This window comes from Streptomyces sp. CA-243310, assembly GCF_050936775.1.
Lineage (GTDB): Bacteria > Actinomycetota > Actinomycetes > Streptomycetales > Streptomycetaceae > Streptomyces.
In genome coordinates this window covers 3,130,116-3,360,801 of sequence record NZ_JBNJMF010000001.1, presented here as the reverse complement: position 1 = coordinate 3,360,801, position 230,686 = coordinate 3,130,116, and the positions used below count along the sequence as shown (strand labels likewise).

Here is a 230,686-nt window from a genome sequence, read left to right as displayed (position 1 = left end):
CCGCCACCGCTCGGGGCGTCGGGGACGGAGTTGCGCACGACGATCGAGTTGGCCGACCCGGTCGAGGTGAACTGGACGTACTGGCCGGTGGAGGTCAGGCGGACCGACTCCCGACCCGAGGACTCGGTGGCGAAGTTGGTGTGGCCGAAGGTGCGCTTCGCGTCGGTCCGCAGCAGCGTGCCCGTGTAGGTGCCGGCCTCGGCCTCGTACTCGGTGTACGGGAGGGCGGCGCCGCGGCCGACGACGACGGCGCGGGAGAAGCTGTTGTTGGTCTCGTTGGTCTCGACGACCAGGCCGGTCCCGTCGGCGGTCGCCGTGAGGGTGGCGCCGCCGCTGACCGCGGTCCAGGTGCCGTTGACGGGCACGCTGACGGTCGCGCCCGCGGCGATGGCCGGGGTGGGGCCGTTCAGGGTGGTGGCGCCCGCCACCAGCCGGGTGACGGTGCCCGGGTTCACGCCCGTCGTGCCGCGGTTGCGTACGGCCACGGTGAAGGAGACCTGGGCGCCGACGGCCGGGTCGGCCGGGTCGGTGGTGATGGAGAGGGCTTCGAGGTCGGGTCCGGGAGCCTGACCGACGACGAGTTTCGCCGCGGCGACACGGCTGTTGTTGGTGTCGTCCTGCTCGGGCACCGTGTCGTCGGGGTCGACGACGGCCGAGACGGTGTGGCTGCCCATGGGCCGCCTGCCGACCGCGACCGGAACGGTTGTCGAGGCTCCGGCCGCGAGGGCTCCGACCGGTGCGCTCCCGGCGAGCGCACCTTCGAGGCTGACGTTCACGGTGGTGGTGCCGGAGGCGACCGTGCCGGCGTTGCGGACCGTGACGCCCACGGTGACGGCGTCGCTCTCGGAGGGGGTCACGGGCGCCCAGGACAGGTCGGTGACGGTGAGGTCCGGGTTCGGGGCGGGGGCGCCGATGACCTGGAACTCGGCGATCTGGCCGCCACCGCCCCCGGTGTTGCCGGTGAACTTCAGCTGGACGTCGGCGAGGCGCCCGGTGACGGGCAGCGTCACGGTGTTCCGGTTGCCGGTGGGGCTGAACACGAGGTCGGCGCGGGCTCGCAGCGAGGTGAAGCCGGACGCCGACTCCTCGCGGCCGAGCACCTCGACGGCCTGGGTCCGGGTGGACCAGGCGGGGTCGGGGTTCAGTTTGAGGACGACCCCGGTGACGTCGGCGTTGGAGCCGAGCGTGACGGTCAGCGTCGATGCTTGACCGGCCGCCTCCCAGTAGCTGGTGACGCTGTCGTCGTTCGCGTGGGCCGCGACGTACGTCTGGGTGGTGCTGGACGCCTCGATGGGCTTGCTCTTCGCCAGGTTCACGCCGGTCGGCGGGGTGCCCGGGTCTCCCGGGTCTCCCGGATCGCCGCCTCCGTCGGCGGCGTGGACCTCGAACTCGGACACCTGGGCGGCCGGCCAACCGGTGTTGCCGCTGACGGCCACCCGCACCTGTCGCACCGTCGCGGCGGTGAAACCGATGGTCACGGTGTTGGCGCGGGCCGGGTTGAACTCGCGTCCGGACGAGGCCGACAGGGTGCTGAAGGTGCTTCCGTCGGTGCTGCCCTGGACGGTCAGCGTCTCGGTGCGCGTCTCCCAGGAGGCGGGCAGTCTCAGCACCACCTCATCGACGGAGACATTGCGCCCGAGGTCCACTTGCAGCCACTGCGGGAAGGTGGACGGACTCTCCCAGTACGAGGCCTGGTTGCCGTCCGTGACCGCCGAGGCCGCGTACCCGCCGAGGGATCCGCTCGCGGTGACCGGCTTGCCGAGGGCGAGATCGGGGCCGCCCGCAGCGGTGGCGAGGGTCGCCGGGAGGAGTCCGATGGCCATCAACATCGCCACGACCAGGCCGGCCGGCAACCGCAGGCCGCCTTGCATCCATCTCATGCTGTCCTCTGTTCCATGGGGGGACGGCCTCGATGCCGATGCAGCGGGCCGGAGAGCCGAGCGTGGGACGCCGGCAGGCACGCGCGCCTGCCGTGAACTTGCAAAGCATTCTTGAGTTTTTGAGTGATCCGATCCGCATTGTGCGGTCGTGGCGCCACAGGTTTCTAGCAGATGCCGGCTTTGTCAACGCCCTTCACATGCGCGGGGGTTGAGAATCCGCTCTCCCGACACCGGGCGGGGGCCGTGAGCTGCGCGCGGATCCGCCCGTGCGGTGGCGCGGCCGGCAGCGACCAAGGAGCGGGGGGGTGCCCGGGAGTCGACCCGGCGCGCGGGCGCCGGCGGACACGGCGACGGCGGACGTGGAACGGGACGCGGGGGGCGACGGACCTGGAACGGGACGCGGGGGCGACGGCATCACCCGCCGCGTGCGGGATGTCTCCCCGCGGGCGGTGCCCACACGGGGAGTCGGGTCAGCCCGGGAGGGTGACCAGACCCGCCTCGTAGGCGGTGATCACCAGTTGGACCCGGTCGCGGGCACCCAGTTTGGTGAGCAGCCGCGACACGTGTGACTTGGCGGTGGCCACCGTGATGAAGAGTTCCTCCGCGATCTCGGTGTTCGACCGGCCCTGTCCGACCAGGGTCAGTACCTCCCGCTCCCGCTCGGTGATGCCCTCGACCGGCCGAGCGGAGGGACTCCGGGCCGGCGCGGGGCGCCCGATGAACTCCGCGATCAGGCGCCGGGTCACACCCGGGGCGATGAGCGCGTCTCCGGCGGCGACCACCCGGATCGCCGCGAGGATGTCGTCCAGGGCCATGTCCTTGACCACGAACCCGCTCGCCCCGGCCCGGAGCGCCCCGTGGACGTGGTCGTCCTCGTCGAAGGTGGTCAGCACGAGGACGCGGGTCGCCGTCGGACCTGCCGTGATCAGCCGGGTGGCCGAGATCCCGTCCATGTCGGGCATTCGGATGTCCATCACCACGACGTCGGGGCTGAGGGCACCCACCAGTCGGACCGCTTCGGAGCCGGTGCCCGCCTCGCCGACGACCTCGAGGTCGGGGTGGTCGGCCATGAGGACGCGCAGTCCGGCCCGCACCAGGGGCTGGTCGTCCGCGAGCACGATGCGGATGGTCATCGGGTCTCCGCCGCGACGCCGACGCGTTCGGGCAGGGGCAGTCGGGCCGCCACCCGGAAGCCGCCCTCGGGTCGGGGGCCGACGCTGAGCCGGCCCTGCAGGAGGCCGACTCGTTCCCGCATGCCGACGATGCCGAAACCGTGGCCCGAGCCGGTCGCGGTGGCGCCCCGCCCGTCGTCGACGATCTCCACCGACAGTTCCTCTTCCCCGTGGTCGATGAGCACCCTGCACCGGCCGGTGCCCGCATGGCGGACCACGTTGGTCAGCGCCTCCTGGACGATACGGTAGGCCGACAGGTCGATGTCCGTCGGCAGGGGGCGCCGCAGGCCGGTGCGTCGCAGGTCGACGCGGACGCCCGCGTCCGCGGTGGCCTCGGCCAGCCTGTCCAGGTCGTCCAGGCCCGGGGCGGGTCCGGGGGGCATCGGGCCCGAGCCCGCCGCGCCGGTGTCGGTCCGGCGCAGTGCCACCAGGGTGCGTCGAAGGCCCGACAGCGTCTCCCTGCCGGTGGTTTCGATGGCCCGCAACGCTTCCGCGGCCTCGTCCGGCTGGGTCCGGATGACGCGGGAGCCCACCCCTGCCTGGATGGCGATGATGCCGATGCTGTGCGCGACCATGTCGTGCAGTTCCCGGGCGATCCGCAGGCGTTCGGCGGTCACCGCCTCCGCCACCTCCTGCGATCGGAGCTCCGTCGCGTGCTCCCGCCGTTCGCGGACCAACAGGCCCGCCATGCAGGACGCGAGGAGCGCGAGGAGGGCGATCACCCCGTTGACGGTCAGTGTGTTCCCGTCCGAGAAGCCGCCGATCACGAGGACTTGGACGAGGAGGGTGGCGGTCGCGGCAGCGATCGACACACCTCGGCCGCGGGTGGCGACGATCAGGCCCAGGACGAGGTCCGCCGCAAGGAGCGACAGGAACTCGCCCTGGAAGGAACCCTCCTGGACCGGTGGGGAGGAGCCGGGGAGGACCACTGCGGCGGTGGCTCCGAGGCAGGTCATGGCCAGCGCGACCACGGGGCTCCGGCGGACGACACCGACGAGCAGGCTCGCGGCGAGCAGCACTCCGATGGCGTGGAAGGTGCCCGAAGCCCTCGGTGCACTCCCCACGAGCAGCCCGGGCACGAGCACGTACAGGACGCCACCCGCCCAGGCCATGGCCCTCGTCGTCGTCATCGGCGCGCCCGCCCCACGGGGAGTTCGCGACCGGTGCGGCGCGCGGGTGACGGGGTGACCGGTGTGGCGTCCATGCCGCGAGGGTAGCCGGCGCTCGCCCGCCCGGCATCACCCCGGGGACGTACGCCCCGGGGCGAACGCGGCGGCGCGATTGTCTCCCGCGGCCGCATGCCCGGGCGGGATCGGCCCGGAAGGGTTGTCCTCGTGATCGAAGTCAACGAACTCTCCAAGCAGTACGGCGGCAGGACTGCCGTCGACCACCTGTCCTTCAGCGTGCGGCCGGGCCGGGTCACCGGCTTCCTCGGACCCAACGGATCGGGCAAGAGCAGCACCTTGCGGATGATCCTGGGCCTGGACTCGCCCGACGGTGGCACCGCCACTGTCGGCGGTGTCCCCTTCCGGCGTCACGCTCGGGGGTTGCGCCGTGTCGGGGCCCTCCTCGACGCCGGTCAGGTCCACGGCGGACGCAGCGCGGCGGCCCATCTGTCCGCCTTGGCCAGGAGCAATGGCATCGCGTCGGGACGGGTGGACGAGGTGTTGCGGGAAGTGGGATTGGCCGGGGTGGCGACCCGCCGCGTCGGCGGGTTCTCACTGGGCATGAAGCAGCGGCTCGGCATCGCCGCCGCCCTGCTCGGCGATCCGCCCGTGTTGATGTTCGACGAGCCGGTCAACGGCATGGACCCGGAGGGTGTGCTCTGGGCCCGCCGTCTCTTCCGGCGGCTCGCGGCCGAGGGGCGCACGGTCTTCCTCTCCAGCCACCTGATGTCGGAGATGGAGAACACCGCGGACGAACTCGTCGTCATCGGCCGGGGCCGGCTCCTCGCCGCCGAGTCACTCCGGGAGTTCGCGGAGCGGAGCGCCCGTCTCGGCGTCGTGGTGGGCACGCCGCGGGCCGCGGGACTGACGGCGGTGCTGACCGCGGCGGGAGCGGACGTGGAGCCGGAGGGTTCGGCGGGCAGCGAGCGGATCGTCGTGACCGGGTTGCCCGCCGACCGGATCGGAGCGCTCGCCGGCGAACACCGCATCCATCTGACCGAGTTGACCACCCGTACCGCCTCCCTGGAGGAGGCGTTCATGGAACTCACCGCCGACAGCGTCGAGTACCCGGGAGGAACGTCCTGATGACCGCCCACACCCCCGCGCCCCCGCCCGCCCCGGCCTGCCCTGCCGCGTCCATCGTGGAGCCGCCCGTCCGATTCCGCGATCTGATCGCCTCCGAGTGGATCAAGACGCGGTCGCTGCGTTCGACCTGGTGGGCGCTCGCCCTCACCCTCGCGTTCGTCATCGGGTCCGCCGCGGCGGTGGCTCTGGCGGAGGTCGGCAACCTCGAAGGCTCCGGCCCGAACCCCACGGGGAACCGCGACTTCCTCCCCTTCGTCGCCTTCCCGCCCGCGGGCTACTGGCCGCTGATGGTGGTGGCGACCGCCCTCGGCGCCCTCACCGTCGTGAGCGAGTACGCAAGCGGACTGATCCGAACGACCACCGTGGCCGTGCCCGCGCGCGGTGCGGTGGTGGCGGCCAAGGCGGTCGTCACCGCCGCGCTGTGGAGCGCGGTCGGCGCGGTCGTCTCCACCGGTTCGTTCCTGGTGTCCCAGGCCGTCTTGGACGGTCGGCACGCCGGGGTGCCGTTCGCCCATCCCGGCGTGGCCCGGGCGCTGGTCGCGTCCGCCCTGCTGGCCCCGGTCTGCTCGCTGGTCGGGCTGGGGATCGGGGCGCTGGTCCGGCACGGTGTCGCCACCATGGTCGTCGGCGTCTTCACACTGGTGATGCTGCCGCCGGTCTTCTCGCAGAGCGAGCCGTGGTCCGCGGCCGTCAATCACGCGATGCCCTCCAGCGCCTGGCAGCGCCTGGTCCAGAGCTGGGAGCCGGATCCCTCGTCCCTGGGTCACAGCGCGACCGTCGCCGGTTCGTGGATCGTGTACGTGCTCTGGCCGCTGATCGCGGTCGTGCTCGCGGTGGTCGTCGTACGACGCCGCGCCGTCTGAGGGAGTCGACGTCGGGCCCGCCCCGGCGGATGGGGTCCTGCCGCCGCCTACGCCGCGGCGCGCACCTCGGTCTCGGTGGGCGTCACGGTGCGCGGACGGCTCCGGGCCACCCCCACCCCGGCCAGGCACAGCACTCCGCCGAGCAGGGTCAGCCATGCGGGTACCTCGCCCAGGAACACCCAGCTCAGCAGGACCACGACGGCCGGTACGGCGTAGGTCGTGGAGCCCAGTTTCCCGGCCGGCATCCGGGCCAGGGCGTACGTCCACGCGATGAAGGCGAGCGCGGTCGGCACCACGCCCAGGTAGATCATGTTCAGCGTTGCGGACAGGGGTGCCTCGGGCAGTTCCGTCGCGAATTGCCCGGCGAAGGGAAGGCAGGCCACGGCGCCGATCAGGCAGCTGTACGCGGTGATCTGGAGGGGGGTTCCGAAGGAGAGCGCCGGTTTCTGCGCGACCACACCGGTGGCGTAGGCCACGGCGGCCAGCAGGCACAGCGCGACCCCGAGCACCGAGGTGGATCCGTCGCCGCCGGACGACATGGAGAGGCCGACGACCACCGCGCCGACGAAGGAGACGGCCATGCCGGCCAGCAGTCGCGGCGGCAGCGCCTCACCCAACAGGCGGGCGGCGAGCAGGGCCATCAAGATGGGGCCGGTGTTCACCAGCAGGGAGGCCGTACCCGCGTCGACCAGCCGTTCGCCCCAGTTCAGCGCGATGGTGTAGCCGCAGAACCAGACGAGTCCGGACACCACGATGCCGCGCCGGGCTCCGCGCGGGGGCAGTCCCTGGCGTCGGATCAGGAGCAGGGTGACGAGCACCAGGGAGGCGGCCAGCAGCCTGCCGAGGGCCAGGGCCCCGGGTGAGTAGGCGGCGCCGGCGCTGCGGATGGACACGAAGGCGGAGGCCCAGGCGAACACCGTGAAGGTGACGGCGCCGACCGTGAGGACGGCGGGTGAGAGCACACTCAGACGGGACTTCATGGAGGCACCCTAACCAGCAAATATTTCGGCGTCCACCGAAATGTTCACTCCACTTCTCGGCGGTGTCCCCGCGTCCGGCACCCGATCGTCAGGCCCAGGCCTCCGCCGCGATCCCCAGCAGTTCCCCCAAGGCCCGCTCCCCCTCGTCGGTCACCAGGAGCCCCCGGCCGCCGCCGACCGGCCTCACCACCCAGCGCTCGTCCAGCGCACGCGCACACAGCCGCGCCCCGGCGAGGCCGCCCAGGTGCCGCCTCCGCTCGGTCCAGTCCAGGCAGGAGCTCGCCAGGGGCCGACGCCCTTCCCGGGCAAGGTCCACGCCTGCCCGGCCGCACCACTCGCGCCCCGCCTCGGTCAACTCGAAGGCCTCCTCGATCCGCAGCAGCCCCCGCTCCGCCATGGCGTCGGTGACCGCCATCCCCAGCCGCCCCGCGAAGTGGTCGTAGCAGGTCCGGGCCCGGGCGAGGGGGTCGGGCGCGGACACGACGGGCACGGCGTGCGCGGCGTCCCGATCCGGGATGGCGTGGGAGGCGAGTTCGTCCACCAGGCGGGCCGTCGCCGCGTCCGCGATCCGTACGTAGCTGTGGCGGCCCTGCCGCTCGGTGACGCAGATCCCCGCGTCGAGCAGCCGCGACAGGTGGCCGCTGATCGTGGACGGCGCGACCGAGGTGATCCGGGCCAGTTCACCGGCGGTCCAGGCGCGCCCTTCGAGCAGGGTCATACAGATGGCGGCCCGGGTCTCGTCGGCCAGCGCGGCGGCGAGGGAGGCCAGGCGAGCCGCGGGGGCGGGGGCATCGGCGGGCCTTTCGGCCGGTACGTCGTTCATGCCCCCAGGATGCCGCAAGAGTTCGCCCAACACCGAATGGTTGTCGGCCTTTCAGGCGGATCGTGCGGCATCGCGGCGCGGACGAGGCGCGGACGAGGCGCCTCCGCCGCGCCTACCGCCTCTTCTCCGCCACACACAAGGCTTCGACGAGAAGATTATTGATCGCGCACTAGACTGGCCGGTTGTTTGGTGCTGGGCCGGAACAACCCGGGCAAACCTGGGCTCCGCCGGCGACCCGGGACACTCCGGGACCGAGACGTGAGGGCCGATGGCAGCCACACCTGAGCGCGGTGAACTGACTCTGCTCGACGACGAGGGCGGAAACGGCCACGTGGGCGCCGCCGACGCGGACCGAGACGGCCTCGGGCCCGAGGGTTCGGGCGGGCCCGGCGGTTCCGCCGGGCACGGGGAGTCCGGGGAGCACGGGACGGGCGGGGAGTCCGGTAAGGGCGCACTCTTCTCCGCCGGGCCCGCCGCCCCTCCGCGCACCCTCGTCGACGTCTTCGACGCCACCGTGCGCGCGCACCCCGACGAGCTCGCCCTGGACGACGGCGCCGCCCGCCTGACCTACCGGGCGCTGGCCTCGGAGGTGGAGCGTCGCAGGCGTGCCCTCGCGGCCGCTGGGGTGGGGCGCGGCGACCGGGTCGGCGTTCGCGTGCCGTCCGGGACCAACGAGCTGTACGTGTCCGTCCTCGCCGTGCTCGCCGCCGGCGCCGCCTACGTGCCGGTCGACGCCGAGGACCCGGACGAGCGGGCGGAGCTGGTCTTCGCCGAGGCCGGGGTACGGGCCGTCCTGGGCGCCGGAGAGCGTGTCGAGGTGACCGAACCGGCGGCGGCGCCCGCAGGACTGCCGAGGGAGCCCGCCCGGCGCCCCGGACCCGAACACGACGCGTGGATCATCTTCACCTCCGGTTCCACCGGCAAGCCCAAGGGTGTCGCGGTCAGCCACCGCGGCGCCGCCGCGTTCGTGGACGCGGAGGCCGCGCTCTTCCTCGCCGAGGAACCGATCGGGCCCGGCGACCGGGTCATGGCCGGGCTGTCCGTCGCCTTCGACGCGTCCTGCGAGGAGATGTGGCTGGCCTGGCGCCACGGCGCCTGCCTCGTGCCCGTCCCCCGCTCCCAGGTCCGCAGCGGCGCCGACCTCGGCCCCTGGCTGTTGGAACAGGACATCACCGTGGTGTCCACGGTCCCCACCCTGGCCGCGCTCTGGGAGCCCGACACCCTCGCCGACGTCCGGTTGCTGATCTTCGGCGGGGAGGCGTGCCCGCCCGAGCTGACCCAGCGCCTGGTCACCGAGGGCCGTGAGGTGTGGAACACGTACGGCCCCACCGAGGCCACCGTCGTCGCCTGCGCCTCGCTCCTGACCGGCGAGGAACCGATCCGGATCGGCCTCCCGCTGAACGGTTGGGAACTGGCCGTGGTCGACGAGTCCGGCGAACCGGTACCGATGGGCGGCAGCGGACAGCTCGTCATCGGCGGTGTCGGACTGGCCCGCTACCTGGACCCGGCGAAGGACGCCGAGAAGTACGCCCCGCTCGAATCCCTCGGCTGGCGGCGCGCCTACCGCAGCGGCGACCTCGTCCGCGCGGAACCGGAGGGGCTGGTCTTCCTCGGCCGGGGCGACGAACAGATCAAGCTGGGCGGTCGCCGGATCGAGCTGGGCGAGGTGGACGCCGCGCTCCAGGCCCTGCCCGGTGTGGCGGGCGCGGCGTGCGCGGTCCGCACGGCGCGCGGCGGCAACCAACTCCTGGTCGGCTATCTGGTCACCCAGGAGGGCTGGGACCATGCGGCGGCCGTCGAGCGGCTGCGCGCCGAGTTGCCCGCGGCCCTGGTGCCGCTGCTCGCGCCCGTCGCCGAACTGCCGACGCGCACCTCCGGCAAGGTGGACCGGGACGCGCTGCCCTGGCCGCTGCCCGAGACGGAGGCCTTCGGGCCCGTGGAGCAGTTGTACGGCACCGAGGCCTGGCTCGCCGAGCAGTGGGGCGAGACCCTGGGCGTGACGGTCGCCGGGGCGTCCGACGATTTCTTCGCGATCGGCGGCAACAGTCTCGCGGCCGCCCGTCTCACCACGCGCCTGCGCACCCGCTACCCGCGCGCGGCCGTCCTCGACATCTATCAGCAGCCCACCCTGCGCAAGCTGGCCCGTCGGTTGGAGAAGTCGGTACGGGACGAGGACGCCTCCCGGGTCGTCGCCCCGGTTCCGGTGCGCTCCCAGGTGGCGCAGTGTCTCCTGCTGCTCCCGCTGTTCACGCTGGTCGGGCTGCGCTGGACGGTGGCGCTGCTGGCCCTGGGCAACGTGCTGCACCTGTTCGGGCCCTACCCGTGGGCACCCACCGCCTCGTGGTGGGTGGTCGCCGCCGGCGCGGCGCTGCTGTACAGCCCGCCGGGCCGGCTGCTGATCGCGGCCGGCGGCGCGCGCCTGCTGTTGCGCGGGGTGAAGGCGGGGCGGCATCCGCGCGGAGGGAGCGCGCACCTGAGGTTGTGGACGGCCGAGCGGCTCGCCGAGTGCGCCGGCGCGACGTCGCTGTCCGGTTCCTGGCTGGAGCGTTACGCGCGGGCCCTCGGCGCCAAGGTCGGGCCCGAGGTGGACCTGCACTCGCTGCCGCCGGTGACGGGCATGCTCAAGCTCGGCCGCGGCTGCGCCGTCGAGTCGGAGGTGGACCTGAGCGGGTACTGGTTGGACGGGGACCGGCTGGTGATCGGCCCGGTGAAGGTCGGCGCGGGTGCGGTGGTCGGCACCCGCAGCCTGCTCTTCCCCGGTGCGCGGGTCGGCAAGCGGGCCGAGGTGGCCCCGGGTTCCGCCGTGGCCGGGCAGGTGCCGACCGGCCAGCGCTGGGCCGGGGCTCCCGCCGTCAAGCTCGGCAAGGCCAAGCGCAACTGGCCCCGGGAACGGCCGCCGCGCGGGCTCCGGTGGCGGGCCGCCTACGGGGCGGCCGGCTTCGGCCTCACGGCACTGCCTGTGCTCGCCGCCGTGCCCGCCCTGTTCGTGGTCGGCCGGTTCGTGCCGGCCGACTCGGGGCTCGTCGAGGCGCTGCGGGGCGCCCTGCTCGCCGTGGTGCCCGGGGCCCTCGCGTTCGGGGCGGCGTACGCGCTGCTGTTGCTGGTGTCCGTACGGCTGCTCAGCCTGGGTCTGCGGACGGGCACGCATCCGACGCACGGCAGGATCGGCTGGCAGGCGTGGACGGTCACCCAGCTGATGGACCTGTCGCGGGAGACCCTGTTCCCGTTGTACGCGGGGCTGATCACTCCGGTGTGGCTGAGGCTGCTGGGCATGAGGATCGGCCGGGGCGCGGAGGTGTCCACGGTGCTCGCGCTGCCGAGCCTCACGACCGTCGGCGAGGGTGCCTTCCTGGCCGACGACACCCTGACCGCCCCGTACGAGCTGGGCGGCGGCTGGATGCGGATCGGTCACTCCGAGATCGGCCGGCGGGCGTTCCTGGGCAACTCCGGCATGACCGCGCCGGGCCGCACGGTGCCGGACGGCGGGCTGGTCGGGGTGTTGTCGGCGACTCCGAAGAAGGCCAAGAAGGGCAGTTCGTACCTGGGTCTGCCGCCGGTCAGGCTGCCCCGGTCCACCGCGGACGCCGACCAGAGCCTGACCTACGATCCGCCGGTTCGGCTGCTGTGGGCGCGGGGCCTGGTGGAGCTGTGCCGGCTCGTGCCGGTGTTCTGCTCGGCGGCCCTGGCCGTGCTGACGGTGGCGGCGCTCTGCGCGCTGGGCACCGGGCACGGTCCGGGGATCGCGGGTGCGGCGCTGTTGTCCGGGGTGGTCCTGCTCGCGGCCGGTACGGCGGCGTGCGGGGTCACGGTGGCGGCGAAGTGGCTGCTGGTGGGGCGGCACCGGGCGGGAGAGCACCCGTTGTGGAGCGGCTTCGTGTGGCGCAACGAGCTGGCCGACACCTTCGTCGAGGTGCTCGCCGTTCCGTGGTTGGCCGGATCCGTGCCCGGTACGCCGGTGCTGGCCCTGTGGTTGCGTGCGCTCGGGGCCCGGATCGGCCGGGGCGTGTGGTGCGAGAGCTACTGGTTGCCGGAGACGGACCTGGTGGTGCTGGGCGACGCGGTGAGCGTGAACCGCGGCTGCGTGTTGCAGACGCACCTCTTCCACGACCGGATCTTGAGGACGGATACTGTGGTCCTCCGTGAGGGCTCCACCCTGGGGCCGGGCGGCATCGTCCTGCCCGGGAGTACGGTCGGTGCCCACAGCACACTGGGTCCCGCCTCCCTCGTGATGGCCGGGGAATCCGTCCCCGCCGACACCCGTTGGCTGGGCAACCCGATCGAGGCGTGGCGGGCCTGAGAGGGCCCGAGCACAGTGCAGGGAGCGGCATGAGCGGCCAGAGAACAGCGGAATCGGACCCGTACTTTCCGGCCAACGGCGACTCTCGTTACCGTGTGCACCGCTACGAACTCGCTCTGGAGTACCGCCCCGGCCCCAACCGGTTGGCGGGGACCGCCCGGCTCAGCGCCATCGCGGGGCGCGCGCCGCTCGCCGAGTTCCACCTGAACCTGGCCGATTTCCGGATAGGCCGGGTCCTGGTGAACGGCCGGGCGCCGCATTTCACCCACCGCGCCGGGAAGCTGCGGGTCCGGCCGTCCAAGCCGCTCGCCGCCGGCGCCGCCTTCACGGTGGAGGTGCACTGGGCGGGCAATCCCAAGCCGGTGCGCAGCCCCTGGGGCGGCATCGGCTGGGAGGAGCTGACGGACGGCGCGCTGGTGGCCAGCCAGCCGGTCGGCGCCCCCTCCTGGTACCCGTGCAACGACAGGCCGGCGGACAAGGCCTCGTACCAGATCTCGGTCAACACCCCGTCCGCCTACACGGTGGTGGCCGGCGGCCGGTTGCTCACCCGCACGACCAAGGCCAGCACCACCACCTGGGTGTACGAACAGTCCGCGCCGACCTCCAGCTATCTGGTGGGCCTGGCCATCGGCGCGTACCAGACGGTGCTGCTCGGCGATCCCGGGCTCGGCGGGGTGCCGCAGACCGCCCACGTACCGGCCCACCTGCTGCCGCGCTTCTCCCGGGACTTCGCCCGGCAGCCCGCCATGATGCGGTTGTTCGAGGACCTGTTCGGCCCGTATCCGTTCGGCGAGTACGCGGTCGTGGTGGTCGACGAGGAGCTGGACGTGCCGGTGGAGGCGCAGGGGTTGTCGCTCTTCGGCGCCAACCACGTGGACGGGGCGCGCGGTTCGGAACGGCTCGTCGCCCACGAGCTCGCTCACCAGTGGTTCGGCAACAGCGTCAGCATCGCCGACTGGCGGCACATCTGGTTGAACGAGGGCTTCGCGAAGTACGCGGAATGGCTGTGGTCGGAGCACTCCGGTGGCCGCACCGCGCACGCGCTGGCCGTCGGCGCGCACCGGCTCCTGTCCTCGCAGCCGCAGGACCTCACGCCGGCGGATCCCGGTCGCAAGCTGATGTTCGACGACCGGCTGTACCAGCGCGGGGGTCTCGCCGTGCACGCGGTGCGCTGCGCCCTGGGCGACGGCGCGTTCTTCCGGATGTTGCGTGACTGGGCCTCGGCGCACCGGCACGGCGTGGTGACCACCGCGGGCTTCATCGGCCACGTGGCCCGCTACGCGGCCGAACCGGTCGACGACCTGTTCGCGACCTGGCTGTACGACCCGGCGCTCCCGCCGCTGCCCTCGCCGCCGCTGCGGCCACCGGTACCGGCGCGACCCGGCTACCCGCCCGCGCACGGCGAGCCCGCCCGCAAGGGTCTCGACTCCGTCTGAGAGGCCCGTCGATCGAACGCTCCCCGCCTGGCGTACGCGGGCGCGGATCGGGGTAGTCCTGCTGCCGAAGCCCGGCGGCGCCGCGCTTCGGGGCCGTCCCGACCGGGCCGGTTCCCCGTGTGGACGAAGGATGTTCAGCATGGCCAGTGGCACCGTGAAGTGGTTCAACTCGGAGAAGGGCTTCGGCTTCATCGCCCAGGAGGGTGGCGGCCCGGACGTGTTCGCCCACTACTCCAACATCGCGGGCTCGGGCTACCGGGAGCTCACCGAGGGGCAGGCCGTCACGTTCGACGTGACCCAGGGGCAGAAGGGGCCGCAGGCCGAGAACATCGTGGTCGCCTGACACACGGAACGCACGGAACCCGGGGCGGGGCCTCACCGGTCGTCGAACCCTCCGGCGCTCCGCCCCGGAGCCGCTCGGCACGGGGGTTCTCCCGGCGCCCGCGCCGGCCGTTCACCATCCGGTGGCCGGCCGGGGCGGGCGCCGCGTCACGTGCTCAGACGATGTCCTCGGCGATCTCCGCCTGCTCCCGGGCGTTCCCGTACGCCGACGGGGTGCCGTAGGAACGTCGGGCGACGTACCACCACACGCTGGCGAGCACCAACACGACGGCCAGGGCGATCACCGCGTAGTTCATCGAGTCGATGGTGACCGGGGACTTCTGCGGCAGGCAGAACAGCACGGTGACGACGGCCACCCAGACGACGGCGATCCAGCCGATCGGCTTGCTCCAGCGGCCGAGGCTCCACGGGCCGGGTTCGAACCGGTCGCCGGCGCGGAGCCGCAGGTAGATCGGGATGGCGTAGGCCGGGGTGATGCCGATGACGTTGATGGCGGTCACGGCGCCGTACGCGGTGGCGGAGTAGAGGGACGGCAGGGCGAGCACTCCCGCGACGACGACCGACAGCCACACCGCCGGGACGGGCGTCTGGGTACGGCTGCTGACCTTGCGCCACAGCGCCGAGCCGGGGAGTGCGTTGTCCCGGCTGAACGCGAAGACCATCCGGCTCGCGGCGGCGACCTCGGCGTTGCCGCAGAAGAGCTGCGCGACGATGACGACGAGCAGGAGGGCGGTCGCACCCCCGGAACCGAGGGCGTCCAGCAGGATCTGGGCCGGCGGGACGCCGGTGGCGCTGTTCTGGACGGCCGCGTAGTCCTGGATGGCGAAGGTGAGGCCCGCGAGCAGGGCGAATCCGGCGATCCAGGAGACCCAGATGGCCCGGACGATGCCCTTGGCGGCGGAGACGGAGGCGTTCGAGGTCTCCTCGGACAGGTGCGCGGAGGCGTCGTAGCCGGAGAAGGTGTACTGGGCGAGGAGCAGGCCGACCGCCGCCACGTAGAACGGGTTGGCCCAGCCGGTGTCGTTGACGAACTCGGTGAAGACGAACGAGGCCGACTGGTGGTGGTCGGGGACGAGGGCCAGGGCTCCGACGATCACGGCGACGCCGGCCAGGTGCCACCAGACGCTGATGGAGTTGAGCACGCTGACGAGGCGGACGCCGAAGAGGTTGAGCGTGGCGTGCAGCAGCAGGATGCACAGGAAGATCAGGAAGGTGGAGCCGGAGGTGGGCACGAAGCCGAACTGGAGGTTGAGGAAGGCGCCGGTGAACAGGGCGGCGCCGTAGTCGATCCCGGCAATCGCGCCGAGCAGGCCCAACAGGTTCAGCCAGCCCGTGTACCAGCCCCAGCGGCGTCCACCGAGCCGGTCGGCCATGTAGTACAGGGCCCCCGACGTCGGGTAGGCGCTGGTCACCTCGGCCAGGGCGAGACCCACGCAGAGCACGAACAGGCCGACACCGACCCAGCCCCACAGCATGACGGACGGCCCGCCGGTGCCCAGGCCGAAGCCGTACAGGGTCATGCAGCCCGAGAGGACGGATATGACCGAGAAGCTGATGGCGAAGTTGCCGAAGCCCCCCATGCGGCGGGCGAGCACCGGCTGGTAGCCGAGTTCTCTGAGTCGCTCCTCCTCGTCCTGTCGGGGTGGGGCTGCCTTGGGGTCCTGGCGGGATTCCCATGCGGTTCGGGACATGGCGGTACCTCCGGGGGTGGTGGCGCAGGGGACGGTGGAGCAGGGGACGGTGGGGCGGCGCGGGGCTGGCGTCACGGGAGCGGAGCGGTCCACGGGGTGGTTCGCGGGGTGGTCCGCGGGGTGGTTCAGTCCCGGCCGGCCAGGCTGCGTGACCTGGCTTGGAGGAACACCTCCTCGGCGGCTGCCGGGTCGGCCGGGTCGCGGGTCCGGTCCGCCCACGGCAGGGTGGTCCAGTACCGGTCGATCGCGTCGAAGACCCGGGACGCGTCGTCGAACCGGAGGGCTCCCCACAGGGCGTGGGCCAAGTGGTTCAGATCGAGTGGGGAGGCGTACGTCGGGTCGGTGTGGCGGAACCAGACGTCGAGGGCGTGTCCGGCTTCGCGGGCGGCGTCCTCGGCGACCCAGTGCAGGTCGAGGGCCTTGTCCTGGCCGCCTTCGCGTCGGTAGCGCTCGACCCGCACGTAGAGCGGCAGCACATGGACGGCGGACCCGGGCGGAGCGGAACCGGCCGCCCAGTGGACGAAGTCGGCCGCGTCGGAGAGGGGTCTCGGCGTGCGCGCGTACACGAACTGGAGCATCCGGTGGTACGCCTCGCGGTTGTACGGGTCCCGCCGGTCCGCCTCCGCGAGAATGCCCCAGGGCCCCGTGGGCAGCATCGGGCCGGGAGGCGGGAGCCGGTGCTCGTCCATCTGGTGGTTCTCGTCGAGGAGGGCGAGCGCGAGCAGGCAGATCCAGGGCACGGGGTCCGCGGGGCTGAGGCCGGCGGTGGCGTTGCAGGCCTGCCAGGCCTCCTCCCACAGTTCACGGGTGCGGGGGTGTCCGGCGCGGTGGGCGCGTACGGCGCGTTCGACGGCGACCCGGGTGTGCATCACGGTCGCCGCGAGGCTCCGCGGTTGCTCGGTCCGCCACGCCTGTACGACGTCGGTTCCGGCGGCGACGGCGGCGAGGACCTGGGTGCGCTGGGTCCACAGTCCCCAGCCTGCCGTCCGTTCGAGTAACCGCTCCATCGACACCCAGCGACCGGTGCGCAGGTCCTGAACGGCCAGACGCAGTTCGTTGTCGTGGCCGGCGGGGTGGTAGACGGGCCGGAAGTCTCCGCCCGCCATCACCTCGTCCCGGACGACGGGAGGCGGGATCGCGGGCGACGTGCGGTGGTGGTGTTCATCAGTCCTCGGGTCGCGTGGGAGGTGGGTTCAGCCGGGTTCGACCGGCACACCGCGGCCGCGTCGGCGCACGTGAGGTGCGAACCGCGTGCGAACCGTGCGCCCGATCAACGCCGTTGACCCACGGTCGGCATCCTTCCCGTTGATCGGCGATCACTATAGAACGAGTGAGCGCATCCGCATCCGAGAACTTGATCGACCGCAAGTATCAAGTCATCGGCGACATGTGACTTTGCGTCAGGCGCATGTCCCACCTCGCCGGTGGATCTTGACGGGGTGACGTCCGCTGGTGAAGGCTTCCGACCGACGGGCAAGCGACCGGAGATCAGACGTGCGGACCCCAGGAGCGGAGCGGTGATGACGGGCCCGGTGCTCGCGGTCGACCAAGGCACATCGGGAACCAAGGCGCTCGTCATCTGCCCGGTACGCGGGGTCATCGGAACGGGTTCCGCACCCGTGCGACCCCGATACCTGCCGGGCGGGCGGGTCGAGGTCGCCCCCCTCGAACTGCTGAACTCGGTGGTCGAGGCCGGGCGCGCCGCGCTGGCCTCGGCCGGTGAGCCCGTGGTGGCGGTGGGGCTGGCCAACCAGGGCGAGACCGTACTCGCCTGGGATCCGGCGAGCGGCGAGCCGCTGACCGACGCGATCGTCTGGCAGGACCGGCGCGCCGAACCCCTCTGCACCGAACTCGCCCCGCACGCCGCGTGGTTGCGGGAGACGACGGGGCTGCCGCTGGACCCGTACTTCGCCGCACCCAAGATGGCCTGGATACGCCGTCACCTGACCCGCGAGGGTGTCGTGACGACCAGCGACGTGTGGCTCGTCCATCGTCTCACCGGTGCGTTCGTCACCGATGCGGCGACCGCGGGTCGTACCCAACTGCTGGACCTGGAGACCGTCCGCTGGTCGGACGCGGCACTCGGCGCCTTCGACCTCTCGGACGAACGACTGCCGGAGATCGTCGACGCGGACACCCGCGTCGGCACCACCACCGCCTTCGGGCCCGAGGTGCCGTTGACGGGGCTGCTCGTGGACCAGCAGGCGGCGCTGCTCGGCCAGCGCGTCACCGAACCCGGCGCCGCCAAGTGCACCTACGGAACAGGTGCGTTCCTGCTCGCTCAGACCGGCCCGCTGCCCCGCCGCAGCTCGTGCGGGCTGGTCGGTTGTGTCGCCTGGCGGATCTCCGGACGCACCGACTACTGCCTGGACGGTCAGGTGTACACGGCCGCGTCCGCCGTGCGCTGGCTGACCGATCTCGGGGTGATATCGGGCGCCGAGGACATCGACACCGTGGGCGGCGGCGTCGCGGACTCCGGGGGCGTCACCTTCGTGCCCGCGCTCGCCGGGCTCGCCGCCCCGTGGTGGCGCGGCGACCTGCGGGGCTCGGTCACCGGCCTCGGCCTCGACACCACGACCGGGCACCTGGTGCGCGCCCTGTGCGACGGCATCGCCGCGCAGGTGGCGGAGCTCGCGGACGCGGTCGCCACCGATCTGGGCGCGCCGCTCACGTCCCTGCGCGTCGACGGCGGGCTGACCCGTTCGGCGCTGCTCATGCAGGCCCAGGCCGATCTGCTCCGGATCCCCGTCGAGGTCTCGGCGTTGCCCGACGTGACGGCGCTCGGCGTCGGCGCGGTCGCCCGGATCGGCCTCGATCCGTCGCTCACCGTCCACGAGGCCGTCCCGGAGTGGAAACCGGCCGCCGTCTACGAGCCGAGGGTCGATGCCGGGCAGGCGGCGGAACGCCGCGCACGGTTTCGGACGGCGGTGTCGGCGCTGCTCGGCGACGGCCCGGCATGAGCGTCACCGCGGCGGGCGCCCTGCCGGGCGGGACGTACGACGTGACGGTCGTCGGCGCGGGCGTGGTGGGTGCGGCCATCGCCCGCGAACTGGCCCGGCTCCCGTTGCGCGTCGCCCTGGTCGAGGCGTCGGACGACGTCGGTGACGGCACGTCCAAGGCCAACACCGCGATCCTGCACACCGGCTTCGACGCGGTGCCCGGCTCCCTCGAAGCCCGGCTGGTCCGGGAGGGACGGCGGCTGCTCACCTCGTACGCCGCCGAGAGCGGCATCCCCGTCGAACCGCTCGGGGCGCTCCTCGTCGCCTGGGACGAGGATCAGCGGGCCGCGCTGCCGGGCCTCGCCGACAAGGCCGTGCGCAACGGCTACCGCGCGGCCCGGATCGTCCCGCCCGAGGAGGTGCGGGCCCGCGAACCCCGGCTCGGACCCGGAGTGACGGGGGCACTGGACGTGCCGGGCGAGTCCGTCATCTGCCCCTGGACGACCACGCTCGCGTACGCGACGCAGGCCGTCCGCGCGGGCGTCGACCTGCACCTCGGCTGTCGTGTCGGATCGGTGGTCCCGGGGGACCCCCACACCCTGACCACGACTCGGGGGGCGCTGCGCACCCGTCACCTGGTCAACGCGGCGGGCCTGTACGCGGACGAGATCGACCGGCTCCTGGGTCACGCGGACTTCACCGTGACGCCCCGGCGGGGCCAGCTGATCGTGTTCGACGAACTCGCCCGCGACCTGGTCCGGCACATCCTGCTTCCGGTGCCGGGCGCCCTCGGCAAGGGCGTGCTGGTGTCGCCGACGGTGTACGGGAACGTGATGCTCGGGCCGACCGCCGAGGACCTGGACGACAAGACGGCCACCGGTTCGACCGCCGAGGGGCTCGCGCTGCTGCGCGAGCGGGGCCGGCGGATCCTGCCGGCGCTCCTGGAGGAGGAGGTCACCGCCGTGTACGCGGGGCTGCGGACCGCGACCGAGCACGACGACTACGCGATCAGGGCCCATCCCGCTCAGCGGTACGTCACCGTGGGCGGGATCCGCTCGACGGGCCTCACCGCCTCGATGGCCATCGCCGCCCACGTGGTGGAGCTGCTGGCCGACGGCGGTCTGCCCGTGACCGGCGCGCGCGAGCCGGAGCCGGTACGCATGCCGAACCTGGGCGAGGCGTTCCCGCGACCGTACCGCGACGCGCGGATGATCGAGGCGGACCCGGAGTACGGCCGGATCGTGTGCCACTGCGAGCGGGTGACCCGCGGGGAGATCCGCGACGCGTTCGCGTCGACGATCCCGCCCGCGTCGCCGGACGGACTGCGCAGGCGCACCCGAGCCCGGGGCGGTCGCTGTCAGGGCTTCCACTGCGGCGCCGCCGTCCGCGCCCTGTTCGAGAGGGCCCGGCGGTGAACCGTACGGTCGACGTCCTGATCGTCGGGGCCGGTCCCGCCGGGTTGGCCCTGGCCGCCCGCCTCGCCCGCGCCGGCGCCGGGCGGGTCGAGGTGCTGGAGCGCGAGCGGGAGGCCGGCGGGGCACCCCGCCACTGTCACCACGGCCTCGGGTGGGACGCCGCCCGGCCGCTCCGTTCCCGACTCCACGGTCCCGCGTACGCGCGGGAGTTGACGGACACGGCCGTGGACGCCGGGTCCGAGGTGCGTACCGGGGTCAGCGCCACCGGCTGGGCGGGGCCCCTGACCCTGGAGACCACGAGTCCGGCGGGCCTCGACCGGATCACGGCCCGGGCCGTGATCCTCGCGACGGGAGCACGGGAGCGCCCCCGCAGCGCCCGACTCGTCCCGGGTTCCCGTCCGGCGGGTGTCTTCACCACCGGTGAGTTGCAGCAGTGGGTCCACCTCCACGGCGGGTCGGTCGGCCGGCGGGCCGTGGTGGTGGGCGCCGAGCCGGTGGCCCGGCACGCGGTCCGGACCCTCCGGCACGCGGGTGCGGAGGTGGTGGCGATGGTCACCGAAGGGCCGCGCGCCCGCGCCCTCCCGGGGGTTGCGCTGCTCACGGACACGATCGTGGCCGAACTGCGGGGCAGGGGGCGCCTGTCGGGCGTGGCCGTCCGCCACCGGGACGGCAGGTCGGGGGTCCTCGCCTGCGACACGGTGGTCTTCACCGGCGACTGGATCCCCGACCACGAACTGGCCCGCCGCGGCGGCGTCCCCCTGGACGGGGGTACGCGCGGCCCCTGCGTGGACGCGTCCTTCCGTACGCGGACACCGGGTGTCTTCGCGGTCGGCAACGCGCTGCGCGGCGTCGAGCGCGCCGCCACGGCGGCTTCGGAGGGCGCCGCCGCCGCGACACCGGTGCTGGCGCATCTCGCGGGGGCGCCCTGGCCGGCTCCGGGCCCGCTCCTGATGGTGCGGGCACCGTTGGTGTGGGTGACACCGAACCGCCTCACGGGCGTCGCCGGACGTCCGCTGCTGTTGCGGTCCGGGGAGCCCCTGACCTGCCCGGTGGTGACGGTCGAGCAGGACGGGCGTCGACTGTGGCGCCGTCGGATCCCCCGCCCGGTGTCACCGTCCCGGTCGCTGCGGCTGCCGGCGGGGTGGACGGCCCGGGTCGACCCGTCGGGCGGACCCGTGGTGGTGTCGGCCGTCTGACGCGTCGGGCGCGGTGTCGGACGCGTGCGAGGACGCCCGCCCGGATGCGGACCCGGGGCGGGCCCCCGGTCGAGGGGTGGCCCGGTCGGGGGCCGGCCGGTTAACGCCGTCGCGGTGAATCCGCCTGGCATGATCGACCATCACGTTACTTTCCAGTAGCGCAACCTCCCCCCACCAGAAGGCCTTACGTACGTGCGCATGCTCGCCAGACGCCTCCTCCTCCCCGGCCTCACCACGCTGGCACTCGCCGCGACCGGTTGTGCCTCGACCACGCACACCGGCGCCGCCGCCGCAACCGCGGCCCCCGCCCCCATCGCGTCCGAAGCCGACGGTTCTCGGCAACTCGACGTCGCCGCGGCCCCGATGGACTCCCCCACCCCGACGGCCGTCGCCCGGGCGGGCACCGGCGGCGGGAGGGGCGCCCCGAAGGCGTCGCCACTGAGGGTCGCCTCCTACGACCGGAACACCGGACGGGCCGTCATATCCCGTCCCCCGCAGCCGATCAAGCCGTCGCCGGGCAGCTCGGCGAGCAGCTCGCCGGCACCCGACAAGCCCGTCGCCGTGGGCGACGTCATCGCCAGCGCACCCGCGCCGGGAGCCCCCGACGGACTCCTCGCGAAGGTCACCGAGGTCGGTGCGAAGACCCCTCTGGGCACCGAGGTCAAGACGACCTCCACGACGTTGTCCTCCGTCCTGGACGACGACAAGGCGGACGGCAAGGTCCCGGTCGACCCGGCGACGGTCACCGTCGAACCCCTGATGAAGGGGGTCACGCTCTCCTGGGCCAAGAGCCAGGGGGTCCGGTTCGGCCCCGAGGGCGCGAAGCTCCCCCTGGGCAACCTGCGGCTCGACGTGAACGCCCCCGTCGAGACCGCCCCCGGCGCCCCCCTCTCCGCCGGTGCCTCGGTCTCCGGATTCGTCCAACTCGCCCCCACGGTGGAGTTCTCGTACGACGGCTCGGGCGGCGCTGGCCCCCGTGCCGCCTTCCTCGGCCTGAGCGGTGACTGGTCCTCCCAATGGCGCCTCAAGGGCCATGCCGCCGCGAGCACCGGAGCCCCCAAGCGCATCCCGTTCGCCACACTGCACGGCGCCCCCGTCATCCAGGTGGGCCCGGTGCCGGTGGTCGTCACCCTGGACCTGACCTGCTACATCCAGGTGGAAGCCGACGGACGCGTCACCCTCGACGTCCGGCAGGACGTCAAGGGCGACTTCCGTGTCGGCGGCAGCTACGCGCTGGGCAAGGGCTGGAATCCGGTCAACGCCTCGAACGTCCGGAGCACGCCGGTCAAGGCCGAGGTGACCGCCAACGGACGCGTCAAGGGCGCGCTCGGCGCCGAGGCCTCGGTCGGCCTGTACGGAGCCGTGGGCGTGTCCGCGGACTTCGCCCCCTACCTGCGCGGTGAGGCCGACGTCAAGGCGTCCGCCTCCACCGACGGCAAGACCTCCGTCAGCGGCGCGTGGGCCCTCCACGGCGGCTTCGACCTCAGCGGGCAGCTCCAGCTGAAGCTTTCACTGTTCGGCACGCCCGCCTTCGAACGCCGCATCCCGCTCGGCACCCTGAACCGCGAGTGGCCCCTCACGAGCGGCAGGATCGGCCGCCAGGTGTCTTGATCACGAGCGTTGTCGACACTGGCTGGGCCTTGAACATGGCGAAGACCTCCGGTGTGGTGGGAGCTGTCCGGGAGCTCACCGCACGGAGGTCTTCGCGTCCCACCGGGACGCCGGGACCAGTGAGCCGACCCGGCCCCGACCCGGGGATGCAGCCGGTTCGGGGCCCGGCGGACCGGCCGGCCCCGCGCAGGCCGCCCGAGGAGTGCGAACGGCTGCCCGAGGCCGGTCCGGGCACCGTGCGACGACGCAACAGGCACATCGGCCGCTTCTGGAAGATAGTGAGATCAGGGGATCTCCTTCGTCTGGGGACGCACATGGACCGATACCCGCCCATCGCCGAGCACGGACTCATAGGCGACCTGCAAACGGCCGCGTTGGTGACGTCACGGGGCGTCGTGGACTGGTTCGCGGCACCGCGCTTCGACTCGCCCAGCATCTTCGCCTCCCTGCTCGATCACGACCGGGGCGGATACTTCCGACTCGCGTCCAACGATTCCCAGGCCACGTGCAAGCAGCTCTACTACCCGGACACCGCTCTCCTGGTCACCCGGTTCATGTCGCCCGACGGGGTCGGCGAGGTCATCGACTGGATGACCCCGAACACCGGCCTCTCCCCCGCGGACCGGCACACGCTGATCCGGACCGCACGCACGGTGCGGGGAACCGTCAGCTTCGACCTGGAGTGCCGCCCGCGCTTCGACTACGCCCGCGCCGCCCACGAACTCGACGTGGCGCCGGGGATCTCCACTTTCCGCGCGCCCGGCGTGACCGCGTTCCTGCAAAGCACCTTCCCCCTGGAGCGGGACGGTGACGATCTGCGCGGGTCGGTCACGCTGAACGTCGGCGAGACCGCGGCGGCCGTCCTCACGGTCTGCGGCACCGGCGCCGAGGCGCCTCCCCCACTCGGCGTCGACGGGATCACCCAGGAGCTATGGGACTCGGCGGACTTCTGGCAGAAGTGGGTGCGCGGCTCCAACTACCGGGGGCGCTGGCCCGACATGGTGAACCGTTCCGCGATCACCCTGAAGCTGCTCACCTACGCTCCCAGTGGCGCCCCGGTCGCCGCGGCCACGATGGGCCTGCCCGAACAGGTCGGCGGCGAACGGAACTGGGACTACCGCTACACCTGGGTGCGCGACGGTTCGCTGTCCGTGCGGGCGTTGCTCGACCTCGGCTATGTCGAGGAGGCCAACGCCTTCGTGCACTGGCTCGGTGACCGCCTGCGCGAGACCGAGGGCAAGCCGGGCGAACCCCTGCAGATCATGTACCGGGTCGACGGGGAGCCCCTGCTCACGGAGGAGATCCTCGGGCATCTGGAGGGCTACCGCGGCTCGGCTCCGGTGCGGCTCGGCAACGCGGCCGCGGACCAGTTGCAGCTGGACATCTACGGCGAGGCGCTCTACGCCCTGTCGGCGGGGCACGAGGTCGCCGCCCAGGCCGGTTACCGCGGTTGGAAGGTGCTCTCCCGCACCCTGGACTGGCTGGCCGACTCCTGGGACCGCCCCGACGAGGGCATCTGGGAAACGCGCGGCGGCCGCAAGGACTTCACGTACAGCCGGGTCATGTGCTGGGCCGCCTTCGACCGGGGTCTGAAGCTGGCGACCGAGTTCAGCCGGCCCTGCGACACCGAGCGCTGGCGGACCGCCCGCGACGCCGTCATCGAGCAGGTGATGGAACGCGGCTGGAGCGAGTCCGCCGGAGCCTACGTGCAGCACTACGGCGGGGAGGACGTCCTGGACGCCTCTCTGCTGCTCATGCCCCGGGTGGGGTTCGTGAGTCCCCGGGATCCGTCGTGGCTGTCCACCCTGGACGCCATGGACCGCACGCTGGTGTCCGACAGTCTCGTCTACCGGTACGACCCCGCGGCGTCGCCGGACGGACTGCGCGGCTCCGAGGGCACGTTCAGCCTCTGCACCTTCCTGTACGTGGACGCGCTCGCCCGGGCAAGGCGACTGCGTCCGGCCCGGTACACGTTCGAGAAGATGCACACCTACGCCAACCATGTCGGTCTCTTCGCCGAGGAGGTGGGTCCCAGCGGCGAGCAACTCGGCAACTTCCCGCAGGCGTTCACCCACCTGTCGCTCATCACGGCGGCCTGCACGCTCGACGAAGCCCTCGACCGGCAACGCGACTGACGTGGCCGGCGAAGCGGTGCCCGAGGGCCCCCGGTCGCGGCCGGGAGCCCCACCGCGCCAGAGTCCCGCCGCATTCGAGGCGCTCTACCGGCGCCTTCGGGACCGGGCGACGAGCGACGTCCGGGGCGCGGTGGCCACCATCACTCCCGAGCACGTCAAGGCGGCGACGAACGAGATCCGGACCGGTCGGACGGTGACGCTCGCGGCGCCGATCGAGACCCGGCCCTCCCCCGACAATCCGGAGCCGGCCGCGCACAGACTGACCGGCCCGTCCCGGAACGAGGTCCACGCGCACGGACTCCACTTCGCCTTGGACCACTTCGAGATGAACGTGCACGGCAACGCCGACAGCCACCTCGACGCCCTCTGCCACGTCGTCTACGACGGGACCCTGCACGGCGGTGTCGACGCGGCCACGCTCACCCCCGAGGGCGCGGTGGCCCTGTCGGTGGACTCGGTCAGGAACGGCATCGTGGGCCGAGGGGTCCTGCTCGACATCCCCCGGCTGCGCGGCGTGCCGTGGCTGGAACCGGGTGACCACGTCACCGCCGACGACCTGTCGGCCGCCGAACGGAGCCAACGGGTCGAGGTCGGTGAGGGGGACCTGTTGTTCGTCCGGGTCGGCCACCGGCTCAGACGCACCGAACTCGGCCCCTGGGACGCCGCGACCTCGCGCGCGGGACTGCACCCGACGGCGATGGAGTTCCTCGCCGACCGCCACGTCGCCCTTCTGGGCGGGGACGGCAACAACGACACGGCGCCGAGCATCACGGACGGCGTGGACTTCCCGGTGCACGTCCTCGGCGTGCACGCCCTCGGGTTGTACCTCCTGGACTACCTCCGGTTCGAGGGCCTGGTGCCGCTCTGTGAGGAGGCGGGCCGCTGGTCGTTCTTCTGCGTGGTCGCGCCGTTGCGCCTGTCCCGGGCCACCGGTTCGCCGGTCAACCCCATCGCCGTCCTCTGACCGTCGGTCCGAAGGCGGGCAACCCCACACCCTCGACAGCAAGGTGGCCGCCATGGCCGACAACCAGCGATACGACGTCATCGTCATCGGCACCGGAGCCGGCGGCGGCACCATCGCCCACCGCCTCGCCCCGAGCGGGAAGCGCATCCTGATCCTGGAGCGCGGCGGGTACCTTCCCAGGGAACGCGACAACTGGGAGTCCACTGCGGTCTTCGTCAAGGGCAAGTACCGGGCGCCCGAGTTCTGGTACGACAAACACGGCGACCGGTTCCCGCCCGAGGTCAACTACTACGTCGGCGGGAACACCAAGTTCTACGGCGCCGCACTGTTCCGGCTGCGACCCGAGGACTTCGGCGTGCTGCGCCACCACGGCGGGCTGTCCCCCGCCTGGCCGATCGATTACGAGGACCTGGAGCCGTACTACACCGAGGCGGAACACCTCTACCTCGTACACGGCCGGCACGGCGAGGACCCGAGCGAGGGGGCGGTCAGCGCCCAGTACGCCCACCCGCCGGTGGAGCACGAGCCGCGGATCCAGCAGCTCAGCGACGACCTCACGGCCCAGGGGTTGCATCCCTTCCACCTGCCGATCGGGGTGAACCTCATCCAGGACGGGCGGGGCCGCGCCACCCACGAGAGCGTGTGCATCCGCTGCGACCGGGTGGACGGCTTCCCCTGCCTCCTCGGCGGCAAGGCGGACGCGCAGGTGATCTGTGTCGACCCCGCGCTGCGGCACGACAACGTGGAGATGGTCACCGGCGCCGATGTCCGCAGGCTGGAGACCGACGCCGCCGGCGGCACGGTCACCGATGTCGTCGCGCGGCTGGAGGACGGCACGGAGGCGCGCTTCAGCGCCGACATCGTGGTGGTGGCCTGCGGCGCGGTGAACTCCGCCGTACTGCTGCTGCGTTCGGCGAACGAGCGGCATCCCGGCGGCCTGGCCAACAGTTCGGACATGGTCGGCCGCCACTACATGCGGCACAACAACCTGGCGCTGATGGCCGTTTCGAAGGAACCGAACGACACCCGCTTCCAGAAGACCCTCGCGCTGAACGACTGGTACCTGGGCTCCGACGACTGGGACTTCCCGCTCGGCGGCATCCAGATGTTGGGCAAGTCCGACGCGGACCAGATCAAGGGCGAGGCGCCCCACTGGGCCGGACTGCTCTCGCCCGACATGCCGTTCGAGGTGATGGCCCACCACGCGGTGGACTTCTGGCTGTGCGGCGAGGACCTGCCCGGGCCGGAGAACCGCGTCACGCTCGACGCCAAGGGCGACGTCCATCTGGCCCTCGACGAGAAGAACAACATCGAAGGGCTGGAGCGGCTGCGGCACAAACTGCGCAAGATGCTCGACTCCCTCGGCATGCACCCTCACCATCTGCTCCCCCACAGCCTCTACCTGCACAAGGGGATGCCGATCGGCGCCACCGCCCACCAGGCCGGCACCGTGCGTTTCGGCACCGACCCGCGTGCCTCGGTACTGGACGTCAACTGCAAGGCGCACGACCTCGACAACCTCTACGTCGTGGACACCGGCTTCTTTCCGAGCATCGGCGCGGTGAACCCGTCCCTGACCGCCATCGCGAACGCGATGCGCGTCGGTGACGTCATCGCCGAGCGCCTGGGTTGAGGCGCGGTGGCCCCGGTCGCGGCCCGTACGGCGCCGACCGTCGTCGTGGTCATGGGCGTCTCCGGCTCGGGCAAGAGCACGCTGGGGCGGCTCCTCGCGGGGCGGCTCCACGTGCCCTTCGCGGAGGGTGACGGCTTCCACCCGGCCGCGAACGTCGCCAGGATGGCCGCCGGTCACCCGCTCGACGACGCGGATCGCGAACCGTGGCTGACGAGCCTCGCCGGGTACGTCCGCGAGACCACCCGGGCCGGGCAGAGCGTCGTGATGTCGTGTTCGGCGCTCAAACGGAAGTACCGGGATCGCCTCCGGTCCGCCGGTCCGGGCGTCTGGTTCCTGTACCTGGAGCTGGACCGGGAGGTCGCACGGGCGCGGGTCGCCCGTCGGGCGGGGCACTTCATGCCGGTCGCGCTCCTGGAGTCGCAGTACGAGGCCCTGGAGCCCCTGGGGGTCGACGAACCCGGGCTCACCGTGCACGCGGCCACGGCCGCCGACGCGGTCCTCGCCCGGGCCCAGGCGGCGATCACGCGTTTCGAGGCCCGGGGCCGGGCTAGGGGCGGATAGCGTCCGGGACGGCCCCCGGGCCACGAGGTGTCGCCGAACCGTCCTGTGTGTAGCGTCGTATGTGGTCCCACTCTGGGGGCGTCATGGTCCTCGACCTCCTGCTCATCGGGCTCGCCATCGCCCTCGACCCGCTGCCCATCATGGCGTTCGTGCTGGTGGTGACATCGGCGAGGGGCGTGTGGAAGGGGCTCGTCTTCATCCTGGCCTGGTTCGCGTGCCTGGTCGCGGTGATCGCCATCGTGCTCGCGGTGACCGGCGGCCAACCCCCGGCGCCCCGTTCCCCGCCCGGGGTGGCGGCGCTGGCGGTCAAGCTGGCCATCGGGCTCGGGCTCGTCGTCTACGGCCTCCGCCGCCGCCGCACGATGCGGCGGGTGCGCGCGGGCGCGACGGGCGGCGAGGACTCGGCGACCACGTCCGCCGGCGCGGGCGGCAGGGGCACCACCCTCCGGGGCCTCGACGCGGCGGGCGAACCCTCCGCGGCGACCGCCTCGGCCATGGAGTCGCCGTCGATGTGGGGGGCGGCGGCGCTGGCCGTCCTGCTCCAGCCGTGGGGCCTGGTCGCCGCGGGGGCGGTGACCGTGATCGAGGCGAACACCTCGCATCCGGCCACCTTCGTGGCCCTGTTCGGTTTCTGTCTCCTCGGCAGCGCGGGTCTGCTGGCCGCCGAGCTGTACATCGTGTTCTCGCCCGAGGCCGCTCAGGTACGACTGCACGGACTGCGCGCGTGGTTGGTGGGCCACAAGGAACAGGCGATCGTGGTCGGCTCGCTGGTGCTGGGCCTGTGGCTGACCGCGCAGAACATCTACCTCTTGACCGGGTGACGCCCGAGCCGGTCCGCGCGGCGGCGACCCGACGACCTGCCGAACAGGCGACCGGACCGAAGCCGGACATGCGGAGGCACCGGGGCGGTGTTGGAATGGCTGTAGACGACGTCCGCCCCTGCCCCGCGCGTGCCGGAACGCACGGCCCGCGCCCGCCGCCGCCGGAACGTCCTCCCCACACCCAGCCAGACGGGAGCAACCATGAGCAGCGAGGTCGAGGAACGTACCGGAGGCGGAGCCATCGAGGACATGGGCCCGGTGGACTATCTCGTGATCGAGTTCCCCGGGAACCGCATGACGGGTGAGGGGTTTCCCCTGCTCGTCGATCTCGTGGATCGCGGCGTGATCCGCATCCTCGACCTCGTCTTCGTCCGCAAGGACGCCGACGGTTCGGTGACGGCGGTGGAGCTTCGTGACCTCGGCGACGAGGTGGACCTGTCGATCTTCGAAGGGGCGTCCTCCGGTCTGCTGGACCAGGGCGACATCGACGACGCCGGCGGCGCGCTGGAACCGGGGAACTCGGCCGGGATCATCGTGTACGAGAACACCTGGGCGGCGCCCTTCGCCCGCGCCATGCGGCGTGCGGGCGCACAGCTCGTGGCGGCCGGACGGATCCCCGTCCAGTCGCTGCTCGCGACGCTGGACGCCATGGAGGACCCGACCGACGGACGGTGAGGGCGGCCTCGGCCGGCTCCGCCCCAGCTTGGAGATGAGCATCATGGCCCGACTTCTTCGCGGGATCGCCCGTACCGCCGTCGTCGCCGGAACGGCGACCGCGGTGTCCAACCGTGTGTCCCGGCGGCAATCCGGCCGATGGGCGGATCAGGAGGCCCAGGCCCAGGCCGAGCCCGCCCCCCAGGCGGCTCCGGTGGCGGCTCCGGTCGCGGCTCCCGGCGACGAGATGAGCAGCAAGATCGACCAGCTGAAGGAGCTCGGCACCCTCAAGGAACAGGGGCTGCTGACCGAGGAGGAGTTCGCCGCGCAGAAGCGCAGGATCCTCGGCTGACCCCGACGGCGTACGGACGGTGTGGCGCGCTCAGTCGCGCCACACCGTCCGTAGGCGCAGGCTGTCGTAGATCGGGGTGCTGCCCATCCGGTCGGCGGTCAGGGTCGCGGCGAAGCAGGCGGTCATCAGGGGAATCAGGAGTGAGGTCGCGCCCGTCATCTCGACCACGAGCACGATGCCGGTGAGCGGAGCGCGGACCACCGAGGCGAAGAGCGCGGCCATCCCGACGATCGCGAACGGCACCGCACCGGAACCGCCGCCCGGGACGAGGGGCTGCGCGAGCGCGTGTACGAGGGCGCCCCACAGGGCTCCCACGGCCAGCAGGGGCGCGAAGAGTCCACCCGGTGTGCGGGCCGCGTAGCTGAGCGGGCCGGCCAGGAACCGCACCAGGAGGTACCCGGCGAGCACGGGGACCACCGGGATGTCGCCGCCCAGCAGGCGCCCGCTCAGCCGGTCCCCGCCACCGGCCAGCTCGGGGTCGATGCCGAGCAGCAGGCCCACGACGGCGCCGATGGCGGCCGCTCGCGCGACCGGTCCGACCCGGGTGACGTGGTCGCAGAGGTCCAGGAGCCCGATGACGAGGCGGTTGTAGGCCGCCCCCAGGACGCCCGTGGCCGCGCCGAACAGCAGGAAGGCGGGCAGGAGCGCGAGCGGCGGGACGGGCAGGTCGGGGACCCGGAAGTCGAGCCGGTCGCCGACCACCAGGCGGGAGCATCCGACGGCGGTGGCGGTGCCGATGAGCGTGACGAGCACCAGGCGGGCCCTGACCGACTTGGTCACTTCCTCACAGACGAACAGCACTCCGCCCAGGGGCGCCGTGAACGCGACCGCGAGGCCGGCGCCCGCGAGCGAGGTGTGCAGGAGCCTGATGTCGTTCTCGTCCCTCCCCGTGCGGCGCCCCGCCTCGGCCCCGATGGCGGCGCCCATGTGCACGGTCGGCCCTTCCCGGCCCAGTACCAGACCCGAGCCGATGGCGATCAGGCCGCCGAAGAACTTGGCCGGCAGCAGCCACGGCGGCCGGGGGGAGCGTTCACCCCGCCACACGGCCTCGACGTCCTGGATGCCGCTGCCGGCCGACAGGGGGACCCGCAGGGCGATGGCGCAGGCCACGGCGGCGCCGGTGGCCGTGAGCACGGCCGGTACGAGCGGGCCGAAGCCGCCCAGCTGCTCCGACGCCTCCACCAGCGATCCGCGTAGTTCCGTCGCCCGCGCGAGGCACCAGCGGAAGCCTCCGCCGACCAGCCCGACGAGGCAGCCCGCGACCGCCGCGACGAGGTGGACGGCGATCCGGTCGCGGGACGCACGGGGCATGCGGTGACCTCCACCAAGCCGTGACCCGCGTCCGTCGGGTCCGTCGGGCCGTCGCGTCCGTCAGAGACTGGCCCGCGGTCCGCCTGCCGTTCCGGACCTCGCCGCGACCGCGCCGAAACCGTCCCCGACCGGGCCAACGGGCGGGCGTCTTTCACCTGCGGGGCGCGGTGTCCACGACATCGACGATCGGTGGCCGTCAGGACACCGACGAACGGGCGAAAGCGTGATAAGCCATCATCTCCACCCATATGGCTTTCTCGGCCTTGCGCGAAGGGGGAATTCGTTGTCGAACGATCCACCGACCGGCCCTCGTTCCCGAACAGACAAGGTGGTCTTCGGGGTCACGGCCGTGCTGACCCTGGCTTTCGTGCTGTGGGGTGCCCTGGCCACGGATTCGCTGGAGAGCGTGTCGAGCAGCCTGTTGAAGGGGCTCATCCACAACGGCGGCTGGGCCTTCATGCTCGCGGCCACGGGCTTCGTGGTCTTCGCCCTCTGGCTGGCCATCAGCCGCTACGGCGGGATCCGCCTCGGCCGGGAGAGCGAGACTCCGGAGTTCCGCACCGTGTCGTGGGTCGCGATGATGTTCAGCGCCGGCATGGGCATCGGCCTCATGTTCTACGGCGTGAGCGAGCCGCTGGCGCACTACGGGACGCCCCCGCCGGGCACCCACCCCGTCGATTCCGCCGAACGCATGCAGACGGCGATGGCGACCACGCTCTTCCACTGGACGCTCCACCCGTGGGCGATCTACGCGGTCGTCGGACTCGCCATCGCCTACAGCACCTTCCGGCGCGGCCGGCGCCAGACGATCAGCGCGGTGTTCGAGCCGCTCATCGGCTCCCGGCACGCGCACGGCGCGGCGGGCCGCGTCATCGACATCGTCGCGATCTTCGCCACCCTCTTCGGCTCCGCCGCCTCCCTGGGCCTGGGCGCCCTGCAGATCGGCAGCGGTTTCCGCGAACTCGGCTGGATGAGCACCGTCAGCACCGCGCTCCTGGTCGCCATCATCGCCGTGCTGACCGTCGCGTTCGCGGCGTCCGCGGTCTCCGGCGTGGAGCGCGGCATCCAGTGGCTGTCGAACATCAACATGGTGCTCGCCCTCGTCCTCGCGGTCTTCGTGTTCATCGCCGGACCCACCATCATCGTGCTCGACCTGCTCCCCACCTCCCTCGGCGCGTACCTCGGTGACCTGCCCCAGCTGATCGGCCGCACGGAGGCGACCGGCGGCGGCGAAGTCGCCGGCTGGCTGGGGAGTTGGACCGTCTTCTACTGGGCGTGGTGGATCTCCTGGACGCCGTTCGTCGGCATGTTCATCGCCCGCATCAGCCGCGGCCGCACGATCCGCCAGTTCATCGGCGGCGTCATCCTGGTACCGAGCACGGTGAGCCTGCTGTGGTTCGCCGTGTTCGGCGGCACGGCGATGAAACTCCAGGAGAGCGGCAGGCTCGGCAAGGAGACCACGCCGGAGGGGCAGCTCTTCGGGCTGCTGCAACAGTTCCCCGTTCCCACCCTGATGAGCCTGCTGGTGATGGTCCTCGTCGGCATCTTCTTCGTCTCCGGCGCCGACGCCGCGTCCATCGTGATGGGCACGCTCTCGCAGAAGGGCACCTTCGAACCGGCCCGGCTGGTGGTCGTCTTCTGGGGCGTGGTCACGGGGGCCGTCGCCGCCATCATGCTGCTCATCGGCAACGGCGAGGGCGACGCGCTCGCCGGGCTGCAGAACCTGACGATCCTCGTGGCGGCCCCGTTCACGGTGGTCATGATCGGCATGTGCGTGGCCCTCATGCGCGATCTGCGCCGGGACCCGCTGATCGTCCGGGGGGAGATGGGCAGGGAGGCCGTGGCCCAGGCCGTGGTCGCCGGACACGAGGAGTACGACGGCGACTTCGAGATCCGTATCGGGCCGGGCACCGGGCCGACGCCCACCGGTCCCCGGCCGCCGTCCCCGCTCGACGAGGGGCCGTAGCGGCGGGACGGGAGGGCCCGGCGGCCGGGCCCGACATCCGGCCCTGCGTGAGGTCGTCCCGGGGGCGCGGGGGTCCCGCGCCCCCGGGACGGCCTTCCCCCACTCAGAAGTTGATCATGTGTCCGGCGAGTCCGTGGACGGCTTCCTTGACCGCCTCGCCCAGCGTCGGGTGGGCGTGCACGTTGCGGGCGACCTCGTGCACGGTCAGGTCCCACTGCTGGGCCAGGGTCAGTTCCGGCAGCAGTTCGGTGACGTCGGGCCCGATCAGGTGGGCACCGATGATCTCCCCGTGGGTGGCGTCGCTGATCAGCTTGACGAAGCCGACCGGGTCGCCCAGGCCGTGCGCCTTGCCGTTGGCGGTGAAGGGGAACTTGGCGACCTTGACGTCGAAGCCCTTCTCCTTCGCCTGGGCCTCGGTCCAGCCGAAGCTGGCGATCTGCGGCTGGCAGTAGGTGGCGCGCGGGATCATCGGGTAGTCGAGTTCCATCGTCTCGGCGTCGGCGATGGTCTCGGCGGCGATGACGCCCATGGCCTCGGCGGTGTGGGCCAGCATGAGCTTGGCCGTGACGTCCCCGATGGCGTAGATGTTCGGGACGGAGGTGCGGCAGCGGCCGTCGACCTCGATCGCCCCGCGTTCGGTGACGCGTACGCCGGTGGCTTCGAGGCCGTAGCCGGTGACGTTCGGCGCGAAGCCGATCGCCTGGAGCACCTTGTCGGCCTCCAGCACCTTCGGGGCGCCGTCCTTGCCGGTGACGTGTACGCGCACCCGCGGGCCGGACTCGTCGATGGATTCGACCCTGGTCGAGGTCAGCACGTCGATCCCGAGCTTGCGGTACTGCTTGGCGAGTTCGGCGGAGACGTCCGCGTCCTCCAGCGGTGCGATCCGGTCGAGGAACTCGACGATGGTGACCTTCACGCCGTAGTTGTGCAGGACGTAGGCGAACTCGATCCCGATGGCGCCGGCGCCGGCGATCACGACGGACTCCGGGACGTCCTCGGCCAGGATCTGCTCCTCGTACGTCACGACGCGCTCGCTGCGCCGGGTTCCGGGCAGCAGCCTCGGGGTGGCGCCGGTCGCGATGACGCACTGGTCGAAGGACACCTCCCGGGTGCCGCCGTCCGGTTGGGCGACCCGCAGGGTGTTCGCGTCGAGGAAGGTGCCCCGTCCGTCGATCTCGGTGATCCCGTTCTTCTTCATCAGGTAGTGGACGCCCTTGACCCGGCCGTCCGCGACCCGGCGGCTGCGGTTGAACGCCTCCGCGTAGTCGAAGGTGACCTTGCCCTCCACCTTGATGCCGAAGGTCTTGGCCTCGTGGGTGAAGAGGTGGGCGAGTTCGGCGTTGCGCAGCAGCGCCTTGGTCGGGATGCAGCCGACGTTCAGGCAGACACCGCCCCAGTACTTCTCCTCCACGACCGCGACGCGCCGTCCCAGTTGGGCGGCGCGGATCGCGGCCACGTATCCGCCGGGTCCCGCGCCGAGTACCACGACGTCGAAGCGCTCGTCCATGTGCGTTCCTCTTCTGTCGGACCAAGTGTCAGGGCCTGTGCCGGGACACATCCTTCGACCCTAGGCCGTGCCGGTCCACGGCGGGGGCCGGGGGGCCGGTACTGCAACGGGGGGAGGAACGCGAGGCGTGCACCGGCGGACAGCCGTGCGGGCCGCATCCTGGCCTCTCGTACGGTCGGCACGGCGTGACCCGGTCGGCCGTCCCGCCCCGTTGCGCGGTCCCCGCACCGCCCGGAACCCACGGAGAACCATGGCCGAGCCCACCGCCCCTCAGGCCACCGCCGCGACGCTGGTGCGCCGCCCCCGGTTGTGGCTGGTGCCCACGGTCCTCACGGGGCTGCTCGCCCTGTTGCTGTCCCTGCTGTACATGGGCGGGATCGTCAACCCCAACTGGGACCTGCACGACCTGCCCATCGCCCTGGTCAACGAAGACACCGGCAAGCCGCCGGCCGGGCAGAAGGAGAACCTGGGCGCGCAGGTCACGGCGGCCATCGCGGCCGACACCGGCGGCGGCAAGGCCGATTGGCGCACGCTCACCCGCGCCGAGGCCCAGGACCAGCTCGACTCCGGCAAGGTGTACGGCGCGTTGGTCGTCCCGGTGGGGTTCACGAACACCGTCGCCGCGCTCACCACGTCACGGGCCACCGAGCAGCCGACGATCACCGTGCTCACCAACCCGGGCAAGGGAAGTCTCGGTTCCTCCCTCGCCAGTCAGATCACGACGAAGGCGGCGCACCAGGCGTCCCGGAGCCTCGGCCGGCAGCTCACGGCCGCGGTGGGCACGCAGTCGAGTCCCACCGTGGGGCTGCTGCTCGCCGACCCGGTGCACGTCGTCACCGGCGTCGGCCACCCGATCGGCGACAAGAGCGGTCTGGGCCTGACGGCGTTCTACTACACCCTGCTGCTCGTGCTGGCCGGATTCATGGGCGGCAACGTCATCGGCAACGGCGTCGACACCGCCCTCGGCTACGCGGACAACGAGATCGGCCCCTGGCACACCCGGCGTCCCACCGTGCCGATCAACCGAACGCAGACGCTCCTGCTGAAGATGGCGATGACCGCGGGCATCACCCTCCTGAGCGCCTCGCTGGTCCTCTTCGCCTGCGTCGTCGTCCTCGGCATGGACGCTTCCCACGTGCCCCTGCTGTGGATCTTCTCCTACTGCGCGGCCCTCGCCGTCGGCCTCGGCGTACAGGCGATCAACGCCGCGTTCGGCGGGATCGGCCAGTTGGTGTCGATGTTCGTGTTCATCGTGCTGGGCCTGCCCTCGTCGGGCGCCACGGTGCCGCTCCAGGCGGTGCCCGGCTTCTACCGCTTCCTGTCGCACTTCGAGCCCATGCGGCAGCTCAGCGACGGGGTGCGGGCCATCCTCTACTTCGACGCCCGGGGCGACGCCGGGCTGACCCGCTCCTGGATCATGATCGCGGTCGGCGTGGTGCTCGCCCTGCTCTTCGGTTTCGCCATGACCGGGTACTACGACCGCAAGGGCCTCAAGCGCCTCACCCCGCAGCCCGCCTGATCCATCCGTCTCCCGGGGCCGGCTACGTGCCGACGGTGTTCATCAGGATGATCGCCAGGAGGTCGGCGAAGATCACGGCGAGGATGCCGGAGATCATGAGCCACGCCCTGCGTGACTCCTCCCTGCGCGATTCGTCCATGTCCGTGTCCATGGCGTCACCTCCGGTCGGCGCACTGCCGGGAGCGCGGCCCGGCCGCATGAGCGTGCGGCCGGTCCCGCCCCCCCATGATGGGCCGGCCTTCAGCGTGTGCCACATCCGTCCCTCGGTCCTACGGTGGGAGCAGCAGTTGGAGCGGCCATGCGCGTCACACCCACCTCGCACCCCACGTTCTCCTCGCCACGCCGGCGGACGAGGCGCCTGACGTCCCCCTGCGGCGATGAACGGCTCTGAGGGGGCAGGCCGGCTGTCGGCCGCGGAACGGCTGCGCAGTGCGATCCGGCGCGCGCGGGCCGGGCGCCGGTGGGGACGCGTGCGGGAACTGGATCTGTGGCAACGATCGCTCGGGTTCGCCGCCCTCGGGTTCCTGACGCTGGTACCGCTGCTGATCGTCGTGTCCGCGGCGGACGCCGGAGGCGGGCAGGGGTTCGCGCAGTGGCTCGGGGACGGGCTCGGGGTGTCGGCGACCGCCAGGGTGGAGATCGAACGTCTCTTCGCCCTGCCGGGACAGGCGTGGCGGACCACGACGGCGTTCGGCCTCGCGCTCCTGGCCGTGTTCGGTCTGTCCTTCGCGACGATGTTGCAGAGCGGCTACGAACGGGTCTGGGACCTGCCCCCGGCCCGGTGGTGGGGCCGGTGGCGGCACGTCCTGTGGCTCGGCGTCCTGATCGGCGTCCTGTACCTGTCCGCGTTCTCCCCGCCGTGGCGCCACTCCCCCGCCCGCGGCTTCGTCACGGTCCTCATCGGCGTCCTGTTCTTCTGGTGGTCCCAGAGACTGCTGCTCGCCGGTCGGCTCCCCTGGCGCGCGCTGCTCCCCGGCGCGGTGGCGACCATGACCGGTCTGTTCGGGCTCCGGATCTTCTCCCGGCTCGTCTTCTCGCCGCTGATCGCGTCGAGCGCCGTCACCTACGGCCTCTTCGGAACCGTCCTCGTCATCCAGTCCTGGCTGGTCGGCGTCGGAGTCGTCGTGTTCGGCGGCGCGCTCGTCGGCCGGCTCCTGCACGACGAGCTGCCGCGCCGGCCTCCCGGCAGGCGGCGGGAGCCGTGAGGGGGCGACCCCGCCCGCCAGGGTGGCGGACGGGCTCGAGCCCTGTTTGGCTGGGGGAAGGCGGTACTCCCCGACGCAGTCCCCCGACCCGAGGACGGATCATGGGCAACGAGAGCCGGCCGAGCGCGCGAACACGGCAGATGCGTGACAAGGCCCAGGAACTGGAGCAGGCGGCCCAGCGGGCCACGGATCCGGCGGAACGGCAGCGGCTGACGGAGAAGGCCCTGCACATTCGCGAGAAGAGCGAGCAGGAGAACGGCCCGGGCGCCGGGACCATGGACCCCATGTGACCTCACGGCGCCCCCAAGGGCGCCTCACCCCCGGGAGCCGGCCGCGTGAGCGCGGCGACCGCCCGGCGCGCGGAGCCGGGCGGACGAGAGCGGCGGGGGCACGGCTCACGGGCGGGGGTCGGTGCCTCCCGCGGCCTCCCCCGGCGTCTGCCAGGAGTCCTCGCGTCCTCGCGCCGCGGGGGGCTGCTCGGTCGGCTGAGCCGGGGCCGCGCGCCGTGCGTTGCGTCGGCTGCCGTACCAGAAGGCACCGATCAGCAGGACGACCAGGACCACGCCGGCGATGACGAGGTACAGCGAGCCCTGGCCCTCGGCCGCGAGCGCGCCGGTGGCGATGTCGGAGGGGATCTCGGTGGCGTGTGCAATGGCAGTCATGAATCCCGCCTACCCGCGATCGGCGGACTTACGGCGGTGCGGTGACACGGCGCGCCACCAGCGACGACGGTCTCCCGACGCCCCGCCGCCGCCCTGGATCCCGGCGACGGACCCCGTCCCATGTTTCGAACAAGTCTTTGCGGTCAGACGGCCTTTGAGGAATGTGTTCGATGGACGCGGCCGTGGGAGAGCAATGGGGATGGCGAAGGTGTCACATCTGCCCGGGCGGGCGGAGCACCACTGGATCTGGCAGATGGAGGCCGCGTGTCGCGGCCTGGGCTCGGAGGCGTTCTTCCACCCGGACGGCGAACGAGGACCGGACCGGGCGATCCGCGAGGAAGCGGCCAAGGCCGTGTGCGCGGCCTGCCCCGTGCGGGCCCGCTGCCTGGAGCACGCCCTGAGCGTCGCGGAACCGTACGGGGTCTGGGGCGGGTTGACGGCGAAGGAGCGTCAACCGGCCGCCGACTCGCGCGCCGCGGCGGCCTGATCGTGCCCCGCCCCCGACGTTCGAGACCCGATCACGCTCGCGGCCGTCGGGCGTACTCGCCGCCGGAGCACACGTCTTGGGAGACGAAACCATGAGCGGACCGATCCGAGCGGACGCGACCGGGGCGAGCGCGTCGCAAGGCCCCCTGGGCTACCAGCACGCCTCGGGAGCGGCCTGGGTGGTCGAGGCGCGCGGAGAACTGGACCTCGAAACGCTCCCTCCGCTGGAAGCGGCACTCAGTCAGGCCGCGGCCTCCCACCACATCGTGATCCTGGACGCGCGGGGCGTCTCCTTCGCGGATTCCACGTGCCTGAGCGTGCTGCTGCGCGTGCGGCAGCTCACCGACCTGCGGATCGCCGCGCCCTCCCGTCAACTCGGGCGGCTGCTGGAGGTCACCGGCGCGGACCAGGTCGTCACCGTCCACCCCGACCTCGCCGCCGCGACGCTCCAGACCTGAGCCGCCGCCCGCGGGGCGGCTCACACGGCGCGCGCCTCGTCCACGCCGTCGGTGATGGTGAACAGCGCGCGGGCCTCGGTGAGTTCCAGGAGTCGGTTCAGCCGGGGCGGTACCGGACCGGCGAGGACCAGGCGGCCGCTGCGCAGCAGGATCACCATGTGGTTGAGCAGCGAGGAGTCGGCGAACGTGACCTCGCGGACGTCCAACACGATCCGCCGCAGGGACGGATCGGCGACGGCCGCCGCACTCGCCGCGGTCAGCGGTCCCAGGGTGTCCTGATCGAACTCCCCCACGCACGTGATCACACGGACCCCGCCGTCGTCCGGCAGCACCACCACGCCTTGCTCCACCTGCGACCCCTTAACGCGCCGGATCCCGGTCGCTCCACACGACAAGCCGTCCGCTGCCCGTTCCCGGGCAGCGCATCCGGTGCGAGGCTACCCCGGGCGACGGAATCGTGAACCGGCCGGCCGGGCCGCGTGTCGCGGGTGCCCGGGGTGGCGACGTCAGCCCTGGTCGCGCCCGTAGTAGTCGGCGACCCGGCTCCGGTAGGCGGCGTCTGCGCGGTGCTTGTCCTTGTCGTACTCGGGTGCGTTCTTGATCTGTTCCCTGGTACGGCTCACCCGGATCTTCTCCCCCTCCATGTCCACGCGCTCGATCGTCCCCGCGGGCAGGAGGACCTCCTTGCCGAAGATCCACGGCCCGGTGTCCACGACGATGTACGAGGACCCGACGTCCTCGGTGTGCGAGTCGACCTTGCCGATGTGCCCGTCGGCGGCCTCCACAGTGAAGCCGATCAGCACGGCGCCGACCGGGTAGCGGGAGTCGGGGCCGTAGCTCCACAGTTCGGACATGGATCCTCTTTCCTGGTCGCCCCTCGCACCGAGGGGACGCGGCCATGTTTCCCGGCCGGGACTCCCGCCGGCGGGCCTCGTACGGCGCCTGCGGCGAGAGTCACCCGGACGGCCCCGCGAGGCACCGCGGGTCAGCTTTCGCGGCTCGGCAGGATCTCCTTGACCTTGGCGATGGCGTAGCCCCACCCCTGGCTCACGGTCGGCTTGCCCGGCACGGCCACTTCCTCGGGATTGGTCAGCACGTCCAGCAGGACGGGGCCCGGGGTCTCGAACGCCCGGCGCACGCTGTCGTGGAGATCGTCCGGATCGGTGACACGGATGCCGGTGATGCCGAGCGCGGTGGCCACGGCCGCGAAGTCGGGGTTGTCCAGCTCCGTGCCGAACTCGGGGAGGCCCGCCTGCTCCTGTTCGAGTTTGACCATGCCGAGGCGTCGGTTGTCGAACACGACGAGCTTCACCGGCAGCCGGTACGTCTTGATCGTCATGAGGTCGCCGAGCAGCATGCTCAGTCCGCCGTCGCCGCAGAAGGCGACGATCTGGCGGTCGGGCGCCCAGAGCTGGGCCCCGAGCGCCTGGGGCATGGCGTTGGCCATCGAGCCGAGGTTGTACGAGCCGATCAGGCGCCGGTCTCCGCGCATCGTGACGAAACGGGAGAGCCAGACCGTGGCCATGCCGGTGTCGGAGGTGAAGACGGCGTCCTCGTCGGCGTACCGGTCCACCGCGGCGGCCAGTGCCTCGGGCCGGATCTGGTGGTCGCGGTTGTCCAGCGCCGCCCGCAGCCTGCCCGTCCACCGGTGCTCGTGGGCGGGGTCGGCCAGACGCCGCTGGCCCTCCTCCCAGCGGGTGAAGCGGTCCCGGGCGTCGTCGAGGTGCGTACGGTCGGGGACGTGGTTCAGCAGCGGGAGCAGGGCGCGCAGCGTGGCGCCCACGTCGCCGGCGAGGCCCACGTCCACGGGCACCCGGCGTCCCAGGTGTTCCTCGCGGGTGTCGATCTGGACCACCTTGCAGTCCTTCGGGTACCAGTCGCGGTAGGGGAAGTCGGTGCCCAGCATGAGGAGGGCGTCGCCGCCGTCGAGGGCGTGGGAGGCGGCGGGGTTGCCGATCAGTCCGGTCTGGCCGACCTGGAAGGCGTTGTCGTCCTCGAAGCCCTCCTTCGCCTTCAGCGTGAGGACCATGGGGGCGGAGAGCAGCTCGGCGGCCCCGAGCACCTCGGTACGGGCCTCGCGGGCCCCCCGTCCCACCAGCAGGGTGACCCGGGAGGCGGCGTTGAGGAGCTCGGCGGCCTCGGTGAGCGCCGGGTCGTCGGGGCGGGTGACGGCGCGGTCGAGGGCGAAGCGCGTGGGGCGGTCCTCGGTCAGCTCCCGGTCGCCCAGGTCGCCGGGGACGGTCAGGACGGCCACCCCGCCCCGGCTGACGGCGGCGCGCACGGCGGACTCCAGCATCCGGGGCATCTGGTCCGGGGAGGTGACGGTGGCCCGGTAGACGGCCACGTCACGGAAGAGCAGGTCGTTGTCGACTTCCTGGAAGTAGTCGCTGCCGATCTCGGCGAGGGGTACCTGGCCGCAGATCGCGAGGACGGGGGCGTGGCTCTTGGCGGCGTCGTAGAGCCCGTTGAGGAGGTGCACGGAGCCGGGTCCCACCGTGCCCATGCACACACCGAGGGTGCCGGAGAGCTGGGACTGGGCCCCGGCGGCGAAGGCGGCGGCCTCCTCGTGGCGGCAGCCGACCCAGCTCAGGTCGTCGGTGGTGCGGATGGCGTCGGTCAACGGGTTGAGGGCGTCCCCGACGACCCCGAAGACGTGCCGGACGCCCAGGTCCTTGAGTGCGTCGACGATCACTTGGGCGACGGTGCGTGCCACAGGAGTGCCCCTTCGGTCGGGTACGGCCCTCCGCGCGAGTGCCGGGTCGGTGGGTGGTGCCGGGTCAGTGGGTGAAGCGGTCCGCGTCGGCCGCCCGCCAGTCGGATGCCCAGCTCTCGGGCGCTGATGCGAGGAGTTGTCCGGGGGCGAGCCATTCGTGGAGTTCCGCGTAGGAACGCACGGTGTGCGGGTCCACCCGTTGCAGCAGTTGGTGCGGGCGCAGCCCGGACGGCTCGTCGACGCCCATCGCCGCCATGATCTGGAGGGCGCTCTTGACGGTGGCCTCCTGGTAGCGCTCGACGCGCCGGGACTTGTCACCGACGTCGACGGCGCGGGCCCGCCGCTCGTCCTGGGTGGCCACTCCGACGGGGCAGGTGTTGGTGTGGCAGCGCTGCGCCTGGATGCAACCGATCGCGAACATCATGGCGCGGGCGGCGTTGGTGTAGTCGGCGCCCTGGAGGAGTCGTTTGACGAGGTCGCTTCCGGTGGCGACCTTGCCCGCGGCGCCGATCCGGATCCGGTCGCGCAGCCCGACGCCCACGAGGGCGTTGTGGACGGCCATCAGTCCTTCGCCGAGCGGCAGGCCCATGTGGTCGGCGAACTCCAGTGGCGCCGCGCCCGTTCCGCCCTCGGCGCCGTCGACGACGATGAAGTCGGGGGTGGTGTCCTCCTCCAGCATCGCCTTGCACACGGCGAGGAACTCGCGGCGCGATCCGACGCACAGTTTGAATCCGACGGGCTTGCCGCCGGCCAACTCGCGCATCCGGGCGAGGAAGCGCACCAGTTCGCGGGGAGTGGAGTAGACGCGGTGGAAGGGTGGCGAGATCACCGTCTTCCCCTGGGGGACCCCGCGCACCTTCGCGATCTCCGCGTTCACCTTGGCCCCGGGCAGCACCCCGCCGATGCCGGGCTTGGCGCCCTGACTGATCTTCAACGACACGCACTTGACGTTCTCGTGCGCGGCTTTCCGCGCGAACTGCCGTTCGTCGAAGTCCCCGTCGTCCGTCCGGCAGCCGAAGTAGCCGGTGCCGATCTCCCAGACGAGGTCCCCGCCGGGGCGCAGGTGGTACTCGGACAGGCCGCCCTCGCCGGTGTCGTGGGCGAAACCGCCGCGCCGGGCACCGGTGTTGAGGGCGAGTACGGCGTTGGCGGACAACGAACCGAAGCTCATGGCCGAGACGTTGAGCAGGGCCATGTCGTACGGCCGGGTGCAGTCGGGGCCCCCGATCCGGACCCGGGGCGCGTCGGTGCGCACGGGTCGGGGGGCCATGGAGGGGGTGAGGTACTCGCTCCCGGGCCGGTAGAGGTCGCGTTCGGTGCCGAACGGCTCCTCGGCGTCGGTGCCCTTGGCGCGCTCGTAGACGATGCTGCGGGTGTCGCGGTCGAAGGGGCGGCCGTCGAAGTTCCGCTCGATGAAGTACTGCTGGAGTTCCGGCCGCAGCGCCTCCAGCGCGTAGCGCAGGTGCCCGAGCAGCGGATAGTTGCGCAGCAGGGAGTGCCGGCGTTGCACGAGGTCGTGGACGGCGACCGCCGCGAGCGGGAGCAGGGGGACGGCGAGCGCCCACCACCACGGCGAGGCCAGGACGGCTGCGACGCACGCACCCGCCGCGAACGTGGCGAGGAGGGCCACCGGAAGTATCTTCAGCACGTCGGCCGTGTGTCCCGAAGCCCGACCGCCAACCCCCTTTCACAGCGCGGTGATCGTCACGTTTGCCGTGACCCGGCAGGGCATACGCCACGTCGGAGGTGGGGGATGCCCGAGTGGAGCAAGCTGCCGGGAACGGTGAGGACCACGTGTACGGAGGCCGCCGGACGTGTCCGGCGGGGGGTGCTGCACCAGGGGAGCGAGCGCGACGTCCTGGTATTGGGAGCGAAGACCGTGGTGGCGGCCATGGCGGCGTGGATGTCGGCCCGTCACTTCCTGCCGGCCGCGGTGGCCACGTTCGCCCCGTTCACCGCGCTCGTGGCTCTCCAGACGACGGTGTACCGCTCGGTGCGGCACTGCGCGCAGTACCTGATCGCGATGGCGGTGGGGGCGGCCCTCGCCGCCTCGTTGGCGGCCGTCGCCGGCATCCACGGCTGGACCTTCGGGGTGCTCACCCTCGCCGCACTCGCGCTCGGCCGTGTCCGGCGCCTGGGCGAACAGGGCACCCAGGTCGCGATCGTGGGCTTCTTCGCCTTCTCCTCCGGACAGGGCAGGATCGACTACATCGGCCATCTCGTCGCCTCCGTCGTCATCGGCGCGCTCTGCGGGCTCACGGCCCACCTCGTCCTCGCGCCCGCCCGGCACACCCGTCACCGGCAGGAGGCCGTGGCCGACCTGTACGAGGGCGTCTGCCGGCGCGTGAACGTACTGGCCGACACGATCGACTCCGAGAACCCGGACGCGGCCCGCGTGGAGCAGTTGCGCCATGACTGGCGGCGGCTGTCCGCGGACGCCGACCGGATCCGGCACGCCATCGACGCGGAGACGGAGAACGGCCGGCTCAATCCGCGTCGGAGCATCGCCGGCGCGGCGCAGGCACTCCCCGGGCCCAGGAGGCGGTCGACGTGGCCCAGCGCGGCCTCGACCACGTACGGTCCATCAGCCGCAGCCTCCACTACGCCCTCGACAACGGCGAACTGGACGCCGTCCCCGCCTCGTTCCGCTCCGCGTACGCCTCGCTGTTGCGCACGGCGGCCGACGCCCTGGAGCACATCGGCCGGACCGTCCGGACCGAGCCCCGGCTGCTCGGCGAGATCCTCGACCGGACGACCGCCGAGTTCGACCACGCCCAGAGGGAGGCCCTGAACTCCCCCGACACGCATCCGGCGGTCTTCACCCTTCAGGGCACGCTCCTCACCGACGCGGGCCGGCTGGTCGCCGAACTCCGCCGGGGACACGGGGTGCTCGACCCGACCGCCTGAGGCGGTCGGGTCGGGCGTCGGGGCCCGGGGCCGGGGGTCGGGCGGACCGGCTACTCACCCCGGGCGGACTTCACGGGACCGGGCGCACGGCGCCGCGCGTTGCTCTTCGACGGATCGGCCTCGCCGCCCTCGTCCTTCCCGGTGCCGGGAACGACCGCCTCCTCCGCTTCCTTCCGGGCCTGCGGGTCGCCGCTCTCCCCGGGCGCCTGCGACGGAGGGGTGGGCCTGGTGGATTCCTTCTCGGCCATGGTGTGTCTCCTGGTGTCTCGTGGGGGTTCTCTTCCGGAGGGGGTCGAGCCGTCGGCTACCGCGGCTCCTCCTCCGGGTCCTCGATGACGTGTACCGCGGCTTCCTCGGCCGACGCGGCGCCGGCGTCGACGCCCACGTCGTGCGCCAGCACGTTGTTCTCCCGCGGGGAGTCCGTGGCGGGTGCCAACCGGCCGGCGCGGGCGTCGCCCGCCTGCGGGTCGACGGGCTCACCCTCCCCGCCGTCCAGGTCTCCGATGCCGTCCCCCGCCGGGGGCTGCACGTCGGGTACCTCGCGGGCGAGACGCTCGTCGAGGCTCTCGCCCTGCTGCTGTTCCTCGCCGGTGGTGGCGCGGCGGTCGCTCGCGTAGGGCCGCTCGGGCGGGGAGTACCCCTGGTCGAGGCGGGCGTCGGTGTCGAGCTCCCCGACGCTGTGGTCCATGTCCGGTTCCTCGGAACGCTCGTCGTCGGGCTGGGGCTGGTAGACGTCGTCGCCTCGGGCGTCGGATTCGCTCATGAGCACGTCCTTTCCTCGATGCGCCGCCCGATCGTGGCGGCGCTGCCGTTCCCTGGGGCGCCTCCCCAATAATCGGGGATCACGCGGGCCGATCCGCCCCGGTTGTACCGCGGGCCCCGGAGTGTGGTCGTATCGGCTGTCATGAACCACGACCTCCGCACAGACGACTTCCCCGAAGCCGACGGCGACGGTCGGCGCGAGCGGGCCCGCAGGACGGTCGCCTCCCGCGCCACCGACCCCGACGACTACATCGCCCTGTTGAGCGCCCTGGATCTGCACGCCGACGGGGACGCGCGACCGGCCGCGCGGACCTGTGCCCGGGCCTCCCGACGCCCGGACCGGGCCACCCGTTCGGAGTAGACGGGTCGCCGGGGGTGACGCCCCGGTCACACAGCGGATCCGGGCGTCCGGCGGCCGTCCCGCGCCACCCGGACCGGTTGCGGCGGCACGGCTCAGGGTGCGGTCTGGAGGGGGCACGGGGTGAGCGCGGAACAACGAGGTTGCCGCGCGCCACGTGCCGAACCGCACTGGAGGATTCACCGATGAGCGCTGGAAACGGTTTCCTGAGCACCGAGCAGCTGTTGACCCTGACGGCCTACGACGCCGACGGGGAGAAGATCGGCAGCATCGGTCAGGTCTACCGCGACGACGCGACGGGCCGGCCGGAATGGGTCACCGTCAAGACCGGCTGGTTCGGCATGAAGGAGTCGTTCGTTCCCCTCGCGGGCGCCCGCAGCGACGGCGAGGGGCTGCACGTCCCGCACGCCAAGGACGTCGTCAAGGACGCCCCGCGGGTCGACGCCGACCAACACCTCGACTCCGACGAGGAGCACAGGCTCTACCGGCACTACGGTCTGTCCCCCGCGGCCGCCGACGGCAACGGCAACGGGAGCGGCAAGGGCAAGGGCGGCGGAAAGACCCACCGCACCTCCGTGGACGCCCCCGGCATCGCCACGGGGACGTACGTCGACGACCGGGACGAGGGCCGCGGCGGGGACGAGCTGATCCGCTCCGAGGAGCGGCTGCGCGTGGGGACCACGAACGAGGAGGTCGGGCGCGCCCGACTGAAGAAGGTCGTCGTCACCGAGAACGTCACCACCACGGTCCCCGTCAGTCACGAGGAGGTCCGTGTCGTACGCGAACCGGTCCGTGGCGGAGAGCGGGTGCGCGGCGGCGCCATCGGCGAGGCCGAGACGGAGGTGACCCTGCACGCCGAACGCGCGGTGACCCGCAAGGAGACCGTGCCCGTGGAGCGCGTGCGTCTGGAGACGGAGAGGGTCACGGAGCAGCAGGCGGTCTCCGACACCGTGCGCAAGGAGCAGGTCCGCTACGAGCAGGGCAGGGACAGCTCCCGTCGGGGTGAGGGCGGGAAGGGCCCGCGCCGCTGACGCGAGGCGCCGGCGCCCGAACCGCGCGGAACGGCCTGTACCGCTTCGATGAAGCGGTACAGGCCGTTCCTGGTCCCGGGGGTTCCGGGGGCCGGGGGTTCCGGGGGCCTCCCGGGTCGTCCCGGAGGGGTGGATCCGGGTGTCAGAACTTCGGGTCGGGTGACTGGGCCGCGCACAGTTCCGCGGCCTCCTCCTTCGTCTCGACGGAGGGCGGGGAGCCGTCCAACGGCTTCTGCGCGGTCTCCTTCATGCAGGCGACGGCGATGATGCCGACGAGGGCCGCGGCCATCGCGTAGTAGGCCGGCATGAGGTTCGTGCCGCTCCAGCTGATGAGCGCCGTGATCACCAGCGGGGTCGTCCCTCCGAAGATCGACGCCGACAGGTTGTAGCCCACGGACAGCGAGCCGTAGCGGACCTGCGTCGGGAAGAGGGCCGGGAGGGCGGCGGACATGGTGCCGAGCAGGCAGACGAGCGAGAGCCCCAGCATCAGCATGCCGAGGGTGATCGCCGGGATGCCGCCCTGGCGGATCAGGAGGAAGGAGGGGAGCGACAGCACGAAGAAGCCCACCATGCCCGCCATCAGCAGCGGCTTGCGGCCGAACCGGTCGGAGAGCTTGCCGACCTGGCTGATGAGGAGCATCAGGAAGATCATCACGCCGAGCAGGATGAGCAGGCCGTGCGTCTCGCTGTAGCCGAGCTCGTCCGACAGGTAGGTCGGCATGTACGACAGCAGCATGTAATCGGCGATGTTGTACGCGCCGACCAGGCAGACGCAGAGGATCAGCGTCGGCCAGTACTGCCGGAAGATCTTCCCGAGGTCGCCCTTGGTGGTCGTCTCCACGCCGTCGGCGGCCTCGGTGGCACGTGCCTTGCCGCCCTCCAGTTTCTGGAAGGCCGGGGTCTCGTCGAGGCGCAGGCGCAGGTACAGGCCGACCAGGCCGAGGGGTCCGGCGACGAGGAACGGGATGCGCCAGCCCCAGGTCTCCATCTGCGGGTCGTCGAGCACGGCGTACAGCGCGGTGACGAGGCCGGCCGCGCCGACGTAGCCGGCCAGGGTGCCGAATTCCAGGAAGCTGCCGAAGAAGCCGCGCCGCTTGTCGGGGGCGTACTCGGCGATGAAGGTGGAGGCGCCGCCGTACTCACCGCCGGTCGAGAAGCCCTGGAGCATGCGGAAGGCGATCAGCAGGACCGGGGCCCACACGCCGATCGTGTCGTGCGAGGGGATGAGACCGATGGCGAACGTCCCGACCGCCATCATGATCATGGTGAGCGCCAGGACCTTCTTGCGGCCGAGCCGGTCGCCCATCGGGCCGAAGAACATTCCGCCGAGGGGCCTGACCAGGAAGGCCACGGCGAAGGTGGCGAACGAGGACAGCAACTGGGTGGTGTCGCTCCCGGACGGGAAGAAGACGTGGCCCAAGGTGACGGCGAGGTACGAGTAGATGCCGAAGTCGAACCATTCCATGGCGTTGCCGAGCGACGCCGCCTTCACGGCGCGCTTGACCGCCTGCTCGTCGGTGACGGTGATGTCCGTCCGACGGAGTCTTGGGTTCCGGCGCTGCCTGACGGCACGGAACAGGATGGGATGGCGCTTCACCGCTTCCGGATCGGCCACCTGCTGGGATTCGGGGGCCGTCATGGCCGGTCCTTTCCTCGGTGGGTCTTCCAGGAACCGCTTCTGCGCGATCATGGCGACCGCAAACCGGATCGACGGCCGGATGCGACGTGTGTCACATCCGAGCCGCCGACCGGGCGGGTGGCGCGGGGGCCGTGTCCGGGGCCGGCGCCGGGGTGGGCTCAACCCGGCCAGGTGCCCGTCAGACGCCGTGCCGCGACCGCTCCGGACCGGTCCACGGCGGCCTTGGTCACCGCGAAGATCGCCCCCTGGAGGCCCGCGGCGATGAGGATCTCCGTCCAGGAGCGGTCCTCGTCGGTGGCGTCGGGGGCGTCGCCCTCCCCTTCGATCAACTTCCAGGCCTGCTTGAACGCCATCCCGGCGAGCATGCCGCTGACGGCGCCCAGGGCGAACCCGACGGGCTTGTACGCGATCTTGACGCCGTTCACTTGCGGCCCCGGCTCCGACGCACCACCGCGTACACGGCCAGCAGGGCGCCGAGCACGAGGAGCGGGGCACGGTTCGCCCGGACCCTTCCCGCGACCTGGCCCGCCGTGTCGAGGACCGACTCGGGTGTCTTGTCCGCCGCGAGCCGGCCGACGTGGGTCGTGGCCTGGACGACCTGTCGGGATGCCTGCGCGGCCTTGTCCAGGACCGGGTCGGGGGTCTTGTCCTTCACCAACTGCGCGGCCTGCTCGGCCGTCTCGCGGATCTGGTCGGTCATCCGGGCTGCCTTCTCCACGACCTGCTCCTTCATGTCGATCGGACGTCTCCTTGCCGCGCCGGCCCCGCACGCGGGGCGCGCATCGCGGTCACAGCCCGGCTACCCCGCATCGGCGGGAACACCCACCCGACCGGGTCGTCCGTCGCGGGCCGGGCCGCCCGCCGGGCAACGGCGAGGGGCCCGAACTCGTCGAGTCCGGGCCCCTGTTCACGCGGATGCCTGCGTGTGGGCGTTCACGCGCGGGTCAGACGGGGCGACCGCCGAAGGGGATGTCCGGGCCGTAGTAGACGCCGAGTTCCTCCCGGTAGCCGGTGTCGCCCAGGTGCTTGTCGCGATGGAACTCGGGAGCGTTCTTGACCTGCTCCCTGGTCCGATCGACGAAGATCTTCTTGTCGTCCGGGTCGATCCGGGTGACGGTGCTCGCGGGCAGGAGGACCTCCTTGCCGAAGATCCAGACTCCGGTGTCCACCAGCAGGTAGGCGTCGCCGACCTCGTCGGAGTGCTTGTCCACCTTGCCGATGCCGCCGTCGGTCGCCTCGACCTTGTAACCGGCCAGATCGGTGCCGGCCAGGTGGCCCGAGGTCGCCTTGAAGCTCCACACATGCTCAGTCACGCGAAAACAACTCCTCCGGTGAGCGGAGGACGCCGAGGGTCTTCCCCGCGCCCGTCCCTTCTGTTCGCCGTACGGCCGTTCGCCGTGCGCGCCGCGCGTCATGCGCCATGCGTCGTGCGCTGCGGCCGATGCGTCCGGCCTGGACATCGCCTGCCCCGCCCTCCCCCACCCACACCCCGGAACGCGTCGTCGCCGCGGGCCGGCCGAAACCGTTCGAACGCCCGGAGCGGGCTCCGTTCGGCGGGTGGGAAGCGGCTTCCCGGCGGCGGCCAAGTCGCTTGCGTCCGCGGACGGGTGCCTGGCAGCGTTCGGACTCCGCGACCGCCACGAGGTTCCCGGGAACGGGGTGCGCGTGAGTGCCGCGGGCGCGCGGGGTAGTGTGGCAGGAGCAATTGAACGTGTTCAGTCCTGGATCGGATCGGCGACGCGAGACCCGCCTTCGAGCAGTCGGGTCGAGCGCTCGAACCGGCCACCGCACGTCACAACGGCCCAAGGAGTCAGAAGTGAAGCAACACGCGGAGAGCGCCGGCCGGACCGCGCTCGTCGAGGACCTCATGGGCCGCTTCCCACAGGTGCCGCGGGAGGCCGTGTTCAAGGAGGACCTCCTGCGGGGCGGCATGGCCTTCGACGAGTCCGCGCTCAGCGGCACCACCGACGGAACCTCGGGTGACGTCAAGCCGAAGTCCTACTTCATCTTCTCCTTCGACCACCGCACGCTGCCGGAGCTCGGCGCCGCCGCGCTGAACCGGCCTCCCGAGGAGATCGTGCTGACCGGCGGTCCGTACGACCTGCGCCGCACCGTCGTGTCGGTTCGGGTCAATCCGGACTCCCCGTACGTCGTGCGCGGCGGCGAGGACGGCGCGCTCGGCCTCTACCTGGACGGGGCACGGATCGCGGACGTCGGCCTGCCGCCGATGCCGGAGTACTACCGGCACAAGCTGTCGAACGGCAAGTCCGTGATGGAGGTCGCGCCGACCATCCAGTGGGGCTACCTCGTCTACCTGACGGTCTTCCGGGTCTGCCAGTACTTCGGGGCCAAGGAGGAGTGCCAGTTCTGCGACATCAACCACAACTGGCGTCAGCACAAGGCGGCGGGCCGGCCCTACACCGGCGTGAAGCCGGTCGAGGAGGTCCTGGAGGCCCTGGAGATCATCGACCGGTACGACACCGCGGGCACCTCCCGGGCCTACACGCTCACCGGAGGCTCGATCACCTCGCAGGTCGCCGGCCGGGACGAGGCCGATTTCTACGGCCACTACGCCAAGGCCATCGAGGAGCGCTTCCCCGGCCGCTGGATCGGCAAGGTGGTGGCCCAGGCGTTGCCCCGCGCGGACGTCCAGCGTTTCCACGACCACGGCATCCGGATCTACCACCCGAACTTCGAGGTGTGGGACCGCCGGCTGTTCCAGCTCCACTGCCCGGGCAAGGAACGCTACGTGGGCCGCGACGAGTGGCACCGCAGGATCCTGGAGTCCACCGAGGTGTTCGGCCCGCGCAATGTGATCCCCAACTTCGTGGCGGGCATCGAGATGGCCGAGCCGTTCGGTTTCACGAAGGTCGACGAGGCGATCGAATCGACCACCGAGGGACTGCGGTTCTTCATGTCGAACGGTGTGGTGCCGCGCTTCACCACCTGGTGCCCGGAGCCGACGACACCGCTGGGCAAGGCCAACCCCCTCGGGGCGCCGCTGGAGTACCACATCCGCCTGCTGGAGGCGTACCGGGCGACCCTGGAGGAGTTCGGTCTGAAGTCCCCGCCCGGCTACGGTCCGGCCGGACCCGGCCGTGCGGTGTTCTCCGTCAGCTCGTTCATGGACAGCCTCGAAGGCCTGGAGGAAGAGACTCCCTGACGGGCGGCGCGGAAGGCGGTGACGCGGCACGGCACGGTACGACCGTCCTCGCGACGGTCGTACCCGGGCGGGTCGTACCCGGGCGGGTCGTCTCCGGTCAGCCGGTCGGATCGGACAGGATCTCCCGGACCTCTTGCGCACAGCGGCACGCGGCGGCGAGCCTGACAGCCCACTCCAGCGCGTCCTCGCGGGAGGGCACGTCGATGATCGAGAACCCGCCGAGGACCGCCTTCGTCTCCGGGTACGGACCGTCGGTGACGGTCCCGTCGGTGGCCGCGATGCTCGCCCGCTGCCTTTCCAATCCCCCGCCGAAGACCCACACGCCGGCTTCCCGAGCCTCCCGCACCACCGCGATCGAGGCCTCGGCCACCTCGGGCAACTCCTCCTCGGGGAAGCTCATCGCGCCGTCGTCGAACGAGATCAGGTACCGCGTCACGCATGGCTCCCTTGGTCATCGGCCTCCATCGGCCGCCGCCGAGACACGTCCAGGGTCTAGTGCGGCTTCCAGGTGAACTTGCCGCCGCCCACCCAGTGGACCGTCTCCAGGTCGTCGAGGTCGTGAATCGGGACGCCCGCCTCCGCGGCGATCAGGAGCACGTCCGTCATCGATGTCGCCCTGCCGATGAATTCCCCGTCCACTTCCACGATGCGAAAGGGCGGAGTGCCGGGCTGTACCCCCCGGACGGTGACCCGGGCCGCTGAGATGTAAGGAATCGAGCTTTCGGTCATGTGGCGACGGTTCCACGTCTCGGCCACCCGCGCGCGGCGAAACGGACGGAAAGCCGATCGCTTGCGCCCGATCGTGTCCCGATGCCCCTCCCCGGCGCACCGGCCTCGTCGCGGTCCCGGGCACCCGGGCCACCCGTCTCGTCCCTCGACCGGCGATCCGTCCGGCCGCTCCGATCTCGGCGGGGGCCCGCGGTGGCCGGCGCCGCGGTCCCCGCCCACCGGACGGACGCAAACGTCCGGGTCATCGACCCCAGCGCAGTGCCGCCGTCTCCACGGGCGCGTCCCACAGCCGCAGCAGTTCATCGTCGGCCCGGCACAACGTCACCGAACATCCCGCCATGTCCAGCGAGGTGACGTAGTTCCCCACGAGTGTCCGCGCGACCGGAACGCCTCGGTCCGCCAGCACCCGCGCCACCTCGGCGTGGAAGCCGTACAGCTCCAACAGAGGTGTCGCGCCCATGCCGTTCACCAGGGCCAGCACGGGCCCGTCGGCCGGCCCCACCGCCGCCAGGTCTTCCAGCACGGCGCCCACCGCGAACTCGGCGATGTCCCGGGAGGGCATCATCGCGCGACGCTCCCGGCCCGGCTCGCCGTGGATGCCGACGCCCAACTCCAGCTCCCCGTCGGGGAGGTCGAAGGTCGGGCTGCCCTTCGCGGGGGTCGAGCAGGCACCGAGCGCCACCCCGAAGCTCCGGGAGGCGTCGTTCACGCGTCGGGCGAGCGCCGCGACCCGTTCCAGCGGTGCCCCCGCCTCGGCGGCGGCGCCGGCGATCTTCTCGACGAAGAGCGTGGCCCCCGTACCGCGTCGCCCGGCGGTGTACAGGCTGTCGGTGACGGCGACATCGTCGTTGACCAGGACCCGCTCGACGCGGATGCCGTCCTCCTCGGCCAGCTCGGCCGCCATGTCGAAGTTCAGCACGTCCCCGGTGTAGTTCTTGACGACGAACAGCACGCCCTGCCCGGAGTCCACGGCCTTGGCCGCCCGCAGCATCTGGTCGGGTACCGGTGAGGTGAACACCTCGCCGGGGCACGCGGCGGACAGCATCCCGTACCCGACGAAACCCGCGTGCAGGGGTTCGTGTCCGGAGCCGCCCCCGGAGACCAGGCCGACCCGACCGCCCTCGCGGGCACCGCGCCGTACGACCACCCGGCGCTCCACGTCCACGTCGAGATCCGGGTGGGCCGCGGCCATCCCCCGCAGGGCGTCGGCGACCACGGTCTCCGCGCTGTTGATGAGCATGTTCATCGAGTACCTCCGGGGTCGGACCTGGCGGACGAGTCTCGTACCGGTGCGCTCCGCGGCTCGGGAGCGCGGGGTGCGGACGACCGCGACCGCGGTCGCGCGCCGTACCTCAAGTGTGCCGCGAAGGCCCCGGGATCCGCAGCGGCCCGCGGATTCCGGGGGTGTCCGCAGGACCGGGGAGAGCCTGCGGATCCGGGGCGGATCTCCGCCACTGGCCCGGAGATATGTCCGGGATTACAGTGATTCATTGAGGCTCGGGGCAGTCGACGGCCGGTCCCCGGCCGTCGGGAAGGGGCACCCATGGCTGAGCGACTCAAAAGATCAGGCCTGGTCGCCGAACTGTCCGCCGAGTTCGCCGGCACCCTGATCCTCATCCTCTTCGGTTGCGGCGTGGTGGCCCAGGTGGTCGCCGGCGGCGCCCTCACGGACCCGGCGGGCGGCCTGGGCAATCACGACAGCATCGCCTGGGCCTGGGGCCTCGGCGTCACGCTGGGCGTCTACGTCGCCGCGAGGCTGAGCGGTGCTCACCTCAACCCGGCGGTGACCGTCGCGCTGGCGACGTTCAAGGGGTTCCCCTGGAGCAAGGTCGCCCCCTACGCGCTGGCCCAGACGGCCGGCGCCTTCGCGGCGGCCCTGATCGTCCGGTGGAACTACACCGAGGCGCTCGCCAAGGCCGACCCCGGGCACACCATCAAGACGCAGGGCGTCTTCTCCACGCTGCCGGCCAACGGCAACACGAACCTGCCGGTCACCGAGTGGGGCGCGTTGCGCGACCAGATCATCGGCACCGCGATCCTGCTCCTGCTGATCTTCGCGGTCACGGATCTGCTCAACACTCCCCCGGGCGCCAACCTGGCGCCGTTCATCGTCGGCCTGATCGTGGTGGCCATCGGCATGGCCTGGGGCACCAACGCCGGTTACGCGATCAACCCGGCACGTGACTTCGGTCCCCGACTGGCCAGCTTCCTCACCGGCTACGGCGGAGCCTGGCGAGATCAGTACGGGAACTTCTACTTCTGGGTCCCCATCATCGGTCCGTTCATCGGCGGTGTACTGGGAGCGGGTCTGTACAAGGTCTTCATCGGTCGGTTCCTGCCGAACGCCGAACCGGAACCCCCGGGACGGATCCCGGCCCCGGACGAGAACTGATCGTTTGCCCGCCCGGGCGGCTGAAGGACCGACCGCTCGGGCGGACGACCGACCACCCCACGCCACGGACCCCAGGGCAGCAAGGCCCCAAGAGAGGCGGCACCCCCATGGCTGACTTCGTCGGCGCGGTGGACCAGGGGACCACCAGCACACGTTTCATGATCTTCGACCACGCGGGCAACGAGGTGGCGAAGCACCAGCTGGAACACTCGCAGATCCTCCCCCGCTCGGGGTGGGTCGAACACGACCCGGTCGAGATCTGGGAGCGCACCAACTCGGTGATGCAGAACGCCCTGCGGCACGGGAACCTCTCGGCTTCCGACCTGGCGGCCATCGGCGTCACCAACCAGCGGGAGACCACCGTCGTGTGGGATCCCCGCACCGGCCGCCCCTACTACAACGCCATCGTGTGGCAGGACACCCGTACGGACTCCATAGCGGCGGCACTGGAGCGTTCGGGCAAGGGGGACGTGATCCGCCGCAAGGCCGGCCTGCCACCGGCCACGTACTTCTCCGGCGGCAAGATCCAGTGGATCCTGGAGAACGTCGACGGGGTCCGCGAGGCGGCCGATCAGGGCCACGCCCTCTTCGGCAACACCGACTGCTGGGTGCTGTGGAACCTCACCGGCGGCCCCGACGGCGGCATCCACGCCACCGACGTGACCAACGCCAGCCGCACCATGCTGATGGACCTGGAGACCCTCGACTGGGACGACGAGCTCCTGGGCTTCTTCAACATCCCCAGGGCGATGCTCCCCAGCATCAACCCGTCCTCCCACGCACAGGCCTACGGCCAGACCCGCACTTCCCGGCCGTTGCGCGCCGCCATCCCCATCACGGGCGTCCTCGGCGACCAACAGGCGGCCACCGTAGGACAGGTCTGCTACGCGCCCGGCGAGGCCAAGAACACGTACGGAACCGGCAACTTCCTCGTCCTGAACACCGGCACGGAGCTGGTCCGCTCGTCGCACGGGCTGCTCACCACGGTGGCCTACCAGTTCGGCGACGAGCCGGCCGTGTACGCGCTGGAGGGATCCATCGCGGTCACCGGCTCCGCGATCCAGTGGCTGCGCGACCAGCTGAAGATCATCGGTGACGCGGCCGAGAGCGAACGCCTCGCCCGCACCGTCGACGACAGCGGCGGGATCTACTTCGTACCGGCGTTCTCGGGCCTGTTCGCCCCGTACTGGCGTTCCGACGCGCGCGGAGCCATCGTCGGCCTCGCCCGCTACCACGACAGCGGACACCTGGCCCGGGCCGCCCTGGAAGCCATCTGCTACCAGAGCCGCGACGTGGTCGAGGCCATGGAGCAGGACTCCGGCGTCCACCTCGACGTGCTGAAGGTCGACGGCGGCGTGACCGCCAACGACCTGTGCATGCAGATCCAGGCCGATGTCCTGGGCGTACCGGTCAGCCGGCCGGTGGTCGCCGAGACGACCGCACTGGGCGCCGCCTACGCCGCGGGCCTGGCCACCGGCTTCTGGCGCGACCAGGACGAACTGCGCACCCACTGGCAGGAATCCAAGCGCTGGGAACCCCAGTGGTCCGAGGAGCGGCGCGCGGAGGGGTACGAGGGCTGGAAGAAGGCGGTGGAGCGCACCCTCGACTGGGCCAAGGTCGAGTAGGGCGGTTCGAGCGGGCGGTACCGGTGGGGTGATGCCGGTACCGCCCTGCGTCGTTCCCGCGGGCGGCGACTCAGAACGTGACGACGACCTTGCCGGTCGCCCGGCCGGATGCCATCCGCTCCAGTCCGTCCGGCACCACGTCGGCGAGGGGGATGACCGCGTCGATCGAGGTGGACGCGATCCGGGGGTGCTCCTTCAACAGGGCCATCGCCTCGGGAAGGTCCTGATCGCAGATGTGCACCTTCGAGGTGGAGATCCGGATCTCGTCGAGCACCAGCCGGGTCAGGTTCAGGGGCGACGGGTCGCGGTGCAGGCCGACCAGGCGGATGTGACCACCGCGGCTCACCGCGTTCATCGCGGTCGCCAGGCCCTGGGGGACCCCCGAGGTCTCCAGGACGATGTCGGCGCCGTTGCCGCCGGTGACGCGCCTGATCTCGGCGACGGCATCCTGGCGGGAGGCGTCGATGAGCACGCTCGCGCCGCTGCGCTCGGCGGCGTCCAGGCGGGCCGGCGAGACGTCCACGGCGATGGTCTCGATGCCCCGTGCCGTGAACGCGGCCAGGGCCGGCAGGCCGATCCCGCCCAGGCCGATGACGACGACGGTCGCCCCCGCCTCGGCCTCGGATCCGCGCACCGCGTGGAGGGCGACGGCGAGGGGCTGGGCCATGATCGCGACGTCGGGCGAGGCATCGCCGACGGACCGGCTGATGCGTGCGGGTACGTTCACCCGTTCGGCGAGCCCGCCGTCCACGTGGAGGCCGACCGTGTAGTAGGTCGCGCACAGGTTGGTCCGACCGGCGCGACACCAGCGACACGTCCCGCAGGACACTCCGGAGCCGGGCACCACCACGTCGCCGACGGCGAACCCGGTGACGTCCGCCCCGACTCCGGCGACCCGTCCGACCATCTCGTGACCGAGGACGAGCGGGCCGACGTGGCCGCTCGCGGGGTGCGGGACGTCGATGGGGATCAGGTGGGGCCCCGAGGTGAACTCGTCGACATCGGTTCCGCAGATGCTCGCCCGCAGGATCTCGAGCTGGAGTTCGTGCGGGGCGGGTGACGGCGGGTCGGGCCACTCCTGGACCCGGACATCACGTCTCCCGTGGTAAACGGCGGCAAGCATCGGCGCATCCCCCTGAATTGGATTGGATTTGCACCCTAGTTGATCGAAGTCGACGGGAAGGGAAGTTCCGGTTACCACCTCGGACGGATCCCGCCGGGGCGGAACAGGGTGCCCCGCGATCCCCTCGGGAAGGACCACGGGCACCCCGGCCGGCGCCTGCCCGGCCGGGACGGGCCCACACTCCGCCACCCGGGTGAGCCCCGAAAGCCGCACCGGACCGTTCGACCTGAACCGGACCGTCGTGCTCAGGTGCGGGGCAGCCGGGTGGCGGTGTCGAGGTAGAAGGCGTCGATGCTCTGGACCGCCTTCTCGAACTCGTCGAGGTTGACGGGCTTGGTGACGTAGGCGTTGGCGTGACTGCTGTAGGCCCCGGCGACGTCCTCCGGCGCGGAGGAGGTGGTGAGGACGACGACGGGGATGGTCTGGAGGTTCTCGTCGCTCTTCAGGATCTGGAGGAGGTCACGGCCGTTCATGCGGGGCATGTTGAGGTCGAGGACGATGAGGTCGGGACGGACGCTGCCCGGGGTGCGCAGGTACTCCAGCGCGGCGACCCCGTCGGTGACCTGGACCAGGTTGCGGGTCCCGCGCTCGGAGAGAGCCTCCTCGATGAGCATGGCGTCGGCCATGTCGTCCTCGACGAGCAGGACGTCGTAGGGGCGGGAGGGGGCGCTCATCATCGGATGCTCCGTGGGTTTGTCGTGGGAGTGGTTGAACAGTCCGGGCCAACGCCGTCGGGCACCCTGTCGGGTGATTCCGCAGGCGTCGCCGAGCTGCGGGTAGCCGGCGCCCGCGCGGGCGGCGCCCGCGGCGACGTCGCGTTGGAGCCTCTCGGCGGCCTGCCGCACGTGGTCCAGCACGTTCAGCAGGGCCAGGGCGCGCGTCGGGTCGTCGGCTTCGTCCGCCCGCGGTGCGGTCGGGGCGTCCAGGAGCCGGCGAGCGAGGCACCGGGCGAGCTCGGCGACCGCCGTGTCCGCGACGGCGGCCGTCTCCTGGGACGTGGTCCGCAGTGGGAAGTTCTGGCCCGGCATACCCGGCACTCTAGGCCCCCGAGCGGACCTCGACAACAATGGTTGTCCGCGACGGCTCTAGAGTATGCAGGCCGCACCACATCGGGCAGCGGTCGTGACAGCGGAGGGGCATACGAGATGACCGGCGAAGAGGGGCTGCCGCGGCCGCGGGGTCTGTCCACGTGGACGACCCGGCGGTGGCTTCGCGTGGGGGTGGCCGCGTCCCTGGTGGTCCTGGCCCTGCTCGGGGTGACCGGGGCCTGGGTCCTCGAACGGACGGCCTCCCTGAGCAGGGAGCTGGTGGACGTGAAGTCCCCCGCCCTGACCACCTCGATCCGCCTGGAGTCGACGCTGCTCAACCAGGAGACGGGCATCCGCGGCTACGGGCTCACCGGCACCGCGGAGTTCCTGATCCCCTACCAGCGGGGCCTCACCGAACAGAAGGCGTCCACCGACCGCCTCGCGGAACTGCTCCGCGACGACGCCACCGGTCTGAGGGACCTGAAGGCCGTCGAGGAGGCGGTGGAGGCCTGGCAGGACCGGATCGCCCGCCCGATCGCCGCCTCGCCGCCCGGGACGCCCCCGTTCCTGGCCACCGAGCGCGCCGCCGAGGCGAAGGCCTCGTTCGACACCCTGCGGACGGCGATGGCCGACCAGCAGGAGAAGCTCCAGGTCGACCGCGCGAACGCGCGGGAGGACCTGTTCGCGGTCATGCGCCTGCGGAACTGGGTCTTCGCCGCCATCGCGTTGGTCATCGTCGCCCTCGCCGGGCTGGTCTTCGAGGGACTGCGCCGCGGCATCACCACACCGCTGGAGCAACTCGGGGCGGACGCCCGTGCCATCACCGGCGGCGACTTCGAGCATCCGATCACCCCGACCGGCCCGGCGGACCTGCGCCGGCTCGGCGCCGAGGTCGACTCCATGCGCCAACGGCTCGTACGGGAGCTCTCCTTCACCGAGGAGGCACGTCTGCGCCTCGACGCGCAGGCCGCCGATCTCAGGCGCTCCAACGCCGAGCTGGAGCAGTTCGCCTACGTGGCCTCGCACGACCTCCAGGAGCCCCTGCGGAAGGTCTCCAGCTTCACCCAGTTGCTCCAGCGCCGCTACGGGGGACAGCTCGACGCGAAGGCGGACCAGTACATCGACTTCGCGGTCGACGGCGCGAACCGCATGCAGACCCTGATCAACGACCTCCTCGACTTCTCGCGCGTCGGCCGCGTCCACCACACCCACCAGAGCGTCGACCTCGGCACCGTGATGGACCGGGCCCTGTCCGCACTGAGTGTCAGCGTCGAGGAATCCGGGGCGGTCATCACCCACGACGCACTGCCGAACCTGGTCGCGGACCCCACGCAGATGGGAATGCTCTGGCAGAACCTGCTCGGCAACGCCGTGAAGTTCCGCCGTCCCGGTGAGACCCCGAGGATCCACGTGTCGGCCGAACGGGAGGGTGAGCTGTGGCGGTTCGCCGTCACCGACAACGGCATCGGCATCGCCCCCGAGTACGCCGCGAAGGTGTTCGTGATCTTCCAGCGGCTGCACACCAAGGACGTCTACAACGGCAGTGGCATCGGCCTGGCGATGTGCAAGAAGATCATCGAGTTCCACGGCGGCGCCATCGGGATCGACCCCGACCACACCGACGGCACCCGCATCGTGTTCACCCTCGCCGCCGCACCGCCCGAGAACGCCGAGCAGGAGACGGTGGAGGCGGCGGACCGTGCCGGGGAGGAGCGGGAGTCGTGAGCGTGGTCGAGTCGGCGTCGCGGTCGGTCGAGCCGATGTACCGCGTCCTGCTCGTCGAGGACGACGAGGCCGACGCCCTCCTGGTGGAGGAACTCCTCCACGACAGCGGGCTGCGCTTCGAGCTGACGGTGGCCCGGAGCCTGGCCGATGCCCGTGTCGCGCTCGCCGACCGCCGGGCCGACTGCGTCCTGCTCGACCTGCACCTGCCGGACCTCTCGGGCACGGACGGTGTCATCACCGTCCGTGAGCTGGCCCCGCACACCGCGGTGATCGTGTTGACCGGCCTGTCCGAGCAGCGGGCGGGCGCCGACGCCATGGCCGCCGGTGCCCAGGACTACCTCGTGAAGGGCAAGGTCGAAGCCGACCTCCTGGGCCGTACGGTGCGCTACGCCGTCTACCGCAGCGAGACGGAACGCGCGAGCGCCGAGGCCCAGGCCACCCGGCTGCGGGCGGAGGAGAACGCCCGCCTGGAACGCGGGTTGCTGCCCCGGCCGCTCCTCGACACCAGCACCGTCACCGTGACCACCCGCTACCTGCCCGGACGGGAACAGGCCCTGCTCGGCGGCGACTTCCTCGACGTCGTCGAGGGCGACGACGGACTGCTCCACACCGTGGTCGGCGACGTCAGCGGACACGGACCCGACGCGGCTGCCCTCGGCGTGTGCCTGCGCATCGCCTGGCGGTCCCTGATCCTCGGCGGGCACCGCGGACCCGACCTGCTGCACCTGCTGGAGCGCATCCTGGTCGCCGAACGCGGCCTGCCGACGATGTTCGCCACCTGCGCCCTGCTCACGCTCGACCAGGCGGCGGGCACCGCCACCGTGTACCTGGCCGGTCACGACGCTCCCCTGCTCACCGTCGCCGGGCGGACCCGCGAGACGGCCGCGGAACACGGGATCGCGCTCGGTATCGCCCCCCGCTCGGGGTCGTGGTCGGCCACCGTGATCCCGCTCCCCCCTGCCGGGGCCCTGACCCTCTACACCGACGGCCTGACCGAGGGGCACAACGGCACGGCGAACGGCGAGCGCCTGGGGGTCGAAGGGCTGCTCGCCCTCATCGGGAAGCTGCCCCCGGCCGATCCCGGCGCCCACGTCGACCTCCTCGTCAAGGAGACCCGCGCCCTGAACGCGGGACGCCACACCGACGACCTGGCCGTCCTGCGCCTGGACTGGCACGGCGCGGGGATCATCCGAGGCTGAGCGTCGCCGTGATGTGCTTGCCGGCCTCGTGGGGCGTCACGGTGACCCGGTCGGCGAGGGTACGGACGAGGGGCCAGCCGTAGCCGCCGATCCGGCGGCCGGCCGGGGGGCTGGTCTGGGTGACCGGAGGAACGGGGTTGCGGTCGGCCACCGAGACGCGCAGGTCGCCGTCGCGGACGTCGGCGTGAAAGCCGGTCAGGCCCCCGCCGTGGCGTATCGCGTTGGTGACCAGTTCGGACGTGACCATCAGCGCGTCCGTCACGATGGGGGCGTCCGACGGGAGACCGGAGTTCTCCAGCAGGACCGCGACGATCTCGCGGGCCTCCGCCACCGTCGCGGGCAACACGGGCCCGGTCCCCACGGAGACGTCCGTCGGTACCTGCTCACGGGCCGGCGGGCCGCCGTCCCCTGGTACCTGTGTCATGTCTCCCTCGCCTGTCGCGGCCGCACCGATCCTGGTGATACTCGCACAGCACTCGGACACGCGGCCTTCGGGGAGGTCCCGGACGGTCGCCACGCGGGCGCGGGAGACTCTCGTGCGCCCGGGGATTCGCCGTACTCCCGGGCGGGCACGGCGCCTTGGTCCGCGCCGTACGTGCCTCATGTCCGGGGCAGGGGGGTGCGCAGGGCGCTGCGTCCCCCGTCCCACGCCTCGCGCAGGTGGTCGGCGAGACGGTCCTCCAGCAGGACGGTCGCCGCGCACCCGAACGCGATGTCCGCCTCCAGGTCCGGTTCGTCGGCGAGCAGCCCGCCGATCACGTCACGGCGTACGACCTGCTCGTGGACGGCGTCGGCCTCGACGTGTTCGGCGTAGAAGTGCTCGGCCGCCGGGCCGGCCCCGCAACGGCGCATGGCCTTGGCCAGTCGCCTCGATCCGGGTGACGAGGTGACCTCGACGCACGCGAAGTGGCCGACGAGCGCGCCGCGCGAGGCCCGGTGCAGCCCGAAGAGGGACATCAGGTTCACGGTCGCGAGCAAGGGCGCGGGGGCGTGGTCCAGGTAGTGGCCGTACGAGGGGTCCAGTGCGAGGTCGCCCATCAGGTCCGCGAAGAGCCGGGCGTGGATCCGCTCGGCGCGGCCGGCGCCGAACTCGTCGAACTCGATGGCGACCATGGCGGCCTTGGCCCGACCGGAGAGCCGGGGGATCACCCAGACGTGGGGGTCCGCCTCCTTCAGATGGTACAGGGAACGCAGGGCCGCGTACTCGCGCAGTTGCCAGAGCTCGCCGTCGGTTTCTAGGCGGTGGCTGAGGCTGTCGGAGAGGTCCACGGGCTCCAGGAGGAGCGGGGCGAAGGCCTCGTCCACGGTGCGGGGGGCCCGGGGCAGCTCGGTGCGCAGGGCGTGCAGGAAGCGGGCTTCCATGGCCGCGCGCAGTCTCAGCAGGTCCGGGTCCCATTCGCGGGCGTCGTCGACGTCGTCGAAACCGCGGTAGTGCAGTTCGTACAGGAGGTAGAGGGCCAGCTGGAGGTCCTCGCCCCACGGGTCGGCCTTCAGCACGGTCCCGGGGGCGTGGACCGGTGCCTGTCCCGATCGCAGGGCCCGCGTCACGGCCCGGGACAGCTCGCCACGCCCTTCGACGAGGCGGGGGCCCGCGGCGGTGGCCGTCGCGCTCGGGGCGGGAGGGGGCATCACGGGGTCCTGTCCTCGGGTGGCGCGGCGGGTCGCTCGCGTCGGCGGTGGCTCGTGTCGCACCACGGGTGGGTGCGGCTGCGGCGGCAGGTGCACACCGCGACCATGAAGCGGTCGGACCGGGCGACCGTCCCGTCCTCCAGGACGATCTCGACCGGGCCCTCGACCAGGACCGGGCCCTGGGGGTCCACCCGCACCCGGCGGGGGCAAGGGGCCGCGCCGGACCGGTGCGGGTCGCCGTCCGTACTGGTCACCGCATACCTCCGGGGTCGGGTGGGGCCGCGACGGTGGTGTCGTCGACGACAGGGTGCGACTGCCCAGGGGCGGGCGCCCTATCCGTGATTCCCGCGGTCTTCGGAGGATGCGACGAAGAGCGTTCCCGTCCGGCCCCATGCCCCGCGTGGCCGCAGGTCGCGTGGTGCGCGGCGGGGCCGGATGCCCGGACGGCCCCGGTGTGGGGCACACGGGGGCCGGGGCTGGGCCGCAGGGGCGAGTGGATCGCTCTAGCCGGCGAGCATTCCGGTGCGCAGGCGGGTGAGGGTGCGGGTCAGGAGGCGGGAGACCTGCATCTGGGAGATGCCGAGTTCCGCGCCGATCTCGGCCTGGGTCTTCTCCTGCCCGAACCGCATCGACAGGATCTGCCGGTCCCGGGGCGCCAGGTCCTTCAGGAGCGGAGCCAGCGTGTGGAAGTCCTCGAACAACTCCATCGCCGGATCCACGTCACCCACCGTGTCGGCCAACGAACGCGGCTGCGCCGACGGCCGGCTCCCCGAGGACGTGGACTCGTCGATCGAACCGCTCGTGTAACCGTTCGCCGCGACCATCCCCTCCACGACCTGCTCCTGCGACAACTCCAGATGCTCGGCCAACTCCAGGACCGTCGGCGCCCGACCGAACACCTCCGTCAACGCCTCCTGGCTCTTCGCCAACTCCGTCCGCAACTCCTGCAACCGACGCGGCACATGCACCGCCCACGTCGTGTCACGGAAGAACCGCTTGATCTCCCCCGTGATGAACGGCAACGCCAACGTGGAGAACTCCACCTCACGCTCCGGATCGAACCGGTCGATCGCCTTGATCAAACCGATCGTCCCGACCTGGATGATGTCGTCCAACTCGATCCCACCACCACCACTGGCACGCCCCCGAAAACGCCGGGCCGCGAAGTTCACCAACGAGATGTTCATCTCGATCAGCGTGTTCCGCGCGTACTGATACTCACGCGTCCCCTCCTCCAACGACCGCAACCGCACCAGGAACAGACGCGACAACTCCCGCGCGTCCGACGGCGCCACCGCACGCGCGTCATCGATCCGCGGCAACACCGACGAACCGGACCCCTCCACCGACCCCACAGGCGGCACGACAGACGGCGCGCCAGACGGCGCGACCCGCACATCGACAACCGGGCTGACAACTACGGCGGCATGGGACATGAAACCGTTCCTCCCCTGGACGGATGACTTGCTTCCGCCCTCGTGCCCCCGATCTCAGGTCGTACACGTGTCTTGCGGCCCGCTCCACTTCCAGTCGGTGATCTCCGCCGGGTCCACGCCGGTACGGCGCAGTTCCGCCCGGATCCGGTCGCGTGCGGCGGCGTGGCGGGCGGCCGATGCCGGTGCCTGCGGGTGGCGTGGTTCCAGGTGGTGCAGGGCGGTGATGGCCAGGTCGTGGCGGGACGTGCCGTTGGCGGCGAGGAGGTCGTAGGGGGTGGTGGTGGTTCCCTCCTCCATGTAGCCGCGGACGTGGAAGCGGTCGGGGTGCGGGCGGCCGTGGAGGAGCTGGTGCACGGCCGAGGGGTAGCCGTGGAAGTCGAGTACGACCGGGGTGTCCGTGCCGAAGAGGGCGCGGAAGCGGTCGTCGGTCATGCCGTTGGGGTGCCGATCGGCGGGGGCGAGGGCGCACAGGTCCACGATGTTGACGAACCGGATCGTGGCGTCGGGCAGGTCGTCCCGCAGCAGGGAGACGGCGGCCAGGGTCTCGACGGTGGGGATGGCGCCCGCGCAGGCGAGGACCAGGTCGGGTTCGCCGCCCGCACCGTGGGAGGCCCAGTCCCATGTGGACGCTCCGGCGGCGCAGTGCGCGCGTGCCGCGTCCAGTCCGAGCCATTGGGCGGCCTCGTGTTTGCCCGAGACCACGACGTTGACCTTTCCGGTTTCGTCGAGGAGGCGTTCCATGGTGACCAGGAGGGTGTTGGCGTCGGGGGGCAGGTAGACGCCCGTCACCGCGTTCTTCCGGGTGATCAGATGGTTGATGAACCCGAATCCCTGGTGGCTGTAGCCGTTGTGTTCCTGACGCCATCCCCCGCTGGTCAGGAGGTAGGTGAGGCTGCTGACCGGGGAGCGCCAGGGCACCTCGTGGGAGGTCTTGAGCCATTTGGCGTACTGGTTGACCATGCCGTCGACGATGGAGGCGAAGGCCTCGTAGGTGGGGAACAGGCCGTGCCGGCCGGTCAGGAGGTAGCCCTGGAGCCAGCCCTGGCAGTTGTGCTCGGACAGGGTCTCCATGACGCGGCCGTCCCGGGCCAGGTGTTCGGCGTACTCGTCGACCGGCCAGGCATGGGTGCGGCCGGTGGCTTCCAGGACCGCGTCCAGCTTGTTCGAGGCGAGTTCGTCGGGCGAGACGACCCGGAAGTCGCGGCGCTCGGAGGTGCGGCGGAAGATCTCCGTGAGCCAGTCGGCGAGGACCTCGTTGGCACTGGCCCGGGTGCGGCCCGGCCCGCCCTCCAGGGCGACGGCGTGGGGGGCGAGCGCGGGCAGGTCGAGCGGCCGGCGCAGCCGGCCCCCGTCCGCCGCGGCCTGCATGCCGATGCGCCGGTCCCCGTCGGGGCAGGACGCGGTCACCTCGGGCACGGGCCGGCCCCGCGCGTCGAAGAGTTCCTCGGGCCGGTAGGAGCGCAGCCACGCTTCGAGGGCGCGGAGTTGTTCCGGATCGTCGTGCGCGTCGGGGAGGGGCACCTGGTGGGCGTGGAACGTCCCCTCGATGCGGACGCCCTCCACCTCGGGCGGAGCGCCCTGGCCCTTGAGGCTGCGCAGGACGATCATCGGCCATCGGGGACGGGGGTCGGGCGACGCCCCGGAGCGGGCCCGGGCCTGGATCGCGGTGATGGTGGTGTGGGCTTCGGCGACCGCCTCGACCAGGGCCCCGCCGTCCGGATCGGAGGTGACGTCGACGATCCGCGGATCCCAGCCGTAGCCGCGGAAGAGGTCGGTCAGTTCTCCGTCGGACATCGTGGCGAAGAGGGTGGGAGAGGAGATCTTGTACCCGTTGAGGTGCAGGAACGGGAGGACTGCGCCGCTGGTGGCCGGGTCGAGGTACTTGGACGAGTGCCACGCGCCCGCGGTCGGACCGGTCTCGGCCTCGCCGTCGCCGACGATGCAGGCGACCAGCCGTCCGGGGGCGTCCAGGGCCGCGCCGAAGGCGGTCGCCAGGGCGTATCCCAGCTCCCCGCCCTCGTGGAGGGTTCCCGGTACGGCCGGGGAGAGGTGGCTGGGGAAGCCGTCGGGCGCGCAGTAGCGGCGGCTGAGTTCGCGCAGTCCCTCCGCGTCACGGCTCAGCGCCGGGTCGTACGCGGCGTGCGTCGCCTCCAGCCACAGGTTCGCGTGGACGGCGGGTGCGCCGTGTCCGGGACCCGTCACGAGCAGGACGTCGGCGTCCCGCTGCCTGATCAGTCGGTTCAGGGCGCCGTAGACGAGGGTGATGCCGGGGCAGGTGCCCCAGTGGCCGAGGAGACGGGGCTTGAGGTGCTCGGGTCGCAGCGGCTCTGCGAGCAGGACGTTGTCCCGGAGGTGGATCAGGGACGCGGCCACGTAGTCGGCGGCCCGCCGATAGGCCCCCAGGCCCTGGTCGGCGGACTGCGGCACCGTCGTCTCGCGTGTCATCGGACCACTCCCCTCGCAACGGGACGCCTTCGGCATCACGTTCCGCGCATGCCCCCGCGGTCGTGCACGAAGCTCACGGGGGCGTGTTCGTGGTGCGGGGGTGGGGCCGGGCGGCTCACGGCCGTCTGGCCGGCCTCCGCAGGACCCTCATGCTGCGGCCGGTGAGGACCGTCTTGGCCGTCGCCTTGAACTCGGTCTCGTCCTGCGTGTCGTCGCCGTCCAGGGCGGTGTCGAGGGCGACCGTCCAGGCCTCGCCGTAGGCTGCGGGCGGAAGTCGGAAGGCGGTGTCCTCGGGGGCGCCGTTGTACATCAGCAGCAGCGAGTCCGGGCGGGCGGCGTGCTCGGCGTGGTCCGCCGCGAGGAGGTCCCCGCAGAGGTAGACGGTGATGCCGAGGTTGTCGGGCCGGTCCCAGTCCTCCTGGGTCATGCGGTCGCCGTCGGGCCGCAGCCACACGATGTCGGCCGCCGGCGCGGTCGCGTTGGTGGGTGCCCCCTGCGGAAAGCGGCGCCTGCGCAGGACGGGCTGTTCACGACGCAGGGCGAGGGCCCGTCGGGTGAACGCGAGCAGTTCGGCGTCGGCGTCGGCGAGCCCCCAGTCGATCCAGGAGAGTTCGTTGTCCTGGCAGTAGACGTTGTTGTTGCCGTGCTGCGTACGGCCCAGTTCGTCGCCGTGGGAGATCATGGGCACGCCCAGGGAGAGGCACAGGGTGGCCAGCATGTTGCGCTGTTGCCGCGCCCGGAGGCGCAGGACGTCCGGGTCGTCGACGGGGCCCTCGACGCCGCAGTTCCAGGAGCGGTTGTCGGCCTCGCCGTCGCGGCCGTCCTCCCCGTTGGCCTCGTTGTGGCGGTCGTTGTACGACACCAGGTCCCGCAGGGTGAAGCCGTCGTGCGCGGCGATGAAGTTGATGCCCGCGCGGGGGCGTCGTTGATCGGACTGGTAGAGGTCGGCGGAGCCGGCGATGCGGGCGCCGAACTCCGGCAGGGCGGATTCGTCCCCTCGCCAGAAGGAGCGGACGGCGTCCCGGTAGCGGCCGTTCCATTCGCTCCACAGGGCGGGGAAGTTTCCGACCTGGTAGCCGCCTTCCCCGATGTCCCAGGGCTCGGCGATCAGTTTGACGCGGCTGATGACCGGGTCCTGATGGACGATGTCGAAGAACGCGGAGAGCTTGTCGACGTCGTGGAACTGGCGCGCCAGGGTGGCCGCGAGGTCGAACCGGAATCCGTCCACGTGCATCTCGGTGACCCAGTACCTCAGCGAGTCCATGATCAGCTGGAGGACGGCCGGGTGCCTCATGAGGAGGCTGTTGCCGGTGCCGGTGGTGTCGAAGTAGTGGGCGGGGCTGTCGTCGACCAGGCGGTAGTAGGAGGGGTTGTCGATGCCCCGGAAGGAGAGGGTGGGCCCCTGGTCGTTGCCCTCGGCGGTGTGGTTGTAGACCACGTCGAGGATGACTTCGATGCCCGCCCGGTGCAGTGCCTTGACCATGGCCTTGAACTCGGTGACCTGCCCGCCGAGGCTCCCCCCGGAGGCATAGGCGTTGTGGGGGGCGAAGTAGCCGATGGTGTTGTAACCCCAGTAGTTCGCGAGTCCCTGGTCGGCGAGGAAGCCGTCCTGGGTGAACTGGTGCACGGGCATCAGTTCGAGTGCCGTGACGCCGAGTTCCTTCAGGTGCCGGATGACGGCCGGGTGCGCCACCGCGGCGTAGGTGCCGCGCAGTTCCTCGGGTACGTCGGGGTTGCGGCGGGTCAGCCCCTTGACGTGGGCCTCGTAGATGACCGAGTCGTGGAACGCGTGGCCGGGGGCTGGTCCCCCTCCCAGTCGAACTCTCCGCCGGTCACGACGCCGAGTGGTACGTGGCCCAGGCTGTCACGGTCGTCCGCAAGGCCCGGGTCCTCGGCCTGGTGCCCGCTCAGGGAGGGGTCCCCGTCGATCTGGCCGTCGACGGCCTTGGCATAGGGGTCGAGCAGCAACTTCGCCGGGTTGCAGCGCAGTCCCTCGTCCGGACTCCAGGGGCCGTGGACGCGGTAGCCGTACCGCTGCCCGGGGCCGACTCCGGCGACCCGGCCGTGCCACACTCCGCCTTCCACTTCCGGCAGGGTGATCCTCTGCTCGCCGCCGCCGTCGTCGATCAGGCACAGTTCCACCGTTTCGGCGCAGTCGGAGAACAGGGCGAAGTTCGTCCCCGAGCCGTCGTGGGTCGCGCCGAGGGGGTACGGACGTCCAGCGGAGATATCCATGCAGGAAGGTAAACACGGCGACGGGCGTCGTGCCGTGTCGGAGCCGGTGATCGGGCAGCGTGACGTCGTACCGCGTGACCGTGCGACGCACGACGGGGCGGGGGCGGCAGCCGTCCGGCTGCCGCCCCCGCCCGGGGTGTCCGCGCGTCCGTCAGACGCGGTGCGGCCCGTCGTAGTAGCCGCCCACCTGACGGTGATAGTCCGCGTCACCGAGGTGCTTGTCCTTGTCGAACTCCGGAGCGTTCTTGATCTGCTCCTTCGTCCGGTCGACATGGATCTTCTTGTCGTCCGCGTCGATCCGACTGATCGTCCCGGCCGGCAGGAGTACTTCCTTGCCGAAGATCCACGGACCGGTGTCGACCACGATGTACGCCGAACCGACCTCGTCGGAGTGCTTGTCGACCTTGCCGATGGAGCCGTCCGTCGCCTCGACCTTGTAGCCCGTCAGGTCCGCACCGGCCAGACGACCGGACGTCTCGCGGTAACCCCAAACATTCTCAGTCATACGAAGAACTCCCTCACCATTCGAAATCGACGGAGGCTTTCTCCCGGCACGTTCACCACCGGCAAGGCGCCGTTCCGCCACAACGCCGCCTGCCCCCGACAACCGCACCCACACACCCGAAACGGTCTTTTCTCGATTGACCCGAAAGAGCGGGCCACGTGCCCCCGGGCGAAAAGGCGCCCCCGGACACGACTGTGGGGCCCGCCCCCGGAAGGACGGACCCCACAACGCTTTCACCACGGACGGAAGACCCGTCTACCAGCGGTACCAGCGGCCACTCCCACCCTTCGGACGGGCCACGAACCCGACGAGCCACAGCACCAGAACGGCGATGGCGACCCACCAAAGGATCTTCACCGCGAAACCGGCACCGAAGAGAATCAGAGCGAGCAGAAGAACAAGAAGCAGGGGAACCATGATTATCAACCTCCGAACAACCGAATGCCCCCACTCCCCCAAGCCATGCACACCGGATTTACCTGTTTCTTATCCACGCAGGCGGGCAGCCGAACGGGCCGCCCTTCCCGGGGGCGCCGACCGGTGCGGGAGTGCCCGCACCGATGGCCCCGGGTCTCGGCGGAGCCAAGGACGCGGCGGCGAGGGGCATTTCACCCGTCGACGCCCACACGCCCTCCCCGCCGAGGCCCGCGGCGATCGAGGGGCCGGCCGGAGGTCCCGGGTCGCGACCGGTGGGGGTGCACCGGGTGGTCGTCCGTCGCGCATGCGGGCCCGGGCAGGCTGACCGGCCCGAACGCGAGATTGCCGGCCCCGACCTCGCCGGGGCACGGGGCCGGTCCGTCCTCACGTTGCCACGGGTCGCGACGGGCCGCATCAGCGCGCGACGGAAGGTCGCCATCGGTGCTCCGGAGCGCCGACCTGCGGGCCGGGGCCGGCGGCGCCATCATGAGTCCCGAGCGTCGCTCATCAAGGCCCGATACCGATCACGTCTGGAGTTGTGCCGTGCTCGAACGCAAGCGCCGCAAGGACCGCACCGAGGTCACCTTCGTCCTGCCCGCCGAGACCCCGCCCGGCCCGGTCAGCGTCGTGGGCGACTTCAACGCCTGGACTCCCGGCACCCACGAGCTGCGGCCGCGCCCCGACGGTACCCGCGCCGTCACCGTCGCCCTGCCCGCGAAGGCCGACCACTCCTTCCGCTACCTGGCAGCGGGCGACTACTGGTTCAACGACGACACCGTCGACGGCAGGGGCGACGGGAACAGCCACCTCACCACCTGAAGGGGCCCCACGGGCCCCATGGGACGGCCACCGGCCCGCGCGCCGCGCGAGCGGGAGATCGCCCCCGCCGCGGTTTCGACACCGCGTCGCGGACGACCGGTGCCGGTGGCTTCCCGACCGGGCCCCCGAGGGGGTCCGCCCGTCCGCGCCGGGGGGCATGGCGACCGCACGGGGAACCGTCAGGGGCATGCCTCCCCGGTCTTCACCACCCTGAAGGCGACGGGGGTACCGGACAGCGTGGCTCCGGCCTTCGGGGTCTGGGCGCAGACCTTCCAGTTCGATTCTTGAAGGACCATCCGGCCCTGCGCGGTGGCGTCCTCGACGGTGATGCTCGCGTTCGAGGGCAGCGCGCCGCGGACGGCCTTCATGCCCTGACCGACGAAGTCGGGCATGGTGTCGCCGGCCGGCTTCGGCGCGGAGACCTCGGCGTCCGGGCAGGTCTCTTCGAGCTTGACGGTGCCGAAGTCGACGGTGGTGGCGGTGTCGACGCCACTGCCCGCGGCAGGGGTCTGCGTACAGACCTTCCAGGCGCGGTCGAGCACCTGATTGCGGTCGCGGCCGAGGCTGTCGTGGGACTTCAGGAGGGGAAATCCGGCTGCCTGGGCTTCGTCCTGGGCGCTCTGCAGCCCTTTGCCGATCATGTTCGGCAGGGTGGCCTTCCCGCTCTTGGCCGAGGAGGCGGCGGCCGAGCCTGCGGGTTTCGGATCCCGGTCCGACGGGCTCTCGGTCTGCGGGTCGCAGGCGGTCAGGGCGAGTACCCCGGCGGCCACGGCGACGACGGTGATGCCGTGTTGAGTGCGCATCAGCACATCGTGACCGCCGGGAGACGTCCACGAGGGCTCCTTGACGGCTCTGTGACATGCGACGCCATGCGGATGCCGGATCCTGCCCCGCCGACCGGCACGTGGCCGTCTGCCGGTCACGGGACGGCGGTGGTGACGGTCGTGGTGGCGGTGTCGGCGGCGGACCACGCGCCGTCGAAGTACAGCCTCACGAGGTCACCCGAACCCGATCCGTACCGACGGGTCCGTTGCCCCGGGGTGGTGACCTCGACGGTGATGCCGAGGATCCTCGCGGTGGAGGTCATGTCGGCGGAGGCGTCGCCGCTCCCCTCCCCGCCCGGATCGTCGGCACGGCGCCCGAGGAGCCAGCGGAGGTGTTGGAGGCGCGTGAGACCCAGCTCGTCGACGGTGAGCGAGCCGCCGAGCAGCACCGCGTGCGCCGCCTGACCGGCGGTCAGGCTCACGTCCGTGCGGGCGAGATCCGCCACGGGCACGGGTCGGCCCCGGTCCAACAGGCGTCTGCCGCGCTCGTCGCCGAGCGCCGCCAGCAGTGCCTCCTCGAAGGACGTCTCCTGCTCGTCCGGTGCGTTCCGTACGGGGGTTGGGCCCGTGTCCGCCGGGGTGGGTACGACGCCGATCCCCTCCTCGCCCTCTGGCGTGACCTCGCGCGGCGCGGACTCCGGCGGCGTCGACGCGGTGGGGTCGGAGCGCGGGGTCCGCGTGATCGGCCGGCCGGTCTCGGTGCCCTCGGTGGCGGGCGGCCGAACGGCGGGACCGGCGGTGTGCGGGGCCGCCTCCGGTACCGGAGGCCGCAGGGGGCGGACGGGGTCCGGGACGGCGAGGCGGTAGTGGCGGTCGGCCAGGACGAGGACGACATGGGGACGGACGGTCTCCGGGGGTTCCACGAGACCCCGGAGTCGGCCCGGGCCCGGCCGGTCGCCCGGGGTGAAGGTCTGGAACGTTCCGTCGCCGAGGACCACGGTCACGTCGATCCCGAAGGTACGGGCGGCGAGGAGCGGGAGGAGGTCGGCGGCGGCGTGGTCCCACCCGGCGTCGTCGTCGGCGTCGCCGGGCCTGTTCAGTTGGGCGGTCCCGAGGGCGGCGCGGGCGGCGGCGTCCAGGCCGACGGCGTGCGGGACGACGCCGAGCTGGTCGAACTCGCGGCGGCCGGGTGTACCGGCGGTGAGGTCGGGTGCCGGGCCGGTGGCATCGATCTCGGCGGCGGTGAAGACGTCGGTGTCGTCCGGGGCCGTGGCGGCGAGGAGGTCGGCGTCGGCGGGGTCGGTCAGTCGGGCCGCGAGGAGCCGGCGCAGGGCTCGGGGGGTTCCCGGGTCGGCCGGGTCGATGCCGTGTCGGGCCCGCAGGGCGGGTGCCGTCCTGGCCAGGCCCTCGGCGAGCGCGTGGAAGAAGGCGTCGCCGTCCCGGGGCACCTCGTGCACGGTGTACGCGAGGTGGTCGGGCGAGGTCAGTCGGGCGCCGTCGGCGGACGGGACGTAGCGGGTCCTCGGGGGCCGCGGGGTGGTGCCCGTCGGCGGAGGCTTCGGCGGAGCCGTGTACGTCACCGGGGCCGGTTCGGGGAGGCCGTCGAGGTGCCGGCGCCCTTCGGCGGTGGCGTGGAGCCGGTGCCAGCGGGTGAGCCGGTCGGTGGCGGAGCGTGTCCGGTGGAACTCGGCGGCGGCGGTCTCCGCCGACCGGGCGAGGGCGTCGAGTTCGGCCCGGCGCGTGTCGAAGGCCCGGTCGGCCGTGTCGATTCGGGCGGTGGCCCGGGCGAGGGCGGCGCGGGCGGCGGCGTCGGCGCGGACGGGACCGGTGAGGCGGCGGGCGGCGGCCGTCTGTCGGGCGCGGGCGGCGGCCGTCTCCCGGTCGGCGCCGGTGCGCAGTGCGGTCGCGGTCCGCCGGGCCCGTTCGGGTCCGGGACCGGGGTCCGCGCTGGTCGCGGGGGCCGCGCCGGTCGCGGGCCCGGCGGTCGCCGGCGGTGCGGTCCGTTCGGCGGCGGCGAGTGCGGTGCCGGCCGTTTCGTGCAGACCCCGGGCGGTGGCGACGCGTCGGGCCGCGGCGTCGCGGAGCGCGGTGGCGGTGCGCCGGGCGGTGGTGAGGCCTTCCTCGGCCTGGCGCACGGCGTCGGGGTCGATGTCGCCGCCGGGCAGGGCGGCCCATCCGTGGAGGGAGTCCAGGACCTCGCGGGCGGCGTCCTCGGTGGCCCGGGCGGTGCGCTCGGCCCGCTCGATGTCGGCCTCGGCCCGCCGCAGGGCGACGGACGCGGCGTCGAAGGCGTCGGCGGCGCCGTCCAGGGCGCTCGCCGCGGCATGGTCGCGTACCGCGTCGGCCTCGGCACGGGCCAGGGCCGTGTCGGCGGTTTCGGAGGCGTCCAGGAGGGGGGCGAGGCGACGGGCGGTGTCCTCGGTGGCGGTGCGGGCGGGGCCGAGGGCGCCCCGGGCCGCGTCCCGCCGCTCGCGCAGTCCGGTCGAGGCGCGGCGCTTATTCCAGTACGCCTGGTCCGCCTCGGTCCAGGCCTTGGCCGCCTTGCCGGTGGCGTCCCAGGCGGCGGAGACCCGGGCGGGGAAGCCGGTGTCGTCGATCAAGCCGAGTTCCCGGGCGACGTCGTCGCGGATCCAGGCCAGGGCGTAGGTCCGGGAGGAGACCGCCTTGGGGCCGCGCGGCGGGTGGCCGAGGGTTCCGGCGAGGAACCTGCCGAGGCCGGAGTCCTTGATGCCGCGGTGCACCTCGGCGACGCTCAGCCAGTCCGTGGGGACGGCGAACAGGAAGGCCCGGCCGGTCTTGGGTTTGACGTTGAGCGAGGAGAGCCGTTCCGAGCCGACCGGGGCGCCGTCGCCGTCCGCGGCGTTCGGGCCGGTGGTGTTCGCGGCGAGGGGGTTGAGGCCGGTGTCCTCGGTGCGGATCGCGACGCCCCCGCCGAACGCGGAGTCCTGGGCGTTCTCGTGGCTCACGGAGGTGCCGACCCCCTCTGCGCTCTCGCGCAGGACTTCGAGTTTCTTGCCGTCCGCGACGGACAGCAGGACCGCCCGGGAGAAGTCCGGTTTCGCGTGCAGGGAGAGCCGGGCGGAGTCGGTGCCGGCCGCGTTGCGGTGGGTGAGCCCGGGGACCTCGTATCCGGTCGGGGTGAGGGCCTGGTCGTAGAAGGTGGACAGCGCCGTGTTGGTGGTGCCGTCCTCCAGGGTCTGCGCGGCGCCGCCGCCGGGCCGGGTGAGGGCGGTCCCGGCGGCCCGGCGCAGGAGTTCCCCGCGCAGCTCCCGCGTGACGTCGGCGTCGTCCAGGTCGTCGAGGTCGAGTCCGTGGGCCTCGCCGATGGCGCGCAGGCCGGCCTCCCGGACGTGTTCCAGTCCGATGATCCGGCGGACGTGGAAGCCGTTCTCGGGGAAGGTGAACGGCCGTGCGGTGCCGTCTCCGTGGAGGGTGTCGGGGCCGAGGAGTTCCGGGCGCGGGCCGGACCGGGGCGGGGTGGCGACGGTGAGGTCGGGTGGGGCGAGCCGGGGGTCGGGCGCGGCGTCGGCGGGGTCGGGGTCGGGAGCCATCAGGCTGAGCGGCACGTGTTCGCGCAGGTCGCCGATGGCGCCGGTGACGGAGATCCGCTCCTTGCCGGCGAACCGCCGCAGCGCGGTGCGTGCGGCCGTGGGTCCGGTGTCCGGGCCCGGGGTCCCGGGGGTTCGCGGGGCGTCGTCGAACTCCAGGGTGAGGCGCAGCCGGTAGGGGGTGGTGGTCTCGGCGTGCGGTTCGGTCGACGCCGCCCGGTAGGTGGTGCTGGTGGAGGCGGAGAGGGCGGTCGAGATCGAGCGCCGCGAGGTGCCGGTCTCGGTGTGGGTGGGCCCGGAGGCGACCGCGGTGGGGTCGCCGGTGTACACGCTTTCGCCGACGAGTACGCCGATGTCCCGGCCGGAGGTGAACTCGGCGCCCTCCTGGCGGGTTTCGACGGCCCGCCGGTTCTCCTCCATCTCGGTGCCGTGGTCGAGCATCCGCAGGACGGGCGTGCCGGGCAGGAGTTCCACCCGTACCCGCGCCCGGCGGCTGCCGATCCGTACGCCGCTCCAGCCCCAGCCGCCGGTCCGGGCGGGGGCGCTCGTGCCCGTTCCGGTCGTCTCCCGGTGCAGGGCGCGCAGGACGCGGGAGGTCACGTGCCGGCGGATGTCCTCCCGGGCGTCGTCGTCGAGGCCCGGTCCGCGCGCTTTCGCCTGGAAGGCGGCGAGCACGTCGGTCGGGTCGAGGGTGTTGACGGGGTACGTGCCGAAGGGGTTGCCGCGCGTCCAGGGTTGCGGGGACCAGCCCTTGGCGGTGTAGCGGGGCACGTCCCCCATGCCGTCGTCGAGGATCCCCAGCAGGTGGGCGCTCTTCTCCGGCACGTGGGCGAGCCAGCCGCCGGGAACGGTGGTGACCGATCCGGCGGCGCCGGCGAAGGAGGAGGGGACGAGGGGAAGCCCGGCGGCGGTGGTTCCGAGCATGCTGGACACCATCGCGGTCCAGTGCTCCACGGTGCCGCTGATCAGGACCTGGTGGCCGAAGCTCTTGAGGTTGAGGTCGGCGACGACGCTGCGGGTGAGGGTCCGGTTCTGCTGCGTGCTTTCGGACCAGGGGTTGACGACGAATCCGTAGGCGCCGAGGGGGCCGCGGGCGTCGCCGTGCGGTGTGGCGTAGGTGAGCTGTCCGCCGAAGGAGTGCGTGACGCTCCGCCCGGTCTTGCCGGTCGCCTGGGTCGAGCTGCCGAGAACCGTCTCGGTGTCCATCTCGACCGGGCCGGTCAGCGCGTGGATGCCGCGGACCGCCGTGTAGTGCCGGAAGGTGCCCCACAGGGTGCCGTACGGCGGTTTGCCCATCAGGCCGGCCAGGGCGAAGCCGAGCGGGCCGGCGCTCTGGTCGAAGTTGGCGGTGGCGTACTGCGGTTGGAAGGCGCGCAGGACGGCTTCCCGGGCCGGGGCGCCCTCGTGGGAGAACTGCCAGGAGCCGCCGGAGGCGGTGCGCACGACGTCGGCGACGGCATCGAGCAGCGCGGGTGGCACGAGGACGGTGACGGTGAGGAAGGGGTGGTGCTGGAGGTCTCGGAAGAGGCGGTCGCCGCGCCGGTGTGCCCGGCCTCCGGCATCGGGGTCGCCGGTCGCCGCGAGGTTCCCGGTGGCGAGGGCATGGGCCCGGCGGCGGGGCATGGGCGTGCTCGCCCGCGGGCCGCCGGGGACGCGGTACGGGTTGGGGGCGCCGGGGCGGTGCGGGTCGACCGCGGGGGCGTGCCGATCGGGGATGCCGATCAGGACCTGCCCGATGACCGGTCCCCCGCGGACGGGGATGCCGTGCGGTCCGGTGCCGATGAGCGGGGCCTCTGGGCTCTGGAAGACGAACGGTTGGGTGCCGAGGAGCCCGAGGGTGGCGACGCCGCGCAGCATCCCGCGGAAGCGCCAGTACCCGCCGTGGCTCACGCTGAGCGCGAGGTCGTAGCGGTAGAGGTGGGAGGGCTTGGTGCTCACCGACATGGGCTCGTTGGTCGCGGAGGAGCCGTGCCCGGACTCGGAGTCGTGCCGGACCGTGCTCCGCCAGCCGAGGGAGAGCACTCCGGCGTTGCCGGGGGCGCCGATGGGCTCGCCGGCTCCCGGGTCCGGGTCGCGGAAGGCGAGTTGGAGGTCGACTCCGCCGCCCGTCGTGCGCGTGCGGCTCTCCTGGCCGTCCAGCCGTTGGCCGCCCGGGGTGCTGTGGCGCAGTTTGAGGTCGTCCTGGCGTCCCTCGTACCGGCGGTTGGTCAGTTCGCCGTGCACGAGCACGTACCGGTGGCCCTGGCCGAGGGTGCCGGGTTCGGTGAGCCGGATGCGGATGCCCGTGGTGGTCAGGGCTTCCAGTCCCGCGGCCAGGCTCAGGTGGGAGAGGGCGGCCAGGACGGTCAGCGTGTTCGACAGGGCGGTCCGGTAGGCGTCGGCGTCGTTCCACGGGGAGGCGGGGCGGGGCGGTCCGAGCGGCCCGGCGGTCCCGCCGGCTGCCCGGGCCCGGGCGAGGAGGCCGCGCCGGACCGGCGGGGCGAGTTCGTCGAGGGGGGCGACCATCCCGGGGTGGGTCTGGGCGAGGGCGGTCAGGACCGCGTCGGCGAACGCGTCCGGCAGGGTGCGGGGGCGGCCGTCCACCTCGCGGGTGCGCCGGCCGTCGGCGTGGGCGAACTCCTCGACGCGGTGCATGCCGAGGGTGGGCGGGTGGTCGGGGGTGAGGTAGGCGGGGGCGAAGGGTTCGGGCAGGCCGTGCCGGAGCGCCAGGGTCGTTCCGTCGTCCCAGCCGGCGAGCCTGCGGGCCTCCGTGCGGGTCATGCGGTCCAGGCTCCAGGTGTGGAAGCGCTCGGCCGGGGCGCCGCTGCCGGCGTGGCGTACGTACACCGTCTTGCGGACCAGGTACAGGGCGGTCGGGGAGCCCTTGACCTGGCCGGAGGTCTTGAGTCCGCCGAAGCCGCCGAGGGCGGTGGTGCGGGACACCGAGAAGAGGTGGCGGAAGGCCGGGCCGAACTGGAGGCGCAGGTTGAGCACGTCGCCGCCCAGGTCGAGGAAGTTGAAGGCGGGGCCGAGCACGCCGTCGATGCCGAGGTTGGCGCCCTTGGTCAGGGAGCGGTCGTTGCGAACGGTGGAGGTGGCGATGTCGCGCAGTTCGGCGTCCGGGGTCTCCGTGACGAGGGTGGCGCGGACGGGCACCACGCGCTCGACGACGAAGACGCCGAGCGGGGTGCGGCGCCGGTCGTCCGCGAACAGGGGGGCGGTGGTCAGCCGTCCGGCGGCCAGCATCCGGGCGTGCCGCTGGAAGGACTCGCCGGAGAAGAAGACGTCCAGCTCCTGATGGGCGGAGCTGCCGGGCGCGGCGCCGATCCGGGCGGCGGCCCAGTCCCGGATGCGGCTGACGGGGCCGAAGCCCTCGGTGCGCACCAGCCGGTACTGCGTCTGGTGGTCCATGGCGATCGTGCGGGGTGTCCGGCCCGGCTTGGACGGCTTCACGGCGCTGTCCGGCAGGCGCAGGGCGAGTCCGTCGCGGACGGTGAAGCCGACCTGCGCCGCGCGTGCCGGGCCGGCGGTGCCCGGCGGCGTCGGTTCGGTGATCAGGCGGCCGTCGGCGTCGGTGACGCGGAGGCTGAGGTGGAGGTCGTCCAGGTGGACGTGGGAGCCTTCGAGGGTGCGCGTCTCCGCCTGCGCGGAGGCCTGGTCGATGTGGCCGTGGCCCACTTTGGTGCCGAACCCGCCGCGCAGGGTGAGCCGGCCGAAGCCACCGAACGCGGCGGCGGAGGCCGGCCCGAGGAACGGCCCGCCCAGGCCCAGTTGCGTCGTGGACCGCACGCTGCTGTTCCGGCCGGCCTGGACGGTGGCCCGATCCATCGTGTCGATCTTGGTCGGGCTGCCGTACGTGTCGGCGAACCGCTCCCAGTTCCCGTGGTGGCGGGCGGTGACGTGCAGGATCCGAACCTGGCCGGCGGCGTTGGTGTACGGGAAGGCAAGCCCGCCGATCAGGGCGCGGGGGCGTCGACGCAGGGCCGCGCGCAGATCCGCCAGGGGGCCGGGGTCGGCCGCTGAGCCCGGTTCGGGTGCCGTGGGACGCAGGGACGCGTCGCGCCGCAGCAGGGTCTCGGCTTCGGCGGCGATCAGCTCGGCGCCGCGCAGGACGACGCTGCTCTGGCCGAACGTCGCCGGTTGGGCGAGGAGTTCCTCCATCAGGTCGGCGGGGGCGTCCGCGAGCAGGGAGGCCAGGTCGTCGACGTACGCGGGGAGGCCCGTCCCGTCCGGGAACAGGGTGCGCCCGCCCCTCGCGGCCGGCGCCGGGGCGCCCCGGTCCAGCCGGGGCGGGCGGGTCCCGTCCAGGCGGTTGCCGGTGCCGGTGCCCGGGAGGGAGGTCGCCGTGGTGGACGGGGTCGGCGCCGCCGGCACGGACGGGATCGCGACGGGGAGCGTGGGCGGGACCGGAGCGGATCCGGGAACGGGTGTCCGGCCGATCGTGGTCGGTGCCGGCTCCGCGGGCCGGGGCGCACGCGGCTCGGCGCCCCGGGGGCCGCCCACCGTGCGGATGGGCCGTGCGGCCGGATCGGGAGCGGGGTCGCCGGCCGGGGCCCCGGTCGTATCGCCGATGTGGGCGGCCAGGAGACTCAGGTGTCGGCCGCGCAGCCCTCCCTGCGGGAGCCCGGCCGGCGCGGGCCGGGTGTAGTCGCCGAGCAGACTGCCGGGAATGTCCGCACGCCCGGTGGCGTCGGCGCTCCGGGCCTCGTCGCGCAGGCCGAGTTGGTGGGCGATCTCGTGGACGTAGTCGACGGGGTCCGCGTCCGCCCACCAGGCCGTACGGGTCATCGGCCGGTCGCGACCGGCCAGGCTGACCGTGAGTCCGTTGGGGTGCGGGTCCTCGGCCGTCTGCTCGACGGTGACATGGAGCCGGCCACCGTCCGGCAGCCGGTGCGCCGGGTCGTTGAAGTACGCCTCGACGCCGCCCCGCACCTTGTCCCAGACGTCCGCCGGCAGGCCCCCGGGGCCGGTGGCGACGCGGACGGTGAGGTCCGTGACCAGGTCGCCGTCGTGGGCGACCTGCCGGACCTCGAACTTGGACCGCACCACGTACCGGGTGCTCTCCCCGGGTCGCGCGGGATCGGCGGGCGTGGACACCGGGTCGACCCAGGTGTGGGCGCGCGTGACCGGGGGCACGGCGGCCCGCGCCGCCTCCCAGGTCGCGTTCCCGGTCAGGGGGGTGGCGCCGGAAGTGGGACGGATGACGGCGCCGGGGTCCGACGCGTCGTCCGGCGCGTCGTCTTCCGTGCCGTCCTGCGCGTTGTCCTGTATGCCGTCCGGCGCGTTGTCCTGCGTGTCGTCCGCCGTCCTGTGTGTCGGCGCCGTTCGGCCCCGCCCGCCCTCCGCTTCGGGTCCGGACGCGCCCGGGTCCCGGCGGCTCGGGGGCGCGCCCGCGTCCCGGCCGGCCTTCGCCGCGTCGGGCGCGGGACGAGGATCCGTGCCGCTGTCCGCGGCGGGGCCGGACGCCGTGGGACGCGGTACGGCGGGCACGGGCTCCGTCCCCGCGCCCGCCGCGGCCGGCCCTTCTCCCTCCTCGCCGGCCGCACCTGCGCCGATGCCGGGACGGGTGCTGCCCGCAGGGCGGGCGGAGCCGACGGTGTGGGGCGCGGGCAGCTCCGGTGCCCCGTCGCCGGAGCCGTCGGCGTGCGTTTCCGCGGCCGCGGCCCGTTCCGGGCCCGTCACCGCCTCCTTGACCGCGGGCGGGGAAGCCGGAAGCGGGGCGCCGGCCGTCGAGGAACCCGGGCCGGGGGCCCAGGGGACCCGAGGGCCGGCCGGGTCCGCGGTGCCCGGGGTGGTGGTCGTGGTTCCGGTCGTACGGCTCGTGGCCGGGCGGGGGACGAGGGCGGTGCGGGTTTCACGGCCGGGGCCGTCGTACGCCGCGGGGACGCTCGACGTGAGAGCGCGGGGCGGCGGACCGAGCGTGACCGGCGTCGCGGGAGTGGGCTGCCGTGCCGACGGGGCGGGCGGGGGTGGTCCGGTGACCTCGGGGTCGGTGCCCGCCGCGATCGGCGCCGCGGACCGTGGCGGCACGGCGACCGGCACCGGGACCGGGGAAGCCGCGGGGGCGGTCGGGGCGGCGCGGCCCGAGGGACGCGGTCCGCCCGTTCCTTCCGGACCTCCGCGCGCCGGGGGCCGGTTGACGGACGAGGGGTCGCCGGCTCCGGGGTCCGAGAGATACGCGTGGCGCAACCAGAGGGCGCCGCCGCCGACGGCGCCCCCGGCGATCGTCTCGAACGCCGAACCGGTGCCGGATCCGACGAAGGTGTCCCACGAGAACTCCCAGGTTCCCTCGAAGACGCCCTGGACCAGGGTCTCGCCGGCGGCCTCGCTGACCGCGCCGACGACGAACGCCTCCGCCACCTCGTTCGCCCCGTCGAGCAGGGTGGTGAAGCGCGGATGGTCCTTGGCGAAGCGGTCGAAGTCGTCGAAGGAGTGCTTGAACCAACTCCGGAAGTGGTCGGCGGCTCCGCCGAGCGCACCGCCGAGCAGCCCGACGACCGCGCCGAAGGCGGCGGACTTGCCGACGTCCTTCCAGTCGATGCCGTCCGGCCGGCGGTCGTTCGGGTTCAGGGCGATCTGGGCGAGGCGCACGGCGAGGGTCTGCAGGGCCTCTTCGAGGGCGCCGGTGAGGCTGGGGGCGAGATGGGTCATGCGCAACAGCCGGTCCACGACGAGGAGGACGGCGAGTCGGCTCCGGGCGCGGGCCAACGCCATCTGTGACACGGACGTGCCACCGGTGATCACGGCGAGGGCCGCCAGCAGGGCCAGTTCGAGGAGGAGCGCGACGATCTCCGCGATGATCTCCCACTTGGCCTGCTGGATGTTCATGGAGTGGTCGATCTGGCCCCGGGCGATGTCGTCGAGTTGGTCGGTCATCGCGTCGAGGTGGTTCACTCCCCCGTCGTCGGTGAGCAACGACAGGCCCCGGACGTACCGGTCCGACACCTCCCGCGGCAGGGCGGTGGACGCCTCCGCGATCGACTGCCGGATCTCGTCCCGCAGTTCCCTGATGCCCCGTCCCAGCCGCAGGTACAACTCGCGGCTGTCGTAGGCGAGGTTCTCGCGGGCCTGGACCGGCATTTCGCCGATCAGCACCCAGAACATCCGCCGGACGTCCTCCGGGAAGTCGATCTCCTGCATCTACCGCTCCGCCCGGCGTGTTCCGTCCGGCGGGTGCGTTGGGCGGCGACCGGGGGGCGTGGCGTCCCGCGGCCCCGATCGTCTTGCTCCACCCCTGTCGGAGGGGCAGGGCGTGGCGTTGTCTTGACGCACGGTCGGGCTCCGTCGGGTGGGCGGCGGTGTGCGGCGCCAGAGGGGCCGGGGATCGCCCGATGCTAGGCAGAGGAGTGACGGAGCGGCCAACGACGTATGCCGGGAATGAGATGGTTCGCCGTGTTCCCGGGGAAGAGCGGGGCAAGTGTTCCGGCGCCCGTTCCCCGGGCTTAAGTCCACGCACCCCGAAGCGATTCCGACCGGGCGCGCGAGCTTCCTCCGCTCGGCACGCGGACGGGCGCCGGAAGCCGGATGCCGGGGCACGGCCGTGCCCCGGGCGGAGGCCGCCCGGGGCACGGATGCGTCACGTCAACCGCCCACGCGGGGCGGGGAGTCGGATCAGGAGAAGGACCACACGTGGTCGTCGCGCTTGTTGCAGTCGAAGATCGTCAGCCGGGCGTCCTTGCCGCCGCTGCCGTGTTGACCCGACACGTCCAGGCACTTGCCACCACTGGACTGGTTGCGGATCCAGAACTTCCCGTCCGACCGCTTCTCCAGGTACCAGAGTTGGTTGTCGGCGCTGGTGGGACGGCAGTGGAACTCGGACACCCCGGTACCGGCCGACTGTCCGGCGAAGTTCGGCAGGTCCAGGCAGAGACCGTCCTTGCCGTTGCGGATGGTGAAGAGGTCCGCGCCGTCGGGGCCGGCGCCGGGACGGCTCACGACGAGGTCCCAGAGCTGGTTGTCGCCGGCCGTCGTGTTGCAGGTGAACTGGTTGACGGGACCGTCCACCGTGCCCTTGCCGTAGTTCGGGACGTCGGCGCACATGCCCGTCATGGCGTTCTTGAGCGGCACGTTCCGCACGGTGGCGAAGTTCGCGCTCTGCGGCAGGGCGCCCCCCGCACGGGTCGCGGGCTTGGCCGCGACCTTCTTCTTCGGGGCGGGCTGGGCCGGGGTCTCCTTCTTCGGCGCCGGCTGGGGCGGGGTCTCCTTCTTCGGGGCGGGCTTCGCCGGTTCGGGGGACTTGTTCGCGCCGGGCGCGGTGTCCTTCCCCGGCGCCGCGTCGGCCACCTGCTCCACCTCCCCGGGGGCCGGGGCGTCGGCGGTCAGCGGGGCGGCGCGACGCTCCCGCGCGGGGGCCTCCTTCTGCCGGGGCACGGCGAGGGCGGGGGAATCCTTCGAGTCGACGGACGCGTCCTGTCCCGCGTTCTCGTCCTGTCCTGCGGTCCTGTCCTGGCCCGCCGCCTTGTCCTGGCCTGCCGGCGCCTTGTCCCGGCCCGTGGCCTTGTCCTGCTCCGCGGCCTCGTCCCGCACCGGGAGCTTCCTGTCGGCCGGTGCGTTCTCCGGCGGTCCGGGTACCGGGAGCGCCTGCGTGCCCGGGGCCTTGCCGTCCGCCCCCGCGCCTCCCGCGCCCTCGGCGGTGACCGGCGGCGCCTTGGTGCCGGTGCGCCCGTCGTTGCGCTTCTCCACGTCGGAACCGACGTTCGCGCCGGCCGGTCGCTCGGCGGCCCCCGACTGCCGGTCCGGCACGGTGCCCGTCCGGGGCGGCGACGCGGGCCTGCGGGTGGGGGCGGCCGTGGCGTAGTCGTTTCCGACCTGCCCCCCGTTCGGCACGAGGTTCTCCAACACCGTTCCGCCCACCGGCACTTCCCGCACCGACGCCTGGTTGCGATGGTCGTCGTTGCCGAGGCCGAGAAGGAGGAACGGAGCGCCGATGAGCACGGTTCCCGCTATCGCCGCCGCGGCCAGCAGCGGCTTGTTGGGCCGTCCGCCGGGCGGCTCGTCACCTCGCGCGACCGCGACGGCGCCGCCGTGCGGTGCGTACGGCGCCGTGGCCGACACGGCCTGTGCCTCGCTCCCGCGCCAGGTGGCGGCGGCCCTCGCCACCGCCCCGCCGGTGCGCGCTGCGGACCGGGAACCGCTCCGCACCTCGGTGGTGGCCGTTTCGGTACCCGTACCGGTCGTGGTCGCGGGCGTACCGGTGCGTGCGGTCCCGGGTGCCGAGGCCTGGCTCTCCCGGGCGACGGGGCCCGGTGGGATCGCCGGCACCCGCGTCGTGGCGGATCCGCGCGGTACGAGCGCGGAACCCGGTTCGCCGGGCACCGCGGGCAGGACCGCCGCGAGTCTCACGGCAGGGCTCGGCATCTGCGAGCCGCCTTCTTGCTGGGGCATTGACACTCCTCATGCCTCGTTCGAACAGTCGGTCGTCGTGGTGCGCCTTGGTGGTCTCGCGGAGGACCGCGACAGGGCGCGGCCGGGTGGATGGTCAGTCGGTGTCCGGCCCGGCTCCCCCCAGCGGGCCCGCGCAACGCTCGGGCCAGGGCAATCCGGCCGGGGCTGCGGTGCGTGCGCGCAGCGCCTCGTCGAGACGTGCGAGCACCGCACGGTCCTCGGCGTCCGGTTCCGCGTACCGGGCGGGTGGGGCGGTCGCCGGGGTGGACAGTTGACGCAGCAGGACGAGCGGGTCGGAGCCGTCCGTCCGCACGTCGAGCACGCGAAAGGCGGTGCCCGGGGCGAAGACGATCTCGTCGTGCGCGGCGGAGGAGCCCGCCGCACCGAAGAGCTGCCGTACTCGACGGCCGGTCACCGACCAGATCGCGAACCTGGCGCCCCCGATCTCCTGGCCCGTCCCGCCGCACGGCAGGGCGCTCACGGCCGACGGTTCGCGCAGTACGGTCCCGGGCCACGGCAGTTCGGCCCCTGGACGCGTGTCGGCTCCCGCGCCGAGACCCGTGGCGGGGGGCGCGCCCCGCAGCGCCGCGCCCCGGAAGGACGGCAGCCGCCGCAGCGCAGACGCGACGCAGGCCGCGTACGGGAGGAGTCGTCCGCCCCCGGCGCGCAAGGCCCGGTCCAGCTCCCGATGGCCGAAGGGGCCGTCCGGGGGTCCGAGGTAGAGCAGCAGGGCGACCAGGTCGGCGCGGGCGGCCACTTGTTCCGCGCCCCGCAGCGCGGGCAGCCGGGTCAACGTACGGGCCACGGCGGCCGCATGGCGTTCCCAGGCCGTGTCGGCGAGCGTCCGGAACGCCGCCCGTTCGGCGTCGGTGCTGTGGTGCTCCGGCAGGACGGGTACCGGGGGCAGTGATCCGCGCGGCGGCGCCGACGGGCGCGTGGGAGCGAGTCCCACCGGCGGATCGGCGCGCCCGGGCAGCGGGGCGTCCGGCGCACCGGGCAGGGCCCCGGACCGCGTGCTCGCCGGCCCGGTGACGGGAGAGGCCGCGGGGGCCGGGTCGGGGATGGGACGGGAACCGGAGGAAGCCGCAGGCGGGGCGGCGACGGGCGACACGGGTGACACGGGCGAGGGAACGGTACGCGGCACGGCGCCGACCGATGCCCCGGCAGACCGGACACGGCTCGGGGCGGAGGCGGCCACCGCGCCGGCCGGCGCCGACGGACCGGCACCCGCGACGGCCGGGTCACCGCTCGCCGCGGCGGTCGAGGCGGCGGTCGGGGCGGGAGCGCTCTCGGGAACACGGGATCCTTGCCCGGAGGAGCCCGCACCCGGATCCGTGAGGGTCGCGGTGGTGGTGACGGTGGCCGTCACGACGGGCTCCGGGTGGGTCGGCTCGACTTCCGCCCCCCGCGCCGGGCCGGCGGCCGGGAGCGGCGCCGGGTCCGGGATCGCCCGCGGACCCGCGACCGGACTCGGGTTCCGACTCGGGGGTGAGGACTCGGGCTCCGCTTCCCGCGACTCCCGTGCCGGACGGAGCACCCGGGGGGCGGGGGCGGCCGTCCCGGTGGTCGGGCCGGTCGGCGCCGTGACGGGTGGTCCGGCCGTGGTGGGGACGATCGGCCCCGGGACGGCGGTCGACGGCCCGGCGGCGGGCTCGGCACGCAGCACCCCGCCGGGGCGGGCCGCGCCTTCGGCGGGGCGGCCGAAGGTCGCGAAGCGCACGCTGCGGACACCGTGCAGGACGGCCAGGCGCCGCAGTTCACGGCCGCCGTCCAGGGCCTTTCCGTGCACGTGGAGTCGGGCTCTGCTGCGCAGATCGGGCTCCAGCCCGTCGAGCAGTTCGGACAGGGCCGGCCAGAGCGAGGTGTCCAGTTCCTCCCCGGGGCGTCCCACCTCGATCGCCGGACCGTCCGCGTCCACCGGACGCGCCGCCACGGGCCGCGGGCCGTCGTCCCGGGCGCCGACCAGCAGGCCCGCCCGGCTCACGGAGACCTGCCAGCGGTCGGAGAGGTGCACGACCCCGTGTTCGGCCGGCTCCCGGTCCGGCAGTGGTGGGCTCCAGCGCAGCAGGCTCGGCTCCGGAGCACCGGGGGCGCAGAGCACCGAGTCGACGAAGGGCTGCCAGCGCGGAGCCCCGTCGCGGCCGATGAGCAGGGACCGCACGGTCTCGTCCGGCCCCGTGCCCGAGTCGACGATCAGCGGGAGCCCGCTGTGGACGACGACGCCGGCGCCGACGAGGTCGGCTGCGGCCTGACCGGCGCGCAGCACGTCCCGTCGGCCGCCGGGTGCCACCCGCAGCGCGGCCCTCGCCGCGTCGGGTAAGGAGGCGACGACGTCGGAGACGTCCTCGGTGTCGATGTCGTCGCCGTCCGGCACCCCGAGCACCAGCAGCGGGCCTCGGCCGTCCATCGGTACCGCGTAGCAGAGGTCGCCGGGCCGGGGCGCCGGGCCGTCGCCGGAACGGATGAGAACACCTGCGGGGATCTCCTCGACGACGCGACCGCCGCGGGTGCGGGACGGCAGGCGGACGGGTTGCCAGACGGGCACGGGCTGGCGCGGCCCCAGCGGCACGGGGGCGACACCCGGGCGGAAGCGCCACCACCCGCGCTCCCCGCCGGCTTCCCCGCCGGGCGGTCCGTGGACGAAGAGACCGCCGCCGGGGACGCAGAGCACCGTGCCGTCCGGGGCCACTACCTCCAACTCCCATGCATCGGATATGCGTTGGGCCACCGACCGGCTCTCGCCCGGCCGGCCGTCGCCGGAGCCGGACATGACCAGGCGCACGACGGTGGCACCTTCGTCGCACACCGAGTCGAGGAGGTCGCCGAGCCGTGGCCACAGCGCGGGGGCGGACTCCTCGTCGGCGCCGGCGACCACGGTGACCGTACCGGGGTCGTCCGACTCGGCGCACCGGACCAGATCGGCGATCTCCTCCGGCCCGAGCAGCTCGTCGGACGGCCGGCGGAGCAGCACGACCCGGTCGTACTCCTCGACCAGGAAGCCTCCTCCCCCGGCGGCGCCCTCCCCGGAGGGAACGTCCTGCGAGGCGGGCTCGTCCCTGCGTCGGTTCCAGAGCATCACCGGCGGTCCCCGTCCGTCGTAGCCGCGCGGCCTTCGTGGCTGACCCTCGTCATCGCTGTCGTCATCGTTCCGATCCTGGCCGGCCGGACGGCAATCGACCGGCAGTTCGAGTCAACGCTACTCGTGCGTACGGCGGTTGACGGCGAAGTGAAGGATTCGACCGTCATCGATGCCACGGGGCGCGGGTGCGGGTTCGTCATGACGCGTCTCCTGTGACCACGTACGCCGGGTCGCCGGAGTTCACGGGCGTGCCTCCGCCGGTGCCGGCGCCGCCGACGGACCCGCCGGCCGGGGCGGCCGTGCCCTGGATCCCCAGGGCCCGCGCCACGACCTCCCACACCGCCGCCGGCGGCGCCTCCCCCGCAGGGCCGCTCAGCAGCCACCGCAGGTGCTGAAGCGGCGTCAAGCCCAGCTCCTCGACCGTCAACGAGCCTCCGAGCAATACGGCTTGGGCGTTCTGTCCCGCGGTGAGCACCACCCCCGCGTCGGTGAGCTCCGACAACGGGACCGGTCGGTCGCGGTCCAGCAGGCCGGTCACCTCCGCGGACTTCAATGCCGACAGGAGCGCCTCGTCGATGTCGAGGCCCTCGATCCCCGCCGCCCGGGCGTGGGCGATCAGCACGTCGTCTGCGCCGGGAGCCGGGACGGACAAGGGGTTCGGCGCCGGGGCCGGTGTGCTGCCGGGGGCGGTGGCGGGGATCGCGTCGCTGCCCCGGTAGTGGCGGCGTCCGGGCGAGTAGTGAACCTCGACCACGGGGGCGCCCTGGGGCCCGTAGCGGTCGAAGACGCTCGACGGGCCGCCGTCCCACTCGGGCTGGGCGACGTCGACGGCGACCCCGAGGACGTGTGCCGTCAGCATCAGGAACGCGTCCCCGTGGTCGGAGGCCCAGCTGTTCTCCCAGGTACGCACCGCGTTCAACAGCCCCTGGAGTTCGGCGGCGTCGAGCGGCGCGGTGCTCATCCGGTAGGCGACCGCGAGTTCGTCCCGCAGTTCGCCGTCGGTCAGGGCGGTGGTGTTGCCGACGCCGTGCCGCAGGGCGAGCGCCGCCAGGTCGGCCCGGGTGGTGCCCGGGGCCCTCAGGTGGCGGGCGAACTCATCGGCGATGGAGGCGCGGAGTTGGAGTACGACCTGGTCGGGCAGCGGCGTTCCACCGGCGGATTGTTGAACGTGGTGCGCGATGGTGGTGCGCAGGGCGGCCACGGCCGCCTGCGACGGATGGTGCGCGGGCAGTGTGCCCGTGTACGACAGTGCGGTGGCCTGGGCGTGCAGGTCGGCGCGGACTCCGGCGGTGTTCGAGAGCCAGGCGAAGACCGCCGGGTCGTTGGCGGCCAGACCGGGCAGCCGGTCGCGCACCAGTCGGGGCGCGCCGGCGAGGAACGCGTACAGCAGGCACTCGCCGTTGGCGACGGTACGGAGCGGGCCGCCGACGGGTCGGCGGCGCGACGACTGCCCCTGCGCGGCCGGGGTGGCCGGCGCGGTGCCGACACCCGTGCCGGTGCCGGTGCCGGTGCCGCCGACCGTTCCCTTGGGCGTGGACGGGGGCGGAGGCTTCACCGCGGTCTTCCCGTGCGGCTGCTTCGTGGAGGCCGCCGTGGCGGTCCGTGTCGCGGGGGTGGCCGTGGAGCGGGTGGCCAGGGCGGTGCGCGGGCCGCGGGCGGGGTTCGCCATCACGGAGGACAGCGGGACGTCGACCAGGCCCTCGCCGGCGGTGCGGCGGGCCGCGCCGAGCGTACGGGCGAGGCGGGGCAGGCGCCGAGCCGCGGTGGTCTGGATGCCGGCCTGAAGGATCTGCTCCTTCCGTGCGGCAGCGATGACCAGGTCGATGGCGTCGAGGCTCTTGCGCCGCCGGTCGCGCTCCCCTTCGGCCGTGTTCCGGCGGTCGTCGGCCCGGCCGAGGGCGGTACGGCGGTCGTCCTCGCCGGCACGGGTGGCCGTCACGGCGGCCGTGAGGCCGGGCAGGCGCCGGCCGGCGTCCTGCGCGTCGGTACGGGCCGTCGCCAGATCGGTCCCGAGCCGGCCCAGCCGGGTGCGCAGCCGGGCCTGCCGCGCCCGGATCCGGGCCAGGTCGGTCCGCGCGCCCTGTTCACGGGCCCGCACGGCAGCGACGCTGAGCGGCGGCCCGGGCGCCTTCGTCCGGCGGGCCATGTGGCGCAGTTCGGCGGCGGCGGTACGTGCCTCGACCGACCGGGCCCGCTCGTCGCGCTCGGTGGCGGCGATCCGCCGTTCCACGGCGGTGATGTCCTTCTCCGTCCTGCGCACCCGGCCGTTCAGGCGGACCTCGGCGTTCTTCCCGTCGGTCAGAGCGGTCCGGGCCCTGGTGTGGGCCTTGACCGCGTCCCGCAGTTCCCCGACGGCCCGTCGGTGGCCGGCCTCCTCGGTGGCGAGTGCCTTCACGGCTCCGTCGAGGGCGGTGAGGGCGGCGGCCCGCGGGGCGCGCCGGTCGCTCTCCCGGCGTCGGGCCGCGGCCTGCCCGTGCAGGGCGTCGCTGTGCTCGGTGATGGTGTCGGCCAGGGAGTTCCAGGCGGTGACGGTGGCCGCGTCGGTGCTCGCCAGGGAGCCGTCCTCGGCGAACACCCAGTGCTGGAGCCCTTCGTCCGTCCGCAGGACGAGTTCCACCGGCCGGGCGGCCAGTACGGCGGTACGGGAGGCCGCGTAGAGGGCGCGCGCGAGGAGCGAGCCGTCCGGGTCGGGGCCGGGGGCGAGCCAGATCTGCGCGGCGTCCTCGTTCAGGTCGAGTACGCCGGCCAGCGCTGCGGGCAGGTCGCCGAGGGGGTGCCCCGTCCAGTCGCGGAGGTCGGCCGCGGACTGCCCGGCGAGCATCGACCGGAGGTCGTACACCTGAGGGTCGGTGCGGGCGTCGGTGATGCCGTGGCCGAGCACGTCGCGTTCGGTCAGGCGCATCTCGGCGCTGCCGGTGACGTACCGGGTGCCGCCCGGCCCGGTGACGGTGATCAGGACGTCGACCATGGTCTCGTGACTGCGGGTGCCGCGTCCGCCGTCGGCCGACAGGGCGGTGCCGCCCAGCTTGAACCATTCGCGGCGGCTCGCGGTGACGGCGGAACCGGGCCCCTGGGTCGGGGGCTGCCGGCCGAGCACGGGGAGGCCGACGCCGAACAGGTGGCCGGGGTCGAGCGAATCGGCGGTGTGGGCGGTCTGCAGGACGGTGTTCGAGGCGCCCCCGACCGTGAGGGCGGTCGACGCAGTGGTACCGGGCAGCCGCAGCCGGTCCAGGGTGACGTCTCCGGCATCGGTGATCCGTCGGGGGTTGCGGACCTCGATCCGCAGGCCCGGCTGGGCATCGGTGTCCCGCTCCGCCGGATACGCGCCGGGCATGGAGGAGGTGATGCCGGCGCCGCGGGGCAGGTCCACGCTGACGTGCTCGGCCTGGATCAGTTCCCCGATGCGTACGGCCGCCGCCTCGGCGGACTCGGAGAGGGAGGTCGAGGTGAGGCCCGGCGCGAGGTCCGGCGCGACCTCGGCGAGGGCCCGGGAGAGTTCTCGGTAGGCGTTGAAGTGGAACACGGGGGCCGGGCCGGTCGGCACGACGCGCTGCCCGGCGCCGATACGGCGGCCACCCGCGGCCGCCGGCGCGCCGGCGGTCCTCGGGTCGAGGGCCGACACGCCCGGCGCCAGCGGGTTCGCGGGCGCCGGCGGGTCGACTGCCTCGCTGCCGGTGAAGCGCAGGGTGACCAGGGCGGGCACGGTGGCGGTGCGTTCGGGCCGGCCGAACAGGATGCGCCGGGCCCACTCGATCCAGCCGGTGTTCTCGTCGAACCAGCCGATCACGCCGGCCTCGACCATGCCGCCGGGGATGTTGAGCGGCCATTCGGTGACCAGTTCGGAGCGGACGGAGGCCGTGTACTCGTACTCCACCTCGAAGTCCGCCGCGTTGTCGGTGCGCATCCAATGGCGGTCCTCGTCCGTCGAGGAGTTCCTGGCCGTGTCGGAACTGCTGGTGGTGTAGGTCAGGGCGGGGCCGGTGCGGTCGGTGCGGGTGTCGTCGGCGGGGCGCGGGTAGCGGGCGTTGGGGGTGAAGGTGGTGGCGCTCTGGCGGGTCGTGGTGGTGCCGACGGAGGTGTTCGACGGGGCGTGGACGTGTACCTGCTCCTGGCCGGCGCCCGCCCCGGCACGCCGGCCGCGCACGGTGCGCAGTCCGGCGGTGTCCTGCCGGGGCCTGGCGTGGAGCGACACCTCGACGAGCCGGGCGCCTCCCTTGGCGACGTGCAGGAAGTGGAAGCGCTGGGCGTGGCCGGGTCCGCGAGCGGGCAGGGCGCGCAGGGCGGTGGACGTGGTCAGGTCGGCGATCCGGGTGCGGACGCCGGACAGGTACGCGGAGTGGCCGGGGCTGGTGGAGCCGGGGGCCTCCTGCTCGACCAGCCGGGTCAGTTCGGTCCGCAGCGCGTCGCGCCGCTCCACGGGGCCGCTCGCGGACGGAACGGGCGGCGCGGCGCCCGTGTTCGCGGCACTCGTGTTCGCGGCGCCCGTGTTCTGGGCGGTCGTGTTCTGGGCGCCCGTGTTCTGGACGCCCGTGCCCCCGGCGGTCGTGCTCGGCGCGGTCGCGTGCGCCGCCGGTGCGAACTGCCGGACCGAGAGGATGCCGGCGAACCCGGGCTCCCCGGTCCGGGCGAAACGATCCGGCAGGGGCAGGTCGGCGGCGGGACGCGGGGTCGGAGTCAACGAGGCGACGCCCCCGAACCACTCCGTGTCCCGGCTCAGTTGGGTGTCGCTCATGAGGAACTGCGCGCCGCGCGGGATCTCGACGGCGAGGGTGACGGGATCGGTGCCGGTGATGCCCAGGGTGTTGCCGACCAGGTTGCGCCGGCCGTGACGCACGGTGACGAGGATCGTCGCACCGGTGCGAAGGCGGTGCTGCATGCCGCCCTCGGTGGGCGTGCGCGTCACCCCGGTGGAGGAGGTGACGGTCTTGCTCGTGTCGGTGCGGCGGGTGAGGGCCTGGCGACCCGAGGGGTTGAACAGCGTGGCCGGTTCCGGCGCCGGACCGTCGCTCTTCGCCGCGCGGGCCGACTTCCCCGCGCCGCCCTGGGCGGCGTGGGGAGCCGGAGCGGGCCGCTGAGCGGCGGTGAAGGCCCCGGCGAACTGGTGGGTGGTGCTGCCGGCGCTCTGGTGCGCGACGGTGTCGGTGGCGCCGACGTCCGTCTCCAGGTACTGGGTCGCGCTGTTCGGGTTCTCCGGGTCGTGCAGGTAGCCCTGGAGTTCGACGGAGAACTCGTGGTCGGCGCCGAGGCCGGGCAGGGTCAGACCCTCGATGACGTAGCCGCCCTTGAAGATCTGGTGGGAACGGGCGAGCAGGTTGGCGGTGCCGAGCCCGGCGCGCAGCGCCTCCCTGAACGGAGTGCTCTCGTCGGTGGGGTCGGCCCCGTCGAGGTTGTCGACGAGGCCGCCGGCCTTGTTCGCCAGATCCGTCAGGAAGCCGGCGGTGGCGTCCCACGCCTTGTGGAGGGCGCCCTTGGGGGCATGGCCGGGGTGGGTTCCGGTCACGATCCGGTCGAAGGCGTCGACGAGGGCGGCCGAGCCCTGGAGCCCGTCCATGATCGCGTCGTCGGGCAGGCGGACCACGTTCGGCACGGGGTTTCCGGTCGGGTCCGTCAGGGCCAGGCGGGTCCGGTCCGCAGCGTTGACGGCACGTACCCGGGGGGCCGCGGGCGCCTGGCGTGCGGCGCCGGCCGGCTGGGTGCGGTGGTGCGGGACGGCGAGGGTGAGCCGCCCCGGGACGGTGTGGACGGGCGGCCGTTCCTCGTCGGGCGGACGCGGGCGGGCGCCGGGCGGGTCACCGGCATCGGCGAAGCGCTTCTTCGGCCGGGCGTCGCCCTCGTACAGGTCCAGCGCCAGCAGCGCGGGCACCTCGAAGACCTCGGCGTCCTGGCCGCTGCCGATGAAGAACTGGTCCTGGCTGTTCCCGGAGCCGGCCGCGAGGGTGTCGGCGCCCTGCCGGCCGTACGTGTAGTCGCCGGCGCCGGCGAGCGTCCACGGAGCCTCGTCGGGATCGCCGACCGGACCGGACGGGCCTCCCCCGATGCCGACCTGCCAGCCGTGGGCGCGCCCCCTGGACTCGTTGCCGGGGACGCCGACCGAGGAGATGCCCATGACCTGGATGCCCGGCAGAGTACGGCGGTGGCGGGTGTGGCCGGCCGGGTCGCGGGTGGCGCTCAGGCGCAGTTGGACGCGGCGGGTGCCGCCGGTACGCGACGGCAGCTCCATCCAGAACGGCTTGCCGCCGTCGAGGAGCGCGTCGGCCGAGGCGCGCAGGCCCACTTCGGAGCGGGCCTGTTCGAAGCGGCGCAGGTTGGCGAGCTGGGCCTGCGCCCTCTCCTCGTCCTCCACGTAAGGAGTGCGCGGGCGTTGGATGGGCGGCAGGAACCCCTCCTCCCGCAGCCATGCCTCGGCCCGCCGGAACATCGGCTCGGCGCCGGTGACCGCCAGCGGGGCCGCGGACAGGCCGATCGACGCGAGGTTCTCCAGGTCGTCGGGGAGCTGCCGCGTCCCCTTGCCGATGGGGTGCTCCTGGCCCTGCGCGTCGGCAGCGGTGAGCACGCGCATCCGCAGGCCCCCGTCCCAGGGGCCGGCCCGGTGCGTGGTGCTTCCGCCGCGAGCGCGCACGAGGGTGACCCGGTAGGTGACCCGCGCCGGGGTGAGCAGATGGCTGCGGTTCGTGCGTACGGCGTGCGCGAGGGTGGCGGAACCGCCGGCCGAGAGCGAGGAGTTGGTCTGCCATTTCCCGCCGCCCTTGAAGGCGATGGCGCCCTGGGCGCGCGTGGAGGCCGCGGGGTGACCCTGCTGCGTGTCGGACGTGAAGACGGGGGCGACGCTGCCGTCGACCGCGACACCGCTGGTGTGTTTGACGGAGCTGTCCATCTTCACGATCTCGGAGACGTGTGCCTCGAGGTTGATCTTGCCGTCGATCGAGCGGTGGGTGGGGGCCGGGTCGGGTTCGACCACGGTGGTCAGCTTGAGGACGCCGATGGCCTTGCCCCGGTCGTTCAGCAGGATCGGCGAGTACAGGCCGCCGCCCCGCTGGAGGGGAAGGGTGCCGCGCAGCACCGGCTCGGACAGGAACGCCTCCAGTTCCTCCGCGGAGGCGTCCGACAGGTCCGACAGGTCGTCGCGGAAGGCGTGGTGGACCTCGGAGAGCAGTCGGGCGGGTTGCATGACGGTGTCCACGCCCCAGACCGGCAGGTCGTCGAGGGCTGCGGGCGGCGGCATCGGTCCGTTCGGTTCCGCGGCCAGGTGCTGGGGGAACCAGACGGTGACCGGGCCGTGCCGCTCGCCGTCCCCCCAGTCGGCGTTCCCGCTCCCCGGTCCGGCGGCTGCCGGCCGGTCGACCCGGAGCTGCCACTCCGAGACGAACTCCACGGGCTGGGACAGTTCGTTGCTGCGCTGCGCGGTCATCGTCTGCACCGCGGACGTGACGGTGCTGCTCGTGGAGAACTGGTTGTGGGTCAGTGTGACCGCCAGTGCGGCGTCCACCCGGCTGACCGGTCCCGCCCGCCCGACGGTGAACGAACCGGACCAGGTGACCGGCACCGTGCGGACGTTCCCGGAGTTCTGGGCCACCGAGGACTCGGAGCTGCCCTGGCCGCGACGCTCCACACGGCCCTCGGGATCCTCGACGCCGTGCTCGCCGTACCGTCGGGACCGGGCGGGGTCCCGCAGGCCGAGCCGGACGTCCACGGTGCGCTCCCGGCCCTCGTGCGTGACGGTGATCCGCCTGCCGGTGCTGCGCAGGTACGGCAACTGCCGTGCCAGCTCGACGGCGTTGGCGCGCTCCCGGAGCTGGACCCGTACCGGATGGTCGTGGGGGGCGCCGGCGGGAACGCCCAGGCGGGTGAGGATCTGCCGGTGCAGCCCCTCCACCACGGCGTCGGACAGCGGTTCGACGTGGACGAGGCCGACGTTCCCGTCGTACCCGGTGCCGTAGGTGGTGGCGTACGTGGAGAGGGGCGCGCTCCAGTCGCGCGGGGCCCGGGCGGACTCCCAGCGGCCGTCGTGCTCGTCCGGGGGCAGCGGGTCCGCGTCCGGAGATCCGGTCCCCGGGGTGGTGGCGCCGACTGCGGGGGTGCCCGCCGTGAGCGGGTGGTCGCGCACCGCGGGGCCGGAGTCGAGGGCCGACTCCAGGGTGCGCAGGTCGGCTTCGGTGACGGCTCCGGTCGTGGGGATCCCGCCGGTGTCGGCCATCACCCCGGTGGGATCGGCGGCGAGGAGCCGGCGGAACAACGACTCGGGGTCGCGTCCCCGGTCACGCATCCCCGTGTAGTGCAGGATCTCGTGCAGTGCCACGGCGTCGTCGCGCCCGGGCCCGGCACCCAACCGGATGTGCAGTTGGTCGCTGCCCGTCGGCTCGTCGGCGCGGCTGAGTTCCACCGCCTCGGCGTGCTCCGGGGCGTGGGTCAGCACCAGGTCCACGTGCAGTTGGTCGCCCGAACCCGGCAGCCGCAGGCCGTGGTTGACGTGGACGGCGAGGAGCGTGCGCATCCGCTGCCGGAAGGCGGGCAGCCCGGCGGGGTCGAAGCCGGGCCCGAACCGGACCGGCAGGTGCAGGGCGACATCGCGCACCCAGCGCCCGTCGTCGGCCTGGACGCGTCGGACCCGGGCACGGACCAGTGTGGTGAGGCCGTGCAGGGTGCCCGGGGCACGCCTCTCGTCGAGCGGGTCGCTCGCGGGGTCGAACCGTTCCAGGTGCAGGGAGGACGCCGGAGCGGACGCGCGCCGATGGCTCCACTGCCCGAACCGTACGGGTACCGCCGCCGTCGCTTCCTCCTCGGTGGACGGCGGGCCCTCACCGCCCCCGTCCCGCTCGATGGAGGCGGACACGACGGCGGGGCGCGGCGTATCGCCGGGACCCGTCCCGGTCGGGAGCGGCGCGGCTTCCCCCGGCGCCGGTTCCGGTTCCGGGGGCCCGCTCGTGGTGTCGGGAACCGGGTGCGGGGGGGCCTGCGTCGCGGTGCCGGGTGGGCCGCCGACCGTACGCACCGGCGCCGGGGCAGCGGGTACGGAACCGGTGTCCGCGTCCGGTACGGCGGGGGCGTCGACGAGGGAGGCGAGCAGGTTCAGGTCACGGCCGCGCAGTCCTTCGCGGGGCGGCCCCGACGGGAGGGGCCGGATGTGGTCGCCGGCCGGGCCGGCCGGGATGTCGCCGTGCAGGCCGAGTTGTCGGGCGATGCGTACGGCGTGGTCGGTCGGGTCCGCGCCGGTCCACCACGGGGTGCGGTTCGTCTCCCCGTCGCGTTCCGCCGGGGTGACGGTGCGGTCGTCCGGGTGCGCGGGGCCCGCCATCTGTTCGACGGTCACCTGGAGCAGGTCGCCGCCAGGCAGCCGGTGGCCCGGCGCGTTGAAGTACTCCTCGACGCCCGTGCGGACACGGTCCCAGGCGTCCTCGGGCATGCCGTCGGGCCCGGTCTCGACCCTGACGGTGAGGTCGGTGACCCAGGCGCCGTCGTGCTCGACCCGGCGCACGTCGAACGCCGCCCGCACGGTGCGCGGGACGCTCCCGCCGGGCCGCGACGGATCGGCGGCGACGGGCGCGTCGTCGGTCCACGTGTACTCGCGGGTGACGGGCGGCACGGCGGCTCGCGCCGCCTCCCAGACGGGGTTCCCGGTCCGCGGGGCGGGGCCGCCGTGCGGGGCGGCCGACGCGGGGGTGTCCGGGGCGGTGACCGGGGGCTGGGCGCTCTCCCCGGCCGGGGACGCCTCGTCGGGCACGGTGGACGTCTCCGCCGAGGACTGGCGGACCCGGGTCGGCGGGTCGGCGGCACCGCCGGAGGCCGTCGGGCGGGGTGCGGCGCTCTGCGGGGGCGGTGCGGGGTGTGTCGCCCCCTCGCCGCCCCTGTCGTCGGGCGTACCACCGGCCTCGACGTCGCCGGGTCGTACCTGTCCGCCGGACCGCGCCCCCGCACTCGTGCCGACGCCCCTGTCCGTGCCCGTGCCGATGCCCTTGTCCGTACCGGTACCCGTGCCGGTGGCCGCGTCCGGGTCGGGGCCCGTGGCCGCGTGGACGTCCGGGTCCGCGTCCGCGTCCACGGGTACGGTCCGCGTCGCGTCGTCGGGCGTACCGCCCGGTCCGGCGGCGACCGGGAGCGGACGGCCACCGGTCCCCGGGGCGGCCGTGGCCGGAGGGGGCACGGTGCCGCCGGCCGCGGGCCCGGAGGGGGAGGGCACGGTGCGTTCCGGGCCACCGTCCCGGACGAGAAGGCCGTCGGACGCGTCGGACGGATCGGCCAGGACGTCGTGCGGTGAGGTACCGAGTCCGACAGGACCGGGCGTCCGCCCGATCACCGGGGAGGGTGTGGGGTTCGGGCCGGCGACGTGCGGGAGCGGGTCGACGGCGGAAGGCCTCGGGTCGGGGGCGGAGGTGCGTGGCTCCGGGCCGGTGAACCCGTCGGGACCCGGGCCGCCGGGCGCGGTGACCGGGCTGGGGGCGAGGAGCGTGGTCGGCGCCATCGGGAACGGGGCCCGGGGGGACGGCTGTGGGGTGGGCGCGGTGGACGGCCGGACGCCGAGCGAGGCGTGGTCGCCCACCGTCGCCGCCGGCAGGGCAGGCGGTACGGGCGCGGGGACCGGGGTCGGGTTCGCCGTGGGGGCGGGCGCGGAACGCGGTGGACCGTCTGAGCCGCCGGGACCACGGCTGTCCGGACCGCCCGGGAAGTCGACGTCGTTGAGGTCGGTGAAGTCGCGGGAGTCGGTCAACCACTTGTGCAGCCACAGACCGCCGCCGCCGAGGGCTCCGTCCGCCATCACCTCGAACATCGAGCTGGTGCCGGATCCGACGAACGTCTCCCACTTGAATTCCCAGACGCCCTCGAACGCTCCCTTGACCAGGACCTCGGCCGCGGACTCGCTGATCGCGCCGACGAGGAACGCCTCGGCGAGGTCGTTGACGCCGTCGAGGAATCTGATTGTGGAGGGGTTCTTCCTCGCGAAGTCGTCGAAGGAGTCGAAGGTGTTCTTGAACCACTTCCCGGCGTGGTCGAACGCTCCGCCGAGGACACCGGCGAACCCGCCGGCGAGCGCTCCGAACGCGGCTCCCTTCCCCACGTCCTCCCAGTCGATCCCGTCGGGCCTGCGGTCGCGCGGGTTCAGGGCGATCTGTGCGAGTCGGACGGCGAGGACCTGGAGCGCCTCCTCGATGGCGCTGGTGAGGGTGGGCGCGAGGTGGGTCATGCGCAGCAGCCGGTCCACGATGAGCAGGACGGCCAGCCGGCTCCGCGCCCTCGCCAGCATCATCTGGGAGACGGACGTGCCACCGGTGATCACGGCCAGGGCGGCCAGCAGGGCGAGTTCGACGAGAAGGGCGATGATCTCGGCGATGATCTCCCACTTCGCCTGCTGGATGCTCATCGAGTGGTCGATCTGCCCCCGGGCGATGTCGTCCAGCTTGTCGACCATCGCGTTGAGGTGGTTCACTCCCCCGTCGTTGGTGAGCAGCGACAACGCCCGCACGTACGGGTCGGCCACGTCGTCCGGCAGGGAGGTGGCGGCCTCGGAGATGGAGAGCTGGATCTCGTCCTGGAGGTCCCGGATGCCGCGGCCGAACCTCAGGTACAACTCACGGCTGTCGTACGCGAGGTTCTCCCGTGCCTCCAACGGCATTTCGCCGATGAGGATCCAGAGCATCCTCCGGACGTCGTCCGGGAAGTTGATCTCCTGCACCCAAACCTCCGCTCACCCGTGCCCTGCCCTCGCCACCCTGGACCGGTCCGCCCCGCGGCGCCCGCGGTCAGTGGCGCCCGCCGGTGCCCGGGTCGTCGAAGACCGTGTCGGGGGTCCTGCGCCGGTGCTCCGCGATCTGCTCGGTGGAGTACGAACGGGTGCGCTCGATGTTGTCGAGGTTCGCCAGCGTGGCCTGCACGAGTCCGTCGAGGGCTTCGTACAGCACCCGCCCGGTGCCCAGGCAGTACTCGTTGTTCCGTTCGTAGACCGGGCGGACCTGGAGGGCGAAGTCGTCCGTCCAGCCGGGCCACGGGGTGTAGTTGCGCTCGTCCGCGGTGAAGCTCCGGCTGAGGCCCTGCGCCAGTTCGGGCAGTCGCCGCATGCGTTCGACGGCCCTCCTGAGCGCCTCCGGGCTCGCCTCGTACACACCGCTCATGACCGGCTCCTTCCCCTGTGTCCGTCTTCCGCGTCCTCGTGGATCTCGTCTCGCAGCCGGTCTCCCGGGCGGCGGACCGGCTCGCCCTCGGCCTCGTCGAGCAGGGCGGAGCCGTAGATGCGCTCCCAGTCGACGGTCATGCCGCGCAGTTCGGGCGTCGCGGTACTCGGCCGGGTGAGGGGGTCGAAGAGGTCCATGACCTGGCGTGCCATCTGCGCCCGTCCTCGTTCGGCGGCTTCCAGCACCGATGCGGACAGTTGGGCCGGGTTCATCGAACGGTACTTGCCGTCGAGGAACTTGAGTCCGGTCAGCTCGCCCCGCGAGCCGACCGTGACTTCCACGGAGCGGTCGCGGGAACGTACGGTCGCGCCGGCGTCGGCCAGTTGCTCCTCGGCCCGGGCCACGGCGGCCTTGACGGACTCCAGTTCCGCCATGGCCTTGGCGATGCGCTGCTCGATCGGTTCGGTCACCGGTGGTACCTCCGGTCGTCCGGGCCGGCGCCCGGGTTGACGGTCTGGCGGTCTGGCGGTCTGGCGGACGGGCGGACGGGGGAACGGCGTCGGGGGTCATCGGCCGATCACGGCGGGCGCGCCTCCCTCGTCGGTGCCCCACACGTCCTCTTCCTCCTGCACCCAGGCGTCGCGGGTGCGGTCGCCGCTCTGGGTCTGCTGCCCGCCGGGAGCCGCGCCGCCCATCGGCGCGAACGGAGAGGCGCCGGTCGTGGTGGCGGTCCGGGGAGCGGAGACCCGGACGTCGTTCTCCTCCTGCACCCCCCGCGGGCTTCCCGCACGTGGCCGACCGCCGCGCGGTCCGCCGCCCGTCCGGCCGTCGTCGATGACGTTGCGGACCCGCTCGGAGGTGCCCGACCCGCCGCCGCCCCCGCCGCCGCCCATCCCGCCCATGGGACCGCCCATCCCGCCCATCGGTGTGCCCATCGGCCCGGCGGGGCTGCCCGCGCCGGAGCCGGAGCCGGGCAGCGAGCCGGTGTTGAGCGGGGTGCCGACGTCACCGAGGGCTCCGTGGGCCGGAGCGGGGCCCGTGGCGCTGCCCGCGAACGACGGCTGGTACGGGGTGTGGTCGTACAGCTCCTCCTCGTACGAGCCCAGGGAAGCGTCGTGGGAGGAGGGGCGGGAGACTCCGGGGAGCGAGGAGTGGGAACCGGGGCCACCGGGCAGGACCCCGTCGCCGTTCAGGTGCCCGCTGATCACGGTGCCGTCGGGGCGCGTGGTGATGCCGATGCCCGTGTCGGGATCGATGGTGGTGGTCGTGCCGTCCGGGTAGTCGGTGACGAGCCGGCCGTCGGCGCCGATGTGGGACACGCTGCCGTCGGAGTGCGGCAGGCGGTCACCGATGTTGAGGGGGCCGGTCGTGGAGGTGCCGTCGGGGCGGGTGACGGTGGCGGTGTGGAGGTCCGGGTCGATGGTGACGGTGCTCCCGTCGGGGTGGTGCGTGACGATCCGGCCGTGGTCGTCGATGGTCGTCGCGCTGCCGTCGGGCATCGTGATGCCGTGGTCCGAGTAGACGGGGTTGCCGGTCGGGTCGGGCATCGGCGAGGACAGGTCGCCCGGGTTCAGGTGTCCGCCCGACAGGTCGCCCGGGTTCAGCTGCCCGCCCGGCAGGTCCACGGAGCCGGGCCGGTCCAGGCCGGGAAGTTGCCGGCCGCCGGCGTTCTCGTGCGCGGCCCGGGCCTGTTCGACGGCTGCCTCCTGGCGGGCCTGCGCCTCGGCCTGGCGGGCCTCCACCTCGGCGCGCTGCTCGGCCTCGCGCTTCTCCTGCTCGGTGAACAGTTGCTCCTGCCGAAGCTCCTGTTCGGTCTGGAGTCGCCCCTGCTCCTCCTGGCGCTCCCGCTGAGCGGCCTCGGCCTTCGCCTGGGCCTCTTCCTGCTTGGCCTCCTGCTCGCGCTGCTTCTCCTCGGCCTTGGCCTCCGCCTCGGCCTGCCTGGCCTCCTGCTCGCCTTCCTTCCGCTCCGCCTTCTCCTGCGCCTGCGCCTGCCGGCGCTCGGCCTCTGCCTCCGCCTCCGCCTGCTTGGCCTCGGCTTCCCGCTCCTTCTCCTCGGCCTTGGCCTGGGCCTGGGCCTCCTTCTGCTCCTGCTCCTTGCGAGCCCGTTCCTGGTCGGTGCGGGCCTGGTTGAACTGGGTGGCCTGGACCTGCTCCTGGCGCTGTTGGGCCTCTTCCTGCTTGCGCTGGGCCTCTTCCTGCCTGGCCTCCTGCTCGCGCTGCTTCTCCTCGGCCTTGGCCTCCGCCTCGGCCTGCTTGGCCTCCTGCTCGCCTTCCTTCTGCTCCGCCTCGGCCTCGGCCTCTGCCTGCCGGCGCTCGGCCTCTGCCTCCTTCTCGCCGGCTTTCGCCTCCGCCTCGGCCTCCTTGCGTTCCTGCTCGGCCTTGGCCTGGGCCTCCTTCTCGCCCACCTCCTGCTCTTTGCGACCCTGTTCGGCCTTGGCTTCCTGTTCCTTGCGTTCCTGCTCGGCCTTCGCTTCGGCTTCCTTGCGTTCCTGCTCGGCCCGGAGCCGGGCTTCCTTCTCCTCGGCCTCCTTCTCCTTGCGCTCCTGTTCCGCCTTGGCCTGGGCCTCCTTCTCGTCGGCCTCCTTCTCCCGGCGCTCCTGTTCCTTCTTGGCCTCTTCCTCCCGGCGCTTGGCCTCCGCCTCCGCCTTGGCGGCCTGCTCCTTCTGCCAGGCCATGAACTCTTCCTGCTTGCGTGCGGCGTCCGCCGCCGCCTTCGCGGCGTCCGCCTCCTTCTTCTCGTTCTTGTCCTCGGTGTAGGAGCTGGTGAGGTCGCCGCCACCGCGGGTGCGCACGGATCCGAGGTCGAAGTTCTTGGTGCTCCAGCTGTTGTGGACCTGGCGGATCGCCTCGTTGGCGGGTACCTCCAGGCTCTCGATGACGGAGGCCTGCCAGTTCTGGACGGCCCGCTCCCCCACCTTCTTCCAGGTGGTGAGGTCGTCGAGCTGCCCGAAGTTGTCACCCATTCCGAACCGGGTGGCGGTCTGGTCGAAGCCCGCCGTGGCGTGGTAGGTCGTGGTGGTTCCGTACCGATTGGAACGCACCTTGTAGGTGATCATCTTGATGTTGCGTTCCCACACGTGGTCGGTGATCTCCACGAGCAGGTCGTGCAGCCACCGCAACGGGTTGCCCTCCATGTACTCCCAACGAGCCCAACTGCGTTGGAGGGTGGAGGCGGCGTTGCGGAAGTCGGTCTTGGCCTGCCGGAGTTCGTCGCCCTGCCTGGAACCCGTCGAACCGGAGGGGCGCATGTCCTTGGCGTAGCCGTCGTACTGCTTGCCGAGGGTGTGGACCAGGTTCCAGAAGACCCCGGCCGCCTGGCCGCGCCAGGCCTCGTTCTGCTCGACACCGATCCGGCGCTCCCACTCCTCCACCGCGTCCCGGCGGTCGACGAAGAACTGGGCGGCCCGGTCGAACGCCGAAGCCGCGGTGTCGAAGGAAGTGAGGGTGACCGCCTGATCGTTGGGGACGTTCTTCCCGTTCCAGTGGAAGCCGTGCGTGCCGTCCCGGTCGTTCAGGAGGGCCTCCAGTGCGCGGCCGGTCCCGTAGCTGTACTGGGTGAGGGGCTGGGTGGTCCAGACGGCGGCGTCGCCCGTCAGGCCGAGGTGGTTGTCGTACTGGCTCTTGAACTCCCCGCCCTCGACCACGCCACCGGCCGGCGGGCCGTCGCTTCCCTTGTTGCCGAGCAGGGTGATCCTGGCCTTGTACATGGAGACCTGGTCGCCGCTGGACGGGTTGTCGCCGCCGGTCAGGTAGAAGGGGATGACGAAGTCGGTGTTCTCGATTCGCCAGCCCGCGTTCTCCACACGCCAGTTGAAGTCGTTCGGGTCGGCGTAGTCGACGTGGGACTGCTTGCTGATCTCCACCTTCATCTGCGGGATGCCCGCGTTGCCGGCGAGTTCGTCGAAGAGCGTGTGGCGCTGCGGCGCGTCGTAGCCGGTGAAGAGCTTGACGGCCTGGTGCCAGGCATCGTTGTCCGAGGTCAGCGGCTTGATGTTCTCTTCACGCACGGTCGGGGCTCCGGGGACTCGGGCGGTCGGGAGGCGGGGCGGGGGCCGGTCCGGTTCCTGCTAGTCGTCGTCCTTGTCACGGCCGCCGAGGGACCCGTCGACGTCGGAGAAGATGTCGAGGAACTTGTCCCCGTCGATCTTGGCCAGATTGTCGCCCTGGGCCTTGAGGAGGGTGTCGATACTGGTGCGCAGATTGTCGTCGATGTCATCGAAGAGGAGTTTCTGGTCCTCCAGCACGGTGGTGACGGAGCCGATGAGCTCCTCCACCGCCTCTTTGATGTGTTGGCCGTTGGTGGCGCCGTCCTTGGTCATTCCCCCGATGGTGAGGGGAAGTTCGGCCCCGGGCAGCGCCCAGTCGCCGTGGGCCCCCGTCGACAGGAGGGCGTCCAGCGCAGGCACCACCGCCCCGTCCGGACCCACACCGTCCCCCATGATCTTCTTGATCTCGGCGATGAAGTCGGCGATGTCGTTGTTGAGGAAGTCCTCCAGCCAGGCCTTGTCCAGGTTGACCGGGGTGTTCTCCGCCATGTCCCGCTCCTGATCCCGCTCTTGCTCCTGCCGGGGCTCCGGCCGGTGCCGTCGGCTCGTGCGCCGACCGGGTCGCCGGCTCGTACGCCAGGGTCGTCCGCCGGCCCGGCCGCCGGGTCGCGGGGAGCGCTCTCGACGCGCCCCCGCGGACCGGTGGCCCGTGCCGGTTTCGGGGTTTCGAGGGCCGGGTCAGCGGCCGATGCGCACGTCTCCCCACATCTGGGTGAGGGACTTCTCGCTGTACTGGTAGTTGTCGGAGACGTCGGTCAGCAGTCGGGAGTGGTTCGCCAGGAGGTTCTTCATCGCCTCGACGGCGTTGTCCCACGCCTGCTGCTTGCCGTTGTAGACCTGGCGGTCCTCGCCTTCCCAGGTCTGCTTGAGCTCCTGGAGCTCGGCTTCGAGGTTGGCCAGAACACTCGCGATTGCCTTGGTCTGGGTGACCATGTCGTCCGCCGCGTTCGACATGTGCCGGTAGTCGACGTAGATGTGACCGTCGGTGAAGTCGCTCATCGTGGGGCCTCGTCTCACAACTGGAGGGAACAGGAGAGGGGTCGGTCCGTGCGATACCGGGCCCACCGGGATGCGGTCCGGTCCGGAAAGATGGCCTGATCAGCCGCTGAGCGTGTCGAACACCGACTGCGACTGGTTGTAGGCGGTGGTGATGCTCTCGTTGTTGGATCCCTGGGTGAGCCCCTGGGTGCGCAGCGTCTCGTTCAGGGTGTCGACCATGTCCCGCACGTTGCGCGAGATGATCTCCGCCTGGTCGTCCCAGAGCTTGAGCAGGTCCTGGAACGCCTTGCCGTCGGAGCCCTTGAGGCCGGACGACAGGTTGAACTTCATGTTCTCCACGTCCTGTCGGCAGTTCTGCACGCCGGTGAACGCCTGCTCCAGTGCCATGATGCCGTTCCGGGTGGCCTGTTCCTGTGACTGCTGGAAGCCTGCCATGTGCCGCACCTCCTGGTGGTTGTCACCGCCGAGTCCCACTGTGACGCCGGGTCCGGCGTCCGCGGGCGGCCTTCGTCAGCCGACAAGGTACTCAACCGGGCTGCCTGGAACCTCAGTTGTCGTCTGTCGCAACATGGCCGCAACCTGGATTCTCGGTGATGCCATGTCAAGAATCCAGCTTCGTAGGCCATGGACCCTGCATTTCGCGTCAACTACACGGACAGGACGTCTGGTTCTCCCGGACGGTTCTCCGACGCGTCCCTCACGGTCGCTTCGCGGTATCGGATACGGCGCCCCCCGTCGGGCAGGGCGTCGCGGTCGTGGTCCCTCGACCGGTCGCGGCGGCCCGCGGGCTGAGGTCGGGTCCGGTCGGGAGCATGGCCAGCAGCGGTGAGGGCAGTCCCCGGGCCTGACCGCCCGCGTAGCCGAGGGCGGTGAGCGTGTCCGTGCCGACGACCCGGTACTTCGTTCCGCCGTCGGTCACCAGGTAGAGCGTGGAGCCGAGTTCGCCGCCACCGGCGCCCAGCACGCGCACCAGGGCGCCGCCGCCCGGCCGGACCGTGATCCGCTCGACGGGCGTACAGGCCGGGGTCAGACCGTCCGGGGCGGGCTGCGCGGCCGGGCCGAGACCGACCAGCGGGGAGAGCGCGACGCTCACCCGGCTGCCGGCGCCGCCCGACTCTATCCGGGCACACGCCGTCGAGCCGGTCGCGGGGACGACCGCCCGGGGCGGCGCCTCGGGCAGACCGGTGGCGGTACCCCCGGCCGGCAGGGGGGCGGTACGGCCGTCCAAGGCGTCGGCGCCCAGCTCGGCGGCGGTCGGGGCGGCGCCCGCGTACGCCGTGAGACGGGTCCGCGGATCGCCCAGGACCAGGGCCGCGCCGGTCGCGGTGAGCGGGGCCAGGCCGTCCTGGCGCAGCAGGTAGTAGCGGGCGGCCGAGCCGGGCACCGTGATCCGGAAGACCTGGCCGACGCGGGTCTCGCGACCGCCGAGCCGCGGACCGTCCGAACCGCGGCCGGTCACCTCCGGCGGGGTCAGGTCGGGCCCCTCGGGGAGGGCGTTGAGGAAGGCCGCCGAGACCCGTGTGCGGGGCCGGGCGTCGTAACCCAGCGCCTGCGCGGCCTTGACCTCGTCGCCCAGACGCAGGCGGCTGCCGCGCCACACCAGGTGCTCCGCCCGGTCGGGCCCGACCACCAACAGCGCCTCGTCGTCGCCCAGTCCACGACCGCCGGCGGGCGCGCCGATCGCCAGGACGGTGGTGGCGGAGCCGCTCGGGATCCCGGAGCACACCTGCCAGGGCGTGGTGTCCAGGCGGTCGGCGGTGGGCAGCGTGTCCGGCGCGCCGGCGATGCCGGCGGGTGCGCCGCGCGGGGTGTCGGCGAGTGAGCGGCTCCCGACCGAGGTGACCTTGAGGTCGGCTCCGGCGAGCAGGCGCGCGGAGGTGTAGTTGCGCACGGGCCGGAGCCTGCCCTCCAGGTAGAGGTAGCGCGAGCCGGTCTCCTTGGCGACGACGAGGGTGCCCGGCTGCCGCCAGGAGTCCTTGGTCCCGGGTTTGAAGAGGCCGAACACGAACGCGCCGGCCGACAGCAGAACGGCGATGACCACGCCGATGGCGATGCCGCGGTTGGTGCGTCCCTGCGGGCTTTCCGGGGCGTCCGGGTCACTGCGGAGCATGGCGGAGGTGAGACGACCCATGACGAACATGTGGGCCTGGACCTGGTCGCGTTTCGACTGCATCGTGGCGCTCCCCGGATCAGCCGTTGAGGGACCGGAGGGCCCCGTAGACGCCGAGCACCCACAGGACCAGCGGCAGCAGGGCGATGGCCGCCGCCGAGTGGAACAACTCGGCCGCGCGGCCCCAGTACGGCACGAGTCGGCGGCCGGGCACGGTCCAGGAGGCGATGGCGAGCACGGCGGCGCCGGCGAGCAGCGCCACCACGAGCAGGAGCCTGCCGGACGGCGTGTGGGACGCGGCGGCCGTCCACACCAGCAGGACCGGGCCCCAGAGGCCCGGCACCACCAGGGACAACCGCTGCCACACGTTGCCGAGTCCGCGGGAGTGCAGCAGGAGCAGCAGCGCGAGCACGGCCGAGGTGCACACTTCCGCGAGCCCGGTGTGCCGGGCGAGCACGGTGAGGCAGCCGGTGCAGACCAGTCCGACCGCCCCGTACAGGGAGCTCATCCAGCCGTCGGCGAGCACGGAGCGCGCGGTGACGGTGGCCGTCGGGTGGGGTTCGATGCCTTCCTGGAGCTGCTGTGCGTTGGTGGGGAGCGGTGGCATGCGCAGGCCCGCCATGCGGAAGGAGAGCGAGGGCACGAACGCGCCGAGGAGGACGGCGAGGAGGGCCGTCACGGCGACTGCCTCCCCGAGCGGCAGTCCGGCGACGAGCATCACGGCGCCGGTGAGCGCGCCGAAGCCGGCGAGCACGGCGGGGGCCAGGAAGAGCGCGGCGTACGCGGCGACCGCGGCCAGCGCCAGGACCGCCCCGCCCGCTCCGGCGACGGACGCGGCGAGCAGCCGGGCGGCCAGCCCCTCCTGGCCGTGCGGGCCGGTGACGGCCCCGCCGGGCAGGAGCCATCCGGCGAGCGCGAGGTAGGGACCGGCCATCAGACCCAGGGCGGCTCCCGCGCCGCCGTCACCGACGGCGCGGGCCGCCGCTGCGGCGCCGGCGAGGAGCAACAGCGCCGCCGCGGCGGCGCAGACGGCGCGGGTGTCGCCGGAACCGCCGGGCAGGGCGAGCACCGCCAGGCCGGCGAGGAGCGCGGTGACGGCCGAGGCGCGCAGCAGCGCGCGGGCGGCGGCGGGGGTCCAGCCGTGGGGCTGCCGCTGGAGCGCCGTGGCGATGCCGTCCACCAGGTCGTCCAGGTGCACTTCGGGCAGGGCCTCGGTGCGCGGGCGCAGGTAGAGGGTCTCGCCGTCGCGCAGGTCGAGGGAGTCGAGGGTGTGTTCCTCGTCCAGCGGTTCGCCACCGAGGCGTTGGAGCACCCAGCCGCCGTGGTCGATCCCGGATTCCGCCAGGTCGTCCCCGGCGTAGCCGAGGACGGCGGGCAGCAGGTCGGCCACGGGGACGTCGGCGGGGACGGCGAGGTCCACGGTGCGGGCGGGGGCGCGTACGGTCAGGCGACACAATCCGGCCACCTGGTTGTCACTCATCGGTCTGGCTCACGCCTCTCCGGGTTCGATCGGCAGGCCAACGGGCGCCGACGGAGCGCTGGTTGGGCCTTGGGCGGTCAGCACGAACGATCGTAGTATCACTCACCTGTCCGAGGTATTCGCCGTCTGCGCGTGTGGCGACGCCCGCGACCCTGGTGCGAGGAGTCCGTTCGGTGAGTGTGGTGCTGTTCCGAAGGCCGGCCCGCAGGCGCGGCCCGGAGATGCCGGACGGGGAACTGACCCTTCAGGAGCCGCCCGTGCTCCCGGAGGTGGTGCCCGATTCCTCGGCGGTGTGGACGTACCTGCCGATGGCGCTGATGTCGGTGTCGATGATGCTGATGTTCATCCGGCCCGGGGCGGCCGGTGGCGGCGGGTTCATCTATCTGGCGCTGGGCATGATGGTGATCGCCTCGGCGGCCATGATGCTGGGCCAGGTCATGCGCCGCAACAGCGAGCGCAAGCAGCGCGTCAAGGGCGAGCGTCGCGACTACCTGCGCTACCTCACCCAGACGCGGCGCAAGGTGCGGGCGGCCGTGATCGACCAGCAGCGGGCCCTGGCCTGGCGGCATCCGGACCCGGCCGCACTGTGGTCCCTGGTCGGCACCACGCGCCTGTGGGAACGGCGGCCGCAGGACGAGGACTTCGGCGAGGTGCGGGTGGCGGTCGGCGACCAGAAGCTGGGGCTGCGACTCCATCCGATGGCGACCAGTCCGGTCGAGGACCTCGAACCGCTCGCCGCCCACGCGCTGCGCAGCTTCATCCGGGCGTACGCCACCGTGCCGGACCAGCCGATCGCGATCAACATGCGGGCCTGGGCTCGGGTGTTGTTCCGGGGCGACGAGGAACGGATACGCGCCCTGGCCCGGGCGCTCGTGGCCCAGTTGGCCGCCTTCCACTCCCCCGACGACCTGTGGATCGCGCTGTGCGTGTCCGACGAACGGCGCGCGGAGTGGGAGTGGGCGAAGTGGCTTCCGCACCATCTGCACCCACAGGAGACCGACGGCGCGGGGCCGGCGCGGATGACCGGGTCGGCGCTCGGTGAGCTGGAGGACCTGTTGGGCGCGGAGTTCCTGGAACGCCCGCCGTTCGATCCGGAGTCGCTGCCCGGCCGGGAGGAGCCGTTCACGGTGATCGTGGTGGACGGCGGCACGGTCCCCGGCGGGCACCGGCTGGACGGGCCCGGGCTGCGCAACACGGTGGTGCTCGACCTGACCGGGGCGCTGAGTTGGCGACCGGGCCGGGTGACACTGCGCTTCGAGGTGGCCGACGGCGACTTCCGGCTGGTGCGCACGGACCGTGACCGCAAGGAGCAGGTCGCACCCCTGGGGCGCCCCGACGCCTTCGGTACCCGGGGCGCCACGGCGCTGGCCAGACGCCTGGCCCCGTACCGGATGGGCATCGGCACGGACAGCGCCGAACCCCTGTCGACGGACGTGGAGTTGACCACTCTGCTGGGCATCTCGGACCTGTACGGGCACGCGGCGGACACGCTGTGGCGGCGCGGAACGGGGCCGAGCCGACTGCGGGTGCCGATCGGGGTGGGCGCGGACGGGGCTCCGGTCGAGCTGGACATCAAGGAGTCCGCGCAGGGCGGCACCGGTCCGCACGGCATGCTGATCGGCGCGACCGGCTCCGGCAAGAGCGAGTTGCTGCGCACCCTGGTGCTGGCGCTGGCCCTGACCAACTCCTCCGAGACGCTGAACTTCGTCCTGGTGGACTTCAAGGGTGGTGCCACGTTCCTCGGCCTGGACGAACTGCCCCACACCTCTGCGGTCATCACCAACCTGGCCGACGAGGCCGCGCTCGTCTCGCGCATGCAGGACGCCCTGCACGGTGAGCTCATCCGCCGCCAGGAGCTGCTGCGGGCCGCCGGGAACTACACCTCGGCGCTGGAGTACGAGAAGGCGAGGGCGGCCGGGACCCCGCTGGCCCCGTTGCCGAGCCTGTTCGTGATCGTCGACGAGTTCAGTGAACTGCTGGCGGCGCACAGGGAGTTCATGGAGCTGTTCGTGATGATCGGCCGTCTGGGCCGCAGCCTCGGCGTGCACCTCCTGCTGGCCTCGCAGCGCCTGGACGAGGGCCGGATGCACCAGTTGGAGAGCCATCTGTCGTACCGGATCGGGCTGCGCACCTTCTCGGCCATGGAAAGCCGCGGGGTGTTGGGGGTACCGGACGCCTACGAGCTGCCGTCGGCTCCGGGCGGCGGCTTCCTCAAGTCAGGGGTCGACGCGTTGACCCGGTTCCGGGCGGCGTACGTGTCCGGGCCCTACCGGCACCGGCGGGGCGGCGCGAGCCAGGCGCGGGCCGCCGGCCAGACCGTGCCGTGGAGCACGGGGTACGTGGTGCCGCGTACGGTGCCCGACCTGCCGGCGCCCGAGCCCGAGGCGGAGGAGGGCGGTGACTCGCTGCTGTCCGTGGCCGTGGAGCGGCTCCTCGGGGCGGGCCCGCCGGCGCACGAGGTGTGGTTGCCGCCGCTGGACCTGCCGGCGACGCTCGACCAGATCCTGGCGCCGCTGACGCCCGACCCGGAGCGTGGTCTGACCACGGTGGACGGGCCGGACCGGGGGCGACTGAAGGTACCGATCGGCATCGTGGACCGGCCCTTCGACCAGTTGCGCGACCTGTTGACCGTGGACCTGTCCGGGGTCGGCGGCCACATCGCCGTCGCCGGCGGCCCGCAGAGCGGCAAGAGCACGATGGTGCGCACCATCCTGGCGTCCCTCGCCCTCACCCACACACCGCGCGAAGTGCAGTTCTACTGCCTGGACTTCGGCGGTGGGACCCTGTCGGGGCTGGCCGGGCTGCCGCACATGGGCGGTGTCGCGGCGCGCATGGACGGCGAACGGGTGGGCCGGACGATCGCCGAGGTGACCACGCTGCTGGCGGCGCGGGAGAAGTTCTTCCTGGAGCACGGCATCGACTCCATGGCCACCTTCCGGCGCCGCCGGGCCGCCGGCGAGTTCCCCGCCGAGGACCACGGCGACGTGTTCCTGGTGATCGACGGCTGGTCCACGGTGCGGCAGGACTACGACCGCCACGTTCCGACCTTCGGTGCCATCGCCGCGCGCGGTCTCAACTACGGCGTGCACCTCATCGTGACCACGGCGCGTTGGGTGGAGCTGCCGTCGGCGGTGCGGGACCAGGCGGGCACCCACCTGGAGCTGCGGATGGGCGACGCCATGGACTCGGAGATCGACATCCGGCGGGCCGCGACCGTGCCCCGGGTCGCCGGCCGGGGCCTGACCCGGGAGGGCAAGCTGCACTATCTGACCGCCCTGCCCCGCATCGACGGTGGCGAGCGGACCGACGACCTGACGGAGGGCGTGGCAGCTCTGGTCGCGGCGGTCCGGGAGAGCTGGAGCGGCCCGCCTGCCCCACAGGTACGGATGCTGCCGACCGAGCTGCCCGTGGCCGAGCTGCCGGCCCCCGAGGGGAACTTCCGGGTTCCCCTGGGCCTGGAGGAGGATGAACTGGCGACCGTGTGGCACGACTTCAGCGAAAGTCCGCACATGATCGCGGTCGGGGACACCGAGAGCGGCAAGACCAACCTGCTCCGGCTCGCGGCACGGGCCATCATGGACCGGTACACGCCGGCCGAGGCCAGGATCATGGTGGTGGACTACCGGCGCGAGCTGGTCGAGGCCATCCCGGACACCTACCGGCTCGGGCACGCGGTCTCCATCGACGCGCTGAAGGACCTGGTGGACGGTGCGGCCCGCGCGGTACGGACACGGGTGCCGGGACCGGACATCGCCCCGGCCCGCATGCGGCTCGCCGACTGGTGGACCGGTCCCCGGCTGTTCATCCTCGTGGACGACTACGACATGGTGGGCACCAACCCCGCGCACCCGCCCTTCGACCCGCTGCTGCCGCACCTGTCGCTGGGTTGGGAGGTCGGACTGCACCTGATCGTCGCCCGCTCCGCGAGCGGGGCCGGGCGCGGCATGGGCGACGCGCTGATGCGTCGCCTCCAGGAGGTCAACACGCCCTCCCTGTTGTTCTCCTGCCCGCCGTCCGAGGGGTACGTGCTCGGCAACACCAAGGGCAGGTTGCTGCCGCCCGGACGCGCCACCCGCATCGCCCGACGCCGCACGGTGCAGGTCCAGACCGCGTTCCTGGGGGACCCGGAGTCCTGAGGGGAGCCGCGGTCAGTCCCGGTCCGGGCCGGGCGAGGACCCCGGGTCCCGGCCCGGGGGGCGCCACCCGCGGGCCCGGCCCCGGGGGACCACCACCGCGGCGGCGGCCACCAGGAGCACCAGGCCGCCGCCCGCCGCGGCGACGACGAGGGCCCGCTGCCGGGGTGCGGCGGGCGCCGGGTCCGGCACCCGGGCGGGCCCGGGGCCCGGGACCGGGGCGGCGCGGTCGGCCGGCACGGCCGTCAGTGCGGCGTACGGGTCCAGCCTCGGGGTGGTGTCCGGATAGCCGGACACGACGAGCCGGTCGCGGACCTGGTCCGCCGTCAGCTCGGGGTGGCGTGATCGGACCAGGGCCGCGGCCCCGGCCACGTGGGCGGCGGCGAGCGAGGAACCCGAACCGAGGTAGTGGCCCGCGCCCCGGGGTCCGGGGCCGACCACCGCGTCCCCCGGCGCCGCCAGGTCGGCGCCGACCGCCGTCGGCGCCCGGTCCGGACGCCCGCCGCCGGGTCCGTAGTCCATGACGGACAGGGCGTGCGGGGCCGCCGCCGGCCAGTACCAGGGCTGCGCCGGGGGGCTCGCGTCGCCGGCCCCGGGGGGCAGGTCGGGGGCGAAGGGGGCGACGACCAGGGCGTCGCGTCCCGCCGCGTGGGCGACCGCGTCCGTGAGCACGCCGGCGCCGGTCGGCAGCGCTGACGCGACGTACACCACCCCGGCGCCCTCGTCGGCGGCGGTTCGGATGGCGCCGGCCAGCGACTCCGGTGTGGCGACGCCGCGTTCGTCGGTGCCCCGTATCGCCAGGAGCCGCGCCGCGGGCGCCACGCCGACCGTGCCCACGCCGGGCAGCGGCGCCCCGGCGATCAGTCCGGCGGCGAAACTGCCGTGGCCCACGCAGTCCTGGTCCGCGGGGCCGATGTGACGGACCCGACCGGCGAGCGCCGGGACCCCGGACCCCACACCGGTGTCGACCACCGCGACGGTCACCCCGGCACCCTCGGAGACGCGCCGGGCACGAGTCAGGCCGAGCGCCCGCACCGGCCAGGGTTCCGTCTCGGCGACCTGCCCGGAAGCCGCGGCGCAGGGTTCGTCCGCCGCCAGCGAGGAGCGGACCGGAGGCAGGGCGACGGGGTCGGAGTCCGCCACCGCGGGCGCCGGCCACACCGCGGAGAGCATCACCGCGGCCAGTGCCGCCGCCGAGGCCGGTGCACGGGAAAGCGCGTGTCTCATGGCGCGCATCCTAGGCGGTGTGCCGAGTGGCGCAACGCAGCGCCCGACAGGGCCGATTCGGCCCGCGTCCCACGACCGCGGCGTGAACTGGCCTGCTCCACCTGGTAGATCGCCGTCCCCCTCACGTAGCCTGCAAGCGGTGCGTCGCATCGCCCCCGCAGGGGGCGGAGACGGCGTCGGAGCGAGGAGGACCAGCGTGTCACGGCAGTTGCTCACCGTCAGCCCGGAGGAACCGCAGGGGTTCCGAACCATCGGTGAGGCGTTGGCACAGGCCCGCACCGGAGCAGTGATCCGGGTACGGCCCGGCCGGTACCCGGAGAACCTGACGGTCCGCAACCGGGTCACGATCGTCGCCGACGGCGAGCGCGGGAGCGTCGAGATCTGCCCGCGCCGCGGCAGTGCCGTCTCCCTGATCGCCGACGCCGTGATGCTGACCGATCTCACGCTGCGCGGCGGCACGGAGGACGTGCCGGTGGTGGACGCGGTGCGCGGTCAGGTCGCCATGGACGGCTGCACCGTCGTCGGCTCCGGGTGGACGGCCCTGCTGGCCCGCGAGTCCGGGTCGCTCGCGGTGCGGGACTGCCGGATCAGCAACCCGGTCGGGGCGGGCGTCGTCGACACCGTGCCGACCGGGACGGTGGTGGCCGGCTGTGTCATCGAGAACCTGGGCACCTCGGGCGTGGTCATCGGCGAGCAGGGCCGCACCACGGTCCGTGACTGCCGGATCCGTGACGCCCGGGGCAACGGGGTGCTCGCCAACGGTGAGGCGCAGGGGGTGGTGGAGGACTGCGAGATCACCGGCACGGAGAAGCCCGCTCTTGCCTTGGAGGGGAGCAGCGCGACGCGCGTGTCGCGCACGCGGATCCACGGCGCGGCCGTGGGGGTCTATGTGACCAGCGACTCCCGGCCGGTGCTGGAGGAGGTCACCGTCACCGACATCGACGGCCCCGGCATCGTGGTGGCCTCGGGCGCCGCCCCGGAACTGGTGCGCTGTCGCACCTCGCGGACCAAGGGGAACGGCCTGGCCGTCACCGAGCGGTCCCGGGGCGTGTTCCGGGAGTGCGAGTTCGACACGGCCGGCGGTCCGGCCGTGCGGGTCATCGGTGCCGGCGCGCCGTCGTTGACCGACATCACCGTGCGGGACTGCGCCGACCCGCTGGGCGCCGTGGTGCTGGACGAGAACTCGGCGGCCGAGTTCGACCGTCTGCACGTCGCGGACGCGGCCGGAACCGGGATCCTGATCCGCGGCGGCGCCAACCCGGTGTTGCGGCACGCCCGTGTGACGTCCGCGGGGAGCCACGGCGTGGAGGTCGTGGACGGGGGGCGCGGCCGGCTGGAGCTGTGCGAGATCGAGGGCTCCGGGGCGTGCGGTGTACGGATCGCCGGCGGCGGAAACCCTCACCTGCGGGACACCGCCGTCCGCGCCTCGGCGGACACGGGCGTACGGGTCGGCGCGGACGGGCTGGGCACCGTACGGGACTGTCGTGTGCACGGTTCCGGCGCGTCCGGCGTCGGAGTGGACAAGGGCGGTGAACTGTCGCTCCTGCGTACCGAGGTCACCGACTCGGGGGCCCATGGGGTGATGGCCTCCGACGGCGCCCGGCTCGCGCTGGACGCCTGTCTGGTGAGCGGCAGCCTCGGCGACGGAATCCGGGTGGACAGCGCCGAGCCGATCACCGCGACGGGCTGCGCGGTGCGGGACAACCGGGGCGCCGGCCTGAAGCAGACCCGGGCCGGTGATCGGCTCGTCGTGGAGGACCTGACCAGCGCGGGCAACGGCTCGGCCGACGCGTGGGGCGCCGGAGCGGCCGGGGTCGGGGAGTCGCGGGGGCCGGCCCGGGTCGCTCCGCGCGGTCCGCAGGAGGAGCTGGAATCGCTGATCGGCCTCGCGGACGTGAAGCACCAGGTGAAGACGCTGGTGAACCTGAACCAGCTCGCGCAGCGCCGGTCCCGGCTCGGCATGCCGATGCCTCCGATGAGCCGGCACCTGGTGTTCTCCGGGCCGCCCGGCACCGGCAAGACCACCGTGGCCCGGTTGTACGGCGGCATCCTCACCGAGTTGGGGGTGCTGCGTTCCGGCCATCTGGTCGAGGTGTCCCGGGCCGATCTGGTCGCCCAGGTCATCGGCGGCACGGCGATCAAGACGACGGAGGCGTTCAGGGAGGCCCTCGGCGGGGTGCTGTTCCTGGACGAGGCGTACACGCTGTTGTCCGACGGCAAGGGCGGCGGCGCCGACTTCGGTCGGGAGGCCATCGACACCCTGTTGAAGCTCATGGAGGACCATCGCGACGAGGTCGTGGTCATCGCGGCCGGCTACACCGACGAGATGGCCGCCTTCCTGGACTCCAACCCGGGTCTGGCGTCCCGTTTCACCCGCACCATCGACTTCGCGAACTATTCGGTGGAGGAGCTGGTCACCATCACCGAGCGGATGTGCGAGGCCCACCACTACGCGCTGGACCCGAGCACCCTCGACGCCCTGGCCGGCCACTACGGTCGGATGGAGCGGGGCGCCGCCTTCGGCAACGGCCGGGCGGCACGCCGGGTGTTCGAGGAGATGGTGGATCGGCAGGCCTTCCGGCTGGGCTCGATGGCGGATCCCGCGGAGAGCGACCTGTCGCTGCTGCTGCCCGAGGACGTGGCCGTCGAGGAGGGTGGCGCCGATCGGGGCGCCGACAGCTCCGAGGAGCTGCTCACCCGTCTGGACGGCATGATCGGCCTGTCCGCGGTGAAGCGGGCGGTGACCGACCAGGTGCATCTGCTCGCCGCCGCCCGGCAGCGGCGGGCCGCCGGGCTTCCCGCCCCCAGGATCAGCCAACACCTGGTGTTCTCCGGCCCGCCCGGCACCGGCAAGACGACGGTCGCCCGGCTGTACGCGGGCATCCTGCACTCCCTCGGGGTGCTGCCCAAGGGCCAGTTGGTGGAGGTGGCGCGCACCGATCTCGTCGGCAGGTACGTCGGCCACACCGCGCAGTTGACCAAGGAGGTCTTCGAACGGGCCCTGGGAGGTGTGCTGTTCATCGACGAGGCGTACACGTTGACCCCGGAGGGCTCTCCGTCGGACTTCGGGCGGGAGGCGGTGGAGACGCTGCTCAAGCTGATGGAGGACCACCGCGACGAGGTGGTGGTCATCGCCGCCGGGTACACCGCCGAGATGCGCCGCTTCCTTGACTCCAACCCCGGTCTGACCTCGCGTTTCACCCGCACGGTCGAGTTCGAGGACTACACGGTGGAGGAGCTGGTGGGGATCATCACCGCGCAGGCCGCCGACTCGGGATACGACTGCCCGGCGCCGACGGTGGAGGCGCTGCGCGCGTACGTGGCGGCGTTGCCGCGCGACCGGTCGTTCGGCAACGCCCGCACGGGACGCATCCTGGTGGAGGAGATGATGACGCAACAGGCGCGCCGGCTCGGGGCGTTCACGGCGCCGGGCCTGGACGATCTGCGGCTGCTCCTACCGGAGGACCTGCCGGGCTCCCGGCCGACGCCGGTGTGAGACGACGCGGCCGGGCGCCGTGCCCCCCGGCCCGGTCGGGTGTCAGTCCCGGACGAGCAGGACGACGAAACCGACGACGACCCCCAGTACCAGAGCGAGGACGGAGTACCGGGGCCTGGACTCGCTCAGCACGGGAAGGAAGCGGTCGACGGAGAAGCGACCCGGCCCGGTGAGGGTGAGGGCGACGACCGCGGCCAGCAGGGCCAGTTCGAGCTCCACTCCCCTGGGGGCGAAGAAGCTGTTCACGCCCCGAACGGCGAGGATGTTGACGAAGGTGCCGATCAGGACCGCTCCGGCGAGCGGGGTGAGCAGCCCGAGGGCGAGGCCGAGGCCGCCCAGGGTCTCGGAGAGGCCCGCGATGACGGCCATGGCGTCGCCGGCGGGGTAGCCGCTCATCGTGAAGCCCTTTCCGGTGGCGGTGAGACCGGGGCCGCCGAACCAACCGAAGAGCTTCTGCGTGCCGTGGCCGGCCATGGTGAGTCCGACGGTGAGCCGCAGCACCAGCAGGCCGACGTCGTGGGTGGCGGTGGTGGCGGGAGCCGGGAGGGTGCGCGGGTTCGCGTGTTCCCGTCGTTCGTAGGCCATGAACGTCCGTTCTTCCGTCTCCGGCGAGTGGCTGCCACCCTATGCCGCTCGTCCGGAATGTCCTGGTAGTGACGTCGCCGCTGTCGCCCGGAAGCACCGGTGGCGCCCCTCCCCCGTGTCGGTCGCCCCGGTGTCCCGGTCAACCCGGCCCGAGGAGCCCGCTCGCCCGCGGGTCCGCCGGGGCCCGCCCCCAGTCCATCCGGCACCAGGGAAGGGCGAGGTCGCCCTGCGTCGTGACCGGCCGGGGGGCCAGGGAGTCGACGTCGACGGCTTCCCGATGGCGGGCGTACACCGTGTCCACGTAGCGGTGGCCCGTGTCCGCGGCGATGAAGAGGACCGTGCGCCGCGGGGACCGCGCCCGTTCCCAGCGGGCGGCGAGGTAGGCCGCCCCGGAGGACAGCCCCGCGAACACCGCGTGTCTGCGCAGCAGGTCGACGCTGCCGGCGAGGGCGGCGTCGAAGGACACCCAGTGGAGCGTGTCGTAGGACGTGTGGCCGACGTTCCCGAAGGGGATGGAGCTGCCGATCCCCGCGATGATGATCTCGGGATCGCTCACGTGACCGGCGCCGAAGGTGACGCTGCCGAAGGGCTGGACACCGACGAGTTCGACGCCGGGCGCGTCCTCGCGCAGGTAGCGGGCGAGAGCGCCGGTGGAGGCGCCGGATCCGACGCCTCCGACGACGGTGAGTTCGTCCGTGCCGGTGGATTCCCGGATCAGGCCGGCCACGGCGCGGTAGCCCAGGTAGTGGATGTCGTCGTGGTACTGCCGCATCCAGTGGTACTCGGGGTGCTCGGCGAGGATCTCGTGGACGCGCTCGACCCGGCGCTTCTGGTCCAGTTTGAGGTCGTCGCAGGGCTCCATCCGCTCCAGCGTCGCCCCGAGCACGGCGAGCTGGGTGCTCAGCGTGTGGTCGACCGTCGTGGAACCGACGATGTGGCAGCGCATCCCGTGGCGGTGGCAGGCCAGCGCGAGGGCGTGGGCGTAGATGCCGCTGGAGCTGTCCACCAGGGTGTCCCCGCGCCGCACCGCGCCGGTGTCGAGCAGGTGGCGTACCGCGGCGAGCGCCGAGACGACCTTCATCGTCTCAAAGCGGAGACAGACGAGCCGGTCGTCGAGGCGTATCAGGTCGGGTCGGCCGATCGACTCGGCGATGTGCTGGTCCACTGGGGAACTCCTCGGTCGCGGGGATGGTGGTGAAGGTGGAGAAGACGCGGGTGACGGGAATCGCGCGGTGTTCCAGGGCCCGTACGCAGCTTCCGATCCGGCGCCGAAGGTCGGGGGCGGCCGGGTCGAAGAGCACGCCGGCGACGGAGCCGCTGTGCGCGATCTGTACGCCCGCGGCCCCGAAGCGCGCGGCGACGTCGGTGAGGCCGTCGAACTCCGGGTGGCCCAGGACCTCCTGTCCGCGCCGGGCACTGGCGGTCGCGACCTCGCCCAGCAGGGCGACATCGCCCGTGGCCACGGCCTGCCGCAGCAGGACGCGCAGCCGTTCACAGGCGCGCACGTCGCCGTCGTCGTGCGCGCGGGCCGGCAGGGAGAGCGTGTCCACGGGTGCGCCCGCGCCCAGCGAACAGCCCACGACGACCATGGGTGGCAGGGCGCGGCCGAGTACCTCCAGCACCCGGCCCTCGCGCTGGGCGAAGAGCACGGGGCGGCCGTCGAGCATCAACGGATCACAGGCCAGCTCCGCCCGGACGGCCAGCCGGGCGATCGTCTCGGGTGGCAGGCGAGTTCCGTAGGAGTCCGCGACCGCCCGCACCACGGCGACGACATCGCTGCTGGAGCTTCCCATGCCGAGGCCGACCGGGATGTCGCCGGTGATCCGCAACTCCCCTCCGCACGGGGGCTCCGGGTGCCCCGGCGCGCACTCGGCGACGGCGAGGACCGCCGCGCGGGCCGCTTTGGTGCGGTCGGCCGGCAGCACGGTGAGCCGGTGCGGCGGCGTGCCCGGGCGGCGGGTGAACTCGGCGCGGCTGCCCGGACCGGGCAACGGCAGGGTGACCAGGCCGGCGCGGCGTCGCCCGGTGTCGTCGAGGAAGACGCCTTGGAGTATCTCGCCGTGGTGGCCGGGGGCGTGCCCGGTGCCGGTACGGCCTCGGTCGGGGCGCCGCCCGGCGCCGGGCGCGTTCCGGCGGGGTGCGGGGGTCATGCCCCGGCCTCGGCGCGGTAGCGGTACAGGACGGTGGGGTCGGCGCTGAACTGGGAGAAGGGGAAGGGTTCCGCGGACAGGGCGGTGACCCCGGCGCCCAGGAAGGCGCGGGCCACGGCGCTGCCGCTCTGCGCGTACACGACGAGGGGGACGCCCCGGGTGCGGCAGCGGTCCAGGATGGTGTCGAACGAGCCGTTTCCGAGGGTCATTCCGGTGGCGACGACGACGTCGGCGCCGTCCAGCACCTCGTGCATGTCGGCGGTGACGGGATCGCCCCACCGGGTTGCCTCGAGGTTGGGGTCGCACGGCAGCGGGTCGCCGCCGCGTTCGCGGATCGCCGCGACCAGCGGGTCGACCACGCCGATGAGGCCGACCTTGGCGCCCTCCTCGATGTCGAGCAGTCCGGCGATGGCCGCGTCGCGGGCCCGCGCCCGGACTTCGGGGGTACCGGCGGGCAGGACGACCCGTTCGGCGCTCGCGCCCCGTCGGGTGTCCGCGGCGGCGTCGTCCGCGTCCGCCGCCGCGTGGTGCGGGCGCCGCTCGGCGAGGTAGGCGTCGAGGGCGGCGATCCGCAACGGACGTGGGCCCTCGCGCAGCAGGGTGTCGAGCGCGGTGCCCGAGGAGTCGCGGCAGACCGACGGATCGATCTCACCGGACTCGAAGGCGCAGCCGCCGAAGGAGCCGCCGAGGCGCACCAGGACGTACTGGTTGAGGTAGGTGGTGTCGCCGCCGGCCAGCCGGGTGCCGTGGTGGATCCAGAAGACGCTGGTCGCCACGAGATCGGAGGGGAGCGGGCCGTGTTCGCCCTTCAGCACGGCCTCGACGAGGGCGTGGACGGTCGGTGCGGGGGCGGTGGTCGTCGGGGTGGTCATGGGGTTCCTTGTCACGGGGTGGGGCGGTGGGCGGGGTCGGTTCGGGGTACGGCGGCGGGGAGGGGGCCGTGGTGGACGAGCGTGGGACGGCCCAGCCGGTCGGTGGTCAGCTCGGCGTCGACCTCGAAGGTCTCGGCGAGGTGCTCGGGGGTGAGGACCTCGGCGGGGCTGCCGGAGGCGACCAGCCGCCCGGAGCGCATGAGCACCAGGCGGTCGCAGTACCGGGCGGCCAACGAGAGGTCGTGCAGGGCGACCAGGACGGTCTGGTCGGTGCGGGACAACAGCTCCATCAGTTCCAACCGGTGTTTCACGTCCAGGTGGTTGGTGGGCTCGTCGAGGAGCAGCGCGTACGGCTGCTGGGCGAGCGCGCGGGCGATGTGGGCGCGCTGCCGTTCGCCGCCGGACAGGGACTTCCAGGAGCGTTCGGCAAGCGCGTCGAGCCCGACGCGGTCCAGTGCGGCGGCGACGATCGCCCGATCGGTGTCGCTCGGGCCGCGCCGGCGGTCCCGGAAGGGGGTCCGCCCCAGGCCCACGACGTCGGCGACGCGCAGGTCGGCGTCGAGTCCGCAGTCCTGCTCGACGAAGGCCAGCCGGCGCGCGATCCTGCGGGCGCTCCAGCCCCTCACGGGCAGGCCGTCGTAGCGGACCGTGCCGGCGTCGGGGACGCGCAGCCCGGCCAGGCAGCGCAGGAGGGAGGACTTGCCGGAGCCGTTGGGGCCGATCAGCGCGACGCTCTCGCCGGCGGCCACGTCCAGATCGACACCGCGTACGACGGGGGTGCCCGCCGCCGACCAGCTCAGTCCCTCGGCGGTGATCCTCACAGGTCACCCCTCCTGCGCAGGACGGCGAGGAAGAGCGGTACGCCGATCAGTGCGGTGATCACGCCCACGGGCACCTCGCGGGGGGCGAAGGCGACCCGGGCCAGAGCGTCGGTCCACACCAGGAACACCGCGCCCGCGAGCGCCGCGCAGGGGAGCAGCACCCGGTGCGTCGGCCCGACGAGGAGGCGCGCCCCGTGGGGCACGATCAGCCCCACGAAACCGATGGCGCCGACGGTGGCCACCGCGACCGAGGTCAGCACGGCCGTCACCACGAGCAGCAGCATCCGGGTGCGTCGTACGTCGATCCCCAGGGACGCGGCGGTGTCCGCGCCGAACGCGAGAGCGTCGAGGGCGTTGGCGCACAGCCACGCGACGACCAGCCCCAGCGGTGTGACGATCGCGCAGACCACGACGGCGTCCCAGCGGGCGGGGGCCATCGAGCCCAGCAGCCAGTGGGTGAGGGCGCGCGTGGTGTCGGCGTCCGCCGAGGACATCAGGACCAGCGAGGTCAGAGCGGTGAAGAGCTGCCCGACGACCACGCCCGTCAGGACGATGCGGACCGAGTCCAGCCCCGTTCGGCGCAGCAGCGCCGTCAGCAGGGCGAAGGACAGGAGCGCCCCGGCGAGGGCGCCTCCGGTGACGCCCAGGGCTCCGGCGCCGGCCAGGGGCAGGACGACCACGACGACGGCTCCGGTCGACGCGCCGGAGGACACGCCGATCAGGTAGGGGTCGGCGAGCGCGTTGCGGGTGACGGCCTGGAGGACGGTGCCGCAGACCGCGAGGGAGGCGCCGACGAGCGCGGCCATCAGGATCCGCGGCAGTCGAAGGTCCCAGACGAGCGAGTCGGTCAGCGGTGGCAGCGGCTCGTTGCCCAGACCGAGGTGCGCACCCAGGACGCGGGCGAGGTCGCCCCACCCCACGGGGGCGGTGCCGATGCGCAGGCCGGTCGCCACGGAGGCGGCCAGTACGAGGACGGCGGCGAGCATCGGCCATGCCCGGGCCGGGGAGGTCCGGCCCACCGGTGCCGAAGGGCGGGACGTGTGGGTCCGCCCGTCCGGCGGCGGCTCGGGGGTGGGTGCCGTGAGCCGCACCCCGCGTGCCGCGGGATGGAGCAGGTCCGACGGACCCGGGCGGCCGGCGAGGTCAGCGGACATGCCCGAGCGCCTTCATGCCCTCGGCCAGCAGGCCCAGCGCGTGCACGGAGCGCACGGAGGGGTCCAGCTCGATGCCCGGCACCACGATGATCTTGTTGTCGCGTACCGCCGGCAGCTTCGACACCAGGGGGTCCGCGGCCATCGCGGCACGCTTCTCGGCCGCGCTGTCACCGGGTCGCCCGCGCTCGGAAAGGTCGCCCAGGACGATGAAGTCCGGTGCGCGCTTGGCGACTTCCTCCCAGGAGACCTCCGGCCAGTCCTCGTTCACGTCGTCGAAGGCGTTCCTCGCCCCGACGATTCGGCTCATCTCGGCGGGCAGGCCGGTCTTCCCGGCGACGTACGGCATGCCGTTGAAGACCGAGTAGAGGTAGACGACGGAAGGCGACTTCGTGTCGCGGGCGGCGGCCGAGGCGTTCTCGCCGGCCTTCGCGACGGCGGCGCGCTGCCCCTCGACCAGCTTTCCCGCCCGGTCCTCGACGCCGAAGACCTTGCCCAGTTGCTCATAGTCGGAGAAGAGCAGTTCGAAAGGGCTCTTCCCCGCCGCGTGCGACTGAGGGCAGTCCACGGCGCTGACGAAGGTGGGCACATCGAGGGCACCCAGCTCCTCGCGGGTTCCCGCACGGTCGCCGGTGTAGAGGTCGGCGGAGGCGGCCAGGACGAAATCCGGTGTCGCGGCGCGGAGTTGCTCGCCGGTGGCGATCTTGGGGGCGATGACGGGGATCCCGGAGTACGCGTCCCGGTACCGATCGGGGATCTTCGTCTTCAGGTTGGCCGTCCCGGCCATCCGGTCCTGGAGGCCGAGTTCGAGCAGGGTCTCCGTCGAGGCCTGGTCCAGGGCGACGGCCCGCTTCGGCGGCCGTTCGAGGTCGAGTTCGCGCCCGCAGTTGGTGACGGCCGCTCCCCCGGCGCCCGCCCGGGCGGCTCCCGCCCCGGGCGACGCGGGGTCGTCGCCGGCGGTCGAGCAACCCCCGGTCGCGAGAACGAGGGTGAGGGTGGCCGCGGTCACGAGCCGGGCGCGGGGGCGTTGACGCATGGGGTCTCCGATCCGAAAGAGGGCGTGGCTGTCGCCGAGCCGCCGTGGTCACCCACGGGGCGGGAGCACCACGTTCGAAGAGTACTGTAATGGTTATCGTTTTCATTAACACCCCCGGGGCGCCCCGTGAGGCGCGACCCGGACCTGCCGACCGATGAGGAGCACCGCACCGTGACGACCACACCCACCCCCATGACGCCCAGGCCCACCCCGCCACCCCCGCGTTCCGTCCTGAGCGACCCCGCCTTCCTGCGCCTGTGGGCCGGGACCACGGCGTCCGGACTCGCCACCTGGGCGCTGCCCTTCGTGTTGGGGCTGGCCGTCCTGCACCGCGATCTCGGGGCGGCCGGCCTCGGTCTGGTTCTCGCCGCGCGCACCGCGGGGTTCCTCGGCGCCGTCGCCGTCGGAGGGGTACTGGCCGACCGTCACTCCCGCCGGGCGGTCGTGCTCTGGTCGGCGCTCGCGGCAGCGGTCGCGGCACCGCTCCTCGCCGTCGGCCTCGGCCGCTCACTCGTGCTGATGACCGTCGCGGCGGCCCTCGCGGGAGCCGGCCAGGGAGCCTGCCGCCCCGCCTTCCAGGCCCTCACCGCCGAGGTCGTCGACGCCGATCGCCGCCAACGGGCGAACGCCGCCATGTCCCTCTCGGTACGGACCTCCACGCTGGCCGGACCGGCCCTGACCGCGCTGGTCGCGGCCTTCGTCGACGTGCGGACGCTCCTGCTGGGGATCGGCCTGCTCTGGCTGGTCGCCGCCTTCGTGCCGGGCCGGGGGACCGCCGCGGGTCCGTCCACCGAGCGGACGCCGCGCGTGTCCTTCCGCGCCGAGTTCGTCGACGGCATACGCGAGGCCCGACGCCACCCCTGGTTCCTCGCCGGACTCGGAGCCCTGACCGCCGTCGTGGCGCTGGGCTATTCGGCCACCAGCGTCGCCCTGCCCCTGATCAGCCGCGACCGCCACGGCACCGAATGGGTCCTCGCCGCGGCCATGACCGCCTACACGGTCGGCGCGCTCGGCGGCGCCGTGCTCACCACCCGCCGGCAGCCCCGCTCCCCCGGCTGGACGGCGTTCGCGGGACTGGCCGCCTACGGCTTCGCGCCGCTGAGCCTGATGCTGCCGGTGCACCCGCTGGTGGTCATCGCCGCCTACGTGGTGGCGGGGATCGGCATCGAGCTGTTCAACGTGCCCTGGTTCACGGCCGCCCAGCGCGAGGTCGCACCGGACAAGCTGGCCCGCGTCTCCTCCCTGGACTTCCTCGTCTCCTACGGCCTGGCCCCGGTCGGCCTCGCCCTGATCGCCCCGGCCATCGACGTCTTCGGGGTCACACCGGTGCTCGCCGTCTGCGCCGCGATCTGCTTCCTCGCGCCCGCCGCCGCGGCGCTGACACCCACGGCCCGCCATTTCGGGCGACCGTCGACGGCCGCCGACTGACCGAACGGCCCCCGCCGCCGTTCCCGACCGGGGCCCGCCACCAACCGCACCGGCGCCCGCGCAGGCTGCGCCCTCGCGGCGATCCGTACGGACGGACATGAGTCAACCCCGCCTGATCCGAGCCGGATCGGCGGCAGGGCTGTGCGGCGGCACGGAGGCCCGGACGCGGTGGTGAACCCCGGCCGGCTGTCGGCGTGTCCGGTCGGCGCCTCCCCGACAGGGCGGCGGGGCCGCCCTGTCGGGGCATGGGCCCTCAGCGGCGGCGTGCGCAGGTCCAGGCCCCCATGCCCTGCATCTTGGCGAGTCTTCTCGCCGTGGCGATCTGCTCCGCCTTCGTGGCGAGATCGGCGCGTGGCGCGTATCTGCGGCCTCCTGCCGCGTTCCAGCTCGACTGGGTGAACTGCAAGCCGCCGTAATGGCCGTTGCCGGTGTTCGTCCGCCAGTTCCCGCCGGATTCACAGCGGGCGATGGCGTCCCAGTCGGGGCTCGGTCTGGAGTGGACCGCAGCGGCATGAGCCCCGGACGCATCCAGGAAAGTCGCGGTCAATACGACCACGGAGGCCAGAAGTTGGCCGATTGTGCTCCGGCTTCGGAGGTTCTTCCGGTTGCGCGACATCAGTCCTCCTTCGCTGTTGGGGCGGACCTGCCACGAACAGCGGGCGGGCCCGCGGACGACCGTCCTCGGGTCGTGGCCACAGCACAGCACAGACCGGCGCGCTTCCAGCGGCACTTGCGGTCGGCGAAAGAATGACGCCACCCGAACGGACGCTCCGGCACCCTCGTGAGGCACCACCCTCACGCAGAAACGTTCCTTCTCCCGGGGGATCCCCGTGAGACCCGCCCGAGCCCCGGGGCCGGCCCCGCGACGGCCCCGCTCGCACGGGGCCAAGGACACGCACCGACGGCGCCCGACCTCAGCGCGTTCGGCGGCGATGCGGGCGAGCAACTCTCGGCGCCCGGAGCGCGCCGGAACTCCGGCGCGGCGCGGTCCGTGCGCGACGGCGAACGGGCCGTACTCACAGTGGGAGACCTTCGAGGGCCGCGCCGGGATCGGTGCGGGCGGCAACGCCGACGGACGTGTGAAGGCCTTCGCCACCTGCAACGTCGACGTTGATCACGGGTGGCCGACACGATCCGGTCCGATCCGACCACGCGGGCCCGAAGGCCGGTCGACTGACGACGAGTTGGCCCGTCCCCACCCTCGGGGAGACGGGCGCCGCGCCTCCGGGGCTGCCCTCGGGTGTCCCGGATCCGGATACGTGAAGGGCGGGTCCTCCTCCGCTGCCGCTGTCAACGGCCTCTCCACAGCGGGGACTTCCTGCCATCCGGAGCGCCTGCTCCAGGCCCGTGATCGTCATCTCTTCGGCCGCTCGGATCCGGCCGGTTGAGGGCCGCGGGGTTCACGATCCCGGCGCGGAGGGCACGACGCTATCGCGGTACGTCCATGTGGAGGCGGACCGTCGTGCCCTGGTCACGGGTGGAGCGGATCTCGACGAGGTCGCAGAGCTGTTGCGCGAGCCAGAGGCCGCGACCGCCGATCTGTTCCGGTTCGGGACGGGTGCGGCCCACCATCACGTCGGGGATGTAGCCGGAGTCGCGGAACTCGCAGAGGAACGTCGAGTCCCGCGACCAGGTGCGCAGGGTTCCGTTGCCCCCGCCGTGGCGGATGCTGTTCGTCGCGATCTCCGTGACGGCGACGGCCAGCTTCGGCAGCCGGCCCTGCGGGACGCCCGCGTCGGACGCGCACTGGGACACCTTCGCGCGGATCGCGGCGAGATCACCGTGCGCGTAGCTCAGTTCCTGGAACGGATCGCACGGGTCGGTCAGGACTTCGAAGGGGTATTCCTCGCCGGTGAGGTAACCGTCGTTGCGCACGTACCGCCCGTCCCGGCGGATCAGCGGGTGGCAGCGGGACAGGGACCGCAGGGCTTCCTCGTCCTCGTCCTCGGCATCGTAGGGACACAGCATCGACCAGGTGGAGCTGCGCGCGAAGGCCCGGTTCAGGAGCCATTCGTGGTGGCGCAGCTCCGAGAGGTGGGCGGCGTTGCGCGCCTGGCGCCACGCGGTCTCGCCGATGCCCCGAACCTTCCGGTCCCCCTCGCCCCGCTCCCTCATCCAGGCCGTCCAGGCGGCGACGAGCCGACCGGGATTCGGTCCGGCCGTGGTGGTGTCCACGAAGGTGACGGCGGGTTCGTCGGCGAGTTCACCGCGCAGGAGTGACGCCTTGTCCGAGGGGACGGCGACGACCACCGCCTCACCGCCTTCGAGCGCCTCGTGGATGAAGCCCAGCGTCCCGGACAGGAACTGCGCATCACCGCGGTAGGGGTACAGCTCGTGGTGGAACGGGTCGCCGTCGTGGTCGGGGTCGGACGGCTTCGAGGGGTAGGTCGTGCTCATGCGGCCATCACCACCGGCACTCCGGGGGCCGCGTAGCCCGCGAGTTCCCAGCACAGACGCACGGTGTCGTTGGCGCCTTCCACAAGAATACGGCGGTCCGGAAGGTGGCGGGCGGCGTCCACGAGCGCGTGCATCCCGGCGGCGTCGATCATTTCGAGCGCGTCGAAGCGGAGTCTGATCTTCGGCGCGTTCCGTACCGCTGCCCGCACCGCGGCGTTGAACGTTGGCGCGCAGTCCGAGTCGATCACTCCGTCCACGCTCCACCCGTCGGCGCCCGTACTGAACATCCGGAAAGTCGGACGCTGTGCGCGCGTGCCCGTCTCGTGCGGATGCACGCATGCCACCCGCTCCAGCGCGGACGCGTCCCACAGTGACGGTCTGAAGGAGCAGACCACGATGGCGCCGCTCTCTGCGGCGAACTCGTCCAGCCGCAGCTCTTGCGCCAGCAGGTCCTCGGCTCCGTCGGGCGCCGAGGAGGGCTTGCGCTCGGTGAGGACGCGTACCGAGCGGAATCCCTGGCTCGTGGCGGTACGGACCTCCCGACGCACCGCGGCCAGGATCGACTCGGAATCCGCCGTACTCGGGAAATCGAGGATCACCGCGGCGGAGGGCAGCGGCTTCGCGGGGCGCGGGGCGTCGATGGGGCCGATGACCAGGACCTTGTCGCCGTACAGGGCTCCGTCGGCGAGATAGGCCCGGGCGTCCGAGAGCAATGTCGCGGAAGGCTGCATGAGCCGGCAGACATGGTCACCCAGCTCGACCTCGTCCAGCGTCGCCAACGTCCGCGCCGCGCGCACTGCGCCCCCTTCCGGTCCTCCGACCCGTCCTGTCGCCTGAATACCTCACATTACCGGGCGCCTTGGCGACGAACGGTAATCGACCGACTGCGGGAAGGCTCGCGCAGCACCATGCGGGCGTCGCCGGCGCATCGGGCCCGATCGGAGGTCCGGACCGCCGAGGGCTCGGCCTGCCCGACGGTGCCCGTCACCTGGCAGGGGCCGCGTGGCGGCGACCGTGCCGCGTCGGATCCGGGCGACTCGTCGTCGCCGCCCGACGGCGACGCGTTCAGAGTCGCACGACGAGGAGGGCGGTGTCGTCGGTCGAGCCCTCGGGCGGGAGGAGGGCCAGGAGGATGGCGTCGGCGAGGGCCTCGGGATCGCTTCCCCGGTGGCGGGTGAGGGCCCGGGTGAGGCGGTCGAGGCCGACGTCGATGTCCTCCCGGCGACGCTCGACGAGTCCGTCGGTGTAGAGGACGAGCGTGTCGCCCTCGGTGAAGCCGGTGGCGGCCTGGGGGCGGGCGACGTGTTCCGGGCGGGCGCCGAGAGGGGGATCGGTGGCCTGGTCGAGGAACTCGACGTCGCCGCTGAGGTGGAGCAGGGCGGGCGGGAGGTGTCCGGCGCTGCTGTAGGCGAGGGTGTGGGTGTCCCAGTCGATGTACGTCTCGACGGCGGTGGCGTTCTCGGCCCCTTGGACGGAACGGGCGTACAGCCCGAGGACCTCCAGGGCCTGGGCGGGCCCGTCGGCGACGAGGGAGGCGGCGCTGAGGGCACTGCGGAGCAGGCCCATGACGCCGGCGGCGTGCAGGCCGTGGCCGACGACGTCACCGACGGCCACGGCGATGCGGTCTCCGGGCAGGTCCACGAGGTCGTACCAGTCGCCGCACACGTTGAGGGACCCGACGGCGGGCCGGTAGCGGACGGCGGCGCGGTGGTGGCCGATGTCCCCGGGAGCGGGCAGCATCGCCTCCTGGAGGGCGAGGGCGACCTCGCGTTCACGGTTGTGGGCCTGGCGCAGGCGATCGTTGACCTCCTGCAGTTCGCGGGCGCGGGTGTAGAGCTCGGCTTCCAGGACCCGGGCCCGGCCGCCGTCGGGGGCGCCGCGGGCCACGATGAGCTCGGTGACCTCCGCCACCCGGAGCACGATCAGGACGACCCGGCCGTCGGGGCCGAGGACCGGGGCGTTGATCGGGCTCCAGTAGCGTTCCTCCCATTCGCCGGGCCGTTCCGCGGACTCCACGTCGTAGCGTTGCAGGGCCATGGTGTCGCGCTCGCCGGTGGCCAGGACCCGCCGGAGCGAGGCGTGCAGGTTGCGGGTGCCGTTGGCGCCGACGTCGTTCGGGTTGTCGGGGAACGCGTCGAACAGGTAGTCGCCGACCACCTGCTCGCGGGTGCGGCCGGCGGTACGCAGGAATTCCTCGTTCGCGTCCAGGAACACCAGGTCGGGGCTCAGCAGCGCCACCATGCCGGGCAGCGTCTGGAACACCGCCGCGTAGTCGATCTCCGGATCCGTCATGCCCAGCCCGCCTCAGCACCGGCCACCCTCGGTGATCCCCACGATAGGGCCCGGCCGATGTTCGCGCCGCCCCGCGCTCACGGGCGTCCGCTCGTTCAACCGGACACATGGCCCGATACTGGACTCATGACGCGGAAGAGCGACACGTCACACGGCCCGTCCACCCTGACCGTCAAGGGTCGGGACCTGCGGTTGCGCACCCTGGGCTTCATCCTCCTGGTGGCCCTCGCGATCTGGTTCATCGCGGCCAATACCGGGTCCGTCACCGTCAGGATGTGGATCCCCACGGTCACGATCCCCCTCTGGGCCGTACTCACGGTGACGCTGCTCGTGGGCATCGTGCTCGGCCTGGTCATCGCCCGCCGCCGGGCCAGACGCTGATCCGCACGCCCACGCCCGGAACCCCCGGCGAGGAACCTCGGCGACGGTTGCCGGGTGACGGCCCGGGGCGAGGGAGCCGAGGGGCCTTGGCCCTGTCGTCGAAGTCTCGCCCGCGGCGCCACTTCGACGACGGGACCTAGAAGGCCGAGTGGCTGAACCAGTGGGCGGTCAGCTCCGCGTCGCCGAGCAGGTGGAAGGCGTCGCCGCGATGGTCCAGGCGCCCGTAGAGGAGCAGCAGGAGGTCGGCGGCGGAGCCTCGGACCGTGGCGTCCGCCGTGCGGGGCTCGGCCTGGTCGGCGAGGAGGGCGAAGCCGTCCGGGCGCAGACCGACCAGCCAGTCACCGTCGCCGTCCGTGCAGCTGAAGCGGAGGGCTCGGTCCGGGGCGCGCAGTCGGGCCGTCAGGGGTGCGAAGGGGGCGGCGAACGGCAGGTTGGTGAGGAACTCGTCGATGCCGTCGACAGCCAGGGCGCGGTCGACGTGCGGGGAGCGTCCGAGTGCGAGTTCGGCGTCCACTCGGTGGACGAGGGTCTCGTAGAGCATGCGCCGGACCCAGAACCGGGCGTGCTGGTCGACTCCCCAGGCCCACATCGGTGCGTCCAGGTCGGTGGCGGCGAACACCTCGGCGGCCTCCGCCGCGCTCGCGGCCAGCCAGTCCGGCAGGGCGTCGGGGCGCTCGGGCAGGCGCAGGTCCACCTCGCGGCTGGTCGGCGGTTGCTGGACGCGCAGGCGCAGCAGCTCGGTGAACCAGCGGTGCACGCTTCCGACGTGCCGCGTGAGGTCCCCGAGCGTCCAGCCGGGGCAGGTCGGCACCGGGGTGGTGAGGTCGGCCGCCGTGACGGTGGCGACGAACGCGGCGGCCTCCGTGGCGACCGCTGTCGTGTGCTGGGCTGGGTTCATGCCCCGCGCCTTTCCTCGGGTGGTGCTGCCCGACCGTGAGATGCTTGAGCTTCTTCATAGTTCATGTGATGAAGCATGCTGAACCTAATTCGCCCATGCCGAGGGTGTCAACTTTCGCCCGCACCACGGTGTGCGGGGCCGTCCGCTCCTGGTCCACCCGCACGTCGTTCGGATCCCCGGGGCCGACGGCGGCGATGGCCTCGGCGGGTTCGACCTGCCGCCGGACGTGAACGGGCCGTGCAGGCTCGCGCCGCCACCACGAGCCCTGCCGAAAGTCCCTCGCCCCTCCTCGCCTCGGCTCCTCGCCTCGGCTCCTCGCCTCGGCTCCTCGCCTCGGCGGTTTGCAGGCACGGCCGGCGCGGGCACATCACCGTGCGGATCCACCGGGCCGTCCGGCTTCGGATGCGTCCGACGAGCCGCCACGCCGGTGCCTCCTGGTGCGCCCACGCCGCGGACGGAGTCACGGGCGCACACCGGTCGCTCGTGCGCGCGGCGGCGAAGTACCGTGTGCACGTGGCTTCGAATGGCCGAAGACGGGGGTCGTGACGATGACGAACGGGGTTCGGGCGCAGCAGCGAGAGCAGACGCGGCACGGTCTGCTGCGCGAGAGCCGGCGCCTCTTCTCCACTCTGGGGTACGCCTCCGTGGGCCTGTCGGAGATCGTCCGGGCCGCCGGGGTGACCAAGGGTGCGCTGTACCACCACTTCGACAGCAAGGCCGACTTGTTCCGGGCCGTGTTGGAGCAGGTACAGCAGGAGGTCGCCGCGCACATCGCGGCGACGGCGGATGCGCAGGAGGATGCCTGGGACCAACTGGCTTTCGGCTGCCAGGCGTTCATCAGCGCTTCCACCGATCCCGCGCTCCAGCGCATCATGTTGGTCGACGGGCCGGCCGTGCTCGGCTGGAGGGAATGGAGGGCCATGAACGAGGCCACTTCGGGCCGCCACCTGACCGAGGCGCTCACCCTCCTCATCCATGAGGGCACCATCCCCGCGCAGCCGGTCGCGCCGCTCATGCATCTGCTCTCGGGGGCCATGAACGAGGCGGTGCTGTGGCTGGCCGCGTCGGAGGAATCCGCCGATCTCACGGACACGCGGCATGCGCTGGCGCGGATGCTGGAGGCACTCCGCGCGAGGTGAGCCGCGGGCGGGCTCCGCGCGAGGCGACCAGGGCGGGCACGCCGGCCGCGAACGGGACCGCGCGGCCCGGCCGTCGCGCCGCCCCCGGCGCCGACCTACCGGGCACGCCTCGCGCAGTTCACGCAACCGCCCTGCCCGCCGCGAACGTTGTTGAGGGCCGGCGCCCCGGTGTGGCCGCACCTCAGGCAGCGACACTTCCACGGGTCGCGCACCCGGCCCGGAAAGGGTTCCAGCGGCTGCATGCCGATGGCGCGCATGTCCGCTTCGGCGACCGCCGGATCCACCGGTGCGCGCCCGGCACAGACCTGGCAACCGCCGCCCGCCCGTACCCCGAACAGCCGCGGGTGGACGACCCGCCCGCAGGCGAGGTGGCGGCAGCGCCATCGCGCGCCCGCGCCCGGATAGGGGTCCAGGGGCTCGAACCCCGCCCCGCGCATGTCCGTCTCGGCTCGTTCCCCACCGGCGGCCAGTCGTCGCTTGTCGGCGGCGGCCCGGCCGCACCGGCGGCACCCGGAGGTGCGGCCGGAGCGCACCGAGCCGAGGGTGGGCGCGACCAGGTGGGCGCTCTTCAGGCAGCGGCACTTCCAGGCCGTGTTCGACCCGGGGTAGGGCTCCAGGGGTTCGAGTCCGGCGGCGCGCATGATCGCGACCGCCTCATCGGGATCGGTTCTTCTGGGCACGACGCGGTCTCCCCCTTCGACGGGCCGCCCCCGCGGCCCGCGACCGGTCAGTTCGATGCGACGACGTCGATCCGGACCCCGTTGGGATCCTTGATGACAAGGTGTCCGCGCTCCGGGCATTTCCACGCACCGAGGGTGGCGAGGCGCTCCCACTCCCCTGCCCGGTCGTCCACCTCCAGGGTGATCCGCACCGCGCGCATCGGCGTGCGCAACGCCTCGGGCAGTGCGGGGTGGCCGTGGTCGACGAGGGCGAGTTCGTGGTGTCGCCCGGGACGGCTGAGGCCTGCGTACCACTCGGTGGCGTGGGTGGCGGTGAAGCCGAACAGCGTGTTGTAGAACGTGCGGGATTCCCCTAGCCGCGAGGTGCAGATCACCGGACAGAAGCTGGTCAGCATGGGGTGCCATCTCCACTCACGTACCAACGGTATGCGAACTGAACCTAATGACATACCGTTGGAATGTCAACGCGGCTCCCCTACCCCAACGAGGGCCCGCGGCCCGGGACATGCCCGTACGTCGACCAGTTCAGTTCGCACGGCTCGACGGGCACCCGCACCCCTGCGGGAACGGCCAGGGCCGCGGCATGCGTGCCGCCCTGGGGGCCACAGGACAGATTGGTGACGGTCCAGCCCGCGGGCCGTCCCGCTTCACCGTCCCCCAGGTAGTCGCGGTCCAGTCCCCGGCTGAGCCCGGTCCCCAAAGCCTTCAGGTAGGCCTCCTTGCGCGTCCACAACCGACAGAAGCGCAGGGGCCGTTCCAGCCAGGGGGTGCGGAGCAACTCGCCCCGCTCCCGCGGATGCAGCCGCGCCAGGCACAGCTCGACCGTCCGGCGGCCGGGCAGTGGTTCCGCGTCGACCCCGACGGGCGCGTCGGCGACGCCGACGAGCGTGATGCCCGCGCAGTGGGAGAGGGAGAAGTGCAGGTCGTCCGGGCCGCCCAGGAGGATCGGCCGACCGTGTTCCCCGCCGCAGTGCGCGCACGGGTCCCGGCCGAACCGGAGGTCGCGGGGGTGGAGCCCGAGCCGGTCGCCCAGCACCAGCCGCAGCCCGGCGTGCGCCGCCAGGTACATCGACCGGTCGCGCCGTCGGGTGAAGGAGTCCGCCTTCGCCCGCTCCCCCGCGTCGAGCAGGGAGAGCGAGCGCCCCTCCCCCCAAGGGGGTTCGCGCCGCACCACCCATACCCGCGCCTCGCGCACCGGACGTTCCGTTGCCGCCGTGTCCGCCCGTGCTGTCATGTCCGCCTGCCTTCGACACGGCGGACGTGACGCCCCGGACCATCCCTCGTTATGAGGAAATGACCGTATGCCCGCCTCAGAACGGTGTTGTGATGACGTCTTCCACCCTGACCGGCTTCTATCCCGTGCTCTGCACCGAGCGGCTCGTCGAGTCCGTGGCGTTCTACCGCACCCTGTTCGGGTTCGAGACGACCTACACGAGCGACTGGTACGTGAGCCTGCGGCAGCCGGAACCGCCGCACCACGAACTCGCCCTGGTCGCCGCGGGGCACGAGACGGTACCGGAAGCCTTCCGCCGGCCGGCCGGGGGCCTGCTCCTCAACTTCGAGGTGGCCGATGTGGACGCCGAGTACGCGCGACTCGTCACGGGCGCCGGCCTGAAGTTGGAACTTCCCCTGCGCGAAGAGGCGTTCGGTCAACGGCACTTCATCGTGGCGGCTCCGGACGGCGTGTTGATCGATGTCATCACGCCCATCGCACCCTCGGCCGCCCACGCCGCCTGCTACGAGGACCGGTCCGTCCCCGGAGCGTGAGCGGTGTGGCCCCGCGTCCTCGACACGGGGCCACACTCCCTCGGCGTCCCGCCCGCGCCGGCAGGCACGGGCGGGACGCGTCACCCCTCCACGGCGGCGGCGTTCACGACGCCGTCGGCCGAAGCGTCGGAGTCGGCGGAACCACCGCCCGTGGCCGGGAGCTTGATGACCGCGGCCACCAGGACGGCCGAGGCGAGCGCCACGAACACCCCGATGCCGCCGATGATGTTCAGGCCGTCGGTGAACGCCGCGCGGGCCGAGTCGAGCAGGGCAGCCGCCGTCTCCGAGGACTGGGGCCGCGCCGCCTCGACCGCCCCGGCGAGCGTGTCACCGGCGCCCTCCGGCACCCCCGCGGGGACATCCACTCCGCTGCGGTACACGGCGGCCCCGAGACTGCCCAGCAGGGCCACGCCGAGCGCCATGCCGAGTTCGGTGCTGGTCTCCGAGATGGCCGCGGCCGATCCGGCCTGCTCGGGCCGGGCCGATCCGACGACGATGTCCGTGCCCAGGGCGATGAGCGGTCCGCCGCCCGCGTAGACGAAGGCGAAGCCCGTCACCACCTGGGCGACGCCCGAGGAACTGTCGGCCAGGCTCAGCATGAGGTGGCCGACGCCCGACACGGCCAGTCCGGCGGCGACGACGTACGCCGGACGGATCCTGCTCGCCGCCATCGGGGACACGACGGCCGTCACGATCAGCGCGAAGGCCGCGGGCAGCAGGTACAGGCCGGCCCTCATCGGGGAGAGCCCCCCGACCAGTTGGAGGTACTGGGTCACCGTCAGATACGTTCCACCCGCCACGAGCATGCTGAGCAGCAGCGTGATCAGTGCCGTACGGAACGTGCGGTTCCCGAACAGTCCGAGGTCCAGCAGCGGGCTCGCCAGCGTGCGCTGCCGACGGATGAACAGGACACCGACGACCAGGCCCACGACGAGCGCCAGGATCGGGATCGGGCCGACCCCTTCGTTGGCGATCTCCTTCAGTCCGTAGATGATCGGGAGGATGGCGGCGAGCGACAGCGCCACACTGGTCAGGTCAAGCCGACCCGCGTCCTCGTCCCGGTATTCCGGCAGCAGGATCGGGCCGGCCACCAGCAGCAAGCCCATGATGGGCACACCGAGCAGAAAGACCGAGCCCCACCAGAAGTACTCCAGCATGGCTCCGCCGACCACCGGGCCGAGCGCGATGCCCACGGAGAACATGGTGACCCAGACGGCGATGGCCACGCCGCGCTGCCGCCCGTCGCGGAACATGTTGATGATCAGGGCGAGGGTCGAGGGCATCAACGTGGCTCCGGCGATGCCCATCGCCGCCCGCGCCGCGATCAGCATGGCCGGGTTGTCGGCGAAGACGGCGGCCAGGGACGCGACACCGAACGCGGCGGCACCGATCAGGAGCAGCTTCCGGCGGCCGATGCGGTCGCCCAGGGTTCCCATGGTCACCAGGAAGCCGGCGATCAGGAACCCGTAGATGTCGATGATCCACAGCATCTGGGCGGCGGAGGGGTTCAGGCCCTCGCTGATGTGCGGGACGGCCAGGTGCAGCACGCTCACATCGATGGACAGCAGCAGTGTCGGCAGCGCCAGTACGGCCAGGCCCAACCACTCACGAGGTCCTGCCTGTTCGGTGGTGTCGGCGGTGGTACTCATTCGGTTCCTTTCGGGGGTGGTGCTGATCGGGGCCCGACGCGGTCATCGGGCGAGGGGGTGTGGGAGGAGCGGATCCGACCGGGGGTCGTCGGGTCCGGGCACCAGACGGGCGGCGATGGCCGCCGCGTTGGCGGGTGTGTAGAGGTAGAAGTGGCCGCCGGTGAAGCTCTGTCGGTCGAAGCCGCCCGAGGTCTCCAGCGCCCACAGGTGCATCCGGTCGTCGATGACGACGGGATCGTCCACCGCACCGAGCGCCAGGATGGGGACGCCTGTGCCGGACAGCGGCCGGCGGTAGGTCTCCATGGCCTCCAGGTCGGCCCGGATCGCGCGGAGCGAGGACCGCATCAGGTCGGCGCGGTCCATCAGCCACGGGGACATCCCGCCGATGTCGGTCAGGTGCTCCAGCAGCTCCGTGTCGCCGCGCAGGTGCGCGAACGGCGGCTCGCCGGGAAAGCAGGGCGGCTGGCGCGCCGACACGGCGAGCAGGGTGGGAGGCAGCCCCTTCTGCTCCATGAAGCGGGTGAGTTCGTACCCGAGCACGCTGCCGAAGCTGTGCCCGATGACCGCGTACGGCAGCGGCTCCAGCTCCGCGAGGCCCTGGCCGAGGGCGTCGACCAGCGGCTTGACGCGGGTCAGCGGCAGCTCGTTGATGCGCGCACCGCGACCCGGCAGTTGGGCGACGACGCACTCGACGTCCTCGGGCAGCACCTGCCACCAGGAACGGAAGGCGGACGGCCACCCGCCGGCGTGCGGGAGCGCCACGATCCGAAACCGCGGACGGGTCCGGGGTCCGGTCCCCGGACCGGTGCCGGCCGGCCGTCGCGCACCGTTGCCCACCGTCATCCACCAGCTGCCCATCACGGCCCCCCGTCCACGAGCGCGGGCCGCTCGCAGGCGCCGGATCGGCCTGCCGCGGCCGTGCCGGCCAGCAGCGGGTGGTGCTCCTCCAGGTGGGTGATCACCCGGTCCTGGTGACGCTGGAGGCGCTGGCCGGGAAGGTGTTCGAGGGAGTGCAGGAACGGGTCCTGGGGAGCCGGCAGGCCGGCCACCGCGCAGGCCGTGCCCAACACCAGCATCGGCTGGTACCACGCCGAGTAGCCGCCCTCGTGGGCGAAGACGATCCTGCCGCCGGTCAGTTCGTCCGCGAGCCGGCACATCACCGACGTCATGGCGTGGAAGGTGCGACTGGTGCACAGCATCCGACCCATCGGATCGTGGCCGCTCGCGTCGACGCCCGCCGCCACGAGGATCAGATCGGGGCCGAAGGCGCGGGCCGCCGGTGCCACGATCCGGTCCGTCACGGCGAGGTAGGCGCCGTGACCCGAGCCGGCGGGCAGCGGCACGTTGAGCGTGGTGCCCGCCCCCTCGCCCGCCCCGGTCTCCAGCACGAGACCGGACGCCGCCGGGAACAGTCCCTCCTGGTGCACCGAGACGTACAGCACGTCGGGGTCCTCGTAGAAGGTCCGTTGGATGCCGTTGCCGTGGTGGACGTCCCAGTCGAGGATCAGCACGCGGCGCGCACCGTGTCGCTGGGCGGCACGGGCGGCCACCGCCAGGTTGTTGTACAGGCACAGCGCCATGGCCCGGTCCGGCTCGGCGTGGTGGCCGGGCGGCCTCACCAGGCAGTACGCCCGGTCGAACCGGCCCTCCATGACGCCGGTCGCGGCCTGCACGCAGGCCCCGACGGCGAGCCTCGCGGCCTGCGCACTGTGGTAGTTGACGTGGGCGTACACGCCGGCGTCACCCGCACCGGCCGCCGAGGCCGCCTCGACCCGCTCGATGTGTTCGGGTACGTGCACGAGCAGCAGGTCCTCGTCGGAGGCGGGCGTCGGGGTGTGGCCGGTGAACCGGTCCATCACCCCGGACGCCTTGACCAGCCCCTCGGCACGCCGGAGGTCGGGGTCGACCGCGAACTGGCGCAGGGGCTCGACGCCCGGCCCGACGGGCACGTACCCGGATCCGGGGCCGGGGTCGTGCCAGAAACAGATCTCGTGGCTGTACCACGCGAGGCGGGAGGTGTTCACCAGCCGGACACGCCCAGCGAGGCCCGGCTGATGCCGGCGACCTTCTCGATGTACTGGAGGTAGTACTCGCGCTCCTCGTCCGGGGTGCGCTTGGTGCGCAGCGTCGTCTCCAACAGACCGAGCACCTCCCCGGCCTCGGTCGAGGTCAGCCGCCGTTCACCGACCTCCTTCTCGAACGCGCGGATCCGCTTGGTGGGCTCCACGACGCCCGAAACGAACTCCGTCTGCCCGGTTCCGTGGTTGCGGGTCGAGGCGATGGTCTTCAGAACGGCCCCGAAGAACGCAGTGGTGTCGACATCGGTCATGTTCGATTCCCCCCTTGGTTGCCGTGCGGCAATCGGCGCACGGTGGTGTCCCGTCGGTGCTGTGGAGCGCTCCGCCCGGTCGGTGCTCAGTGGACGAGGCCGCAGGCACGGCCGGCCTTCTCCAGCGTCACGACGGCCGCGTCGAGGTCGGCGTCGGAGTGGCTGAGGTTGACGATGGTCCGCAGCCGGGGCAGCGTCCGCGGCACGGCCGGGTAGACGATCGGCTGGACGAAGAGCCCGTCGAGCTGGCAGAGCCGGGCCATCTCCCCCGCCTGGTCGGCGGTCGCGCAGATGATCGGCACCACCGGCGTCTCGCCGGTCAGGGTGTCGAAGCCCAGGGCGCGCAACTGCTCGCGGTACCGGGTCGTCTTCGCCCGCAGTTGCCGGGTGAGGGACGGGGCGGCATCCATCACCTCGATCGCGGCCTTGGCCGCCGCCACCTGGGCGGGGGTCGCGGCGGCCGAGAACATCCAGCCGCGGGCGTTGTTCTTCAGCGCGAAGACCAGGTCCCTGGATCCCGCGACGTAACCGCCGGCGCTGGGCACCGTCTTGGAGAGCGTGCCCATCTTGACGTCGACACGCGCCGGGTCGATGCCGAAGTGCTCGGTGATGCCGCGTCCGGTGTCTCCGAGGACGCCCAGGCTGTGCGCCTCGTCGACCATGAGCGGGGCGTCGTGGCGCTCGCAGAGTTCCACGATGCCGGGCAGGTCGGCGACGTCCCCGTCCATGCTGAACACGGCGTCGGTGACGACCAGCCGGCCCGCGTCGCCGACCTTGCGCAGGGCGCGTTCCAGGTCGGCGAGGTCGTTGTGGGCGTAGGTGATGACCGACGCGCCGGACAGCCGGTAGCCGTCCAGGATGCTGGCGTGGTTGTAGACGTCGCCGATGACGAGGTCCCCGGGGCCGACGAGGGCGCCGACCGTCGCCACGTTCGCCATGTATCCGCTGGAGAAGACGATGGCGTCCTCGGTGCCCAGGAAGCGGGCGAGGGCGAGTTCCAGCTCCCGGTGCAGGTGCAGGGTGCCCGCCAGGAGCCGCACCCCGTGCGCGCCGGTGCCGTGTCGCTCGACGGCGCGCAGGACCTGGTCGTCGATGTAGTCGTGACCGATGAGGCCCAGGTAACTGTAGGAGGCGAAGTTCAGGAACCACCGGCCGTCGAACTTGATCCGGGAGCCCTTGGCCTCCTCGATCACCGGCTCGTAGAAGTACTCGTCCTTGGCGACGATCAGACGGTCCTCCGCCGACAGGGCGTCGATGCGGCGGTCGAGGAACCTGCCGTGGGGCGCGTCGGCCAACCGGCCGGGCAGGGTTCGGCGGGGTATGCGGTCGGCCGCGGGGTCGGGAACGGCGGCGGCACCCGGGGGCGGGCCGGGGGCCCGGGGCGGGACGGGAGCCGGCGTCACCGTGGGGGTGGGCGGGGCGTGCGGCACGTCCCTGAAACGGTCCCAGTCGGGGACGAAGGTGGCACCGGCGGCCCGCCCGGTCACGGGCGGCGGCAGCGCGCCGCGTGGCGCACCGGCCGGGGCCGCCCGGCGCGCCTCCCGGGTCGGTGCGGGGGCGGAAGCGGGTGTGGATGCGGGGGCGGGGGCGGCTGTGGGGGCGGAGGCCTGGGCGGGGAGGTCGCGCGGGAGCGATTCGAGGTGGGTGAGCAGCGCGCCGACGTTGGTGCGCTCGAAGAACACCATCGGGTCGATGTCGAGCCCGTCGGTGGCCAGCGTCGCGGCCAGCTCGACCGCCATCATCGAGTCGAGGCCCAGCTCCAGCAGGTCGTCCTCGACGGCCACGTTGTCGACGAGCAGGACCCTGCCGATCGCATGGGTCAGCGACGGCCACAGTCCGGTTTCGGGTGTGACAGCGGTCATGGGTTCATCCTTCGCTTTCGCGGCGGCGGACAGGACGTAGTGCGCGGGTGGTTGCGCCAGGGCCGTACGGAGGAGGTCGATGCCGTCGCCCGCGGTGAGGGCGGGGACCCCGTGCGCCGCGGCTTTGGGAGCGATGGACTCGCCCATGCCGACGGTCCACAGGCCCCAGCCGAGGCTGTACCAGGGCCGGCCCTCGGCGCGTTGGCGGGCGGCGTAGCCGTCCAGGTAGGCGTTGGCCGCGGCGTAGGCGCTCTGGCCGAGGTTCGCCCGTACCGCCGCGACCGAGGAGAACAGGGCGACGAAGGCGGGCTGTTCGTACTCGGACACCAGGTCGGCGAGTGCGTGCGCGCCGCCGATCTTGGGTTCGAGTACGGCGTTCACCTGATCCGGCGTCAGGCCGCGTGCCAGGCCGTCGCGCAGGACTCCGGCGGCGTGGAACACCCCGTCGTAGCGCGGGGCTTCGGACAGCGCCTCCCGCAACGAGCGGACGTCCGCCGCGACGATCTCCAGGTCACAGCGTTCCGCCAGCCTGTCGAGGCGCTCGCGGGCCTCTCCCCGGTCCGGGACGGTCCGCCCGACCAGTGTCAGATGGGCGCAGCCCGCCTCGGAGAGGTACTCCGCGACACTCAGGCCGATGCCGCCCATGCCGCCGGTGATCAGGAAGCGGCCGCCTCGGTGGCGTGCGTCGGCGGTGGCGTCCGTCGGCGGGTGCGGCTGTAGGGACGGTTCGTACCAGGCGTTGCCGCGCCGGGCGAGTTCCGGCCGGTCCTGACCGAGCGCCTCCCACAGGGAGTCGGAACCGTCGTCCTGCGGACCGGCGGGCTCGTCGGGGTCGAGGTGGAGGTCGGGGTCGAGGTCGAGGAGGCGGATCGTGCTGCGGGGATGCTCGACGCGCAGGGTGCGTCCGAGACCCCACAGGGCGGTCATGAAGGGGTCGACGGTGTCCTGTGTCGCCACCTGGTGGGCGGCGGTGGTGACGATCAGCAGGGAGGGTGTCGGCGGCCGGGCCAGGAGCCGGCGCACCAGGGCGAAGACCTCCCCGAGCGCCTGCGTGACCCGTGCCTCATCGGTGAGGCCGCGTGGCGCCACGTACACCACGTCCCGTAAGGCGGTGTCCGCGGGCAGGGTCTCCGGGCCTCCTGCGGCGAACTGCTCCGGCGTCAGGTGCAGGACGTGCCGGCCCGCCCTGGGTCGGGGGGCGTGGGCGGACACGACCAGCACGGGGGCCTCGGCTGCGGACGCGTGTCGCGGAGCCGGGCCGGTCCTCCGCCAGACGACGGTCTCGATCGAGGCGGCCGAGGGCGGTGCCTGCCCCGGTTCGACCCGCAGGGCGGGTCCGGCGGCAGACGTGGCGGGAGCGGCCGGGGTGGCCGCCGCCGCGGACTCCGGGGGTTCCGCGAGTCGGGCGGCCTTGAGGGTGATGCGGTCCAGTTCCAGCAGGACCTCCCCCTGCTGGTTGCAGACCAGGGCACGCCCTCGTACGGCGCCTCCCGCGCCCTCGGCCGCGGTCGGCTCGTCCCGTTCGACCAGGGCGATCACCGTGCCGGAGACGCGGCGGCGGGCCTCCAGCCGGCCGATGTACCAGGGCAGGCACGCCCCGGCCGCACCGCCGTCGAGCATGCCGAGCGCCTGGAAGACGCTGTCGAGCAGCGGCGGCGGCACGAAGGGGGGCGCCGCCGCCGCGTTCGGGTCCTCCGCGGCCCGGAGCATCAACAGCATCCGGCCCGGGCCCCGGTGCGCCGACCGGATCGCCCGGTACGCCGGCCCGTAGGCGATCCCGCTCGCCTCGCGCCAGGCGGCCACGTCCGCCAACGGCACCTGCTCCGTGCAGCCGGCGCGCAGCGCCGTCACGTCGACGTAGCGGGGTGGCGGCAGCGGGCTGCCGGTGGCGCGGGCGGTGCTGTGCTCGACGGGTACTCCGTCGCTCGCGGGCGGTACGGAGCGCAGGGCGCACCGGCCGTCCTCCGTCTCGCGGACCTCGATCTCGACCCCGGCTCCCGTCACGAGCAGGGGTGTCCGGAAGGCGATCCGTTCCAACTCCCACCGGCAGTCGGGGCGCCCGATGTCGCAGGCCGACAGTACGGCGTCGATCTGCGCGGCGGCGGGGACGACCGGGGTGCCGCCGATCCGGTGGTCGGAGACGAGCGGATCGGCGGCGCTGAGGTGTGTCCCGACGCCGCTCACGTGTGGAGGTCGAATCGTCCGGTGGCCAGGGCGAGTCCGTTCACCTGGATGTCGACGGTGTGCTCGCCCGTGTAGTAGCGGCGCGTCTGGATCTCCTTGATGGTGTGTGTCTTCTCCAGGGACCGCCGTTCGCCGGGGCCGAGCTCGATGGTGGTCAGCTTGAAGACCTTCGGAATGCTGCGCCCGTTCTTCCGCACGTGGTGCACCACGTAGTCGACGGCGATGCTGTGCGGCCGGTCGTCGGTGTTCTCGATGTCGAAGTCGATGACGAGGGTGTCCCCGAGGGTCACCGCCCCGGGGGTGATCCGCAGCCGGGGCACCTTGACGTGCTCGCCGCCTGTGGCCCCGAGGAGGGTGAGGGCCTGTTGGTCGCCCTTCTTCACGAGGGTGCGCAGCCCGTGCTTGACGATCCAGTCGGTCTCGGGGGTGGGGCTCTCCTCCAGCCAACGGAGCGCGGTCGCGAGGGCGAGGTCGGGGCTGTCCTTGGAGATGTCGTTGAGGTTGTTGGCGACGGACTTCCGCACGTACTCGGAGGAGTCGCTGCGCAGCGGTTCGAGGATGTCCAGGACCGGCTGCGGGTCCTTGACGAACACGGTCAGGGTTCGGGCCCAGGGCAGCCGGGAGCGGATGCCTTCGGTCGCCAGCCGCCGTACGTTGTGGCTGGGGCTCTGGGCCCATTGTGCGACGCGCTCCATGGTCGGCGCGTAGTGCTGTTCGACGTAGGGCCGGATCGCGTATTCACCCGTGTGTCGCCTGGTGATCTCCTCGATGGCGTCCAGTGACGCGTCGGGGTGGTCCAGGCCGTACTCCTCGACGAAGCGGGCGACCGGCATGAGGAACCAGCTGGTGTTGAACATGCCCTCGCCTTCGGCCAGTTCGTCGCCGAGAACGGACAGGAGGATCGGCAGGGCATCGGGGTACTCCGCGGGCAGACGGGTGCGCAGCCCTTCTGCCAGGACGAGGACCCGGTCCTTCAGTTCCTTGTCGGGGATGCGGGACTCGACCTCCGCGGCGTAGCCCTCCACATCGAACGCGGGGTGGACGGTGCGGATCTTGCCGCCGATCAGGCGTGCCGCTTCGCCGTTGAAGTGTCGCTTCAGTCCGTATTCGCTAGCCATGGTTCCGGTGCCTCTTCGTCTCGTTCTCGATGTTCGTGTTCGTCGTCTCGTTCGGGCCGGCGGATATCCAGAACCGCTGCCGGTTGAAGGGGTAGGTGGGAAGGGTGATGGTCCGTTGCCCCTTCCCCGCATGAACCCCGGACCAGTCCAGATCACCCGACGTCGCATTCACATACGCCGCCAACGACCCGTGCACCTCAACCTGATCCACCCGATCCCGCCGCAACGTGCCCAACCACACCGGCTGCTCCCCCACCCACGAAGCACGAGCCAACGACGTCAACTGCGGATGCGAACCGATCTCCCACACCACCCCCGCACCCACCCCCGACACCGTCGCCACCGCCTCACCAAAACGAACCGGCTCACGAATCGCCCGACCCCAATACCCCGGATCCACCACCGACCCCGCCGAATGCCAACCACCCGACACCGACGACACAAACCCGATCACCGGAGCCGACAACCCCACACCCCCACCGCCTCCACAAAAGGCCCCACCGCACCCTCCATCAACACCGAATGAAACGCATGACTCACCCCCAACGGAACACACCGCAAACCCGACCCCGAACAAAACTCCGCCACCACACCCGCCGGCCCCGAAACCGTCACCACCCGCGGCCCATTGAAAGCCGCCACCTCCACCCCCGGAAACCCCGCCAAAGCCTCCACCACAACCCCCACATCCCCATGCACCACAGCCATCGCACCCCGACCCGGCTGCCCCTCCATCAACTCCCCACGCAACACCGTCAACCGCAACAGATCCCCCAACCCCAACACACCCGCAGCCCACGCAGCCGTCAACTCACCCAGACTGTGACCCACCACCGCACCCGCACGAACCCCCACCGACTCCAACCAACGCACCAACCCCACCTGCACACAAACAATCCCCACCTGCGCATACCGCGTCCGATCCAACCCCCCACCCACACCACCGAACAACACATCCAACAAAGGCACATCCAAATGCCCCACCAACACATCCGCACACTCATCCAACGCAGCCCGAAACACCGGCTCCGTCACATACAAACCCCGCCCCATACCCACATACTGCGAACCCTGACCCGTAAACATGAACACATTCGAAACCGAAACACCCCCCCTGCGAGAAACAGCCGCCCGACCCCCCGCCACATCCCGCAAACCAGCCCTCACCGCACCCGCATCAACACCCGACACCACCGCACGAAAACGATGACCCGCACGACCCACATTCGCCGAGAAAGCGAAATCCCCCAACACCTCCCCGGAAAACACCCACCAACCCATCCGCATACACACCCGCAAGCGACCGCAACGCCGACTCGTCAGCCCCACTCACCCGCACCACAAACGAATCCTGAACCGGCACCTCACGCACCGACGGAACCGGAGGCTCCTCCACGATCACGTGGGCATTCACCCCACCCATCCCGAACGCGCTCACCGCCGCCCGACGCGGACCACCCTCACGCGGCCACTCCACCGCACGATCAGCCAGATAGAACGGCGTCTCCTCGAACCGAATGTGATCATTGGGCCGCACCACATGCAGCGACGGCGGAACCACCCCGTGCTCCATCGCCAAAAGCACCTTCACCAAACCCGCCAAACCCGCCGCCGGCTCCAGATGACCCACATTCCCCTTCAACGAACCGATCGCACAGAACTGCGACCTGCCCGTCACCCCACGCCACGCACGCGTCAGACCCTCCACCTCGATCGGATCACCCAGACCCGTCCCCGTCCCATGCGCCTCCACCAGACCGATCGACTCCACCGACACCCCCGCATCCCCCAACGCCGCGGTAATGACGTCGGATTGGGCGCGCGGGCTGGGCGCCGAGTAGCGGCTGGTGCGTCCGCCGTGGTTGACGGCCGCTCCCTTGACGACGCCCCGGATCCGGTCGCCGTCGCGGACGGCGTCGTCGTACCTTCGCAGGACGACGGCCACGGCTCCTTCTCCGGGGACGAAGCCGTCGGCGGTGCTGTCGAAGGCGCGGCTGCGGTGCCGGGGTGACAGGGCCATGAGGTCGCCCATCGACCGGAAGTACTCCGGGCTGATGCCGGCGTGCACGGCCCCGATCACCGCCGTGTCGATGTCACCGGTGCGCAGGTGCTGGAGTGCCGAGTGCAGGGCGACCAGTGAGGACGAGCAGAGCGTGTTGACGAGTCCGCTCGGGCCGTGCCAGTCCATCAGGTACGACAGCCGATTGGCGATCATCGCCTCCAGGCCGAGGCCCCGCCCTTCGGCCACGCCGTGGCGCACGCGCTCCTCGTGGTAGTGGTCGTGGCTGTAGGCGATCCACAGGCCGGTGCTGCCGTGGGCGCGGGTGCCGATCCGGCCGCCGTCCTCCAGGGCCTCCCAGATCGTCTCGTAGACGATGCGTGCCTGCGGATCGATCAGGGGGGCTTCGCGGGCCGAGATCCGGAAGGGAGCGGGGTCGAACTCGTCCACGCGGTCCAGGAACGAGGCGTGCGGGACCGGCCCTTCCGTGTTCTGCCATCGCCCTTCGGGCAGCGGGCGGACCGTGTCCCGGCCTTCGACGAGCAGTTCGGCGAAGGCGGCCAGGGAGTCGGCGGTGGGCAGCCGGATCGCGGCGCCCACGACGGCGACGTCGCGCGGCCGGGACGCCGGGACGGCCTCGGAGCGCGCGGGCGCGTGCGCGTCGTCGGCGGTATCCGCGGCATCGGCGGCGACCGGGCGCGGGGTGGCGGTGGCGGTGGCGGTGGCGGTGGCCCGTGCCTTCGGTGCGTGGTCCGTGAGTGCGTGCCCCTGTGGCGTGTGCTCCTTTGGCGTGTGCTCCTTTGGCGCGGCCGGGCCCGCGGTCGCCCCGGGGGTCTCCGCGGCCGGCGCCGGAGTGGCCTCGGGATGCTGAGCAATCGCGGGTGGCGGGTCGGTCGGGGCCGGCTGCGCGTCGACGAGCGCCGGCGCCTCCTCCGCGAGAAACTCGGCGAACTGCCGCGGCGTCGGGTACTCGAAGAACACCGTCGGGTACAGGGACAGGCCGTGCTCCTGGGAGATGCGCTCGCTCAGTGCGACCAGGCCGACCGAGTCGAAGCCGGCGGACAGGAACTCCGTGTCGGCGTGTTCCTCGGGGGTGCCCGTCAGCGCCAGGAACCAGGCGAGGGCCCGTACGGGCCTGGAGGTGGTGGGCGCCGCAGGTACCGGCGGGGTCACGGGGCGGACGGGTGTCGGAGCGGGCGCGGGCGGCAGCGCCGCGGTCCGTGTCGTGGGCTCGATCGGCGCGGGCGGGCGCGTTGCGATCGGCGCCGGGGACTCGACCGGCGCGGGCGCTTCGCCCGCGGTGAAGGCCTCGACGGGAACCCGCTTGGACGACATGTCGCCGAAGACCAGCAGGGGTGTGCCCGCCTCGTCGGTGACGGTCTGGGTGACCCGGCAGGCCTCGTCGTTCCAGAAGGCGATCTCGGTCCGTACGTAGGCGGCCCCGTCCAGTGGTCCCAGGACGTCCAGTCGGCCCACCGAGAGCGGGATGAACGCGGTGGCGTCCGCCGCGCCGAACACCGGGTTGGCCGGGTCGATCGCCGCGACCGTGACGCTGTCCAGGAGCCCGGGGAACAGGTGCACGCCGGCCGGGTTCATCTCCCGCTGTCGGGCGCCCTCGATCCGGGCGAGCGTGCCGCCGTCGGGAAGGCTCGCCACCCAGGAGATGTTCCGGTAGTACCGGCCGTGGTGGTAGCCGATCCGGCGGAGCCACCGGTAGAGGCCGGAGCCCGCGTGCACGGTGGAACGGGCGCAGTCGGCGAGCAGGCCGGCGAGGGGGACGGGGAGCGGCCCGGACGGTCGGGCGGCGGCGAGTCGGCCGGTGACGTAGGGCTCCCCGCTCTCGGAGTCCTCGATCCGGAACCGTCCGTCCGCGGCGACCCGGCCGATGACCCGGCGGGCCCCGGACGCGATCAGCGGGCGGTGGAAGAGGACGTCGCGGGCCCCGTGGAAGGGGTCGCCGCGCAGGGCGGCGCCCTCGCGCAGGAAGTCGAACCAGGCCACGCCCGGGAGCATGAGCGTGCGGTACACGGCGTGCTGGGCGATGGGTGCCTCGGCCGGGCCGAAGACGCGGGCGTAGGCGTAGCCGGCCGCCCCCTCGTCCGACACCAGCTCCGCGGGCGTGCCGGGTTCGGCGGAGCGCAGGGGCTCGGAGAGGTTCAGGGCCCGGCCGCGCGGTTGGGCGTGGGGCAGCAGACGCTTGCTCCACACCGCGCCGGCGGCCCGCCGGGCCGCCTCCCAGTCGATGTCCCGGCCCGCCCGGAAGAGCTCCGCGGCGATCGTGGCGAGTACGAGGTCGACCCCCCGTTCGTCGCGGGCCCCACCCAGCCGTTCGACGATGTCGTGGCCGGCGGGGCCGCCGCCCCGGGTGTCGTGCGACGGGTCGGCGGCTCCTCGCAGGACGTCGGCCAGGGCCCGCTCCAACGGAACGCGGCCCCAGGTGAAGTCCGCGACCGCCTCCCAGCCCGGAGGCAGGTCCAGGGCCTCCTCGGGCACCCCGCGCTCGCGCAGGGTGATCGCGAGGGCGACCGCGGACAGTATCCGCAGCAGTTCGCCGGAGAACTCGGCCGGCGGGGTGCCGGTGGCCGCCTCGAACAGGCCGACGACCTCGTGTACGGCCGGCGTGGAGCGGTCGAGGGCGAACAGCCACGCGGGCGGGGCCGCGGCGGCCTGCGGCCGTATCGAGACGACGGTGTGGGAAGAGACGACGGTGTGCGAATCGCCGACGTGGGCGGGTGGGGCGGCATGGGCGGGTGGGGCGGCGGGCGTCAGGAGCCATGCACGCAGCGCGGCGGCGAGTTGATCGGCGTCCGCTCCGACGACGGCCGTTCGCTCGGCGCGGTGCGCTCGTGCCAGCCGGGCCGTGGCGCACGCGTCGCCGACAGCGCCGGGCTCGTCCGACAGCGACGGCAGGAACTCCAGCCACTGCGCCACCAGTTCGCGCAGCGCGTACGGGCTGTCCGCGGAGAGCGGCAGCACGTGGACCGGCCGGCTCAGGGTGTCGGTCGCCGGCGGTCCGGCGAGGGCGCCGGTCGGGTCGGGGGCGGCCTCGACCACGACGTGCGCGTTGGTGCCGCCGAAGCCGAATCCGCTCACGGCGGCCCGGCGTACGGGCGCGTCCGGCCACGGGTGGGCGGTGTCGGGCAGGTGGAAGGGGCTGTCGGCGAGGTTGAGGCGCGGGTTGGGCGTGTCCACCGCCACGGCCGGTACGGTGCCCTCGCGGAGCGCGAGGATGATCTTCGCGAGTCCGGCGAGGCCCGACGCCGAGTGCAGGTGGCCGATCCGCCGCTTGACGGAGCCGAGCGCGACGGAGTTGCGCGGGACCCCGTGTCGGGTGAACACCTCGGTGAGCGCCCGCACTTCGATCGGGTCGCCGATGGCGGTTCCGGTGCCGTGCGCCTCCACGTACTGGACGGTGGCCGGGTCGATCGTCCGGTAGGCCTTGCCCAGCAGGTCGACCTGGGCCTCCAGGCTGGGTGTGGTGACGCCCATGGTGCGGCCGTCGTTGTTGACCGCGACCCCGCTGACGGCTCCGAGGATCACGTCGCCGTCGGCCAGCGCGGCCGGCATCGGCTTCAGCACGAGGGCGGCGGCTCCCTCCCCGGGCACATAGCCGTTGGCCCTGCTGTCGAAGGTGTGGCACAGCCCGTCCGGGGAGAGCGCCCCGGTACGGGAGAGGAGGACGAACGTCAGCGGGTCGATGAGCAGGTCCACCGCGCCGACCAGGGCGAGTTCGCAGGTCCCGGCCGCCAGGCTCTGGCAGGCGAGCCAGACCGCCGACAGCGAGGACGAACAGGCGGTGTCGACCACCAGGCTCGGGCCCGCCAGGTCGAAGCGGTCGGACAGCCAGGCCGCGGTGAAGTTCTGCGACCGCCCCCACAGGGCGGCGGGCCCGGGCTCGCCGGCGGAGCCCGGTGTGCCGGGCGGAACCAGTCCCCGGCCCCGGTCGAACCCGTACCCGTTCATGCGCGCGCCGACGAACACGCCCGCATCGAGCCTGCGGCGCACCCCCAGGTAGCCGGCGTCTTCCAGGGCCCGGGCGCCGACCTCCAGCATCACCCGCTGCTGGGGGTCGAGGAACACGGCGTCGTCGGCCGTCATGCCGAACGTCTCGTGGTCGAAGGAGAACGGGTCCACCAGGAACGCGCCGCGGTGGTGCGTGCCCTGGTGGGTTCCCTCGCCCCGGTACAGCTCGCGGGCCCACCGGCTCGGCGGGACCTCGCCGACCTCGACCCCGTCGCGGCCGAGGAGGGCCGTCAGGTCGACGGCGTCCTCGGCGCCCGGGAGGCGTACCGCGAGGCCGATGACGGCGATGCGGGTGTCGGGCTCGCTCACGGTTGTCCTTTCGTTCGTCCCGCCCGTCCCGCCCTGCCCGGTCATCGCTGCCCGTCCCGCTGGAGCAGCGGGCGCAACAGGGCGCTCAGGGCGGACGTGGACGGGGCGTCGTGGTCGGGGGTGGGCGGGTCGTCCCGGTCGGGGGTCGGCGGTCGACTGGCGGCCGGCGCCTCGTGGGCGGCCAGTCCGGCCGCGATGTCGTCGGCCGTGCGTGCCCGCATCAGCAGCGACGGGTCGACGGTCAGGCCGCTGCGTTGTTCGAGCACCGTGGTCAGCTCGGCGATCATCAGGGAGTCCAGGCCCAGCCCGGGCAGCGGGCGCTCCCCGGGGTCCTCCCCCAGTACGTGGACGAAGGCGTCGCGGACCCGGTCCCGCATGCCCGCGCGGTCGTGTCCGGCGCGTGTCGGTGGGGGAACGACGACGACATCGGGTCGTGCCCGCGGCGGCGTGGGCGTGGGCTCGGCGACGGAGTCGACGGGCTCGGACTCGACGGGCTCCACGGGCTCCGCCGGGGTGGTGGCAGGGCTTCCGGGGAAGATCACGGCGCCGCCCGTCCGCAGGTGGTCGACGAAGGCGTCCAGGGCCCGGTCGGCGCCGATCGAGTGGGCGGCGGAGAAGGACGCGTCCGCTTTCATGCCGATGCCCGTCCAGTTGGGCCAGGCGTGCGCGGTGACGGTCGTGACGGCGCCGTTCTCCTGTTCGGCGAGGGCCAGTTGGTAGGCGTTCGCGAGGCTGTAGTCGACCAGTCCCCGGCCGGCCATGGCCTGCGTGCCGGCGATCGAGGACACCAGGACGACGAAGTCGGCGCCCTCCTCCTTCCCCAGCCGTACGACGTTCAGCGAGCCGGGGACCTTGGGGGTGAGCACCTTCTCGGCGTCGCTCCACGGCCGACGGTGCATCGCCCCGAACGGATGGACACCGCCGGAGGAGTGCACCACGCCGACCAGCCGGCCCCAGCGCCCGCCCAACCGTCCGGCGACCGCGGCGAGCGCCTCGGGGTCGGACACGTCGCAGGGCACGTAGTCGACCTCGGCGCGCGCCGCAAGGTCCCGCAGGACCTCGGAACGCGCGGGATCGAGGGCCGACCGGCCGATGATGCCGATGCGCTTGGCTCCCCGGTCGATCAGCCGTTCGGTCAGGCGCAGTCCCACCGCGCCCAGTCCTCCGGTGACCAGGCAGTACCCGTCGGGGGGCAGGGCGTACGGCGCGCCGGGCACCGCCGGCACGGAGTGCGGCGCGTACCGGACGCCCCGTCGGTGGGCGACGACGACCGTGTCGCCGCCGGCATCCGTCCCGGCCTGGGTCCGGGTCCCGGCTTCGATGTCCGTCACGGCCGCCAGGGCGCCGTACTCGGCTGCCAGGCGATCGGCGAGCGTCTCGGCGGATTCGGCGGGGTCCAGGTGCACGACCGCGGTGGGCCTGCGGCCCTCGGCTCCGGCGGACCGTACGGCCATGGCCATGGCAGCCCGCTCGGGGCGCAGGCTGCCGCGCTCTTCGGGCTGCACGGCGGCGGCGTGGAAGCCGGCCCACAGCATTGCCCCGCGCGCGGGCAGCGTCGCCACGATGCCGGTCAACTCTGCCCAGAACAAGCTGAGTTCGTCGGTTCCGTGCCTTGGGCTGCCCTGGGTGCCGATCACGATGGCCCCGTCCGCCCGGCGGCCGGACTCGACCACGGTCAGGCCCCGCCTCCGGAGCGCCGCCGTCAGCGCGCGCCCGAGCTCGGGATCGGCCGTGACCAGGCGTACCGCGCCCGAGCCCGGGCCGGGGGCCGAACCGTGAGCGGGGGCGGGGGGCAGCTCCCGGACTCGCCATTCGACGCGCACCGCCTCGACCCCTGTCGGCGGCAGGTCGGACGCGGGGGCCGACGGGCCGGTGGTGTGCCAGTACGCATCCCGCGCGAACGGGTACGTGGGGAGGTCCGTGACGCGGGCACCGACGGCGGAGAGCGCGGGCCAGTCGATGTGCGCGTAGCCGACCGCGGTCAACTCGGCGGCGCCGACGGATGCGTGGGGTCCCGCGGTCGACCCGGCGCGGAGCGCCGCCGCTTCGGCGGTCAGGTCGACGTCGACCCGGACGGGGCGGATGCGGCCGGCGGCGACGGAGCGCAGCGCGGTGGCGAGTTCGGCGGCGGTTCGCCCGTGGACGGCGGTCTGGAACTCCAGTGGGGAGCGGCCGGTGTTGGCGGTGTGGCAGAGGTCGGCGGTCTCCCGGGCGTCACGTGCGACGTCGAACCGGTCGGCGTAGGCGCCCGCCAGTGACCGCAGCGCCGACTCGTCAGCCCCACTCACCCGCACCACGAACGAATCCTGAACCGGCACCTCACGCATCGACGGAACCGGAGGCTCTTCGACGATGACGTGGGCATTCACCCCACCCATCCCGAACGCGCTCACCGCCGCCCGACGCGGACCACCCTCACGCGGCCACTCCACCGCACGATCAGCCAGATAGAACGGCGTCTCCTCGAACCGAATGTGATCATTGGGCCGCACCACATGCAGCGACGGCGGAACCACCCCGTGCTCCATCGAGAGGAGCACCTTCACCAGACCCGCCAGACCCGCCGCCGGCTCCAGATGACCCACATTCCCCTTCAACGAACCGATCGCACAGAACTGCGACCTGTCCGTCACCCCACGCCACGCACGGGTCAGACCCTCCACCTCGATCGGATCACCCAGACCCGTCCCCGTCCCATGCGCCTCCACCAGACCGATCGACTCCACCGACACCCCCGCATCCCCCAACGCCGCGGAGATCACCTCCTGTTGCGCCGCACTGCTCGGAACCGTCAACCCACTGGTGCGACCACCGTGGTTGACCGCACTGCCCTTGATCACACCCCGGATCCGGTCACCGTCCCGCAAAGCGGCCCGGAGCGGCTTCACCACCACCGTCACCACACCCTCACCCGGCACGAAACCATCCGCCCCCGCATCGAACGGCCGGGACGCACCCGAGGGTGACAGGGCCCGCAGGTTTCGCATCGCGACGTAGTGCAGTGGGGACATGCCGACGCGGACGCCGGCCACGATCGCCTGCTCGCACTCACCGTCGCGGATGCTGCGCACCGCCGTGTGCAGCGCGACCAGCGACGACGAACACAACGTGTCGATCGTCATGCTCGGCCCGTGCAGATCCAGGAAGTAACTCACCCGGTTCGCGAGGAACGCGTTGTGGTTGCCGAGGCCGCTGGGGGCGTCCAGCTCCGGCTCGATGTTGTAGTCCTTGTAGTGCTGGTAACTGGCGCCCACGAACACGCCCGTAGAGGAGGACAGTTGTCTGGGCGGCAGGCCGGCCGACTCCAGTGCCTCCCAGACGGTGCGGAGCAGCCAGCGGACCTGCGGGTCGAGGACCTCCGCCTGCTTGGGGAAGAAGTCGAAGAACCGGGCGTCGAACTCCTCGACGTTGTCGAGGAATCCGCCCATGTCGGGCTCGTGACCGCCCGCGTACCGTCCCCAGCGGTGCGCGGGTGCCGGGTGGATCTCCTCGCCGGCGTCGGCCAGGAGCGACCAGAGCCGTTCCGGGTCAGAGGCACCGGGAAGCGCCAGGGCCAGGCCGATGACGGCCATGTCCTCGGCAGCCGCCGTGTCTTCGAGGACCGCCGGACCAGCGGTGGCCGAGGCCGCGCCGGGGGCCTCCGCCTCGATGGCCTCGACCGGGGCTGTGCCCGCGTCCGCGTCCGGGTCTGTGGTGAACGCGCCGTCGGCCGCCGGCTCCGCGACATGCGCGGCGAGGGTACGGCAGTCCGCGGCGTCCAGGACGTCCGTCGGGCTCAGTCCCACCCCGTACCGCGTCTCGATGTCGGCCGCGATGGCCGTCGCGAGCATGGAGTCGAGGCCCGCGGCGGACAGCGAGGTGGTCGCGGTGACACCCGGGTCGTGCAGGACGTTGCGTACCAGCGAGACGATCGCCGCCTCCGATGCCGCGGCCCGCGGCGTGCGGCGCGCGGGACGAGAGGGCGGCGCGGCGTCGGCTGCCACCGTCCGGTACTCGACTTCGTCGAGCCGGGCCAACACCCGGCCGTCGGCGGCGAACAGCGTCGCGTCGCCGCGCCGCGTGCCGTCGCTCGCGGGCTCGGCGCCTTCGAGCAACACGAACACCGTGCGCGCCGGATCCGCCCAGCGGGTCGCCCGGCCGATGGAGACCGGCAGATGGGTGGCCGACGGGGCCGCGGGGTCCGCGAGCGTGAGCACGGCCATGGCCTGGAGGGCCGCGTCGATCGCGACCGTCTGCGCCTCCAGCGGGCTGTCGGTGGGAACGTCGACGCGTACGAGCACTCGGCCCGGCTCGTAGTACACCTCGGTGATGGAGCGGAGCGGGGCGGCGAGTTCCATGCCCTTCGCCGCGAACCAGGCGTAGAGGCCGTCCGGTTGCAGGGTCCGGCCGAGGCCGGCCCGCAGTGCGTCCACGTCGACGGCGGCGGGCTCCGGGCCCGCCGGGGTGTCGGCGGTGGTGAGTCGGGCGATGACCCGGTCGGCGTGACGGAAGGAGGCCGGTCCGTCGCGGGAGGGGTCGTCCAGGTCACTGGTGAGGGGATGGGTTCCGGTTCCCCGGCCCGTGAAGGCGATCCGGCGCAGGACGTCGCCCGAGCGCAGCCCGATGGCCACGGGCAGTGCCCCGGGCACGGTGTCCTCGCCCAGCACCCGGTGGGCGGGCGCGAGTCGGCGCAGGGCAGCGGCCACGTCCTGCGCGGCGGGCCCGGCCGGTGGGACGGGCGGGGACGTCACCGCGGTGTCGGCAGGAGTCCCGAACGGGTAGGGCGGCAGGGCACGGTGGCGTGCCGGCCGGCCCGGGTACACCTCGGCCCAGTCGACGGTGCCGCCGCCGACGTAGCGCAGGGCCGGCCCGCTGAGCCCGGTCGAGGCGCTCTCCACCAGCCTGTCGCCGCGTACGACGGTGCCGGGTGCCCGGTCCGCCAGGCGCAGCGCCGTGGCCAAGCCGGTGCTCAGTTCGTCGGCCGTGGTTCCCAGGACCGCGACCCGGTGGGCCCGATGGTCGCGTCCGATGGCACTGGAGCGACACAGGGCGCGCAGGTCGTCCGCGGTCCCCTGCGGCAGCAGCGGGCGGACGTCCGCCATGCGTCGGAGCAGGGCTTGCGGGGTGTGGGCGGACAGGACCAGCAGATGCTCGTGCCGTGCGGAGGCGGCGTTCGGGGCATCGTGGCCGGACTGCCCGTGCTCGGGTTCCCCGAGGTACTCCTCCACGACGATGTGCGCGTTGGTGCCGCCCATGCCGAAGGAGCTGATCCCCGCCCGGCGCGGACCGTCCGAGGTCCATGGCCGTGGCTCGACCGGAATCACGAACGGTCCGGTGGACAGGTCGAGGTGGCTGCTGGGGGTCTCGTGGCCTGCGACGGGCGGTATCTCCCGGTGTCGCAGGGACAGCAGCACCTTCAGCAGGCCGGCGAGCCCGGCCGCGGGCTCCAGGTGTCCGATGTTTCCCTTCACCGTGCCGATGTGGCACGGGCCGGTGCGGTCCGGGTCGTCACCGAACACCTCGGTCAGCGCGGCGATCTCGATCGGGTCGCCGAGCCGGGTCGCGGTGCCGTGCGTCTCGATCAGGGAGACGTCCGCCGGGGCCAGTCCGGCGTCGGCGAGCGCGGCCCGGACGACAGCGGCCTGGGCCTCGCTGCGGGGCACCGGCAGGGCGCTGCCACGGCCCCCGTGGTTGACGGCCGTACCGCGGATGACGCCCCAGATCCGGTCACCGTCCCGTTCCGCGTCCGCGAGCGGCTTCAGCATCACGGCCAACGCGCCCTCGCCGGGCAGGAATCCGTCCGCCCGCTCGTCGAAGGGCCGCGGCAGGGTCTCGGACAGCGCGCCGAGCCGGCTCAGGCTGCGGTAGTACCAAGGGGTCAGACCGACCTGGCAGGCTGCCACGATGGCGGCGCCACAGTGCCCCGCACGCAGCGCGGCGACCGCCTGCTGGATGGCGACGAGCGAGGACGAGCAGAGGGTGTCCACGGTCTGCGACGGGCCGGTGAGGTCCAGCGCGTACGAGATGCGGTTGGCCAGTACCGCGTTCATGGAGCCGAGCGCGGTGTGCGGTCCGACGGTCTCCAGACCCTGCGTGTCGCGGTGGTGGGTGTAGGTGGCGCCGACGAAGACGCCGATGTCGCGGCGGTCGGCGAGAGCGCTGTCGTCCCGTACCGTCCAGGCGTGTTCCAGCAGCAGCTTCTGTTGTACGTCCATGTCCTCGGCCTCGCGTACCGAGATGCCGAAGAAGCTCGGATCGAAGCGGTCGATGCCCGAGACGAACGCGCCGGTGCGGCAGTAGGTGCCCGTCATGCGGGGGCCGCGCGGCTCGAAGTGGGTGTCGATGTCCCAGCGTTCGGCCGGGACCTCGGTGAACGCGTTGCCGCCCGAGCGGAGCAGGTCCCACAGCTCCGCCGCGCCCCCGGCGGCGCCCGGCAGGTCACCGGAGACGGCGACGATCGCCACGTCCGCGTCACGGCCGTCGGCCCGCGTGCGGCGCCGCGGTGTCGGGAGCGGGCGGTCGGGGACGGAGGCCGGGAGCGCCTCGCCGGGGCGGGTGGGTTCGAAGGGCCTTACCGGGTCGGCAGGCTCGGAGGGTTCGACCCGCCGGGAGGGCTCGACCGGGTGGGAGGCCTCGAGGGACCCGGCCGGCTCGGGGGGTTCCGGCGCGGCCACCGCGGTGGCCGCGCCGTAGCGGTCGGTCAGGGCCTGCACCAGTTCGGCGAACTCGCCGTACTCCAGGAAGAGCGTCGCCGGGAGGTGTATGCCCCACCTGCGGGACAGCTCCTCCGACAGCTCGACGCTCATGATCGAGCTCATGCCGTAGTCCGTCAGGGGGGTGTCGCGGTCGAAGGAGGCGACACCGAGCCGCTCGGTGAGGAACCGCTCCAGGCCGTCGGCGACGTGTTCCCCGGCGCCCGTGCCCGACCCGCGGGCACTGCCGGACCCGTCGGCCGTGTCCCGTACGCCGGCACGTGCCTCGGCCGGTACGACGGAGGGTGCTTCGGCTTCGGCTTCCGCGGCCTCCGGCTCGATCATCTCGTCGTCGGCGTCCGGGTGGGCGACGACGACCTGGCGGGGGTCCTCCGCCGACCCCAGTACCGCGATGAGGGCGTCCAGACCCTCCGCGGTGCCGAGCGGCCGGACGCCGCGCCGCCGCAGCTGCTCCGCGACGGCCGTGCCCATGCCCACCTCGCCCCACAGGCCCCAGTCGATGCTCAGCCACGGCGAGCCGTGTGCCTGCGCGAAGGCGTCGAGGTAGGCGTTGGCCGCGGCGTACCCGGCCTGCCCGAGGTTGCCGAACGTGCCGGAGACCGACGCGAACAGCACGGCGAAGTCCAGGTCCTGCCCGGCCACCGCGGTCGCCAGCTCGCGGACTCCGTCGACCTTGGGCCGCATCACCGCGGCGATGTCCTCGGCGGTGGCGCTGCGGATCAGGCCGTCCTTGAGCGTGCCGGCGGCGTGAACGACGCCGTGCAGCTCGCCGTACTCCGCGCCGGCCCGCCGCACCACGGCCGCAAGTGCGCCGGGGGTGGTGACGTCCGCGCTGTAGGAGACGACCTCGCAGCCGTGTGCGCGGATCGCGGCCGTCCGCTGCCGGTCGACGGCCGCCGCGCCGGAGCGGCTGACCAACGCGACGACGCCGGCGCCGTCCCGTGCGAACCTGTCGGCGACCTCCAGGCCCAGACCGCCGTGCCCGCCGAGGATGAGGTAGCGCCCGCCCTGCCTGACCGGCCCCGGACGTGAGCGGGGCGCGGCGTGCGCGGAACGGTCGCGGACCCGGACGGGTACCCGGCGGACACCCTGCCGGTAGCCGGTCTCGGTCGGGCCGTCGCCGTCGCCGAGTTCCGCGAGGAGCGCGTGGAGGGCGTCGTCGGAGGACCGGTCGATGTCGACGAGGCGGGGGCGCAGGCCCGAGTACTCGATGGCGGCGGTACGCAGGAAGCCCCACAGGGCGGCGCGCGCGGGCACCGGCCGGTCTCCGTCCGCGACCGCTTGCCCGTCCCGGGTCACCACGAGGAAGCGGCCCTTGCGCTGCCGCTCGCCGAGGGTCCGCAGGGCGGCCAGGCAGCCGTAGAGGCCGAGGCGGAGTTCCGTCTCCTCCGCCCGGGCGTCGTCGGACGCCTCGCCGGCGTTCCACAGGTGCACCACACCGGCGATCGGGTCCCCGACCTCGTCCCAGAGCTGCTGGAACGCCTCCTCGTCCGGCCGCGCAAGCATCCGCAGGTCGCGGTGACCGTCGCCGGCCCGTTCCTGTGCGTGGTCGTGCGCCCGCGGTCCGGACGGGCCGATGCCGACCTCCACCACGCGGGCGCCGTCGGCCCGCAGCCGTCCGGCGGCGCGCGCGCCGAGGCCGTCCGTGCCGGCGTCGTGCAGCACCACCCAGGTGCCGGTCACCGGCTCGATCCGGGCGGCGTCCGGCGGTGCCGAACGCCACACGATCCGGCTGATGGGCAGCGCGGCCGGGCGTGCCGGGGCCGAGGCGGCGGTCGGTCGCGAGACGGCGGCCGTTCGTCGCATGCGGAGCCCCTCGAACTCCGCGGCGACCTCCTGGGAGGGCCCCAGCAGAGTCGCGTCGGCGGTCGCGTACGCGCCGTCGACGCCGGTGCGGCGCACCAGGACGGTGGCACCGGTCGACAGCGCCGACAGGTCGGTGAGGACCCGGAACCGGGTGATTCCGATCGGCAGCATGGGGTGGGGTCCGTCCGCTCCCGTGAGGTCCTGGAGGGCGCAGCTCACGACCTGGAACACCCCGTCCACCAGGAGTGGATGCGCGTACCAGGGCACGGGCTCGGCGTCGGACCTCAGCGTCGCCCTGGCCACGCCGTCGTCTCCGACGGAGAGGTCGCGGACGGTACGGAAGTCGGGCCCGTACCGGAGGCCCTCGCGTGCCCAGCTGTCGTACAGCCGGTCCGGGGCGATGGTGCGTGCGCCGGTGATCCGCGGTTCGGGAACGGTGTCGGCGGTGGGGGCCGGGACGTCGCCCGGGAGCAGCAGTCGACCGGTACCGCCGGACAGCGGCTTGCGTTCGCCGGCCACGACCGTGCTCAGTTCGAAGCGGGTCCGCGGCCCGAAGGACACGTCGAGGCGGACGGGAGCCGTCGCGTCGTCGCTGATGGTGAGGGGCCGCAGGAACGTCACGTCGGTGAGTTCCAGCGGGGTGAACGGCCTGCGTCGGGCGACTCCCACCATCGCCATCTCGAGCTGCACCGCGGCGGGCAGCAGCCCGGCGCCGGCGGAGCGGTGTTGGGCGATGAAGGGCTCCTGGCCCGTGAACGTCTTCTCGTACGTCTCGTCCGGGTACGTCACTGTCCCTCGCTCCGGTGCTCGTAGTGACGGTCGAACAGCGGGTGGCCGACGGTGCTCGTCGCGGCGCCGCCGTGGCGTGCGGCGGGCACGATCAACTCCTGCCGGTTGAAGGGGTAGGTGGGAAGGGTGATGGTCCGTTGCCCCTTCCCCGCATGAACCCCGGACCAGTCCAGATCACCCGACGTCGCATTCACATACGCCGCCAACGACCCGTGCACCTCAACCTGATCCACCCGATCCCGCCGCAACGTGCCCAACCACACCGGCTGCTCCCCCACCCACGAAGCACGAGCCAACGACGTCAACTGCGGATGCGAACCGATCTCCCACACCACCCCCGCACCCACCCCCGACACCGTCGCCACCGCCTCACCAAAACGAACCGGCTCACGAATCGCCCGACCCCAATACCCCGGATCCACCACCGACCCCGCCGAATGCCAACCACCCGACACCGACGACACAAACCCGATCACCGGAGCCGACAACCCCACACCCCCCACCGCCTCCACAAAAGGCCCCACCGCACCCTCCATCAACACCGAATGAAACGCATGACTCACCCCCAACGGAACACACCGCAAACCCGACCCCGAACAAAACTCCGCCACCACACCCGCCGGCCCCGAAACCGTCACCACCCGCGGCCCATTGAAAGCCGCCACCTCCACCCCCGGAAACCCCGCCAAAGCCTCCACCACAACCCCCACATCCCCATGCACCACAGCCATCGCACCCCGACCCGGCTGCCCCTCCATCAACTCCCCACGCAACACCGTCAACCGCAACAGATCCCCCAACCCCAACACACCCGCAGCCCACGCAGCCGTCAACTCACCCAGACTGTGACCCACCACCGCACCCGCACGAACCCCCACCGACTCCAACCAACGCACCAACCCCACCTGCACACAAACAATCCCCACCTGCGCATACCGCGTCCGATCCAACCCCCCACCCACACCACCGAACAACACATCCAACAAAGGCACATCCAAATGCCCCACCAACACATCCGCACACTCATCCAACGCAGCCCGAAACACCGGCTCCGTCACATACAAACCCCGCCCCATACCCACATACTGCGAACCCTGACCCGTAAACATGAACACATTCGAAACCGAAACACCCCCCCTGCGAGAAACAGCCGCCCGACCCCCCGCCACATCCCGCAAACCAGCCCTCACCGCACCCGCATCAACACCCGACACCACCGCACGAAAACGATGACCCGCACGACCCACATTCGCCGAGAAAGCGAAATCCCCCAACACCTCCCCGGAAACACCCACCAACCCATCCGCATACACACCCGCAAGCGACCGCAACGCCGACTCGTCAGCCCCACTCACCCGCACCACAAACGAATCCTGAACCGGCACCTCACGCACCGACGGAACCGGAGGCTCCTCCACGATCACGTGGGCATTCACCCCACCCATCCCGAACGCGCTCACCGCCGCCCGACGCGGACCACCCTCACGCGGCCACTCCACCGCACGATCAGCCAGATAGAACGGCGTCTCCTCGAACCGAATGTGATCATTGGGCCGCACCACATGCAGCGACGGCGGAACCACCCCGTGCTCCATCGCCAAAAGCACCTTCACCAAACCCGCCAAACCCGCCGCCGGCTCCAGATGACCCACATTCCCCTTCAACGAACCGATCGCACAGAACTGCGACCTGCCCGTCACCCCACGCCACGCACGCGTCAGACCCTCCACCTCGATCGGATCACCCAGACCCGTCCCCGTCCCATGCGCCTCCACCAGACCGATCGACTCCACCGACACCCCCGCATCCCCCAACGCCGCGGAGATCACCTCCTGTTGCGCCGCACTGCTCGGAACCGTCAACCCACTGGTGCGACCACCGTGGTTGACCGCACTGCCCTTGATCACACCCCGGATCCGGTCACCGTCCCGCAAAGCGGCCCGGAGCGGCTTCACCACCACCGTCACCACACCCTCACCCGGCACGAAACCATCCGCCCCCGCATCGAACGGCCGCAGGGCGTTGGACGGGGAGAACGAGCGCAGGCGCGAGCCCAGTTGGAAGTACTGGGGCGACATGGCCAGGTGCACGCCGGCCACGACCGCCTGGTCGCACTCACCGTCGCGGATGCTGCGCACCGCCGTGTGCAGCGCGACCAGCGACGACGAACACAACGTGTCGATCGTCATGCTCGGCCCGTGCAGATCCAGGAAGTAACTCACCCGGTTCGCGAGGATCGCGTTGTGGTTGCCCAGGCCCGCCGCCGTCTGTACGACGTCCCCGACGACCGTGTCGCGGTAGTGCTGGTAACTGGCGCCCACGAACACGCCGGTGGAGCGTTGAGGTTTCCCCGCCAGGCCGGCGTCCTCCAGGGCCCGCCAGGCGGACTGGACGAGATGCCGCTGTTGGGGATCGATCCACGCCGCCTCCGCCGGTGACAACCGGAAGAACCCGGGGTCGAACTCGGCCAGCCCCTGGACGAAGCCCGCGCGCCTGAGGTAGACGGTCCCGGGTTCGCCGTCCGTCCCGTAGTACGCGTCGATGTCCCAGCGGGACTTCGGCACCTCGGTCAGGCAGTCCTCGCCCTCCACCAGGACCCGCCAGAGTTCCTCGACGCTCTCGGCGTTCGGGAACACTCCGTCGAAACCGATGACGGCGATGTCGTGCCGGTCCGCGTCATCGGGTGCCGGGTCCCCCGGCTGCTGCCCGGCTGCCGGCGCCTGGATCTGCTTCGCGACCGCGACCGCGACCGGGGCCGGGGCCGGCACCGGCACCGGTGCTTGGACGGGTACCGCGCGCTCCTCGGGTTCGGGCGTCCGCGGGGCATCGCCCGCGAGCGGGGGGCCGCCGTCGGCGGGGGCCGCGGTGACTCCGTACTCGTCTCGCAGTTCGGCGGCCAGCCGGTCGACCGTGCCGACTTCCAGGACCAACGTGACGGGGATGTCCACGCCCAGCTTGGCCCGGATGTCCTGGGCCAGCGACACCGCGAGCATCGAGTCGAGCCCCTGCTCCTGGAGCGGGCGGTCCGTCTCCAGTGCGTCGACGTCAAGCTCGAGGGCTGCCGCCACCCACCGGGCCAGCGTCGCTTCGAGACCCCCGGTCGTCGGGCGGCCGGGGGCAGGCACGGGACGGTGGCCGTTGGAGACGGCGGTGGAGACCGTACCCGGGTCGCGTGCCGGGACCGGCGCGGGACGGTGCCCGTCCCGCGCGTCGCCGCCCGAGCCTTCCGCGCCTTCCGCGCCTTCCGGCGAGGGTGCCGGGGACAGCCGCTTCCAGGTGATCCCGCGGGCCTCCAGTACGGGTTCGTCGCCGTCGAGGACCACCAGGCTCGCGGTCAGCAGGCCGGAGTCCGGGCCGCCGTCCCGGTCGCGGCGGGCGTACACCCTGGCGGTGTCGGGAAGCCGGCCGAGGACGGTGAGGCGTTCGACGGTGAACGGAACGTACAGCCCCTGCGCACCACACGCGGCGAGCGCGATCTGGAACGCTCCGTCCAGGAGCCGGGCGTCCACGGCGCCGGTGGTCGGACCGACGCCGCGCAGCACGCCGGTGGCCTGCCCGGGTGCCACGGAGAGCGAGGTCACGGTCCGAAAGCCCGTCCCGTAGCCGAGCCCGGCGCGCTCGAAGGCCTCGTACATCGCGCCGAGCGCGACGGGGGTGAAGCCGTCGGCGCTGGACGGTGCGGTGAGCAACGGCTGTTCGGGCGCGGTCACCTCGGTGTTGGCGACCAGTGCTCCGGTGCCGTCGCGAAAGGCGATCGTGTCGTTGTCCCGCTCGGCGGTGAGGGTCGCGGGGGTCTCGACGGCCGCCCGGAAGGTGAGGTCCCGCAGACCGAACCGATCGCGTCCGAGCAGTTCGGCGATCTTGCCGGGGTAGCCGGCGCCGGGCAGTGTCGGCTTGCCGAGGACCACGTGCTCGGCGGCTTCCGGATGTTGCGTCCAGGTGTTCTTCGTACGGCCGGGCACGGCCTGCCGTACGGCGGTGTTCGGCTGCTCGGCGGGCTCCAGCCACAGGTACTTCTCGGCGTGCGGCCGGGTCGGGAAGCGCACGCCGGACAGGCGGCGCGGTCCGGCGGGCAGGTCGGCGCCGTCGACGAACGCGCGGGCTGCCGCGTCGAGCGTCCGGCGGTCGGCGACGGCGGCGAGGGACCCGTCGTGGGTGCGCGCCGCCCGGGAGGCGACTCCCACGTGCAGGGAGCGGGTGTCGGCGACCCCGGCCAGGAACAGCCGGACCTTGTCCTCCAACTGCTCCACGCTGTCCGCCACGCAGGCCAGCCGGTGGGCTCCCGCCGGGCGCTGCCGGCTCGCCTCGCTCAGTGCGTCCAGGGACGGGCAGTAGGAGGAGCGCAGCATCAGCACCAGCCGGTGGGCCAGCGTGCGCAGCGCCTCGTCCGAGCCCGCGGAGAGGACCAGCAGCCGCGGGCCGGGTTCGTCGCGTTCCGGTGCGGTGGCGGGGCCGGCTTCGAGGACGACGTGGGCGTTCGCGCCGCCGAAGCCGAAGCTGCTGACGCCCGCGACGCGCGGGCCGCTCCCCCACGGCCGGGGCCGGTCGGCCACGAAGAGGGGCGAGCCGTCGAAGTCGAAGGAGGTGTTGGGGGTGCTGAAGTTCAGCGACGCCGGGATGTGGCCCGCTTGGAGCGTCAGGATCGTCTTGATCAGTCCGGCGATGCCCGCGGCCGGCTCCAGGTGGCCGATGTTGGTTTTCACCGAGCCCACGGCGACGGGTTGCCGGCCGGCCGGTCCGCCCAGGACCGCGTGCAGGGCTTCGAGTTCGATGAGGTCGCCGAGCTGGGTGCCGGTGCCGTGGGCCTCGATGTAGCCGATGTCGGCGGCCGTGCGCCCGGAGCCGGCCAGCGCCTTGCGCAGTACGGCTTCCTGGGCCGGCCTGCTGGGGGCGGTGAGGAAGCCGGCGCTGCCTCCGGTGTGGTTGACGGCGGTGCCGCGGATCACGGCCAGGACGGCGTCGCCGTCGCGTTCGGCGTCGGCGAGCCGTTTGAGGATGACGGCGCCCGCGCCCTCTCCTCGTACGTAGCCGTCGGCGCCGTCGTCGAAGGCGCGGCACGTCCCCTGGGGGGACAGCATCCCGTTGCGGACGAAGGAGCGCGTCTTGGCCGGAGTGAGGACCAGGTTGGCGGCCCCGACCACGGCGGCGTCCACGTCGCCCGCCCGCAGGTGCATGGCCGCCTGGTGCAGGGCGACGAGGGAGGACGAGCAGGCCGTGTCGACGGCGAAGCTCGGCCCGGACCAGTCGAAGACGTGCGACAGCCGGTTGGCGAGCAGGGACGGGGCGGTGCCCGTCGCCACGTGCGGGTCGTCGTGCCCGATGCTCCGTGCCACCAACTCCGGGAAGTCGCTCGCGATGGCGCCGACGAAGACGCCGGTGGCGGCACCGAGGGAGGTGTGGTCGTGGCCGCCGCTCTCCAGGGCCTCCGCGGTGACGCTGAGCAGGATCCGCTGGAGGGGATCCATGCGGCGGGCCTCGCGGTCGGTGAGTCCGAAGCGGGCGGCGTCGAAGTACTCGACACCGTCCACCCAGCCCATCCGTACGTCGTCGGTGCCGGTCTCGGACCACAGGTGGGCCCAGCCGCGCTTGCCGTCCGGGGCGTTCCCGACGCTGGACACCCCGTCGACGAGGTTCTGCCAGAACTCGTCGGGAGTGGCGGCTCCGGGGAACCGGCACGCCATGCCGATGACGGCCAGGGCGCCGTCGTCGGCGGCCGGCCGAGTGGGCTCCGCGGGCGCGGACACCGCGGACACGACGGGGTCCGGCCGCGCGGGTGAGGTCGCCACCCGCTCGCTCGTGGCGGGTTCCGTCGCGAGGGGCTCGGGACGCGCCGGCTCCGGGGCGGTCGTGACGGGGACTTCGGTCTCCGGGCCGCCGAGCAGCGGTACCACTCCCTCCGCGCCCAGCAGCCGGGCCAACTTCACCGGGGTGCCGGAGGCGAAGATCGACGGGGCGGTGAGGTCGACGCCCAGCTCACGGCTGAGCCGGACGGCGGCGGACGTGACGTTGACCGAGTCGCCGCCCAGGTCGAAGAAGTTGGCGTGCACGTCGAAGGAGGGAAGGTCCAGCGTGGCCGCGAACATCGCCGCGATCGAGTCGGCGAGCGCTTCCGCCGTCACCGGAGCCGTCGCCGGAGTGGCCGGTACCGGAGTGGCCGTCGCGGGCGTGATCGTCGCGGGCGTGATCGTCGCGGGCGTGATCGTCGCGGGCGTGATCGTCGCAGGCGTGATCGTCGCAGGCGTGATCGTCGCAGGCGTGATCGTCGCAGGCGTGATCGTCGCAGGCTGTACGGATTCCGGGGACGTCGGCGGCTCCACGGGCTCCACCCGTGTTTCGGCGGACCCGGCGGCGGTGGGGATGATGGTCTCGCGCGTAGGCAGCGGCAGCCGGGCGCGCGCCACCTTGCCGTTGTCGGTCAGCGGCAAGGCGTCGAGGTTGACGTAGGCGTCGGGCACCATGTAGCCGGGCAGGGCGGCGCCGACGAACGCGTCGAGCCGGGACTTGACGGGCGTGCCCTCGCCCACCAGGTAGGCGGTCAGCCTCGGTTCGCCCCTCCCCTCGAACCGCGCCGCGACGACGACGGCGGCGGTGATGCCGTCGAACCTCTCCAACACCCTCTCGATCTCGGCGGGTTCGATGCGGTTGCCGCGCACCTTCACCTGGGCGTCGGCGCGGCCGAGCCACTCGATCGCGCCGTCGGCGTGCAGGCGTACCTCGTCGCCCGTCCGGTAGAGCCGTACGCCGGTCACGGGGTGGACGGTGAAGACGTCGTTCGTCAGGTCCGGCCTGCCGGCGTAGCCGCGGGCGAGTCCGGCGCCCGAGAGGTACAGCTCGCCCGTGGATCCGGCGACACACGGCTCCAACTGCCCGTTGAGGACGTGCAGTTCCGTGTGAGGCAGGGGCTCGCCGAGCGGAACGAAGGAGCCCACCGAGGTGACCCGGTGGCACGAGGTCCAGATCGTCGCCTCGGTCGGGCCGTACAGGTTCCACAGGGCGCGGGCCGCCGCATGGAGGCGCTCGGCGGTGGCGGGCGGCAGGGCCTCGCCCCCGGAGAGGACGGTCAGCCGCTCGGCGGGGGTCCAGCCGGTGCCCAGCAGCAGGCGCCACAGGCTGGGTGTCGCCTGGGCCACGGTCACCTCGGCGGTGAGCTCGGCCAGACGATAGGGGTCTCCCGCGATCTCCCGCGAGGCCAGGACCACGGTCGCGCCGGACGTGAGCGGGAGGAAGAGTTCCAGCAGGGAGATGTCGAAGGCGACCGTGGTGTGCGCGAGCACGGAGTCGTCGGGCGAGACCCCGAGGCGTTCGCCGATCCCGGTGAGGAAGTTGACCAGCGCTCCGTGCTCGACCTCCACGCCCTTGGGGTTGCCGGTCGAGCCGCTGGTGAAGAGGAGGTAGGCGAGGTCGGAGGCGGTGACCGTCGCCGGCACGGCCTGCGCGGAACCGTCCGACGCGGGTATCAGCCACGCCGGGCCCAGGGACGCGCCCAGGGCGTGGGTACGGTCGTCGGTGACGATGAGGTCGCACCGCGAGACCTCCACGTACCGCCGGAGCCGGTCCACGGGGTAGCCGGGGTCCAGGGGCAGGAAGGCCGCGCCGGCGCGCAGGATTCCGAGCAGTGCCGGGAGCAGCGCGACGTCCCGTTCCATCAGGACGGCCACCACCGAGCCGGGCTCGATGCCCTCGTCGTGCAGACGGGCGGCGACGGCGTCGGCCCAGGCGTCCAGCCCGGCGTAGTCCAGTGTGCGGGCGCCACTGCGGACGGCGATGGCGGCCGGCCGGTCCGCCGCGACGGCCGCGAACAGGTCCAGGAGCGTCCCGGGCACGGCGGGGGCGCCGGCGGTGTCCGGTCGGGACTCGGTCGGTCGCGCGTGGTGCTCGTCGGTCCGGGCGTCCCGGCTTCCTTCGGCGTGCGGAGCGGGGCCCGTCTCCTCGCCGTGGAGGAGGGCGGTCAGGACCAGGTCCTCGACCTGCTCGGTGAAGTCCAGCGCCGCGTCCGCGTCCATCGCGGTCTCGCGGACGAAGATCGTGGGCGGCCCGTCCGGCAGGCACAGCAGGGCGATCTCGGTGTGCGGTTCCGAGGACGCCTCCTCCCCGGCGCCCCGGTCCAACACCATGACGCGGGTGAAGCTCGGTTCGTCGGAGCCGAGCGGGCGCCCGGCCAGGCCGAGCCGGAGTTCGAGGTCGCCGGCGTAGCCCTGGTGGGCCGCGGCCTCGTCCAGCTTGGCCTGGAGGGAGCGGGTGGTGTCGCCGTCGAACCGTACGGGGAAGCGTGCGGCGGCGATGCCATGGGTCCGCTCGGAGAGGTCCCGCGCGGCCGAAGGCGACCAGGCGAAGTCGAAGACGTGCTCGCCGGTGCGCTCGGCGACGACGGTGAGGAAGGCGCGGACGACCGCGACCGCCTCCTCCCGCGAGGCGGGGGTGAAGGCCAGTTCGTGGCGGCTGTAGTGGGCCGCGGCGGCGGAGAAGTCGTCGGCGGGCAGCGGGGCGGGGCGCAGCCGCTCAAGGCGTGCGCGCCACCACGGCTCGTGGGGCCGCAGCGCCTTCTGGGCGGCGGCGATGTCCGCGAGGCGCTGCTCCGAGGCCGCGGGCAGCGGTGCCCCCGGGGTGATTCCGAGCCGCTGCGCGGCCGCCTGGCCGCTCAGCGCGCTCCCGTCGACGGCGTTCCAGTCGCTCAGCACGAGGTCGGCGTCCGGGGCCGCCAGGGTGATGGCGGACGTGGTCACCGACTGCACGGTGGTCCCGGTACGCGTGTCCTCGCGCGGGATCAGCCTGACCTGTCGGGTGAACACCGCACCCTGCTCGGTGACGAGGGTCGTCACCCCGAGGGGGTTCGGGAAGGAGCCGTAGTCCAGGGCCTTGGAGAGCCGTTCGGCCTCGGCGGCCGAGGTGCCCGCGTGGATGATGCCGCCGGATGCCATGCGGTCGGACCGCCGGTAGAACCGCCGCTCGCGGTCGCCCGTGTCCAGCGGCTCGGGCAGGGTCCGCGCCACGACGTGCGGGACGAGGTCGGCGAAGAGCTCGATGCCCACCTCGGCCGTCTCGTACGTCAGGGACAGGGCCGTCGAGTGGTCACGGATGGGGAACCAGCGCTCCAGCAGCACGCCGCCGGCGTCCACGGCCTCCGTCATCCGGTGCCAGGTGGCCGCGTGCCGGGACGCGCCCTCGTACAGCGCCCAGGCGGGGACGTGGCTGCCGGAGTAGCGGGGCAGCGGCCCGTCGTGGAAGTTGATCGCGGCGATGTCCGGCAGGTCGAGGACCGGGGCGGGCAGGATCCGGAAGTTGACCATGCTGAAGAGGTAGTCGAACGGCCGCGCCGACAGGGTCTGCGCCAGGTCCGCGTGCGGGTCGAGCACCGGGACGCCTTGTGTGCGGGCCCATTCGGTCACGGCGGGGTCGTCGCTGAGGATGCCCTCGATGCGCACGCCGGAGTCGAGGAGTCGGGCGGCGCACCGAGTGAGGACCCTGGTGCCGCCGATGAGGTAGCAGTTGGCTGTCGTGCTCACTCTGCGGCCTTCCCGGACTCGGCGGTGTCCTCGCCGTGCGCGGCGGCATCGTTGCCGTGCGCGAGGGTGGCCGGGGCTTCGGCGCACTCGCGGGCGACCCAGGAGTCGATCTGGGAGACGACCTCCTCGTCGAGCGAGAGCTGCCCGGGTGTCCACAGCGGGTTCGACAGGCCGCGGTGCGTGCGCTCGCACATCTCCCAGTCCTCGTGGTTCGCCTTGTCCCACAGGGCGAACACGGCTTCGTGGGAGAAGTCGCTCTTGGCGGTCTCGGAGGGGTGGAAGAGCCAGAAGTGCCGGACGAAGCAGGTGCCGGGGCTCTCTGGCCAGACCCATTGCATCATCACGTAGTCGGCCGTGAACCCGAACAGGAGGTTGGGCAGGATGGTGATCCAATTGATCTTCAGCCGGTCCCCTTCGGGAACCTGCGGCATGGGCGTCCGGCCGCTGCGCCCGGTCATGGAGACGGAGTTGTAGCCGCCGCGGATCGACTGCCACGCCCCGACGATGTCGCCCTCGAGGTCGTAGGTGCCCGCGTCGTCGAAGTCGGTGATGCGGTGCAGGTCCTTGTGGGCGGTCGGGAAGTGCAGGCTCTCGTTGACGTTGTGTGCCACGAGCTTCCAGTTCGAGGCGACCGGGTAGTCCTTCGCCTCGACGCACTCCAGGTCGGCGAGCTCGTAGACCTTCGCGAACTCGCCGAACTCGCCGAGCGAGGCGTCGAGGTCGGGGGCGTCCTCGGAGAGGGCGATGAAGACGACACCGAACCGGACTTCGGTGCGCACCGGCAGCAGACCGTTCTTCTCCTTCTCGAAGAAGTGGTCCAGGTAGGTGCCGTTGAGGCTCTTCAGCTTGCCGTTCCGGTCGTACACCCAGCAGTGGTAGAGGCACACCAGGCTCTGTCGCTTGCCCGTGGCCTCCTCGACGAGCTTGTACCCGCGGTGCCGGCAGTAGTTGTGGTAGGCCTGGATGCCGTCGTCCCCGTGGATGAGGAGGACGGAGCCGGTGCCGATGTTCAGGGTGCTGTAGGCACCCTTCTCCTTGAGGCGGGAGACGTGGTCCACCGGGAGCCAGCGCCGGCCGTAGATGCGGGACATCTCCCGCCGGTACTGCTCCTCACCGGTGTAGAACTCGTGTGACCTGCCGATGCCGCCTGTCTCGAAGTAGGGCCTTTCCTCGTCCTGGTCACTGATGAGATCGAACATGCTGGACGCACGCGTCATCTGGTGGGCTCCCTCAGAGGGTGAAGCGCATCGAATGCAGTGCCGAAATGCCATGGGCTCGGGGCCTGTGGGAAGGCCGCACCGAGCGTCGCCGGTGGCGGGACGGCAGGGTGGCCGAACGCTGATGGGGAAAGAAGTGGCCGGGCCGGGCCGGCAGGGCGCGGCGGGCTCGGTCGACGGGCACCCGGGCCCGGTCGGTGAGTGGTCGGGCCACTGCCCTGTGGTCCGACGGCTGCTCGGAGGACCGCCGGGTCGTCGGACGACGGCCGGAGCTGCGTGCGGGCGGGCCCGCCGTCCTCCGGAGTAGTCCGTCCTCCGGAGTGGTCTACACGGCTGCCTGTGCGGGGGTGGCGCGAAGCACCGGCGCGAGCGTCGGGATCGGCACGCTCGACGCACGGCACTTGGCGTTCGTGTCCCGGTGGGACTCGATGGGGCGGGGGTCGTCAGCCGGCCGGATCGTAGATCCGTTCCTCCTGCGGGGTGCCGGCGGCGTCGTAGAGCTGCTCAAGGGCGTCCGGCGCGTAGACCTCGTAGTCCGGGACGACTCCGCCGATCAGGCCGAGCATCTTGTTGGTCCACTCCTGGGTCTGGCCCATCGCGGCCATCGTCGCCCGGAAGAACGGCGGGAGTTCGGTGAGTTCACCGAGCGTCGTCGTGAAGTCGTAGACGCCGGCGCTCTCCTCGTCGCGCACCTTGTTGTACTCGGCGAGCGCCTCGTCCATCGGCCGCTCACCGGTCAGGCCCTGGTGGACGCGCTCGGCGAGGAGTTCGCCGTGCAGGAAGCCGTCGGTGATGCCCCACCCCGTGTAGGGGTCCTTGTGGTAGCCGGCGTCGCCGACCAGAGCCCAACCGGGGCCGTGGGCGCGGCGGTAGTAGTTGTCCGGGTAGCGCATGGGCCTGAAGTCCTCTTCACGCCGCCCCTGGTCGCGCAGTTGCGCTCCCATCTCCGGGGACACGTCGTCGAACACGCCCTGGAAGCCGCCCTCGACGTCCTGACGGAACTCCTTGAGCTGGCGTCGCGTGCAGATGACGGCCAGCATGTTCACGCCGTCGTTCGTGGGCCAGGTGCCGAACCACTTCTCGTTGAAACCGGTCTTGTGGTGCAGACCCCAGTCGTCGAGGCCGCTGTAGTACGAGTAGTAGATGAAGCCTGCCGCGGGGCGCACGTTGTACAGTTCCGCGCCCACCTTCTTGGCGACCGTCGAGTGGAAGCCGTCGGCCCCGATGACCACGGTGGCGCGGAACTCCCGCTCCGGCCCGTCCCCTTCGCGGCCGCGGATCCCGGTCACACGGCCGTCGGTGAAGACCAGGTCGGATACGGTGAACCCTTCGATGACCTCGGCACCGGCCCGGCGAGCGGCGTTGACGAGGATTTCGTCCAACACCGTACGACGGGGGCAGTAGACGGCGTCGACACCGTCCACCGGGTCGGCGAACCCGTTGAGATCGATGCCCCGGTACGAGTAATGCATCTTTCGGAGCGCCGGCGTCTTGGCCGCGATGATCTCCTCGAGCAGACCCCACTCCTGAAGCTTCAGCAGGCCGGCCTGGTGAATGTAGTGGGTCGACACCGTGTCACTGGGGAATGAGGCCCGATCCACCACGAGCACCCGGTGGCCCTGTCGAGCCAGCAGCATCGCAACGGGCGATCCCGCACAGCGGCCACCTACAACAATGACGTCGTACATACAACCCTCCGGTCAAATGGTTTGACGTAACTGATGCACCGTTGATCGGCGGCGCAAGCACGATCCGGAGGTTATGGAGACCGGTATATCCAGGTCAAGCCTCGGTAATGTCTGGCCGATGGGCGGGCGTTCGTTTTTCGCCAGTAGAATCACTCACTCCGCCGGATTCTCGTAAGAAATGCCCCGCTTTGCCCGATTCGAAGGGGTGGGGATGTGCCATGCGTCACAATCGCCATCCAGACGGAAATCAGCCAGTCCGGTCAAGGTTCGGTCATCACTCATACCGGAATGCTCTCTTCCTAAACTAATGCACTTGACACGATTCACAGATGGGTTGATCCGGGGGGCCGGGTGGAACCCTCGTGGTAATGACCAATCCCAGGGGGCTGTCGGCGTTCTCCATAACCGATGAAAGGCACGGCGACAAGATGCCGAAGGTCGGCTCATCGGTAATCTCGGCAGGCCGACATCCGCGCCCGTCGATGGCATCGGGAATCGGCGAATCCGGCGCGCAGTGGCGCCCGGGCACACAAAAAGGAGTCCGATGGTGAGGGGCGGCCACATGGCGCCTGCGCTCCGCGGTCTTTTACGGTGTGACGGCACGCCCCGTCCTTCCGCGACTCTGACAACGGAGGTACCGCACGTGAACGCCGACAGCGACCGGCGGCCCTTCCTGCCGGTCCGCGGAGCCTGGCACGGAGCCTGGTACCGGGACGTTCCGGCCCGCCGAACGGACCGGACCCGAGCGCCGGCGGTGACCGCGCGGCGGCCCGACGGGGGATGAACGACCGAGGGCCCCGCACCTCCCGGTGCGGGGCCCTCGTGACGGCGCGGGGCACCAGTGGGCGCCCTGGGGGGAGTTCTCGATCGACTAGCGCACGAGGCCCCACGACTGGCCGTAGTTGAACTCGGGCGAACACTGCCACAGCGTGACCCACGTGCCGTTGGCCTGTGATCCGCCCTTGTTGGTCAGGCACTTGACCCCGTTGACGGTCCAGGTCCGACCGCTGTTCCCGGCGAAGTTCTGGGCGGGCGATCCGGTGCAGTCCCACAGGGTGAGGACGGCGCCGTTGGTGTTCGTGGCGTTGCCCCGCGGCGTCAGGCACCTGCCGCTCGCGTCGTGCACGATCGAGTCGCTGACCCAGTGCCAGTTCTGCAGGTTGCTACCCGTGCACGACCACGTGGTGATGACCGTGCCATTGGCCCCGCTGTTGCCCTGGGGAGTGGCGCAGTTACCGGAGTTGTACAGCCGGGTGCCGCCGGCGGCAACGGCGGCCTCATCGCCGAGGATGTTGAAACCGAGTACGGTCAGCAGCGCCACCAGCGCCGCTGTCAGCCTACGCGTCATGTCTTCCCTCACTGATCTTCGTCGGCCCGACGGCCGATTCTCTGACTTCTCCGACGCCGCGCCGGGCACAAGTGAAGGTCCACGTCCGCCGGCGACACACACCCGGTCTCGGGCATGCGGGAGCACGACACACGAACGATCAGGTTCAGGCTGTCGGCGCCACGGAACTCCCCCTGGACGACCCCACGATCCCGACCAACTCGCCCTGCCCCAAGGCTTGTCGAAACAGCACGAGAGATCGAACTCCCGTACCGATCTCCGCCCGGCAAGCAACATACACAGCGGCGTCACCCGCGGGCAAAGACAATCCGACACCCGTCCCGGCACCGCGACGTCGGTCTCTTCGGCCGCCCGCGGACCGACGAGGCGGCGATGTGCCCGGCCTTCGGCTTCGACTCTCTCGGACTGTCGGAGATCGTGGCGTCGACGACCGTCCGCAACCTCCGGTCGCGGGCGGTGATGCGCCGGATCGGCAGGACCCGGGTCGTCAACCCGGTCGGTTCCGGCCACCGGTCCAGGGTCGTCCTCGTCCTCGCGGCTCAGTACGGGCGGGCGCGCCGCGCGAAGGCCGGGGACAGCTCGTTCCGGGACGCGCTCGGGAAGGCGACGGTGTTCGGGTCCCCGTCGGACACGTACCGGTTCTTCCCCGCGGCGAGCTTGTCCAGCCAGCGCGACGAGCCGAAGTCGGCGTCCTCGCCCTCGGGTCCCGCCGAGCGGATGCGCGGGATCGCGCCGGGGGTGAACGTCTTCGCGAACGGCGAGACCGAGGGGTTGGCTCCCACGAGGTACACCCCGTCGTAGCGGTAGCCCGTTCCCCGCGTGGCGATTCCGGCCGGCCGGGGCATGGCGCCGAAGGGCAGGGCGAGTGACGTGACCCGCGTCCCGGGCACCGCCCTCTCGATCGCGAGCTGTCCGGCCGAGATCGCCCGCGTGGCACCCGCCTCGTCCAGGGAGCGCAGGTTCTCGTGGCGGTCGGTGTGGTTGGCGACCTCGTACCCGTGCCCCTTGAGCCAGGTCAGGGCCTTGGCGGTACCGGTCGCCGAGAAGCCGTCCGCGTTGACGAAGAACGTCGCCACCGGCTTGAAGCCGGGGTGCTTCGCGGCCGTCTCCCTCAGGATGGCGACGGCCGTGTCGGGCGCCGGGACGCCCCCCGGGCCGAGGCGCACCTGACTGTTGGTCGAGTCGTCGAAGGTGAGGACCACCGGGTGCGTCCCGGCGGGGATGTCGATGCGGCCCGTCTGGAAGTCCCGGGCCGTCACGGGAACGTAGTCCTCCCGCGCGAGACGCTCCATCTCGGCACGGAAATCGGCCGGGGTGCGGTCGTAGACGCCGGCCGGTTTCCCGGTGAGCTGGTGGTACATCAGCACGGGCACCTGGCCGAGTTCGTCGGCGCCGACCTCTGCCGGCGTCTTCGCGGCGACGGCGCCGACCGCGGCGGACGTGGCGGTCCCACGGCGTTCCCCGGTGGCCGGTGACGGCCCCGTGGAACAGCCGGAGGCGAGCAGGGCGGCGCCCACCAGGGCGCTCAGCGGGACGAGCGGGTGGCGCATGAGGAGCCCTCCAAAGCGGACGTTTCCCGCCATCCCTACCTCCGACGGGAGCGCGCGTACCGCACCGCCCCCTGCATGGCGTAGCCGCCACGCCGGGCATTCACGAGGCATTCGTGTGAATTGTGGGTGGAACGCGGCGACGAGGGCGCCGGCCGGCAATGAATGAAGTCAGCATCCGGCTCACGGCACGAAGGACGGCACGATGTCCCCCCAGCACATATCGCGCTCGGCCACCCCCCTCCGCCTCCGCCGCCCGAACCATCGGGTCGTCCTGTTGGCGACGACCGGGGCTCTCGGACTGGCCGGAGCGGCCATCGGAGCCTGGACCATCCTCGCGCCGGGCCCGGGCCTCCACGGTCTGGGCGACGGCGCCGTCCTCGACGGCCGCGAAGCGGCGCACGTCAGCGCCTACCTGGCCACCGAGGAGGCCGGCGGCAGGGACGGACTGCGCGCCACCCTGGACGGCACGGCCGTCCCCGTCACGGCCGAGGCCTCTCGCCTGAAACTCGCCCTCCCGCGCCTCACCGAAGGCCGACACACGTTGGTGGTGACGGGCGACAGCAGCTTCCCCTTCGCCTCGTACCGCAAGGTCGTGGGCTTCCGGGTGGACTCCACCGCTCCCGAGCTGGCGGTGGCCGACCCCGACGTCAAGGGCGTCGCCACCCGCGTGACCCTCACCGGCCGCGCGTCGACCGACTCCGAGGTGAGCGTCAACGGCAGGAAGGTCCCCGTCGACAAGACCGGGGTCTTCAGGATCACGGTCCCCGAGGGCACCCCCCTCGCGACGGTCACCGCGGTGGACCGTGCCGGAAACACCACCACCAAGGAGGTGTCCACCCGGGGGCGGCGCCCCATGATCCGTGCCGCACACATCACCGCCATCGGGTGGGGAGACGACACCCTGCGCGGCGGCATCCTCGCCCTCGTTCGAAGCGGCAAGCTCAATGCCGTCGAGCTGGACGTCAAGGACGAGGACGGCGAGGTCGGGTACGACTCACAGGTGCCGCTGGCCCGCCGGATCGGCGCGGCCAAGGGCTACTACGACGCCCGCAAGGCCATCGCCGAGATCCACGCCGCCGGCGCCCAGGTCATCGGCCGCATCGTGGCCTTCCGCGACCCCAGGCTCGCCTCGGCCGCCTGGAAGTCGGGCAAGAGCGACCAGCTCGTCCTGACCCCGACCGGACAGCCCTACGACGGCGGCCACTACGGTGCGCTGTCCTTCACCAACTTCGCCAACGCCACGGTCCGCGCGTACAACCGGGACCTCGCCGTCGAGGCGGCCCGGCTCGGCTTCGACGACATCCTCTACGACTACGTGCGCCGCCCGGACGGCCCGCTCTCCCACATGCGCTTCCCGGGCATCGGCAGCGCGACGCCCGAGCAGTCGATCACCTCGTTCGTCGCCGACACCCGCACCGCGCTGCGTCCGCACACCGCCTACCTGGGCGTCTCGGTCTTCGGTATCGCCGCCACCCGGCCCACCGAGATCGCGCAGGACATCGGGGCCCTGGTCAAGGTCACGGACTACATCGCACCGATGGTCTACCCGTCCCACTGGGGGCCGGGCGAGTACGGTGTCGCACAGCCCGACACCGCTCCGTACGCGATCGTGCAGCGTTCCCTCGCCGACTTCGCCCGCCAGGCGAAGGGCACCCGGACCGAGATCGTGCCGTGGCTCCAGGACTTCTCGATGGGCAGCGCCTACGGGCCGGCCGAGGTGGCCGAACAGATCAAGGCCGCGGCGGCCAACAAGATGAATTCCTTCATCCTGTGGAACGCCGGTGCCCGCTACCAGGGCGCGGCGCTCCAGCAGATCACCACGCGCTGAGGGGCCACCCGCGGGTGGGCCCGACACCGAGGCGGAACCGGTGCTCACGGCACCGGTTCCGCCTCGGCGCGGCGCCCGACGCCTCGGCGCCCGTGGGGAAGGATCTCAGCCCCGGTGCCTTGCCACGGTCAGCGCGTCCCTGACCTCTTGCACCACGCGGGCCGCGTCCTCGGGGTTCTTCACCACATCGGTGTGGTTCATGTCCACGACGAGGACCTCACTGGCCGAATAGTGCTTGTGCACCCAGTCGTCGTAGCCGGACCACAGCGTCCGGTAGTACTCGACGAGGCTCTCGTCCTGCTCGAAGTCACGGCCCCGCAGCCCGATGCGATGCAGCACCGTCTCGAAGTCCGCCTTGAGGTAGACCATGAGATCGGGCGCCTTGCGGTACGGCAGGCCGTCGATCTCGCGCATCATCTCGCCCAGCAGTCCCTCGTACACCCGCATCTCGAGGGAGCTGATCCGTCCCAGGTCGTGATTGACCTTGGCGAAGTACCAGTCCTCGTAGATGGACCGGTCGAGGACGTTGTCGCCCTGCTTGTACGCCTCCTTGATGGCGGCGAACCGGGTCTGAAGGAAGTAGAGCTGGAGGAGGAAGGGGTAGCGGTTCGCCTGGATCTCCTCGGGGCTCGCCGTGTAGAAGAGCGGGAGGATCGGATTGTCTTCGACGCTCTCGTAGAAGACGTCGCTGCCCAGCTCCTTGGCGAGCAGCTCGGCCACGCTCGTCTTGCCGATCCCGATCATGCCTCCGACGCAGATCACCGGCATACCTCACTTCTCCCTGGGGGTCTTCTGTTCACGGGCGGGGGGCTGCGCACCCCACACCACTGAGACGCGTATCGGCGGTCACTCGATTCCCCAAGACCTTCTCGACCGGCGTCCCGTGTTTCCCGCACGGGCCAGGGCCCCACGCAGGCCACGCGCCCCGACCGGCCGGACCCGACCGTTCCGCAGGTGCCGCGGACCGCGACGAGCCACCGCCGCGCGGCCGCCTTGAAGCATAAATGACAACCCGACCCATTCCGGCCGGCGCGTCGGCGCCCACCCCGCCTCGCTCGCGCCGGAGCCCCCGACTCCACGCAGTGCCCCCTGGGCGGGGGCACCGCCGGACCCGCCCGGCGGGGTTCCTCTCCCCCTCACCGGCCCGGCACGCACCCTCTGCGCACGGCGCCACCCGACGGCCGGGCCGCCCCGTGCCCCCAGCGCATCCGAACAGCAGTACCGAAACACCTCGGACACCGAGGTGCCGACAGCCGCGAAACCTCCCGTCCTCACAGGTCACACGGCACGTCGTCGCCTGTAGGGCACCGGCGGGCAGCCATCGTTCTACGGTCAACCTTCAAAGCTTGAGCACAAGTTGCATACATTCCCCTCTTCAGGGGGCCCACCATGCTCTAGATTGACCGTGCTTCGCATCCTTGGACACGAAGCACCACAAAGTGATCTACAGGTCTGACGTCACGGACGGTCGGCAATGGCGTGCCCGGCGCCCGACGTGAGTGATCGATTCGTGGAGCCCGAGGGGGGAGCCTTGGGTGTGGGGGGCAATGGTCATGGGTTCCCGTGTGTCTCGGGGCCCTGGCAGGACATGACAAATCCGCTGTCGGCCGTGTGGGGTCTTCACGTAACGCCCCACTGAGCCGGTATGCCATGCGGGGGGCCGAGTCCCCCCGGCGGAGGGAACAGCGCGACGCGGGAGGCGGGGGCCTTCCGATGGGGACGAACAGCGCGGCACGGGGGGTGGGCCTCCCGGGGGACGAACAGTGCGGGGGGCGCGGGCCTCCCGGGGGGAGGAACCGTGTGGAACGAACACGTCGAGTCCACGGGCGACCTGGGGGGAACCGTGCGGCAGGGGGAAGGGGAGTCGGTCGGGCCGTTATTATCGGCGCCCGGGCGTACGGCGAGCCGAGCCATCGGCCGGCCCGCCGTCGACTGGGCGCAGCGGTACCGCCACACGGTGATCATCAGCGATACCGTGGCCACCGCCTTCGTGGTGGTGGCGATCGGCGGCTTCTTCGGGGTCAGGGACGCGGCCAACTGGCACGAGAAGTGGAGAATCCTCGCCTTCGGCACCGAGCTGCTGGTGCTGGGAGCGCTTGCGGTGACCCGGTCCTGGGCGCCGGCCGTACTCGGTCAGGGCGCCGAGGAGTTCCGTCGGCTCGGGCGCTCACTGTTCGCGGCGGCCGTCGTGCTGGCGCTCGGCGGGATCGCCCTCACCTCGCACAACATCAAGCTCTGGATCTTCGTCGCGTTACCGGCCATCGCGCTCGTCACGATGACCGAGCGGTACCTGCTGCGCCTGTGGCTGCACAAACAGCGCAAGGAAGGGCGGTGCCTGCGACCGGTGCTCGCCGCCGGAAGCCCGGCCACCGTGCGCGACCTGATCGCCCGAACCCGCAAGTTTCCGCACCTCGGGTGGCGGGTCGAGGCCGTGTGCACGCCGGACGGTCTCTGGCTCGACGGTGACCACCTGGACGGAGTGCCCGTCGTCGGCCGACTGACGGACGTCGCGGGCCACGTCCACCGTGACGGCTACCGTGTCGTCGCGGTCACCTCGGACCCGCACTGGTCCCCGGACCGGCTGCAACGGCTGGCCTGGAACCTCGAAGGCAGCGATGCCGAGATGGTCGTGGCCCCCGTGCTGATGGAGGTGGCCGGACCGCGGCTGCACGTCGACGCGGTGCTCGGGATCCCGCTCCTGCGGGTCAGCATGCCGATCTTCACCGGGACCCGCCGAGCGGTCAAGGAAGTCGTCGACCGACTGGGCGCGCTGGTGTTGCTGATGCTGTTCACGCCCCTGATGGCGTTCGTCGCCATGCTCGTCCTGACGGACAGCCGGGGTGGGGTGTTCTACCGCCAGCGCAGGGTCGGCAAGGACGGCCGGGAGTTCACCATGGTGAAGTTCCGCACCATGGTCGCCGGGGCCGACCGGGCACGCGCCGAGCTGGCCGACCTCAACGAGGGCGCCGGCCTGCTGTTCAAACTCCGCCGGGACCCGCGGGTGACCCGGGTGGGATCGATGCTGCGCCGGTACTCGCTCGACGAGCTCCCGCAGCTCCTCAACGTGCTCACCGGATCGATGTCGCTCGTCGGTCCGCGGCCTCCGTTGCCGGAGGAGTCCGCCGCCTACGGCCCGGACATCCGGCGGCGCCTGCTGGTCAAGCCCGGGCTCACCGGCCTGTGGCAGATCAGCGGACGCAGCGACCTGCCGTGGGAGGAGGCGGTCCGGCTGGACCTGCGGTACGTGGAGGACTGGTCACTGGCCCTCGACACGGTGATTTTGTGGAAGACGCTGCGCGCGGTGGTTCAGGGGCAGGGCGCCTACTGATGCGCGGGGAACGTTGTCCGGTCGGCTCACGTACCGCAGGCCAAAAGGGCCTGCCTGGGGGGAGGAACGGGTTATGAGAGTCAGCGTCTTGGGGCTCGGCTACGTCGGCTGCGTGTCGGCTGCGTGCCTGGCCAGCCTGGGGCACGAGGTCATCGGGGTGGACGTGAACCAGGCGAAGGTCGACCTGGTCAACGCCGGCAAGGCCCCGGTGGTCGAAGAACGGATCGGCGAACTCATCGCCGAGGTCGTGGGGTCCGGGGCGTTACGCGCCACCAGCGACGTCCGCGAGGCGATCATGGCCAGCGACGTGTCACTGGTCTGCGTGGGTACGCCGTCGGAGCCCAACGGCAGTCTGTGCACCACCTACCTGGAGCGGGTCACCGAGCAGATCGGTGCCGCGGTGGCCGAGCGGGGCGGGCGACAGACCATCGTGTTCCGCAGCACCATGCTGCCGGGCACCTGCCTGAACCTGCTGGTGCCGATCCTGGAGAAGTACATCGGCGGCACCGCCGGTGTGGACATCGGGATCGCGGTCAATCCGGAGTTCCTGCGCGAGGGCACGAGCGTGCGGGACTTCTTCGATCCGCCGAAGACCGTCATCGGCGAACTCGACCCGGCGAGCGGCGACGTGGTGGAGGCGCTGTACGACGGATTGCCCGGTGAGGTGTTCCGGGTGCCGATCCCGACGGCCGAGGCGATCAAGTACGCCGACAACGCGTTCCACGGCCTCAAGATCGGCTTCGCGAACGAGCTGGGCGCGGTGTGCCAGGCCCTCGGAGTGGACACGCACCAGGTGGTGGACGTGTTCCTGGCCGACCGCAAGCTGAACATCAGCCCCGCCTACCTGCGGCCGGGCTTCGCCTTCGGTGGCTCCTGCCTGCCCAAGGACCTGCGCAGCCTGCTCCACGCGGCACGACGGGCCGACATCTCGGTGCCCATCCTCGCCCACGTGCTGCCCTCCAACTCCGAACACCTCCAGCGCGCCGTGGAAATGGTCGAGCGCACCGGCAAGCGTCGGGTCGGCCTGTTCGGGCTGTCCTTCAAGCCCGGCACCGACGACCTCCGTGAAAGCCCGCTCGTCGAGCTGGCGGAGAGGCTCTTCGGCAAGGGCTACGACCTGCGGATCTACGACCCCAACGTGAACCTCTCCCGGTTGCTCGGCGCGAACCGCGAGTACATCGAGACCAGGCTGCCGCACCTCGCGCAGTTGCTCGCCGAGTCGGTCGGCGAGGTGCTCGAGCATGCCGAGGTCTGCCTGGTGGGGACCAAGGATCCGGCCGTGTTGTCGGCGCTGCCCCATGGCGACGGCCCGCTGATCGTCGACCTCGTCCGCCTTCCCGACGCCGATGCGCGCCGGACCGAACCGGGGTACATGGGCCTTGCCTGGTGACTCGACCGGCGGCGGCGGGACGACCCGTCGCGCGCTGGTGCTCGTGGAGAACCTTTCCGTGCCGTTCGACCGGCGGGTGTGGCAGGAGTGCACGACGCTGCGCGACGCGGGCTGGACGGTGCATGTGATCTGTCCCCGAGGGACCACCCGGGACACGGAGTCGGAGGTCTTGCTGGACGGGGTGCGGATCCACCGCTACCCGTTGCGCGCGGCCACCGGAGGACCGGCCGGCTACATCCAGGAGTACGGATCGGCGTTGTGGCACACGGTCCGGCTGGCCCGCAGGATCGGCCCGGTCGACGTGGTCCACGCCTGCAATCCACCCGACCTGTTGTTCCTGCCGGCGCTGTGGATGAAGCGGCGCGGAGCGCGGTTCGTCTTCGACCAGCACGACCTGGTACCCGAGTTGTACCTCTCCCGGTTCGACCGCGGCCAGGACCTGCTGTACCGCGCCGTGCTCGCGCTGGAACGACGGACCTACCGGGCCGCCGACATCGTCCTCGCCACGAACGAGAGCTACCGGGACGTCGCCATCCGCCGCGGCGGCCGGCGGCCCGAAGACGTCTTCGTGGTGCGCAGCGCGCCCGACACCCAGCGATTCCAACCGGTGCCGCCGGAGCCGGAGTTGAAGCGTCGCAAGCCCCATCTGCTGTGCTACCTGGGTGTCATGGGTCCGCAGGACGGCGTCGACTACGCCCTGCGGGCTCTCGCGAAGCTGCGCGACGAGATCGGGCGGACCGACTGGCACGCGGTGTTCGTCGGCGCCGGCGACAGCTTCGACGCCATGGTGGAGCTGTCCCGGCAGCTCGGCCTGTCGGAGCAGGTGCAGTTCACCGGGCGCATCCCGGACGGCGATCTGGTGCGCTACCTGTCCACCGCGGACGTGTGCCTGTCCCCCGATCCACTCAATCCACTCAACGACGTGTCCACCATGAACAAGGTCCTGGAGTACATGGTGATGGGGCGGCCGATCGTCTCGTTCGACCTCCGGGAGGCCCGGGTCTCCGCCGGTGAGGCCGCCGTCTACGCGCCCGCCAACGACGAGGCGGAGTTCGCCCGACTCATCGCACTGCTGCTGGACGATCCGGAGAAGCGGGCCCACATGGGCAAGGTCGGCCAGGAGCGCATCAACGGGCCGCTGTCCTGGCGGAACTCGCAAGCCTCGCTGCTCGCCGCATACGCCGCAGCCCGCCCTGATGCCGTCGAGGTGTCGAGGGGCGACCCGGAGCGGGCGGGAGGAGGCCGCACCGTTGAGTGATGACACGATACGCCTGGCAACGATGGGGCGGATCATCCGTCGGCGCCGGCGGCTCCTCACCCTCCTCGTCGTGGTGGGTGCGCTCGTCGGCTACGGCACCTCGTTGCTGTTCCCTCCGCAGTACACGACATCGGCATCGGTACTGCTGCCGGGGGCGTGGCAGGAGCGCGAGCTGCTGACCCAGGCGGAGATCGCGACGAGTTCGGTGGTGCTCGACCGCGCTGCCGCCACCCTCGGCTGGACCGAGGTCAGCGGCAGCGAGCTGCGGGACCGGGTGAGTGCCACGACCGCCGACGGGAACATCATCACGATCTCGGGCACCTCGGACACCCCGGAGCGCGCACAACGGCTCTCCGACCAGGTGGCCCAACAGTTCGTCACGTTCGCCGCGAGGATCGCGGGCGCGGGCGCGGACCCCGAAGCGGCGGCGCGACCCGAGGCGCTGCGGCAGATGGTGACGCAGACCAGCCGCCGCATCACCGAGCTGGCCGATGCGGCCGATCCGGGGAAGTCCGTGGAGAGCGTGCAGACCCGCACCGAACTCGCGAAACTGCGCACCGCGTTGCAGGAGGCCGTCAAGAAGCTGGAGCAGGCCGACCCGACCGCCGACAAGGCCAACATGGTCGTCATGGGGCCGGCGCCCCGGCCGACCGGCGAGGCACCGCCGACGAGGATGCAGCTCGTCATCGGCGGGGCGCTGCTGTTCTTCCTGCTCGCGGTCATCGGTCATCTCGCCTCCGCACGGATGAGTCGCCGGCTGCGCACCGAAGCGGAGATCGCCGCAGCGCTCGGCGGGGCGTTGCTGGGTACCGTCGACGTACCTGGTGAACGGCCCGTGCACCGGCCGGCGGGCCGGGGCCCGCGCGCCAAGGTCCGCCGGTTGCTCGGCGTGGACGTCCGGTGGGACGTACCGGCGCCGCGGGCCTCCGGCGACGAGGCCGGCAGGCGGGTCCGCTACCAGCGGGTGTGCGCCCGCCTGCGGGAGCGGTTGCCCGTCCCCCGGCGGCTGTTGGTCCTCGTCCCGGACGGCGACGAGATCGCCCTCGGCGCGGCCGAACGGCTCGTCGCCGAGGCGGAGGGCGAACCGCAGCTGCGGGTGGTGGGCGTCTCGGTGTCCCGGCCGCTGGTGCAGGGGCGCGACGACGAGTCGGGTGTCCTGGTCGTGCTGAGCGCGGGCAACCGGACCGCGGGCGAGCTCGCCGACATCGCCGGGGCCTGTGCGGACGCCCGGCAGCAGGTCGTCGGCGTCGTCCTCGCCGGCCTGGTCCGGGCCCGTCCGGCGAAGTCCGCCGGCGAACCCCGACAGGACGCCACGCCGGCGTTCGCGGTGGCCGCCGACGCGGCGGGAGGTTCGGAGTGAGCACACCCACGCCTTCGGAGCCGGCGGCCGCCGCTCCTTTGGTGGACCTCCAGGCGCTGGTGGTCGCGGTGCGCAGGCGCCGGCGCCTGTGGTGCTGCATGGCTTTGTTGGGGCTGCTCGTCGGCGCGGCGGTGGCGGTCCTCATGCCCCCGCCGCCGACCGCGGTGACCACGGTGCTGGTGGCACATCAGGCGGACCAGCCGAACGACCCCGGAACGCTGATCCGCACCGATGTCGGACTGCTGCACACCACGCGGATCGCCGGCAAGGCCCTGCAGGCCCTCGGATCCCCGGACAAACCAGAGGACTTCATGCGGGACTACGGGGGCATCGGCTTGTCCAACAACCTGCTCCAGATCACCGTGACGGCCGGCAGCGACGCGGAGGCGACGGCGCGGGCCAAGGCACTGGCCGACGCGTTCGTCGCGGACCATGTGAGGCGGATCCGGGAGGCCGCGGACGCCGAGGCCAAGACCCTGCTGGACCAGCGTGACCGCATGCAGGCCGAACTCGCACAGGTCAACAAGACCATCGGGGACTCGTCGCCGCAGAGCGGGCCGAAGGCTTCGGCGACCATGGAGTCGCTCTTCACCCGCCGGGCCGAACTCGCTTCGCGCATCACCGACTTCGGCCGCCGGGCCGCGGAGGCGCGCATCGGCACCCCCCGGCTCATCGCCGGCACCCAGGTCGTGGACGACGCGCGCGCGGTGCGGCAGTCGCTGCCCAGGAGCGCCGTCACCAATGCCGGGGTCGGGCTGGTCCTCGGGCTGGTCCTCGGGCTCGCGGTAGCCGCGGTCGGCGCCGTGGTGGCGGACCGTCCCGTACTGCGCCGGGAGATCGCGGCGAACCTCGGCGCCTCGGTCATCGCGGAGGTGCGCCGCACGCCCCGACGGTCGGCCGTGCCCTGGCAGCGCCGACGGACCCGGGAGGCGAGGACACGACTCACCACGACCCTGGCCCGTGCCGTGCGCGGCTCCGCGGAACCGGTGTCGTTGCTGGAACTGGGGTGCGCGCACACCGCCGGTGTGATCGCCGTGGACCTCGCCGGCGCGCTGACGGAGGAGGGGTCGGGTCCGGTGGTGATCGTCGACGGTCTGCCCGGCCGGCGGCTCGCCCACCACCAGCCGAAGCCGGGAGACCCCGCCGTGGTCGACGGCGAGAGTGCCGCGAGCCTGTCCGAGCAGGACCGCCGGCTCGGTGTCGGCTCGGTGGCGCCCGGCTCGGCGTGGACAGACCTCCAGTACCTCGGCACGCGGACCGTGCTCGTCGTGCGGGCCGGGCACGGCAGCGCCGCATGGCTGCACACCGTGGCACGGCAGCTCGCGGACCTGGGCATCGCGGTGATCGGTGTGGTGCTGATCGACCCCGATCCCCGTGACCGGACCGACGGCACGCTGTGGGACGCCTCGCACGCCGCGCATCGCGGCCACGGCGAGCAGACGGCCCGGCAGAACGGGACGGACCGGCCTCGGCCGGAGCGGCCGTCCTTGGCACGGGTCCCGGACATCGACCAGGAAGCGCGGTAGGACATGTGTGGCATCGCAGGCACGTACCGGTGGCCGGACGGGAAGGCAGTGACCGACCGGCTCACCGACACGCTCGCCCATCGCGGTCCCGACGGGGCCGGCCGGTACAGTCACGGCGCCGGTGACGGCGAAGTGCACCTCGGACATCGTCGGCTGGCCATCATCGACCTGTCCGAGACCGGCGCCCAGCCGATGGTCTCGGACGGCCTCGTCCTGACGTACAACGGCGAGCTGTACAACGCGCCAGAGCTGCGCGCCGAGTTGGAGGCCACCGGGGTGCGCTTCCGCGGCACCTCCGACACCGAGGTGCTGTTGGAGGCCTGGCGGCGCTGGGGCACGGACTGTCTGCCCAGGCTGCGCGGCATGTTCGCCTTCGGGATCTTCGACGAGCGAACCGGTGACCTGGTGCTCGCCCGCGACCAACTCGGCGTCAAGCCGCTGTTTCTGCTCCGGCGCGACGGGGGCCTGGTGTTCGCCTCCGAACTCAAGGCGCTCGCCGCCGCCACCGGCGGGTCCCTTCAGGTGGACCACGCGGCGCTGGTGGCCTCCCTGCTGTACTACTGGGTGCCGGACTCGCGCTGCGCGTTCCGCGAGGCGGAGAAGCTGCCGCCGGGGAGCTGGCTCCGGTGCCGGCCGGACGGCCGGGTGGAGCGTGGCCGGTACTGGAACCTCCGGGACGTCGCCGCCGAGGGCCAGGAACGGGCCCGGAGCGGCGAGCGGCCGGATCTCGCCGCCGTCATCGAGGAGTCGACCCGCCGGCACCTGCTTTCCGACGTACCCGTGGCGACGTTCCTCTCCGGGGGTCTCGACTCCAGTTACCTGACCGCGCTGGCCGCCCGCGACCGACCCGGGATCTCCGCCTACACGATCGGGTTCCGCGCCGAGGACGCCAAGTTCGAGGCGATGCCCGACGACCTTCGCTACGCCCGGCGGGTGGCCGAGCGGTTCGGCGTCGACCTGCACGAGATCGAGATCGCTCCGAACGTGCTCGACCTGTTGCCGCGCATGACGTACCACCTGGACGAGCCGATCGGCGACCCCGCCGCGATCAACACCTTCCTGATCTGCCAGGCCGCCCGGGAGGCCGGGGTCAAGGTGATGCTCTCGGGGATGGGCGCCGACGAGCTGTTCGCCGGCTACCGCAAGCACCTGGCCAACCTGCTCGCGCTGCGCTACCAGCGCGTACCGCGGCCCCTGCGGCGCGGCCTGTCCGGCGCCGTGGACCGGCTTCCGGTCGCCACGGCCCGCCGGGGGTACCGGTCGGTGCGGTTCGCGAAGCGTTTCCTGTCCTTCGCCGATCTGCCGGAGGAGACCGCGTTCCGGCGGAGCTACACCATGTACGACCAGGACGAACTGCTCGCCCTGATCGATCCGGACCTGGCCGGGACGGTGGAGGACGTGCTGACCGAGCACGCGGACGTCTACCGGGACAACGACCTCGACGACTTCGTGAACCGGATGTGCCTGGGCGACGCCCGGATGTTCCTGCCGGGCCTGAACCTCGCCTACACGGACCGCTCCAGCATGGCCGCGTCGACCGAGGTGCGGGTGCCGTACGTGGACGTCGAGGTGGTCAAGGCGGCGTTCGCCGTGCCCGGCGAACGCAAGATCGTCGGACGGCAGGGCAAGGCCGTCCTCAAGGAGGCTGCCGGCTCGGTCCTGCCCCGGGAGATCGTGTACCGGCCCAAGGGCCTGTTCAGCGCCCCGCTGCGCGCCTGGATGAGCCGGGATCTGGCACCGCTGGTACGTGAGGTGGTGCACGACGGCGTGCTCGTCAATTCGGGCTTCCTGCGCCGTGACGCGCTGGCGCGCATGGTCGCCGAGGACGCCTCGGGACAGCGGGACTTCTCCAAGCATCTGTGGCACGTACTGACCCTCGAGTACTGGTACCGCGGCGCGACCTCTGGCTCCGGCCAGGGCACTGACTTGACGGCTTAGAACAACAGGAGTTCCGGTGAAACAGGTTGTGCAGAACTACAAGAGTGGCGAGCTGGCACTGCTCGATGTTCCGGTGCCGGGGTGCAAGCCGGACGGTGTGCTGGTCAGGACCGCCTACTCGCTGATTTCCACCGGCACCGAGCTGATGAAGGTGTCCGAGGCCGGCATGTCGATGGTGGGCAAGGCCCGCTCGCGTCCGGATCAGGTGGCCAAGGTCATGCAGAGCGTCGCCACCAACGGGGTACCCGCCACCTACCGCAAGGTGATGGGCAAGTTGGACTCCTACACGCCGCTGGGCTACTCGCTGTGCGGGGTGGTCGAGCAGGTGGGCACCGGGATCGACGACGTCAAGGTCGGCGACCTCGTGGCCTGCGCGGGCAACGAGCACGCGCTGCACGCCGAGCTGAACTGGGTGCCGAAGAACCTCTACACTCCGGTACCGGACGGCCTCGCGCCGCGACACGCGGCCTTCGGCACCGTCGGGTCGATCGCGATGCAGGGCGTGCGCCAGGGCGAGCCGCAGCTCGGCGAGGTGGCGCTGGTCATCGGTCTCGGGCTGATCGGGCAGCTGGTGGTGCAGCTCCTCACCGCCTCGGGGGTCCGCGTCGTCGGGGTGGACCCCGACCCGGCGCGCTGCGAACTCGCCGAGCGCCTGGGCGCGGCGACCTGCGGCGATCCCGCGGCCGCGGCCGTGGAGGTCGCCGTCGCCGAGCTGACCGGCGGGCACGGCGTGGACCAGGTGTACCTGGCCGCCGGCGGCGACAGCAACCAGCCCGTCGAGCTGGCCGCGCGGCTCTGCCGGGACCGCGGCCGGGTCGTCGACATCGGCAAGTGCCGTCTGGACCTGCCGTGGAACGCGTACTACGAGAAGGAGCTCGACGTCCGGTTCTCCCGCTCCTACGGCCCCGGGCGGTACGACCCGGCGTACGAGCTCGAAGGGCGGGACTACCCGATCGGCTACGTGCGCTGGACCGAGCGCCGCAACCTGGCGTGCTTCCTCGATCTCCTCGCCCGCGGTCGCGTCGACGTGGAGCCCCTGGTCTCCCACGTCGCCGACTTCGACGACGCCGTCGAGACGTACGGGCGCCTGAAGGACGGCGAGCTGAAGGCCGTGGCCGTGCTGTTCCGCTACCCCGAACAGACGGAGGAGGCGGGCGAGGCGCAGGCCCCGGCGGTGACCGTCCCCGCCGTGCGACGCGGCGGCGCAGCGGCCGGCCCGACCCGTTCCGTCAAGGCGCCGGTGCGACTGGCCTTCGTCGGCGCGGGGAACTACGCGACGTCGATGCTGCTGCCGCACCTGGCGCAGCGCGAGGGCGTCGAGTTGTCCACGGTCGTCACCACGACGGCGCTGTCCGCCGCCAACGCGCAGCGGAAGTTCGGCTTCGCCGAGGCGACCACCGATCTCGACGCCGTGCTCGGCGACGGGTCCATCGACGCGGTGGTCGTCGCCACCCGGCACAGCACGCACGCCGAACTGACCCGCCGGGCCCTGTCGGCGGGCAAGGCGGTGTTCGTGGAGAAGCCCCTGGCCCTCGCGGAGGACGAACTGGCCGGGGTGCTCGCGGCGGTGGAGGAGTCCGGCAACGACCGGTTGCAAGTGGGCTTCAACCGCCGGTTCGCGCCGCTCTTACGGGAGGCCAGGAAGCGGTTCGGTGCCCGGACCGGCCCGGCGAGCCTGCGATACCTGATCAACGCCGGCCGGTTGGAGCACGGCAGCTGGTACCTCCGGCAGGGGACCGAGGGCTCGCGCTTCGTGGGCGAGGGCGGCCACTTCATCGACACGGCGAGTTGGCTGCTGGGTGCCGATCCGGTCTCGGTGTACGCGGTCGCCACGTCCGGCAACGAGGACCTCCAGGTCCTGCTGCGGTACCCGGACGGGTCGACCGCCACCATCAGCTACGTCACCACCGGTTCACCCGGTTTCCCCAAGGAGACGCTGGACCTCGTCGCGGACGGCAAGGTGCTGCGGCTCGACGACTTCGTCCGTGCGTCGGTGTACGCGGACGGCCGGGGCGGCCCCAAGCGGTGGGTCAGTTCGCGCCTGCCCAAGGCGCGGGACAAGGGCCAGTCCGCCGAGTTGGCCGCGTTCGTCAGGGCCGTGCGGACCGGCGGGCCGATGCCGGTGTCCCTGGAGTCGTTGGTCGCCACCACGACGGCCACCCTCGCCGTGCAGGCCGGCCTGGCCGGCGGGGCGCCGGTCACGTTGGCGGGGGCGCGATGACCACGAACGCGGGCTGGTACGTGCGCCGGCTGTCGCGGATGGGGCCGCGCGAGGTCGGCGGCCGGGTGGGCGACACGGTGCGCAGGCGCCGGTGGCGTTCCGCGCTGCCGCAGCGCCCGGTCGTGGCCGGCGCCCGGTTCACCGCGGTACTGCCCGCGGGGGCGATCGACGCGGTGCCGGCGGACGCCGCGAAGCGTCTCCTCGCCGACGCCGACCGGCTGATGGCCGGGCACGGCGGGTACTTCGGGGTGGACCGCGACGACCTGGTCGACCCGGACTGGTGCCTCGACCCGAAGACCGGGCGCCGGGCGCCGTGGGGTTACGCCTTCGACGTGCCCTACCGGGACGAGGACGCGGTCGGGGACATCAAACAGATCTGGGAGCTGTCCCGGCACCAGTACCTCACCGTGCTCGCCGCCGCCTACGCGATCTCCGGGGACGAGCGGTACGCCGAGCGGGTCGCCGAGCACCTTCGGGCGTGGTGGGCGGCCAACACGCCGCTGCGCGGGGTGCATTGGATCAGCGGCATCGAGCTGGGCATCCGACTCCTGTCCTGGGTGTGGGTCCGCCGGCTGCTCGACGGCTGGCCGGGAGCGGCCGGCCTCTTCGAGGACAACCCGGTGGCGCTGGACCAGATCTGGCACCACCAGCGTTGGCTGGCCGCCTTCCCCAGCCGGGGGTCCTCGGCGAACAACCACGTCATCGCCGAGGCCGCCGGACAGTTCGCCGCGGCCTGCGCGTTCGGCTGGTTCCCCTCCTCGGCGCGTTGGCGGGACGACGCGTTGCGGTCGTTGGACCGGCAGCTGCGGGGCAACACCTTCGGCTCCGGTCTCAACCGGGAGCTGGCCACCGAGTACCACGGCCTCGTGCTGGAGCTCGGTCTGGCCGCCCTCGCCGAGGCGGATGCGTGCGGTGTGGCGGTCCCCGCGACGACGCGGCTGGTACTGCTGCGGATGACCGACGCGCTCGCGGCGATCGTGGACGGTCGGCTTCGGCCACCGCGCCAGGGGGACGCGGACGACGGGCACGGTCTGGTCGTGGACGGAGCCGGCACCGACCGCTGGGCCTCGCTGCTGGCCACCGGGGACGCCGTGTTCGGCCGGCTCGCCTGGTGGCCCGCGGTGACCGGCACCGACGTGCGCACCCCGCTGTTGGCCTCGCTCATCCGGCCGGGCGCGCCGGCCGTGACCCGCCCGGCGAGCAGGCCGGCCCACTTCGCCGACGCGGGCATGACCATCCTGCGCGGTCCGGCGGAGATCTGGTGCCGCTGCGACGGTGGCCCGCACGGGTTCCTGTCCATCGCCGCGCACGCCCACGCGGACGCGCTGTCCGTGGAGGTCCGGCACGACGGGGTCGACGTGCTCGCCGACCCGGGGACGTTCTGCTACCACGGGCAGCCCGAGTGGCGGCGGTACTTTCGGTCGACCCTCGCCCACAACACCCTGGAATTGGACGGTGGTGACCAGTCCGTCTCCGGCGGCCCGTTCCTGTGGACCGGGCACGCCCGCAGCCGGGTCCTGGTCGCGGACGCGTCCGGTACCGCCGCCGGGGGGACGGCCCGCTGGTGCGCCGAGCACGACGGCTACGAGGGGTCCGTGCACCGGCGCCGGGTGGAGCTGACCTCCGAGAGCCGGGAGCTGCGGGTGGTCGACGAGGTGCGCGGGCCGCGCCGGGCGGCGCGGTTGGCGTTCCATCTCGGCCCGGTGATCGCAGCGGACCTGGTGGGGTGCCGGGCGGAGCTCACCTGGAGCCGGGACGGCGAGGACCGTTCCGCCGTGCTCGACCTGCCCGGGCAGTTGTCCTGGCGGGCGCATCGCGGCGAGACGGACCCGCCCTTGGGCTGGTACTCCGACGGCTTCGGGCGCAAGGAGCCCACGACCACGCTGATCGGCACCGGTTTCGTCGACGGCACGGAGGGGTTCACCACCGTGCTCAGGTTCCGCGACTAGGGAGAACGCGTGGTGATCAAGAAGCGGCACTGGACGCTGCCGACGGCAACGCTGGTGCTGCTCCTGCCGGCGACCGGGTGCGTGGGCGCGCCGGGCGCACCGGGCCCGTCGGCGGAGCCGACCGTCACCCCGACCACCTCCGTGGCCCGGGTGTGCGACACGTCCTCGGTCGGGCCGGCGCAGGCTCCGCCGGGGGCGGTGACGGTCGACCCCGCGGTCGTCGGTGACCTGGCCGCGAAGACCAGGAGCAGCCCCCCGAACACGACGTTCTGGCTGGGGGCGGGGACGCACACGCTCGAAGCCGACCGTTACGCGCAGGTTCTGCCGAAGGAGGGGGACAGCTACCTGGGGGCGCCGGGCGCGGTGCTCGACGGCCGCAAGACCAACCAGTACGCGTTCGGTGGTACCGCCGGGAACGTCACCATCCGCCGGCTGACCGTGCAGGGGTTCGTCGCGCCGCAGAACGAGGGCGTGGTCAACCACGACTCGGCCGACGGGTGGGTGATCGAGCACGCGACGATCCAGAACAACTCCGGTGCCGGGCTGATGGCCGGTGCCCACCAGCGGATCCGCGCCAACTGCCTGCGCGGCAACGGTCAGTACGGAGTGAACGCGTACAAGTCCGGCGGCCCCATCATCGACCTGGTGGTCGAGGGCAACGAGATCGTGGGCAACAGCGTCGACGACTGGGAGCGCCGGCAGCCGGGCTGCGGCTGTACCGGAGGGGTCAAGTTCTGGGCGGTCAACGGCGCCGACGTGCGCGGCAACTGGGTGCACGACAACCGGGGTCCCGGGATGTGGGCGGACACCAACAACAACGACTTCCGCATCGAGGAGAACGTGGTCGAGGGCAACGACGGTGCCGCGCTGATCTACGAGACCAGCTACAACGCGGTCATCCGGAAGAACACGATCCGGCGGAACAACTGGGTCGAGGGCCGCAAGAAGGCCGACGTCGGCGACGCCTTCCCGTTCGCGACCGTCTACCTGTCCGAGTCCGGTGGTGAGCCGCGGGTCCCGGCCCGCACGGACAAGATCGAGATCCATGACAACGTGCTGGAGAACAACTGGTCCGGGATCACCCTCTGGGAGAACGCCGACCGGTTCTGCAACAGCCCCGCCAACACCTCCTCCGGTGACTGCACGCTGCTGGTGAAGGACACCGACACCTGCGCGCAGCCGAACATCACCACCGCGCCGCTCTACGCCGACTGCCGGTGGAAGACGCAGCGGGTGGACATCCACGACAACCGCTTCGTGCTGGACACGTCCGTCGTCGGGTGCACGGTGAAGTGCGGTCGCATGGCGGTGCTGGCCAACTACGGCACCTACCCGGACTGGTCGCCGTACAAGGGCGAACCGGTGGCCGAGGCGATCACCCACGAGCAGAAGAACCGCTGGCACGACAACGTCTACGTCGGACCGTGGAGCTTCGTCGCCCACGACCCGAGCCGAGAGCTCGACTTCGGGCAGTGGCAGGGCGCGCCGTACCGGCAGGACGCGGGCAGCACCTTCCGGCCACAGGCGGGTGGTTGAGGTGGGTCGGAACCCGACGCGCGAGGGACCGACACACGACGTGCCGGCGCGCGACGGGCTGCCGGGCGGACCGGACGGCGCGGGCACGCGGCCCGGCGCCGAACCGGGCACTCCCGGCGCTCCGAGGATCGTCGGGATCGTCTGGGGGCTGCTGATCCTCAACACGCTCGGCTCCGCCGGCGCGGAGACCATCATCCCGCTGCCCCGCTCCCTCATCCAGATGGTCACCATGGGCTCGCTGGTCGCCGCGTTCGTGCTGGCGCTCGCCGTCAATCTCCGGCTGCGCATCCGGGCGAGCGCCTTCCTGTTCCTGCTCACGCTGCTGCTGGTGCCGAGCGTGATCTCCAGCGCGCACCTGGAGTCCGGGTTCGGCGCGCTGTTCCGCTGCACCCGGCTGGCTCTCTTCGTCGGCACGCTGTGGCTGCTCAGCCGCTGGTGGGACGGCGGTCACACGTTCGTCCGGCATCACATCCGGATGTACTTCGCGGTGCTCGCCTCGGTGGCCGCCGGCCTGCTCGTCTCACCGGGCGCGGCCATGCCCGACGTCTACGGCGGGCGGCTGGTCGGCGCGCTGTGGCCGCTCACCCCGCCGCAGATCGGACAGTACGCCGCGGTGATCATCGGGCTCACCGTGCTGCTCCTTCTGGGCCGCCGGACCGATCGGCGCAACGCGGCGCTGGTCATCGTGCCGGCGCTCGTCCTGCTCGCGCTGACGCATACCCGGACGGCCACCCTCGGCCTGCTGATCGGGCTGGTGCTGGCGATCGGCTCGCTCGTCCTGACCAGTGCCGCCGCCCGCCGGTTCTTCGCGTGGGCGGTGCTGTGCTCCGTCGTGGCCGCGGTGGGGTTCAACTCCGCGCTCCAGGCGTGGTTCCTGCGCGGGCAGAGCCAGGAGAACTTCTCCAACCTCACCGGTCGGGCCAAGGTCTGGGACGCCCTGCTGGCGGCCCCCAGGACGGGATCGGAGCAGATGTTCGGCGCAGGCCTGGGCGACAAGTCCTTCGGGGGGCTGCCGATCGACAACAGCTGGCTGGCGGTCTACAACGAGCAGGGTCTGACCGGTGTGACGATCGTGGGCGCGATCGTGATCGTGCTGGGCGGCGTCGCGTTGCTGCGCCCACCGTCGCTCCAGCGGGCCTGCGCGCTCTTCCTGGTCAGCTACTGCGCCATCGCGTCGTACACCGAGGCCGGGCTCGGCGACGCGTCGCCGTATCTGCTGCATCTGACCGTGGCCGCCTCGCTGTTGGCGTCACCCGTCGCGGCCACTCCCCTCACGACGCCCGAAGTGTCCCGTCGACGCACACCCCAGTGGGCCCGGAAATCGGAGGTGATCTGAGCATGCACGTCCTCGTGGTGCACAACCGCTACGCCTCGGCGCAGCCGAGCGGTGAGAACAAGGTCGTCGACCAGGAGGTGGGGCTGCTGCGCGAGGCCGGCCACCGGGTCGAGGTGTTCGAGCGGCGCAGTGACGACATCGCCGCACGGTCCCTGGTGTCCAAGGCCGCGCTGCCGTTCCTCGTCCCGTGGAACCCGGCGGTCCGTACGGAGCTCGCGGCGCGGCTGCGCGACGAACGGCCGGACGTGGTGCACGTCCACAACGTCTTCCCGCTCCTGTCGCCCGCGGTACTGGCCGCCTGCGCCGACGCCGGTGTGCCCGCCGTCGCCACCCTGCACAACTACACCCAGGTCTGCCCGCCCGGGACGCTCCAGCGGGACGGCCGGCCGTGTACCGAGTGCGTCGGGACCGCGCCGCTGCCGGCCGTCCGGCACGGCTGCTACCGGGGCTCCCGGCTGGCGACGGTGCCGCTCGCGGTCAGCCTGTCGGTCAACCGGCGGCGGTGGTGGTCCGGTGTGGAGCGGTTCTTCTGCATCTCCGGGGCGCAGCGCGACGTCCTGGTGCGGGCCGGCATGCCGGCCGATCGGCTGGCGGTGAAACACAACTTCGTGCCCGAACCGGGCACGGTCAGAACGGGCGGCGGCGAGCACCTGCTCTATCTCGGCCGGCTCGCGGAGGCCAAGGGCGTACGGCTGCTGATGGCCGCGTGGGACGAGATCGCCGCCGGCGGCGGTGTGGGCGTGCCACTGGTGGTCGCCGGGACGGGGCCGCTGGAGCGGGAGGTGACCGCCTGGGCGGCGGGCCGGGACGACGTGCGCTACGTCGGTCTGTACGACGAGGCGCAGTGCCGGCAGGCCATCGCGCGGTCGGTCGCCGTGGTGGCCCCCTCGACCTGGCTGGAGGCGTTCGGCCTGGTGGTCGTGGAGGCGATGGCGGCGGGGGTCCCGGCCGTCGCCGCCGGTCACGGCGCCTTCGTGGAACTCGTCGAGGACGGGGTGAGCGGTCTGCTCCACCGGCCGGGCGAGCCCGCCTCGCTCGCGGCCTGCATGCGCCGGGTCACGGCCGAGCCGGACCGCAACCGGGAGATGGGGCGGGCCGCCCGGCGCCGTTACGAACAGGGGTTCAGCCCGACCGTCGGGCTGGAGCGCCTGGTGGAGGGGTACCGCACCGCAATCGCGGTGCGGTCCGGTGGCGGGCATGGCGCGCCGCCGGTCGGACAAGGAGTCCCGCCGCGGGAAACCCGCGCGGGCAGGGATGGGGGCAGTAGATGACACGATGCCGACTCTGCGGCTCGGCGACGCTCGCGAGCGTCGTCGACCTGGGGGCGACCCCGCCGTGCGAGAGCTTTCTCGCCGCGGACGAACTGGACCGGCCGGAGCAGACCTACCCGTTGCACCTGCGGGTCTGCACCGACTGCTGGCTCGCGCAGATCCCTCCGCTGATCACGCCGGAGGAGACCTTCACGCAGTACGCGTACTTCTCCTCCTACTCGACCTCCTGGGTGGAGCACGCGCGCACCTTCGTCGCCGACGCCGTACAGCGCCTCGCCCTCGGCCCCGACGCCTTCGTGGTCGAGGTCGCGAGCAACGACGGGTACCTCCTGCGGCACATGGTGGACCGGGGGGTCCGCTGCCTCGGCATCGAGCCGTCGGTGAACGTCGGCGCCGCGGCGCGGGAGGCGGGCGTGCCCACGCTCACGGAGTTCCTGGACCCCGCCACCGGCGCGGCCGTCCGTGCCGAGCACGGCCCGGCGGACCTGGTCGTGGCCAACAACGTGTACGCGCACATCCCCGACGTGGTCGGGTTCACCCGGGGGCTGCGCGCCCTGGTCGCCGACGACGGCTGGGTCTCCATCGAGGTGCAGCACCTGCTGACCCTGATCGAGGAGAACCAGTACGACACGATCTACCACGAGCACTTCCAGTACTACACGGTCGCCTCCGCGATCCGGGCGCTGGCGAGCGGCGGACTCTCCCTCGTGGACGTCGAGTTGCTGCCCACGCACGGCGGCTCCATCCGGCTGTGGGCCCGGCCGGCCGAGGCTGCGGGCGAGCCGAGCCGGCGGGTGGCCGAGGTGCTGGACCGGGAGAAGGCCGCCGGGTTGCAGGACCTGTCCGGGTACACCGAGTTCTCCGATCGGGTGGCCAAGGTCCGCCGGGACCTCCTGCGGTTCCTCATCGAGGCGGCCGAGCGCGGTGAGACGGTCGTCGGATACGGCGCCCCCGGCAAGGGCAACACCCTGCTCAACCACTGCGGCATCCGCCCCGATCTGCTCGGGTACACGGTCGACCGCAACCCCTACAAGCACGGCAGGTTCACCCCGGGCACCCGCATCCCGATCCTGTCGCCCGAGCAGATCGGCATCGACCGACCGGACTACGTGCTCGTCCTCCCGTGGAACCTGCGGGACGAGTTGGTCGAGCAGCTGTCCTTCGTGCACGCCTGGGGTGGCCGACTGGTCTTCCCCATCCCGGAACTGAGCATCGTGGAGGTCAAGCCGTGAAGGTCGTCCTGTTCTGCGGCGGTTACGGGCTGCGGATGCGCAGCGGAACCTCCGACGACGTGCCCAAGCCGATGGCCATGGTCGGTCCTCGGCCGCTGATCTGGCACGTCATGCGCTACTACGCGTACTTCGGGCACACGGAGTTCATTCTCTGCCTGGGGTACGGGGCGCACCACATCAAGGACTTCTTCCTCAACTACGAGGAGACGACGTCCAACGACTTCGTGTTGCGGGGCGGGCGGACCGAGCTGTTGTCCACCGACATCGCCTCCTGGACGATCACGTTCGTGCAGACCGGCATCGAGTCCCCGATCGGGGAGCGGCTGCGCCGGGTGCGGCACCACCTCGACGGCGACGAGATGTTCCTCGCCAACTACGCCGACGTGCTCACCGACGCCCCACTGCCGGACATGATCGAATCCTTCTCGCGGCGCGACGCCGGTGCGTCGATGATGGTGGTGCCGCCCCAGTCCTCGTTCCACTGTGTGGAGCTGGGCGAGGACGGCCTGGTGGGGGCATCACCGCGGTGAGCGACATGCCGCTGTGGGAGAACGGCGGCTACTTCGTGCTCCGCCAGGAGGTCTTCGACCACATACCGGAGAACGGTGACCTGGTCGCCGACGGATGTGCCCGACTGGCGAAGCAGGGACGGCTGGTGGCGCACCGGCACCGCGGTTTCTGGAAGCCCACCGACACCGTGAAGGAGCGGGCCGCGCTCGACGCCGCCTACGCCGTCGGCGACCGCCCGTGGGCCGTGTGGGAACGGGACGGTGCGGGAGCGGGCGCGACCGGCGGCGCCGGGGCGTGGACCGCGTGATCCGGCTCGGGACCGGGCGTCTGGACCGGATCGTCGCGGTGGGCGCGCACTGCGACGACATCGCGATCGGCGCCGGCGGCACGCTGCTGACGTTGTGCCTCGCGCGGCCCGGCATCCGCGTCGACGTGCTGGTGCTGTCCGGTGGGGGCGGCGAGCGGGAACAGGAGGAGCGGGCCGCGCTCGCCGCCTTCTGCCCGGGCGCCGACCTGCGGCTGACCGTGCTGAAGCTGCCGGACGGCCGGCTGCCCGCGCACTGGGACGAGGCGAAGGCCGCGGTCGAGGAGCTGCGCGGGCAGACCGAACCGGATCTGGTGCTCGCGCCGCGTACCGATGACGCGCACCAGGATCACCGCGGTCTGGCGAAGCTGATGACCACCGCGTTCCGCGACCACCTCGTGCTCGGCTACGAGATCGTCAAATGGGACGGCGATCTGGGCCGGCCGGCGGCGTACCAGCCGCTGTCGCCGGAGATCGCCGAACAGAAGGTGCGGCTGTTGCAGGAGCACTACCCCTCGCAGCGGCACCGGCCCTGGTACGACCGGGAGGCCTTCCTCGGGCTGGCCCGGATCCGGGGCATCGAAAGCAACGCGCGCTACGCCGAGGCGTTCGCCGTCACCAAACTCACTCTCGACCTGGGGGAATGAACCTTGCGCGTACTTCTGACCGGACACCAGGGCTATCTGGGCACCGTGATGGCCCCGGTCCTCGCCGCCGCCGGGCACGAGGTCGTCGGTCTCGACGCGGGCCTGTTCGCCGACTGCGTGCTGGGCCCGACGCCCGCGGACCCGCCGGGGCCTCGGGTGGACCTGCGCGACATCACGGCCGAGCACGTGGCCGGGGTGGACGCCGTGATCCATCTGGCCGCGCTGTCCAACGACCCGCTGGGATCGCTGGCACCGGACCTCACCTACGACATCAACCACCACGCCTCCGTGCGGCTGGCCGAACTGGCCCGCGAGGCCGGGGTGCGGCGCTTCCTGTACGCGTCGACCTGCTCCGTGTACGGCGCGGCCGGCGGTGACGACCTGGTGTCCGAGGACGCCCCGCTGCGCCCGGTGACACCGTACGCGGAGTCCAAGGTGCGGGTGGAGGACGATCTGCACGCGTTGTCCGACGGCGACTTCAGCCCGGTGTTCATGCGCAATGCCACCGCGTTCGGCTACTCGCCCCGGTTGCGTGCCGACATCGTGCTGAACAACCTGGTGGGGCACGCGCTGCTGTCCGGTGAGGTGTTGGTGCTGTCCGACGGCACTCCCTGGCGCCCGCTGGTGCACGCCGCCGACATCGCGCGGGCCTTCGCCGCCGCGCTGACGGCGCCGCGCGAGGCGGTGCACGACCGGGCGTTCAACATCGGCAGCGAGGCGAACAACGTCACGGTCGCCGAGATCGCCGAGCAGGTCGCCGAGGCGGTGGACGGCTCGAAGGTGGTGATCACCGGGGAGACGGGTGCCGATCCGCGCTCGTACCGGGTGGACTTCTCCCGGTTCCGCGCCGCCGTGCCCGGCTTCGACTGCGAGTGGACGGTGAAGCGGGGCGCGCTCGAACTCGCCGACGCCTACCGGAAACACGGGCTGACCCGGGAGGACTTCGAGCGGCGCTTCACCCGGCTGGCCGTGTTGCGCGCGGCGTCCGAGTCCGGCGCCGTCGACGACACCCTGCGGTGGCGCCGATGACCGCGGCCGGCGAGGAAATGCACGCGCTGGTGGAGCGGTTGTACCCGCTGTGCCGGAGCATCACCGGCGACGGCGTGCGCGCCACCCTGGAGATCGTCGGCGAGTACATCCCGCTCCAGGTGCACGAGGTGCCGACCGGGACCCAGGTCCTCGACTGGACGGTGCCGCAGGAGTGGAACATCCGGGACGCCTACATCGCCGACCCGGCCGGCAACCGGGTCGTCGACTTCGCCGCGTCCAACCTGCACGTGCTCGGCTACAGCGTGCCGGTGTCGGCGACCATGCCACTGGCCGAGCTGCGTGAACACCTGCACACCCTGCCGGAGCACCCGAGCTGGGTGCCGTACCGCACCAGCTACTACACACCGCAATGGGGGTTCTGCCTGGCCCAGGAGACCCTGGACGCGCTGCCTGACGGCGACTACGAGGTGCGCGTCGACTCCACGCTCGCGGACGGGCACCTCACCTACGCGGAGCACGTGGTTCCCGGGCAGGTCACCGACGAGGTGATCGTCTCCTGCCACGTGTGCCACCCGTCGTTGGCCAACGACAACCTGGCCGGCATCGCGGTGGCGACGTTCCTGGCCCGGGCGCTGGCGGAGCGGACGCCGTACTACACCTACCGGTTCCTCTTCGCGCCCGGCACCATCGGGGCGATCACCTGGCTGGCCCGCAACGCGGATCGGGTGGAACACGTCAAGCACGGGCTGGTGCTGGCCTGCGCCGGGGACTCCGGCCGACTGACGTACAAGCAGAGCCGACGCGGTGACGCGGAGATCGACCGGGTGATGCGGCATGTGCTGAGCACCTCCGAACGCCCGCACCACGTGGCCGAGTTCACTCCGTACGGCTATGACGAGCGGCAGTTCTGCTCACCGGGATTCGATCTCGGCGTGGGTTCGCTCAGCCGGACCCCGTACGCGGGCTACCCCGAGTACCACACCTCGGCGGACAACCCGGACTTCGTCTCCCCGGAGGCGATGGCGGACACGCTCGCCGTCTGCCGGGAGGCGTTCGCCGTGCTCGACCGCAACCGGCGGTACCTCAACCTCAGCCCCTACGGCGAACCGCAGCTGGGACGGCGCGGGTTGTACGCGTCCCTCGGCGGTCGCAGCGACGCGAAGCAGGCCCAGATGGCCATGCTCTGGGTGCTCAGCCTCTCCGACGGCGAGCACGGTCTGCTCGACGTGTCGGAGCGGTCCGGGCTGCCGTTCGACACCGTCGCCGCGGCGGCCGACGCCCTGTGCGGCGCCGGGCTGATCAAGGCGTGACACCGATGGCCACCGAGGGGGAGAAGACGGCGACACCGGCGGTCCGGGCCGAGGAGGGCCGGCGGTCCGCCGCGCGGGCCGTCGTGGGCCGGCTGTCGTGGGGGCTGGCCGATCAGGCGGCCTCCAGCATGACCAACTTCGCGGTGGGCATCTACGTGGCACGCTCGCTGGGGCTGGCCGCGTTCGGCGTGTTCAGCCTGGCCTGGCTGACCTACGGCGTGGTGCTCAACGTCGCGCGCGGGCTGGCCACCGATCCGCTCGTGGTGCGTTTCAGCGGCGCGCCGGAAGCCTCGTGGCGGGCGGCGGCGGCCCGTTCGTCGGGGGCCGCGCTCGTCGTCGGCACGGTCCTCGGCGCGGTGTGCCTGCTGGTCGGGCTCGGCCTCGGCGGCGACGTGGGTTCCGCGTTCGCCTGTCTCGGCGTCGTGCTGCCGGCGCTGTTGCTCCAGGACGCCTGGCGGTTCGCGTTCTTCGCCGCCGGCGCCGGCCGCAAGGCCTTCGCCAACGACCTGGTGTGGGGCGTCGCGCTCGTCCCGGCCATGGTCGTGGCGGCCCGCGTGGGCAGCGTGGCCTCCTTCGTGCTCGCCTGGGGCGCGTCCGCCGCGGTGGCCGCCGCGTACGGCTGCTTCCAGTCCGGCATGCGACCGCGGCCGGCCCGGGCTCGCGGGTGGCTTCGTGAGCAGCGGGACCTCGGCTACCGGTACCTGGTCGAGAACGTCAGCCTCAGCGGCGCCGGCCAGCTGCGGGCGTACGGGCTCGGCGTGATCGTGGGGGTCGGCGCGGTGGGGGCGGTCCGGGGTGCGGAACTGCTGCTCGGTCCGTTCCTCGCCCTGCTGATGGGGCTCTCGCTCGTCACCGTCGCCGAGGCGGCGCGGGTGCTGCGGCAGACCCCGCACCGGCTGGGCCCGTTCTGCCTCGCGCTGGGCGGCGGGCAGGCCGCCGCCGCGCTGCTCTGGGGCTCGGCGCTGCTGCTGATGCCCGACCGGCTCGGCGAGGTCGTACTCGGCGGCGTCTGGCCTTCCGCCTCGCAACTCATCGTGCCGGCCACCCTCGGCGTCGCGGGCGCCGGCCTCGGCGGCGGCGCTGCGGCCGGACTGCGCGCGCTCGCCGCGGCGCGGCGCAGTCTGCGCTGCCAACTGTTCGCCTCCGTCTGCTACGTCGGCGGCGGACTCGGCGGGGCCGCCGTGGCCGGCACGGTCGGCTCGGCCTGGGGCGTCGCCGCCGCGACCGTCTGCGGCTCGGCCGTGTGGTGGCTGCAACTGCGGTCCGCCCTGCGCGAGCGCCACCACGACCACATCCCCGAAGTGAGGACATCATGACCGCCCAACCCCGGCTGAGCATCGGCCTGCCCGTCTACAACGGCGAGGAGTACCTGGCGCAGTCGCTCGACGCCCTGCTCGGCCAGACCTACGAGGACTTCGAGCTGGTCATCTCCGACAACGCCTCGACCGACGGGACCCGGGACATCTGCCGCCGGTACGCCGCCCGGGACTCACGCATCCGCTACCTCGGGCTGCCCCGGAACATCGGTGCGGCGCCGAACCACAACCACGTGTTCACCGAGTGCCGCGGCGAACTGTTCAAGTGGGCCTCGCACGACGATCTGTACGCCCGGGACCTGCTGCGGCGGTGTGTGGAGACGCTGGACGAGCGGCCCGAGGTGATCCTCGCGCACAGCGGGCAGGCCGTCATCGACGGCGACGGCAAGGTGAAGGTCCCGTACGAGTACGGGCTCGCCACCGACTCCCCCCACGCGCCGGAGCGCTTCCGCAGTCTGCTGTTCGAGCCCGGTGGCGACGACTTCTACGGGGTGATGCGGGCGGACGTGCTGCGCCGGGTGAAACCGCACGACAGCTACCACCACGCGGACCGCACGTTCGTCGCCGAGATCACCTTGCACGGGCCCTTCCACCAAGTGCCGGAGCTGCTGTACTTCCGCCGCGACCATCCCACCCGCGCCGAGCGGGCGAACCCGTCCAAGCGCTCCCGGTGCGTCAACCTGGACCCGCGTCGGGCGGGCCCGCTGCATCCGACGCCCCGGTTGCTCGCCGAGTACGTGTGGGGCTTCGCCTCGGCGATCCGGCGGGCGCCGTTGTCCCCGTCCGACCGGCGCGCGTGCCGGCGCCATCTGGCCGCGTGGATGACCAGCCGGCTGCGGCCGGGCGCCGGCGAGCGGGTCGAGGACCGCGCCCCGGTCGACGCGTCCCTCCTCGATGTGTCCGTCGACGCCCTCGTCGCCGGCCGAGAGGGGAGGCGGGCATGACCTCCGGAGACGGAACTCCGGTGCGTGTCGGGGTGTTCGGTCTGCTCGGTTCCGGCAATCTCGGGAACGACGGGTCGCTGGAGGCCGTCCTCGGCCACCTCCGCGCCGAGCACCCGGGGGCGGTCGTGGACGCGCTGTGCGGCGGACCCGAGGTGGTCTCGTCCCGGTACGGCATCCCCGCGACCCGGCTGCACTGGTACCGCGGGGAGTACCGGACCGCGTCCCGTGCGGGCGCGGTCGCCGCGAAGGGTCTGGGCAAGCTCGTCGACGTCTTCCGCACCGCCGCCTGGGTGCGCCGGCACGACGTGGTGATCGTGCCGGGCATGGGCGTCCTGGAGGCCACGCTGCCGCTGCGGCCGTGGGGGTTCCCGTACTCGCTGTTCCTGCTCTGCGCGTCCGGCCGGTTGTTCGACACCCCGGTCGCGCTGGTCGGTGTCGGGGCCGCCCCGATCGGCAACCGGCCGACCCGAGCCCTCGTGCGCTGGTCGGCGCGGCTGGCCGGCTACCGGTCGTACAGGGACACCCTGTCCCGCGACGCGATGCGAGGGATGGGCGTGGACACCGCGCACGACGAGGTCTACCCGGACCTGGCGTTCGCCCTGCCGACGCCGCGGGCCGGCGCGCCCGCGGTCGCGCCGGGCACGGTCGCCCTGGGCGTCATGGCCTTCCACGGCGGCGACGACGACCGCGACCGCGCCGAGGAGATCCACCGGCGCTACCTCGGCGGGACGATCCGTTTCGTCCGCGCGCTGGTCGAGGACGGCAGGCCGGTGCGGCTGCTCACCGGCGACGCGTGCGACGCGCCGGTGGTCGCCGCGATCCTCGACGCGGTGGACTCGCCGCTGGTCACCGCTTCCGAGGCGGCCTCGCTGGCCGACCTGATGGAGGAGATGGCGGCTGCCGACACCGTGGTCGCGACCCGCTACCACAACCTGATCTGCGCGCTGAAGGTCGGCACGCCGACGCTCGCACTCAGCTACGCGGCGAAGAGCGACGCCCTCATGGCCCGGATGGGCCTGGAGGCGTACTGCCACCCGGCGCGGGAGGTCGACGCCGACCGGCTGCTCGAACAGTTCCGGGAGCTGGAGAAGCGGTCGGCGGAGCTGCGCCGCATCCTCACCGAGCGGAACCTGATCGCCGTCCGGCAACTCGACGGCCAGTTCACTGCCTTGACCGCTGCCGTCTTCCCGACGGCCGCCCCCACCCACGCACTGCGGGAGACTCCATGAAGGCGACCGAAGTCCCGACGATCGCGGGCGCGTACCTGTTCGAACCGACGCCGTACGCCGACGAGCGCGGCTTCTTCTGCCGGACCTTCGACGCCGACCTGGTCCGCTCGGTGGGCCTCGACCCGGACGCCTTCATCCAGGACAGCGTGTCCCGCTCGGTCCGGGGGGTGCTGCGCGGCCTGCACCTGCGCGCCGGCGCGGGCGAGGCCAAGTTGGTGCGGTGCTCGTACGGGAAGATCTTCGACGTCGTCGTGGACCTGCGGCCCGACTCGCCCACCCACCGCAACCGGGCCTTCTTCGAACTGTCCGGCGAGACACAGGCGACCCTGTACATCCCGGCCGGGTGCGCGCACGGCTTCCAGGCGCTCACCGACATCGCCGACACCTCGTACCGGATCGACCGGGCGCACGATCCGGCCGAGGACGTGACGATCGCCTTCGACGACCCGGAGCTCGCCATCCCCTGGCCGCTGCCGGTCGCATCGATGTCCCGGCGGGACCGGGAGGCGCCGAGCCTCGCCGAGGTCCTCAAGCACCAGGAAGGTTGAGGTCGGCGTGCACACCGAAGACACCGAAGTCGGCGCGGAATCCGACGAGTTCCGTCTGCCCCGTTCGCGGGTGGCCAACGAACGGCTGCACTCCCTGATCCCGGGGGGCGCGCACACCTACGCCAAGGGCGACGACCAGTACCCCGAGAACCTCGCCCCGGTCATCAGCCACGGCAGCGGTGCCCACGTGTGGGACGTGGACGGCAACCGCTACATCGAGTACGGCTCGGGCCTGCGGTCGGTCAGCCTCGGCCACGCCCACCCCCGCGTGATCGAGGCGGTGCGGCGGGAAATCGACCGCGGCGGCAACTTCGTCCGACCGTCCATCGTCGAGGTCGACGCGGCGGAACGCTTCCTGGCCACGGTGCCGACGGCCGAGATGGTGAAGTTCACGAAGAACGGATCCGATGCCACCACCGCGGCGGTCCGCCTCGCCCGCGCCGTCACCGGGCGCCCGCGGGTCGCCCTCTGCGGCGACCATCCGTTCTTCTCCGTCGACGACTGGTTCATCGGAACCACGCCGATGTCCGCCGGCATCCCGGCGGCGACCACCGAACTCACCGTGGCCTTCCCCTACGGAGACCTGGCCGCCACGGAAGAGCTGCTCACCCGGTACCGGGACGAGGTCGCCTGCCTGATCCTCGAACCCGCCGGCCACGCCGAGCCGCCGCCCGGGTACCTCGCCGGCCTGCGCGCACTGGCCGACCGGCACGGCTGCGTACTGGTCTTCGACGAGATGATCACGGGCTTCCGCTGGTCCGAGGCGGGCGCCCAGGGCCTGTACGGCGTCGTCCCCGACCTCTCCACGTTCGGCAAGGCGCTGGGCAACGGATTCGCCGTCTCGGCGCTGGCCGGCCGCCGCGACCTGATGGAGCGGGGCGGACTGCGTCACTCCGGCGACCGGGTGTTCCTGCTGTCCACCACGCACGGTGCGGAGACGCACGCGCTGGCCGCCGCGATGGCCGTGCAGACCACCTATGCCGAGGAGGGCATCACCGCACGGCTGCACGACCTCGGCGAGCGGCTGGCCGCCGGTGTCCGCGAGGCCGCGACCGCCATGGGCGTCGGCGATCACCTCGTCGTCAAGGGCCGTGCCAGCAACCTGGTCTTCGCCACCCTCGACGAGAACCTGCGGCCGTCGCAGCAGTACCGCACGCTGTTCCTGCGCCGGCTCCTCGCGGGCGGGGTGCTGGCCCCGTCGTTCGTGGTGAGCAGCGCACTCGACGACGTCGACATCGATCACACCGTCGACGTGGTGGCGCAGGCGTGTGCGGTGTACCGGAAGGCATTGGACGCCGCCGATCCCGGCCCCTGGCTGGGCGGGCGACCGGTGAAGCCCGTGTTCCGCCGCCTCGCATGAAATGACGTGACGTCAGCGCACTTGCCCGTACATGGCGTTGGTCGTCCGGTCGGCCCTCCGGTCGGCCGTCCGGTCGACCAGCCACGCGGTCGCCGGTACCAGCGCCAGCGCGGTGCACCAACCGCCGAGGACGTCGGTCGGGTAGTGCGCTCCCAAGGCGACCTGGGCCCAGCCCATGGCGGTACCGGCGACCAGCGCCGCGGCGAGCACGAGGAGCGTTCCGGCCGTCCGGCCGAGGCCGAGGCGGCCGGTCGCGAGCAGCGCCACCACGAGGGCGAGGGCGGTGAGGAAGGCGGTGTGCCCGCTCGGGTACGACAGGTAACCGCCGTTGATGGTGCGTCCCACCAGGTACTTGAGGCCCGTCGTCGTGCCCACCGTGACGCCGGCGCCGGTGACCACGAGGACCGCCGTGCGCGGGCTGCGGAGCAGCAGGCAGCCCGCGACCACGGCCGCGACCAGCATGGCCGCCCCGGCGGGCTCCCCCAGGAAGTCCGTGGCCAGGGCGACGTGCCTCCAGGGCCCTCGCACCCCGTACACCGCCTCATGGATCCACGCGTCCACCGTGCCGGGCTCGCTGTGGCCGGCGTACAGGAAGCCGAGCACGACGACCACCAGCGCGGTGAGGGCCGCGATCAGCCCGATCGACCCGCGGAGCGACGGGGGCAGCACCGAGGGCGCCGGTCGGTCGGGCACTCGCCCACCGCGTGGGTCCACTCCGGCCAGAAGATCCAACGCGAGCCCTCCGTCATGTCCGACCGGCCATCAGGTCGACCAACTGCCCTGTGTGCAGCGGCTCCTGGCCGGTACGACTCCTCGACACCCTAGCCAACGATCCGGTCGCGCCACGGCAAGTCACTGCGAGCGGTCCAGTACGCGGGTGAGGAAGCGTTGCGTGGCCTGCTCCCTCGGGGCGGTGAGGACTTGCTCCGCGGTGCCCTGTTCCACGATCACACCGTCCTCCAGGAAGCAGACCTGGTCCGCGACCTGCCGGGCGAAGCCCATCTCGTGCGTGGCCATGAGGATGGTCAGGCCGCGCTGCTTGAGGTCCGCGACCACGTCGAGGACGTCGCCCACCAGCTCGGGGTCGAGCGCCGAGGTGATCTCGTCGAAGAGGAGCAGCTCAGGCTCGGTGGCCAGGGCCCGGGCAATCGCGGCGCGCTGTTGCTGGCCGCCGGACAGCCGGTCGGGGTGTTCGTGCGCCTTGTCCGCGAGTCCGAGCCGCGCCAGCAGCTCACGGGCCGACTCCTCGGCCCGTTTGCGCGGGACGCCGTGGACCCGGCGCGGCGCGAGCGTGATGTTGTCCAGCACGCTCAGGTGCGGGAACAGGTTGTAGGCCTGGAAGACGATGCCGATCCGTCGGCGGGCGACGTCGGGATCCAGGCGGGGGTCGGTCAGTTCGCTGTCGCCCAGGTGGATGGTGCCGTCGTCGACGACGTCCAACAGGTCCACGCAGCGCAGCAGGGTGGACTTGCCCGAACCCGAACCGCCGATGAGGCAGACGACCTGGTGCTCGGCGACGTCGAGGTCGATCGAGCGCAGGACGAGACGAGACCCGTACTGCTTGCGTACGCCGCGGATGCGCAGCAGCGGCCGGCTCATCGGCCCGTCTCCGCACGGGTGCGCTGCGCCGCACGGCGCTGGAGCCGGTCGGCGAAGCGGGTCAACGGAATGGTCACCGCGATGAACAAGAGAGCCGCTCCCAGGTACGGGGTGTAGTTGAAGTCGTAGTCCGCCTTGATCTGCGCGGCGCGCAGCGCTTCCAGCGGACCGAGCACGGCGACCAGCGCGGTGTCCTTCTGCAGTGCGATGAAGTCGTTGAGCAGGGGCGGAAGGACGTTGCGCACCGCCTGCGGCAGCACCACGTGCCGCAGGGTCTGTCGTTCGCCCAGCCCCAGGGCCCGCGCGGCGTTGCGTTGCGCGGGGTGGACGGAGTTCAGTCCGGCGCGCAGCACTTCGCCGACGTAGGCGCTGTAGGACAGGACCAGGGCGATCACTCCGAGCACCCAGGGCTCCGAGGGGGTGCCCTGCAACCTCAGGGCCGGCAGCCCGAATCCGACGAGGAAGACCAGGAGCAGGGTCGGCACGCCGCGAAAGACGTCGACGTAGACGGTCGCGGCCAGCCTCAGCGGCGCCAGTCCGGGCGCGCGGGTCACCCGTACCAGGGCGATCAGCAGCCCCAGGACCAGGATCAGCACTTCGGCGATCAGGAACATCTGAACGTTGAGCCAGAAGGCCCGCAGGAGTTCGGGGAACGCGTCCCGGAGCTCGGCGCCGTCCAGGAAGAGGCTGTGGACGCGCTCCCAGCCGGGCGAGGCCACCGCTGCCGCCGCCATCAGCACCAGGCAGAGAAGGGTGCACAGGGCGGCGGTCCAGGTGTGGCGTCGTTTGCGGGAGCGGCGGAACCGTTCCCGCTCCCGCTCGCGTTCGCTGGGTCGGTAGGCGTCGTTCGGCGGTGTGGCCTGCTGATTCTGAGCGGCCGTCTTCACGAGGTCCACGGTCGGCCCGCTACGGCTTCAGCTCGGGGACGTTCGCCGAGGCGGACAGCCACTGCGACGTGAGCTTGGCGAGTGTGCCGTCGGCCTTGAGTGCGCTCAGGGCCTGGTTCACGCAGGGGGTGTACCCGCTGCCCTTGGGCAGGAGCAGGCCGAACTCCTCGGGGGTTCCGCCCGCGTAGCCGAACTGTCCGACGATCTTGGCGTTGTCCAGCTCCGAGCCGGCGAGGTAGAACACGGTCGGCAGGTCGGTGACGATCGCGTCGATCTGGCCGTTCTTCAGCGCGTTGACCTCGTCGTTGGTGGTGTTGAAGACGCTCGGTCGGCGCGAGGGCTTGAGCTGGTCCAGTACCGCCTGGTAGCTGGTGGTGGCGACCTGGACGCCGATCCTGGCGTCCCTCAGTTCACCCAGTGAAGCGGCCTTCGCGAAACCGGAGTGGTCCAGCGTCAGGACGGCCTGGTCGGCCGTGTAGTAACTGGTGGAGAAGTCCACCGCCTTCGCCCGCTGCGGGGTGATGGAGATCTGGTTGATGTCGAAGTCGAAGTTCTTCGCCCCGGGAGCATAGGAATGCGCGAAAGGTTCGACGACCCACTTCACCTGGTCCCGACCGAAGCCGAGTTTGCCGGCGACCGCGTAGGCCACCGCGCTTTCGAAGCCCTTCCCGTTGGCCGGGGTGTTGCCGTCGAACCAGGGCGCGTAGGCCGGGGAATCGGTGGCAACGGTCAACTGCCCGCTCTTGTGCAGGCTTGGGCTGCCGGTGGTGCAGGTGGGGGCGGCGGATCCGGTCGCCCCGGCGGGACCCTCCGGCTGGGGTGCGCAGGCGGAGGCCGTCAGCAGGACGGCGACGGCGGAAGCCGCAACGGTTGTGCGGGTGCGGAACATGGAGGGTCCTTCGAAGGGGTCCGGAAAGGGGGGGTACGGGAACGGGCCGAGGCCGTGCGCTCGGCGACACGGATCGGCGGCGCGGCGCACGACCGCGCCGGCCACCATGGGGTGACGCGCCGCTCACATGTCAGCCGGCGAGACGGAACACCTGGTCGCCCTGGCGCAGACCGAAGAGTTCGGCTGCCGAGCCGCCGCGAACGACCAGCTCGGCGAAGCCGATCCCGGAACTCCCGACGGTGATGCCGGGCTCGCCGAGCGGGACGTCGGGCAGCCGGTCGTAACATCGCACCCGGACGCCGCGGCCGTCGCGCCGGTTGTGGACGGTCAGCCCGTCCGTACCGTCGTAGCCGGGCAGTGCGACGGCGGGACGGTCCAACTTGCAGTTGCCGAAGTTGTCCACGACGGCGACCCGCACCTCCTGCTCGGCGGGCGGGCGCACCGCCAGCGGCTGCGCGGGGACGGGACGGCCGTCCGCCAGCCAGCGGGCCAGCAACGGTACGTACCAGAGGCTGCGGAACTGGGTCCGTACGATCTCCTCGACCTCGGTGTCCGCCAGCTCGGCCCAGTCGGCGGCAGCGGCCTCCAGCACCTCACGGACGTCGGTGACCCGGACCTCCTCCAGCCCCAGGTAGGTCGCCAGCGGGGCGAGGACGCGGTGGTTCACCGTGCTGATGACCAGGTGCTGCCCGTGGCGGAAGTAGCAGAACGGCACGCCGTTGGGCCAGTGCCCGTCGCGCGGGGCGATGTTGACCATGACGACCACCGGCCGGGTCGGCCCGCCGGTCAGGTCCGTTGAACGCAGGAGGTCGAGCAGGGTGAGGGCGGCGGCGCCCTCCGGGTCCGGTCCGCCGAGCGGCAGGACCGTCGGTGTGGCGCCGAAGAGGGTGGCGATCCGGGCGGACTGACGGGCCAGCGCGTTGGGATCGGCGCAGTCGGTGAGGGCGACGACTGGCAAGTGGGACATGGCGGGTACTTCGCCTTCTGTCGGTGGCGGGCGGGTCCGGGTCCGGGTCCGGGCAACAAAAAACGGACCCTCCGTTTCCGGAGGGTCCGTCGCAGCTGGTGCGCACACGGCTTCGCTAGCGAAGCGCCTCCGGGGGTGGGGGCATCATTCGCATCATGGCGAGGGTGGTGGTGTGCTGCATGGACGGGACTGTAGCAGCAGGTGGGAGCGTCGGGAACGACCGTCCACCACGTGAACACCCGGCGCCGGCACGCCCGCGTGGGACCACCGGCGGCCACCGCAGGGTACGGCCCGACGCTCCCCGATCCACCCGGCCCGCCGGCCTCCGAGCCCCTCCGCACCGGCACCCGCGGCGATCGGATGCCGCGCCGAACGGTGACGCGTCGTCCACACGGCGTAACGGTCGGAGCTTGAGGAGGGCACGTCATCGCCTCGGGTCAAGATCGATCGGGTCACAGAACCGCCCCAACCGACGGGTGGCCGAGAACAGGTCCCGAAGGTGGCGAGAAGCATCGTCTCGGCTGGTCGGCGGCATGCCCCGACACGATGAACCCGGTGGTCGCGCACCCGACTCCGGCCGGTGCGTGTAACAGGAAGGTATGAGGGCACGGTTGGGCGGAACGGCCCGCCGGTCGGACGGCTCTTGGTGATCAGAAGCGTTCGCTCGGACCGCCCCGCACCGACCCGAGCGGCCGACACCACCCACCGATCCCGAGGAAGAAACGATGCGCGTTCACAAGCTCACCTTCACGGCCCTGGCCATCGTCGCGGGTCTCTCGCTCACGGCCTGCCAGAACGGCGAGGACGGTGCGGCTCAAGGCGGCCCGTCGTCCGCGTCCACCGCATCACCGGCCGCGTCCACCCCGCCCTCCTCGGGCGGCGCTTCGAGCTCCGGCAGTTCGGACCAGAGCGGCGGCAAGGCCTCGGCGGGGACGGGCGGCAGCGGGAAGGGCACGGCCGCCGGGACCGGCTCCGACAGCGGCAAGACCAACAAGTGCCGCACCGACGACCTGGAGATCACGGCGATCGACGGCACCGTCGGCGGCGACACCGACGGCACCGTCGCCGTACAGCTGAAGAACCGCGGCGGCAAGGACTGCACGCTCTCCGAGTACGCGGGCGTCGACGTGAAGACGGCCTCGGGATCCCTGTCCGCCAAGCGCACCGGCGAGCACCCCGGCACGACCACCCTCAAGAAGGGCGCCGCCGTCTCCTTCGGCGTCACCTACCCGCTCAACACCTCGGGCGGCTCCGGAGTCCGCATCACGGGACTGGTCGTGACCCCGCCGGACGAGACGAAGTCGGTCACCCTCGCCTGGCCGGGCGCCGCCACGCTGCCCGTCACGGAGGGCAACGGCTCCCCCGTCAAGGTCGGCCCCATCGGGAGCGCCGGCCAGGGCGGCTGACCCGGGGCATCGACGCGAGTCGCTCCGCCCGCCGACGAGCGAGGCCCCGCGTCCGGGGAACGACGCGGGCCCTCGCTCGTCGCCGTGGGCGTCGAGGGCATCGTGCGCCGTCGACCTCGACGCTGTGGCGTTCGGGCACACAGGAGTGTGCCCGATTGTGATGACCGCCCACATGTACCGCCGATCTGCGGACTTCTACGTTGTGCCGACACGGAACGTCCCCACAGGCCCCTGGAAGTGGTGCACATGGTCTCCCCCGCAGCGGCTCCGCAGACCCGGTCCGGCATCAGAAGGATCGTCGCGGCCAGCCTGATCGGCACCACCATCGAGTGGTACGACTTCTTCCTCTACGGAAGCGCCGCCGCCCTCGTCTTCAACAAACTGTTCTTCCCCACCGCGGACCCGCTGACCGGAACGCTGATCGCGTTCGTCACCTACGCCATCGGTTTCCTCGCGCGTCCGCTCGGCGGGGTCGTCTTCGGGCACTTCGGCGACAAGGTCGGGCGCAAGAAGCTGCTCGTGCTCAGCCTGCTCCTGATGGGCGGGGCCACCTTCGCCATGGGGCTGTTGCCCACCTACGGCACGATCGGGGTCGGGGCGCCCGTCCTGCTCACGATCCTGCGGCTCGTACAGGGCTTCGCACTCGGCGGCGAGTGGGGCGGTGCCGTGCTGATCGTCTCCGAGCACGGGGGCGACGAGCACCGCGGCTTCTGGGCGTCGTGGCCGCAGTCGGGTGCGCCCGGCGGGAATCTGCTGGCCACCGGGGTACTCGCGCTGCTCGCCTCCGTACAGTCCGAGGCGGCCTTCCTCGCCTGGGGTTGGCGCGTCCCGTTCCTCCTGTCGGGGGTGCTGGTGATCGCCGGCCTGTGGATCCGGATCTCGGTCTCCGAGTCGCCGGTCTTCCTCGCCGCGCAGGCGAAGGCGGCGGCCGAGGCACCCGCGTCCGGGGAGGTCGCGCGGAAGGCACCCGTGGTCGAGGTGTTCCGCAGGAGTTGGCGCGAGGTGCTCACGGCGATCGGGACCCGGTTCGGCGAGAACATCTCGTACTACGTCCTGACCTCCTTCCTCCTCGTCTACGTGACCACTCACCTCGGGATGTCGAAGAGCACGGCGCTCAACGCCGTGCTGATCGGGTCCGCCGTCCACTTCGTCACCATCCCCGCCTGGGGCGCGCTGTCGGACCGGATCGGACGCCGGCCGGTCACGATGATCGGCTCCGTGGGAATGGCCCTGTGGGCGTTCGCCTTCTTCGCCCTGGTGGACTCCCGGTCGTTCCCGGTGATCACGGTGGCGGTGACGGTCGGCCTGTTGCTGCACGGCGCGATGTACGGCCCGCAGGCCGCCTTCATCTCGGAGATGTTCGACACCAGGGTCCGCTACTCCGGCGCCTCCATGGGCTCCCAACTCGCCTCGATCGTCGCGGGGGCACTGGCGCCGATCATCGCCGTCGAACTCCTCAAGGACCACGGCTCCTCGCTGCCGGTCTCCGTGTACCTGTGCGCCGCCGCCCTCGTCACCACCCTCACCGTGGCCGTCGCCAAGGAGACCCGCGGTCGGGATCTCACGGCGCCCGCCCGCGCTTCCGCTCCGGCCGGGCAGCGCCCGCCCGTCCGCGCCGCACAGCCCTCCGACATCGCCTGACCGGGACGAACGCGCCCCGGGAACTGCCAGCATGGGCCTCGTGAACGACGCGACCAACCACGACGCGACCGACCGCGGCGCCGGCACCCCCGGCGCCCTCCCCTCCTACGCGACCGGGCCGCACCCGACCGGCACCGACTCCACCCACCCCCGGCTCCCCGAGGCCAATCCCGCCGCAGCGGCCCTGAGCGGGCTGCTGGGGCTGCTGGCCGAGGGGGCGCCGGCCGAGCGGCTGACCACCGCCGCCGCGCGGGCACGCGACGGGGGTGCCCGCGCGGCGGAGGTGGCCCTCGTGGAGGAGGCCGCGCAGGCCGCGCTGGACATCCGGCGCACCCTCGACCAACACAGGCGCCGGGAGGCGGAGTTGACGGCGCTGTTCGACACGGCCGGCGACCTGGCGGCCCTGCGCGACCTGGACTCCGTGCTGCGGGCGATCGTCCGACGGGCCCGCACCCTGCTGGGCACGGACGTCGCCTACCTGACCCTCAACGACGCAGCCGTCGGGGACACCTTCATGCGCGTCACCGACGGTTCGGTGTCGGCCGCCTTCCAGCAGCTGCGGCTCGGGATGGGCGAGGGGCTGGGCGGGCTGGTGGCGCAGACGGCCCGGCCCTACGCCAGCAGCGACTACCGCGCCGACGGCCGCTTCCGGCACACGACCGCCATCGACCGCGGCGTCGGCGAGGAGGGACTGCGGGGCATCCTCGGGGTCCCGCTGCGGGTCGGTACGCGGGTGATCGGGGTGCTGTACGCGGCGGACCGGGCGGTCCGCGCCTTCGCTCCCGACGCCGTGGCCCTGCTGTCGTCCCTCGCCGACCACGCGGCCGTGGCCATCGACGGCGCCCGGCTGTTGGAGGAGACGCGCGCCGCGCTCGTCGACCTGAACGAGGCCAACGAGACGGTCCGCGCGCACAGCGAGGCGATGCGGCTGGCCACCGAGACGCACGACCGGCTCACCGAACTGGTGCTGCGCGGGGGCGAGATCGAGGATCTCGCCCGTGAGGTCGCGGCCCTCCTGGGCGGCGGCATCGTCATCCACGACGTCGACGGCACCGAACTCGCGCGGGTCGCCTCCGAACCGATCGCCCCGCCGGTACGGGGCGCCGCGGAGTCCCGCTCGGGCGGCCGGGCCGTCCCGGTGGAGGGGACCTGGGTGTGGGCGGTGTTGGCCGGCCCGGAGCTCCTGGGCAGCATCGCCCTCACCGGGCGGGCGCCGCTCACCGAGTCCGAACGGCGATTGTTCGAGCGCGCCGGTCTCGTCACCGCCCTGCTGTTGCTGCTCCGGCGCTCCATAGCGGAGGCAGAGGACCGGGTGCGCGGCGAACTCCTCGGCGATCTGCTGGCGCCGGAGGAAGGCGACCGGGCCCGCGATGCCGGGAGCCTGACCCTGCGGGCCCGCAGGCTGGGCCTCGACCTGGCGCGGCCCCACTCGGTGCTGGTCCTGCACTGCGAGGAGGCCGTACGGGCCCGCCTGGCCGCCGAGACGGCCCGCCGGGCGCGTTCCCTGCGGGGGCTCTCAGGCGTGTACGAGGGGCGCGTGGTGCTGGTCGTGCCCGCCGTCGAACCCGACGACCGGCCCGGCCCGGTCGCCCGGTCCCTGGCCGGGGAACTGGGTCGCGCACTGGAGAGCCCGGTGACGGTGGGCGCGGCCGGTCCGGCGGATCGACCGAACGGGTTGTCGACCGCCCACGCCGAGGCCCTGCGCTGCGTGGAGGCCCTGCACACGCTGCATCGCACCGGCCACGGCGCCGCCCTGCCGGATCTGGGATTCCTCGGGGTGCTGCTCGGCGACCGGGCCGACGTGTGCGGCTACGTCGAGCGGGTGCTCGGGCCGGTCATCGCCTACGACGACCGGCGCGGCACCGAACTCGTCCGAACCCTCGACGCGTACTACGCCCACGGCGGGAGCCTGTCCCAGGCCAAGGACGCCCTGCACGTCCACGTGAACACGGTCGTGCAGCGGCTGGAGCGGATCCGCCGACTCCTCGGCGACGACTGGAACACCCCGACGTCCGCCCTGGAGCTGCAACTCGCCCTGCGACTCCACGGCTTGTCGGCAGGATGACGACAGCCGTCACCCGGCGCCCTCGCGCGCCGGCCCGACCCGCCCGATCGGCAGGGCGCCCTCTACAGCGTGTCCTCCAGCCCTTCCGGCAGGCGCCCGGTGTGCAGTACCCCCAGGGTCTGGGTGGCGCGGGTGAGGGCCACGTACAGGTCGCTCGGTTGATGGTCCGCGGGCTCCACCACGATCACTGTGTCGAACTCCAGGCCCTTGGCCTGGCGGGGCTCCAGCAGCACGACGTCGCGGGTCAGGTCCGGTTCGCCGCCGACCGGAACGCCGGGCAGCGCGCCCGCGAGCTGCTCGTGCAGCGGGCGCGGGGCGATCACCGCGAGCCGGCCCTCCGCGGGCGCGGAGCCACGCACGGCCTCCGCGACGGCGCCGGCCAGGTCCTCCGTGGCCCGCACCCAGGGGCGCACCCCGGTGGAACGCACCGAACCGGGCGGTTCGAAACCGGGGTGCCGGGCCCGGAGCACGGCGGCGGCGAGGTCCATGATCTCCGAGGGCGTGCGGTAGTTGACCGCGAGGCGCACCAGTTCCCAACGGTTCTCGACGTACGGGTCCAGGATCTGTTCCCACGAGCCGCAGCCCGCCTCGTCGCCGGTCTGCGCCGGGTCTCCGACGAGGGTCATGGAGCGCGTCGGGCAGCGTCGCATGAGCAGCCGCCAGGCCATCGCGGAAAGCTCCTGCGCCTCGTCCACGATGACGTGCCCGAAGGCCCAGGTGCGGTCGGCGGCGGCCCGCTCGGCCGCGCTGCGGTGGTCGGCTTCCTCGTGTCGCTCCGCCATCCGCTCCGCGTCGATGAGGTCGTGCGCGGCGAGGAACTCGTTCTCGGTGTCCTCGAACTCGTACGACTCCGAACCGAGCGAGAGGTCCAGGACCCCTTGGGCGTAGGCGACGCGCTCCATTCGCTCGCGTTCCTCGGCGGCGCGCCGCGCGCTGTCGTCGAAGCCGAGGAGTTCGGCCGCCTCGTCGAGCAACGGAACGTCCGCGGGCGTCCAGTCGTCCGTGGTGCGGCGGATCAGCTCGGCGTCCCGCTCGGAGAGGTGCTCGGGGTCCGCGAGGAACTCGGAGACCAGCCGCAGGGGTGTGAGCGAGGGCCAGAGCGTGTCGATGGCCGCGTGCACCTCGGCGCTGGTCGCGATCTCCTTGCCGAGCTGCGCGACGTCATCGGGGCCGAGCAGGTTGGGGCCGCCGTACGGATCGGCGCCGAGGCGGTCCGCGAGCTGCTCGGTCAGCGCGTCGATGACACGGAACGCGAAGTAGGGCCGGGCCAGGTTGTGCGGCAGCCCGGTGGCACGGGCCCGGTCCCGGGCCTCGTGCGCCATGGTGCGGTCGAGCAGCAGCGTCCCGTAGTCGTCGTGGTCGATCTCCAGGGCGGGCTCGGGCACGACGTCGGCGTCCTCACCCGCACCGGCGGGTACGGACTCCGGCAGCGCCTGCCGGTCCGCCACGACCCGGGCGAGCACCTCGGCCATCCGGGCGTCGCCCTTCACGGCGGCGGCGCCGGGGCGGTCGGTACCGGTCGCGTGGACGCCCGGGTACAGCTCGCCCGGGGTGGCCAGCAGCACGCCGGTCTCGCCGAGGGAGGGCAGCACCTCCCCGATGTAGCCGAGAAAGGCCGGGTTGGGTCCGACGATGAGGACGCCGCGCTTGGCGAGCGTCTCGCGGTGGGCGTACAGCAGGTAGGCGGCGCGGTGCAGTGCGACGGCCGTCTTCCCGGTGCCGGGTCCGCCCTCCACCACGAGTACCCCGTGGTGGGGGGAGCGGATGATCCGGTCCTGCTCGGCCTGGATGGTCCGCACGATGTCGTGCATCCGGCCGGTCCGGGCCGCGTCGAGCGCGGCGAGCAGCACGGCGTCCGCGTCGGCGCCCTCGTGCCCGGTGCGCTCGGTGTCGGCGAGGTCGAGGATCTCGTCGTGCAGCGCGACGACCTCCCGGCCCCGGGTGGTGAGGTGTCGGCGCCGGCGCAGCCCCATCGGCACGTGCCCGGTCGCGAGGTAGAACGGACGCGCGACGTCGGCGCGCCAGTCGAGCACGAGGGGGGTGCGTTCGCCGTCGTCCTGCCGGATACCGATACGGCCGATGTGGTGGTCCCGACCGTCGGAGAACTCCAGGCGGCCGAAACAGAGACCGTTCTCCCCCGAGTCCAGGGCGGAAAGGAGACCGGATTGCTCGGCGACCAGCACATCCCGCTCCAGGCGCGCCTGAAACCCGCTCCCGACGTCGGCCAGGGCGCCGGTCATCGCGCGTTCGGCCTGGTCACGCAGGTCATCGAGGCGGGCGTAGATCCCGTCGATGAATTGCTGCTCGACACGGAATTCTTCGGTTGACAATTCCACTCCTGACGCGGTACGATGTCCTCGTAAAGCTGTTTCATGCTCACATTCCGACGAACATGAAACGTCAAATATACCCCCCAGACGAGAGCTCCGGCCGCCATTCGGCCCGGAGCTTTTTTGCATCCCGGGAACCTCGCATCCCCGGAAGCGATGGACCGAGGCGTCATCCACGGTCCGGAGCACATCGACAGACCGGATCACCTCGACATTTTTGCACTAGTGCATATATTTGATGTTCCTAGTTCATAGAGCTAGAGTGCCTTCATGCCTGCGAAGATCCCCGCCCCCGTCACCCTGACCGGCCGGCACGTCACCCTCGTCCCCCTGTCGATGGACCACCTCGGCGACCTGTTCGCGGCCGGGGGCGGTGACGACGAGGTCTGGCGCTGGCAGGGAGGCGTCGCACCGCGCACCGAGGCGGAACTGGGCGCGACACTCGCGGGACTGCTCGCGGACGCGGAGCGCGGCACCTACCTGCCTTTCGCCGTCATCCACCGCGCGAGCGGCAAGGCGATCGGCTGGACCACCTTCATGGACGTCGACGCCGCCCACGAGCGCCTGGAGATCGGCTGGACCTGGTACGGCCGCGCCCACTGGCGCTCGGCGGTCAACACCGAGACCAAGCTGCTCCTCATGACCCACGCCTTCGAGGAACTCGGCATGGGACGGGTCCAGTTGAAGACGGACCACCTGAACCTCCGCTCACAGGCCGCCATCGCCCGACTCGGCGCGCAACGCGAGGGCGTACTGCGTCGCCATCGCCGCCGCCCGGACGGCACCTGGCGGGACACCGTCTACTTCTCGCTGCTCGCCGAGGAATGGCCGGCCGCCAAGTCCCGCCTCGGCGCCCGCCTCTGACATCGCCCGAGGGGCGCGCCGCGTCGGGTCTCCGACGCCCGGCGCGCCCCGACCGCGAGGGGGCCCGACGGACGACCTCCCGCCAGACTGGTGCCATCCGGCCAATAGATTGGCATGGGCCTGACATTTCAAGACCCCTGTGGGACGTTCCGAGCGGCGCGGCCCCCACGCCTCGCCGTACACCCCCACAAGGACGTGGCAAAGAGGAGCGACATGAGGACGATCTCCACATGGTCCCGCGTCACCGTACTGGCCGCCGCGCTGGTGCTCGGCGGCTCGACCACCGCACTGGCCCTGGGACCCACCGTCGATCAGCGGGTCGACGGGGTGATGGTCGTGGCGGGCAACACCTGCGCCTGGACCAACGCCCGCACCAGCGCCGTCCCCCCGAGCACCCTCACCGTCGACCGCACCACCGTCAACACCCCCGGCGGCAACCTGGCCTGCGGCGGCGGAATCACCGCCTCCCTCAACAACAACCCCTCGTTCACCTTCGACGACGCGGCCGCGCTGGCGAAGACCGACGCCATCGACATCACCGGCAAACAGAGCTTCATCTCCTGTCGCTACAAGGCGACGAACATCGTGTGGAACCGTGACGGGTCCACACGGAAGTACGTCAACCAGGCCTTCACGGCGACCAAGACCTCGGGAAGCTTCCTCTGCCCGGGCTCCGTCACCACCCCGGCCGGGGACGCGTCCATGCTGTTCCACTGACCCCGGCCAGGCGCGTCTCGCCCTCCCGGGCGAGGCGCGTCGCCGACACCGGTTCGGCTCGCGGACGTCCGCCGGGATGTCCCCGTGAGAGCGTCCGGGGGGCGACGGCGTGCTTCCCTGCCGGCCGCGAGGACCGGCGGGGGTGGTGCTCATCCCGCGTCGCGGGTTCTCCCGTGTCGCCGGTCCAGACCGCGGCCCCACGCCACGCAGGCGACCATGACCGCCGTCCCGCCGACGGCGAAGAGGGCGGGGTCCGGCCGGTGGCCCATGGCCGCGCGCCTCTCCTCGTAGGTGGTGGTGGCGCCGAACCCCACGCAACTGTCTCCCGGGGTCATCGTCCGCCCGCCGCAGGTGGGCCGGTCCCAGGTGCCGGCGAGCAGCCCGATCACGCCCAGGACGGCGGTCACGCAACCGAACAGGCCCACGAGGGCGAGCGCGACGAGACCCGCCCCCGTGCGCGAAGTCCGAGCCGGGGCGGACATCGGGGAGGTGACCGGCCCCGAGGAGCCGGCGGCGGCGGAGGCGCGGGCGGAGGCCGGGTGGGTGTCCGGATCGGTCCGCCGGGCGGCCGGCAGGCAGCCGCGCAGCCAGGGCACGTCGAGGTGGGTGTCCTCCAGGCGTACGCCCTCGGCGGTGATCTCCTCCAGCGTGCCGTCGCGCCGGTACGAGGAGACGCGCAGTCCCGAGAGGCCCTCCGCCGGCCAGACCGCGGCGGCGACGACCAGCCGGCCGGTGTCCTGCCCGCCGGTCCCGCGCGGGGCCGGCGACTCACGCACGTACACGGCGCATTCGGCCTCGACCTGCGCGAGCAGTTCGCGCAGCGTGTGCGACGCGCCGAGGTCGGGGAACGTGCCCACGGGCGCCACCTCGGGAGGACGGTGGGCCCGGACCCTGCCGGGGACCGCGCCGTGCAGGCGCATCGTGGCGCACGCCTCGCGGAAGGCTTCCCACAGGACGCGTTCGAGGTACTCGTCGGGTTCCGGCGGAGGGCCGGACTCGTCACCGGTCATGGTGTGAGTCTGGCCCTCGGACCGGTGGACCGAAAGGAGAATCCCCTGACCGATACCTCGCTCAACACCCCCGACATGGGTGCGATTTCACCTGCGCGACCCGCGCGGTCACCCGCCGGCCACGGAGACCGGCACGGGCGCCGGTTCTGTCGCGCACGGCGTGGACAGGGGCGTCAGGCGGTGAGGTGCCCGGCCGTGGGGACGACGATGCCGAAGAGGTCGGCGATGGTGGTGAGGCTCGCGGCCTGGAGGGCGGCGGCCGGTACCGCGGTTCCGTCGGGCCCGGGCAGGGGGCGGGTGGCGGTCGCCTCGGCGACCACGGTGGGTCGGTAGCCCAGGTTGAAGGCCCCCTGGGCGGTGAAGGTGACGCACATGTGGGTCATGAACCCGGCCAGGATCAAGTCGTGGCCGGCGCCCAGTTCCGTCAGGGTCTTCTCCAGCTCCGTGGCGTGGAAGGAGTTCGGGAACTGCTTGACGACGACCGGTTCGCCGTCGCGGGGGGCCACCTCGGCGCTGATGGCCCCGATCTCGGCGCGGATGTCGTACGGGGTGCCCTCGCCGCCGTCGTTGATGATGTGGATCACCCGGGTTCCGGCGGCCCGGGCCGCGGCGAGCAGGCGGCCGGCCGCTTCCAGGGCGGGTTCGGCGCCTTCGAGGGCCATCACGCCGGTGCGGTAGGTGTTCTGGAAGTCGATCAGGAGGAGGGTGGAGTCCGCGAGGCGGGCCGGCGTGTCGTCGAGGCCCATGACCTGGCGCAGGGTGCTGGAGGTCGAGGTGTTCACAGTCGATTCCTTCGGTCAGTCAGTGGTGCGGAACCGGCGGCGGTATGCCGCCGGGGTGGTCGCGAGCTGCTTGCGGAAGGCGCGGTGGAGGGTTTCCACCGAACCGAGACCGGCCGCCGAGGCGACCTGTTCCAGGGGGTCGTCGGTGGTTTCGAGGAGGCGTCGGGCGGCTTCGACCCGTACCGCCTCGACGTAGGCGGCGGGGCTGGTGCCCGTCTCCTTGCGGAAGACCCGGGCGAAGTGGCGCTCGCTCATGCACATGCGGGCCGCGAGCGCGGCGGCCGACAGGTCGGCGTCAAGGTGTTCGGTGACGTGCGCCCGCAGTTCGTCGATGTCCCTGCGGGTGCCGGCCGGTCGGCTGAGGGGAACGCTGAACTGGCTCTGCCCTCCTTGCCGTTTGAGGTACATCACCAACTGTCGGGCGACGCCCAGGGCCAGTTCCTCCCCGTGGTCCTCGGCCACCAGGGCCAGCGTCAGGTCCATGCAGGCGCTGATGCCGGCCCCGGTCCACAGTCGGCCGGAGCGGACGAAGATGGGGTCGGCGTCCACCTCCACCCGGGGGTGTTCCGCGGCCAGTTGGGCGGCCGTGGACCAGTGGGTGGTGGCCCGGCGTCCGTCGAGCAGGCCGGCCGCGGCGAGCAGGTGGGCGCCCACGCAGACCGATGCCACGCGCCGGGCGTGCGGCGCGGTGGCGGCGATCCACTCCACCACCTCCGGGTCGACGAGCGCGACGGGGCCGTCCTCGCCCACGGAGACGGCGCCGGGGACCAGCAGCGTGTCCACGGCGGCGCCGACCTCGGCGAACGCAAGGTCGCAAACCAGGCGGACGCCGGCGGAGGTGGTGACCTGACCGCCTTCGGGGGCTGCCAGCCGCACCTCGTAGAGGCGACGGCCGGCCACCCGGTTGGCGAGGGCGAAGACCTCGGCGGGGCCGGTGACGTCGAGGAGGTCGACATCGGTGAAGACCGCGATGACGACACGGTGGGGCGTGGGCATGCGTCCATCGTCGTCGCCCTCCGGGATGGCCGCAATGACGGTTGTCTGTCACATCCGGCCATGGGGCGAGGGCGCGTACCGGCCGATCGGATCGTCCCGGTCGGCCCGGGATCAGGAGGACGGGGGCCGCAGTCGCACCACGGCGGCGCGTCCGGACGTCTCCAGCCGGCGGACGTCCGGGCCCGTCAGGAGGGCGGCGTCGTACCGACCCAGCGCGGTGGCACTTCCCGGCGTCGATCCGTCGATCACCGCCGTCCCCTCCAGTGCGACCACGAGCAGGGTCTCGCCGGGGTTCGGCGCGAGGGTCTGTTCGACGGCGGTGACGCGGACCTCGGCGCTCGCGCCCTCCCGGCGGTACATCACGTTGAAGTTGACGACCGGTCCGTCCAGGAGGCGGCAGTCGGTGGGCCGGTCGCCGGGGAAGCTCCGGGGCGCGAAGCGCACATCCAGGAGGCTGCGCTCCCCCGCGATGGTCAGGTCCATGCCCGCGCCCTCGACGACGGTGAGGACCCGGTCGACGCCGGGGAAGGACGAGAAGGGGCCGTCCGCGGTGACGTCGGCGAGGCTGACCCGCCACGCGAAGTCGTGCGTGTCCGCGCCTTCGGGCCAGACGGCGATCTCCCGCGTGATTCCCCCGGCGTTCTTCCACGGCGCCGCCGGCCGGTCGGCCGCCCGGTGGATCCGCGTCGTTCCCCCGCCGGTCGCTCCGCTGCCCGTACCGCTGGTCATGCTGCCGCCCTTCCGGGCCCGGGTGCTCTCCCGGGCCCGGCCGAGCCTAACGCTCTAGTTGACGGAGAGATCGTCGCCGTACACCGTGCCCTGCCCGTACCAGCCGTGCAGGTAGACGGTCACGGTGCCGGAGGCGCCGGTCGTGAAGGGGACGGTCAACTTGGACCACCCGGTGGAGCCGGTCCACGCACTGCCGGTGGCCCCGCCGCGTACACCCAGGTAGGCGTAGCCGCCCTGGACCCACCCGCCGAGCGTGTACGCGGTGTTCGGCGCCAGGGTGAGGGTCTGCACGCATTCCCCCGTCTGTCCGGCGGTGGGCGAGGCCTTCAGGGCGTACGAGCCCCCGTGGGCCGGGGCGGTGACCACCGCCCCGCCGCTCTGGCAGCTCCACGGCGCGAGCGATCCGCTCTCGAAGCCGCCGTTGACCAGTGCCCCCGCGCCCCCGCCCGGTCCCGACACCGTGAGGGTGAAGGGGGCCGAGCGGGTGAGTCCGCCGCCGGTGCCGGTGACGGTCAGGGGGTACGTTCCGGGGGTCGCCGTGCCGGCCGCGGTGACCGTCAGCGTGGCGGATCCGCCCGTGGTGACGGAGCCCGGGGCGAGGGTGGCCGTCACCCCGGCGGGCGCTCCGGTGACCGTCAGCGCGAGGGGCCGCGCGGTTCCCGAGCTGAGGGTCGTGGCAACGGTCGCGGTGGTCGTGCCGCCGGGGGCGACCGAGGCCGAGCCGGGGGTCACCGCGACGGAGAAGTCGTCGACGACCGGTCCGCCGCCGCCGGTGAACGGGGCGAAGGTGTGGCTGAAGTACCAGGGGTCCTGGACGATGCCGGAGCAGGTGTCGGAGCCCGCGGTCCCGGGGCAGCCGCCGTTGTCGCGCTGGAGCGCCCAGAAGGACAGGGTGTTGAGGCCCTTCGCGGTGGCCCAGTCGTGGACCACCTTCGCGTCGGCGGTGGTGAAGGTCTCGGCGGGACCGTAGTCGTCGATGCCCGGCATCTCGGTGACGCCGGTCATGCCCCAGAGCTGGGCGGGGGTCTTGGTCGGGTACAGGGAGGCGAGTTGGCCCTGGAGACCGGTGGCGGCGGTCTTGGTGTCCTCGGCCATGGCGTGGCCGGCGCCGTCGTAGTAGTCGAAGGTCATCAGGTTGACCACGTCGACCCGGGCGCCGGCGGTCTTGGCGCTCTTGAGCACGGCCAGGCCGCTGCTCGCCAGTCCGCTGGTGGTGGTGGGCAGGGTGTAGGAGACCTGGAGCGGGCGGCCGGTCGCGGCGGCCCAGTCCTGGAGTTTCCTGATCGCCTGGTTGCGGCGGTCGATGCCGGCCTTGTTGGTCAACGAGTTGTCCTCGATGTCCATGTCCAGGCGGGAGACGTCGTAGGTCGTGACGACCTTCTGGTAGGCGGCGGCTATCGCGTCCACGTCCGTGCAGCTGTCGGCGATCTCGGTGCCGCCGTTGTCGGCCGCGTATCCGCCGAAGGAGGGGATGACGTCTCCGCCGCGGGAGCGGATCGTGGCGAAGTCGGCGCCGAAGACGGAGCCCGAGATCGGGCTGCCCGTGTCGCCGTTCCAGTACGGGGTGCAGGATCCCTTGGTCTCCGTCTGGACGAAGGCCATGGTCAGGTACTTGGCGCCGGACTTGAGCGCGAGGTCGGCGGGGCTGTCGGAGGAGTACGCCTCGAAGTACGGGGCGAAGACGTGCGCGGGCAGTGGGGTCGCGGCGTGGGCGGTGCCGTCGACCACCCCGACCACGAGTCCGGCGGAGGCGACCAGGGTGGTCAGGGCGGCCAGTAAGGAGTGAACGGGCCTGGAACGACGTCTCATCGATGCTCCCGGTGGGGCGCGAGCGAACGGGCGGACGCCTCATGATTGGTCTGGACCAACACCGGGTCAAGGGTCCAGACCATTTCTTGAACCGGACCACACACTTCCCGCCGAGGAGTGCACCCGAGTCGGCCGACCCGGTCCGTACCGGTCAGCGCAGGATGCCCGCCTGTCCGGCGGCCCGGATCCACGACGGGAATTCCGACAGCAGCTTGTCGTACAGCTCGGCGTCGGAGATCGCGTCGATGTCGTCCACCGCGAAGAACCCGACGTTGTCGACCCGCCGGCCGGGCATGTCGTCGAAGCGCTCCAGCACGCCGAAGCCGGCCCGGCCCAGGCCGACGAACTGCCAGAACACCGGCTCCTCGACGGCCGCGCGCAGTTCCTGTTCGATCTCGTTGTTGCGGTACACGCCGCCGTCCGAGAAGAACAGCACGAGGGTGGGCGCGGGGACCGCGGTGGCGCGCACGTAGGCGCGTACCTCCGCGATGACCTTCTGCTCCTCGTTCTGGAACCCGACCGCGCGCATGTCGACCTGCCCGGCGGTCAGGCCCTTCGGGGGCTTCTTGCGGCCGAACAGGCTCATCTGGCCGACCCGGACGTGCAGGCGGATCCACTCCGGGAGTTCACCGATGGTCAGGTCGGGCAGCCGCGCGGGGTTGGTGGCGAAGGTCCACGCCTGCATCTCGCCGTCGTCGTCGAGCTGCGCGGCGACGGCGGCCATCCGCTCCACGACGCCGGCCACCGTGCCCCGCGAGTAGAGCGTGGACATCGAACCGGACGCGTCGAGGACGAGGATGACGCGGGCGGTCACTCCCGCCGCCCCGTTCTTCGTCAGGCTGACGGCGACCTGCTGCTTGCGCAGCGACAGGCGCCCCCGCATCTCGGCGGGGAGCCGCTCCTCGCCCTTGACCAGCCGGACGGCGGGCGCGCCGGTGGAGGCCCGCACGGGAGCGGGGGCCGGCGCGGGCACGGGCGCCGGGGTGAAGACGGGCGCGGGCGACGGAAGTACGGGGGCCTGCGCGGCCACCGGGGCCGGGGCGTCGTCGACCGTGATGCCGTAGTCGGTCGCCAGCCCCGCCAGGCCGCTCGCGTATCCCTGGCCCACGGCTCGGAACTTCCACGCGCCGGCCCGTCGGTAGAGTTCACCGCTCACGTACGCGGTCTCCGTGTCCGCCGTCATGTCGAAGCGGGCCAACTCCGCGCCGGACACCGCGTCGAGCAACCGCAGGTGCAGCGCGGGCACCTGCCCGAAGCTGCCCCCGTCGGCGGACGCGCACAGCACGACGCGCTCGATCGCCGGCTCCAGCGCGGTCAGGTCCACCTGGAGGGAGTCGGCGCCGGGCTGCTTGCCCAGGTGCCGCACGGCGTCCGAGGAGTGGCGCGGCTGGTTGTAGAAGACGAAGTCGCCGTCGGAACGGACCCGTCCGTCGCCGGTGAGCAGCAGGGCGGACGCGTCGACGTCCGGGACCCCGGGCCCGGCCGACCAGCAGAGCACGGCCCTGACGGACGAGGCCGGGACGGGCAGGTTGGCGCCTTTACTCAGTGATGTCACGGCGGACAGTCTGCCCGGCGCTCCGGCGGTCCCGGAAGTACGTGCCCCGGCGAGGCTCCCGGGTCAGGGGCGACGGGTGGTGTGGGGAAGGGAGTAGTGGCCCGGCCGTTCACGGTCCCTCGGTGTGCCCGACGGGGCGTCCGTGTCGATGGCGTCGACCACGACCGGGGAGCTGCCGGTGGGGCCGGTGGCGGTGGCGCGCAGGCGGTAGCGCTCGGTGCGGACGGCGTCGCGGGCCAGGGGGGCGCCGCCCGAGTGGAGCGCGTACGGCTTGAGGTCGTTCGCGACGCGGAGTTCCGCGGGGCGCCAGGTGCCGGTGGCGGGGTCCCGGTGCTCCAGGACGAAGGACCGGGCAGGACCCGGGGTGTCCCCGGGCTCGGGCACGAGGCTCTCCATCTGGAAGGTGAGCAGCAGGTGCCGGTACGCCTGGGTGTTGCCGCCCCGCAGGGTGACCGTGAACTCCTGCGCGGGACCGCCGCGAACCAGGTCGAGGCGGCCGGCCCGGGTGGACACGGCCATGGACAGCACGGTCGCGGGAGCCGCGGGCGTCGGCGGAGCGGATCTCGTCGGGGCGGGCGGCGGACTCGGGGACGAGGACGCCGGTGTGCCCGGTGCCGGGGTCCGGGTGGTCGGGGGCACGGTGGTCGGGGGCAGGGCGGAGACGGCGGAAGCGGAGGGAGGCGCGGAAGCCTCGGCGGACGGCGTCGCGGCGACGGCGGAGGGACCGGGGCGGGGCGAGGCGGCCGGGGTCGGCCCACAGCCCGCGAGGGCAGCCGCCATCAGTACCGAGACGGCGAGCGGACGCGCCCGGGTGGCGGATCGGCGCCCGCCCTCGCGACCGTCCCGGCGTCCGTTGTCGCTGTTCTCAGGTCTGTTCCCGCGTCTGTTCGCGTGTCCGGCGTGCATGGCGGCCCTCCTGCGGCTCCCGACTGGGGGAGGAACCTAGCAAGGCCGCAGCCCCGCAGCGGTGGGGCTGCGATGACGCTTCGGTCACGGTTGCGGGCCGGTCCGACGCCACCGGGCGGTACGAGCCGGACCCGCCGGGACACCGGGTGTCGAACCGGACGGGCCGGCCCGGCCCGGACACGACGATGTCCCGGACCCGGCGCGACGCCGGACCCGGGACACCCGAGGAACTAGGCCGTCTCCACCGTGCGGCAGACGAAGCCCAGGCGGGTCAGCGCGCGGGTCACCTCGCCCGCCGTGAAGTCGCGGCGGTCCTGCCGGGTGATCACCTCGCCGACCTGCTTGACCGGGTACGTGCGACGGCCGATGATCACGGATTCCCCGGTGACGGGCTCGGCCTTGATCCCCTTCATGGACTCCAGGACCTCGGCCTTGGTGAGCTCGAAGGGGAAACGGGCGATGACGCAACGCATGATGCCTCCGCGGGGACGGGAAGGTGAACGCCGGACCGGATGGCCGCGAAGGCGGTCAGGACGTGAGGGCGAGGACGCCCAGGGTGTAACCGTGCTCGTCGACCACCGGGGACACCTCCAGGACACGCCCGCGCATGACGGTGCGGGCCTCTCCCACCCCGGCCGAGGACTCCGTGAAGGGTCCCCGGTCGAGCGGGATGTCGCACAGCCGGGTGGGGGCCGCGCCCCAGGATCCGCCCCGGTGCGCGTCGAGCTGGGCCCGGGTGACCAGACCTGAGCACCGGCCCTCCTCGTCCTGGAGGACCAGGTGCTCCGCGCGGGCGCTGATCAGCACCGAGCGTGCCACGTCGACGTGCATGTCGTCGCCGACCCGGGGCCCGAGGTCGCCCATGGCGTCCCGGGCCGTCAGGCCGGTTCCGTCGCCCGGTCGGGCGAGGGTGCGCACGCGTTACGCCGCGCTGTCGTACGAGCGTCGCCGGGCCTGCGCCGGGCGGCTGCGCCGGCCGCGGGTGGAGGCGGCGCTGCGCGTGCGCCGCTCCGTGACCGGTGCCGTGATGGTGACGGGCACGCCGGAGGGGGCCTGGGCACCGGTGATGCGGTTCAGTTCGGACTCGCCGGAGCGGACCTGGGTGGTCTGCGGGGTGATCCCGGCGGCGGCCATCAGGCGCACCATGTCCCGGCGCTGGTTCGGCAGGACCAGGGTGACGACGCTGCCGGACTCGCCGGCGCGCGCGGTGCGACCACCGCGGTGCAGGTAGTCCTTGTGGTCGGTCGGCGGGTCGACGTTGACGACCAGGTCGAGGTTGTCGACGTGGATGCCCCGGGCGGCGACGTTCGTCGCGACCAGCACGGTCACGTGGCCCGTCTTGAACTGCGCCAGCGTGCGGGTGCGCTGGGGCTGCGACTTCCCGCCGTGCAGCGCCGCGGCGCGCACCCCGCTGTTGAGCAGGTCCTGCGTGAGGCGGTCCACCGCGTGCTTGGTGTCCAGGAACATGATCACGCGGCCGTCGCGGGCGGCGATCTCGGTCGTGGCGGCCTGCTTGTCGTGGCCCTGGACGTGCAGCACGTGGTGCTCCATCGTCGTCACGGCGCCGGCCGACGGGTCCACCGAGTGGACGACCGGGTCGGTGAGGTATCGGCGCACGAGCAGGTCCACGTTGCGGTCCAGAGTCGCCGAGAACAGCATCCGCTGCCCCTCGGGACGCACCTGGTCCAGCAGGGCGGTGACCTGCGGCATGAAGCCCATGTCGGCCATCTGGTCGGCCTCGTCCAGGACGGTGATGGCGACCTGGTTGAGCCTGCAGTCGCCGCGCTGGATGAGGTCCTTCAGCCGGCCGGGCGTCGCGACGACGACCTCGGCCCCGCCGCGCAGCGCACCCGCCTGGCGGCCGATGGACATGCCGCCGACCACGGTGGCCATCCGCAGGCGCATCGCCTTGGCGTACGGCGTCAGCGCGTCGGTGACCTGCTGCGCGAGTTCACGCGTCGGTACGAGGATCAGCGCGAGCGGCTGTCCGGGCTCGGCGCGCTGACCGGCGGTGCGGGCCAGCAGGGCCAGGCCGAAGGCGAGCGTCTTGCCGGAGCCGGTACGGCCGCGGCCCAGGACGTCACGGCCCGCGAGCGTGTTGGGCAGGGTGGCGCCCTGGATCGGGAACGGTACCGAGACGCCCTGGGCGCCGAGGGCCGCGAGCAGCGCCTCGGGCATGTCCAGGTCGGCGAAGGCCTCGACGGCGGGCAGCGCCGGCGTCAACGTCACGGGCAGGGCGAATTCGCCCTGCGGGGCGGCGGAGCGGCGGCCGTAGCCGCCGGAGCGGTTCCCCCCGCCGGAGCGGGAGCCGCCGCCGGAGCGGCTGGGGGCGGAGGAGCCGAAGCGGCTGCCGCGGCTGCCGCCGGAGGAACCGTAGGAGCTGCCGGAGCCGGATCCGTAGGAGCTGCCGGACGAACCGTAGGAGCCGGACGAGCTGTAGGAGCCGCCGGAAGAGGCCCCCGTGCGGGAGCGGGACGAGCGGTCGTTGGTGCGAGCTGCGCGGTTCATGCAGAACCTTCCTCGATGCGGCGCGTATCGAGGAATTCCTGGCGTTGGCGTGAGCCGCAGCGGATTCGCAAGAACGAGCCGAAGAAATGACACAACAGGGCCGAGCCGAACACGCGGAGCGGAACGGAACGGTTCACTGCTGAAAGGGGCGTCACCCTGCCCGGCGGCCGTGGCACAGGCCGGGTATCAGGGGCGACGGCCGGGCGGACTTCCACCCGGGCGGGTAGTGGGCGCTCCGGCAGACGATGCTGCCGCGCCGCTCACGCGGGCCGTGACGGCCGGCGGAGCTGGGAAAAAGCAACGAGCTGGGGCCCGCACCCCAAGGTGCGGGCCCCAGCTACGCAGTACGTGTCAACGCTTAGGCGGGAACGATGTTCTCGGCCTGGGGGCCCTTCTGGCCCTGCGTGACGTCGAAGTTCACCTTCTGGCCTTCCTGAAGCTCACGGAAGCCCTGGGTGGCGATGTTCGAGTAGTGGGCGAACACGTCAGCGCCGCCACCGTCCTGCTCGATGAAGCCGAAGCCCTTTTCCGCGTTGAACCACTTCACGGTGCCAGATGCCATATGAATTCTCCTTTGGGGCTGTACCCGGACCCACACTGTGCGGGCACCGGAGTCGAAGTAATGATTGCCCCGTCCGAAAAAAACATCCGGAAATAAAAAGTGCACCCACCGAA

157 protein-coding genes and 4 pseudogenes (1 of these 161 running past the window's edge) are annotated in these 230,686 nt (G+C 72.5%); 65 read left to right on the top strand and 96 right to left on the bottom strand.

The window, feature by feature from the left end; genetic code table 11:
• The 3 genes from ACQEVM_RS14775 to ACQEVM_RS14765 all read right to left on the bottom strand — a co-directional run.
• Window positions 1-1,880, bottom strand: the 5' portion of a protein-coding gene (locus ACQEVM_RS14775) for a CARDB domain-containing protein (RefSeq protein WP_433078740.1). It extends 1,510 nt beyond the left edge of the window; only the first 1,880 of its 3,390 coding nucleotides appear in the window; the start codon lies at window positions 1,878-1,880; its stop codon lies beyond the left edge, outside the window.
• A gap of 470 nt (window positions 1,881-2,350) precedes the next feature.
• Complete coding sequence (locus tag ACQEVM_RS14770) at window positions 2,351-3,013, bottom strand: response regulator (RefSeq protein ID WP_433078738.1); 663 nt, start codon at window positions 3,011-3,013, stop codon at window positions 2,351-2,353.
• Window positions 3,010-4,182 (bottom strand): sensor histidine kinase, encoded by a 1,173-nt coding sequence (locus ACQEVM_RS14765; protein ID WP_433078736.1) that lies wholly within the window; start codon window positions 4,180-4,182, stop codon window positions 3,010-3,012. The genes ACQEVM_RS14770 and ACQEVM_RS14765 overlap by 4 nt, the downstream gene beginning before the upstream one ends.
• A 204-nt stretch (window positions 4,183-4,386) precedes the next feature.
• On the opposite strand from ACQEVM_RS14765, the gene ACQEVM_RS14760 reads away from it, so the two are divergent.
• Window positions 4,387-5,304 (top strand): ATP-binding cassette domain-containing protein, encoded by a 918-nt coding sequence (locus ACQEVM_RS14760; RefSeq protein ID WP_433078734.1) that lies wholly within the window; start codon window positions 4,387-4,389, stop codon window positions 5,302-5,304.
• Window positions 5,304-6,167 (top strand): ABC transporter permease, encoded by an 864-nt coding sequence (locus ACQEVM_RS14755; protein ID WP_433078732.1) that lies wholly within the window; start codon window positions 5,304-5,306, stop codon window positions 6,165-6,167. Before ACQEVM_RS14760 ends, ACQEVM_RS14755 begins: the two co-directional genes overlap by 1 nt.
• A 47-nt stretch (window positions 6,168-6,214) precedes the next feature.
• Here ACQEVM_RS14755 and ACQEVM_RS14750 read toward each other — a convergent pair whose 3' ends face one another.
• On the bottom strand, window positions 6,215-7,147 hold the full coding sequence (locus tag ACQEVM_RS14750; RefSeq protein ID WP_433078730.1) for a DMT family transporter: 933 nt from the start codon (window positions 7,145-7,147) through the stop codon (window positions 6,215-6,217).
• Window positions 7,148-7,235: 88 nt separating this feature from the next.
• Window positions 7,236-7,970: an ArsR/SmtB family transcription factor gene (locus tag ACQEVM_RS14745; RefSeq protein ID WP_433078728.1), complete on the bottom strand. Its 735-nt coding sequence runs from the start codon at window positions 7,968-7,970 to the stop codon at window positions 7,236-7,238.
• Window positions 7,971-8,238: 268 nt separating this feature from the next.
• Between ACQEVM_RS14745 and ACQEVM_RS14740 the strand changes: the two genes are divergently transcribed.
• The 3 genes from ACQEVM_RS14740 to ACQEVM_RS14730 all read left to right on the top strand — a co-directional run bounded on the left by ACQEVM_RS14740 (window position 8,239) and on the right by ACQEVM_RS14730 (window position 14,046).
• Window positions 8,239-12,267, top strand: a complete 4,029-nt coding sequence (locus ACQEVM_RS14740; protein WP_433078726.1) for a Pls/PosA family non-ribosomal peptide synthetase — start codon at window positions 8,239-8,241, stop codon at window positions 12,265-12,267.
• 29 nt (window positions 12,268-12,296) lie between these two features.
• The gene (locus ACQEVM_RS14735) at window positions 12,297-13,703 is read left to right on the top strand and encodes a M1 family metallopeptidase (protein ID WP_433078724.1); all 1,407 of its coding nucleotides are present in this window, start codon (window positions 12,297-12,299) and stop codon (window positions 13,701-13,703) included.
• Window positions 13,704-13,842: 139 nt separating this feature from the next.
• Window positions 13,843-14,046 (top strand): cold-shock protein, encoded by a 204-nt coding sequence (locus tag ACQEVM_RS14730; protein ID WP_266952720.1) that lies wholly within the window; start codon window positions 13,843-13,845, stop codon window positions 14,044-14,046.
• A 154-nt stretch (window positions 14,047-14,200) separates the two neighbouring features.
• Here the strand turns inward: ACQEVM_RS14730 and ACQEVM_RS14725 are convergent, their stop codons facing one another.
• Together ACQEVM_RS14725 and ACQEVM_RS14720 are read right to left on the bottom strand one after the other, a co-directional pair.
• Window positions 14,201-15,736: an amino acid permease gene (locus ACQEVM_RS14725; protein WP_433078722.1), complete on the bottom strand. Its 1,536-nt coding sequence runs from the start codon at window positions 15,734-15,736 to the stop codon at window positions 14,201-14,203.
• Window positions 15,737-15,861: 125 nt separating this feature from the next.
• Complete coding sequence (locus tag ACQEVM_RS14720; RefSeq protein WP_433078720.1) at window positions 15,862-16,842, bottom strand: hypothetical protein; 981 nt, start codon at window positions 16,840-16,842, stop codon at window positions 15,862-15,864.
• Between the two features lie 414 nt (window positions 16,843-17,256).
• Between ACQEVM_RS14720 and ACQEVM_RS14715 the strand changes: the two genes are divergently transcribed.
• The 11 genes from ACQEVM_RS14715 (at window position 17,257) to ACQEVM_RS14665 (ending at window position 30,017) form a co-directional block, all read left to right on the top strand.
• Window positions 17,257-18,696 (top strand): FGGY family carbohydrate kinase, encoded by a 1,440-nt coding sequence (locus ACQEVM_RS14715; RefSeq protein ID WP_433078718.1) that lies wholly within the window; start codon window positions 17,257-17,259, stop codon window positions 18,694-18,696.
• Window positions 18,693-20,090, top strand: coding sequence for an FAD-dependent oxidoreductase (locus ACQEVM_RS14710; protein WP_433078716.1), 1,398 nt, complete (start codon window positions 18,693-18,695; stop codon window positions 20,088-20,090). Before ACQEVM_RS14715 ends, ACQEVM_RS14710 begins: the two co-directional genes overlap by 4 nt.
• The gene (locus ACQEVM_RS14705) at window positions 20,087-21,286 is read left to right on the top strand and encodes an NAD(P)/FAD-dependent oxidoreductase (protein ID WP_433078714.1); all 1,200 of its coding nucleotides are present in this window, start codon (window positions 20,087-20,089) and stop codon (window positions 21,284-21,286) included. The genes ACQEVM_RS14710 and ACQEVM_RS14705 overlap by 4 nt, the downstream gene beginning before the upstream one ends.
• Window positions 21,287-21,478: 192 nt before the next feature.
• A complete protein-coding gene (locus ACQEVM_RS14700) occupies window positions 21,479-22,897 on the top strand; it encodes a hypothetical protein (protein ID WP_433078712.1) in 1,419 nt (472 codons plus the stop codon).
• 314 nt (window positions 22,898-23,211) lie between these two features.
• Entirely contained in the window at window positions 23,212-25,032 is a 1,821-nt protein-coding gene (locus ACQEVM_RS14695; RefSeq protein WP_433078710.1) for a glycoside hydrolase family 15 protein, read from the top strand.
• A 1-nt stretch (window position 25,033) separates the two neighbouring features.
• On the top strand, window positions 25,034-25,996 hold the full coding sequence (locus ACQEVM_RS14690) for a cyclase family protein (RefSeq protein WP_433078708.1): 963 nt from the start codon (window positions 25,034-25,036) through the stop codon (window positions 25,994-25,996).
• A 52-nt stretch (window positions 25,997-26,048) separates the two neighbouring features.
• Window positions 26,049-27,629: a GMC oxidoreductase gene (locus ACQEVM_RS14685; RefSeq protein ID WP_433078706.1), complete on the top strand. Its 1,581-nt coding sequence runs from the start codon at window positions 26,049-26,051 to the stop codon at window positions 27,627-27,629.
• A 51-nt stretch (window positions 27,630-27,680) separates the two neighbouring features.
• Window positions 27,681-28,190, top strand: a complete 510-nt coding sequence (locus ACQEVM_RS14680) for a gluconokinase (protein WP_433080017.1) — start codon at window positions 27,681-27,683, stop codon at window positions 28,188-28,190.
• A gap of 83 nt (window positions 28,191-28,273) precedes the next feature.
• Window positions 28,274-29,011, top strand: a complete 738-nt coding sequence (locus ACQEVM_RS14675; protein ID WP_433078704.1) for a GAP family protein — start codon at window positions 28,274-28,276, stop codon at window positions 29,009-29,011.
• Window positions 29,012-29,212: 201 nt separating this feature from the next.
• The gene (locus tag ACQEVM_RS14670; RefSeq protein ID WP_433078702.1) at window positions 29,213-29,686 is read left to right on the top strand and encodes a DUF6325 family protein; all 474 of its coding nucleotides are present in this window, start codon (window positions 29,213-29,215) and stop codon (window positions 29,684-29,686) included.
• Between the two features lie 43 nt (window positions 29,687-29,729).
• On the top strand, window positions 29,730-30,017 hold the full coding sequence (locus ACQEVM_RS14665) for an SHOCT domain-containing protein (RefSeq protein ID WP_433078700.1): 288 nt from the start codon (window positions 29,730-29,732) through the stop codon (window positions 30,015-30,017).
• Between the two features lie 30 nt (window positions 30,018-30,047).
• Here the strand turns inward: ACQEVM_RS14665 and ACQEVM_RS14660 are convergent, their stop codons facing one another.
• Complete coding sequence (locus ACQEVM_RS14660) at window positions 30,048-31,328, bottom strand: ClC family H(+)/Cl(-) exchange transporter (protein WP_433078698.1); 1,281 nt, start codon at window positions 31,326-31,328, stop codon at window positions 30,048-30,050.
• Window positions 31,329-31,611: 283 nt separating this feature from the next.
• On the opposite strand from ACQEVM_RS14660, the gene ACQEVM_RS14655 reads away from it, so the two are divergent.
• Window positions 31,612-33,294 carry a BCCT family transporter gene (locus ACQEVM_RS14655; protein WP_433078696.1) on the top strand — a complete coding sequence of 561 codons (1,683 nt, stop codon included), beginning with the start codon at window positions 31,612-31,614 and terminating at the stop codon, window positions 33,292-33,294.
• A 103-nt stretch (window positions 33,295-33,397) separates the two neighbouring features.
• Here ACQEVM_RS14655 and lpdA read toward each other — a convergent pair whose 3' ends face one another.
• Entirely contained in the window at window positions 33,398-34,801 is a 1,404-nt protein-coding gene (gene lpdA / locus ACQEVM_RS14650) for a dihydrolipoyl dehydrogenase (protein ID WP_433078694.1), read from the bottom strand.
• Window positions 34,802-35,051: 250 nt separating this feature from the next.
• Here lpdA and ACQEVM_RS14645 point away from each other — a divergent pair, with 250 nt between their 5' ends.
• Window positions 35,052-36,320 (top strand): YhgE/Pip domain-containing protein, encoded by a 1,269-nt coding sequence (locus ACQEVM_RS14645; protein WP_433078692.1) that lies wholly within the window; start codon window positions 35,052-35,054, stop codon window positions 36,318-36,320.
• A 22-nt stretch (window positions 36,321-36,342) separates the two neighbouring features.
• Here ACQEVM_RS14645 and ACQEVM_RS14640 read toward each other — a convergent pair whose 3' ends face one another.
• Window positions 36,343-36,471 (bottom strand): hypothetical protein, encoded by a 129-nt coding sequence (locus ACQEVM_RS14640; RefSeq protein WP_433078690.1) that lies wholly within the window; start codon window positions 36,469-36,471, stop codon window positions 36,343-36,345.
• A gap of 226 nt (window positions 36,472-36,697) precedes the next feature.
• On the opposite strand from ACQEVM_RS14640, the gene ACQEVM_RS14635 reads away from it, so the two are divergent.
• Both ACQEVM_RS14635 and ACQEVM_RS14630 read left to right on the top strand, forming a co-directional pair.
• A complete protein-coding gene (locus ACQEVM_RS14635; RefSeq protein WP_433078688.1) occupies window positions 36,698-37,525 on the top strand; it encodes a ribonuclease BN in 828 nt (275 codons plus the stop codon).
• A gap of 101 nt (window positions 37,526-37,626) precedes the next feature.
• The gene (locus ACQEVM_RS14630) at window positions 37,627-37,815 is read left to right on the top strand and encodes a DUF6381 family protein (protein ID WP_266968406.1); all 189 of its coding nucleotides are present in this window, start codon (window positions 37,627-37,629) and stop codon (window positions 37,813-37,815) included.
• Between the two features lie 105 nt (window positions 37,816-37,920).
• On the opposite strand, the gene ACQEVM_RS14625 is transcribed toward ACQEVM_RS14630, so the two are convergent.
• A complete protein-coding gene (locus tag ACQEVM_RS14625; RefSeq protein WP_433078686.1) occupies window positions 37,921-38,187 on the bottom strand; it encodes a DUF6479 family protein in 267 nt (88 codons plus the stop codon).
• A gap of 199 nt (window positions 38,188-38,386) precedes the next feature.
• Here ACQEVM_RS14625 and ACQEVM_RS14620 point away from each other — a divergent pair, with 199 nt between their 5' ends.
• Window positions 38,387-38,674, top strand: a complete 288-nt coding sequence (locus ACQEVM_RS14620) for a WhiB family transcriptional regulator (protein ID WP_433078684.1) — start codon at window positions 38,387-38,389, stop codon at window positions 38,672-38,674.
• Between the two features lie 91 nt (window positions 38,675-38,765).
• Window positions 38,766-39,131, top strand: a complete 366-nt coding sequence (locus tag ACQEVM_RS14615) for an STAS domain-containing protein (RefSeq protein ID WP_433078682.1) — start codon at window positions 38,766-38,768, stop codon at window positions 39,129-39,131.
• 20 nt (window positions 39,132-39,151) lie between these two features.
• Here the strand turns inward: ACQEVM_RS14615 and ACQEVM_RS14610 are convergent, their stop codons facing one another.
• The 4 genes from ACQEVM_RS14610 to ACQEVM_RS14595 all read right to left on the bottom strand — a co-directional run bounded on the left by ACQEVM_RS14610 (window position 39,152) and on the right by ACQEVM_RS14595 (window position 43,492).
• The gene (locus ACQEVM_RS14610) at window positions 39,152-39,481 is read right to left on the bottom strand and encodes an STAS domain-containing protein (RefSeq protein WP_433078680.1); all 330 of its coding nucleotides are present in this window, start codon (window positions 39,479-39,481) and stop codon (window positions 39,152-39,154) included.
• 156 nt (window positions 39,482-39,637) lie between these two features.
• On the bottom strand, window positions 39,638-39,985 hold the full coding sequence (locus ACQEVM_RS14605) for a PRC-barrel domain-containing protein (protein ID WP_433078678.1): 348 nt from the start codon (window positions 39,983-39,985) through the stop codon (window positions 39,638-39,640).
• Window positions 39,986-40,116: 131 nt separating this feature from the next.
• Complete coding sequence (locus ACQEVM_RS14600) at window positions 40,117-41,844, bottom strand: thiamine pyrophosphate-dependent enzyme (protein WP_433078676.1); 1,728 nt, start codon at window positions 41,842-41,844, stop codon at window positions 40,117-40,119.
• A gap of 64 nt (window positions 41,845-41,908) precedes the next feature.
• Window positions 41,909-43,492, bottom strand: a complete 1,584-nt coding sequence (locus tag ACQEVM_RS14595; protein ID WP_433078674.1) for an FMN-binding glutamate synthase family protein — start codon at window positions 43,490-43,492, stop codon at window positions 41,909-41,911.
• A gap of 105 nt (window positions 43,493-43,597) precedes the next feature.
• On the opposite strand from ACQEVM_RS14595, the pseudogene ACQEVM_RS14590 reads away from it, so the two are divergent.
• Both ACQEVM_RS14590 and ACQEVM_RS14585 read left to right on the top strand, forming a co-directional pair.
• Window positions 43,598-44,047, top strand: a pseudogene (locus tag ACQEVM_RS14590) (aromatic acid exporter family protein); the annotation flags it as partial.
• Between the two features lie 347 nt (window positions 44,048-44,394).
• Window positions 44,395-44,751: a hypothetical protein gene (locus ACQEVM_RS14585; RefSeq protein WP_433080077.1), complete on the top strand. Its 357-nt coding sequence runs from the start codon at window positions 44,395-44,397 to the stop codon at window positions 44,749-44,751.
• Between the two features lie 50 nt (window positions 44,752-44,801).
• Here the strand turns inward: ACQEVM_RS14585 and ACQEVM_RS14580 are convergent, their stop codons facing one another.
• Complete coding sequence (locus tag ACQEVM_RS14580; RefSeq protein WP_433078672.1) at window positions 44,802-44,999, bottom strand: hypothetical protein; 198 nt, start codon at window positions 44,997-44,999, stop codon at window positions 44,802-44,804.
• A gap of 56 nt (window positions 45,000-45,055) precedes the next feature.
• The gene (locus tag ACQEVM_RS14575) at window positions 45,056-45,514 is read right to left on the bottom strand and encodes a DUF5709 domain-containing protein (protein ID WP_433078670.1); all 459 of its coding nucleotides are present in this window, start codon (window positions 45,512-45,514) and stop codon (window positions 45,056-45,058) included.
• 141 nt (window positions 45,515-45,655) lie between these two features.
• On the opposite strand from ACQEVM_RS14575, the gene ACQEVM_RS14570 reads away from it, so the two are divergent.
• The gene (locus tag ACQEVM_RS14570; RefSeq protein ID WP_433078668.1) at window positions 45,656-45,874 is read left to right on the top strand and encodes a hypothetical protein; all 219 of its coding nucleotides are present in this window, start codon (window positions 45,656-45,658) and stop codon (window positions 45,872-45,874) included.
• 182 nt (window positions 45,875-46,056) lie between these two features.
• Entirely contained in the window at window positions 46,057-46,902 is an 846-nt protein-coding gene (locus ACQEVM_RS14565; RefSeq protein ID WP_433078666.1) for a DUF2382 domain-containing protein, read from the top strand.
• A 142-nt stretch (window positions 46,903-47,044) separates the two neighbouring features.
• Here the strand turns inward: ACQEVM_RS14565 and proP are convergent, their stop codons facing one another.
• The 4 genes from proP to ACQEVM_RS14545 form a co-directional block, all read right to left on the bottom strand.
• Window positions 47,045-48,541 (bottom strand): glycine betaine/L-proline transporter ProP, encoded by a 1,497-nt coding sequence (proP, locus tag ACQEVM_RS14560; protein WP_433078664.1) that lies wholly within the window; start codon window positions 48,539-48,541, stop codon window positions 47,045-47,047.
• Between the two features lie 158 nt (window positions 48,542-48,699).
• Entirely contained in the window at window positions 48,700-48,966 is a 267-nt protein-coding gene (locus ACQEVM_RS14555) for a DUF4235 domain-containing protein (RefSeq protein ID WP_266952658.1), read from the bottom strand.
• Window positions 48,963-49,274, bottom strand: a complete 312-nt coding sequence (locus ACQEVM_RS14550; protein ID WP_433078662.1) for a hypothetical protein — start codon at window positions 49,272-49,274, stop codon at window positions 48,963-48,965. The genes ACQEVM_RS14555 and ACQEVM_RS14550 overlap by 4 nt, the downstream gene beginning before the upstream one ends.
• A gap of 211 nt (window positions 49,275-49,485) precedes the next feature.
• A complete protein-coding gene (locus ACQEVM_RS14545; protein ID WP_433078660.1) occupies window positions 49,486-49,854 on the bottom strand; it encodes a PRC-barrel domain containing protein in 369 nt (122 codons plus the stop codon).
• A 554-nt stretch (window positions 49,855-50,408) separates the two neighbouring features.
• On the opposite strand from ACQEVM_RS14545, the gene ACQEVM_RS14540 reads away from it, so the two are divergent.
• Entirely contained in the window at window positions 50,409-51,704 is a 1,296-nt protein-coding gene (locus ACQEVM_RS14540) for a radical SAM protein (RefSeq protein ID WP_433080015.1), read from the top strand.
• A gap of 97 nt (window positions 51,705-51,801) precedes the next feature.
• Here ACQEVM_RS14540 and ACQEVM_RS14535 read toward each other — a convergent pair whose 3' ends face one another.
• The 3 genes from ACQEVM_RS14535 to dhaK all read right to left on the bottom strand — a co-directional run bounded on the left by ACQEVM_RS14535 (window position 51,802) and on the right by dhaK (window position 53,679).
• Window positions 51,802-52,140: a YciI family protein gene (locus ACQEVM_RS14535; protein ID WP_433078658.1), complete on the bottom strand. Its 339-nt coding sequence runs from the start codon at window positions 52,138-52,140 to the stop codon at window positions 51,802-51,804.
• 56 nt (window positions 52,141-52,196) lie between these two features.
• The gene (locus ACQEVM_RS14530) at window positions 52,197-52,433 is read right to left on the bottom strand and encodes a hypothetical protein (RefSeq protein ID WP_433078656.1); all 237 of its coding nucleotides are present in this window, start codon (window positions 52,431-52,433) and stop codon (window positions 52,197-52,199) included.
• 241 nt (window positions 52,434-52,674) lie between these two features.
• Entirely contained in the window at window positions 52,675-53,679 is a 1,005-nt protein-coding gene (dhaK, locus tag ACQEVM_RS14525) for a dihydroxyacetone kinase subunit DhaK (RefSeq protein ID WP_433078654.1), read from the bottom strand.
• A gap of 297 nt (window positions 53,680-53,976) precedes the next feature.
• Here dhaK and ACQEVM_RS14520 point away from each other — a divergent pair, with 297 nt between their 5' ends.
• Both ACQEVM_RS14520 and glpK read left to right on the top strand, forming a co-directional pair.
• Window positions 53,977-54,825: an MIP/aquaporin family protein gene (locus tag ACQEVM_RS14520; protein WP_433078652.1), complete on the top strand. Its 849-nt coding sequence runs from the start codon at window positions 53,977-53,979 to the stop codon at window positions 54,823-54,825.
• 107 nt (window positions 54,826-54,932) lie between these two features.
• Window positions 54,933-56,450: a glycerol kinase GlpK gene (glpK, locus tag ACQEVM_RS14515; RefSeq protein ID WP_433078650.1), complete on the top strand. Its 1,518-nt coding sequence runs from the start codon at window positions 54,933-54,935 to the stop codon at window positions 56,448-56,450.
• Window positions 56,451-56,520: 70 nt separating this feature from the next.
• On the opposite strand, the gene ACQEVM_RS14510 is transcribed toward glpK, so the two are convergent.
• A complete protein-coding gene (locus ACQEVM_RS14510) occupies window positions 56,521-57,573 on the bottom strand; it encodes a zinc-binding dehydrogenase (RefSeq protein WP_433078648.1) in 1,053 nt (350 codons plus the stop codon).
• A 245-nt stretch (window positions 57,574-57,818) separates the two neighbouring features.
• Window positions 57,819-58,601, bottom strand: coding sequence for a response regulator (locus tag ACQEVM_RS14505; protein WP_433078646.1), 783 nt, complete (start codon window positions 58,599-58,601; stop codon window positions 57,819-57,821).
• A 117-nt stretch (window positions 58,602-58,718) separates the two neighbouring features.
• On the opposite strand from ACQEVM_RS14505, the gene ACQEVM_RS14500 reads away from it, so the two are divergent.
• Both ACQEVM_RS14500 and ACQEVM_RS14495 read left to right on the top strand, forming a co-directional pair.
• Entirely contained in the window at window positions 58,719-60,326 is a 1,608-nt protein-coding gene (locus tag ACQEVM_RS14500) for a sensor histidine kinase (protein ID WP_433078644.1), read from the top strand.
• A gap of 35 nt (window positions 60,327-60,361) precedes the next feature.
• On the top strand, window positions 60,362-61,525 hold the full coding sequence (locus ACQEVM_RS14495; protein ID WP_433080013.1) for a PP2C family protein-serine/threonine phosphatase: 1,164 nt from the start codon (window positions 60,362-60,364) through the stop codon (window positions 61,523-61,525).
• Here the strand turns inward: ACQEVM_RS14495 and ACQEVM_RS14490 are convergent.
• From ACQEVM_RS14490 to ACQEVM_RS14455, 8 genes and pseudogenes are all read right to left on the bottom strand, one after another.
• Window positions 61,512-61,949, bottom strand: a complete 438-nt coding sequence (locus ACQEVM_RS14490; RefSeq protein ID WP_433078642.1) for an ATP-binding protein — start codon at window positions 61,947-61,949, stop codon at window positions 61,512-61,514. The two genes, ACQEVM_RS14495 and ACQEVM_RS14490, sit on opposite strands and share 14 nt — an antisense overlap.
• A gap of 176 nt (window positions 61,950-62,125) precedes the next feature.
• Window positions 62,126-63,154, bottom strand: coding sequence for an iron-containing redox enzyme family protein (locus ACQEVM_RS14485; RefSeq protein ID WP_433078640.1), 1,029 nt, complete (start codon window positions 63,152-63,154; stop codon window positions 62,126-62,128).
• Complete coding sequence (locus ACQEVM_RS14480) at window positions 63,154-63,408, bottom strand: CDGSH iron-sulfur domain-containing protein (protein WP_433078638.1); 255 nt, start codon at window positions 63,406-63,408, stop codon at window positions 63,154-63,156. Before ACQEVM_RS14480 ends, ACQEVM_RS14485 begins: the two co-directional genes overlap by 1 nt.
• 249 nt (window positions 63,409-63,657) lie before the next feature.
• Entirely contained in the window at window positions 63,658-64,590 is a 933-nt protein-coding gene (locus tag ACQEVM_RS14475) for a SigB/SigF/SigG family RNA polymerase sigma factor (RefSeq protein WP_433078636.1), read from the bottom strand.
• A 54-nt stretch (window positions 64,591-64,644) separates the two neighbouring features.
• Window positions 64,645-67,035, bottom strand: a complete 2,391-nt coding sequence (locus ACQEVM_RS14470) for a phosphoketolase family protein (protein WP_433078634.1) — start codon at window positions 67,033-67,035, stop codon at window positions 64,645-64,647.
• Window positions 67,036-67,150: 115 nt separating this feature from the next.
• Window positions 67,151-69,270 (bottom strand): annotated as a pseudogene (gene glgX / locus ACQEVM_RS14465) (glycogen debranching protein GlgX).
• Between the two features lie 151 nt (window positions 69,271-69,421).
• Entirely contained in the window at window positions 69,422-69,775 is a 354-nt protein-coding gene (locus ACQEVM_RS14460) for a PRC-barrel domain-containing protein (RefSeq protein ID WP_433078632.1), read from the bottom strand.
• A gap of 255 nt (window positions 69,776-70,030) precedes the next feature.
• A complete protein-coding gene (locus tag ACQEVM_RS14455; protein ID WP_053676175.1) occupies window positions 70,031-70,192 on the bottom strand; it encodes a hypothetical protein in 162 nt (53 codons plus the stop codon).
• A gap of 543 nt (window positions 70,193-70,735) precedes the next feature.
• Here ACQEVM_RS14455 and ACQEVM_RS14450 point away from each other — a divergent pair.
• Window positions 70,736-71,011 (top strand): isoamylase early set domain-containing protein, encoded by a 276-nt coding sequence (locus ACQEVM_RS14450; protein ID WP_266952621.1) that lies wholly within the window; start codon window positions 70,736-70,738, stop codon window positions 71,009-71,011.
• A 179-nt stretch (window positions 71,012-71,190) separates the two neighbouring features.
• On the opposite strand, the gene ACQEVM_RS14445 is transcribed toward ACQEVM_RS14450, so the two are convergent.
• The 13 genes from ACQEVM_RS14445 to eccD all read right to left on the bottom strand — a co-directional run bounded on the left by ACQEVM_RS14445 (window position 71,191) and on the right by eccD (window position 108,501).
• Window positions 71,191-71,814, bottom strand: coding sequence for a hypothetical protein (locus ACQEVM_RS14445; protein WP_433078629.1), 624 nt, complete (start codon window positions 71,812-71,814; stop codon window positions 71,191-71,193).
• A gap of 116 nt (window positions 71,815-71,930) precedes the next feature.
• A complete protein-coding gene (locus ACQEVM_RS14440) occupies window positions 71,931-82,442 on the bottom strand; it encodes a hypothetical protein (RefSeq protein ID WP_433078627.1) in 10,512 nt (3,503 codons plus the stop codon).
• Between the two features lie 471 nt (window positions 82,443-82,913).
• Window positions 82,914-84,686 (bottom strand): RICIN domain-containing protein, encoded by a 1,773-nt coding sequence (locus tag ACQEVM_RS14435; RefSeq protein WP_433078625.1) that lies wholly within the window; start codon window positions 84,684-84,686, stop codon window positions 82,914-82,916.
• A 94-nt stretch (window positions 84,687-84,780) separates the two neighbouring features.
• Window positions 84,781-87,762, bottom strand: a complete 2,982-nt coding sequence (locus ACQEVM_RS14430) for a hypothetical protein (protein WP_433078623.1) — start codon at window positions 87,760-87,762, stop codon at window positions 84,781-84,783.
• 199 nt (window positions 87,763-87,961) lie between these two features.
• The gene (locus ACQEVM_RS14425; protein ID WP_433078621.1) at window positions 87,962-99,430 is read right to left on the bottom strand and encodes a hypothetical protein; all 11,469 of its coding nucleotides are present in this window, start codon (window positions 99,428-99,430) and stop codon (window positions 87,962-87,964) included.
• Window positions 99,431-99,497: 67 nt separating this feature from the next.
• The gene (locus ACQEVM_RS14420; RefSeq protein ID WP_351921475.1) at window positions 99,498-99,866 is read right to left on the bottom strand and encodes a hypothetical protein; all 369 of its coding nucleotides are present in this window, start codon (window positions 99,864-99,866) and stop codon (window positions 99,498-99,500) included.
• On the bottom strand, window positions 99,863-100,336 hold the full coding sequence (locus tag ACQEVM_RS14415) for a YbaB/EbfC family nucleoid-associated protein (protein WP_433078618.1): 474 nt from the start codon (window positions 100,334-100,336) through the stop codon (window positions 99,863-99,865). Before ACQEVM_RS14415 ends, ACQEVM_RS14420 begins: the two co-directional genes overlap by 4 nt.
• A gap of 96 nt (window positions 100,337-100,432) precedes the next feature.
• The gene (locus ACQEVM_RS14410; protein ID WP_433078616.1) at window positions 100,433-103,873 is read right to left on the bottom strand and encodes an AAWKG family protein; all 3,441 of its coding nucleotides are present in this window, start codon (window positions 103,871-103,873) and stop codon (window positions 100,433-100,435) included.
• Between the two features lie 60 nt (window positions 103,874-103,933).
• Window positions 103,934-104,401, bottom strand: coding sequence for a type VII secretion system-associated protein (locus ACQEVM_RS14405; RefSeq protein ID WP_433078614.1), 468 nt, complete (start codon window positions 104,399-104,401; stop codon window positions 103,934-103,936).
• Window positions 104,402-104,590: 189 nt separating this feature from the next.
• Window positions 104,591-104,911 carry a WXG100 family type VII secretion target gene (locus tag ACQEVM_RS14400; protein WP_433078612.1) on the bottom strand — a complete coding sequence of 107 codons (321 nt, stop codon included), beginning with the start codon at window positions 104,909-104,911 and terminating at the stop codon, window positions 104,591-104,593.
• A gap of 99 nt (window positions 104,912-105,010) precedes the next feature.
• Window positions 105,011-105,346, bottom strand: coding sequence for a hypothetical protein (locus ACQEVM_RS14395; RefSeq protein WP_150521410.1), 336 nt, complete (start codon window positions 105,344-105,346; stop codon window positions 105,011-105,013).
• Window positions 105,347-105,608: 262 nt separating this feature from the next.
• Window positions 105,609-107,084, bottom strand: coding sequence for a type VII secretion protein EccB (gene eccB, locus ACQEVM_RS14390; RefSeq protein ID WP_433078609.1), 1,476 nt, complete (start codon window positions 107,082-107,084; stop codon window positions 105,609-105,611).
• A gap of 16 nt (window positions 107,085-107,100) precedes the next feature.
• Complete coding sequence (eccD, locus tag ACQEVM_RS14385) at window positions 107,101-108,501, bottom strand: type VII secretion integral membrane protein EccD (protein ID WP_433078607.1); 1,401 nt, start codon at window positions 108,499-108,501, stop codon at window positions 107,101-107,103.
• A 179-nt stretch (window positions 108,502-108,680) separates the two neighbouring features.
• Here eccD and eccCa point away from each other — a divergent pair, with 179 nt between their 5' ends.
• Window positions 108,681-112,637 carry a type VII secretion protein EccCa gene (eccCa, locus tag ACQEVM_RS14380; protein WP_433080011.1) on the top strand — a complete coding sequence of 1,319 codons (3,957 nt, stop codon included), beginning with the start codon at window positions 108,681-108,683 and terminating at the stop codon, window positions 112,635-112,637.
• Window positions 112,638-112,649: 12 nt separating this feature from the next.
• Here the strand turns inward: eccCa and ACQEVM_RS14375 are convergent, their stop codons facing one another.
• A complete protein-coding gene (locus ACQEVM_RS14375; RefSeq protein WP_433078605.1) occupies window positions 112,650-113,861 on the bottom strand; it encodes a S8 family serine peptidase in 1,212 nt (403 codons plus the stop codon).
• 196 nt (window positions 113,862-114,057) lie between these two features.
• Between ACQEVM_RS14375 and ACQEVM_RS14370 the strand changes: the two genes are divergently transcribed.
• Complete coding sequence (locus tag ACQEVM_RS14370; protein ID WP_433078603.1) at window positions 114,058-117,357, top strand: right-handed parallel beta-helix repeat-containing protein; 3,300 nt, start codon at window positions 114,058-114,060, stop codon at window positions 117,355-117,357.
• 42 nt (window positions 117,358-117,399) lie between these two features.
• Here ACQEVM_RS14370 and ACQEVM_RS14365 read toward each other — a convergent pair whose 3' ends face one another.
• The 7 genes from ACQEVM_RS14365 to ACQEVM_RS14335 form a co-directional block, all read right to left on the bottom strand.
• Window positions 117,400-117,942: a DoxX family protein gene (locus tag ACQEVM_RS14365; protein ID WP_433078601.1), complete on the bottom strand. Its 543-nt coding sequence runs from the start codon at window positions 117,940-117,942 to the stop codon at window positions 117,400-117,402.
• Between the two features lie 139 nt (window positions 117,943-118,081).
• A complete protein-coding gene (locus ACQEVM_RS14360; RefSeq protein WP_433078599.1) occupies window positions 118,082-119,107 on the bottom strand; it encodes a pyridoxal-phosphate dependent enzyme in 1,026 nt (341 codons plus the stop codon).
• The gene (locus tag ACQEVM_RS14355; protein ID WP_433078597.1) at window positions 119,028-120,092 is read right to left on the bottom strand and encodes a GHMP kinase; all 1,065 of its coding nucleotides are present in this window, start codon (window positions 120,090-120,092) and stop codon (window positions 119,028-119,030) included. Before ACQEVM_RS14355 ends, ACQEVM_RS14360 begins: the two co-directional genes overlap by 80 nt.
• Window positions 120,089-120,964 (bottom strand): Rossmann-like domain-containing protein, encoded by an 876-nt coding sequence (locus ACQEVM_RS14350; protein WP_433078595.1) that lies wholly within the window; start codon window positions 120,962-120,964, stop codon window positions 120,089-120,091. Before ACQEVM_RS14350 ends, ACQEVM_RS14355 begins: the two co-directional genes overlap by 4 nt.
• Window positions 120,965-120,975: 11 nt before the next feature.
• Window positions 120,976-121,785 (bottom strand): ABC transporter ATP-binding protein, encoded by an 810-nt coding sequence (locus ACQEVM_RS14345; protein ID WP_433078593.1) that lies wholly within the window; start codon window positions 121,783-121,785, stop codon window positions 120,976-120,978.
• Window positions 121,782-122,939: a FecCD family ABC transporter permease gene (locus ACQEVM_RS14340; protein ID WP_433078591.1), complete on the bottom strand. Its 1,158-nt coding sequence runs from the start codon at window positions 122,937-122,939 to the stop codon at window positions 121,782-121,784. Before ACQEVM_RS14340 ends, ACQEVM_RS14345 begins: the two co-directional genes overlap by 4 nt.
• Window positions 122,929-123,972, bottom strand: a complete 1,044-nt coding sequence (locus ACQEVM_RS14335) for an ABC transporter substrate-binding protein (RefSeq protein WP_433078589.1) — start codon at window positions 123,970-123,972, stop codon at window positions 122,929-122,931. The genes ACQEVM_RS14340 and ACQEVM_RS14335 overlap by 11 nt, the downstream gene beginning before the upstream one ends.
• A 192-nt stretch (window positions 123,973-124,164) precedes the next feature.
• Between ACQEVM_RS14335 and ACQEVM_RS14330 the strand changes: the two genes are divergently transcribed.
• Window positions 124,165-125,400, top strand: a complete 1,236-nt coding sequence (locus ACQEVM_RS14330; protein ID WP_433080009.1) for an MFS transporter — start codon at window positions 124,165-124,167, stop codon at window positions 125,398-125,400.
• A 253-nt stretch (window positions 125,401-125,653) separates the two neighbouring features.
• Here the strand turns inward: ACQEVM_RS14330 and ACQEVM_RS14325 are convergent, their stop codons facing one another.
• The 4 genes from ACQEVM_RS14325 to ACQEVM_RS14310 form a co-directional block, all read right to left on the bottom strand.
• Window positions 125,654-126,016: a transglycosylase family protein gene (locus ACQEVM_RS14325; RefSeq protein ID WP_433078587.1), complete on the bottom strand. Its 363-nt coding sequence runs from the start codon at window positions 126,014-126,016 to the stop codon at window positions 125,654-125,656.
• Window positions 126,017-126,828: 812 nt separating this feature from the next.
• A complete protein-coding gene (locus ACQEVM_RS14320) occupies window positions 126,829-127,797 on the bottom strand; it encodes an anti-sigma factor RsbA family regulatory protein (RefSeq protein ID WP_433078585.1) in 969 nt (322 codons plus the stop codon).
• The gene (locus ACQEVM_RS14315) at window positions 127,794-128,594 is read right to left on the bottom strand and encodes an MEDS domain-containing protein (protein WP_433078583.1); all 801 of its coding nucleotides are present in this window, start codon (window positions 128,592-128,594) and stop codon (window positions 127,794-127,796) included. Before ACQEVM_RS14315 ends, ACQEVM_RS14320 begins: the two co-directional genes overlap by 4 nt.
• 268 nt (window positions 128,595-128,862) lie before the next feature.
• A complete protein-coding gene (locus tag ACQEVM_RS14310) occupies window positions 128,863-130,089 on the bottom strand; it encodes a PP2C family protein-serine/threonine phosphatase (RefSeq protein ID WP_433078581.1) in 1,227 nt (408 codons plus the stop codon).
• Window positions 130,090-130,215: 126 nt separating this feature from the next.
• On the opposite strand from ACQEVM_RS14310, the gene ACQEVM_RS14305 reads away from it, so the two are divergent.
• The gene (locus ACQEVM_RS14305) at window positions 130,216-130,470 is read left to right on the top strand and encodes a DUF1049 domain-containing protein (protein ID WP_433078579.1); all 255 of its coding nucleotides are present in this window, start codon (window positions 130,216-130,218) and stop codon (window positions 130,468-130,470) included.
• Window positions 130,471-130,606: 136 nt separating this feature from the next.
• Here ACQEVM_RS14305 and ACQEVM_RS14300 read toward each other — a convergent pair whose 3' ends face one another.
• Complete coding sequence (locus tag ACQEVM_RS14300) at window positions 130,607-131,368, bottom strand: maleylpyruvate isomerase family mycothiol-dependent enzyme (protein ID WP_433078577.1); 762 nt, start codon at window positions 131,366-131,368, stop codon at window positions 130,607-130,609.
• 548 nt (window positions 131,369-131,916) lie between these two features.
• Here ACQEVM_RS14300 and ACQEVM_RS14295 point away from each other — a divergent pair.
• Entirely contained in the window at window positions 131,917-132,507 is a 591-nt protein-coding gene (locus ACQEVM_RS14295; RefSeq protein WP_433080007.1) for a TetR/AcrR family transcriptional regulator, read from the top strand.
• A 95-nt stretch (window positions 132,508-132,602) separates the two neighbouring features.
• Here ACQEVM_RS14295 and ACQEVM_RS14290 read toward each other — a convergent pair whose 3' ends face one another.
• From ACQEVM_RS14290 to ACQEVM_RS14280, 3 genes are all read right to left on the bottom strand, one after another.
• Window positions 132,603-133,187, bottom strand: a complete 585-nt coding sequence (locus tag ACQEVM_RS14290) for a hypothetical protein (RefSeq protein ID WP_433078575.1) — start codon at window positions 133,185-133,187, stop codon at window positions 132,603-132,605.
• Window positions 133,188-133,234: 47 nt separating this feature from the next.
• On the bottom strand, window positions 133,235-133,582 hold the full coding sequence (locus tag ACQEVM_RS14285) for a VOC family protein (protein ID WP_433078573.1): 348 nt from the start codon (window positions 133,580-133,582) through the stop codon (window positions 133,235-133,237).
• 80 nt (window positions 133,583-133,662) lie between these two features.
• Window positions 133,663-134,421: a 4'-phosphopantetheinyl transferase family protein gene (locus ACQEVM_RS14280; protein WP_433078571.1), complete on the bottom strand. Its 759-nt coding sequence runs from the start codon at window positions 134,419-134,421 to the stop codon at window positions 133,663-133,665.
• A gap of 92 nt (window positions 134,422-134,513) precedes the next feature.
• On the opposite strand from ACQEVM_RS14280, the gene ACQEVM_RS14275 reads away from it, so the two are divergent.
• Window positions 134,514-134,954 carry a VOC family protein gene (locus ACQEVM_RS14275; protein WP_433078569.1) on the top strand — a complete coding sequence of 147 codons (441 nt, stop codon included), beginning with the start codon at window positions 134,514-134,516 and terminating at the stop codon, window positions 134,952-134,954.
• 80 nt (window positions 134,955-135,034) lie between these two features.
• Here the strand turns inward: ACQEVM_RS14275 and ACQEVM_RS14270 are convergent, their stop codons facing one another.
• The 15 genes from ACQEVM_RS14270 to ACQEVM_RS14200 form a co-directional block, all read right to left on the bottom strand.
• Window positions 135,035-136,603: an MFS transporter gene (locus ACQEVM_RS14270; protein ID WP_433078567.1), complete on the bottom strand. Its 1,569-nt coding sequence runs from the start codon at window positions 136,601-136,603 to the stop codon at window positions 135,035-135,037.
• A gap of 42 nt (window positions 136,604-136,645) precedes the next feature.
• Complete coding sequence (locus ACQEVM_RS14265; protein WP_433078565.1) at window positions 136,646-137,365, bottom strand: thioesterase II family protein; 720 nt, start codon at window positions 137,363-137,365, stop codon at window positions 136,646-136,648.
• 95 nt (window positions 137,366-137,460) lie between these two features.
• Window positions 137,461-138,627 carry a class II histone deacetylase gene (locus ACQEVM_RS14260; protein WP_433078563.1) on the bottom strand — a complete coding sequence of 389 codons (1,167 nt, stop codon included), beginning with the start codon at window positions 138,625-138,627 and terminating at the stop codon, window positions 137,461-137,463.
• Complete coding sequence (locus ACQEVM_RS14255; RefSeq protein WP_433078561.1) at window positions 138,624-138,932, bottom strand: hypothetical protein; 309 nt, start codon at window positions 138,930-138,932, stop codon at window positions 138,624-138,626. The genes ACQEVM_RS14260 and ACQEVM_RS14255 overlap by 4 nt, the downstream gene beginning before the upstream one ends.
• 86 nt (window positions 138,933-139,018) lie before the next feature.
• On the bottom strand, window positions 139,019-142,978 hold the full coding sequence (locus tag ACQEVM_RS14250; protein WP_433078559.1) for a bifunctional SDR family oxidoreductase/pyridoxal phosphate-dependent aminotransferase family protein: 3,960 nt from the start codon (window positions 142,976-142,978) through the stop codon (window positions 139,019-139,021).
• Window positions 142,975-144,096, bottom strand: a complete 1,122-nt coding sequence (locus ACQEVM_RS14245; RefSeq protein WP_433078557.1) for a DNA alkylation repair protein — start codon at window positions 144,094-144,096, stop codon at window positions 142,975-142,977. The genes ACQEVM_RS14250 and ACQEVM_RS14245 overlap by 4 nt, the downstream gene beginning before the upstream one ends.
• Entirely contained in the window at window positions 144,089-144,550 is a 462-nt protein-coding gene (locus tag ACQEVM_RS14240; protein WP_433078555.1) for a hypothetical protein, read from the bottom strand. Before ACQEVM_RS14240 ends, ACQEVM_RS14245 begins: the two co-directional genes overlap by 8 nt.
• The gene (locus ACQEVM_RS14235) at window positions 144,547-145,149 is read right to left on the bottom strand and encodes an acyltransferase domain-containing protein (protein ID WP_433080005.1); all 603 of its coding nucleotides are present in this window, start codon (window positions 145,147-145,149) and stop codon (window positions 144,547-144,549) included. The genes ACQEVM_RS14240 and ACQEVM_RS14235 overlap by 4 nt, the downstream gene beginning before the upstream one ends.
• 124 nt (window positions 145,150-145,273) lie before the next feature.
• Window positions 145,274-150,427, bottom strand: coding sequence for a beta-ketoacyl synthase N-terminal-like domain-containing protein (locus ACQEVM_RS14230; protein ID WP_433078554.1), 5,154 nt, complete (start codon window positions 150,425-150,427; stop codon window positions 145,274-145,276).
• A gap of 41 nt (window positions 150,428-150,468) precedes the next feature.
• Window positions 150,469-159,714, bottom strand: a complete 9,246-nt coding sequence (locus ACQEVM_RS14225; RefSeq protein ID WP_433078552.1) for an SDR family NAD(P)-dependent oxidoreductase — start codon at window positions 159,712-159,714, stop codon at window positions 150,469-150,471.
• Window positions 159,711-169,217, bottom strand: a complete 9,507-nt coding sequence (locus ACQEVM_RS14220) for an amino acid adenylation domain-containing protein (RefSeq protein ID WP_433078550.1) — start codon at window positions 169,215-169,217, stop codon at window positions 159,711-159,713. The genes ACQEVM_RS14225 and ACQEVM_RS14220 overlap by 4 nt, the downstream gene beginning before the upstream one ends.
• Window positions 169,214-170,434, bottom strand: a complete 1,221-nt coding sequence (locus ACQEVM_RS14215; RefSeq protein ID WP_433078548.1) for an aromatic ring-hydroxylating oxygenase subunit alpha — start codon at window positions 170,432-170,434, stop codon at window positions 169,214-169,216. Before ACQEVM_RS14215 ends, ACQEVM_RS14220 begins: the two co-directional genes overlap by 4 nt.
• Before the next feature lie 443 nt (window positions 170,435-170,877).
• A complete protein-coding gene (locus ACQEVM_RS14210; protein WP_433078546.1) occupies window positions 170,878-172,122 on the bottom strand; it encodes an NAD(P)/FAD-dependent oxidoreductase in 1,245 nt (414 codons plus the stop codon).
• A gap of 871 nt (window positions 172,123-172,993) precedes the next feature.
• Window positions 172,994-173,470, bottom strand: coding sequence for an RICIN domain-containing protein (locus ACQEVM_RS14205; RefSeq protein WP_433078544.1), 477 nt, complete (start codon window positions 173,468-173,470; stop codon window positions 172,994-172,996).
• A gap of 539 nt (window positions 173,471-174,009) precedes the next feature.
• Complete coding sequence (locus tag ACQEVM_RS14200; RefSeq protein WP_433078542.1) at window positions 174,010-175,020, bottom strand: polysaccharide deacetylase family protein; 1,011 nt, start codon at window positions 175,018-175,020, stop codon at window positions 174,010-174,012.
• Window positions 175,021-175,222: 202 nt separating this feature from the next.
• On the opposite strand from ACQEVM_RS14200, the gene ACQEVM_RS14195 reads away from it, so the two are divergent.
• The gene (locus ACQEVM_RS14195) at window positions 175,223-176,848 is read left to right on the top strand and encodes a putative glycoside hydrolase (RefSeq protein ID WP_433078540.1); all 1,626 of its coding nucleotides are present in this window, start codon (window positions 175,223-175,225) and stop codon (window positions 176,846-176,848) included.
• A gap of 105 nt (window positions 176,849-176,953) precedes the next feature.
• Here ACQEVM_RS14195 and ACQEVM_RS14190 read toward each other — a convergent pair whose 3' ends face one another.
• Window positions 176,954-177,616 carry a deoxynucleoside kinase gene (locus tag ACQEVM_RS14190; RefSeq protein ID WP_433078538.1) on the bottom strand — a complete coding sequence of 221 codons (663 nt, stop codon included), beginning with the start codon at window positions 177,614-177,616 and terminating at the stop codon, window positions 176,954-176,956.
• A gap of 1,075 nt (window positions 177,617-178,691) precedes the next feature.
• Here ACQEVM_RS14190 and ACQEVM_RS14185 point away from each other — a divergent pair.
• From ACQEVM_RS14185 to ACQEVM_RS14085, 21 genes and pseudogenes are all read left to right on the top strand, one after another.
• Complete coding sequence (locus ACQEVM_RS14185; RefSeq protein WP_433080003.1) at window positions 178,692-180,176, top strand: sugar transferase; 1,485 nt, start codon at window positions 178,692-178,694, stop codon at window positions 180,174-180,176.
• 73 nt (window positions 180,177-180,249) lie between these two features.
• Window positions 180,250-181,566, top strand: coding sequence for a nucleotide sugar dehydrogenase (locus tag ACQEVM_RS14180; RefSeq protein WP_433078536.1), 1,317 nt, complete (start codon window positions 180,250-180,252; stop codon window positions 181,564-181,566).
• Window positions 181,556-182,824, top strand: coding sequence for a glycosyltransferase family 4 protein (locus ACQEVM_RS14175; protein ID WP_433078534.1), 1,269 nt, complete (start codon window positions 181,556-181,558; stop codon window positions 182,822-182,824). The genes ACQEVM_RS14180 and ACQEVM_RS14175 overlap by 11 nt, the downstream gene beginning before the upstream one ends.
• Complete coding sequence (locus tag ACQEVM_RS14170; RefSeq protein ID WP_433078532.1) at window positions 182,817-184,184, top strand: Wzz/FepE/Etk N-terminal domain-containing protein; 1,368 nt, start codon at window positions 182,817-182,819, stop codon at window positions 184,182-184,184. Before ACQEVM_RS14175 ends, ACQEVM_RS14170 begins: the two co-directional genes overlap by 8 nt.
• A complete protein-coding gene (locus ACQEVM_RS14165) occupies window positions 184,181-185,710 on the top strand; it encodes a Wzz/FepE/Etk N-terminal domain-containing protein (protein ID WP_433078530.1) in 1,530 nt (509 codons plus the stop codon). Before ACQEVM_RS14170 ends, ACQEVM_RS14165 begins: the two co-directional genes overlap by 4 nt.
• Window positions 185,711-185,713: 3 nt before the next feature.
• On the top strand, window positions 185,714-187,648 hold the full coding sequence (asnB, locus tag ACQEVM_RS14160) for an asparagine synthase (glutamine-hydrolyzing) (RefSeq protein WP_433078528.1): 1,935 nt from the start codon (window positions 185,714-185,716) through the stop codon (window positions 187,646-187,648).
• A gap of 16 nt (window positions 187,649-187,664) precedes the next feature.
• Complete coding sequence (locus tag ACQEVM_RS14155) at window positions 187,665-189,869, top strand: bi-domain-containing oxidoreductase (RefSeq protein ID WP_433078526.1); 2,205 nt, start codon at window positions 187,665-187,667, stop codon at window positions 189,867-189,869.
• Window positions 189,866-191,818, top strand: coding sequence for an alginate lyase family protein (locus ACQEVM_RS14150; RefSeq protein ID WP_433078524.1), 1,953 nt, complete (start codon window positions 189,866-189,868; stop codon window positions 191,816-191,818). Before ACQEVM_RS14155 ends, ACQEVM_RS14150 begins: the two co-directional genes overlap by 4 nt.
• A 9-nt stretch (window positions 191,819-191,827) precedes the next feature.
• A complete protein-coding gene (locus ACQEVM_RS14145) occupies window positions 191,828-193,354 on the top strand; it encodes a right-handed parallel beta-helix repeat-containing protein (RefSeq protein ID WP_433078522.1) in 1,527 nt (508 codons plus the stop codon).
• Between the two features lie 40 nt (window positions 193,355-193,394).
• On the top strand, window positions 193,395-194,690 hold the full coding sequence (locus ACQEVM_RS14140; protein ID WP_433078520.1) for an O-antigen ligase domain-containing protein: 1,296 nt from the start codon (window positions 193,395-193,397) through the stop codon (window positions 194,688-194,690).
• Between the two features lie 2 nt (window positions 194,691-194,692).
• Window positions 194,693-195,961 carry a glycosyltransferase gene (locus ACQEVM_RS14135; RefSeq protein WP_433078518.1) on the top strand — a complete coding sequence of 423 codons (1,269 nt, stop codon included), beginning with the start codon at window positions 194,693-194,695 and terminating at the stop codon, window positions 195,959-195,961.
• Window positions 195,958-197,193: a class I SAM-dependent methyltransferase gene (locus tag ACQEVM_RS14130; protein ID WP_433078516.1), complete on the top strand. Its 1,236-nt coding sequence runs from the start codon at window positions 195,958-195,960 to the stop codon at window positions 197,191-197,193. The genes ACQEVM_RS14135 and ACQEVM_RS14130 overlap by 4 nt, the downstream gene beginning before the upstream one ends.
• A pseudogene (locus tag ACQEVM_RS14125) lies at window positions 197,190-198,010 on the top strand (glucose-1-phosphate cytidylyltransferase). The gene ACQEVM_RS14130 and the pseudogene ACQEVM_RS14125 overlap by 4 nt, the downstream one beginning before the upstream one ends.
• On the top strand, window positions 198,007-198,654 hold the full coding sequence (locus tag ACQEVM_RS14120) for a PIG-L deacetylase family protein (RefSeq protein WP_433080001.1): 648 nt from the start codon (window positions 198,007-198,009) through the stop codon (window positions 198,652-198,654). The pseudogene ACQEVM_RS14125 and the gene ACQEVM_RS14120 overlap by 4 nt, the downstream one beginning before the upstream one ends.
• Before the next feature lie 3 nt (window positions 198,655-198,657).
• Window positions 198,658-199,683 (top strand): NAD-dependent epimerase/dehydratase family protein, encoded by a 1,026-nt coding sequence (locus ACQEVM_RS14115; protein ID WP_433078514.1) that lies wholly within the window; start codon window positions 198,658-198,660, stop codon window positions 199,681-199,683.
• Window positions 199,680-200,954, top strand: coding sequence for a DUF4910 domain-containing protein (locus ACQEVM_RS14110; protein WP_433078512.1), 1,275 nt, complete (start codon window positions 199,680-199,682; stop codon window positions 200,952-200,954). Before ACQEVM_RS14115 ends, ACQEVM_RS14110 begins: the two co-directional genes overlap by 4 nt.
• Before the next feature lie 5 nt (window positions 200,955-200,959).
• The gene (locus ACQEVM_RS14105) at window positions 200,960-202,270 is read left to right on the top strand and encodes a hypothetical protein (RefSeq protein WP_433078510.1); all 1,311 of its coding nucleotides are present in this window, start codon (window positions 200,960-200,962) and stop codon (window positions 202,268-202,270) included.
• Window positions 202,267-203,214: a glycosyltransferase family 2 protein gene (locus tag ACQEVM_RS14100; RefSeq protein ID WP_433078508.1), complete on the top strand. Its 948-nt coding sequence runs from the start codon at window positions 202,267-202,269 to the stop codon at window positions 203,212-203,214. Before ACQEVM_RS14105 ends, ACQEVM_RS14100 begins: the two co-directional genes overlap by 4 nt.
• The gene (locus tag ACQEVM_RS14095) at window positions 203,211-204,443 is read left to right on the top strand and encodes a polysaccharide pyruvyl transferase family protein (protein ID WP_433078506.1); all 1,233 of its coding nucleotides are present in this window, start codon (window positions 203,211-203,213) and stop codon (window positions 204,441-204,443) included. Before ACQEVM_RS14100 ends, ACQEVM_RS14095 begins: the two co-directional genes overlap by 4 nt.
• The gene (locus ACQEVM_RS14090) at window positions 204,440-204,991 is read left to right on the top strand and encodes a dTDP-4-dehydrorhamnose 3,5-epimerase family protein (protein ID WP_433078504.1); all 552 of its coding nucleotides are present in this window, start codon (window positions 204,440-204,442) and stop codon (window positions 204,989-204,991) included. The genes ACQEVM_RS14095 and ACQEVM_RS14090 overlap by 4 nt, the downstream gene beginning before the upstream one ends.
• Window positions 204,992-204,998: 7 nt before the next feature.
• Window positions 204,999-206,351, top strand: coding sequence for a glutamate-1-semialdehyde 2,1-aminomutase (locus tag ACQEVM_RS14085; protein WP_433078502.1), 1,353 nt, complete (start codon window positions 204,999-205,001; stop codon window positions 206,349-206,351).
• A 12-nt stretch (window positions 206,352-206,363) separates the two neighbouring features.
• Here the strand turns inward: ACQEVM_RS14085 and ACQEVM_RS14080 are convergent, their stop codons facing one another.
• The 5 genes from ACQEVM_RS14080 to ACQEVM_RS14060 all read right to left on the bottom strand — a co-directional run bounded on the left by ACQEVM_RS14080 (window position 206,364) and on the right by ACQEVM_RS14060 (window position 210,693).
• Window positions 206,364-207,044 carry a phosphatase PAP2 family protein gene (locus tag ACQEVM_RS14080; RefSeq protein WP_433078500.1) on the bottom strand — a complete coding sequence of 227 codons (681 nt, stop codon included), beginning with the start codon at window positions 207,042-207,044 and terminating at the stop codon, window positions 206,364-206,366.
• Window positions 207,045-207,203: 159 nt separating this feature from the next.
• A complete protein-coding gene (locus ACQEVM_RS14075) occupies window positions 207,204-207,950 on the bottom strand; it encodes an amino acid ABC transporter ATP-binding protein (protein WP_433078498.1) in 747 nt (248 codons plus the stop codon).
• Window positions 207,947-208,837 (bottom strand): amino acid ABC transporter permease, encoded by an 891-nt coding sequence (locus tag ACQEVM_RS14070; RefSeq protein ID WP_433078496.1) that lies wholly within the window; start codon window positions 208,835-208,837, stop codon window positions 207,947-207,949. Before ACQEVM_RS14070 ends, ACQEVM_RS14075 begins: the two co-directional genes overlap by 4 nt.
• Before the next feature lie 19 nt (window positions 208,838-208,856).
• Complete coding sequence (locus ACQEVM_RS14065) at window positions 208,857-209,726, bottom strand: ABC transporter substrate-binding protein (RefSeq protein WP_433078494.1); 870 nt, start codon at window positions 209,724-209,726, stop codon at window positions 208,857-208,859.
• Window positions 209,727-209,856: 130 nt separating this feature from the next.
• Complete coding sequence (locus ACQEVM_RS14060; protein ID WP_433078492.1) at window positions 209,857-210,693, bottom strand: SAM hydroxide adenosyltransferase; 837 nt, start codon at window positions 210,691-210,693, stop codon at window positions 209,857-209,859.
• Between the two features lie 725 nt (window positions 210,694-211,418).
• Here ACQEVM_RS14060 and ACQEVM_RS14055 point away from each other — a divergent pair.
• The 3 genes from ACQEVM_RS14055 to ACQEVM_RS14045 all read left to right on the top strand — a co-directional run bounded on the left by ACQEVM_RS14055 (window position 211,419) and on the right by ACQEVM_RS14045 (window position 215,805).
• The gene (locus ACQEVM_RS14055) at window positions 211,419-212,099 is read left to right on the top strand and encodes a DUF4232 domain-containing protein (protein ID WP_433078490.1); all 681 of its coding nucleotides are present in this window, start codon (window positions 211,419-211,421) and stop codon (window positions 212,097-212,099) included.
• A 246-nt stretch (window positions 212,100-212,345) separates the two neighbouring features.
• On the top strand, window positions 212,346-213,740 hold the full coding sequence (locus ACQEVM_RS14050) for an MFS transporter (RefSeq protein ID WP_433078488.1): 1,395 nt from the start codon (window positions 212,346-212,348) through the stop codon (window positions 213,738-213,740).
• Between the two features lie 184 nt (window positions 213,741-213,924).
• A complete protein-coding gene (locus tag ACQEVM_RS14045) occupies window positions 213,925-215,805 on the top strand; it encodes a helix-turn-helix domain-containing protein (RefSeq protein ID WP_433079999.1) in 1,881 nt (626 codons plus the stop codon).
• Between the two features lie 62 nt (window positions 215,806-215,867).
• Here the strand turns inward: ACQEVM_RS14045 and ACQEVM_RS14040 are convergent, their stop codons facing one another.
• Window positions 215,868-218,135 (bottom strand): HelD family protein, encoded by a 2,268-nt coding sequence (locus tag ACQEVM_RS14040; protein WP_433078486.1) that lies wholly within the window; start codon window positions 218,133-218,135, stop codon window positions 215,868-215,870.
• 270 nt (window positions 218,136-218,405) lie between these two features.
• Here ACQEVM_RS14040 and ACQEVM_RS14035 point away from each other — a divergent pair, with 270 nt between their 5' ends.
• Together ACQEVM_RS14035 and ACQEVM_RS14030 are read left to right on the top strand one after the other, a co-directional pair.
• Window positions 218,406-218,999 carry a GNAT family N-acetyltransferase gene (locus tag ACQEVM_RS14035; protein WP_433078484.1) on the top strand — a complete coding sequence of 198 codons (594 nt, stop codon included), beginning with the start codon at window positions 218,406-218,408 and terminating at the stop codon, window positions 218,997-218,999.
• A 213-nt stretch (window positions 219,000-219,212) separates the two neighbouring features.
• A complete protein-coding gene (locus tag ACQEVM_RS14030; protein ID WP_351377988.1) occupies window positions 219,213-219,716 on the top strand; it encodes a hypothetical protein in 504 nt (167 codons plus the stop codon).
• 149 nt (window positions 219,717-219,865) lie between these two features.
• On the opposite strand, the gene ACQEVM_RS14025 is transcribed toward ACQEVM_RS14030, so the two are convergent.
• The 11 genes and pseudogenes from ACQEVM_RS14025 to ACQEVM_RS13975 form a co-directional block, all read right to left on the bottom strand.
• Window positions 219,866-220,726: a hypothetical protein gene (locus ACQEVM_RS14025; protein ID WP_433078482.1), complete on the bottom strand. Its 861-nt coding sequence runs from the start codon at window positions 220,724-220,726 to the stop codon at window positions 219,866-219,868.
• Window positions 220,727-220,899: 173 nt separating this feature from the next.
• Window positions 220,900-221,472 (bottom strand): isochorismatase family protein, encoded by a 573-nt coding sequence (locus ACQEVM_RS14020; protein ID WP_433079997.1) that lies wholly within the window; start codon window positions 221,470-221,472, stop codon window positions 220,900-220,902.
• A gap of 51 nt (window positions 221,473-221,523) precedes the next feature.
• Window positions 221,524-222,504, bottom strand: coding sequence for a GlxA family transcriptional regulator (locus ACQEVM_RS14015; protein WP_433078480.1), 981 nt, complete (start codon window positions 222,502-222,504; stop codon window positions 221,524-221,526).
• A gap of 111 nt (window positions 222,505-222,615) precedes the next feature.
• Window positions 222,616-223,233 carry a HutD/Ves family protein gene (locus ACQEVM_RS14010; protein ID WP_433078478.1) on the bottom strand — a complete coding sequence of 206 codons (618 nt, stop codon included), beginning with the start codon at window positions 223,231-223,233 and terminating at the stop codon, window positions 222,616-222,618.
• A 54-nt stretch (window positions 223,234-223,287) separates the two neighbouring features.
• Window positions 223,288-225,042 (bottom strand): glycosyl hydrolase family 18 protein, encoded by a 1,755-nt coding sequence (locus tag ACQEVM_RS14005; protein ID WP_433078476.1) that lies wholly within the window; start codon window positions 225,040-225,042, stop codon window positions 223,288-223,290.
• Window positions 225,043-225,193: 151 nt separating this feature from the next.
• Complete coding sequence (locus ACQEVM_RS14000; RefSeq protein WP_433078474.1) at window positions 225,194-226,597, bottom strand: VWA domain-containing protein; 1,404 nt, start codon at window positions 226,595-226,597, stop codon at window positions 225,194-225,196.
• 63 nt (window positions 226,598-226,660) lie between these two features.
• Window positions 226,661-227,116, bottom strand: a complete 456-nt coding sequence (locus ACQEVM_RS13995) for a hypothetical protein (protein ID WP_433078472.1) — start codon at window positions 227,114-227,116, stop codon at window positions 226,661-226,663.
• A gap of 632 nt (window positions 227,117-227,748) precedes the next feature.
• Window positions 227,749-227,976 (bottom strand): annotated as a pseudogene (locus ACQEVM_RS13990) (SCO5918 family protein); the annotation flags it as partial.
• Between the two features lie 55 nt (window positions 227,977-228,031).
• A complete protein-coding gene (locus ACQEVM_RS13985) occupies window positions 228,032-228,421 on the bottom strand; it encodes a CBS domain-containing protein (protein WP_433078470.1) in 390 nt (129 codons plus the stop codon).
• A 3-nt stretch (window positions 228,422-228,424) separates the two neighbouring features.
• Complete coding sequence (locus ACQEVM_RS13980) at window positions 228,425-230,011, bottom strand: DEAD/DEAH box helicase (RefSeq protein WP_433078468.1); 1,587 nt, start codon at window positions 230,009-230,011, stop codon at window positions 228,425-228,427.
• Between the two features lie 358 nt (window positions 230,012-230,369).
• Window positions 230,370-230,573 (bottom strand): cold-shock protein, encoded by a 204-nt coding sequence (locus ACQEVM_RS13975; protein WP_030228921.1) that lies wholly within the window; start codon window positions 230,571-230,573, stop codon window positions 230,370-230,372.
• Between the last annotated feature and the right edge of the window lie 113 nt (window positions 230,574-230,686).

Coding starts and splice junctions, on each gene's coding strand:
- ACQEVM_RS14575 (WP_433078670.1), bottom strand. CDS start 45,514: ATGAGCGAATCCGACGCCCGAGGCGACGACGTCTACCAGCCCCAGCCC.
- ACQEVM_RS14640 (WP_433078690.1), bottom strand. CDS start 36,471: ATGGACACGGACATGGACGAATCGCGCAGGGAGGAGTCACGCAGGGCG.
- lpdA (WP_433078694.1), bottom strand. CDS start 34,801: ATGGACGAGCGCTTCGACGTCGTGGTACTCGGCGCGGGACCCGGCGGA.
- ACQEVM_RS14275 (WP_433078569.1), top strand. CDS start 134,514: ATGACGTCTTCCACCCTGACCGGCTTCTATCCCGTGCTCTGCACCGAG.
- ACQEVM_RS14625 (WP_433078686.1), bottom strand. CDS start 38,187: ATGACTGCCATTGCACACGCCACCGAGATCCCCTCCGACATCGCCACC.
- ACQEVM_RS14470 (WP_433078634.1), bottom strand. CDS start 67,035: ATGACACGCGAGACGACGGTGCCGCAGTCCGCCGACCAGGGCCTGGGG.
- ACQEVM_RS14730 (WP_266952720.1), top strand. CDS start 13,843: ATGGCCAGTGGCACCGTGAAGTGGTTCAACTCGGAGAAGGGCTTCGGC.
- ACQEVM_RS14685 (WP_433078706.1), top strand. CDS start 26,049: ATGGCCGACAACCAGCGATACGACGTCATCGTCATCGGCACCGGAGCC.
- ACQEVM_RS14615 (WP_433078682.1), top strand. CDS start 38,766: ATGAGCGGACCGATCCGAGCGGACGCGACCGGGGCGAGCGCGTCGCAA.
- ACQEVM_RS14395 (WP_150521410.1), bottom strand. CDS start 105,346: ATGGCAGGCTTCCAGCAGTCACAGGAACAGGCCACCCGGAACGGCATC.
- ACQEVM_RS14735 (WP_433078724.1), top strand. CDS start 12,297: ATGAGCGGCCAGAGAACAGCGGAATCGGACCCGTACTTTCCGGCCAAC.
- ACQEVM_RS14400 (WP_433078612.1), bottom strand. CDS start 104,911: ATGAGCGACTTCACCGACGGTCACATCTACGTCGACTACCGGCACATG.
- ACQEVM_RS14680 (WP_433080017.1), top strand. CDS start 27,681: ATGGGCGTCTCCGGCTCGGGCAAGAGCACGCTGGGGCGGCTCCTCGCG.
- ACQEVM_RS14200 (WP_433078542.1), bottom strand. CDS start 175,020: ATGCGCCACCCGCTCGTCCCGCTGAGCGCCCTGGTGGGCGCCGCCCTG.
- ACQEVM_RS14320 (WP_433078585.1), bottom strand. CDS start 127,797: ATGAGCACGACCTACCCCTCGAAGCCGTCCGACCCCGACCACGACGGC.
- ACQEVM_RS14715 (WP_433078718.1), top strand. CDS start 17,257: ATGACGGGCCCGGTGCTCGCGGTCGACCAAGGCACATCGGGAACCAAG.
- ACQEVM_RS14005 (WP_433078476.1), bottom strand. CDS start 225,042: ATGAGACGTCGTTCCAGGCCCGTTCACTCCTTACTGGCCGCCCTGACC.
- ACQEVM_RS14460 (WP_433078632.1), bottom strand. CDS start 69,775: ATGACTGAGAATGTTTGGGGTTACCGCGAGACGTCCGGTCGTCTGGCC.
- ACQEVM_RS14030 (WP_351377988.1), top strand. CDS start 219,213: ATGAGGACGATCTCCACATGGTCCCGCGTCACCGTACTGGCCGCCGCG.
- ACQEVM_RS14645 (WP_433078692.1), top strand. CDS start 35,052: ATGGCCGAGCCCACCGCCCCTCAGGCCACCGCCGCGACGCTGGTGCGC.
- ACQEVM_RS13975 (WP_030228921.1), bottom strand. CDS start 230,573: ATGGCATCTGGCACCGTGAAGTGGTTCAACGCGGAAAAGGGCTTCGGC.
- ACQEVM_RS14420 (WP_351921475.1), bottom strand. CDS start 99,866: ATGAGCGGTGTGTACGAGGCGAGCCCGGAGGCGCTCAGGAGGGCCGTC.
- ACQEVM_RS14255 (WP_433078561.1), bottom strand. CDS start 138,932: ATGACCGATGTCGACACCACTGCGTTCTTCGGGGCCGTTCTGAAGACC.
- ACQEVM_RS14720 (WP_433078720.1), bottom strand. CDS start 16,842: ATGGCGGGCGGAGACTTCCGGCCCGTCTACCACCCCGCCGGCCACGAC.
- ACQEVM_RS14280 (WP_433078571.1), bottom strand. CDS start 134,421: ATGACAGCACGGGCGGACACGGCGGCAACGGAACGTCCGGTGCGCGAG.
- ACQEVM_RS13995 (WP_433078472.1), bottom strand. CDS start 227,116: ATGGCCGTGTCCACCCGGGCCGGCCGCCTCGACCTGGTTCGCGGCGGT.
- ACQEVM_RS14485 (WP_433078640.1), bottom strand. CDS start 63,154: ATGCCCCCTCCCGCCCCGAGCGCGACGGCCACCGCCGCGGGCCCCCGC.
- ACQEVM_RS14210 (WP_433078546.1), bottom strand. CDS start 172,122: ATGTACGACGTCATTGTTGTAGGTGGCCGCTGTGCGGGATCGCCCGTT.
- ACQEVM_RS14065 (WP_433078494.1), bottom strand. CDS start 209,726: ATGTTCCGCACCCGCACAACCGTTGCGGCTTCCGCCGTCGCCGTCCTG.
- ACQEVM_RS14010 (WP_433078478.1), bottom strand. CDS start 223,233: ATGACCAGCGGTACGGGCAGCGGAGCGACCGGCGGGGGAACGACGCGG.
- ACQEVM_RS14695 (WP_433078710.1), top strand. CDS start 23,212: ATGGACCGATACCCGCCCATCGCCGAGCACGGACTCATAGGCGACCTG.
- ACQEVM_RS14285 (WP_433078573.1), bottom strand. CDS start 133,582: ATGCTGACCAGCTTCTGTCCGGTGATCTGCACCTCGCGGCTAGGGGAA.
- ACQEVM_RS14325 (WP_433078587.1), bottom strand. CDS start 126,016: ATGTCGCGCAACCGGAAGAACCTCCGAAGCCGGAGCACAATCGGCCAA.
- ACQEVM_RS14060 (WP_433078492.1), bottom strand. CDS start 210,693: ATGTCCCACTTGCCAGTCGTCGCCCTCACCGACTGCGCCGATCCCAAC.
- ACQEVM_RS14670 (WP_433078702.1), top strand. CDS start 29,213: ATGAGCAGCGAGGTCGAGGAACGTACCGGAGGCGGAGCCATCGAGGAC.
- ACQEVM_RS14340 (WP_433078591.1), bottom strand. CDS start 122,939: ATGTCCGCTGACCTCGCCGGCCGCCCGGGTCCGTCGGACCTGCTCCAT.
- ACQEVM_RS14505 (WP_433078646.1), bottom strand. CDS start 58,601: ATGCCGGGCCAGAACTTCCCACTGCGGACCACGTCCCAGGAGACGGCC.
- ACQEVM_RS14540 (WP_433080015.1), top strand. CDS start 50,409: ATGGGCCGCTTCCCACAGGTGCCGCGGGAGGCCGTGTTCAAGGAGGAC.
- ACQEVM_RS14015 (WP_433078480.1), bottom strand. CDS start 222,504: ATGCCCACGCCCCACCGTGTCGTCATCGCGGTCTTCACCGATGTCGAC.
- ACQEVM_RS14500 (WP_433078644.1), top strand. CDS start 58,719: ATGACCGGCGAAGAGGGGCTGCCGCGGCCGCGGGGTCTGTCCACGTGG.
- ACQEVM_RS14765 (WP_433078736.1), bottom strand. CDS start 4,182: ATGACGACGACGAGGGCCATGGCCTGGGCGGGTGGCGTCCTGTACGTG.
- ACQEVM_RS14035 (WP_433078484.1), top strand. CDS start 218,406: ATGCCTGCGAAGATCCCCGCCCCCGTCACCCTGACCGGCCGGCACGTC.
- ACQEVM_RS14755 (WP_433078732.1), top strand. CDS start 5,304: ATGACCGCCCACACCCCCGCGCCCCCGCCCGCCCCGGCCTGCCCTGCC.
- ACQEVM_RS14335 (WP_433078589.1), bottom strand. CDS start 123,972: ATGCGTCAACGCCCCCGCGCCCGGCTCGTGACCGCGGCCACCCTCACC.
- ACQEVM_RS14510 (WP_433078648.1), bottom strand. CDS start 57,573: ATGCTTGCCGCCGTTTACCACGGGAGACGTGATGTCCGGGTCCAGGAG.
- ACQEVM_RS14750 (WP_433078730.1), bottom strand. CDS start 7,147: ATGAAGTCCCGTCTGAGTGTGCTCTCACCCGCCGTCCTCACGGTCGGC.
- ACQEVM_RS14245 (WP_433078557.1), bottom strand. CDS start 144,096: ATGGCTAGCGAATACGGACTGAAGCGACACTTCAACGGCGAAGCGGCA.
- ACQEVM_RS14630 (WP_266968406.1), top strand. CDS start 37,627: ATGGGCAACGAGAGCCGGCCGAGCGCGCGAACACGGCAGATGCGTGAC.
- ACQEVM_RS14365 (WP_433078601.1), bottom strand. CDS start 117,942: ATGGCCTACGAACGACGGGAACACGCGAACCCGCGCACCCTCCCGGCT.
- ACQEVM_RS14430 (WP_433078623.1), bottom strand. CDS start 87,762: ATGCTCTGGAACCGACGCAGGGACGAGCCCGCCTCGCAGGACGTTCCC.
- ACQEVM_RS14190 (WP_433078538.1), bottom strand. CDS start 177,616: ATGCCGGTGATCTGCGTCGGAGGCATGATCGGGATCGGCAAGACGAGC.
- ACQEVM_RS14105 (WP_433078510.1), top strand. CDS start 200,960: ATGGCCACCGAGGGGGAGAAGACGGCGACACCGGCGGTCCGGGCCGAG.
- ACQEVM_RS14520 (WP_433078652.1), top strand. CDS start 53,977: ATGGCTGAGCGACTCAAAAGATCAGGCCTGGTCGCCGAACTGTCCGCC.
- ACQEVM_RS13980 (WP_433078468.1), bottom strand. CDS start 230,011: ATGAACCGCGCAGCTCGCACCAACGACCGCTCGTCCCGCTCCCGCACG.
- ACQEVM_RS14205 (WP_433078544.1), bottom strand. CDS start 173,470: ATGACGCGTAGGCTGACAGCGGCGCTGGTGGCGCTGCTGACCGTACTC.
- ACQEVM_RS14405 (WP_433078614.1), bottom strand. CDS start 104,401: ATGGCGGAGAACACCCCGGTCAACCTGGACAAGGCCTGGCTGGAGGAC.
- ACQEVM_RS14710 (WP_433078716.1), top strand. CDS start 18,693: ATGAGCGTCACCGCGGCGGGCGCCCTGCCGGGCGGGACGTACGACGTG.
- ACQEVM_RS14580 (WP_433078672.1), bottom strand. CDS start 44,999: ATGGCCGAGAAGGAATCCACCAGGCCCACCCCTCCGTCGCAGGCGCCC.
- ACQEVM_RS14445 (WP_433078629.1), bottom strand. CDS start 71,814: ATGCGCACTCAACACGGCATCACCGTCGTCGCCGTGGCCGCCGGGGTA.
- ACQEVM_RS14050 (WP_433078488.1), top strand. CDS start 212,346: ATGGTCTCCCCCGCAGCGGCTCCGCAGACCCGGTCCGGCATCAGAAGG.
- ACQEVM_RS14660 (WP_433078698.1), bottom strand. CDS start 31,328: ATGCCCCGTGCGTCCCGCGACCGGATCGCCGTCCACCTCGTCGCGGCG.
- ACQEVM_RS14330 (WP_433080009.1), top strand. CDS start 124,165: ATGACGCCCAGGCCCACCCCGCCACCCCCGCGTTCCGTCCTGAGCGAC.
- dhaK (WP_433078654.1), bottom strand. CDS start 53,679: ATGAACATGCTCATCAACAGCGCGGAGACCGTGGTCGCCGACGCCCTG.
- asnB (WP_433078528.1), top strand. CDS start 185,714: ATGTGTGGCATCGCAGGCACGTACCGGTGGCCGGACGGGAAGGCAGTG.
- ACQEVM_RS14550 (WP_433078662.1), bottom strand. CDS start 49,274: ATGAAGGAGCAGGTCGTGGAGAAGGCAGCCCGGATGACCGACCAGATC.
- ACQEVM_RS14100 (WP_433078508.1), top strand. CDS start 202,267: ATGACCGCCCAACCCCGGCTGAGCATCGGCCTGCCCGTCTACAACGGC.
- ACQEVM_RS14095 (WP_433078506.1), top strand. CDS start 203,211: ATGACCTCCGGAGACGGAACTCCGGTGCGTGTCGGGGTGTTCGGTCTG.
- ACQEVM_RS14530 (WP_433078656.1), bottom strand. CDS start 52,433: ATGACCGAAAGCTCGATTCCTTACATCTCAGCGGCCCGGGTCACCGTC.
- ACQEVM_RS14565 (WP_433078666.1), top strand. CDS start 46,057: ATGAGCGCTGGAAACGGTTTCCTGAGCACCGAGCAGCTGTTGACCCTG.
- ACQEVM_RS14135 (WP_433078518.1), top strand. CDS start 194,693: ATGCACGTCCTCGTGGTGCACAACCGCTACGCCTCGGCGCAGCCGAGC.
- ACQEVM_RS14435 (WP_433078625.1), bottom strand. CDS start 84,686: ATGCCCCAGCAAGAAGGCGGCTCGCAGATGCCGAGCCCTGCCGTGAGA.
- ACQEVM_RS14475 (WP_433078636.1), bottom strand. CDS start 64,590: ATGTCCCATGCCGCCGTAGTTGTCAGCCCGGTTGTCGATGTGCGGGTC.
- ACQEVM_RS14075 (WP_433078498.1), bottom strand. CDS start 207,950: ATGAGCCGGCCGCTGCTGCGCATCCGCGGCGTACGCAAGCAGTACGGG.
- ACQEVM_RS14235 (WP_433080005.1), bottom strand. CDS start 145,149: ATGGGGCGGGGTTTGTATGTGACGGAGCCGGTGTTTCGGGCTGCGTTG.
- ACQEVM_RS14740 (WP_433078726.1), top strand. CDS start 8,239: ATGGCAGCCACACCTGAGCGCGGTGAACTGACTCTGCTCGACGACGAG.
- ACQEVM_RS14020 (WP_433079997.1), bottom strand. CDS start 221,472: ATGGGCCTCGACGACACGCCGGCCCGCCTCGCGGACTCCACCCTCCTC.
- ACQEVM_RS14770 (WP_433078738.1), bottom strand. CDS start 3,013: ATGACCATCCGCATCGTGCTCGCGGACGACCAGCCCCTGGTGCGGGCC.
- ACQEVM_RS14635 (WP_433078688.1), top strand. CDS start 36,698: ATGAACGGCTCTGAGGGGGCAGGCCGGCTGTCGGCCGCGGAACGGCTG.
- ACQEVM_RS14605 (WP_433078678.1), bottom strand. CDS start 39,985: ATGTCCGAACTGTGGAGCTACGGCCCCGACTCCCGCTACCCGGTCGGC.
- ACQEVM_RS14570 (WP_433078668.1), top strand. CDS start 45,656: ATGAACCACGACCTCCGCACAGACGACTTCCCCGAAGCCGACGGCGAC.
- ACQEVM_RS14110 (WP_433078512.1), top strand. CDS start 199,680: ATGACCGCGGCCGGCGAGGAAATGCACGCGCTGGTGGAGCGGTTGTAC.
- ACQEVM_RS14055 (WP_433078490.1), top strand. CDS start 211,419: ATGCGCGTTCACAAGCTCACCTTCACGGCCCTGGCCATCGTCGCGGGT.
- ACQEVM_RS14440 (WP_433078627.1), bottom strand. CDS start 82,442: ATGCAGGAGATCGACTTCCCGGAGGACGTCCGGCGGATGTTCTGGGTG.
- ACQEVM_RS14495 (WP_433080013.1), top strand. CDS start 60,362: ATGTACCGCGTCCTGCTCGTCGAGGACGACGAGGCCGACGCCCTCCTG.
- ACQEVM_RS14455 (WP_053676175.1), bottom strand. CDS start 70,192: ATGGTTCCCCTGCTTCTTGTTCTTCTGCTCGCTCTGATTCTCTTCGGT.
- ACQEVM_RS14665 (WP_433078700.1), top strand. CDS start 29,730: ATGGCCCGACTTCTTCGCGGGATCGCCCGTACCGCCGTCGTCGCCGGA.
- ACQEVM_RS14305 (WP_433078579.1), top strand. CDS start 130,216: ATGACGCGGAAGAGCGACACGTCACACGGCCCGTCCACCCTGACCGTC.
- ACQEVM_RS14745 (WP_433078728.1), bottom strand. CDS start 7,970: ATGAACGACGTACCGGCCGAAAGGCCCGCCGATGCCCCCGCCCCCGCG.
- eccB (WP_433078609.1), bottom strand. CDS start 107,084: ATGCAGTCGAAACGCGACCAGGTCCAGGCCCACATGTTCGTCATGGGT.
- ACQEVM_RS14195 (WP_433078540.1), top strand. CDS start 175,223: ATGTCCCCCCAGCACATATCGCGCTCGGCCACCCCCCTCCGCCTCCGC.
- eccD (WP_433078607.1), bottom strand. CDS start 108,501: ATGAGTGACAACCAGGTGGCCGGATTGTGTCGCCTGACCGTACGCGCC.
- ACQEVM_RS14295 (WP_433080007.1), top strand. CDS start 131,917: ATGACGAACGGGGTTCGGGCGCAGCAGCGAGAGCAGACGCGGCACGGT.
- ACQEVM_RS14180 (WP_433078536.1), top strand. CDS start 180,250: ATGAGAGTCAGCGTCTTGGGGCTCGGCTACGTCGGCTGCGTGTCGGCT.
- ACQEVM_RS14090 (WP_433078504.1), top strand. CDS start 204,440: ATGAAGGCGACCGAAGTCCCGACGATCGCGGGCGCGTACCTGTTCGAA.
- ACQEVM_RS14355 (WP_433078597.1), bottom strand. CDS start 120,092: ATGACCCCCGCACCCCGCCGGAACGCGCCCGGCGCCGGGCGGCGCCCC.
- ACQEVM_RS14620 (WP_433078684.1), top strand. CDS start 38,387: ATGGCGAAGGTGTCACATCTGCCCGGGCGGGCGGAGCACCACTGGATC.
- ACQEVM_RS14215 (WP_433078548.1), bottom strand. CDS start 170,434: ATGACGCGTGCGTCCAGCATGTTCGATCTCATCAGTGACCAGGACGAG.
- ACQEVM_RS14300 (WP_433078577.1), bottom strand. CDS start 131,368: ATGAACCCAGCCCAGCACACGACAGCGGTCGCCACGGAGGCCGCCGCG.
- ACQEVM_RS14150 (WP_433078524.1), top strand. CDS start 189,866: ATGACCACGAACGCGGGCTGGTACGTGCGCCGGCTGTCGCGGATGGGG.
- ACQEVM_RS14490 (WP_433078642.1), bottom strand. CDS start 61,949: ATGACACAGGTACCAGGGGACGGCGGCCCGCCGGCCCGTGAGCAGGTA.
- proP (WP_433078664.1), bottom strand. CDS start 48,541: ATGACGGCCCCCGAATCCCAGCAGGTGGCCGATCCGGAAGCGGTGAAG.
- ACQEVM_RS14675 (WP_433078704.1), top strand. CDS start 28,274: ATGGTCCTCGACCTCCTGCTCATCGGGCTCGCCATCGCCCTCGACCCG.
- ACQEVM_RS14350 (WP_433078595.1), bottom strand. CDS start 120,964: ATGACCACCCCGACGACCACCGCCCCCGCACCGACCGTCCACGCCCTC.
- ACQEVM_RS14310 (WP_433078581.1), bottom strand. CDS start 130,089: ATGACGGATCCGGAGATCGACTACGCGGCGGTGTTCCAGACGCTGCCC.
- ACQEVM_RS14725 (WP_433078722.1), bottom strand. CDS start 15,736: ATGTCCCGAACCGCATGGGAATCCCGCCAGGACCCCAAGGCAGCCCCA.
- ACQEVM_RS14375 (WP_433078605.1), bottom strand. CDS start 113,861: ATGAGACACGCGCTTTCCCGTGCACCGGCCTCGGCGGCGGCACTGGCC.
- ACQEVM_RS14270 (WP_433078567.1), bottom strand. CDS start 136,603: ATGAGTACCACCGCCGACACCACCGAACAGGCAGGACCTCGTGAGTGG.
- ACQEVM_RS14130 (WP_433078516.1), top strand. CDS start 195,958: ATGACACGATGCCGACTCTGCGGCTCGGCGACGCTCGCGAGCGTCGTC.
- glpK (WP_433078650.1), top strand. CDS start 54,933: ATGGCTGACTTCGTCGGCGCGGTGGACCAGGGGACCACCAGCACACGT.
- ACQEVM_RS14025 (WP_433078482.1), bottom strand. CDS start 220,726: ATGACCGGTGACGAGTCCGGCCCTCCGCCGGAACCCGACGAGTACCTC.